Here is a 230,686-nt window from a genome sequence, read left to right on the forward strand (position 1 = left end):
TGGTGCTGGCCTTCAACTTCCTCGGCGACACGCTGCGGGACGCCCTCGACCCCCGTACGGCCCGCGCCATCAAGGAGCGTGCCCTGTGACCCTGGACATCACCGATCTGAAGGTGACCATCGGCGGCAAGGAGATCCTGCGCGGCGTGGACCTGTCGCTCCAGGAGGGCCGGGTCCATGGCTTGGCGGGCGAGAGCGGGTCCGGCAAGACGATGACCGGCCTGGCCGTACTCGGACTGCTGCCGCACGGCTCGCGCACCACCGGCAGCATCGCGCTCGGCGACCGCGAACTGCTCACGCTGCCGCCTAAGGAGCTGAACCGGGTACGCGGCGGCGAGGTGGCCATGGTCTTCCAGGACCCGGCCACGAGCCTGCACCCGATGCTCACGATCGGCAAGCAGCTCACCGAGCACATGCGCCACCACCTCGGCCTCGACAAGCGGGAGGCCCGGCGGCGGGCCGTCGAGCTGCTCGGCAAGGTGCGCATCCCCGGCGCCGAGGAGGCGTACGGGCGCTTCCCGCACCAGTTCTCGGGCGGCATGCGGCAGCGGGTGGCGATCGCCATCGCGCTGGCCTGCTCCCCCAAGGTGCTGATCGCCGACGAGCCGACGACCGCGCTGGACGTGACCGTGCAGGCGGGCGTGCTGCGGCTGCTGCGCGGGCTCTGCGACGAGCTGGGGCTGGCCGTGCTGCTCGTCACCCATGACCTGGGCGTCATGTCGGCGGTGGCGGACGAGGTGAGCGTGATGAAGGACGGCCTGGTGGTGGAGACGGGGGCGCGCGGCCAGGTGCTGCGCGAACCCGCCCACCCGTACACCCGCTCCCTGCTCGACTCACTGCCCGACACCGAGGCGGCTCCCCGTTCGGAGGACTCATGACCCTGCTGGCGATCGACGACCTGGTCGTCGAGCACCGCTCGCCCGGGCGCCCGATCGTCAGGGCGGTCGCGGGGGCGAGCCTGTCCGTCGGGCCCGGCGAGGTCGTCGGCCTGGTCGGCGAGTCCGGCTGCGGCAAGTCGACGCTGGCCCGCGCCGTCTGCGGGCTGAACCCCGTCACCGAGGGCTCGATCACGTTCGACGGGCAGCCGGTCACACCGCTCGGGCTGCGGCGGCGCAAGCTGACGGGCATCCAGATGGTGTTCCAGGACCCGTACGCGTCCTTGAACCCGCGCCGCCGCGTGGGCGACCAGATCGCCGACGGCCTCCGTACCTCAGGCGACACCGCCACCGCGCCCGCCGACCTGCTGGAACGCGTCGGGCTGCCGCGCGACTTCGCGAGCCGGCACCCGCACGAGTTCTCGGGCGGCCAGCGGCAGCGCATCGCGATCGCCAGGGCGCTGGCGGCCCGGCCCCGGCTGCTGATCGGCGACGAGCCGATCTCGGCACTGGACGCCTCGGCCCAGTCGCAGGTCGCCACCCTGATGCGCGACCTGGCCGTGGACTCGGGCGCGGGGCTGCTGTTCATCAGCCACGACCTGTCGGTGGTGCGGCTGATCGCCGACCGGATCGCGGTCATGTACCTCGGCCGGATCGTCGAGGTCGGGAACACGGCCGAGGTGTGGGCCAACCCCCGGCACCCGTACACGCAGGCGCTCCTGCGCGCCATCCCCAAGCCCGACGGGATGGGCGTCCTGCCCGCCGAACTGCCCGGCGACGTTCCTGACCCGGCGGACCCGCCGGCGGGGTGCCGGTTCAACCCGCGCTGCCCGCAGGTCATGGACGTGTGCCGGGACAAGGAGCCCGACTTCGGACCGGTCGCCTGCTGGCTGCACGAGCCCAAGTGACGGACCCCGACGTGACGGACCCGACTCTGGAGGCCGTGCGGGCGGCCATGGCCGAGGCCGAGGTGGACGCCCTGGTGTTGCGGCCCTCGCCCGACTTCAGGTTCCTGGGCGGGCAGGGCGACGGGTTTCTCGTCGTCACCCTGGACACGGCCGCCGAGACCGCCGACCCGGTCCCGCTCGTACCCCGGGCCGCGCGGCGCGTCGGCGTGGACCCCGAGATGCGGGTCCGCGAGCTGTTCGGCCTCGCGATCGAGGCCGAACTGGTGCCCGCCACGGCCGTATTGGCACCGCTGCGGCTGCGCAAGCGGCCGCATGAGATCGAGGCGGTCCAGCGCGCCGTCGTGGCCGCGGAATCGGTGCTCGGCCAGGCCCGCGAGCTGTCCTGGTTCGGCGCCACCGAGCGGGCGATGGCGGCCCGGCTGCGGTTACTGCTGCTGGAGACCGGCTGCGAGGAGGTCCTGTCGCTGCGGGTCGCCGCGGGCGAGCACACCGCGCGCCCCGCGCACCGCCCCGGCGACCGGGTGATCAACCCCGGCGACGCGCTGCTGGTGTCGCTCTGCGGCCGGTGGGACGGCTACTGCGCGGAGGTGGCACGGGTGTTCGCCGTCGCCGAGCCGCCGGAGGACTTCGAGGCCATGTACTCGGTCGTACTCGCCGCACGGGCCGCCGCCCTGCGCTCGGCGGCCCTGCCGTCGGCCGTCGCCGAGAGCGTGGCCAAGGCGGTCGGGGACGTGATCGACGGCAGCGGGTACGGCCGTTTCGCCGCCGCCCACTTCGGCCGGGGCGTGGGGCTGGGCCACGACGAGGGCCCGCGCGTCCAGCCCGGCGACGTCACGCCCCTGGAACCGGGCACGACCCTGTGCCTGGAGCCCGCGATCTACGTGCCGGACCTGTTCGGTGCCCGGGTGGCCGACGTGGTCGCCATCACGGCATCGGGCCCGACCCCTCTAGGCTCCGCCCACCACACCCTGCAGGTCCTCGACCACTGACGCCGCACCCCGCATGGATGCACCTCCGGGGCCCAGGCCCGCCCCGCGGCCCCGGATCGCACCTCTGGGGCCGCCCCTCTGCGGCCTGGGATCGCAGCTCTGAGGGCCGCCCCCTCCATGGCCTCGGCAAACGACCCGTCTAGGCTGATTGAGACGATCATCGGAGGGCGTCGTGGACCAGTTCGTGCTGCTCATGCTCATCCTGCTGGGCGCCCTGATCACGGTGCCGCTCGGCGACCGGCTCGGGCTGCCACCGCCCGTACTGATGACTCTGCTCGGCATCGTCCTGGCCCTGCTGCCATTCGTACCGAACGTGGACGTACCCCCCGACATCGTCCTGCCGCTCCTCCTCCCTCCCCTGCTGTACGCGGCGGTGCGGCGGACGTCGTGGCGCCAGTTCGCGGCGAACTGGCGCCCGATCTTCCTGCTCGCCGTGGCGCTGGTGTTCGTGACGACGGCGGCCGTCGCGGTGACGGCGCACGCGCTCATCCCGGGCCTGCCGATCGCGGCCGCGGCGGCGCTCGGCGCGCTGGTGGCGCCGCCCGACCCGGTCGCGGCCACGGCGGTGGCGGGCCGGCTGGGGCTGCCCAGGCGGCTGGTGTCGCTGCTGGAGGGCGAGGGCCTGTTCAACGACGTCACGGCGATCGTGCTGTACAAGGTGGCGATCACTGCGGCGGTCACCGGCGTCTTCTGGTGGCCGGGCGCGCTGGCCGAGTTCGTGCTGTCGGCGGTGGTGGCGGTCGCGGTGGGACTGGGGCTCGGCTGGCTCGCCGGCCGGCTGATGGCCCTGCTGGGCGATGCCACGCTGCAGGTGGGGCTGTCGCTGCTGGTACCGTTCGTCAGCTACGCGGTGGCCGACAAGTGGCACGGCTCGGGGGTGCTGGCCGTACTGACCAGCGCGTTCTACCTGAGCGACCGATTGTCGGACGCCGACGACGTGCACGGCAGGTTCGCGGCCGCGACGTTCTGGCAGATCGTCGACACGCTCGTGACGGGCGTGGCGTTCGGCCTGATCGGACTGGAGCTGCACAGCCTGTTCGGTACGGTCGGCGGCCGGCTGACCGAGGTGCTCGGCTGGAGCGCCGCCGTGGTGGGCGTCGTGGTGGTGGTACGCCTGGTCTGGCTGCTGCCCGCCGCCTGGCTGGCCAGGAAGACCCGCCGGGCCGGGGACGACGACTCCGAGGTGCCGCTGAGCTGGCGCGAGACGGTTGTGATGTGGTGGGCGGGCATGCGCGGCGTCGCCTCGGTGGCACTCGCTCTGGCCCTTCCGCTGAAGACGGAGGACGGGTCGCCGTTCCCGGAGCGGGCCGTGCTGGTGTTCATCGCGTTCGCCGTCATCCTGGTCACACTGGTCCTCCAAGGTCTGACCCTGCCCTGGCTGGTGACCAAGCTTGGCGTCAAAACCGACACGGCGGCCGAGCGGGACCTGGAACGCCGCCTGGCCATCAGCGCCGCCAAGGCCGCCAAGCGACGACTCAAGGAAATCGACGAAGCCGAGGACCTGCCTGAAGAGGTGGTGGAACTGCTCGCCAAACGGATGACGGACATCGGCATGCGCATCAGCGCCGAAGCCGCCGACGAGGAGCGGCGCGCGGCGTACGAGAAACGAGCCGAGCGGGTACGGACGGTCAGGCGGGTCGAGTCGGAAATGCTGTCCGCCGCCCGCCAGGCAGTAATCGACGCACGCCGCGACTCAACCGCCGACCCCGAGGTGGTCACGAGGGTGCTACGCCAACTCGACGCCCGAAGCATGCACTGACCTGCCAGCCGGACGCCCGGCCGTCGGCGAGACGCTTCCAGGATGGCACTACTGATCACGACGGCGAAGGCCAAGTTGATTCCTTATGGCTCCGGTGGACGAAGCAGGTTTGCATGGTGGTGTGCGGGCAGGCGGAGTGCACGGCGTCTTCGAACCCGCATAGGCCGTGGCAGCAGGCGATGAGGATGTCGCGCACGCTGCGGTTGCGCAGGTCGGTTATGACCGAGTGAGGTGGCCCCCAACCTTCCGGGCACTGGCCCAATCACAGCAGCTTCCCGACGCCCTCGATGGTGTATCCGATGTGGAACAACTTGCCGTCAGCGTCTTGACCGGCCCAGGGCCCAGCACTGGTCGTTCCCGCGCCCGTGCGCCAGCGGTCCCCGGCCCAGCTCACTCGGCAGCCGCGCCACTGCCAGGCGGCGACCGCATGGTCTTTCTCTGCCTCGGCCCCGGGTCGGCCGAGGACCGGGCATGCCGAGCCAGGTTCACCGCCGCCATGCGCCGTCTGATCGGCGCGGACGAGCCCTTGCCCGCCGCGCTGCTGGCCGCCGAGCTCGGGCTGTCGGAGTCACGCTTCCTGCGACTGTTCCCGAACCGGACGGGCACCTCGTACCGGAGGTTCCGGCTGTGGGCGCAGATTCACCGGGCCGGCCGGGCGCCGGCCGCGGGCGAGAAACTCACCCGTGCCGCGGCCGACGGCTACTTCGCCAGTCCGTCCCACTTCAGCACCGCGTTCCGCGCGATGTTCGGCCTTCCCCGAGCGCGCTGCTCTCCGGGCATCTCACGATCCGGTGCCTGGATCCCATCGTGTGACGGGACGGCTCACCAGGTGACGGCAGCCAGCAGCACGCCACCGCCGACGGCCTCCACCCAGAAGTACAGCCAGGAGGGATAGAACGCCGACGGCCGCTCTACCAACCACGCCACCAGCCGTCCGAAGGCCATACCCAGCAGGGACACCGCGACGGTCACGACCACGCCCCTCCGCATCCCGCCCGCGTCGGCCGCCGCTGCCAGCAACAGACCCCCGACGGCCACGCCGAAACCGCCGTACACGGCGCGGATCTCGGTCCGCGCCTCGACCGAGTCGGCCACGATCCGGAACGGCCTGATCAGCGCGGCGGGCGCGACAAGCCCGTAGGCACCCATCCCGAGAAAGAAGACCGCCACCACGACGATCACGACAGCCGACATGAAGGTACGCCCCTTTTGCAGCACAGCAGATTACTGGGTCAGCCTGCCGCTTACGCACCGCATCCGGCTTTCACCGACCCGCCGCGGGCCGCACTTGACCCGCGCAGCAGCATCACACCGGTAAGAGCTATCCAGAGGAAGTAGCCGGCGAAGGCGAGGCGTTGGCCCCAGCCAGGCGGCGGCCACCCCGTGGCCTGCCACATCACCTGCCAGGCCAGATTCGCCACCGGGAACAGCACGAACCACGGCGTGACCCGTGCCAAGCCCCCGACTCGCGGCAGGCGCGTCAATAGCCGGCCCATCCAGAACAGGGAGGCGGCCCAGAAGACACCCGAGGCGGTGGCGGCGGCCAGATGCGCGAGGGACGTGCCGGAGTCGCGTGCCGCCATGTCCACGGGAAAGACGCCGGCGATCACCAGAGACGCCCCGGACAGGGCCAGCAGTGCCGGCCCGACCGCGGAGCCGCCGGCCCGGATCAGCGGGGCGAACCCCGTTGCGAACGCGATCACCAGCAGTCCGGGGGCGACGAAGCCCAGTGCGTTGAACGCGAACGCGTGCGGCGCCCCTGAGGCGCCCAATTCGCTGACCGCCTTGTGGGCATGCGAATAGCCGTCGTCGCGCAATGAGGCGAACACCGCGAGACTGCCCAGGAACATGGCCGCCGCCGCTGGGGCGGCGGCTGCGGCGAGACGCGGGACGGCTGGTCCGGTGGTTAAGGCTGCGTCGGACATATAGTTAGCTTATGCTAATCACATGAGCGGTCACAAGGTTCATGACGAGGCGCGACGCTGGGCGATGGCCGCTGCCACCCTGGTCCGCTGGTTGCGCGCGGCGGATCCGAACCCGGTGCTCACCGGGGCTCAAGCCTCCGCCTTGGCCGTCATCGTGCACGCGGGAGAGATCACGCCGTCTCAGCTGGCCGCCTTGGAGGAGGTGTCGCGGCCGACGATGGCGCGCACCGTGTCACAACTCGAGAAGCTGTCCATGATTCGGCGCATCGCGTCGACTCATGACGGCCGCAGCGCCATCCTGTCGGCCACCCCCATCGGACGCGCCACCATCCACGACGGCCATGCGCGCCGCACCGCACCTCTCGCCGCCGCAATGGGCAAGCTCACGGCCGAGGAACACGAGGTGCTCAGCAGCGCACTACCCGTACTGGAGGAAATCTTGCGAAGAGAGATCCCCGGACGATGAGCGGCCTCCTCCGCGCCCGCGACCCCTGGCCCCCACTCAGGTCGGCGTCGCGGCGCGACGACCGTCCGGCGCCCGCTTTCGCTTGATCACGACGGAACGAGCGTCGGCCGACCGAAGCGTACGCGCGCGGTTCAGAGCCGGGGTGCAGGCTTGAACCTGAACATCCATTCAGCCTGGCGGTCATGTGGGCTACCGCAAGGCCCAGTTGTGACTCGGCGCCGTGGCTGACCGGCCCGTGTGATCAGTGGAACCAGACGACGAGCCGTACGTTCTGCGCCCCGTGCACTTCGCTGAGCGTGCGCATCACGCTCCACACCCGGCCCCAGTCGCTCTCGTCGCCTGCGACCATGCCGCGGTTTCGCCTGCCGGAGCTGTCCGTCTCCGTCCAGTCAACAGAGGCGACCTCAACCCAAGTGAGCCAAGTCGTCCCGAATACGTCGGCAGGTCCGCCATAGACGGCGAACTCACCGGTCAGCCCCTCCGAGGCGTCGTGGGGAAAGCCACGGCCTTCAGCCACAGGGCGAAAGCCGAAGGTGTTGCGAATGCCGAAGAGGCAGGCGAGTCCGTCGTAAGCGTTGCCGCGGTTGAGCAAGAAGAGGTCGATGGCGGCCTGCCACACAGAGTCCTCATCGTCCGGACCCCAAAGGCGGGCGCCCGGTCGGCACTCGATCATCCCACTGACGTCGGTAGACATGCTGAGATCTTGCCTTCATACCCCACCCTTGGGCACCTGCATTTCGGCCCCGCTGCCCGTCAGTCACTCAATCTTCAGTGAGAATGCTCAACCTTCGCTGCGACAGGACACCAAGAACACGGGATCCCGTCAACCTCAGTCCAGCAGTTTCAAGGGCCGGGCTTGGGGAGCTCTCCTCGCTGGGTGATCATCCACATCCATGCCTCCAGGGTGGCGACGAACTCGCCCAGGTCGGAAGTGGTGTGGGAGGCCCGCTCATGGTCCCAGTCGGGGTCGAGGACGACAACGCGGAAGCCGTGGCCGCCGTACCAGCCGGCGTCTATGTTGATCTCCCGAGCCCGCAGGCCACCCTTCCCGGCCACCTCCTGCGCGGGCAGCCACGGCGGTGGTGCGGTACGGGCCCAATACAGGTCCTCGGAGTCGTTGGCCTCGACCCTTCCATCCGGCAGGCGTCGGGCTTCCAGGGCGTTGTAGATGACGTTCCAACCGGCTGGGACGCGCAGCGGGAGCAGACCCCAGTCCTCGGAGACGGCCGCGGCCAGCAGGGAATCGGACGGAAGCTCGAAGATCGGGTCCACGTGCCGACAGCGTAGTCAGGGGTGCGTCTCCACGCACGGGTGGAGGCCCCATCCGGCCCTCTCCCACGCCAACCGATGGCCCTCCAGCCTCCACGAGTGAGCGGCCGAAATTGCTTTTCTCTGGCTTATGCAGCAATTGTGCTCCGGCCGGCGATCTGATAGAGCCTCACGCCGTTATTGACCCGCTTTTCGAAAGGTGTAACAATTCGCTGGCTCGGGGGTGGCGCAGGAGGGGGAGAGGGCATATGCGCGGCAAATTCCTGATCAAATCCCATTTCCACCCAGAAGGGGGCAATCCCAGAGAGCTTCCCGGAGGCACCGACTTCGCCTTCGCCGACGACCCGCCGCTGATCGTCGGCGAAAGGGTCCGGATCGAGATCGATGGGCAGCCGGGCTGGGTGGACACCGCGGCGGTGATCGCCGAGAACGGCGAGACGGGGTTGCTCATCGCCGGAAATCGGAAGGAGATCCAGCAGGTCGCCAGCGTATCCGGGTTCGTCGCCCACTGCGATCGCGTGCGGGCCGCCATCGACGGCCTGCCCGAGACCATCGATGACCACCCGATGGTGAAGAAGCAGCTGGAGACGCACCTCGCCGATTTCCGGGTCAACCTGTGGCGGCCTCTGGCCCTGCGGTCGGTGACCGAGAAAGCGGTCATGTATTGGGCCGTCGAGCAGGAGCCAGGGCCGTGGCCGGCGATTTTGCGCCTCTGCGCCATTAGGCCGGCGAACACCCGCAAGGGGCCGTACAACTTCCTGCCGAAGCTGGTCACCACCGCGTTCGACCAGATGCTCAACGAACCGTACGACGGCGCCCGTTTGTCGTCGATCGTCCGCCAATCCCTGCAGGCATGTGACGGCATTCTCACGGCGAACGAAAGGTCTTCTCAGGAGCACCCGGTGACGTACGCGCCGATCTATCCGCACGCTCAGAACCTCTGCTCCACCCGCAACCAGTCGATGGTCTCCCTGTCGACCCCGTACCTCCCCGACACGATCATCGATCCCGCCGGGGATCGTTACCTCGACGGGGCGACCCAACTCGACGACCCTCCGGTGAAACGACTGATACTGGAGCGCCAGACCGTGTTCTCCCCGGAGGGCCCGAGCGGTGACGACGTGGCCCAGGGCGAGCTTGGCACCTGCGTCCTGCTGTCCACGCTCGCCTCGATCGCCGACCACGACCCTGCCCAGATCAAGCGGATGATCAGGCCGAGCGAAGACCACGGGAGCTCCTTCGACGTCACCTTCTTCCGGACGGCCACCGTCCAGGATCGGCCCTGGCGCGTGCCGCAGCAGATCGTGGTCGCGCCGCGTTTCCCGCACCTCGCACAGCCAGACGGCACGCTCACCCTGATAGCCGCCCGGCCAAGGGCCATCTGCGGGCAGGGGGTGGTCAAACGCCGCGTGACCGCCGACGGCAAGGTCTACGCGGAGACGACGATCCCGGTGACGACGGTCATGTGGGTCCCGCTGATGGAACGGGCGTTCGCCGCCTTCGCGGCATCGTACGGCGAGTACGGGACGGCCTCCCCCACCCCGGACACGACGCCCGACGACGGCTACAAGCAGATCGGCCAGGGCCTGTTCGCCTCGGTGTCGCTGTTCGACTGCCTGTACGGCCATCAGCTGCGCCATGCGTACTCGGTGAGCGTGCAGCGGCTGCGCCGGGCGGCCCAGACCAGCGAGGCGCTCTCCACGCACGCCGCTCTACTGCTGAACGTACTGATCATGCTGGAGAAGCAGGCCGCGGGCCAGTCGCCGTACATCGTCGTGCCCACCGCCGGTGTGTCCTGGGTGGACTCCGGCCAGGAGCTGCTGCCGAAGCTCAAGGAGCACCAGGCCGATCTGGTGAAGGCCGGTCTCCCCGACCAGGGCGCCAGGATAAGCGCGCTGCTGGAGTCCGTGCTGCCGCCGGACCCGCCGGGAAGCGAGACGGACGAACACAAAGAGGAACGAATGGCGAGGCGCGCGGCCCTGGAGTACGCCGACGAATTCAGGACCCCCTGCGAGGAGGTGATTGACACCCTCTGGCCGCTGAGGAATGAGCTTCCCTGGGCTGACAGGGTCGTCAAGCTGATCGCGGTACTGGCTCCGCCGGTGTCCTCGCCAGGGCAACGGCACCACGTCTTCGCCAGCCACGCGTACGCGATCTGCGGCGCCGATCTGCGGTTCACCGCAGATCGGCCCGAGCCTGACTACGACGCGAAACACGGCGCCCCGCCGAGGGACATGGCGTCGCTGTCCGCGGTGCTGAAAACCCTCGACACCCAGGCGTCCACCATCACCCTGCGCAATCCACACCATCGAAACTCGCCCGACCTGGACAAGGCGCTCACCTTCGAGCAGGACACCGGACGGTTCAGGCTGACGCTTCACGACTTCCTGGACGTCTTCCATAACGTCACCTACGCCGTCGTCGCCCGAGACGCCCGAGACATCTGAAGACGGCACATCCCTAGCGATTTTCTCCAGACGCGTCGCCATAATCGACGGCAGGAGGTGGCCATGCCATTCTTTGTCCGGCCGGTGGAGTCGTTGCTGTTGCCGGCCCTGCGCGACCATGGCGACAGCTCGGTCGAAGCGCTGGTGGCCTACTCAGGGCTGTCGCCCGAGGACGTGCGCAACGCGCTCCCCGCCTTGCAGCGCCGCGGCCTGGTCGTCGAGAGCGGGCCGGGCCGGTACGCGCTGACCGATTACGGGGTCAAGACCAGCCTGAACGCCACCCCGGACAGCCCTCGCGACCGGGTGACCGGCGTCTTCCTCCTGGACGACGAGGTCGAGGAAGCGGCGAGCGGCACCTCGGAGGACGAGCTCAACAGCGCGCTGGACGACGCGCTGGGCGCCCGCGACGACGGACCCGACCAATAGGGCGGCAGACGATGCAGCATTCCGCGTGGTTCTCCGTGCTGTCGGCGGCCATCGCCGGCGGGGTGACGCTCTTCGACATGGACCGGACGTTCATCGTCGGCGACGTGTCGGGCTACCGGGTCTACCGGTCCGTATGGTGGTGGGGGTTCATCGTCCTCAACGCTTTGACGGCCGTGGCGGTCTTCTTCGGGCTACGCACGCTGACGGCCTTCCAGGACTGGAACTCCTGGCTGTTCGCCTCCGGCGTCGGCGTGACCTACCTGGCCTTCGTCCGGTTGAAGTTCGCCACCGTCTCCTACCAGAACTCCGAGATCCCCATCGGGCTGGACACCTTCTTCGAGTCGGGACGGCAGTTCGTCTTCAAGAGGCTCAACGAGGAGATCAAAGCCGACCGGGCGCGGCGGGCGCAGGGGCTGATCGACGACAACGACCTGAAGGCGCTGGGCAACAAGGTCCGGCTGGACATCAACCTGGACGCGTTGCTCACGCCGGAGGAGAGGAAGACGCGGCTCGCCTGGCTCCTCACGGTCCTCCAGGATCCCGGCTTCGACGAGGAACAGAAGAAGACGACCCTGGCCGTCTACCTCGCCTCGGGCACCCAGGTCTGACGACGGTGGCGATCCCCTACGCGCCGGGAGCCTTCGGAGATCTGGTCTGCCCGCGCTGTGGAGAGCTCCTGCCCGAGGCCGTCTACTGGATGGTGCTGACCCCGGACAGCGCCCCCGAACTGCTCGAACTGGTCGACGAGGGCCGCCTGAACCTGGTGGAGTGCGCCGTCTGCGGCGACCTCGGCGACCTCAGCGCCCCTGTGCTGTGGGCCGGCCATGGCCGGAGCATTCTCCTGTACGACACCTTCACCGCCTCCCGCGAGGAGTCGGCGGTCCGGGCAGAGATCTTCGCGCTGCTGGAGGAGCGGGGCGGGTTCGACGTGGACGCGCTGCGCGGCAACTCCCTGTCCGTACGCAACTTCCGTGAGCTGAACGACTTCCGTGAACTCGACGACGAGTGGTTCGCCCTCGCGCTCGAAGGGAGCCGGCTGCGCGAGGCCCGGCTGGGCATCTTCGGAGAGACCCGGGTCGAGGCGATCTGCCGTGACATCCGCACCTCCCCGATCTTCTTCATCAGCGACTACGAACGCTCCGCTGAGCTGCTCGGACGCCCCGAGCTCTGGCGCGGGGACGAGGCGCGGAGCGTCCGTGAGGTGCTCGACGGCGCGCTCCACCCGGACGACGAGACGTTGTCTCCCGGGTCGAAGGTGAAGAGCCTGACGCCTTCCGCGCGCGAGTGGTTCCAGACCGCGCTCGCCGAGGCCAGGCAGATCATCACGGGCGAGATCGACGATCTCGGCGAGCTCATCGGGGCGGAGCGGGCCGTCGGCGTCCTCCTGGACAGGGACATCTCTCTGACCCCCGCGGAGGCCGAGCGCTTCGGCGAGGCCGCGATCGGGTGGGACGCGCTCCTGAACGGGCTGCCGGACCTGCTCGAACAGCTCGCCGGGGAACCGGCCGGAGATCCTTCGGCCGCCCCGGAGAACGGCGGGGTACGCCAGATCATGCGCACCCTCGGCGGAGGAGAGTGGCAGCCCTTCACCTGGACCGACACTCACGTCACCGACCCGCCCGACGGGCTGGAAGAGGCCGTCGCCGCGTACGAGGCCGGACGGTACGAGGAGGCATTGGAGCGGACGCTGCTGGTGGAGCGTTCCTGCCGGCCCGACCAGAGGCGGCTGTGCGCGCTCTACACCGCGATGCTGACCTTGGAGTGCGGCCGGCCCTACGGACGCGGCATGGCCTGGGACGCGATCGAGGCGACGATCACCGACATCCAGCGCACCGGCCGGGTGGAGCTGAACGAGCTGACCGGGCTGGCGCATGTCCAGCGCGTGGTAGGCGAGGTGGAGAGGTCGATCGGGGAGTTCCAGTGGGCCCTCAACCATCAGCTCAGCGCGTTCGACCTCTATCTGAGTCTCGAGGACTGGGGCTGGCTGTCCGAAGTCGGCCCTGCCCTCGTCGTCTCCCTGGTGGCGTTCGGCCGCGAAGGCGAGGCGTTCGAGATCGCCGACCTGCTGAACACGGAGGAGATCGGGCACAGGATGCCCCGCGCGCTGCTCGCGGAGATGTTCGGCGCCCTGGCCTCCGCCGTGAACCCCGGACTGGAGATCGTCTGTGATCTGGCCACCGGGGAGCTCGGCGCCATCGACCTGGGCGGGGCCAAGTCGATGGCCGTGGTGGAGTTCCGTAGCCCCGACGCTCCCGCCGAGGCCGGCACGCTGATCGTCGGGAATCACTGCCTGAACGAGCTGGTCCGGGCGCTGGCCGACGCGGAGGATCCCGCTGACCGGCTACGGCTGCTCCTGGCGATCCTTCAGGCGGAGACCGGCTTCCTGGCCGGCGGCCGCGCGCCACGGGAAACGGTCAACGGCAGCCTGATCCGGAGCGTGCACCAGCTCGTGAAATTGGCGCTCCAGGCTGCCGGAGACGATCCCCCGCAGGACCTGGCGACGGACATCGCCCTCGCCTTCGCGCTGGCCTGTCAGGTGGCGGTCATCGAGGCGCTGCGGGCGGATGAGATCTTCGTCCGTGGCGGTCCGACAGGCGACCTGTCGGTCCGGCTGTGGGGATCGGCGCTGCTCACCGGCAAGGTGGCCTACGCGCTCGACCGCATCCTGGACGAACGGCGCCGCAACACCATGACCGCGCACGGATGGCTGACCGAGGCGGTCCTCACCAGCTACGCGCTGGCCCTGGAGACCGCGGAAGAGCTCGACCAGGCCATCGACCTCTACCAGGAGCTGATACCCCGCGCCGAGAAGCGGCGTTCGGCCTTCCTCAACCGGATGCTCACGCTCTGGGCCCAGGCCTCGATGACCCCGCCCTACACCCGGCTCTCGCGCTGCCTTTTCGCCCGTTACCTGTCCGGTGGAGACTTCCAGGACGCCCTCCTCGCGGGCGACGCGCTCGAGCGGCATCGCGCGCGGGAGCTCCGGCAGCGGGGCATCGTCCTGACCGGGACGGAGCCGTCCCGGTGGCTGGTCTCGCCGCTCACGTCGGCCGCGGCCACGCTGCCGGACGGGCACGCCGTCATCTGCGTCGGCCTGCATCCCCACACGGTTCGCGTCGAGGGCCGGTGGATGGCGGTCGGGCTCCCCGCCGACCCGCCGGCTTCGTCGGCGGGGAGCCCGACCGCCGACGGGTGGGCGGAGGAGACCACCCCGCCCGAGCTGCTCTTCGAGGCCCACGTCTGGTTCTCCGACCGGATGCAGGAGGCGGCACAGGCGGTACGCGAGGCGCGGATCGCCACCATGGAGGAGTACGCCGGCATCCTCGAACGGTTCGTCCCGGCCGCGGACGTCCACGAGCGCCTCGCCACGCTCTGGCAGGCACTGGGGGCAGATGCCGGACGCTTCGGCGAGCTGCACCTCAGCACCGAGGGCTACGCGCTCCAGCTGCCGTGGTCGGCGGCCGCCCTGGTCTCGGCGGGAGAAGCGGTCGTGGTGCGGGTCGTGGCGACCACAGCGCTGGTCGGACGGCCTCAGCGGCCGGCCGAGCCGGTTCCGACGATCGTCGTCGCCGTTCAGGACGACCGGTCGGAGCGCGCGAACGCGCAACTGGTGGAGGCGGGCGGCGACCTGGCCGAGCTGATCTACTCGGAGCAGCCCTCGGACGAGGCCGGCGTCGGGGTCTGCCTCCAGGCGGATCTCCATCAGGTGGGCTCCGCCGACGCCCTCGTGCTCCTGGGACACGGCCGCCGCGGCCGGGGCCTCACCCACGCGCTGCACGATTTCACCACGCAGCCGCGCACGGTCGTCCTGCTGGGCTGCTGGTCGGCCCACATCGACCAGGACCTCTCCCACATGGAGGTCGAGGGCTTGGCCGTCTCGCTGCTGGCCTCCGGCGTCGAGGCGGTCCTCGCCTCCCTCTGGCCGGTGACCCTGGAAGCGGGCGCCCTGCTCACCTCCCGCTACCTCGCCGAGCTGAGCCGCGGAGTCCCACCCGGACGCGCCTTCGCCACGGCCCGAACCGTGCTCCGCTCCGACCCCCGCTTCGACCATCCGGCCGTTTGGTGCGGTTTCACCCTCTTTGGCTGAAGCTCGCGCGATAGGCCGTGGGAGTGAGCCCGACCCGGTTCGACAGGTGCTTGCGGAGGGAGTCCGCGCTGCCCAGACCGCTCTTCCCCGCCACCTGGTCCATGGGCAGCTCCGTGGTCTCCAGAAGCTCCCTGGCCCGGTCGACGCGCCGGTGCAGCAGCCACTGGAGTGGGCTCAGCCCGGTCTCCGCGTGGAAGCTCCTGGTCAGGGTACGCACGCTGATCTTGGCGTGTCCGGCCAGGTCGGCCAGGGTGAGCGGGCGATCGAGGTGCTCCAGTGCCCAGGCCCGGGTGGGAGCGAGTGAGGTGCCGCGCTCGGGAGGCAGTGGTGTCTCGATGAACTGGGACTGGCCGCCTGGCCGTACGGGAGCGACGACCGCGAGCCGCGCGGCCGCGTTGGCCACCGCGGCGCCATAGTCGAGCCTGACCAGATGCAGGCACAGGTCGATAGCGGCCGCGGCGCCCGCCGAGGTGAAGATGCCGCCGTCCTCGACGAACAGGACGTCAGGCCGTACCTCGATCGACGGGAAGCGGGTGGCGAGGTCGTCGGCCAGCCCCCAGTGGGTGGTGGCGCGGCGCCCATCCAACAGGCCGGCCTGGGCCAGCACGAACGCGCCCGTACACAGTGAGGCGATCCGGGCGCCGCCGGCCGCGGCCTTCCTCAGGGCGTCGAGGACCTCCGGGGGTGCCTGCTCGCCGCCGCTGCCGACGGCGAGCACCGTGTCCGCGCCGTCCATCGCGTCCAGACCGTCCGCCACCACGACGTCGGGGCCCCCTACGGTCGGCAGCGGACCGGGCCGCGCCGTACAGACGCGCACGTCATAGTGCGGGACGCTGTTGAAGACCATGGAGGGGATCGAGATGTCGAAGCTCAGCACGGGGGGCACGACGACTGCGGCGACGCGGTGCATGGCCAGATCCTCCGGATAGTTGGCATTCCGGCCACTATGCCAGGAGGCCGCGGGTCGGCACCTTAGTGGTCATGAAATTTCATGTGATCGTGGGTCGTGGGGCCACCGCGTCGAGGACCGCTCTGCTGCTGGCCGAGGACGGCGAGCGGGTACGGATGATCAGCCGCACCGGCGGCGGGCCCGAGCACCCGCTCGTCGACAAGGTCGCCGCGGACGCGACCGACACCGATCGGCTCACCGAGCTGACCGAGGGGGCGGACACGCTGTTCACCACCGCCGCGCCGCCGTACCACACCTGGCCCGAGCTGTTCCCGATCCTGTCGGCGTCGCTGCTCACCGCGGTTCGGCGGACCGGGACCGCCTACGTGATGCTCGGCAATCACTACGCCTACGGGCCGGTGGACGGGCCGATCACCCCGGACTTCCCGCTGGCCGCGGCCGGGTCCAAAGGGCGAACCAGGGCGCGGGTGTGGGAGGAGGCCGCGTCCTCAGGGGTGCGGGTCACCGAGGTACGGGCCGCCCAGTTCTACGGCGCCGGAGCCTTCTCGGTGTTCAGTCTCATGGTGCAGCGGCATGTACTGGAGGGCAGGCTCGCCCTGGTGCCGCAGGAGCTCGACGTGCCGCACAGCTACACGGCGATCGGCGACGCCGCGTGCACGCTGGTCACCGCGAGCCGCGACGAGCAGGCGTACGGCAGGGCGTGGCACGCGCCCACCTCAACGCTGTCGGTACGGGAGCTGGCCGGGCGGCTCGCCGAACTCGCGGGGGCGCCGGAACCGCGGATGGAGGAGATGACCGAACGCGACCGGACCCTGCTCGCGTACACCGACCCGCTCTGGGGGGAAATGCATGAAGTGCTCACCAAGCCCGGCCATCCGTTCGTCGTCGACTACTCCGAGACCGAGAAGATCCTCGGCGTGCGTGCCACCCCGGTCGACGACGTGCTCCGGGAAGTGATCTAGCGCTGGAGCGTGTTGCCCAGCGCCTGGGCGTGCCTTTATGGAGTTCCGGGCAGCGTCTTCAGCATGAATGGGAGAAACCGGTCAAAGACCATCATAGGCACCATCTTCGCCGGCTCGGCCTTGCTCGCGGCCGGAGCCTGCGCAGGCGCCCACACTCAGTCCGGCACCATCAAGGCGGAGCCCGCGCGAGGCGTCATCCCCCTGCCCATGTCGACGCCGGGCGGTCCCCAGCAGGAACCCGGCGACATGGCGAGCCTCGAGAAGGCGGCCACCGCTGCCACGAACTCCGCCGAGGGCTCCCATGTCCTCTCGGTCCAGTCAGAGAACGACGGCAAGATCTGGGAGGTCCAACTGGCGAGCCCTGATGGCACCGAGCGGCTGCTGGAAGTGGACGCGTCGGGAAAGGTGGTCTCGGAAGCCAGGTCCAAGGACACCGGCAAATATGAGAAGGCCAGGGTCATGGGACTGATCAAGGACGCCAAGGTGACGTTCAAGGACGCGCTGGAGAAGGTGTCCTCCTCGGTGTCGCACGGCAAGATCACCCACATGAGCCTGGACAAGTACAACAACGACCTTCTCGTCTGGGATGTCGATGTCCTCAGCCCGGACGGCGCCTGGCAGGGGCTCAAGATCGACGCCAAGACCGGCGCCGTGACCAAGAGCCACTAGAGGCGCCGAGTCCGGCGGGCAGCCGACGCCGCTACGGCGTTCCGGGATGCCGGAGGAGTTGCAGGCTGATGCCGCGAGCGGCCGCCAGCACCGGGGGTACGACGCCGGGCATGGGCAAGCCCGGCAGTGGATCGTCGGCGCGGACGACGACCGAGAGCGCGGCCACCACCTCGTCGGCCGCGTCGCTCACGGGCGCGGCCACCGACACCGCGTCGAGGGTGACCTGCCGGTCGCTGACGGCGAAGCCGGTGCGCCGCACCTCGGCCAGCACGCGCCGCAGCGCGTCCGGGTCCACGATGGTCTTGTTGGTGAAGGCCGCCAGCGGCCTGCCCAGGTAGCGCTCCTGGAAGGCCCGGGGCGCGTACGCGAGCAGCACCAGGCCGACACCGGTGGCGTGCGCGGGCCATCGTCCTCCCACCCGGCTGTGCACGCCGACGGCGTCGTGGCTGGAGATCCGCTCGATGTACACGACGTCCAGCCCGTCGAGTACGGCGAGCTGGACGTGCTGACGGGTCGCCACGAACAGGTCCTCGAGGTAGGGCATGGCCACCTCGCGCAGCCCCAGGCCGCGAGGTGCCAGTGCCGCGACCTCCCACAGGTGCAGGCCGATCTGGTAGCGGCCGTTACGGTCGCGTTCGAGCGCGCCCCACGCGACCAGCTCGCCGACCAGGCGGTGCGCCGTCGTCAGCGGCATCCTGGTCCGCCGGCTGATGTCGGACAGGGTCAGCCGGCGGCGTTCGCCGGAGAACGCGTCCAGAACACTGAGCACCCGGCTGGCCACCGACCGCGCCGGATCCGGTTGCCTGGACGGGCTTGCCATCGTTGCTGTGGTCATGGTCATGGGCAGCGCCTCCGACCGTCGATCGCGCTTCGAGTACGCCGGGTCCCGGCCTCACCATTTCGTTGAATGTTGTCTGCGGCAACGTAATCCCGGGAGGCGAGACGGGTCTAGCCCTATTTCCGGGCTAATTTGTTGCCTTTCATAACAATCTAGAAACACGCCTGTCACGCCCGCGGGCTACTACGACGGACCGGCCGTTGCTTGAATTCCCCCGCGAGGGGGAGGTTCTTCGCCCAGGAGGGGGAGATCGCCAGAGGATGGTGGGCATTACCGTCGGCGGCCATGAGATCACGTACGCGGCGGGCGCTGCTGGGCGCGGGCTGGGCAGGCGCGGCCGCACTCACACTGGTGGCGCCGGGAAACCTGGTCATGCGGCTGGCGTTCGGCAAGCTCGGTGACCCCGCGCTCGTCCGGCAGATACTGCTTGCCGCTCTGGGGTTGCTGCTCGCGCTGACGACCACGTGCTACGGCACGCGTACCGCCCCACGCCCACACGAGCGCCGGGCCGATGAGACGTTCCGTCCCGCGCTCTGGGCCAAGGTGGTGACCTGGGTGGCGGCCGGCGTGCCGGTGCTGGGCTTCTCGGTTCCGCACCTGTTGTGGGGACTGGGCGTACCGTTCGGGGTGGCGGCAGGCTCCCGCGCCAGCCTGACGGAGCTGGGCGGCTCGGCGGTGTTCTGGGGTCTGCTCGTCGCCGGACCGGCCGCCGGGGCCCTGCTCACCCTGGGTCTGATCAGCCGATGGGGCCAGGTCGTCCCGGGATGGGTGCCGTTCGCGGGGCGGCGCCGGGTGCCGCGTGGCCTGGCGGTCGTTCCGGCGGCGGTGGTGGGTCTGCTGGTCGGCCAGTACGGGGCGATGATGACCAGATGCCTGGCGTTCGGCATCACCCGCACGTGCGCGCCCGACGGCGGTGCCATGGTGCTCGACGGGAGCTGGGGGTTCGCGGGGACCTATCCGGTCTTCCTGGCCTGGGGTGTGTTCCTGCTCGCCGCCACCGTGGGTTACCTTCACACCACTGGGCGAAAAGCTTGACAGCCGGGCATGGCGGCCGATGTCGCCATGCCCGGCTGTCTAAGCCGACTTGTCAGAAGGGGCAGGTGTCCATCCACTGGGTCACCAGTGAGGGGTTGGTCCGGTCGGCGTCACGCTGGGTGCCGCACAGGAACGGCGTGAAGCGGGTGTCGCTGCGCAACCAGCGGCTGAAGAACGACACGATCCACTTGCCCTGCTTGGCCTTGTTGCCGTTGCCGGTCATCGGGCAGAGGTGGTCGCCGGGAACCTCGATGTACATCTTCTCGGCCTGGGTCATGCTGTTGTACCAGGGCTTGGCGTAGGTGTTGCCGGGCGCGGCGACGTCGCTCGCGCAGGTCAGGAAGAACGTCGGCTTGTTGACGGCGGCGAAGTTGGGGGTCTGGTGGAAGGGGGCGAGGGGTACGCCCGCCTTGAACCGGCTGTCGTCACGCAGCGCCACCATCGTGCCGCCCCCGCCCATGGAGTGGCCGGACACGCCGAGGGTGCCGTTCAGCTTGCCCGAGAGGGGGTTGCCCGTGGCGTTGCCGAGGTTGAGCAGCTGGGTGCCGGCCGCCCTGATCTCCGTGCCTCGCTGGTCGGGGCTGTCGCTCAGGGTGTTGGTGTCGACGTTGATGACCACGAAGCCCCAGGACGCCAGACGCGGGCCGAGCCAGCTCAGGTTCGCCTGCGTGCCCTGATATCCCGGCATCAGGACGATGCCCGGATACGAGCCACTGGCCGTCGGGTACGTGACGGTGCCGGCCTTGTAGCCGCTGGGGTTCGGGACCGTGTACGTCGCGGTGGCCAACGGTCCGTTGGTCGCCTCCAGCGACTGGATCGTGGGATCGGGGATGGTGCCACCCCCCGGCGGCGTGGTGCCGCCCGATGTGCCGTAGACCTGGAACTCCCACAGGGAGTAGCCATAGGCGGTCCCTCGCGCCGTTCCGAGCAGCCGTATGTACCGGCCGCTACCGGCCACGGTGAGAGATTGCACCCCGCCCGTGCCGCTGGTGGTCGTGTAGACGGTGGTCCAGGCCGAACCGTCCGCGGAGGTCTGGATCTGGAAGGCGCGGCCGTAGGCGGCCTCCCAGTTCAGCACGACCTGGGTGATGGTGGCGGTGGCGCCGAGGTCGACCCCCAGCCATTGGGGGTCGCTGAAGGCGCTGCCCCAGCGGGTGGTGGCATTGCCGTCCACCGCCGCCGAAGCCGGCGTGGTGGCGTTCTCGGTGGATGACGCGGTCGCCGGCTTGCCCTGGGACAGCAACTCGGCGGCGGCGACCTGAGTGGTGGCGGCCCGGGCGGCGACGGTGCCGCCGGCGAGCGCGGTCGCCAAGGCGACGATCACCACGACGCACGCCGCCGACCAGGAGGCGCGGCTCGGCGGTCGCCCGTCGGCTGGATTGAGGGGGAATCTCATGGTTTTCCTCTCCGGAACGAAGACGGCGGGCATGGCTCCGCCGCCAAAAGGGACAGGACACGAGGCAGGAAGGGACGCGGCTCTGAGCAGAGCCTTGGAGCACATCCATCGATGAATGCCGAGTTGCTGCACCATATGTGGCGATCTACGGCCCAGGAAGCGCTCTCACCGCTGAACGGAAGATAAATGACTTTGTCTCCGCTTTGGCGGGAGACCTCAGCGAACGTCTTCCGGACGATGGAAGAGGTCCTTGTCGCGTATTCAGCCTGGCCATATGTTGTCGGGCACAACATATATCGGAGATCATCATTGACGCGTCCCAGCTCAGGCCAGGGTCCGCGGCCCCTGGCCATCCCCCTGAGAGAGGACCTGGCACATGCCCCGACGACTCCATAGAGCGACCGCCCTGGCGGCCGCCGCCCTCCTGACGCTGGCTGGTGTCGCCCAGTCGCCACCGGCGGCCGGGGCCAGCGAACCCCTGAGCTCGTCGTACGGGCCCGAGCAGCGTGCCGAGCGGATGCTGGCCCGCATGACCCTCGACGAGAAGATCGCCATGCTGCACGGCGTCGGCTTCGAGTTCGGCAAGGGGTACGCCGGGCGGATCCCGGGCAACACCCGGCTGGGCATCACCGCGATCTACCTGGCCGACGGCCCCAACGGAGTCGCCAACGGCAGCACGGGCATCACCGCCTTCCCCGCCGCCATCAACGGCTCGGCCACCTGGGACACCGCGCTCATGCGGCGCTACGGCGAGGCGGTCGGCGCCGAGCAGGCCGGCAAGGGTCACAACGTCGCCCTGGCGCCGACGATCAACATCGTGCGCTCGCCGCGCTGGGGCCGTACCTTCGAGACCTTCAGCGAGGACCCCTACCTCACCGCGCGGATGGCCACCGAGCAGGTGAAAGGGGTCCAGAGCCAGGGCGTCATAGCGATGCCCAAGCACTTCGCGGCCAACAACCAGGAGACCGACCGTGGCAAGGTCGACGTCCGGGTCTCCGAGCGGGCGCTCAACGAGATCTACTATCCGGGCTTCCGCGCGGCCGTGCGGGACGGCGGAGCAAGGTCCGTCATGTGCGCCTACCCCAAGGTCAACGGCACCTACGCCTGCGAGAACGGCGACCTGCTGCGCGACGCGCTCAAGGACGCGATGGCGTTCACCGGGTTCGTGGTGTCCGACTGGGGCGCCACCCACAGCACGGTCGCCTCGGCCGGCGCCGGGCTGGACGTGGAGATGCCGGGATCGACGTATTTCGGCGACGCGCTGAAGCAGGCGGTGGCGGCCGGTCAGGTGACGGTCGCGGCCCTCGACGACAAGGTCCGCCGCATTCTCACCGCGATGTACCGGACGGGCCTGTTCGACCGTGACTACACGCCACGCGACGAGGTGTCCACGCCCGCGCATCGGGAGCTGGCCCGGGGCCTGGCCGAGCAGGGCATGGTGCTGCTCAGGAACGAGCGCGGCGTACTGCCGCTGAACAAGGCGAGGTCGCTGGCCGTGATCGGCGACGCGACCGGCGACCACGCGACCTTCTACGGCGGCGGTTCGGCCGCGCTGCAGCCGTCCACCACCGTGACCCCGCTGGCCGGTCTGACCGCACGGGCCGGCGGCGCCGTCACCCTGAACCAGGCCCGCGGCACGCTCGGCACCGGCGCCCTGCCCGTGCTCTCCGGCGACCTGCTGCGGCCCACGTCGGGCGACGGCCCGGGGCTGAGCGCCACCTACTACCCCGCTCCCGACTTCACCGGCGACCCCGTGCTCACCCGGGTCGAGCCCTCGGTGAGCTTCGCCGGAGCGCCCAGCGGCGTCACCGGCACCTGGTCGGCCCGGTGGACCGGCACACTGACCCCGCCCAAGACCGGCGGCTACCGTTTCTCCCTGAACGGCTCGGGCCGGGCCCGGCTCTACATCGACGGCAAGCTCGTCGCCGCGAACCACACCGAGTTCGGCGGCATCGCCCACGGGCTGGCCGACCTGACGGCCGGACGGATCGTCTCGATCAAGCTCGAGTACTCCACCGCGGGCTCCCTCTTCGGCGCCGCCCTGCAACTCGGCTGGGCCGCGCCCGACCCCGCGCTGCTGGCCGAGGCCGTGGCCGCCGCCCGGCGCTCCGACGTCGCGCTCGTCTTCGTCAACGACGCCATCAGTGAGGGCGCCGACCGCGACTCCCTCGCCCTGCCCGGCGACCAGGATCAGCTCATCGAGGCCGTCGCCGCGGCCAACCCGCGAACCGTGGTCGTGCTCAACACCGGCGCGCCGTCGCTGATGCCGTGGCTGAACCGGGTGGCCGGGGTGCTCCAGGCGTGGTACCCGGGTCAGGAGTACGGCAACGCGGTCGCGGCCGTGCTGTTCGGCGACGTCAACCCGTCCGGCAAGCTGCCGGTGACCTTCCCCGCCGACGACCGGCAGGGCCCGGACGTCGCCTACGGCTTCCCCGGCGACGGCACCACGGTCCGCTACGACGAGGGCCTGAACGTGGGCTACCGCTGGTACGATGCCCGGCGCCAGCGCCCGTTGTTCCCCTTCGGCCACGGCCTGTCCTACACCAGCTTCGCGTACGACAGCCTGCGGGCCGACAGCCACGCCGTACGCGTCCGGGTCACCAACACCGGAGCCCGCGCCGGAGCCGAGACCGCCCAGCTCTACCTAGGCTTCCCCAGCGCGGCGGGCGAGCCTCCCCAGCAGCTCAAGGGCTTCCAGAAGGTGTGGTTGCGACCCGGGCAGAGCACCGTGGTCACCTTCCCGCTCGACAGCGCCGCGCTGTCCACCTGGAGCCCGGCCGCGAAACGCTGGGTCGCCTCCCATGGCGTCTTCACCGCCGCGGTGGGCGCGTCATCCCGCGATCTGCGCGTGACCGGTCAGTTCCGCGGCTGACACGCGCGACCGATCGGTTACGCGGCTGACCCCCCACTCCCCTCAAGCCGCCGGCAGCGCGAACTCCACCGGAGCACTCGCGCTGCCGAGCCATGCCGTAGGGCGCGGCGACGAAGAACCCTCCCGTCTTGGTGAACCGGCACGAATCGGCCGCCCTCACTGTGGCGTACGGTCGCGGGTGACATCGACTACTCGGAGGGCCGGCAGGTTGATCGCGGTCAGGGAACTACACGAGATCGCGGAGTTCGAGGAACTGTTCGCGCTGTTCGACGGCATCTGGCGGTTCGACCAGGGCGGGCAGCCGATCACGGTCGAGCTGATGCGGGCGCTGTCGCACGCGGGCGGCTACGTCGCGGGCGCCTTCGACGGCGACCGGATGGCCGGCGGGTCCGTCGGATTCCTCGCGGCGGGCAACGCGCTGCACTCCCACATCACCGGCGCGTCCGCCGGACGCGGCATCGGGTTCGAGGTCAAGCTGCACCAGCGCCAGTGGGCGCTGGAGCGCGAGCTGGGCCGGGTCACCTGGACCTACGATCCGCTGGTACGCCGCAACGCCCATTTCAACCTCGCCAAGCTGGGCGCCAGGCCGCGCGAATACCTGCCCGGCTTCTACGGCATCATGGACGACGAGATCAACCAGGGCGACGAGTCCGACCGGATGCTGGCCGTCTGGGAGCTGTCCGCGCCGCACGTCGAGGCCCTGGCCAGGCGCGAGCCGTGGCCGGTCCACGTGCCGGGCGACGCGGTGGTGGGCCTGGCCGACGACGGGGGCCGGCCGGCGCCGGGCCCCACGGACGCCGCGGTGGTGCTGGTGGCCGCGCCTCCGGACATCGAGGGGTTGCGCCGGGCCGACCCGGGAACGGCCAAGGCATGGCGTCATGCCATGCGCGACGTCCTGGGCGGACTGATCGCCGAAGGCCGCGTCGTCACCGGGTTCCATCAGAAGTCCTTTTACGTAGTGGAGAAAGCGTGAAGATCACCGGAGTTGAGCTGCGGCGGATCGCGATGCCGCTGGTGGCGCCGTTCCGCACCTCGTTCGGCACCGAGACGGCCCGCGACGTGCTGCTGGTGCGGGTCGTGACGCCCGACGCCGAGGGCTGGGGCGAGTGCGTGGCCATGTCGGAGCCGCTCTACTCCCCCGAGTACGTCGACGGCGCGGCCGAGGTGATCCGGCGCTTCCTGCTGCCCGCCCTGCCCCGCACCCTCGACGCGAACGCCGTCGGCCGGGCCCTGGAGCCGATCAAGGGCCACCGGATGGCCAAGGCCGCCCTGGAGACGGCCGTGCTGGACGCCCAGCTCAGGGCGGCAGGCGAGTCGTTCGGCCGCTTCCTCGGCGCGGCCCGTGACCGGGTGCCGTGCGGGGTCTCCGTCGGCATCATGGACTCGATCCCGCAGTTGCTCGACGCCGTCGAGGGCTACCTCGACGAGGGGTACGTGCGGATCAAGCTGAAGATCGAACCCGGCTGGGACGTGGAGCCGGTCAGGGCGGTGCGCGAGCGGTTCGGCGACGACGTTCTCCTCCAGGTCGACGCGAACGCCGCCTACACCCTCGTGGACGCCCGCCAGCTGGCCAAGCTGGACGACTTCGGCCTGCTGCTCATCGAGCAGCCCCTGGCCAACGACGACTTCGTCCAGCACGCCAAGCTGGCCAAGCAGCTGCGGACGCCGATCTGCCTGGATGAGTCGATCGAGTCGGTCGAGCACGCCGCGGCCGCGATCGCCCTGGGCTCGTGCTCGATCGTCAACGTCAAGCCCGGCCGGATCGGCGGCTACCTGGAGGCCCGCCGCATCCACGACCTGTGCCGGGCGAACGGGATCGCGGTGTGGTGCGGCGGCATGCTGGAGACCGGGCTCGGCCGGGCCGCGAACGTGGCGCTGGCCGCGCTGCCCGGGTTCACGCTGCCGGGCGACACCTCGGCCTCGCGCCGCTACTTCGCCACCGACATCACCGAGCCGTTCGAGCTGAGCGACGGCCACCTGGCGGTGCCGACCGGGCCGGGGCTGGGCGTCGCGCCCATTCCGGCCGTGCTCGACGAGGTCACCACCGCCACCGAATGGATCACCCTCTGAGCCCTCGGTCAACCCTCGGGTGAGCTCACTCAGGCGAGCGCTCAGGCGAGGCGGGGCACCGCTTCCAGCAGGGCCCGCGTGTAGTCGTGGCCGGGCTCGCCGACCACCTTCTCCGTGGGCCCGGACTCGACGACGCGGCCCTGGTGCATGACCGCGACGACATCGGAGACGTACCGGACGACAGCCAGGTTGTGCGAGATGAACAGCATCGACAGGCCCAGCTCGTCGCGGAGCGAGCGCACCAGGTTGAGCACCGCGCCCTGGACGGACACGTCGAGCGCGCTGGTGATCTCGTCGGCGACCAGCAGATCGGGCCCGGCGCCGAGCGCCCGGGCGACGGCGACCCGCTGCCGCTGGCCGCCGGACAGCTCGCGCGGATAGCGCCCGGCCAGGTCGGCGGGCAGCGAGACGAGCCCGAGCAGCCGATCCACCTCGGCCCGCCGCCCCGCCCGGTCACGCCTTACCCCCTCCCCCACCGACTCGCCGACCGTCATGCGCGGGTCCAGGGAGGCGTACGGGTCCTGGAAGACCATCTGGACGTCGCGCGCCCCGTCGATCCGGCCCGTGTACGGCACCAGGCCGCTCACCGCCCTGGCCAGCGACGACTTGCCCGATCCCGACTCGCCGACGAGCCCGACGATCCGGCCAGGGGGGATCTCCAGCGTGACCCGGTCGACCGCGGTGAACGCGCCGAAGCGCACGGTCAGGTCTTCGATGATCATTTGACCTCCCAGCAGGCCACGCGGCCCGCTTCGCCGTACGGGATGAGCGGGGGACGTTCGGCGGCGCAGCGGGCGGTCGCCAGGGCGCACCGGTCCGCGAAGGCGCAGCCGGGGCCCACGTCCGAGGGGGCGGGCTGGCGGCCGGGGATGCTCGCGAGGGGTTTGTCGCGGTCGGTGGCCATGTCAGGCAGGGAGGCGATGAGCGCCCGCGTGTACGGGTGCGCGGCCTCGGCGGCCAGCCGGCGGACGGGCAGCTCCTCCACGACCCGGCCCGCGTACATGACCATGACCCGGTCGCACAGCTCGCCCACCACGGCGATGTCGTGCGTGATGAACAGCGCGGCCGCGCCGCTCTCCTCGGTGACCTCGCGCAGCAGCCGCAGGATCTGCCGTTGCACGGTCACGTCGAGCGCCGTGGTCGGCTCGTCGGCGATGATCAGCCTCGGCGTGGCCATCAGGCCCATCGCGATCACCGCGCGCTGCCGCATGCCGCCGGACAGCTCGTGCGGGTGCTGCCGGGCGCGCGCGGCTGGGTCGGGCAGGTGGACGTGTCCGAGCCGGTCCACGGCGCGCCGGTTCGCCTCGGCCCGCCCGGCGCCCTGGTGCACCCTCGCCACCTCGGCGAGCTGCCCGCCCACCCGCAGCGCCGGGTTGAGCGAGGCCATGGGGTCCTGGAACACCATGGCCAGCGTCGTGCCGAGCTCCTTGCCCGACAGCGTGGCGACGTCCCGGCCGCCGAGCAGCAGCCGCCCGTAGGCGACCGTGCCCGGATAGGGGACGAGCCCGCCGATCGCGGCGGCGGTCAGGCTCTTGCCGCTGCCCGACTCCCCCACCAGGCCGACGATCTCGCCGGGGGCGATGCTCAGCGACAGCCCGCGCACGGGTGTCACGCCGCCGGGGAACGCGACGGTCAGGTCCCTGACCTCCAGCACCGCGTCGGGGTCCGGCTCGCCGGGATCGGCCGGTACGGCCGCGTCCGAAGCCTTGCCCGCCGCGGCGGTACGGGCGGCGGCCTTGGCCATGGCGTCGCCCAGCAGGTTGAACCCGATTCCGGCGAGCGCGATGGCCGCCGCCGGGCCGAGAGCGACCTCGGGCGTGACGTAGATGCGGGCGAACCCGTCGAACAGCAGCCGGCCCCAGTCGAACGACGGCGGCTGCACGCCCAGGCCGAGGAACGACATCCCGGCCAGGCCGAGCAGGGCGCCGCCGAGCGCCTGGGTGAGCTGCAGGATGAGCGGCTCGGCGATGTTGGGCAGCACGTGCCCGGTCAGGATCCGGCGGCGGGACACGCCGAGCATGCGGGCGGCCGACACGTAGTCGGACCCGGCGACGGTCGCGGCCAGCGTCTGGGTGAGCCGGGCGAATCCGGGCGCGATGGCCACCCCGATGCCCAGGACCGCGCCGCGGGCGCCCAGCCCGGAGACGACCGCCGTGAACATGGCCAGCAACAGCCCGGGGAAGGCGACCAGGGCGTTGACCAATCCGGTGATCAGCCGGGCGGGCCGGCCCGGCAGCACGGACGGGAGGGCACCGAGCAAGATCCCGGCCAGACCGCCGATGAGCGTGGCGGCCAGCGCCAGCGCCAGGGAGAACCGGCCGGCCACGAGCACCCTGGCGAGCAGGTCGCGGCCCAGGCTGTCGGTGCCGAGCGGGTGGGCGGCGGACGCGCCCTGGAGGATGGCCGCCGCGTCGATGCGCTCGGCGCTCGCGCCCCAGACGGGCGGCCCGACGACGGCCAGCACGATCATGGCCGCGACGAGCACGGCTCCGGCGACCGCCGCGGGCGTGCGCGGCAGACGGGCCTTCACGAGGCACTCCCTGCCCGCACGGCCTTCACGCGGCACTCCCCGCGCGTGCGCGGTGGGCGAGACTTCACTCACGCCTCCCTGATCTTGGAGGTGGGGTCGAGCGCGGCCAGGGCCAGGTCGACGGCGAGGTTCACGACGAGCACGATCGCGCCGTAGACGAGGATGACGCCCTGGGCGACCGGATAGTCCTTCTGCGTGATCGACTCGACGATCTTCAGGCCGAGCCCCGGCCAGGCGAAGACGTACTCGACCAGCACGCTGCCCGCGATCAGCGCCGAGAGCAGCAGGCCGCCCAGGGTGAGGGTGGCGGTGAGCGTGTTGGGCAGCACGTGCCTGAGGTAGAGGCGGGCGGCGGGCAGGCGTTTGGCGCGCGCCAGCCGTACGTAGTCGGTGCCCAGCTCGCGCAGCGTCTCCGCGCGGGAGATGCGGGCGATCATCGCGATCGGGCCGATCGCCAGGGCGAGGACCGGCAGCACGTACGAGACGGCGCCGGCCTTGCCCGCGGGCGGGAACGCGCCGAGTCCGATGGCGAAGACGGTCACCAGCGCGATCGAGTACAGGAACTCCGGCACGGCGACGGCGGTGCCCGTCACGGTGGTGAAGGCGTAATCGGTGCCGCGGTTGCGGCCGTTCTCGGTGCGGACGGCCGCCCACATGCCGAGCGGCACCGCCACCAGCAGCGCCACCACGGTCGCCAGCAGGGCCAGGGCCAGCGTGTTGGGGAGCCGGGCGGCGACGATCTCGGCGACCGGCTCACCCGACAGGAACGAGGTCCCGAAATTTCCGGACAACACGTGGCCCGTGTACGTGAGGAACTGCTCGGGGATCGACCGGTCGAGCCCCAGCGCCGCCGTACGCGCCCGGACGAGCTCGATCGGCGCGGCCGGCCCGAGCGACGCCCGTACCGGATCACCCGGAATGAGGTGGATCATCGCGAAGGACGCGACGAGCAGCGCGGCTAGCGAGACGGCGAACCGCACGACCTGCCGCACCACCCACCGCGACCCGCGTGACCGCACCCGGCTCGGCGAGCCGGGCCCGGTCTTGTGGAGCTCGCGCACTCAGCCTCCTTGCGTGAGGCGGATCGAGGTCGGCACGAGGTCCCCGGCCATGATGCGGAACGTGGCGCCCTTTCCGGCGGCCAGGACGGTGTTCTCCACGACCGGGACCAGGTCGGCGTTCTCGAACAGCGCCGACTCGGCCTCCAGCCACAGCTTGCAGCCTTCGGCCGCCGGCTTTGCCGAGGCCTGCGCGACGAGCGAGGTGTAGCGGGAGTTGCTCAGGTGGGCGAAGTTGGCGCCCTTGGGCGCGGCCGGTCCCGACAGGAAACCGACGAGCTGGCTCGGCAGGGTGACGGAGATCGGCAGCCAGATGGCGTCCCAGTCCTGGGTGACGTTGAGCGACTCGGCCAGCTTGGCGTCGATGATGCCGTTCAGCTTCACCTCGACGCCGGCCTTCTTCCAGGCGGCGCCCAGGTACTCGGCCGCCGCCTGGACCCCGGATCCCCTGGTGGTGGGGTAGACGAAGCGCAGCGTCAGCCGCTTGCCGTCCTTGACCCGGACGCCGTCGGCGCCCGCTCGCCATCCCGCCGCGTCCAGGGCGGCGGCGGCCGCGGCCGGGTCGCCGGCGGGCACGTGCCCGGTGACCGTGTCGCCCTGGCAGGGCCGCGGGTCGAGGACGAGGCCGGTGGCGGGCCGGCCGGTGCCGCTGGCGGCGATCCCGGACAGTTCCTTGAGGTTGACGGCCTGGGTGAGCGCCTTGCGTACGGCCGGGTCGTGGGCGGGCCGGTCGTCGCCCTGGTGGTAGAAGAACTGGCCGTTCCCGAAGGGCAGGACGTTCTTGACGACTCCCGGGGTGGCCGCCACACGGGTGCGGTCGGGGCCGTAGAAGACGGCACCGTTGAGCGTGCCGGCGACGAGCAGGTTGGCGGCGGTCTGCTCGTTGGGCACGACCTTCAGCGTGACCGTCTCGGGCAGGTCCTTGACCGTGGCCCCGCCGGGGCCCCAGACGTACTCCCTGCGGACCTTGAAGGTGTAGTGGTCGCCCGAGACCGACTCGGTGAGCCGGTAGGGGCCGGAGCCGGAGGTGCCGTGGGCGAGCACCGAGCGGTCCTTGACGCCCTTGCCGCACACGATGAACATCTGCTGGGTGCTCTCCAGGATGAAGCTGAAGGGCTCGGGCGTGGACAGGGTCACGGTGCCCGCCGCGTCGTCCGCCTTGGCCTTCATCCCGGCGGGCACGAGAACGCCGTAGATGGGCGACTTGGTGGCGGGGTCGGCGATGTGGTTGACGTTGTCGGCCACGTCGGAGGGGGTGAGCTTGGCGCCGTCGGAACAGGTGGCGTCCTTGCGCAGGGTGAAGGTCACCGAGTCGGGCTTGACCTGCCATTTCTCGGCGAGTCCCGGGACGATCCGGCCGTCGTCGCCAACGCCGACGAGTGTGTCGTACGCGAACCCGAGCACCTGGTTGGTGACCGACAGCACGCCCATGGCGGGGTCGAGCACGCCGGGGTCGGCGCTGATGGCGAAGGAGAACGTGCCGCCGGTGACCGGCGCGCCCGTCCCCGAGCCGGTGCCTGATTGTGTGCCCGTGGTGCCGCCGCAGGCCGCGGCGAGCAGGGCCACGGCGACGAGCGCGGCTGGTTTTCTCATGTGGGGCGCTCCAGGGGAGGGGGATCTGAGGCACCACCCTGGTCGCTGACCGTAGATCGTTCTTCGTGTGCTGTAACGAAAAGCGCGGCAGGAGTGGTGCTATCGCCCGAAGATGCGCATCTGGAGCATGACGGTGAGCCGCGCGTCGGCGTCGGACAGGTCCAGCCCGCTGATCTCGGTGAGCCGCTTGAGCCGATACCGGAAGGTGTTGGCGTGTACGTGGACCCTGGCCGAGGCGGCGTTGACGTCGCCGAACGCGTCGAGGTAGGCCCGCAGCGTGGCGACCAGGTCGCTGCCGTGCTCGGCGTCGTGGTCGAGCAGCCGCTGGTAGGGGCCGGTCGGCGCCTGGTCCTCCGCCGCCGCCACGTCGGCGACCTGGAGCAGCAGCGACTCGAAGTGCACGGCGGTGTAGCCGGCGACCTGGCCCGTCGCGCCGCGGGCGAGCAGCACGCGCAGCGCCCGGTCGGCGTCCGCGCGGGACCTGGCGACGTGGGCGAGGCTGGCGGCCAGGCGGCCGACGCCGATGCTGGCCGAGTGCCGCGGCCCGACCCTGGCCAGGAAGCTCTCCGCCACGCGTACGGCCCGCGCCTCCTCCTCACCGCCCGCCTGCAGCGGCAGCACGGCGTAGGCCACCGAGCCGACGAGCGCGGCGGCCGCCTTGGGGTGGATGGCGCCGACGTGCAGCGCGAGCGCGTCGGCGAAGCGCTGCCGGTCGCTCTCGGCGCGCGCCGGGTCGTCGTCGGCGGGATGCGCGAGCTGGGCGGCGAGCACGCACAGCCGGGCGGTGGCGATGCCGAGCCGCGCGGCGGCCTCGGGCGCGTCGGCGCCGCCCGCGAGCACGGTGGACAGCAGGTCGGTACGGAGGCGCCGCTGGCTGTCGGCGCCGGCCCGCTCCCGCAGCAGTTGCAGGGCGACGATCTTGGCCGCGTCGGCGAGCGCGCGCTGCCGCTGAGGGGTGAGCGGCTCGCGGACGGCGGCCCAGATGGAGCCGAGGATCTCGTCACCCGTCCGCACGGCGACGGCCGCCCGGTTGATGCTGTCGCCGTCGAGTTCGAGGTAGACGGGCTCGTGGCTCTGGTAGAGCAGCTTGAAGAAGCCGTTCTCGTCGAGCATCCGCTGGTAGCGCTCGGGCACCTGACGGCCGAGCACGGTGTCGATCCGGCCCTGGTCGGCCTCGTCCTGCCGTTCGGAGTAGGCCAGCACCCGCGCGGACCTGTCCTCGATCGTGACGGGCGCGTCGAGCAGCGCGCAGACCGCGTTGGCCAGCGAGAACAGGTCGCCCTGCGGCTCCTCCCCCGGCCCGCCCAGGTCACCCTCCGCCAGCAGGGAGCGCAGCAGGGCGGCGACCTGGGCCCAGGAGGCGGCCCTGGTGAGGCCGAGCACGGCCACACCGGTCTCCAGCACGGTCGCGCGCACCTGCTCGTCGGCGTCCACGGGCAGCTTGACCACCACGCCGGCCGCCGCCAGGGCCCGCGTGAGCAGCGAGCAGATCTCCGCCGTGCCCTGCACGCCGACGGCCAGCAGGATGCCGCCCGGCGGGACGATCAGCTCGTCGAGCGGGTCGAAGATGTGCACTCCGGTCACCTCGGCGTCGAGGTCGCCCGGCGAGGCGGCCACGTCGATCACGGTGCTGCCGAGGTCGTTCAGGATCCGTCCTAGGCTGGCGCGCGGGCGGTCGTTCATCCACTCACCGTAGTCCGGCCCGAAGCCGTTGTTCGGTCCGGAGCGGGTGAGCGGGCGGCCGTTCGCCCGCTCACCGTGGTCCGGCATGTTCAGCTGATCTTCGGAGTGGCGCGCGCTCCCAGGTGGATGTACGGCGAGCCGTCCTCGAGCCGGTAGAACACGGCGGACAGCCAGTCCGGATCCCCCTCCCGGCGGCAGACGAAGGTGACCTCGTCCACGGGGACGAGCTTCATCTCCATCGGCGGCTGGAGCGCGGCCAGGGCGCCGGTGGCCTCGCTGAGGATCCACAGCTCGCCGTCACGGACGGTCAGCGTGGAGCGGGACCCGGCCCGCTCGTAGACACCCACGTAGCCGTCGACGTCGACCTGGACGGGCGTCTCCGGCGGCCCGAGCCTGCGCGGCACGCTCAGGCCGTCCAGCTCGGCGAACAGCTCGGTGGCCACGGCGTGCGTGAACGCGCCGCTGTGCCCGCCATTGGCGGTGACGCACACGATCGTGCCGGTGTCCGGTACGGCCCACAGCATGGCGTGCTGGCCGATGGTGTTGCCACCATGGGAGATGACCTGGTGACCGTCCCATTCGTCGAGGATCCAGCCGATGCCCCACTGCCTGCCCAGCGCGTACGGGTTGGGGATGTCGACCTGTGGCTCCCACATGGCGCGCGGGTCGTCCAGGAGGCCGCCTTCGAGGTGGGCGCGGGCGAACGCGACCACGTCGGCGGGCCGGGCGCAGATGAGCCCGGCGGGCCCGGCCGAGCGCATGAGGCCCCACACGGGGGCGGTCGCGCCGCCGTCGACATGGCCCATGGCGGCGCGGAAGCGCAGCACGTCCTCCGGCAGCGTCCAGGTGTGGGTGAGGCCGAGCGGTTCGACGATCTGCTCGCGCAGCACGTCGTCCCAGCGCTTGCCTTCGAGCTTCTCCAGGATGCGGCCGGCGACGGTGAAGCCGGAGTTGCAGTAGGACTGGGTGGCGCCGAGCGGGTGGATCTGGGCCAGGTCGGCGCAGGCCGCGACGTACTTCTCCACGCAGTCGTCGCCGCGCCCGGTGTCGAGGAAGAGGTCGCCGTCGATGCCGCTGGTGTGGGAGAGCAGGTGCCTGATCGTGACGGTCTTGGAGACCTCCGGATCGGCCACCCTGAACTCGGGCAGCACCTCGGCCACCGGCGTGTCGAGCGTCAGCCGGCCGCGCTCGATCTGCCGCATGAGCAGGGTCGCGGTCCACACCTTGGTCACGGACCCGATCTGGAACAGCGAGTCGGGTGTCGCCTCGACCCCCGTGTCCTTGTTGAGGGTGCCCGCCGCGAACTCGTGTACCTCGCCCCGGTGCAGGTAGGCCAGCGCGGCCCCCGGCACCTCGTGCTCGGCGATCAGCTCGGCGAGCCGGTGACCCATTGCTCCAGCCACGTGATGATCCTCTCGTTGAAGTCGTACCGGTGTGAGGGGCGCCCGTTGAGAATGAACAAGTGCGAGGCGCCCGGATAGCGGACCAACCGGACCGGCACCCCCTGCTCGCGCAGCGCGGCGAACCACTGCTCGGCCTGGCCGACCGGACAGCGGTCGTCGCTGTCGCCGTGCAGGAGCAGGGTGGGGGTGGTGACGCGGGCCACCTGGGCGATCGGCGACTGGGCCTGGAGGTCGCCCCGGCATTCGTACGCCTTGATGAGGGACCCGGCGTCGGATGTGCCCGCCATGCTGGCGAGATCGCTGACGCAGCCGCCGGGGATGGCCGCCTTGAACCTGCCGGTCCTGGTCGACAGCCAGCACGCCATGTAGCCACCGTAGCTGTAACCGGCGACGGCCAGCCGGTCAGGATCGGCGACGCCCTCCGCCACCAGGTCGTCCACGGCCGCGAGGAAGTCCTGCTCGTCGGCCAGCCCCCAGGCGCCGATGGTGGCGGTGAAGAAGTCCTCGCCGTACCCGTCGCTGGCGCGCGGATTGACCAGCAGGACGGTCCAGCCGTCGGCGGCGAGCCGCTGGTGGTAGAGGTGGGCGCCGTCGAAGGCGGGCGACCACGCGTTGTGCGGGCCGCCGTGCACGTCGAGCAGCAGCGGGCCAGGGGTGGTGCGCGTCTCGTCGCGCAGCACGAAGCCCTCGATGGGGGTGCCGTCGGGGGCGGTGAAGGTACGCGGGCGTAGGGTGAACAGGTCGACGTCCGGGAGGGCGTGGTGGGTGAGGGGCTCGCCGTCGAGGTAGACGTCACCGGCGCTGAGCGGGGAGGAGGCGACCCAGGCGACCCGGCCGGCGGCCACGGACACGCCGGACACCGTGAAGTCGTTGCCGACGATCTTGCCAGCCTTTCCGGCGGTTGGCCCGCTCGGCAGGCGGTACAGGTGCGTGCGGCCTTGGTCGCGGGCGCAGAACAGCAGGTCGTCGCCCAGTAGCGCGGGGACGGCGCCGGGGTAGCCGGGGGCGCCGGTCATGACGTTGCGGTCGAGCCCGGTCTCCACCTCTTCCAAGGCGTCAGGCCCGAGCGTGTACAGGCGGGCATGACCGATGGCTTCGCGCAGCCCGGCCACCATGAGCCGGTCACGGTCGGGGGCGGCGAGCCACCAGGCGCCGGTGCAGATGAGGTCCGGCCCGGTGAGCCGCTCCGGTTTGCCCGGCACCGGGCCGGTGGCGTCCACCGCGTACACCGCGCTCTCCACCACCAGGTCACGGTCGGCCGCCATGCTCGCCGCGAACGCCAGCCGCAGCCCGTCCGGCGACCACGACGGCTCGCCCGCGTGGAACCCGCCCTCGGTCACCTGGACGGCGTCCCCCGTCGCCACGTCCACCACGAACAACTGCGTGGTCAGGCCGCGTAGCAACCCGGTGCCGTCGGCCTTGTACTCCAGGGTGTCGGCCACGACCGGCGCGTGGGGGTCGAGGTCTCCGTACGGCGCGCTGTAGGCGATCCGGCTGCCGTCCGGCGACCACACGGGCGCACCGGCGCCGAGCGACGCCGAGGTGAGCGGGCGCGGCTCGCCGCCGTCCATCGGCAGCAGGTGAATCTGCGCGTGCCCGTCGACAGGCCGCAGGAAGGCGAGCAGCCGACCGTCGGGCGACCAGCGCGCCGCGCTCCCGGAGGCGAGCCGGCGCGGCTCGGATCCGGGGGCGGCGAGCCAGATCTCGGCCTGGTTCTGGTCGGAGTCGCGGTCGGCGGTGGTGAGCGTGTAGGCGACGGCGCCGCCATCGGGGCGCAGCCTCGGGTCGGATGGGACCGCGATGCGGTAGAGGTCGTCGAGGACGAGGCGTGGCATGACCGTACGGTAGGCCCGGCCGGGTCGCGGCATCTTCGGCACATCCGACGAAGGCCACCGCTCCCGTTGTGCGAAACACCAACGAACACGACCGCGCAACGCGACAGGAAGACAGCGCGCCTAGGACAACGGCTCGCACACCGTGAACGTCACGCTCTTGCGGTCCTTCGAGGGTGTCAGCAAGTGGAAGACGATCGTGTGCCGGCCCGGGTCGAAGGCGCCGAAGGGGTTGCGCCGGTTCTTGGTCGAACCGGTCACCCAGTCCGTCTTCCATCCCTCGTCCTGGCCGTCCACGACCCAGCGGTACCCGTATTCGACCTGCTTGCCTGTCGGGCCCGTGAGCAAGGCGACGGGGAAGAGGCTGGGCGAGTAGCAGTTCGGTCCGGTCTGCTGACCGTCCAGGGTCAACGACGCCAGGCGTACGGTTCCTGCGGCCGCGGTCTTGGTCGTGGTTTTCCGCGGGGAGGCCGTAGGTTTGGGCGTCGGCTGCCTCGCGACGGAGCTGGTGGGCTTCGAGTCGCCGGTCCGGGTGGGGCGCGACTTCTTGACCGGCGGGCTGGGTGTCTTGTCGGTGCCCTGTTTCTTGGCCGACGGACTGGGGGTCGTGGTGGCCTGCTGTTCCGTGGCTGACAGGAGGGGCCCGGCCGTCGGGGTCGTCGTGTCGGGCAGCAACATGATCGCCCCGGCCACCAAGCCGCCGGACACCGCCAGTGCCCCGGCGCCCGCCAGCAGCGCCTTCCAACGCGGGCTGCTCACGGGAGGACCCGCCGTACCGCCTCGACGGCCCGTCAGGTCGCCCGCCGTACCGGCTCGATGGCCCGTCAGGTCGCCCGGCGTACCGGTGGGCGGGGCGCCGATGAGCCGGAGCAGGACGTCCTGCATGGCGGGCCGGGCGGCGGGGTCCTTGGCCAGGCAGGACAGCACGATCGGGCGCAGCGGACCCGGCAGGTCGCCCAGATACGGCTCCTCGTTGAGGATGCGGCGGAACACCGCGGGCAGCGAGTCGTTGCCGAACGGCGGGCTTCCTGTCGCGGCGAACACGATCACCGACGCCCACGCGAAGACGTCCACGGCGGGGCCGAGCGGGGCGCCCGCGAGTTGCTCGGGCGCCATGTAGGCAGGGGTTCCGACGATGCTGCTCGTCACCGTCAGCGAATGCCCGGACGCGCGGGCGATGCCGAAGTCGATGACCCGCGGCCCGTCCCTGCCGAGCAGCACGTTGGCGGGTTTGAAATCGCGATGCACCACCCCCGCCCGGTGGATCGCCGCCAGCGCGGTCGCGGTCGCCACCGCGAGCCGCTGCAGGTCGGCGCCGACGTGGCGGCCCGCCTCGTGCAGCGAAGGCCCTTCGACGTACTCGGTCACGATGTACGGCCGGCCGCCCAGCGAGGCGTCGAGCACCTGAGCGATGCAGAACGGCTCCACCCGGCGCGCCGCGTCGATCTCCTTGGCGAAGCGATGATCAGCGGCCACGCCGTCGGCCAGCAGTTTGACCGCGACCGGCCGCCCGTCGGGACCCTGGCCGAGGTAGACCACCCCCTGACCGCCCGCGCCCAGACGCCCGGACAGCCGATAAGGCCCCACGACCTGGGGATCTTCTGGCAGGAGCGGGGTCATCAGTCGTCGCTCGGGCAGATGGTGAACGAGAAGGCCTTCGACACCGCTTGGGGGGAGGTGAGGCGGAGGGTGACCCGGTGGGTGCCTTCCGTCTGCACGAGCGGGCCGAAGACCGTCTGGGTGTGGGATTCGGCGATGACGCTCTCAGAGCGCGACACCACCCGCCCGTTCAGGATCCATTCGTAGCGGAAGTCGGTGGACAGCTTGGTCCCCTCGACCAGGCCGGAGATGTTGCCATGGTTGTACACGCAGTCCGGGGTGTCGGCGTGCCTGGGACCGATGACTCGCACCCACACGATCCGGAAGGAACCGCTGCCCGATGACGATTTCGACGACGAGGTCGTGGGTTTGGGGGCGGTCTTTGTCGGTTTCACGGTCTGGGTTGGCTTCGAGGTCTGTGTCGGTTTCACGGTCCGCGTCGGCTTCGGAGTCTGTTTGACGGTCGGCTTCGTCGGGTTCTTGGTCTTCGGGTGCTGAGGCGTTTTCGTCTTCGTCGGGGTAGGCGTCGCGGTAGTGGTGAACGCCAGTGACAGCGTGCTCGGCCGCGTTTCCCGGAGATCCCAGACGCTCGTGGCGCCCCAGGCGACGGCGCTCGCGACGACCAGCGCCCCCGCACCGGAGACGCCCGCGACGAGCGCTGTCCTGGCCCCGCGCCGCCGCCCGGGAACCGTGGCCGGACCGCGGCCACCGGCACCGTCCGGATGCCCGGGGGCGTGTCCGAGGCCGCCGGCACCGTCCAGACGGCCGGGGGCGGGTCCGCCCAGAAGCTGCAGTAATACGTCTCGCATGGCCGGCCGGTGCGGCGGATCCTTGGCCAGGCACCCCAGCACGATCGCGCGCAACGGTTGCGGAAGATCGCCGACCTGCGGCTCGTTGTGCAGGATCCGGTTGATCACCGCGGGCAGCGAATCCTCACCGAACGGCGGCACCCCGGTCGCGGCGAACACCATCACCGACGCCCACGCGAACACGTCGACCGCCGGCCCGATCCCCTCGCCGGCGAGCTGCTCGGGCGCCATGTACGCGGGCGTCCCCACGATGCTGCTGGTAGCCGTCATCCCCGATTCGACGGACCGGGCGATCCCGAAGTCGATCACCCGCGGGCCACCCTGTCCGAGCAGCACGTTGGCGGGCTTGAAGTCGCGATGAACGATGCCCGCCTGATGAATGGCCGCCAGCGCGGTCGCGGTCGCCACCGCGAGCCGCTGCAGGTCGGCGCCGACGTGGCGGCCCGCCTGCTGGAGCGAAGGCCCTTCGACGTACTCGGTCACGATGTACGGCCGGGCACCCAGCGAGGCATCGAGGACCTGAGCGATGCAGAACGGCTCCACCCGGCGCGCCGCGTCGATCTCCTTGGCCAAGCGCTCATTGGCGAGTCCATCGCGCAGCACTTTGACCGCGACCGGCCGGCCGTCGGGCCCCTGGCCCAGATAGACCACCCCTTGACCGCCCGCGCCCAGACGCCCGAACAGCTGGTAGGGACCCACGGCAGTGGGGTCGCCCTCCCGGAGGGGTTCGACGTGCGCCATGGAGCTCCTGTGACAAGGGTAGGGATCTTCGGCACCATAGCGGGAAATGTCAGATCTAGTGAGCCAGTCGGGTAAACCAGAGCTTCTGGAATGGAAGCGCGCGCTTCTCCATGCGCGGCAAGCCAGGGTCGCCGCCGATCTGGGGGCATCCCCATTTACCGGCTTTACAGGCGGACGACAAGCAGGGCGATGTCGTCACGAGCGCCGCTGCTGACGTCCATGCCCGCCAGGAGGGCGTCGGCGAGGAGTCCGGGGTCGAGCCCGCCGCATCGGGCGAGTACGTCGGCCAGCCGGGCCAAGCCGACGTCGATGTCCCGGTCGCGGCGTTCGATGAGACCGTCGGTGTACAGGACGAGGGTGTCACCGGGTGTGTAGGAAAGCTCGGCCTGCGGGCGGGTGACATGTTCGGGGCGAGCGCCCAGCGGCGGGTCGGTGGCCTGGTCCAGCAGCGTGCAGGCGTTGCCCCGATGGCACAGGACGGGTGGCGGGTGGCCGGCGCTGCTGTAGGCGATGCGACGCCTCTTGGTGTCGATCACGGCCTTGACCGCGGTGGTGGCCAGCGCCCCTTCGAGCGAACGGGCGTACAAGCCGAGCACTTCCAGTGCCGGGGCCGGCTCTCTCAGGGCGCGGATCGCGGCGCTGAGCGCGCTGCGCAGCATCCCCATGGACGTGGCCGCTTCCAGGCCGTGCCCCACGACGTCACCGACCGCGACGGCGAAGCAGCCGTCCGGCAGGTCGACGACGTCGTACCAATCGCCGCAGACGTTCAGCGTCTCCACCGCGGGCAGGTAGCGCACCTCGATCTCGGGGTGCAGGTCCAGGTCGGGGCAGCGCAGCATGGCCTCCTGCAAGGCGAGGGCGACCTGGTGTTCACGGGTGTGGGCCAGGCGGAGTTCCTCGTTCAGCCGCTGTAGTTCCTGTGCCCTGCCGTACAGCTCGGCCTCCATCTCCGCACGCCCCGGTGAGCGGCGGGTGGTGGGCCGCCGCGGGCCGAAGGAGCGGACGAACTCCGTCACGTCCTCGACCCGGTGGATGATCCACGCCAGCGTCCCGTCCGGTGCCAGGACAGGGGTGTTGATCGGGGACCACCAGCGCTCCTCGAACGCTCCAGGACACCCGGCGAGCGGGATGTCGTACTTCTGCAGCGCCATCGTGTCAGGCACCCGGTAGGCCAGCACCCGGTTCAGTGAGGCGCTCAGGTTCTTCACGCCGTTGGCGTGGGGATCCTCGGGGTTGTCAGGGAAAGCGGCGAAGATGTGCTGCCCGATCAGGTCCTCGGCGGTGCGGCCGGTCGCGCGCAGGTAAGCCCAGTTCACATCGACGATCATCAGATCCGGGTCCAGCACCAGGCATGGGGCCGGCGTCACGGCGAACAGCGCCGCGTAGTCGACCCGCGGCGTGGTCGGCCTTCGCGTGCCCGGCCGGCGAGAGCTGGTGAGCCTGCTCACGTCACCCACTCTATGAGGTGTTTTACCTGGTCACCACAGGTGAGGCCGCCTTTCGGCACACCTCCCTGCCGCCTCCCGGGAATATTGCGTTGCGTGACGGCGCTGAGCGCCTCACTATGGTCCTCATGTTCAGGCACGATCACCTCGCGACGCCCGCCAACGCGGGCGCGTTCGAGCGTGCCTGCGACGGCCTGGAGCGCTGACCTCTTCCCGTAAGTCCTAGGTGACCCGGCGGGGGGAGGTAGTCGGCCCGTGCGGGTCACAGCACATCCAGGACACAAGAGGAAAGAATCATGGCCAAGCAGGCCTATATCCGTAACAAGCCGCATCTCAACATCGGCACCATGGGCCACGTCGACCACGGCAAGACCACGCTGACCGCCGCGATCACCAAGGTGCTCGCGCAGCGGGGCCAGGCGACGTACACGCCGTTCGAGCGGATCGACCGCACGCCCGAGGAGGCCGTGCGCGGCATCACGATCAACATCTCGCACGTCGAGTACGAGACCGACACCAGGCACTACGCCCACGTGGACATGCCGGGCCACGCCGACTACGTGAAGAACATGATCACGGGGGCGGCGCAGCTCGACGGCGCGATCCTCGTCGTGTCCGCGCAGGACGGCATCATGCCGCAGACCAGGGAGCACGTGCTGCTCGCCCGGCGGGTCGGCGTCGAGCACCTGGTCGTCGCGGTCAACAAGGCCGACGGCGCCGACCCGGAGCTGACCGACCTGGTCGAACTCGAGCTGCACGACCTGCTCGCCGAGCACGGCTACCGGGACGTCCCGATGGTCCGGGTCTCCGGGCTGCGGGCGCTGGAGGGCGACCCCGAGTGGACGGCGTCCATCGGCGCGCTGCTCCAGGCGGTCGACGACCACATCCCGGTGCCGGTCCGGTACGTGGACGCGCCGTTCCTGATGCCGGTGGAGAACGTGCTCACGGTCACCGGCCGGGGCACGGTCGTCACGGGCGCCATCGAGCGTGGCGCGGTCCGGGTGGGCGACTCGGTGGACGTCGTCGGGTTCGAGTCCGGCTTCACCGCCGTAGTGACCGGGGTGGAGACGTTCGGGAAGACGATGGAGCGGGGTGAGGCGGGTGACAACGCCGCCGTGCTGCTGCGCGGTGTCCGCCGCGACCAGGTGCGGCGGGGCATGGTCCTGGCCGCGCCCGGCAGCCAGCGCGCCCGCCGGTCGTTCACCGCCCGGATCTACCTCCTCACGCCGGAGGATGGCGGGCGGCGCCGGCCGATCGCGTCCGGCTACCGGCCGCAGTTCTACCTGCGCACCACCGACGTACCCGGCCGGCTCCTCCTGGACGACTCCGCCCAGCCGGGCGACACGGTCGAGGTACAGGTCGAGCTGGGCAAGGCCGTCGCTCTGGAGCCGGGGCTCGGCTTCGCGATCCGCGAGGGCGGCCTGACGGTCGGCGCGGGCACGGTGCTGGAGGTGCTGGACGACATGCCTGCTTGACGTCCGTCGCGAGCACGGTCCACGCAGTCGGGGCGGGCACGGTTACCGTGCCCGCCCTATGGGCGGGCCTGCTCGATCCCGCGTGTCGCTTTCTGTCACCAAACTTTTGGCGGCTGATCTATGAGCCACCGTACATGTGGATCTTCGCCCACACCTTGTGGCCTACCTCGTCGTTGCCTTCGTAGCCGACTTGGTCGGCGATCGTGGAGACAAGGGCCAGCCCCCGGCCACACTCCGAATTGGGCCGGCAGCGTACGCCCAAGCGGGGGACAACACCCACTCTGACCTGCGCGAACCTGCCGGTTTCCGTGATCGTTGTCCCACGGCGGATTTGATCGATCCCCATTCGCCCGCACAAGGGATGACCGCATCTTGACGACCGGTAACGCTCACGGAGAGAAGGAGGGGCGGACGTCCAGCAAAGCGCATACAGTCGGCAGTCGAGTGACTACACTACGCAGCGTGACCCCCGCATATGCCCTGACCTACACTCAAGACATGAGCGACGGCGCCTTCGAGGTCCCACTGAACGAAGCCGACGGCCACCTGCCCGAGGTCATCAGTGCCGCCTCCGAGCGTGGCGCGATCGCATACCTGACCGATCACGGCCGCCGAGTGGCCGCCATTGTTCCCGCCGACGACGCCTGGTACTGGGTGCCCGGCTGGCAGGCGGCCGAAGCCGAGGCCGAGGCGGACTTTCGAGATGGCCGCAGCCGACGTTTCGAGAGCATGGATGAGCTCTTCTCCGAGAGCGACGCTATTCGCGGGGAGCCATCCCCTTGAAGTACGAGCGGTCTGACTCGTTTCTACGGGATCTCTCACGACTACCCCCAGAGCACTACACGCTGTTCAAAGAGACGGTCTGCAAGCACTTTCTTCCCGCGCTCGCCCAGGGCGCCCACACCGGCCACGCGCCCTGGCCCGTACGACTGCGCATCCACAAACTCACTGATACCGACGTCTACTCCTTGACATGGAACTTCACCTCACCGGACGGACGCGCCACCTTCCGCTTCGCCACGGAGGACGACGGCGAGACGATCCTGCAATGGCGGCGCATCGGCGACCACTCCATCTACGACCGCCCCTAAGAGCGGCCACCGCGACCTGAGCAACACCTCTTGCTTGTGCGGAATGTGACCATCGATTTACTATCGGTGAGCAATTCCAACAGGAAGGCGGCCGATGTCCGGCGATGGCTACCGGGTTCTGCTCCAGGCTCGCTCTTGGAGTAAGCGTCTCCGGGAAAAGGGCTTCACATGGGGTCAGATCGTCGACGTCCTCGCGCTCACCCACCGAGTGAGCTCGTTGCGGCTGTATCGACTGGCGCACGGCCGCACCGCAGCCGAGGTTGTGGCCATGGTCAACGACGCCGATCCGGCGGGGACCGCAGCACTGCGCGAGTCTCGGCTGTACGAATTCGAGTGCTGGCCGGGGGCAGGACGTCGGCCGCCCGCACGGCTGCTTGCCGTGCTGGCCAAGATCTACGAGACCGATGCGCAGAGTCTGCTCTGCGCATCGGTTGTCACCTCGTACAGTGCCGCTGATCGTGACCTGATCTGTGGTGCGGATTTCCGCGACATGGACGCCAATCGGCCACCGTCCCCGGATCGGGGAAGCCGTGTCACGATGGAATCGAGCTCAGCAGCCCCGCCCGCTGACAAGTCGCTCGTGGACGCCTCAGCGTGTATGCGGTTGCTGCGTGCCATCGGCGTCGAGGAGACCGACGTGAAGCGACGGGAACTGCTCTTCGAACTCGCCTTGGCGCTGGGCGGAAGCAAGGCATTGGATCTGCTGCGCGTGCTCACCCCGGAGGAGGAAGAACGCCTGGCCGGGGTGCTGCGCAGCACTTGGAGGGTGGACGCGGCGACGGTTAGCACGTTCGAGAAACTCTCGATGCAGGCGCATCAGGCCGACGACCGATCCGGGCCGGCCACGCTGCTGCCTGTCGTCGATAGACAGCGGGAGGCAGTCGGGCGGCTCCTCGTCCGCGAGCCGATGCTGCCGAACCTGCGAGACCGGCTCCTCAGTACATATGCACAGATGTCGCAGCTGGTGGGCTTCCTGGCCTATGACCTGCGCGAATACGCGGTGGCTGAGCAGTCGCTGAGTGACGCGTTGCGCGGGGCACTCGACCTCGGAGACCCGACATTGGTCAGCTACGCGCACTACTGGCTTGGTCGGGTGGCCGCTGACCAGAGCCGGACAGCTGCGGTTTTGGACCATGCCTTCGCTGTTCAGAGCTGGGCTTCTCGGTCTTCGAGCAAGCTGTCGCTGTCACTGCACGAGTCGCTGTTTTCGGTTGCCTACGCTGCGGAAGGCGATGCTTCAGCGAGTGCTCGCGCGCATGACCGCGCGCTCGCGTCGGCAGGAGCGCCAAAGGACAACGAGCCGGTGTTCCTGCACTGGATTTCGCCGTCGGCATTGGAACTTGGGAGATGCGCCTTGCTCGTCCGGCTGAATCAAGCCGGACCTGCCGTGGGGCCAGTAGTGACGGCAGCCCAACGATTTTTGACCGGGCTTGATCCGAAGTACAAGAGGCGACATGGGCTGGTACTTGCGCGGTACGCCAGCGCCTTGACGATGGCCAAGGAGATTCCAGAGGCGGCGGCCAAGCTTATGGATGCCGCCGAGATCACCAGGCAGCACAGCTCGGCTCGCCTGACCGATGAGATCGGCCAGGCACGAGCCCGGCTGGAGCCCTGGGCGGATACCACCTACGTTCGCCGACTGGACGAGACCCTACGATCCTGCGGCCTCACTTGGGCTTGTCCAACAGAAAGGGTCTGAGCTGACAGCATGGATGATCTCATCACCGAGCGCGACGCCATTCGCAGGGAGGTGGTCCGCTTTACCAGTTCAAAGACGTAGGCACTCAAAAGTTCCAGACCGGCATTCCGTCGATTCGCATGTCGATCAGCGCGTGCACTGCCCGAACGGCGGATAAGTGAAGAGGAGATCGCAGAACTCGCCTCGGCCGTACCGCCGCACCAGCGCCTTGAAGTCGTCTGGCAGGCCCAATCCCAGTGCTGTCTCCGCGACTCGCCAATCCCCGTGCCCGTCCACCGCTACCGCAGGTGGTGGCACGCGCCGCACAAGATCATCCAGCGCTGTCATAGAGGCCAAGGTACTGCAGCTCAGCACTCCTCGGTCGCGTTGTAGACAAGCCCCACGAGATCAAACGCATCGTGGATCGGCTCGAACGCGTACGCGGCGCTTCCGACGACCGCGTCGCCCTGCGCGACACAGAGCAGCCCGACATCCAGCCGTGGGTTATCCGCCGGGCCGTCTGGGACAAGTTCATAACCGCGCGAAGAACGACCTGTTCAACTGACCACGCGGCCCCGGCGATCCGCCCGGGGCCGTCGTGTCCTGTCAGACGCGGGTCCCGGTCGCGAAGCGCACCGTGCGGGGTAGCACGAACGTCTCGTACGCCAGGGCATCCTCCAAGGCTGCCCTGGCATCCGGGTGGCGGGCCTCGGGGATGGTCTCCAGGGAGGCGCGGCGGGCAGCCGACCACAGCCAGTCCCATACCTGCCCGGCCTCGACGGTCACCTCGAACACGACGTCCTCGCAGCGGACTCCGTCCAGGCCGCCCTCCTTGAGCAGTTCGGTCAGTTCCTCGGCCGTGCTCAGGGTGCGGTGGAAGGGTGCGGTGCCCGCGGCTGTGGTGTACGGGGCCAGGGCCCGCGCCACCAGGCCGAGCAGCTCGATCTCGGCCGGGCTCGCCTGAGCCAGCAGGCTGGCGGCCAGGCGTCCGCTGGGCCGGAGCAGTCCGGTCATGGAGCGTACGGCGGCCAGCGGGTCGGGCAGGAAGTACAGCATCATCCCGGCCAGCACGACGTCGAACCGCTCCCCGGGCAGGAGCTCCTCGGCCCGTTCCGCGTCACCCTGGAGGACGGTGGCGTGCGTCAGGCCGTGCCGGTCGATCTCGGCCGCGGTGGCGGCGACCATCCCCGGCGCGAGGTCCAGCCCGACCACCCGGCCCGTCGGCCCCACCGCCCCGGCCGCCGGTACGAGCGAGGCGCCGGTGCCGCATCCGGCGTCCAGCACCCGGTCCCCCGGCTCCGGGGCGGCCTGCCGTACCAGCTCGGCGGCCACGGGGCCGAAGAACGGCACGCCGACCTGTTCGTAGGTGCCGGACGCGCGGTCGAACACACCGGCCATGTACTGCTTGGCATCCAAGACGTCTCCTTGCGGCAGAGGGGGGGTTGTGGCGGAGAGGGGTCTGTTGTGATGGGGAACGGCAGGCGCGTGACGCCTGCCCAGAGACTCGGCGCCCGCCAGCGCCGAGCCGTCCGGCCTCGGACCGTCGGGCTGCGGGCCGTCACGCCCTTGACCATCCGGTCCGGGGCCGTCGGGCCCCGGACCGTCAGAGGCTGGATGGTCCTGTCGGGTCGAAGCGGACGCGGAATGTGGCGGGACGCGCGTGGAGCTCGTACTGCGGCAGCGTGGGCGACCCGCATGCCGCGGTGCCCACGCCGTGCTGGGCGAGGTCCAGGTTGACGTGCACCCGGTCGCCCGGCTTCAGGTCGGGCCGGTGGCGAGCCGCCTCCAGCTCCGCGGTGGTCCAGCGGCGGGCGGTGAGGCCGAAGACCGGCTCGCCCGTCACCCTGATGCCCCCGGACGGGCCGGTCAGTTCGGCCCAGCGGACATCCGCTCGGTGTCCGTTCTCTTGCGGGTAGACGTACGGAGTCTGCAGGTCCTCGACGGTGGCGGACCAGCGGCCGACCCTGGCGGCCATGCCGGTGTCGGGGTACGCCTCGCCGGGGCCCCGGCCGAACCAGGTGACGTCGCCGAACGCCGCGGGCAGCGCCATGACGACGCCGAGCCTCGGCAGGGGTTCGGTCCAGTCCCCGTCCGGCTCGACGTCCACGGTCAGCTCCAGCCCACCGCCCGTGGCGGTCCACCGGTAGACGACGTGCATGCCCAGGTCGGTGGCCGCGGGCGCGACCCTGGCGCGTACGGTCAGCCCGTCACCGGTCTCTATGGCGTCCACCCGGTGGGTGAGCCGGTGCAGGCCGAGCTGCCGCCACCGGCCCGCCAGCCCGCCGTAGGTGTCGTTGTCGATCGGCGCCCGCCACAGCTCCAGTCGCGGCCCCTCGACCTCGATCCCGAACAGACGGGTGAGCCGCCCGGTTCCGGGGTCGAACTCCAGATCCGCCCCAGAACCAACGCCCTCGCCACCGGACGCCGGACGAGCCTCGCCCCGGACGCCGGAGGTCAGGCCGCCCTGGGCTCCAGACACCAAGCCGTCCTGCGCGCCGGACGTCAGGCCGCCCTGCGCGCCGGACGTCAGGCCGCCCTGGGCGCCGGATGGCAGGCGGGTCTGGCCCCACGCCACCTCATGACCGGCGGCGGCCCACGGCTGGTCGGTGGCGAGCACCGCCCGTACCGTCAGCCACCGCTCCCCCTCCCCACTGGGCAGGTCGGGCAGCTTGACCTCGCCACCCGTCGCGGGCACGTCGATCGGGAACTCGGCGACCGCCACCCCCTCCTCCTCGACCACCGCGACGAACCCCAGGTGCGACAGGTCGCGATAGCCGTGGTGGTTGGCCACCCGCACGACCTGGGCCTGGTCGTCGAAGGTGAACCGGACCGGCTCGAACACCTTCTTCAGGTCCAGCAGCCCCGGCGAGGGCGTCCGGTCGGGGAAGATCAGCCCGTCGATCACGAAGTTCCCGTCGTGCACCGGCTCGTCGTAGTCACCGCCGTAGGCGTACTCGAAGTCCGGGTGTGCCAGCCCGTGATCGATCCACTCCCAGATGAACCCGCCGGCCAGCCGTGGATACCGCTCGAACAGCTCCTGGTACTCGGCCAGGCCGCCGGGCCCGTTGCCCATCGCGTGGGCGTACTCGCACTGCACGAACGGCATCGCCCGCCGCCGCGCGTCGAGCTCGGGGTCGGCCAGCGGGTCCTCCACTCCCTGCCCGATGGCCTCCACCTCGGCGTGGGAGGCGTACATCCGCGAGTACACGTCGGTGTCGGCGCACGAGCGGTCGCCCTCGTAGTGGATCGGCCGCGACGGGTCTCGCTGCCGGGTCCAGTCGGCCATGACGGCCAGGTTGCGGCCGACTCCGGCCTCGTTGCCGAGGGACCACATGATCACGCTCGGGTGGTTCTTGTCCCGTTCGACCGTGCGGCGCATCCGGTCCAGCAGCGCCTCGGCCCAGCGCGGGTCGTCCGTGGGGTTGCCGCGCCAGCCGACCTGGCCGAAGCCGTGCGTCTCCAGGTCGCACTCGTCGATCACCCACAGGCCCAGCTCGTCGCAGAGGTCGAGGAAGTCGGGGTGCGGCGGGTAGTGGCTGGTCCGGACGGCGTTGACGTTGTGGCGCTTCATCAGCAGGACGTCGGCGCGCATGGTCTCGTACGGCACGGCGCGGCCGTGCTCGGGGTGGAACTCGTGCCGGTTCACGCCCTTGAGCAGCAGCGGACGGCCGTTGGCCAGGAGCACCCCGTCCTCGATGGAGATCGTGCGGAACCCGACACGCACCCGTACGGTCTCCTCGGGCAGCGTGACCACGGCTTCGTACAGGCGGGGCGTCTCGGCGGTCCACGGCTCGGCGTCGACGGTGATCTCGGTGCCGGGCGCCAGGTCGGCGACGCCGAGCTCGGCGATGGCCAGCCGTCCGGGGCCGTCGAAGCTCAGCGTGCCACGGCCGTCGGCGTAGGAGGCGTGGACGAAGACGTCGGCGGCCGAGCGGGTCAGTGACACGTCCCGGAAGATGCCCGGCATCCACCACATGTCCTGGTCTTCCAGGTAGCTGGCGGCCGACCACTGGTGGACGCGGACGGCGAGCACGTTGCGGCCCGGCACCAGCCACGGTCCGGCGTCGAACTCGACGGGCAGGCGGCTGCCGGTCGAGTGGCCCAGCTCGTGGCCGTTCAGCCAGACCCGGGCGAAGGACTCGACGCCCTCGAACCGCAGCCGCCCGCCGGTCCAGCCCTCGGGCAGGTCGAACACGCGGCGGTGGTCGCCGGTCGGGTTCTCGTTCGGCACGTGCGGCGGGTCGACGGGGAAGGGATAAAGGACGTTGGTGTACGCGGGCGAGCCGTGCCCGTGCAGTTGCCAGTGCGACGGCACCGGCAGGGTGTCCCAGGCCGAGTCGTCGTAGCCGGGGTCGGCGAAGTCGTCCGGCAGGCCGGCGGACGGCGAGAGGCGGAAGCGCCAGTCGCCGTTGAGGTCGAGGGAAGGGGCGTCAGAGCGTAGTGCGGCCCTGGGTTCGAGGCGGCCCGAACCGGGTGCGAAGTTTTCGAGATCCATCGCCGCCGAGCCTAAAGGTTCTGGGCGGTTTCGTCATTGATGAGTATTGATGAGTACTGGTGAGTCTTGGTGAGTAGTGGTGAGTTTCGTGTCCGTCCCGGTTCAGGCGGTCCGGGGCGTCATCGCGCGCGGGCCGGACGGCCCCCCGCCGTGAGATATCCGGCCAGCAGCGCCTCCGCCGTGGCCGCCACGCCGTCGTCTCCCGGCAGGAAGTCCGGGCTGTGCAGCCCGGCGGCCGTGTCGACGCCGACGAACATCATCAGCGACGGCATCACCGACGCGTAGGCCGCGAAGTCGTCCGCGCCGCACGAGCGCAGTTCCTCGGTGACCGTCCATCCCTGGTGCCGCAGCAGTTCCCCGGTCTGTACGGCCAGCGCCGGGTCGTTGGCCAGCACCGGCTCCCCCGGCAGGACCCGCACCTCGCCATGGCAGCCGTGCGCCCTGGCCACGTCCTCGACCAGCTGCGTGAACCGGTCGTGCAGGCCGCGCCGCCACGACTCGGACATGGTCCGCAGCGTCCCCCTGGCCACGGCCTCGCCGGGGATGGCGTTCGGCGCGGTGCCCGCGTTGACCGTGCCGAACGTGACCACGGTGGGCACCATAGGATCGGCGGCGCGGCTGACCATCTGCTGGGCGGCCACGATGATCTGGGACATGGCCACGACGGGGTCCCGGGCCAGGTGAGGGTAGGCGGCGTGACCTTCGGCGCCCCTGACGGTCAGCTCGAACTCGTCGGCCGAGGCGTTGACCGCCCCCGGCGTGCACGACACCACGCCGGCGGCGAGCACGGGCTGGACGTGGGCGCCGATCATGGCGCGTACCTGGTGCCGGTCGAGCACACCGGACTCGACCACGTCGAAGGCGCCGGAGGGGTAGGTCTCCTCGCGCGGCTGCAGCACCACGACCAGCGGCGCGATCTCGTCCCAGCTCCAGGCGGACAGCCCCGTCGAGCCCGGATCGCCGGCCGCCTCCACCCCGGCGTCCACAACGGCGCGGACCTTCGCCACGGCGCGGGCCAGGGCGACGACGGCGGCCAGGTGCACGTCGTGACCGCAGGCGTGCATGGCGCCGTTGGTGGCGGCCCACGGGACGCGGGTGCGCTCGGCGATCGGCAGCGCGTCGAGCTCGCCGCGCACGCCGACCGCAGGGCCGGGAGAGCCGATCCTGACCACGGCGCCGGTGCCCGCCACGTACTCCACGAGGCCGCCCGACAGCGCGTCGAGCACGCGTTTGAGCGTCGGCCCCTCCTCCCCGGACACGCACGGCTGCGCGTGCAGCTCCCGCCTGAGCTTCACGGCGGCGGGCAGTTCGGCCAGTAGCGCCTCGCGCAGCAGTTCCCCCGGGCTCACTCAGATGCTCCTTTCGTCACACCTTTCCCCGGTGCCCATTTCGCCGCCGTCCTCACCCATCCGGGCCCAGGTCGTACACGCGGCGGGCGTTCTCGGCCCCCACCATCCTCGCCACGCGCACCGCCTGGGCGGCCGACCACTCGCCGTCGGCCACCAGGTCGCCGAGCACCCGCGCCATCGCCCGCCGCCACAGCTCGGCCCCGAGATGGTGCAGCTCAGCGGGCCCCCAGGCGTCCGACGAGAAGAGGATCTTGGCGAACGGCGCCAGCTCCAGGCTCTCCGCGACCAGCGCGGCGCCGCGCGCCCCCATGTAGGTGACGCCCAGGCCCACGTCGAAGTAGACGTTCGGATAGGCGTGGGCGAGGAATCCGGCATGACGCTGGTACGGGTAGCAGTGCAGCAACAGCAGCGGCACCCCCGTCGGCTCGGCCAGCTCGATCAGCCCGCGCAGCAGCAGCGGGTCGGATCGGCGCAGGTCGAGGTCGGGATCGCCGAACCCGGTGTGGAACTGCAGGGGCAGCCCGCGTTCGATACCGGCCCAGATGACGTGGCGCAGCAGCACCGGGTCACGGAGCCGCCCGCCCTCCTCCTGCCACCGGCCCGCCGCCTCGGTGACCTCGGCCGGGCCGGGCCGCGTGGGGTCGAAGTCGAGGCCGTGGCGGTAGGCGGCGATGGTCTTCAGGCCGCGGGCCGTACGGGTGCGCTCGTGGAGCGCCTCGCCGAACCGGTCGGCGAATCCGGCCGCGTCACCCTCGGCGACCTGCTCGGCCACCGACTCCAGGCGGACGATCTCGTCGGCGGGCCGGCCGCTGACCTCGGCCATGCCCGCCGGGCCGAGGATCTCCTCGCCCCGGTAGCCGGTCTCGACGAGGAAGTGACCCACGCCGGAGGCCGCCAGCAGCCGCCCGTTGACCTCGGCCGCGCCCAGCCTGGCCCTTCTGGCCAGGTATTCCTCGGGCGTGGGGTGCGGGTCGAGGCCGAGCACGGGCGCGCAGTGGCGCAGGATCGCGTGGCCGACCTGGGAGTCGAACTGAGTCATCCAGTGCGGTACCGGCCGGTCCGACTCGGTGATCAGCTGCTCGAACGCGGTGCGCGTCAGGTCGTGCGCGGTGGCTCCGTGGATGTGGTGGTCGACCAGCTCGAGCCGTTCGATGGTCTCGACGAGGTCCGTCATGACCTCCATTGTGTCCGGCGGCGGGGGCCGGGTGTGGTGACCCCCACCGCCGGACGGCCGGGCAGGGGCCACGCGTAGTGACCCCCACCTGCGCTCTCAAGCGGCTGTGTGTCAGGCGGCCGCGTTGGCCGTCAGCGCGATCGTCGCCTGGCGGGTGACGCCGCTGACCGTCAACGCGACGGTCACCTGGCCCTTACGCAGCGCCGTGAACGTCCCCGTCGCGGGGTCGAGCACGGCGACGTCCCAGGGCTTGGCGCTCTGCCGCGATCCGATGTGCAGGTTCGGCGAGCCGGACCACGCCACGGACACCGGGTAGGCGGCGGGCACGACCCGGGTGCCCTGCTTGATCGTCGCCGACACGGCCGCCGTCTTGCCGACCTGCACGGCCGCGGGGGCCGCGAGCGCGAGGTCGTCCACGTGCGGCCGTACCTGGGCGCCGAGCCAGCTGGGCGCGTCGGCGAACCAGTTGCGCTTGACGTGCTCCGCCTCCTGCGCGGTGACCGGGTCCACGCCCCACAGCGACCAGCCGGTGAAGCCGCCGTCGTCGGCAGCGGTGGCCGGGTTCTTGCCGGAGTTGCCGTTGATGAAGTACGGCACCGCGTCGACGTGCGAGGCGTTGAACGTGCCGACGTGGGCCCCGATGTAGGCGGCGCCCTTGCCGGTGGTCCGCTGGAAGTCCGCCAGCCAGCCCTCGACCAGCGCGGCCTCCTTTCGGTCGCCGAGCTGACTGCCCTTGCCGGGCGTGGGGTCGCGCGGCGGCACGTGGAACAGCACCGCCACCGAGCCGACGGAGGCGTCCCGAGCCGCCGCGTCGAGCTGGGCCCGGAGGAGGGCGACCTGGTCGAAGCCGCCGCCCCGCAGGTTCAGCCGCGAGGTGTCCAGCGTGACGAACCGCGTGCCCTTGTGGTCGAAGGTCTGGTAGGTGTCGCCGAAGACGGCCTTGAAGTTGTCGATCTTGCCGCCCATCACCTCGTGGTTGCCCGGGATGTAGTGGTACGGCAGCGTCCCGCCGAGCTCCTCGTCGAGGATCTTCTTGGCCAGCGCGAAGTCCTCGGGCGACGCCTCGTCCACCAGGTCACCGTTGATCAGCAGGAAGTCGGGCTTGGCGGCCTTGATCTCCTGGAGCGTACGGCGGGCGTTGCGCACGATGTCGCTGTCCGGGTCGCGGGCCACGAACTGGGCGTCCGACATGACGGCGAACCGCCACGGCATCTTGGCCACCTCGGGCTTGACGACCGGGTCGGCGACCTTCTGGGCGGGCGGCGCCGTCACCGACGGCGGCACCTTGGCCACCAGGCCGTCGACGAGGATGTCGTTGGTGTACTTCGCGTCGGTCTTGGTCTCGGCCACGTAGAAGCGCCGCAGCTTGAGCGGGTAAGTGACGCCGGGCGGCACGGCGAACTCGACGTACTTCCAGCCGGTCCAGGTCATGTACGGGCCGCGCAGGATCTGCGACTGCCCCTGGCCGTCGTAGAACTCCAGGCTGGGCCACTCGCCCTTGCCGGTGGAGTTGATCCACAAGCCGAACGCCTGCGGCTGCCCCGCCACCTCGATCTGCTGCGGCGGGCTGGCGTAGGCGGCGCGGGTCGCGGTGGACTGGGTGAAGTCGTACGACAGCTTGAGCCCGCCCCCGCTCTGGCCGGGCGCGGCCGACAGCGAGCCGGTGGCCCGGGCGGCGGCGAAGCTCCACTGGGCGGCGTTCTCGAAGTCGGCGACCGGCTTGTCCTCGAAGCCCACGGTGACGGGCACGGCCGTGCTGATCTTGCCCACCTTGGCGGTGATCAGGCCGGACGTGGTCGCCTTCTTGGACTTGACGGTGAAGTAGCCCTGGTCGGCGGGCGTCACCTCGAAGGCGTCGTGGTCGTAGTCGAGCGTGAGGTCGGCCGGTTCGATGGGCGCGGTGTTGCCGTTGTGGTCGTAGCCGACGACGCCGAAGGTGGCCGTGGCGTCCGTGCCGGCCAGGCCGACCCGGTCCACGGTGGCGCCGAGCCGCTGCAGCGGCTGGAGCACGGTGAGCCGCAGCGTGCCCTTGGCGGCGCCACGGGAGGCGGTGACCGTCGTCTGACCGGGGACCAGGGCGTGGAACTTGCCGTCGCGGACGACGCCGTGCACCACCGGCTCGGCGCGCCAGGACGGGGTGCCGGCCGCCGGGCCGTACGTCTCGTCGTATCCGGCGGCGGTCAGCCGCCGCGTGAGCCCGGGGAAGACCCGGTCGGGGCGGCCACCGGCGACGGGAGAGGCGCCGGGCGCCTTGGCGGGGTCGCCGGCCGTCTCCAGCCAGAAGCCCTTCAGCTTGCCGCTGCCCTCGGGGGCGAACAGGGCCAGACCGTTCGGCACGTGGCGCTCGCCGCCGTCGGACGGGCTGTTCTCGACCTGGACGTCGGCGGAGCCCGGCTCGCGGGCGAGCATCGTGGAGGAGCCGCCGCCGTCGAGGTTGAGCGCGTTGGCGGCGCCGAGCTCGACCATCATGGCGGCCAGCTCGTTGAGCGTGACGCCGCGGCTGTCGGCCTGGCGGCCGTCGACGGTCAGCAGGTACATCTTCCTGCCGTCGGCGGAGAAGCCGACCGCGGTGCGCGGGTGCGCGGCCGGGTCGGTGGAGCTCTGCACGGCGCCGTCCTTGACCAGGACGTAGTTGCCGCCGACCGCCGCCTTGACGGCCTTGCCGTCGGACGGCTTCGGCTGGTACCTCACGTCGATCTTGTCGCCCTGCTTGAGCCCGGCCAGCGTGGCGGCTCCGGCGTCACGGCCGAGCAGGATCGTCGTGCCCGCCGGGATCGGGCCGGTGCCCGGCGCCTGGCGTACCGCCGAGACCACGCCGTCGACCAGCTCGACCTCGATCACGGCGGTGGCGCCCTCGACGGCGCGGGCCCGGTTGTAGGAGCCCCACAGCGGCGTGAACAGGCCGACCCCGCCCGCCTGGACGATCTGGTTGAACTGGGTCAGGGTGATCGGCGCGCCGCCCGCGGGGGTGGCGGTGCCCTCGAAGTACATCTGCAGCACCCGCCCGACGCCGTCGCCGGTGACCGCGACGGCCTTGTCATGGCCGGAGGCGGGCGACTGGATGAGCGTGCCGTTCTGGATGCCGATGCCCAGGGCGGCACCGGAGCTGTTGATGTCGAAGAAGTCGCCGTTGACGGCCGCGACGGCGTGGGCGCGCTTGGCGGGCCCGGACAGCGGCTCGGTCTTGGACACCTCGCCGGAGTAGACGTAGTCGGCCTTCGCGGCGCCCAGGTCGGCGGTGACGGCGTCGGCACGCAGCCAGCCGAGCTCGTCGTAGCGGTCGAACGAGGTCAGCGAGATGCCGGGGGCCACCGGCCGGGTCTTCTTGGCCGTCTCCAACTGCTTGCCGGTGACGGCCTGGGTGAGCAGCGTGGAGGGCGGCGGATAGGACGACGCCTTCAGCGCGTCTTCGGCGGGGGGTCGGGGATCGGCCTGCGCGGGGGCGGCGATCCCTAAGACGAGCGCGGCCGCGACGGCCGCGTAGCGGAGGGTCTGCACGACCGAACTCAATCGTTCGCGGTTATAAGTTTCAAGACTTGACGATGAACTAAAGAATAATTTCAGCGGGTTCCGGCGACCGAACTGATCCACAAAGGTGGCATCCCTCTAACCCCAGGTGTGCCTACGCGCCCACCGGGCAGGCTGCAGGGGAGGCAAAAACCCCCATCACTGGCGTTGTTGCTGTTATCAGCGCAGACTGGAAAGACGGCGATCCCGTAGAGCAGCATCCCGTGGAGCAGTGGAGCACCCCGTGGACAATCAGCTTGATCTCATGCCGGTTCTGTCACGCGGCAGGCATCGCAACCCGAAGCGCGGCGCCTGCTTCATGGAACTGGCGTCCTACCTAGCCGGAGAGCGGTGGAGCGACCACCCGGCCTGCACGCACCCGCTGCTGGCCGCGCTCGCCCGCTTGGTCAACGACAACACCAGCGACGCGAACCGGGCCCGCCTCGTGGGCCTCGTACCGTCGATCATCGACCTGAACGACGACGACCTCCGGGTGGACGCCCGGATCGCACTGCGATGCGCGACGACCGCGCTGCCGGTCTCGGCAGCCGAGCGTCAACTGGCACTCGCGGTGTCGGTGCTGGCGGCCGAGGAGATGCTGGCCAGGCTCGACGGCGTCCCGTCCGGCCAGCCGGCCTCGGGCCGGTTCAGCACGGTCCCGCTGAGTGAGGAGAGCCAGCGCGCGATGGCGCTGGTCCCGCACGCGGCGGAGCAGGCCAGGCGCTTCAGCCGCGCGGCCCGGATCACGGAGAAGGGCTTCCGCCGGTACGCGGCGCCGAACGCGGTGCAGCTCTCGGTGGTGGGCATCGTCCAGGCCTGCATCCCGGACCCGGACGCCCTGCTGCGCGACCTGCTGACAGGGGCCATCGCCGACTGCCAGGCGCTGATCCGCGACACCGACACCCAGACCACCCCGGAGACGATCGCTCCTGCCCGCATCTGACCCGACCCGGGCTCTGCCCGGGTCTGGGCTCCTGCCCGATCCGCAGCCCTGTCCGGCCTGGGGCCTCTGTCCGACCCGGTCCCCGGGGGGCGCCGCCGTTGTGGCTGGGGTCCCTCAGGAGGGACACCCCCAGCGGGGGGAGGGAGACGGTCCGTGCCTCCCATCGGATCAGGCGTCGAGCAGGTGCTCCGGGTCGAAGGACGCGGCAAACGGATCAGAGATCGTCACCTTCTCCCCCGCCCCGGCCCGAGCGGTCATCTGGTAGCCGCCCGCGCCCAGCTCCAATACCTCGACCCACGGACTGCCCGCCCCTTCGAGCTCGACCCGCAGGAAGACCGGGATGCCCGCCTCCGCGTACTTGACCGGCTTGAGCTCGTAGTCGCGCCGACGATTGCCCGGTCCGGGACTCACGATCTCAGCCACGGCAGCGACCTCCGAGGCGGGAAAAATCACCATCCGAGACATGACCAGGTCTCGAGGCAGCACCACGATGTCGGGAATCAGCCCGTCTTCCCCGACGGCCACGTTGGCCGCCTCGACGACCACGAGATCGGCTCCGGCCGCCTTCGCCGCCGCCAGGACGGTCCGCAGACCACCCGCGCACAATGCGTGCAGGCCCATGGCCGCAGGGCTCACGACGAAGCTCCCGTCGATCAACTCGATGCGCTCCCCGGAGTCGGGCAGCTTGATCCAGTCATCGACGGTGTAACCGGCGGCATGGGCCAGCGGGAAGAGTCTCGTTCGCCTGGGCGGGCGATGCACGGCCAGCCAGCCTTCGTCGGGCAGGGCGCTCATGTCATCGCCGCCTTCCATAGGACCGAGTCTCGCACGCCAACCCGGCCTCAGCCATACGCAGCCGCACGATTACACCGAGCGACGGGATGACATTACCTTCCCCTGGATTTCCACAACAGGCGTTCGAGAGATTCACCGCCGCTTCCCTGCTGGGACCCGCACGCATGTTCGCAACCAAACGCTTCGTCGCAGGTCAGGGAAGCCTCCCCTTCGTTGCGGATCATCGTGACATCTGCCTAAATTTCATATCAAGGCGTTACTGAGGCGGAGGATTTTCATGACCATCGAGCTCGACCGGCCGTACTCTCCCGAGAGGCACCACAGCCACCGCGACGTGACCGGCGGCTGGTTGCGGCCGGCGGTGTTCGGGGCGATGGATGGACTGGTGTCCAACTTCGCGTTGATCGCCGGAGTCGTCGGGGCAGCGGGGGCGGGCCGTGGGGCGGTGCTCGCCGGGTTCGCCGGGTTGATCGCGGGCGCGTGCTCGATGGCGGCGGGTGAGTACACCTCCGTGAAGTCGCAGACGGAGCTGATGCGTGCCGAGATCGCCGTGGAGCGTCGTGAGCTGGCCCACGACCCCGAAGGGGAGCTGGCCGAGCTGACCGCGATCTACCGTGCCCGCGGCCTGGACGCCGACCTGGCGGCGCGGGTGGCGGCCGGGCTGTCGGCGGATCCCGAGCAGGCGTTGCGGGTGCATGTGCGTGAGGAGTTGGGCGTCGATCCCGACGATCTGCCGTCGCCGTACCTCGCGGCCGGGTCGTCGTTCTGCGCGTTCGCGGCCGGGGCGGTGGTGCCGCTGGCGCCGTTCCTGTTCGGGGCGTCGGGGCTGGCGGTGGCGCTGGTGCTGAGCCTGGTGGCGCTGTTCGTGTTCGGTGCGGCGGTGGCGCGGATGACGGCCCGCCCGTGGTGGCTGGGCGGCCTGCGCCAGCTCGCGCTGGGCGCCGGGGCCGCCGCCGTGACGTTCGGCCTGGGCCACCTACTGGGCGTCACCGTCTCATAAAGCCCCCGTCCATAAAGGCCGCCGTCTCATAGAACGGCCGTCTCGAAGGACTACTTGTCTCGAAGAACTGCCGTCCCATAGACCGGCCGTCTCGGCGAGCTATGGGCGGCTGGCGGCGGCCAGGTTGACGCCGAGGGCGATGAGGGCCGCGCCCGTCAGCCCGTCGACCGCCTTCCGTACCGCCGGCCTGGCGAAGACCTTGCGCAGCGCCCCCACGATGTTGGCCACCAGGAGGAACCACAGCACGGTCAGCGCCAGCGCGATGACCGACAGCGTGAGCGTGTCGCCCAGGGACGCGCCCTCGCTGACGAACTGCGGCACGAGCGCCACGAAGAACAGCGCCGCCTTGGGGTTGAGCGCATTCGTCAGCAGTCCCTCGACGAAGGCCGCCCACGCGCTTCGCTTCCCCGGGTCCGGCGCCTCCAGCTCCAGCCCGCCGCCCTTGCGCAGGGCGGCGCGCCACGCTTTGAAACCGAGGAACAGCAGGTAGGCGGCCCCGACGACCTTGACCACGGTGAACGCCATCGCCGAGGCCGCCAGCAGCGCGGCGACGCCGGTCGCCGCGGCCACCACCCAGGCGAACACGCCGATCGAGATGCCCAGCGCCGCCGCCATGCCGTACAGGCGACCGGAGATCGCCGAACGCCGTACCACGACGGCGAAATCGGGCCCCGGGGACATGGCCCCGAGCATCACCACACCACCGAAAGCCAGCACCTGCGTCACAGAACTCATGACGCTCACGCTACTAAAACAGGCAAAAATCAGTGCTTGCGGCTCTTCTTGAGGATCGATCGGATGGTCAGCAGCAGCACGACGGCCACGATCTGGCCGCCGATGACGATGCGGTTGACGTCGACCGCCGGCTGCCAGCGGACGTCGCCGTCCTTGACCACGAACACCCCGGCCGGAGTGGCGCTGAGGCCGAATCCGCCGCCGGTGCCCTCGCCGCCGGGCGCGGCGTCCGGATCCACGGAGGCTTCCTGCCTGCCTATTCCCCCGCCGACGCCCTGGACGACTCGGGCGACGGGGATGACCGTGACGCCGTCCTGCTGTATCGGGTCGCCGAAGACCCGCTTGACGGTGGCGGAGTCCTTCGCGCGTTCGACTAATTCCATGATGTCCATCCCCACATGCTGGCCCTAGACCCGGCGCAGCACCACCATCTCGCTGCGGTAGTCGGCGCCGGAGTGAAACCAGGTGGGCAGGGTGAGGCCGTGGTGCATCAGCGTGGCCCCGTGCCAGGAGCCGCCGGGCCCCTCGTAGACGGCCGACGGGTCGAGCCCGGCCAGCCGGAGCCGCCGGGGCGGCTGCTTGTCCAGCGCGAACGGGTTGTAGGCGAGCACGACCACCTGGTCTCCGAGCGTGTACTGGACGGCGGAGGCGCTCTCACCGGGCCGCCCGGCCAGCCGGTGGAGCGCGCCGTGCTGGATCACCGGGCGGACGGCCTTGTAGTCGGCGATGAGCTGCCTGGCTTCGTCGAGCTCCGCGGCGCTCCAGCGGGTGAGGTCGCCGCCGACGCCGAGCGTGCCCGCCATGGCCACGTGGAAGCGGTAGCGCAGCGGCACCTCGCGGTGGGTGATCGGGTTTGGGCTGTCGGTCACCCAGCACGACATGGCGCCGGCCGGGTAGAGGTAGGAGAAGCCCCGCTGGATCACCTGCCGGTCGCGGGCGTCGGTGTTGTCGGAGGTCCACACCTGGTCCGTACGGCGGAGCATGCCGAAGTCGGCCCGGCCGCCACCGCCCGAGCACGATTCGATGCGGAGCCCCGGATGGCGCCTGCGCAGCTCGTCCATGATCGCGTAGACGCCCCTGGTGTGCTCGATCCAGAGCAGGTCGCCGCCCTCGGCCCAGCCTGCCTGGCTGAAGCTGCGGTTCATGTCCCATTTGAGGTAGGCCAGGCCGTACTCGCGGACGAGCTGGTCGAGCCAGCCGAGCGCCCACTCGCGCACGTCGTCGCGGGCATAGTTGAGCACGAGCTGGTTGCGCATGGTGTCGCGGCGGCGTTCGGGGTAGTGCAGCACCCAGTCGGGGTTCTTGCCGTACAGGTCGCTGTCGGGGTTGACCATCTCGGGCTCGACCCAGAGCCCGGCGAGCAGGCCGAGGTCGCGTACGCCCTGGAAAAGGGGGCGCAGGCCGTGCGGGAAGCGCTCGGGGTTGGGCCACCAGTCGCCGAGTCCGCGCGTGTCGTCGGTGCGGGCGCCGAACCAGCCGTCGTCCACCACGAACAGCTCCACGCCGAGGTCGGCGGCCCGGCGGGCCAGGTCCAGCTGGCCGGCCTCGGTGACGTCGAACCCGGTGGCCTCCCACGAGTTGTACAGGACGGGCCGTTCCTCGCCGGGCCTGGGCAGGACGTGCTTGCGGGCGTAGTCGTGCCAGGCCCGGCTGGCCGCGCCATAGCCGCCGGAGGTGCGCAGGCCGAGCGCGGAGGGGGTGCGCAGCGACTCGCCGGGGCCGAGCGGCCAGGTCAGGCCCTCGTGGCCGAATCCGGTGCTCACCGCGACGTCGCCCTCGGGGCGGCGCTGCGTGGTGAGCCGCCACGAGCCGCTCCAGGCGAGCGCGACCGTCCAGACGTCGCCGGTGTCCTCGGTGGCGTCGCCGAGCATGATCCACGGGTTGGCCTTGTGCGAGGTGGTGCCGGTCCTGCTGCCGAACGTGGTCTCCCCCGCCGGCAACTCGCCGCTCTGGAGCCGAGTCTCGCGGCCCCAGCCCCCGGCGGCGCCGGTGTAGCGGAAGCCCGCCTGTTCGGGGATCACCCAGCTGCCCGAGTCGAGCCGCCGCAGCCGCAGGGGCGCGGCCGACTCGTTGGTGACGTTCACCCAGCGCTCGATGACATCGCAGTCGTCGAAGACCCGCACGTGCAGGCCCACCCGGAGGCCGTAGGCGTGGTCGCGCAGGACCACCTCCACCTCGTTCTCACCGAGGACGGCGTCCTCGAAGCCGAGCTCGACGGAGCGGACCTCACCTTCGTAGACGGCCTGGAGCGAGGGCACGCCCCAGCGGCGGCCGCCGTCGACGGGCAGCATCTCCGTCGCGTCGTCGGGGTCGAGGAAGCCGGTGACGATCCAGCCCGGGACGTGCTCGGCGACCTGGCCGAGGGCCCCGGCGGGTAACCGGGGCCCCCAGTACCACTGCGTGATCCGCGTGTCAGCGCCGGTTTCGACGCCGAAGACATAGGAGGTATCGCGGGTGAGTGCCGCCCATGTGTGCGCGTGGGCGGGAACAGGGATGAGGGGCATGCCTGCGATCGTCGGACCTATCGGCCCCGCCGTCAATGCCACTTACCGCTGCCCGCCCGCGCGGGATCAGTCGAAGGTGGTCGAGATCTCGTGCCACCCGCCGGGTGCGATCTTCTCGGCCTCCTTGGGCCCCCAGGTGCCCTTCGCGTACGGCAGCGGCGGGTCCGGCAGGTCGAGGATCGGCTGGACGATCCGCCACGACTCGTCCACCAGGTCGAACCTGGCGAACCGCAGGGGATCGCCGCTCACCGCGTCGGCCAGGATCCGCTCGTAGGCGGCCTCCATCGGCCCGAGCACCTTGGTGAAGTCGACGCTCACCGGCACCTGCCGGGTGCGCTGCTTGCCGGGCTCCTTGGCCAGCACGTCGAAGGTCACCCCGGCGTCGGGCTGCAGCCGGAACCTGATCAGGTTGGGGTTCAGGTGCGGGTCGTGCGGGAACAGCGAGATCGGCGGCTTGCGCAGCTCGGCGACGATCTCCAGGTCGGTCACCGGCAGCGCCTTGCCGGCGCGGATGCAGAACGGCACCCCGGCCCATCGCCAGTTCTCGATGTAGGCGCGCAGCGCGACGAACGTCTCGGTGGTCGAACCCTTCTTGACGCCCGGGGTGTCGAGGTAGCCGTCGTACTGGCCGCGGACCACGTCGACGGGCTTGATGGCCTCGACGGCGCGCAGCACCCGCCACTTCTCGTCCAGCTGGGCACGGGCGTCCTTGGACGGCGGCGGGTCCATGGCCAGGATGGCGAGGAGTTGCAGCAGGTGGTTCTGGACGACGTCGCGGATGGCGCCGTTGGCGTCGTAGAAGGCGCCCCGGTCGGCCACGTCGAAGTCCTCGGCCATGGTGATCTGCACGCTGCGGACGTAGTTGCGGTTCCAGATGGGCTCGACCAGCATGTTGGCGAACCGGAACACCATGAGGTCCTCGACCGGCTCCTTGCCCAGGAAGTGGTCGACCCGGCGCAGGTGGTCCTCGTCGAAATACTTCAGCAGCTCGGCGTTGAGCCCGCGCGCCGAGTCCAGGTCGCTGCCGAACGGCTTCTCCACGACGAGCCTGGCGTCCCTGTTGAGGCCCTCCGCGGCCAGCCCCTCGGCCACGACCGAGAACAGCGCGGGCGGCACGGCCAGGTAGTGGACCAGGAAACCCTTGCCCTCCAGCTCCTCGCGGAGCCGGGTGTAGGTGCCGGCGTCGCGGTAGTCGCCCGCCACGAGCCGCAGGTTGCCCGCCAGCTTCTCGAACGCCGCGTCGCGCGCGCCGCCGCAGGCCGCGCGGGCGTGCTCGCGCAGCCCGTCGAGGTCCAGGTCGGTCTTGGCCACGCCGATGATCGGCAGATCGAGCTCGCCCTTGGCGGTGAGCTGGTAGAGGGCGGGCAGGACCATCTTGCGCGCGAGGTCGCCGGTGACGCCGAACAGGACGAGCGCGCCCGCGGCCTTGGTCGCCCCCACCTCAGACCCGCCTTCCGCGCAGCTCGCGGTAGCGCCGGACGAGCCCTTCGGTGGAGGCGTCCGGGAAGTCCGCCGGTGGCTCCTCCGAGGTGAGCGCGGGCGCCAGGTCGAGCGCCATCTTCTTGCCCAGCTCGACACCCCACTGGTCGAAGGAGTCGATGCCCCAGATGGTGCCTTCGACGAACGTCGCGTGCTCGTACAGGGCCACGAGCTGGCCGAGCGTGGACGGGGTGAGCTTGGTGGCCAGGATCGTGGAGGTGGGCCGGTTGCCGGGCATCACCTTGTGCGGCACGATCTCGGGCGGCGTGCCCTCGCCGGCGATCTCCTCGGCCGTCTTGCCGAACGCCAGCGCGGAGGTCTGCGCGAACAGGTTCGCGTTGAGCAGGTCGTGCATGCCCGCGCGGTCCTCGAACGGCTCGGCGAACCCGATGAAGTCGGCGGGCACCAGCCGGGTGCCCTGGTGCAGCAGCTGGTAGAAGGCGTGCTGGCCATTGGTGCCCGGCTCGCCCCAGAAGATCTCGCCCGTGTCGGTGGTGACGGGGGTGCCGTCTGCGCGTACGGACTTGCCGTTGGACTCCATGGTGAGCTGCTGCAGGTAGGCGGGGAAGCGGTGCAGCCGCTGGCTGTAGGGCAGGACGGCCCGGGTCTGGGCGCCGAAGAAGTCGTTGTACCAGATGCCGAGCAGGCCGAGCAGCACCGGCATGTTGGCCTTGAACGGCGCGGTGCGGAAGTGCTGGTCCATGGCGCGGAACCCGGCCAGCATCTCGCGGAACCGCTCGGGCCCGATCGCGATCATCAGGGACAGGCCGATGGCGCCGTCGTAGGAGTAGCGGCCGCCGACCCAGTCCCAGAAGCCGAACATGTTGGCGGTGTCAATGCCGAACTCGGCGACCTTCTCGGCGTTGGTCGAGACGGCCACGAAATGCCGCGACACGGCGTCCTCACCGAGCGCGTCGACGAGCCACTGCCGGGCGACCTTGGCGTTGGTCAGCGTCTCCAGGGTGGTGAACGTCTTGGAGCTGACCACGACCAGCGTGCTCGCCGGGTCCAGGCCGGCCAGGTTACCGGTGATGTCGGCCGGGTCGATGTTGGAGACGAACCTGGCCGCGATGCCGGCGTCGGCGTAGTCGCGCAGCGCCTCGTAGGCCATGGCCGGGCCGAGGTCGGAGCCGCCGATGCCGATGTTGACCACGGTGGTGATCGGCTGCCCGGTGGCGCCCGTCCACTCCCGGGAGCGGACCCGGTCGGCGAAGGCGCTCATCTTGTCGAGCACGGCGTGCACGTCGGCGATGACGTCCTGGCCGTCGACCTCCAGCTTGGCCTCCTGGCTCATGCGCAGCGCGACGTGCAGGACGGCCCGGTCCTCGCTGACGTTGATGTGCTCGCCCCGGAACATCGCGCCGATCCGGTCGCGCAGCCCGGCCCGCTCGGCCAGCTGGACGAGCAGGTCGATCGTCTCGTCCGTGGCGCGGTGCTTGGCGTAGTCGAGGTAGAGGTCACCGGCGGTCAGCGTCATCCGCTCGGCGCGGCCCGGATCCTCCGCGAACAGCTCGCGCAGCTGCTTGCCCGCCAGCTCCCCGTGGTGTTTGTCCAGTGCCGCCCATTCCTGGCTCTGGGTGATGTCGCCGCCCACTCTTCCTCCTCGTGCCGTCAAACCGATCACACTAGTCCCGTACCGGGCAAGATATCGCGAGAGAGTCCAGGTCAGTGGGATTCCCTGCCCACGGCGTCGCCGCTCGAACCTGTGAGGAAATCAAGGTCCGCCCCCTTGTCGGCCTGCATGACGTGGTCGACGTACAGGCGCTCCCAGCCGCGCGGCGGGGCGGCGTGCCCGTGGACGACCGGCTCCCTGGCGGCCAGTTCGGCGGCGGGGATGTCGACGTCGAGCCGCCTGGCCGCGACGTCCAGCACGATGGGGTCGCCGGTCCGCACCCGCGCGAGCGGCCCGCCGGCCGCCGCCTCGGGCGCGGTGTGCAGCACGACCGTGCCGTACGCGGTGCCGCTCATCCGGGCGTCGCTGATGCGGACCATGTCGCGTACGCCCTTGGCCAGCAGTTTCGCGGGCAGCGGCAGGTTGCCCAGCTCGGGCATGCCGGGGTAGCCCTTGGGCCCGCAGCCGCGCAGCACCAGGACCGACGTCTCGTCGACGTCCAGGTCCGGCGAGTCGAGCCGGGCGTTGAGATCCTCGACGCTGTCGAACACGACGGCCCGGCCGCGGTGGCTCAGCAGTTCGGGCGAGGCGGCGGCGGGCTTGATCACCGCGCCGTCCGGCGCGAGGTTGCCGCGCAGCACCGCGATCCCGGCCTCGGGCAGCAGCGGGTCGGCGCGGCGGCGGATGACGCCCTCGTCCCAGATCTCCGCGCCGGCGAGGTGTTCCACGAGCGGCCGGCCGCTGACGGTGACCGCCGCCGGGTCGAGCAGGTCCTCGACCTCCTTCAGCACGGCCGTCAGCCCGCCCGCCCTGAACAGGTCGTCCATCAGGTGCCGGCCCGCGGGCTGGAGGTCGACCAGCAGCGGCACTCCCCTGCCGGTCCGGTCGAAGTCGTCCAGCTCCAGCTCGACGCCGAGGCGCCCGGCGATGGCCAGCAGGTGGACGACGGCGTTGGTGGAGCCGCCGATCGCGGCCAGCGTCACGATCGCGTTGAGGAACGATCCCCTGGTCATCACCCGGCTCGGCCGCAGTTCGCGCCGTACCAGCTCGACGGCGAGCCGGCCGCTCTCGTGGGAGCGTTCGAGCAGCCTGCTGTCGGGTGCGGGGGTGCCCGCCGTGCCGGGCAGGGTCATGCCGAGGGCCTCGGCCATGCAGGCCATGGTCGAGGCGGTGCCCATCGTGTTGCAGTGGCCGCGGCTGCGGATCATGGACGACTCGGAGCGGAGGAACGCCTCGCGGGAGAGCGTCCCCGCGCGTACCTCCTCGCTCAGCCGCCACACGTCGGTGCCGCAGCCGAGCGGGACGCCGCGGAAGTGGCCGGTCAGCATCGGGCCGCCGGGCACCACCAGGGCGGGCAGGTCCACCGAGGCGGCGGCCATCAGCAGCGACGGGATGGTCTTGTCGCAGCCGCCGAGCAGCACCACGCCGTCGATCGGGTTGGCGCGCAGCATCTCCTCGGTGGCCATGGCGGCCAGGTTGCGCCAGAGCATCGCGGTCGGCCGGACGTTCGTCTCGCCGAGGGAGACGACGGGCAGGTTGAGCGGGACGCCGCCGGCCGCCCACACGCCCTGCTTGACGCTGTCGGCCACCTCGTCGAGGTGGGAGTTGCAGGGGGTGAGGTCGGAGGCGGTGTTGGCGATCGCGATGTGCGGCCGGTCCCCGTCGAACGCGGCCTCCGGCAGGCCACGACGCATCCACGCGCGATGGATGTAGGAGTTGCGGTCTTGACCTGAGTACCAGCGGGAGCTGCGGAGCGGCATGCCCTCATCCTGACATCCCGCCATTTGGGGATGAAACCGGCGGCCCGCACAGGGACACGGGCCGCCGGTGGGGCGTGATCTCACTGGCCGCCGAAGCGTGAGATCACGGTCCAGGGTGGATACACCTGTTAGGCGTTCCATCCCGTTCCACGCCGTTCCACCTCACACCGGGTGATAGCTGCATCGCACCCCCATCACCACGGCGGACCGCAGCCGCTCGGCGATGACCGGGTCCGCCTCGCCGATGCGCACCAGGGCCCGCCTGATGGCCTTGCCCACGGCGATCCTGGCGCGTTCGTCGCTGCCGGCGAACTGGCGGGCCCGCCCGGCCAGCCCGGTGGCGGCGGCCAGCTCGTCGATCAGCCAGTCGCGCTCGGCCCGCAGCGTGGCGGCCCGCTGCAGGTCGTGCATCGCCTCCAGCTCGTCGATCTCGGCCTGCAGCCCGGACAGCCGCCGCTTGTAGGTCTGCCTGGCCTGCTCGTCCAGCATCGGCTGGGCCGACTCGGCCGCCTCGCCGGCCACCGCCCCCGCGGCCAGGTCGACGGCCGGGATCTCGCGGCCGGGGTTGGCCAGCAGGGTCGCCAGATGGGCCATGCCCACGATGTGGTCGACGAGCACGGTCCGGCCGGCCAGCTCGATCCGCCACTTGCGGCCCTGGCGGGCGCAGACGACCTCGGCCGGGGCCACCGGACCGTCGTCGGGCAGCGTCATGCCCAGCGACGCGGCCTCCTGCCGGGCCAGCGCCAGGACCCTGCGCGACTCCTCGGTCCCGCGCAGTGCCTGGCCGAGCCGCAGGCGGGAGAGCGCGACGGCGGGCCAGTGCCCCAGGGCGAGGTTGTCGTGCACGGCGGCCCGCAGGTAGGCGATCGCCTTGTCCGTCTCGCCGCAGGTCAGCATGGCCAGTCCGAGCGAGTGGCGGACCGAGCCGAGGCAGGTGACCCCCAGGCTGACGACGACGGGCAGCCGCTCGAACGGGCGGAGCACGGCATGGACCTCGGCCGCCGTGTCCGCGTCGCCGAGCAGGTACGCCGCCTCCGCCGCGCCGTACATCGAGATGAGCCAGGTGCTGGAGTGGGGCAGGGCCCCCAGGTCCCTGACGCGCAGCCGGGCCAGCGCCCCCTCAGCCAGCCGCCGGTCCCCCGCGGTGGCCGCGGACACCGCGAGCACCGCCCACAACGAGCTGTCCACCGCGCTGAGATCCGGCGAGTTGACCAGGTCCGCCAGCATGGGGACGAGCTCGGCGGTGCGTCCCTGGTACCAGCGGATGGCCGCGAGCTGGCCGGCGTACCAGCCCGCGCTGTCGATGTCACCGGCCGCCGCGCCCCGGTCGGCGCAGGCTCCGGCCATCGCCTCGGCCTCCGCCAGCCGGCCGCTCCTGATGCCGAGCATGACCTCCATCGCGTCCACGACGAACCCGACCGCCAGGTGGTCCTCTCTGGACAGCAGGCCGCGCAGCTCCACCAGCGCCCGCTCGGCGTGAGGGTCGGCGTCCAGCACCAGGTCGACGGTCCGCCAGAGCAGCCCCATCAGCAGGTCGCCGCGGCGCCCGGTCCGCGGCGCCTGCTCGATCAGCTCCTCGGCCAGCGCCAGGCGCAGGGCGCCGTGCTCGGGCCCCAGCACGCAGTGGTGGGCCAGGCTCAGCGCCTCGGCCAGCGCGACGGGGTCACCGGCCCGCCTGGCCTCTTCGACCATGGCCAGGATCGCCTCGTGCCCGCCACCGCGGTAGTCGTCCTCGCCGGCCAGGCGTACCCGCAGCCGTAATCCCAGTGAGGAGCGCGGCTCGACCAGCGCCAGAGCCTGGCGCTGGCGCGCGCGCACCGCGGCCGCCTCGGCCGCCGTGCGGTGCTCGTGCACCCACAGCCCACCCAGCCCGAGCGCCGCCCGCGCCATCCCGTCCGCGTCGCCGTGCCGTTCGGCCTCCCGATGGGCGGTCTCGAACCAGCGCCGCGCCGCCCGCAGGCTGCCTTCCCCGTACAGTGCGTGCTCTCCCGACAGCAACGACATCTCTATGTCGTCGTGTACGGCCAATCCCCGCGATCCACCCACCGGCGTCCTCCGCACCCCGTTTTCGGCAGCGCGCGTTCGCGCGTCCTGCCAGTGACTGCGGCCCCCCACCGATATGACGGATGCTAACCGAATGAGGTTCAGCAGGCCGAGTCAATATGCATCAAATTGGATCAGAATGATCGCCGCCTAAGGTTGAGCAGCGTTTCTGGAGGAATCAGCAGAGACATGGAGCGAATCGATGCGTACTGGCGCGCGGCCAACTATCTGTCGGTGGGCCAGATCTATCTGCTGGACAATCCACTACTAAAGACGCCATTGACCCCAGAGCACATCAAACCCCGCCTGCTCGGCCATTGGGGCACCACACCGGGACTGAACTTCTGCTTCGCCCACCTCAACCGGGTGATCCGCGAACGCGACCAGGACATGATCTACATCGCCGGCCCCGGCCACGGCGGTCCCGCGACGGTCGCGCACGCCTGGCTGGAGGGCACCTACTCCGAGCGCTATCCGGACGTCTCCCAGGACGCGGCCGGGATGCAGCGGCTGTTCCGGCAGTTCTCCTTCCCCGGCGGCATTCCGAGCCACGCCGCGCCGGAGACGCCCGGCTCCATCCACGAGGGCGGCGAGCTCGGCTACTCCCTCGCGCACGCCTACGGCGCCGCCTTCGACAACCCCGAACTGGTCGTGGCCTGCGTCATCGGCGACGGCGAGGCCGAGACCGGGCCGCTGGCCGGGAGCTGGCATTCCAACAAGTTCCTCGACCCGGCGCATGACGGCGTGGTGCTGCCGATCCTCCACCTGAACGGTTACAAGATCGCCAACCCGACCGTGCTGGCCCGCATCCCCACGGAGACGCTGGTCGCGCTCATGGAGGGATACGGCTACCGGCCGCACATCGTCGGCCCCGACCACCAGGAGATGGCCGACACCCTCGACACCGTCTTCGACCAGATCGCCGAGTACAAACAGCGCCGATCCGACCGGCTCCCCGTGATCATCCTGCGCACGCCGAAAGGCTGGACCGGGCCCCGCGTCGTGGACGGCCTGCCGGTGGAGGGCACCTGGCGAGCCCATCAGGTGCCGCTGGCCAAGGTACGGGAGAACCCCGAGCACCTGGCGATGCTGGAGGAGTGGATGCGCTCCTACCGGCCCGAGGAGCTGTTCGACGACGACGGCCGGCCGGTGACTTCGATCCGGGAGACGGTGCCGCCGGGCGAGCGCAGGATGAGCGCCAACCCGCACACCAACGGTGGCGAACTGCTCCAGCCCCTGCGACTGCCCGACTTCCGCGAGCACGCCGTCGAGGTCAAGACACCCGCCACCCAGTCCAGCGAGCCGACCCGGGTGCTCGGCGCCCTGCTGCGCGACGTGATCACCGCCAACCCGCGCGCCTTCCGGCTGATGGGTCCCGACGAGACCGACTCCAACCGGCTCTCGGCCGTGTTCGAGGTCACCGACCGGGCCTGGAACGCCCGCCTCGAACCCACCGACGTGAACCTGGCCCCCGGCGGCCGGGTGATGGAGGTGCTGAGCGAGCACCTGTGCCAGGGCTGGCTGGAGGGCTACCTGCTGACCGGACGGCACGGCCTGTTCAACTGCTACGAGGCGTTCATCCACATCATCGACGCCATGTTCAACCAGCACGCCAAATGGCTGGAGTCCTCCCAGAAGATCCCCTGGCGGCGGCCCGTCGCCTCGCTCACGTACCTGCTGTCCTCGCACGTCTGGCGGCAGGACCACAACGGCTTCTCCCACCAGGATCCAGGCTTCCTGGACGTCGTGGTCAACAAGAAGGCCAGCGTCGTGCGCGTCTACCTGCCGCCCGACGCCAACACCCTGCTGTCGGTCGGCGACCACTGCCTGCGCTCGCGCGACTACGTCAACGTCATCGTGGCCGGCAAGCAGCCGATCCTCGACCTGTTCACCATGGACCAGGCCATCGCCCACTGCACCCGGGGCCTGGGCATCCTGCCGTGGGCCTCCACCGACGAGGGAAGCGACCCCGACGTCGTGCTGGCCTGCGCCGGCGACATCCCCACGCTGGAGACCCTGGCCGCCACCGCGCTGCTCCGCGAGCACCTGCCCGAGCTACGCGTACGCGTGATCAACGTGGTCGACCTGATGCGCCTGCAACCGCCGTCGGAGCACCCGCACGGCCTGCCGGACACCGAGTACGACGCCCTGTTCACCACCGACAAACCGGTCATCTTCAACTTCCACGGCTACCCCGCGCTCATCCACCGCCTCACCTACCGCCGCCACGGCCACGCCCACATGCATGTCCGCGGCTACAAGGAGGAGGGCACCACCACCACGCCCTTCGACATGGTCATGCTCAACGACATCGACCGCTACCATCTGGTCACCGACGTCATCGACCGCACACCTGGCCTCGGTTCCTCCCAGGCTCACCTCCGCCAGCGGATGACCGACGCCCGCCTGCGCGCCCGCGCCCACACCCGTGAGCACGGCGAGGACGCGCCCGAGATCCGGGAGTGGACATGGCCGGACAGATTCTCGTCCTGAACACCGGCTCCTCCTCCATCAAGTACGAGTTGGTGGACGTGGAGTCGCACGAGCGGCCGGCCAGAGGGCTGGTGGAGCGGATCGGCGACAAGGAGGGGCGGTTGATCCACCACGCCGGCGACGACCCGCCGTACGAGCGGAAGGAGCGGTTCGGCGACCACGCGGCGGGGCTGGCCGCCATGCTGGCCGCCTTCGACGAGGCGGGGCCCGCGCTGAAACCGGTGGCGGTGGGGCATCGGGTGGTGCACGGCGGGACCCGCTTCCAGGAGGCGGTGCTGGTGGACGACGACGTGATCAGCGCCATCGGGAACCTCTCGGCGCTCGCTCCCCTGCACAACCCGGTCAACCTCACCGGCATCCGGGTGGCCCGCGAGGCCTTTCCCGATGTGCCGCAGGTGGCCGTTTTCGACACCGCCTTCCATCGGACGCTGCCGCCCGAGGCGTACACCTACGCCGTGCCCCGCGACTGGCATGACCGGCTGGGCGTGCGGCGCTACGGCTTCCACGGCACCTCCTGCGCGTACGTGTCGGCGCGGGCGGCCGAGCTGCTGGACCGCGATCCGGCGCGGACGAACCTGATCGTGCTGCACCTCGGCAACGGCGCGAGCGCGACCGCGATCGAGGGCGGCCGCAGCGTCGACACCTCCATGGGGCTCACGCCGCTGGAGGGGCTGGTCATGGGCACCCGTTCAGGGGACGTGGACCCGGCGCTGACCGGCTACCTGGCCCGCGCGGGCGGCATGGACATCGTGCGGACGGAGAAGGAGCTGACGCACCGCAGCGGCCTGCTCGCGCTCGCCGGCAGCGGCGACATGCGGGAGGTACGGCGCCGGGCCCGCGACGGCGACGAGCGGGCGCGGCTCGCGCTGGACATCTACGGCCGCCGGATCAGGAAGTACGTCGGGGCCTACTACGCGCTGCTCGGCCGGGTGGACGCGATCGTCTTCACGGGCGGCGTCGGCGAGCACGACCCGGCCACCCGGGCCGCCGCGCTGACCGGGCTGGACCGCCTCGGCATCGCCCTCGACCCGACGCGCAACGAGGCCGACGAGACGGGCGAGCGGCGGGTGTCCACGCCGGAGTCGGAGGTGGCCGTGCTGGTCGTGCCCACGGACGAGGAATGGGAGATCGCCCGTCAGGCACTCGCGCTGATCCGCGTGTGACCGGCGGAGGCGGGGCGGCCGGTCCCGGAGGTAGGGACAGCCCTACCCCGAAGACGGGTGACAGCAGGACTTCGCGATCACGGTTATCCCGAAATGCTGATGGTGAACGATCGGGAATCGAGTCTGGAGCATCGGAGAATCTGTGACTGACGTGAGCACTACTCGCGCCGCCACGGCCTCGGCATCGGCACCGGCATCGGAAGAGAGGGGGAGCGACTTCGCCCGCCTGTCACGCCGGGTGGCCCAGGCAGGCCTCATGGAACGGCGACCCGTCTACTACGCCACGCGGATCAGCGTGGTGACGGGCCTCTTCGCGGCGGGCTGGGTGGCGTTCGCCCTGGTCGGCGACTCGTGGTGGCAGATTCTGGTCGCGGTGTTCCAGGCGGCGACGTTCGGTCAGGTGGCCCTGCTCGCCCACGACCTGGCCCACGGGCAGGTGTTCCCGTCCCGGCGCACCAGCGCGATCGCGGGCCTGCTCGTCGGCAACCTCGGCATCGGGCTCAGCTACGGGTGGTGGCAGGACAAGCACACGCGCCACCACGCCAACCCCAACCACGAGGACCACGACCCCGACGTCGCGCCCGACGTCCTGCTCTGGTCGATCAAGCAGGCCGAGGCCAGCCGGGGACTGCCCAGGCTCATCGGCCGCTATCAGGCGTTCCTGTTCTTCCCGCTGCTGACGCTGGAGGGCCTCAACCTGCACATCTCCAGCGTCCGGGCGCTGCGCCGCGACTCTCTCAAGAACCGGATGGCCGAAGGGCTGCTGCTGCTCGCGCACTTCGTCATCTACCTGGGTGGCGTGTTCGCGGTCCTGCCGGTGGGCAAGGCCGTGGTCTTCCTGCTGGTGCACCAGGCGTGCTTCGGTGTCTACCTGGGGTGCACGTTCGCCCCCAACCACAAGGGCATGCCGGTCCTCACCGCCGAGGACGAGCTCGACTTCCTGCGCCGCCAGGTGCTCACCTCCCGGAACGTACGCGGCGGGCATGTGATCAACACGGCGCTGGGCGGCCTCAACTACCAGATCGAGCACCACCTGTTCCCCGGCATGCCGACCCCCAACCTGCGCAAGGTGCAACCGCTGGTGCGGGAGCACTGTGAGTCGCTGGGAGTGGCTTACGTGGAGTGCGGGCTGCTGGCCTCCTGGGGCCAGGCGATGAAGCACCTCCACGAGGTGGGCGCGCCGCTGCGCGCTCGCGGGTAGGACCGGCGCGGGCGGGTGACGTGGTGACACGAGTTCGGGCGGCCAGGGAGATCGCGCGGCGGTGGGTGGCCGAGGTGGGCTCCGAGCTGCCCGGGTTCGGCGGCGCGTTCCTGACCGGCTCGGTGCTGTGGTCGCCCGCGGACGCGGTCCTGGCCACCAGCTCCGATGTGGACGTGATGGTGGTGCTGGACGTCCCGGATCCGCCCGTCAAGCCCGGAAAGCTGCGGTACGACGGCGTTTTGCTAGAAATTTCGTATATGTCGGGCGAGCGGTTGGCGTCGGCGGAGGACGTCCTGGGCGACTACCACCTGGCGGGCAGCTTCCACCTGCCCGGAGTGCTGGCCGATCCGGGCGGGCGGCTGACCGCGCTGCACGAGGTGGTGGCCCGCGAGTTCGCCGACCGGCGGCGGGTGCTGCGGCGGTGCGGCGCGGCGATGGACGTGGTGCGCCGCGGGATCGCCGGCATGGACGAGGCGGCGCCGCCGGTCGACCAGGTGATGTCGTGGCTGTTCGGCACCGGGGTCACGACTCATGTGCTGCTCGTCGCCGGGCTGCGCAACCCCACCGTCCGCCGCCGCTACGAGGCCGTACGGGAGCTACTGGCCGTACACGGGATGCTGGACCGGCACGAGACGCTGCTGGAGCTGCTCGGCTGCGGCGGGCTGGGGGCGGCGCGCGTGGCCGGGCACCTGGAGGTGCTGGAGCGGGTGTTCGACGCGGCCAAGGACGTCCAGGCCGCGTCATACCCGTTCTCGTCGGACATCAGCGAGGCCGCCCGGCCGCTGTCGATCGACGGCAGCCGGGAGCTCATCGCGAGCGGCCTGCACCGGGAGGCGGTGTTCTGGCTGGTGGCGACGTACGCGCGGTGCCTGAAGAAGCTGTCACTGGCCGGGGCGCCCACCGGGCCCTACGAGGAGGGGTTCCGCGCGTTGCTGGCGGACCTGGACGCCGAGACGTTCGCGGACCGGCGGCGGCGCGGGCAGCGCGTACTGGACGCGCTGCCCGGCCTGTGGCACACCGCCGAAACCATCGCACCGACCTGACGTCAGAGGCCGTACTCCTCCAGGAGGCGCAGCCAGATCTCGCTGACCGTGGGGAAGGACGGGACGGCGTGCCAGAGCCGGTCGAGCGGCACCTCGCCGGTGACCGCGATCGTCGCCGCGTGCAGCAGCTCGGCCGCGCCGGGACCGGCGAACGTGACGCCCAGCAGCACCCGCCGCTCCTCATCCACGACTATCTTGGCCCGGCCGCGATATCCGTCGCCGAGGAGGTAAGCCCCCGTGACGTTGCCCAGGTCGTACTCGACCGCGCGCACCGCGAACCCGGCCTCGCGAGCCGCGGCCTCAGTGAGGCCGACCGCGCAGATCTGCGGGTCCGTGAACACCACCTGCGGCGCCCCGTACCCGTCCGCGATGTCGCGCATCGCGGGGAGCGTGTCGTCGCCGCCCTTGGCCCGCGCCGCGATGACGTCGCCACAGGCCCGCGCCTGGTACTTGCCCATATGGGTGAGCAGGGCGCGGCCGTTGATGTCGCCGATCGCGTACAGCCAGCCGCCCTCGACGCCCGTGGCCCGCATGCTGTCGTCCACCTCGATCGAGCGGCCGCCCGGCAGTCCGACCGACTCGAGCCCGAGCCCGGAGGTGGCGGGCACCCGGCCGGTGGCCACCAGGAGTTCGTCGGCCTCCACGGGTGGCCCCTCTGGCAGGTGCACGGTCACCTTGCCACCGGGCTCCGGACGTTCGACGCGAGCGACGCCCGTGCGGGTCCGCACCTCGATCCCGGCGTCGGCGAACGACTCGGCCAGCAGCTGACCGGCAAACGGCTCCATCTTGGGGAGCAGCGACCCCCCGCGTACCAGGAGGGTGGTCTGCCGCGCGCCGAGCCCGTGCATGGCCTGCGCCATCTCACAGGCGACCACTCCGCCACCGATCACGGCCAGCCGCTCCGGCACCGCCTGGGCGGCCGTGACCTCGTGGCTCGTCCAGGGCTTCGCCTCGGCCAGCCCCGGCACCGGCGGGACCAGGGCGGTGCTCCCGGTGGCCAGCACGACGGCATGCCGCGCGGTCAGCACCCGTTCGGCGGTCTCCTGCCCGTCTTGCGTGGTCACCAGCACCCGCTTAGCCCCGTCGAGCCGTCCTCGGCCCCGGACGAACTCGATGGGCACGTTCTTGATCCACTCGACCTGCCCCGAGTCGTTGTAGTGCGACACGGCCTCGTCGCGCCGGGCGAGCACCTTGCTCACCTCGATCGGGCCGAGCGACATACCGGGCACTCGCCCCACCTCGGCCGCCAGGTCTATCGGGCGCAGCAGCGCCTTGCTCGGGATGCAGGCCCAGTAGGAACATTCGCCACCGGCCAGGCGGTCCTCCACGATGGCGGCGGTCAGACCACCGCGCACGGCTCTGGCCGCGGCGTTCTCGCCGGCGGGGCCGGCGCCGATCACTATGACGTCGAACTCGTCGGTCATGCCTACCTCTCCCGTAACGCTCGCCCCGCTACCGCGGCTCTCACCAGCAGTCTCCCACCGGCCCCCTCCCCTCCTCGCCAAGGGGAGGCGCTGGCCGACAGGTTTCGCCCGGTTGTCCGGGGTGGGCACGCTTGGGGACAGCCGCTACTTGGGAGGACCGGTGGTTTCGAGGGCCGGTTGTGCGCCGGGTCAGTTCTGTTCCGGTGCCCGCTCGTTCGGCCGGGTCCGCTCGGGTACCGTCCCGGGCGGCCAGTGGTCCTCGGGCGTCGTACCGAGGGGGTCGGCGATGACGAGCATCTCGTTGCCGCCGAAGTCGCCGACCACCTGGAATCCGGCCTGCGCCAGGATCGTGCGCAGAGCGAGTTGCACGGCGGTGCGGATGGTCTCGTACTTCACCATGTCGGCCTTGGCGAGGTCGGGAGAGGCCTCCCACGAGACGACCACACCGCGACCAGGCTCGCGCCGGAGGCTGAGACCGCCTTCACCCGACGACCCGGATGGCCCGTTCAGCCTGGGCGGCTTCGGGGGCTCCACGGTGAACCCCGCGTTGGTTAACTCTTGGCGGATGCGATGTTCCAGGTCGGCGGGGTCGTACCGTGCGGGGTTCACCACATCCTGCTGCCCCGACATCGCCCTCTCATGCGGGTATCCCGTCGCGTGGCGGATCACCTCAGCGCGGACAGGCCCCACAGTTCGGCGATACGTCCGTCTCGCACCCGGAAGATCTCCAGCATCGTCGGCGGCGGCTGCTCGGCGACATCGGCCGGGAGCCCGTGCAGGGTGGTGCGGACGGCGACCTTGTCGCCGTCGACGAGCATGTCCTCGACGATCACCCGCACCTCGGGGAACCTCTCGTGGAACCGGGTCCACGCCCGGACGACGCTCTCGGCTCCGGTGGTGCCCAACGGGTGGCTGACGAAATCCGGAGCGAAGATCGTCTCGGCGGCTCCGAAGTCATGGGTGTTGAACGCCTCGTACATGCGCTGCCCGACAGCTCGCACGTCGTCGATCATCTGTCTGCTCTTTTCTGCTGGTATCACGGGACCTGCGGGTATCACCGGCCATCAGCCGACCGGGTCGATGCGGACCATGTTGGCGCGCAGCCGCTCCAGGGCGCGCAGCACGATCTCCCGCTCCCCTGCGCTGATGCCGTCGAGCAGCCGCACCTGGTATGCCTGGTGAGACCGCTCCAGGTCGGCGGCCGCCCGTTCGCCGGTGGAGGTCAGGCTGGCCAGGGTGTAGCGGTTGTCCGCCGGATCGATGCGACGGCTGACCAGTCCCTCGGCCTCGAACTCTTTGATCAGCCGGGTGACGCTCGCCCCGTCGAGAGACAGGCCCTGACGAAGCTCGCTGTGACTGGTCTCCCCGTTCCTCCACAGCCGCATCAGCAGCTGAAGTCTGGACGAGCTCATCCCCACATGCCGCGCGAACGCCTGGCGCGTCTCACCGCAGGCACCGCCCAGCTCGCGGAAGAACCTGTCTTCGGGAGTCTCCACACGTGATCTTTCTGCTCTCGGCGCCCCCGTCCTCGCTGGAAGAGCGATCACCTCTACTCTTTCTATCAACAACTCTTGATGTCATCAAGAGTATGAGGCGTCAAGAGGCCACGGAAACGGCGTGGCGCACGGACGTGGGATCCGCGGCCAGCGCGAGCAGGCAGTGGGCCGTGTCGGCGCGGGTCGTACTGAGGCCGCCCTTGATGTTGGTGTCCCACGCCGTGCGGTAGCGGCCCGTCAGCCCACGGTCGGTCAGGCGGCTCGGCCGCACGATGGTCCAGTCGAGGTCCGTCGCGCGCAGTCGCCGCTCGGCCTCCCGGAGGTCGGCGTAGGCGTGCTTGAAGAGCCGCTGCACGAGCAGCGGCTTGAGCACGTAGCGGGTGAAAACCCCGTCGCCCGCGTCGGCTACCAGGCCGCTGGCGCTGGTCATGAGCAGGCGCCGCGTACGGCCTCGCGCCATGGCCGTGGCGATGGCGCCGATGCTGTCGGAACACACCGTGGTGGGCCCCCGGCTACCGGAACCCATCGCGGACAGTACGGCGTCGCGGTCCCTGACGGCGGGCGCGATGGCGTCCGGGTCCATCAGGTCGGCCTGGACGATGCCGAGGCCGGACGGCAGGTCGGTGGGCAGCCGCCGGGGATCGCGGACCACCGCGGTCACCTCGTGCCCGGCGGCGAGCGCCTGGCGAAGCAGTTCGATTCCCGTACCCCCGGTAGCTCCGAAGATCGCCAGCTTCATGGGGCCTCCCTCGAATACCGCCCATGGTGAGTGAACGCCCACCCACCCGTCAAACTACCAGTATCGCGAGGTCGCCCATGATCTGCCGACATTGGGCCCGGCCTGCCCCAGCTGGCGGGTGCCAAGGCGATCTTCGGCATCATGACCGGCGGCCAGACGATCACCGGCCGATACCGAGTCCGGGAACGGCTGGGTGAGCCGAAGCCGTCCTGGGCTCCCACAATGGGCTCCTCGGCGACCTGCGGCCCATGGTGACCGTCCTCATGGTGAAGGGCGGCGGATGCGAGATCATGGTTTGAAGCGGTAGCCCATGCCGGGTTCGGTGATCAGGTGGGCGGGGTGGGCCGGGTCGCGTTCGAGTTTGCGGCGGATCTGGGCCATGTACTGGCGCAGGTAGTGCGTTTCCTTGACGAAGCGGGCGCCCCATACCTCGGTGAGAATGTGACGCTGGCTGATCAGCTTGCCCGGGTGGCGGAGCAACATCTCCAGGATCTGCCACTCGGTCGGGGTGAGGCGCACATTGCTGGAGATCGTCTTGTTGGTCAGGTCGATCACGTGGTCGCCGAGCTGGAGGTGGGCCAGCTCGGCTTCCTGGGTGGCAGTGCGCCGGGTGACGGCGCGCACTCTGGCCAGCAGTTCGTCGATGCCGAACGGTTTGGTCACGTAGTCGTCGGCGCCGGCGTCCAGGGCCTCGACCTTGTCCTGGTTGCCGGCTCTGCCGGACAGGACGATGATCGGAATGGTGGTCCAGCCGCGCAGGCCGTGGATGACGTCCACCCCGTCCAAGTCGGGCAGCCCCAGATCGAGGATGACCAGGTCCGGCGAGCTGTCGACGGCCGCGCGCAGAGCCGAGGCGCCGTCGCCGGCGATGTCCACCTCGTAGTGGCGGGCGGCCAGGTTGATGCGCAGCGCGCGCAGGATCTGCGGTTCGTCATCGACGACGAGGATGCGGGTCATGCCGTCGCCGCCCTGCTGGAAATGGGCAGTGTGAGGGTCATGGTGAGACCTCCTCCTGGTGTCTCCTCGGGTACGAGGGTGCCGCCCATCGCCTCGGTCAGGCCGCGCGAGAGGGCCAGGCCGAGGCCGACGCCGGAGTGGTTGTCGCGGTCGCCGAGCCGCTGGAACGGCTGGAAGACACGGTCGTGCGCCTCGGGCGGGATGCCGGGGCCGCGATCCATCACGCGGATCTCCACGTGGTCGCCATACCGGCTCGCGGTGATCAGTACCGTCTTGTCCGGCGGGCTGTAGCGGACCGCGTTGGACATGAGGTTGACCAGGACGCGCTCCAGCAGGGCCGGGTCGGCGAGGATCTCGGGCAGCTCGATGGAGATGTCGCCCTCGATCCGGTCGCGCAACGGGCCGAGATCGTCGATGGCACGTGGGACGATCTCCTCCAGGCCCACCGGTTGCGGGGTCACACCGAGCACCCCGGCCTGCAGACGGCTCATGTCGAGCAGGTTCGCCACCAGACGGTCCAGCTTGTCCAGCGACTCCTCGGCGGTGGCCAACAGCTCGGCGCGGTCCTGTTCTGACCAGGCGACGTCCGTGTTGTGCAGGCTCTCCACCGCGGCCTTGGCCGAAGCCAGCGGCGTGCGCAGGTCGTGGCTGACGGCGGCGAGCAGGGCGGTGCGCATCTTGTCGGCCTCGGCCAGCGGGCGGGCCTGTTCGGCCTCCTGCTGAAGGCGTTCCTGGCGGAGCGCGACGGCGACCTCGGCGGCGAACGCCTCCAGCACGGTACGGTCAGCGGCGTCCAGCGGGCCGCCCTGGGCCGCCAGGATCATGTCGTCGTCGATGACCACGTCGGTGTCGGATTGGCCGGGGCAGGTGGACGGGGCGCCGCCGAAGGTGGCCGCGATCCGCCACGCGTCCGGATCCGACTGGTCGTCGGGGGTGCGGGCGGCCTCGGGCCGTCGTTCGAGCAGGGTGACCGAGGTCAAGCCGAACGTCTCACGCATCCGCTCCAGCAGGGACGGCACGGCGGCCTGACCGCGCAGCACGTGCCCGGCCAGCGTGGACAGCAGCTCGGCGTCCGCGCTCGCGCGGGCGGCCTCGCGGGTACGGCGGGCGGCGATGTCCACGATCGTGCTGACCGCGGCCGCGACCAGGACGAACACGACCAGGGCGAAAAAGTTCTCCGGGTCGCTGATGGTGAACTCGCCGATCGGCGGCGTGAAGAACCAGTTGAGCAACAACGATCCGCCGACGGCGGCGGTGATGGCCGGCCACATGCCGCCGGCCAGCGCCACCCCGACGGTCAGGCAGAGGAAGAACAGGATCTCACTGGGCAGCGACAGCACGTCCCTGAACGGCGACAGCGCGGCCGTCAGCGCGGGCATCCCGGCCACCGCCATCGCCCAGCCGCTCAGCCGGCGTGGACGGGTCAGCGCGGCGTGCGAGCGGGCCGGCCGCCGGCGGCCCTTCTTGGCCTCATCGTGGGTGATCATGTGAACGTCGATCGAGCCGGACAGCGCCGTGGTCTCCACCCCCACACCCCGCGAGAAGATCTGGGCGAACCTGCCGCGCCGGGAGGCGCCGAGCACGAGTTGAGTGGCGTTGACGCCGCGGGCGAAGTCCAGCAGCGCCCGGGGGATGTCGTCGCCGACGACCTGGTGGTAGGTGCCGCCCATGTCCTCGACCAGCGACCTTTGGCGGGCCAGGCTGGCCGGATCGGCTCCGGCCAGGCCGTCGGAGCTGGTCACGTGCACGGCCAGCAGGTCGGCGCCCTTGGTGCGGGCGGCGATGCGGGCAGCACGCCGTACCAGCGTGTCGCCTTCCGGGCCGCCGGTCAGGGCGACCACGACGCGCTCGCGCGCCTCCCAGGTGCTGGCGATGCCGTGCTCGGCGCGGTAGCGATCGAGTTGGTCGTCCACCTTGCCCGCGACCCAGAGCAGGGCCAGTTCGCGCAGCGCGGTGAGATTGCCGACGCGGAAGTAGTTCGACAGGGCCGCGTCGACCTTCTCGGCGGCGTAGACGTTGCCATGCGCCATCCGGCGACGCAACGCCTCCGGAGACATGTCGACCAGCTCGATCTGATCAGCCCGCCGTACCACCTCGTCCGGCACCGTCTCGCGCTGCGGCACGCCGGTGATCTCCTGGACCACGTCGTTGACCGACTCCAGGTGCTGGATGTTCACCGTGGAGATCACGTCGATCCCGGCGTCCAGGAGGTCGTCGATGTCCTGCCAGCGCTTGGCGTTGCGCGAGCCGGGCACGTTGGTGTGCGCCAGCTCGTCGATCAACGCCACCGTGGGCGCGCGAGCGATCACCGCCTCGGTGTCCAGTTCGGTGAACGTCGCGCCCCTGTGCGTCATGGTCCTGCGCGGGATCAGCTCCATGCCCTCCAGCAGGGCGGCGGTGCGGGAGCGGCCGTGGGTCTCGACGAAACCCACGACCACGTCCCGGCCGCGCTCCAGCCCCCTGCGGCCCTCGCAGAGCATCGCGTACGTCTTGCCGACCCCGGGGGCCGCCCCGAGGTAGACCCGCAGCCGCCCCTTCATGTCACACCTTGTCCAGGGCCAGGTTGAGTTCGAGGACGTTCACCGCGGGCTCGCCCATGAAGCCGAGCGTCCGGCCTGTGGTGTTCGCCTCGATGAGCTGCTTGACCTTGTCGAGCGCGATCCCACGCGCTGTGGCCACGCGGGGCGCCTGAAGCTCGGCGTAGGCGGGCGAGATGTGCGGGTCCAGGCCCGAGCCGCTGGCCGTCACCGCGTCGGCCGGTACGGCGGGGGTTCCCGTGTCTCCCCTGACCGGGACGGTTCGCCCTGCGGCGTAGTCCTCGCCGGGCTTGCCGCATTCCACCTTCAGCCCCTGATAGGTGGCGATGAAGGGGGCGGTGGGGCATGCCTGGTTGACACTGACAGCGTGGTCGGGGAAGACCTTCAGCACCGCGCCGACGCCGTCAGAGGTGCAGTAGGGGCGGGCGCCGCTGACGCCGTCCAGCTCGCCGATCGCCTTGGACCGAGCGCAGACCTGGGTCAGCAGCGACTGCTTACCCTCGTCCTTGGCGCCGGGCACCGGCAGCGTGTCCACGATGTCCTCGGGACCGAGATTGCTGGCGCTGGTCGAGGTCGGGTCGTAGCCGTCGCCGGCCGCCGACGGGCGGGACTGGAAGTACTTCTTGACCGGGTTGCCGTCTTTGTCGGTGAAGTTCTGGCCAATGATGGCGCTGCCCACGTCCCTGCCGCCGGCCTGGACGATCGAGCCGTTGGCTTTGCCGTTGAACAGCGCTTGGGCGACGCCGGTGGTGACCAGTGGGTAGATCACACCGAGCAGCACGGTCAAGACGACGACCGCCCGGATCGCGGCGAGGTGCTGGCGCAGCCAGCCAGGTAGACGTTCCATTTACGACATCCCCGGAAGGAACTGGATGAGCAGGTCGATGATTTTGATGCCGATGAACGGCGCGATGATGCCGCCCAGCCCGTAGATGTACAGGTTGCGCGACAACAGCTTGGAGGCGCTGGAGGGCCGGTAACGCACCCCTCGCAGCGCGAGCGGGATCAACGCGATGATGACGATCGCGTTGAACACCACCGCTGACAGGACGGCCGACTGCGGGCTGGCCAGGCGCATGATGTTGAGCGCGTCCAGCCCCGGATAGACCGCCGCGAACATCGCCGGGATGATCGCGAAGTACTTGGCGATGTCGTTGGCGATCGAGAACGTCGTCAGCGCGCCCCGCGTGATGAGCAGCTGCTTGCCGATCTCCACGATCTCGATCAGCTTGGTCGGGTTGGAGTCGAGGTCCACCATGTTCCCGGCTTCCTTGGCGGCCGAGGTGCCGGTGTTCATCGCCACCCCGACGTCCGACTGCGCCAGCGCGGGGGCGTCGTTGGTGCCGTCGCCGGTCATCGCGACCAACCGGCCGCCTTCCTGCTCTTTCTTGATCAGCGCCAGCTTGTCCTCGGGCGTGGCCTCGGCCAGGAAGTCGTCCACCCCGGCCTCGTCGGCGATGGCCTTGGCGGTCAGCGGGTTGTCACCGGTGATCATCACGGTCCGGATGCCCATCCGGCGCATCTCGTCGAACCGCTCCCGCATGCCCTGCTTGACCACGTCCTTCAGGTGGATCACCCCGAGCACCCGGCCCGTCTCCGCGACGACCAGCGGGGTGCCGCCCGAGCCGGAGATGCCGTCCACCAGGTGGCCGATCTCGTCGGTGGGGTGACCGCCCTGGTCGCGCGCCCACTTCATCACCGCGGTGGCCGCGCCCTTACGCACCTGACGGCCGTCCAGGTTCACACCGCTCATCCTGGTCTGGGCGGTGAACGGCACCCACTCGGCGTGCGCCAGCTCGCCGGGCTGCCGTTCGCGCAGGCCGTACGCCTGCTTGGCGTGGACGACGATCGAGCGGCCCTCGGGCGTCTCGTCGGCGAGGCTGGACAATTGCGCCGCCTCGGCCAGTTCCTGCTCGGTGACACCCGCGACCGGGACGAACTCCGACGCCTGCCGGTTGCCCAGCGTGATCGTGCCGGTCTTGTCCAGCAGCAGCGTGGAGACGTCACCGGCGGCCTCGACCGCGCGGCCGGACATGGCCAGGACGTTGCGCTGGACGAGGCGGTCCATCCCGGCGATGCCGATCGCCGACAACAGCGCGCCGATCGTGGTGGGGATCAGGCACACCAGCAGCGACACCAGCACGATCCCGGTGACCCCGTTCGCGTTCAGCGCGAGCGAGTCGGCCACTCCAGGGTTGATCTGCTTGGAGTAGATGGCCAGCGGCTGCATGGTGGCGGTGGCGACCAGGAAGATGATCGTCAGGGCGGCCAGCAGGATGTTCAGCGCGATCTCGTTCGGCGTCTTCTGCCGGTTCGCGCCCTCGACCAGGGCGATCATGCGGTCGATGAAGCTCTCGCCGGGCTTCTGGGTGATCTCGACGACGATCCGGTCCGACAAGACCTTCGTGCCGCCGGTCACCGCCGAGCGGTCGCCGCCCGACTCGCGGATGACCGGCGCGGACTCGCCGGTGATGGCCGACTCGTCCACCGAGGCGATGCCCTCGACCACGTCGCCGTCACCCGGGATGATCTCCCCGGCCTCGACGACCACGAAGTCACCCTGCTTGAGCTCAGGGGCGCCGACCACATCCCACTCCGGGGACGTACGACCCTTCAGACGCCGGGCCGTGGTGTCCCGCTTGGCCGCGCGCAAGGTGGCGGCTTGGGCCTTGCCGCGCCCTTCGGCGACGGCCTCGGCCAGGTTGGCGAAGACGACGGTCAGCCACAGCCACAGCACGATGGCCCAGGCGAAGAACGACGGGTCGAGCACCGCCAGGACGGTGGTGAACACCGCGCCGATCTCGACGATGAACATGACGGGGTTGCGCCACAGCGTGACCGGGTTGAGCTTCTTCACCGCGTCCGGCAGCGACGTCAGGAGCTGCTTGGGGTCGAGCAGGCCGCCGCCCACGCGGCCGTTCCGCTTGGGCGCGGGAGCCTTGCCCGGCGCTTCGAGCACTGGGGTTGACATATCAGGACAGTCCTTCTGCGATGGGGCCGAGCGCGAGCGCCGGGAGGAAGGTGAGGGCGACCAGGATGACCGTCACGCCGACGACCATGCCGACGAACAGCGGCCGGTGCGTCGGCAACGTGCCGGCACCCTCAGGCACGGGCGCCTGCCGGGCCAGCGAACCGGCCAGCGCCAGGACCAGAACGATCGGCAGGAACCGGCCGAACACCATGCACAAACCGAGCGCCACGTCGTACCACGGCGTGTTGACCGTGATGCCGGCGAACGCCGAGCCGTTGTTGTTGGAGGCGCTGGTGAAGGCGTACAGCACCTCGGACAAGCCGTGCGGCCCCGAGTTGAGCATGCTCGCGCGCTGCTCCGCCGATCCCATCGCGAACGCCGTGCCGATCAGCACCAGCGCCGGGGTGACCAGGAAGTACATCGAGGCCAGCTTGATCTCCCTGGCGCCGATCTTCTTGCCCAGATACTCCGGAGTCCGGCCGACCATCAGCCCGGCCACGAACACCGTGATCACGGCCAGGATCAGCATCCCGTACAGGCCGGAGCCGACGCCGCCGGGCGCCACCTCACCGAGCATCATGTTGAACATCGTCATCATGCCGCCGAACGGCGTGTAGGAGTCGTGGAAGGAGTCCACCGCGCCGGTCGAGGTCAGCGTCGTGGCCGCAGCGAATGTGGCCGAATTCGGAACGCCGAAGCGGACCTCCTTGCCCTCCATCGCCGCGCCGACCGCCTGCGGCACGGTCGCGTTCCCGCTCAGCTCGAACACGTTGGTGAGGAGAACGCTGGCCAGCGCGATCACGCCCATCACGGCGAGAATGGCGTAGCCCTGCCGGACCTGGCCGACCATCTTGCCGAAGGTGCGTGGCAGCGCGAACGGGATCACCAGGATCAGGAAGATCTCCAGCCAGTTGGTCCAGTTCGTGGTGTTCTCGAACGGGTGGGCGGAGTTGGCGTTGTAGAACCCGCCGCCGTTGGTGCCCAGTTCCTTGATGGCTTCCTGCGAGGCGACCGGACCGCCGGTGATCGCCTGGGTGCCGCCGGTCAGCGTGGTGACCTCGTGCAGGCCGGAGAAGTTCTGGATCAGCCCGCCGGCCACCAGCACCAGCGCGCCGACGAAGGCGATGGGCAGCAGGATGCGGAGTGAGCCGCGCACCAGGTCCACCCAGAAGTTGCCGATCGTGTCGGCCTTGCGGCGGGCGAAGCCGCGCACCAGCGCGACCGCCACCGCCATGCCCACGGCCGCGGACACGAAGTTCTGCACGGCCAGGGCCGACATCTGCACCAGGTAGCCCATCGTGGACTCACCCGAGTACGCCTGCCAGTTGGTGTTGGTGACGAAGCTGACGGCCGTGTTCCAGGCGATGTGGTCGGTGACCGGCTTCATGCCCAGGCTCAGCGGGAGCTTGTCCTGCAGGCGCTGCATGCCGTACACGACCAGGATCGAGATCACCGAGAACGCCAGCAGGCTGCGGGCGTACACGCCCCAGCTCTGCTCGGCATCGGCACGCACGCCGAGCAGCCGGTAGACGCCCCGCTCGACGACGTTGTGCTTGGTGGTCGTGTAGACCCGGTACATGTAGTCGCCCAATGGCTTGTGCACCAAGGCCAGCGCCACGATCAGGGAGATGATGAAGATCATCCCTGCGGGGGTCGTACTCATCAGAAACGCTCCGGGAACAGCAGGGCGGCGACCATGAAGATCACCAGAGCGGCGACCACGATCAGACCGGCGGCGTTGATCGCGCTCACAGGCGCTCCACCGCCTTCACGACGAGCCCGAAGACCACGAAGATCGCGATCGTCAGGGCGACGAAGATGACGTCAGCCATCCCCAACTCCTCAACTTCGGAACACAGTGCCTACCGCTCGGGATGAGCGGTTCATGACCCAGCAAAACCCGGAAATAGGCCTGTTTGGCCGTTCTTGACGGCTTCCATACGGCTGTGGCGCGATCCTTGACGACATTCGTACGCGGCACGCCGCCAGCGCCTCACCACGGCCGACGTCCGTCAGCCGACGTGGACGTGCGGCCTGCGTTCCGGGTCCGGCTCGGCCTTGCGGAGGACCTCGCGGGTCAGCGGTGGAACGTCGCCGCCGCCGAAGACGAGATAACGCAGCATCGCCACGACCGGGTTGCCCTCCGCCCAGTGGAAGTAGATGTGCGGGGCCCTACCGGTGCGATCGCGCAGGTGGAGCAGGAGCGCGGCCAGCGAGTTGGGCACGGCCGAGCTGTCGATGGTAAGGATCTTGTGGCCGTAGCGTTCCTCGCCCTTGACGCGCAGCTCGGTCTCGAACTCCGAGGCGTCGGGCACCTTCACCTCGACGAACAGGACCGGCTCGGCGCTGCGCAGCCGGTGGTTGATCCACTGCTCGCGCAGCTTGTCGTTGTACTCGGCCTGGTCGCGCTCATGCGGCTCGTTCGCGATGAGGTGGATGTCGCCGCTCGCCTCGTTGAGGAACTCCTCGGCCAGCGGGTCCAGGTGCACCTCGGTGACCCTCAGCTCGGTCGAGCGGGTGGCGCGGGAGATCAACGAGGTGACGATGATGGCCGCGATGAAGAAGGAGGCGATCTTCACACCGTCCGGCCGCTCGATCACATTGTCCACCAGCGTGTAGGCCAGCACCGCCGTGATCACGGCGAACCCGGCCGTCGCCTTGTGCTGGCGCTTCTTGCGGGCCGACAGTGTCACCGCCACAGCCGCCGACAGCATGAGCACCAGCACACCGGTGGCGTACGCGCCGCCCTGGGCATCGACGTCGGCGTCGAAGATGATCGTGATGGCGAACGCGATGGCGGAGAAGACCAGCACGAGGGGCCGCACGGCCCCGGTCCACTCCGGCGCCATGCCGTACCGGGGCAGGTAACGCGGCACCAGGTTGATCAGGCCCGCCATCGCCGACGCTCCCGCGAACCACAGGATGGCGATGGTGCTGACGTCGTAGGCGGTGCCGAACCAGTCACCCAGGTACTGGTGAGCCAGGTAGGCCAGCGCCCGCCCGCTCGCCTTGCCGCCCTCCGCGAACTCCTGGTGCGGGATGAGCACGGTGGTCACGAAGCTGGAGAAGACCAGGAACACGCTCATGATCAGGGCCGCGGCCGTCAGCATCCGCCTGGTGCCCGCGATCCGCTCCTGGATGTCACCCTTGACCACCGGCATCACGGCGACACCGGTCTCGAACCCGGACATGCCCAGCGCGAGCTTGGGCATCACCAGCAGCGACAGGCCCACCATCGCCAGGGGACTGCTGAAGTCCACGCTCAACGCGCGCTCCCAGTCCACGACCACTTGCGGCGCCTGCAGGACGTGCACCAACGCGGTCGCGACCACCACCGCGTTGAGTGCCAGGTAGGCGAAGACGAGCAGGACGGCAAGGCCGATCGCCTCGCTGAACCCCATCAGGAACACCCCGCCGAGCAGGGCCAGCAGCACCAGCGTGACGATCACCCGCTGCCCGGCCAGGAAGTCGGGCATGAACGGGTTCTCCAGCAGGTGCGCGGTGGCGTCGGCCGCCGAGAGCGTCATCGTGATCACGAAGTCGGTGGCCGCGAACCCGAGCAAGGCCAGCACGAAGAACTTGCCCCACCACTGCGGGGCGAGCTTCTCCAGCATCGCGATCGAGCCCTGCCCGTACGGGCTCTCGGCCGCCACCCGCCGATAGACCGGCAACGCGCCCAGCAACGTCAAGGCCACCAGGAACAACGTGGCCAGCGGCGACAGCAGTCCGGCCGCCAACGCGGCGATGCCCGGCTGGTAGCCCAACGTGGAGAAGTAGTCCACGCCCGTGAGGCACATCACCCGCCACCACGAGTGCTTCACATGGGGACCGTGCTCGATCTGCTTACGGTCGGTCTGCAGCCCTTCGAGCAGCCACGACCGAACCGTTCCCTCAGTAGCGACCGGCCGTTTCGCCAGCACCATCCCGGTCACCCTCCATCAAGAGCGCATAAATACGCATTGCACCCTACTGACGGTCAAGAGCTATCCGACCTGGTGAGGGCGTCAAGAAAACGTATGGATGCGTCTCGACGGGACATCAGCGGGGCCGGGCGACTCCTACGACATGGTCGAAGCCGCGAAGGGCGAACCGGTCCAAACTCTCGACTCCGAACCCTGCCTGCTCCGTCTCCGCAAGGATGTCGCGAGTGGGATGGCAGCCGCCGGCGGCACGTGACCAGATGGGAGTCACCAGGCCGCTCAACAACGCGACCGGCCACCTGTTCGAGCGCTGATGCTCGTAGAAACGCAGCTCACCGCCCGGCCGCAACACATGCCGGATTTCCCGGAACGTCTCGGCGACCGGCCATAGTGACGCCATTTCGATGCCAAGATGCCATATTGGCATCACATTGGCGTCATGTATGACATCCGCGCACTTCCTCGGCACCCGGCAGCATGCGGCCGCGGTTTTCAGCGGCACCATCACGCGCTTGCGGCCCCGGTTCGCACTTCAGCTATTCAGCGTTGCTACATACCAGTATTCGGTGTTACTTTGTACCGGTAGTCGGCATCACTGAATAGCCGGAAGCCGGAAGGGGTGTTCCAAGTCCCACTGCCCACGACGTCAGGCCGAGACCTGTAGCGCAAAGCGCTCTACACCGGCTGCCCGCTGCGCTCGCGCCCGCACCAATGCCGGTCGCTCTCTCACCATTCACCCGCACCGCGACGAGTTTGCCGCTGCCCGTCGGCGCACGCGCCGCCACCTCCGCACGCTCCGCCAACCGGCGCCGATCCCGCTGATCTGGCGATCAGGTCCGCGCTGAGCAGCGGACACAGCTTGACACCACCATGATCTTTCAATGGCGCCAAAATGGCGTCATTTCACGACTCTTAAAGGGGTTCCACATGTCACACCCCCGACGGCGAGGGCTCCTCGCCGCAGTCACACTCGCGACCACGCTCGTGATCGCCGGTGCCCCAGCCGTTTCCGCGACGGCGAGGCCGAAGATCAAAGTCTCCGGCGGGCTCACGCAGCCCGTCTTCTCCTACAAGGACGCCATTCGCGAGCACGTCCGGGTGCAGTCGTCGGTCGACAGCGACGGCGACGGCAAGAAGGACCTGGTGCGGGTGGACATCATCCGGCCGAAAGAGAGCGGTTCCGAGCTCAAGGTCCCGGTGATCATGCAGGAAAGCCCGTATTACGACAACCCTGGGGTCGGCTTCGAGATTGAACACAAGAAGTACGACACGAACGCGAACGTGACGAAGTTTCCGATGTATTACGACAACTACTTCGTGCCGCGTGGGTATGCGTTCGTGTCCGTCGACATGATCGGCACCAGGTTGTCCGACGGCTGCCCGATGTCGTACGGCGCCGCCGACGTGCTGGGCGGCAAGGCGGTCGTCGACTGGCTGAACGGCCGGGCGAGCGCCTATGACGACAAGGGCGACCCGGTCAAAGCCTCCTGGACCACCGGGCGTACCGGGATGATCGGCCACTCGTATGAGGGAGCGCTCGGCGTCGGCGTCGCCGGCACCGGCGTGGAAGGGCTGGAGACGATCGTTCCGCTCTCGGCCTTCACCAGCGGATATGAGAACGGTCACGTCAACGGCGTCCTCACCTGGTTCAAGGGCGGGGCGAGGTGGCAGTCCGAGCACGTCGACAAGGATCCGGCGGAAAAGTGTGAGGCGACGCGCCGGCGGATGGACGCCGAATCCGACGATGAGACCGGCAACTACAACGCCTACTGGAACGAACGCAACTACCGGACCGGGCCGATCTCGAAGGCGCGCAACATCCGCGCCAGCGTCTTCGCGGTGATGGGTATGCAGGACCGGAACGTGGTGGGCAGCCAGTTCTCCGAGTGGTGGGCCAAGCTGCCCCGCACGGTGCAGCGCAAGGCGTGGGTGACGCAGTACGGGCATCTCGACCCGTTCTGGGCCCGCCGCGAGGTGTGGGTCGACACCCTGCACCAGTGGTTCGACCACGAACTCATGGGCGTTGACAATGACATCATGCGCCAGCCGCGCGTCGACGTGCAGCTCGGCTCCGGCCGATGGACCACGCAGGCCGACTGGCCGGCACCGACGCGGACGACGACCCTGCGACCGCAGCAGGACGGCTCACTGGGCCGCAAGCCCTCGACCGGCACCGGCAACTACCTCGACACCGCCCAGACCGAGATCGCGATGGCCACCGGCCCCGCCACCACCAACCCCAACCGGCTGGCCTACCTGACCCCGCCGCTGAAGAACACGACGCGGCTGTCCGGAACGCCGACGGTGAGCCTGAAAGTCACGCTGGACAAGCCGACCGCCAACCTGGGCGTCCTGCTCGTCGACTACGGCACCGACACCCGCATCAACTACCGCGAGACCACCGCGACGGCCTCGCAAGGCCTAAAGATCATCGGCGGCGAGGACTGCGTCGGCGAAAGCACGGCCGATGACGATGGCTGCTACTTCCGGGCCGCCGACAACACGGCGGCCTCCGGCCTCAACGTGGTCACCCGAGCAATCCTGGACGCGCAGAACCACAAGTCGCTCAGCCGCCAGGCACCGCTGACGCCGGGCAAGCCGTACCAGATCACCTGGAAGATGCTGCCGCAGGACTACGAGTTCAAGGCCGGGCACCGGCTGGGCCTGGTGCTGACCGGAACCAACGACGACTTCAACCTCGACGAGACCGGCAACGGCTCCGGGACCGACGCCGAACCCGGCACCGGAGCCAAGGTCACCGTCGACCTGGCCGGCACGTCGATCTCACTGCCGCTGATCACCCGCACTCCCACCAAGTAACAACAAGATCGACATTCTCGTACGGTCGCGGCCGACGTGACCGCGACCGTACGCATGACGTCTCGGGCGTCCGTGGCCTGCCCCTACCACCACAAGCCGGACGCGGCATGCCGCGGGAGGGCGAAGAACACGATCGCGCCGGTGATCGCCGGCCACCGCCGAACCCGGCGCGGTGGTCGCCGGTGATCGCCGGCCACCACCGCACCCGGCGCGGTGTCTTCCCCCTGAATGTGGACACCGACCTCAGGCGGCGGCCTTCAGGCTTTCTCTCGTCTTCTCGTAGTCGATCGGGCTGAGTTGGCCGTGGCGGGAGTGCCGTCTGACCGTGTTGTATCGGGTGATCCAGCGGAACACGGCCAAGCGGGCGGTCCGGGCGTCGGACCAGCGGTGGGCGCCTCAAGCGTTTCGCGTTTGAGGGTCGCGTCGTGAAGAATCCACGTCTCACGATGGCAAACCGCATCTAGGCCACCCCGCAGGTCGCTTCTACGGTCAGGGCATGCCTCTCAAACGCCTCGCCGCCACAGCCATCGCCGCTCTCCTGGTCGTGGGCCTGATCGCTGCCCCGGCCCGCGCGGACGGATCACACGAGTGCTTTTCCGGCATCCGCACTGCGAACGGCGACTCCTACAAGTTGAGCGGCTGGGTGTGCGGCGGCTCCGGCTTCTACCAGGTCACCGTCGTCATCAGGTTCGGTGAAGCCCAGGGCACCTACTTCTGCCCCAGCGTCTTCTCGTGGAACGGGGACCTTTCCGGGGACAACTGCCGCTTGACGTAGGCGACATTCCACGTCATAGCGGCCAATGAGCTCCTCGGTGGGACGTGGACGCACCCCAGGAGCACGTCAAGCGCGGACGTCGAAACCCAGCGCGGTGGCCACGACGGTCGCCTGGAAGGAGTCGATGATCGCCTTCTTCAGCGTGACCGTCGACGGGTCCAGGTCGGACAGATCACTGCCCCGCAGATCGCAGCCCGTGAGGTCCGCCCCGTTGAGCCAAGCCCCGGAAAGATCGCTCCGTAACACCTCGGCCTTCTCCAGCCGGGCGCCCGACAGGTCGGCCTCGCGCAGCCGCACCCCATGAAAGGCGCTCCCCCGCAGGTCGGCGCCGGGCAGGCCGGTGAACGACCAGTCGCCGCCCTCGACCTTCAGCAGCCCGTAGGAGCAGCCGTCGAACGTGCTGCCCGTCAGCTTGCACGCCTTGAACGTCGCGTCGAAGAACGAGCACCGCGAGAACGTGCAGTTGAGGAACATCGCGTCCTCGTGCACGGACACGTTGAAACGGACGTTGCTGAACGCGCACTCCTCGAAAACGCACCCGGTGTTGGTCAGCTCCGTCATGTCCACGTCGACGAACAGGACCTGATGGTAAGTCTCCTGGACCAGCTCGCGACCGTCCCAGTCGGCCGAGCTGACCGTCGTGGTGGTCGGGGGCGCTGCCATCCGGCCCATCGGACCGTCTGCGCGGGCTTCCACGTAAGCCCTCCTTCCGTGTCCCCGCGAGCCTCCCACGCGTCACCGACAGAATCCGCCGCGCCGGCCGCGTAGCCGAGCACGGCTGCCGGTCGTGATGTGCCAGCATGAGTCGGTGACCGAGCCATTGCCGGGGCCTCGCGAGGTCAGCCTTCTGGAAGTCGGCCGGCTCCGCCTGATCGAGGACGCCGCGCCGCCGGTGCCGCCCGCTGAGCGGGTGGCCATGGATCGCCTGTGGGAGGAGGCGGTCCAGGCCAACCCCTGTCTCTTCGACGGGCCGGTGGTAGCGTGCGCGGGGCTGGATCGAGATGGGCCGCACAGCTTGGTCATCACCTGGGCGAGGACGACCTACCGGCACCGCGCCCTGGGCCGGGTTCCGGGGGCCACCTCGTGGCTGCCGTCCCTCTTCGTCACCGTCGCGCAACCGGCGACTGACGATGGGAGCCTGCTGGTGGGGCGGATGTCGGCGTCGACGGCCACTCCTGGTCGCTGGCAGCTACCCGGTGGAGCGGTCGAACCGCCCGCCGAGGGTGAAAACCTCGATACGGCTGCCCTCCGCCGGCACGCCGCTCGGGAACTGGCCGAGGAGACCGGCATCGACACACCGCCGAGCGAGCTGTCCCTGTGGCTGGTCACGCGCGGCGAGAACGGGAGCGTGGGCGTGGTGTTCCTGGCCCCGCCCCGGCCGGCATCGCTGCTGCGCGAGCGGTTCGCCGCTCTGACGTCCGCCGAGACGGCACAGGGACGCGATCCGGAACTGGAGCGGATCGCTTTCGTCCGCTCCCCGGCCGAGGTGGCGGAACTCAAGGGCGCGTGCGTGGACTACCTGGGGCCGCTCGTCCGCCACTACGTCAACTCGGGCCCCTAGAAGCGGACGAACCGGCCCCGGAGTCCAGGCGTGCCCGGCTCAGGTGAAGTTGACGTCGCTGCAGAAGTAGTACGTCTGGTCCATGTGCGAGGCTTTCCAGATCGTGTAAATGACGTGGCGGCCGGTGCGTCCGGCCGAGGTCAGGTTATTGATCATGTACGTCTGGCTGGGCGCGTACTTGGCGGTCTCGCGGACCAGTTCCAGATGGTTCCAGCCCAGGGCGGTGGTCGTGGCGTTGTAGCCCTGGCGGGTGATGTAGACCCTGATGTAGTCGGCGCCATGGCTGGCCTGGTCGTTCAGGCGGATGTTGAAGGTGCTGCCGAGGTTCGTCATGGTCCAGGCGCCTGGCGTGTCCATGGACCGGTAGCGGCCGTCCTGGGTCCGGCCCGCGCTGCACAGTTGGCCGTTGGGGATGACCGCCTGGTGGTTGCCGCCGACGTTGTCGCGGTAGAGCCCGTTCCAGTTCCACATGGCGTTCGTGTTGTCCTGCCATGCCTGCCAGCACATGGGGTCTCGCTGCTGCATGGTGGGGTTCTGGAAGTCGCTGCCCCAGCGCAGCCAGCAACCGTAGTTGCGGGATGCCGGGTCGACGACGGATCCATGCGCTGACGCGGTGCCGGCCGGCGAGACGGCGTAGAGCGTCGCCGCGAACAGCAGCAGGGTCAGGGCGCGGAGCGCCCAGCGCGGTGTACGGACTTGGGCGTGGGGCATGGTGCGGTCTCCGTGTTCCGGTGGGGGTCTCGGTTATTGGGAGCGCTCCTGCATGGCGGCGACGGTAGATGACTGCGTGAGTGAAGACAATGACAAGTGAGAGTCAACATGGCCGCCGCCGCAGGCGTGCCGCAAAAGTCCTGCGCCGCGTATCGGGCCGCCGGAAGTGCCAGGTGAAAGTTTCACCCGGTCTCGGCTGTTTCCGCTGGTGTCGCGGGCGAGCCCGGGTGGGGTTGTGGACGGCCAAGGGAATGGCGGCGCGGTGGCCTAGAGTCGATATTGGGAGCGCTCCCAATATCGAGCTCGACGCATCTGCCAAGGCTCGACGCACCGACCGAGAAACGCACTGACCGAGAGACTCACTGACCGAGAGACTCACTGACCGAGAGACGCGGCGACCAAGCGACGCACCGACCGAGAATGGCGGGCCATGAGAAACGCGAGCGTGAAATGGACGGCGCGGGCGGCCGTGACGCTGCTGGTCGCCGCCGTGCTGGGCGTTCCCGGGGGTCCCGGCACGGGCGCCGGGCAGGCCGTTTTCGCGTCGGCCGCGTACCCGTACCAGGATCCGAGCCTGCCCGTGCCGACCCGGGTGGCCGACCTGATAGGCCGGATGTCGCTGGATGAGAAGCTCGGCCAAATGACGCAGGCCGAGCGCGGCTCGGTCAGCGCCGCCGACGTCACGACGTACCGGCTCGGCTCGGTGCTGTCGGGCGGCGGCTCCGGGCCGTCCCCGAACACGGCCGCATCCTGGGCGGATATGTACGACAATTTCCAGAACGCTGCCCTGGCCACGCCGCTGGGCATCCCCATCCTGTACGGCGTCGACGCCGTACACGGCCACAACAACGTCGTCGGCGCCACGATCTTCCCGCACAACATCGGGCTCGGCGCGACCCGCGACCCCGCGCTGGCCCAGCGGATCGGCCGGGCCGTGGCCGAGGAGGTCTCCGGCACCGGCGTGGACTGGGATTTCGCGCCCTGCCTGTGCGTGGCCCGCAACGACCGGTGGGGCCGCACGTACGAGTCCTTCGGCGAGACGTCCGAGCTGCCCTCGTCGATGGCCACGATCGTGACCGGCCTGCAGGGCACCGCGCTGAACGGCCCCGCCTCCGTGCTGGCCACGGCCAAGCACTACCTCGGCGACGGCGGCACCACGGGCGGCGTGGACCAGGGCGACACCCAGCTGTCCGAGGCCGACCTGCGGGCGATCCACCTGCCGCCGTTCAAGGCCGCGGTGGAGCGCGGGGTGGGCTCGGTGATGATCTCGTTCAGCAGCTGGAACGGCGCCAAGCTGCACGGGCACCAGTACCTGATCACCACCGTGCTCAAGGGCGAGCTGGGCTTCTCCGGCTTCGTGGTCTCCGACTGGGACGGCATCGACCAGATCGACGGCGCCGCCGGCACCTCCGCGCTCGACGTGCGCACGGCCGTGAACGCCGGCGTCGACATGGTGATGGTGCCCACGGCCTGGCGGCGCTTCATCGACCTGCTGCGGGCCGAGGTGCAGGCGGGCCGGGTGACCACGGCCCGGGTCGACGACGCGGTCCGGCGCGTTCTGACGAAGAAGTTCGAGCTCGGCCTGTTCGAGAAACCGCTGACCGACCGCTCCTACACCGCGACCGTCGGCAGCTCGGCGCACCGCGCCCTGGCCCGCGAGGCGGTGGCCAAGTCGCAGGTCGTGCTGAAGAACGGCGGGAACATCCTGCCGCTCGCCCGGAGTGGCAAGATCTTCGTGGCGGGCAAGAGCGCGGACGACATCGGCAACCAGAGCGGCGGCTGGACGATCTCCTGGCAGGGCTCGTCCGGCGCCATCACCCCCGGCACCACCATCCTGCAGGGCATCAGGAACAGCGCGGGCTCGGCCACGACCGTCACCTACAGCCGCGACGGCAGCGGCATCGACGGCTCGTATCGCGTGGCGATCGCCGTAGTCGGAGAAACGCCTTACGCCGAGGGCCAAGGCGACCGGCCAGGCGGCCTGGGCCTGGACACCACCGACCTGAACACCATCGCCACGCTGCGCGCGGCCGGGGTGCCCGTCGTGGTCGTGCTGGTCTCCGGACGTCCCCTCGACATCGCGGCCCAGCTGCCCGGCTGGAACGCCCTGATGGCCGCCTGGCTGCCGGGCACCGAGGGCCAGGGCGTGGCCGACGTGCTGTTCGGCACGACGCAACCCACCGGCAAGCTGCCCGTGACCTGGATGAGCAGCGCCTCCCAGCAGCCGATCAACACGGGCGACGGCAAGACGCCGTTGTTCGCGTACGGCTTCGGGCTGACGTACGGGCAGGCGCAGGACGACACCAGCCCGCCCACCGCGCCCGGCACGCCGGTCGCCTCCGAGGTCACCTCCTCGTCCACGAGCCTGTCGTGGTCCGCCTCGTCCGACAACGTGGGCGTGACCGGCTACGACGTGGTCCGGGTGCAGCCGGCGGGCGAGACGACGGTGGCCACGGCCGCGACCGCCACGGCCACCATCACCGGCCTGGCCGCGAGCACGGCCCACACCTTCGCCGTCTACGCCAAGGACGCCGCCGGCAACCGCTCGCCGCGCTCGGGGACGGTCACCGTGACCACCCGCGCCGACGGCGGGACGGGCGGCTGCACGGTCACCGCGACGACGCAGAGCCAGTGGAGCACCGGGTACGTCATCCAGGTGGCGGTCACCAACACCGGCACGAGCGCCGCGAACGGCTGGGGCGTCACCTTCACCTTGCCGTCCGGCCATCAGATCACCGGGTCGTGGAACGCCTCCCTGGCGGTGAGCGGCCAGGCCGCCACGGCGGGCAACGCCGCGCACAACGGGACGCTGGCGCCCGGCGCGAGCGCCTCCTTCGGCTTCCAGGCCGGTCGCCCGGCCGGCGACACCCGCCTGCCATCCGGCTACGCCTGCGCGTTGAAAATTACATCGTAGGAGGCTGCCGAACGCGCAGCTCGCGGGGCCCGCGCCGCGACAGGTGACGGATCAGATCATTGTTGAGGCGTCGAAAACTGCGTAGGGTACGAGTCTCCCGTCATTGACGATGATCTCGACAGATCGGTCAAGGAGCCCGCCATGCGCGTGCGAACGACCCCGTCCCTGATCATGATTCTCTTAGCCGCCGTGGGGCTCGTAGTCACGGTCCCCACCGCCGCGCAGGCGATCGGCGGCTTCGACTACTCCCGGGCGCAGGTGTCCGCCACCGGCCTGCAGGTGCCGTGGGGGCTGGCCTTCCTCCCCGACGGCAGCGCGCTGGTGTCCGAGCGCACCACCGCCAGGATTCTCCAGGTACGCCCGGGACAGACCCCGGTTCAGGTGGCGACCGTCAACGGAGTCTCCGCCTCCGGCGAGGGCGGGCTGCTCGGCATCGCCGTGTCGCCGACGTACGCCCAGGACCAGTGGGTCTACGCCTACTTCTCCACGAGCAACGACAACCGGCTGGTCCGGTTCCGGCTGAACGCGCCGCAGACCCAGAACGTCCTATTCTCCGGCGTGCCGCGGGCCTCCATCCACAACGGCGGCCGCATCGCCTTCGGCCCCGACGGCCAGCTGTACGTGTCCACCGGCGACGCCGGCAACACCGCCAACGCCCAGAACCTGAACACCCCGGCGGGCAAGATCCTGCGCATGACGCCGAGCGGCGGCGTCCCGGCGGGCAATCCCTTCAGCGGCTCCCGGGTCTACAGCTATGGCCACCGCAACGTGCAGGGCCTGGCCTGGGACGCGCAGGGCAGGATGTACGCCAGCGAGTTCGGCCAGAACACCCGGGACGAGATCAACCGGATCGTCGCGGGCGGCAACTACGGCTGGCCCACCTGCGAGGGCGTCTGCGGCAACCCGTCCTTCCGCGACCCGATCGTCACGTGGTCGACGGCCGAGGCGTCGCCGAGCGGGCTCGCGTACGCCAACGGCACGCTGTTCGCCGGCGCCTTGGGCGGTACCCGGCTGTGGACCGTCCCTCTGACGAGCGCCGGCGGGGCCGGGACCCCGGTCGCCGAGCTGCGGGGCACCTACGGGCGGCTGCGCGCGGCCGTGGTGGGGCCGGACGGATGGCTGTGGCTGACGACGAGCAACCGCGACGGGCGCGGCGCCCCGGTGGCCCAGGACGACCGCATCATCCGCATTCCGCCCACCGGCACGCCCTGAGGCATGCCGGAACGCGGGGCGTCAGTGTCCGGCGTGCTCCTGGGGCTTGGCCACCACCCAGGCCCGGGCGGAGCCCACCTGGCGCTCCAGGTCGGAGAGGAGGGCGGCCAGGTTCTCGTGGTCCATGTACGCGGTCTGCTCGATGCTCGATCGGTGTGTCTCCACCTGCCCCGCCAGGCTGTTGATCTTGCTCAGGGTGTCGCTGATGTTCCGACTTTCCTGCTGACTCAGATCGCACATGCCTTCACAGTAAAGACAGCCCCTCCGGCCGTACATATATCCGGCAAGTAGGTTGTGGGTGGCTGAAGGCTGGAAGGATGGGCGCATGCGCTTCGCCCGAGCTCTGGTCTTCGCGGTGGTGTGTGCCGCCGTGACGGCGGCCGGGCATGCCTTCGCGGGCGGCGCGGCGGTCGCGCCGGGCGTCATGGTCCTGGGCGGGCTGGGCGCGCTCGGCCTGGCGTACGGCCTGGGCGGGCACGAGCGCGGCCCCGAGATGGTGTTCGCCGCCACGGTGGGCACGCAGGCGGTGCTGCATCAGCTGTTCGGAGTGACCGCGCCCAGCGGCGGGCACGCGCATCTGACCGTGGGCATGCCGCTGGTGCACCTGACGATCGCCGTGCTGACGGGCTGGTGGCTGCATCGGGGTGAGAGCGCGTTCTGGCTCATGCTGCGCCTGGCGGGCCGTCCCCGGCTCGCCCTGCCGCGCCCGCTTCGCCTGGTTCCCGCCCCCGCTCCGCTACGCCGGACGCCGGCGCGGGCGCCGCTGAGGCCGTCGATCACGGTCCGGATCGCGACCGCGGAGCCACGCAGAGGGCCTCCCACGAGGGGAGTCACCGAATCGCCAACACTTCCCTCGTCATGGAGTCCACTTTGCCTACCTTTTTTCGCAGAACCCTCGTGGCGGTGATCGGGTGCGGGCTGTTCCTGTCCGCCACCGCGCCCGCCGCCCTCGCCCACGACAGCCTCAAGAGCAGTTCACCCGCCAAGGGCGCCACCGTGTCCGGCATCCAGACGATCGAGCTGGAGTACTCGTCCCGCGTCCGCTTCCCGCTGGTGGTGCTGCGCACCGCCGACGGCAAGACGATCCGGCTCGGCGAGCCGCAGGCCGACGGCCCCAAGGTGTCGACCACCGTGCCCACCCAGCTGGCGGGCGGGTCATACGTCATCGCCTGGCGGGTGGTCTCGTCCGACGGTCACCCGATCGAGGGCGAGATTCCCTTCACCGTGAAGGGCGGCGCGACGGCGTCCGCCACCGAAGCCGCCTCGGCCGCACCCGCCACTTCGGCGGAGAGCACCCGACCTGCCGCTGCGGCGCAGGCCGGGGGCGGCATCCCCGGCTGGCTCTGGGGCGGACTCGCCGCGCTGGTGGTGGCCGGCCTGGCGGTCTGGCTGCTGTCCAGACGAACCGGCGGGCCCAGCGACCCCGACAGCCCTGTCGACCCGGCCGGTCAGCCGACCGCGCCGACGGAGCAACCGGACGTACCAGCCGGACCGTAGACATACCGACCGGGCAAGCAGACGTACGGGCAAGGGCGAGCGGACGTACCGGCCCCACCCGGTGTCAGGGCACCATCCACCCCAGCACCGGCGTCGACTGCAGGAACACCAGCACGCAGAGGATGAGCAGCAGCACGGCGCTCCAGCCGATCACCCGGCGGAACAGGTTGCCCTCCTCCCCCACCAGGCCGACCGCGGCCGTGCCGATGGCCAGGTTCTGGGGCGAGATCATCTTGCCCATGACGCCGCCGGAGCTGTTGGCCGCGCCGAAGAGCTCCGGCGGGATGTTCAGCTGGCCCGCCGCGGTGGTCTGGAGCTTGGCGAACAGGGCGTTGGCGCCCGCGTCCGTACCGGTGATCGCGACGCCGAACCAGCCGACGAGCGGTGACAGGAACGCGAAGAACGCGCCCGCGCCCGCCAGGAACAGCCCGAGCGTCTGGATCTGCCCCGAGAACTGCATGACGAAGGCCAGCGCGAAGACCGACAGGATGGTGACGATGGCCCAGCCGAACTGCCGGATCGTGGCCCCGTAGGTGGCCAGCGCCGAGGCCGGGCCGATCCGCAGCACGAGGAGGGTGAGCAGCCCGGAGACGAACAGCAGCGTCCCCGGGTGCGAGGCCCACGGCAGTTCGTAGACCACGGGCACGGCCTTGCCCGCCGGGTTCACCATGTCGAACCCGGGCCAGGCGGGCTTGACGGTGAAGCCGGCGAGGTAGGTCTTGATCGCGGGGATCTGCGCGATGGAGAACAGCGCGATGATGATCGCGTACGGGGCGAAGGCCGCGATCTTGTCGCCGGTGGTGTCGCCGCCGGGGCGGCCGTGGGTGCGGACGAACGCCGGGTCGTCCACGGACCCGCCCGCGATCGGCGTGGGGCTCGGCGTGAACCCGACCGTCTCGGCCGGCTTCCAGATCTTGCCGAACGCGACCAGCACGATCGCCGAGACCAGGGCCGCCGCGATGTCGGTGAGCAGGTAGTTGACCTGGGACATCAGGATCTGCGTGACGCCGAAGCTGAGCCCGGCGACGAGCGCGGCGGGCCACGCCTGGCGCAGGCCGCGCCGCCCGTCGGCGACGAAGATCAGGATGAACGGCACGAGCAGCGCGATGAACGCCGTCTGCCGGCCCGCCATCGCGCCGAACGGCTCGGGCGGCAGTTCGGTGACGCTGCCCAGGATCGTGATCGGGTTGCCCATGCCGCCGAAGGCGACGGGCGCGGTGTTGGCGATGAGCGCGATGACCGCGGCGCGCATCGGCTCGAAGCCGAGCGCGATGAGCATGACCGCGCAGATGGCGATCGGTGAGCCGCCGCCGGCCAGGGCCTCGATGAGCGCGCCGAAGGAGAACGCGATGACGATGGCGGTGATCCGCTTGTCGTCGCTGATGCCCTGGAAGGCCCGGCGCAGCACCGCGAAGTGGCCGCTGCGCTCGGTCATCTTGTAGATCCAGATGGCGTTGAAAGTGATCCACAGGATCAGCAGCACCGCCCTGGCCGCGCCGTACAGGGCGGAGTCGAGCGCCTGTGTGACCGGCATGCCGTACGCGAAGGGCAGGATCGCGATCAGGAAGCCGACGACCAGGCCGGAGATGCCCGCCCAGTGCGCCTTCCACTTGAAGACGCCCAGCAGCACCAGCACCGCGAGCAGGGGCAGGGCGGCCAGAAGGGTGGACAACCATAGGGAGCCGGTCGGGTTGAAGTTCTGCTGGTACACCGCGCGCCTCCGGGGGTAGGCGTTCCATTGGATAGAACAGTGTTCCGTGTCTAGGATCGTAGGACGCGGAACAACCGGAGGGAAGAGATGGAAATACGGCATGCCACCGCACCCGACCAGATCCGCCATTTCGGCACCGCGGAACTCCGCGCCCGTTACCTCGTCGAGGGCCTGTTCGGGCCGGAGGTGGACGGTGTCTACACCCACCAGGACCGTATGGTCGTCGCCGGGGTCCGGCCGAGCGGGAAGGCCCGGCTGGGGGCGTTCGATCCGCTGCGGTCGGAGCACTTCCTGGAGCGCCGCGAGCTGGGCGTGATCAACATCGGGGAGCCGGGCACCGTGGAGGTCGACGGCGTGCCGTACGAGCTGGACCCCAAGGACTGCCTGTACGTCGGCAGGGGCGCGCGCGAGGTGACGTTCGAGCGCGGCATGTTCTACCTGGTCTCGGCCCCGGCGCACGAGACGTTCCCGACCACGCACGCGCGGCTGAAGGACGTTAATCCGGTACGGCTGGGCGGCGCCGACGGCTCCAACGACCGGACCATCTACAAGTACATCCACCTCGACGGCATCCGCAGCTGCCAGCTCGTCATGGGCGTGACCGTGCTGGAGCCCGGCAGCATGTGGAACACCATGCCGTGCCACACCCACGACCGCCGCACGGAGGTCTACCTGTACTTCGACCTGCCGCGCGACGAGCGGATCGTGCACCTGATGGGCCGCCCCGACGAGACCCGCAACCTGATCGTGGCCAACGAGCAGGCGGTGATCTCGCCGAGCTGGTCGGTGCACTGCGGGTTCGGCACGCGCAGCTACGCGTTCGTGTGGGCGATGGCCGGGGAGAACCAGGCGTTCGACGACATGGACCAGGTCGCGATCACGGAGATGCGGTGACGGATGGAGCTGTTCTCGCTCACCGGCCGGACGGCGCTGGTCACCGGGGCGCGGTCGGGGATCGGCCGGGCCATCGCGGTCGGCCTCGCGCGGGCCGGGGCCGACCTTGTCCTGCACGGCCATCGCGACGACCTCGACGAGACCGAGCGCCAGGTGAAGGCGCTCGGCGGCGACGTACGCAAGCTCGTGCTCGACCTGGGCGACCCGGCCGCGATCAGGCCCGCGCTGGAGCCGGTGCTGGCCCGGGGCGAGGTGGACATCCTGGTCAACAACGCGGGCACGATCAGCCGGGGCTCGACCAGCCTGGACGACTGGCGGCGGGTGATGGCCGTCGACGTGGACGCCGTGTACGTGCTCAGCCAGGCGCTGCTGGAGCACGGCGCCACGAAGGTCATCTCGATCGCGTCGCTGCTGTCGTTCCAGGGCGGGATCAACGTGACCTCCTACGCGGCGGCCAAGCACGCGGTGGCCGGGCTGACCAAGGCGCTGTCCAACGAGTGGGCGCCACGGGGCGCGCAGGTCAACGCCATCGCCCCCGGCTACATCGCCACCGACGTCACCACGGCCCTGCGGGAGGACTCGGGGCGCGATCGGGAGATCAGGGCGCGGATCCCGGCCGGGCGCTGGGGCGAGCCCGCGGACCTGGAGGGGGCGGCCGTGTTCCTCGCCTCGCGCGCCTCCGACTACGTCACCGGCCACGTGCTCGTCGTGGACGGCGGCTGGCTGGCCCGCTGAGTATGCTTGATCGGGTGGAACCCAGGCCGAGCACCGCCATCGACAAGGCGCTTTGGGTGCTGGAGGCCCTCGCCGAGCACGAGAGCGTCACCAAGATCGCGACGGCGACGGGCCTGCCCAAGTCGACGACCCACCGCATCCTGCAGTCGCTGGCCGAGCACGGTTTCGCCCGGCCCGACGGCGGCGGCGGCTACCTGCCGGGTCCCAAGATCCTCACGCTGGCCGGCCGGATGCTGGCCCGCTTCGATCCCGTACGCCAGGCCTCGCCGGTGCTGCAGCGCCTGCACGACCAGACCGGCTACACGGTGCACCTGGCCGTGCTCAACGGCGACGAGGCCGTCTACGCCGCCAAGCTGGAGGGCCGCAAGCCCTACCAGATGCCCTCGCGCGTCGGCATGTCGCTGTGGCTGCACTCCAGCGCGATCGGCAAGGCGATGCTGGCGGCCATGTCCGACGCCGAGGTGGCGGGCATCGCCACCCGCACCGGGCTGACCAGGCGCACGCCCGCCACGATCACCACGCAGGCCGCGCTCCGCCGCCACCTGGCCCGGATACGGGAGTGCGGCTTCGCGATCGACGACGAGGAGAACGAGGCGGGCATCCGCTGCGTCGCCGCGGCCGTCTTCGACCACATGGGGCACGTGGTGGCCGGGGTGAGCATCTCGACGCTGACCCACGAGCTGTCGGTGGCGGACGCCGAGGAGCTCGGACCGCTGGTCGCGGCCACCGCGCACGAGGTCTCCCGCACCCTGGGCGCGCCGATGGAGCTGCCGACCGGTTAGGCGGCCTTGTGGCGCTCGTACATCTGGCCGAGGCGGTCGATGCGCCAGAGCTGGCCGAGCACGACCAGCGTCGCGCCGAAGACGGCGGGCCACACCTCCAGCGCGACCAGGCCCCAGCCCAGCAGCGCGAACCCGGCCAGCCCCACCGCGATGAGCAGGCGCTGCACCTTGCGATGATCGCCGGCCACGAGCGCCCGGTTCTCGAACCACAGCTTCTCGCCGTAGATGCCCTTGGCCGTCCAGCTCGTCGGCTGCTCGATCGCCGGAAAGGCGCGCGGGTTGACGATCAGCCAGACGACGACCAGGGCCACAGGCGCCAGGGACCACCAGCCGATCCACGTCCTGCTCCAGATGGCCAGCATCATCAGCGGGATCGCGGCGAACCTGGTCCACACGCTCAACGGGTTGGCGTGCCGCTTCCACGCCTCGTCGGTCATGCCCATGGCTCGCGCGTATCTGTTCAGCACGCTCATGCGATGAGTCCCCTTGCCAGCGCGTTGATGGTGGCGTCGAGCACCTGCTCGAAGTCGGGTCCGTATCTGTCGCGGTTGATCACCAGCAGGCCCGCGGTGCGCAGCACACCCATCAGCACCTCCGGCGGGACGTCCGCGACGATGACGCCGGCGCTCTGCCCCTGGGCGAGGTAGTCGATCAGCGGCGTCATCAGGTGCGGGGTGACCCGGGCGACCTCCTCGGGGCCGACCCGGCGGGCCACCGCCTCGAGCTCGTCGGGGCGGGTGAGCAGCCGCCGGTAGAACGGGTCGGTGGTGAGCGCCTCGACCATGCTCCGCATGAGCCCGGCCAGCGCCTGCACGCTGGGCGGCCGGTCGAGCGCGGCGGCCAGCAGCTTGCCCATCAGCGGCGCCCGGCGGACCATGACCTCCTTGTAGAGCTCCTCCTTCGACTCGAAGAACGCGTAGAAACTGCCTTTCGCGATGCCCGAGGGGGCGACCAGCTCGTCGAGCGAGGTCTTCTTCAGCCCCTGGGCGGCGAAGAGCTCTTCGGCGGTGTCGAGCAGCCGCGCGGTGATGCGCGCCCGATCGTCCGCCGTGAACGCCACGGCCATCTATGCCCCTATGACTACTCTGGATATTCAGTCATAGCTTAGCACGAGGCGGGTGTTCCGCTTGGCGATGACTGCCGCGCCCTCCGGCGCCGGGCCGGGGTAGGCGTCGATGCGCAGGTCGCAGGCTTCCGGGCGGCCCGCCGCGTCCCACGCCTTCACGTGCGCGATCAGCTCCGCCGCCAGTGCCGCCCCGCCGGGCCCGTACCCGCGGGCGCGCAGCTCCTCCTCGGCCGCCAGTACGGCCAGACCGTCCGTGCCGACGATGCCGACCGTCATGCCGTAGCCATGGGTGGTCACCGGAGCCCACCGCAGCCGCCCGGCCAGGGACCCCCAGCGGGGCTCGTGCAGCGCCAGCCACAGACCCACTCCCCCGCCCATCAGCGACAGGCGGGGCAGCGGCGCCACGCCGTCGGCGGCCACCTCCGCGAAGGGCTCGTCCAGCATCGCCAGGACGTCGCCCACCTCGCGCGGTTCGGGCAGCGTGAGGACCAGGTCGGCATCGCCGTCCAGCATCAGCGTGACCTCGGGCCCGGCGGAGGGGCCGCGCATGCGCATGAAGCCGCAGGGCTCCACCGACCGGCTGGACCAGTGGTCGCCGGCCTGCTCCATGGCCACGGACACCTGCACGCCGCGCAGGTCGAGCGGCACCACGAGCCGGCCGCCGGGCGCCAGCTGCTCCAGCCAGGCCGGGGCCAGGTCCCACACGCCGACGGTGGCGATCACCCGGTCGTACGGCGCCTCCGCGGGGAAGCCGGCCGCGCCGTCGGCGCACTCGACGGTCACCTCGGGATAGGCGGCGGCGTCGAGATGCAGCCGCGCCGCCGCGACCACGTCGGCGTCGATGTCGACGCTGACCACCCGGCCCTCCGGCCCGGCCAGGTGCGCGAGCAGGGCGGCGTTGTAGCCGGTGCCCGCCCCGATCTCCAGCACCCGGTGGCCGGGCCGGACGTCGAGCTGGTCGAGCATGATGCCCATGATCGCGGGCTGCGATGAGGAGCTGATCGGCCGGCCCTCCTCGTCGCGTTTGGTGACGATGGGTTCGTCCCGGTAGGCGGCCTCCGGGTCGAAGTCCGGCAGGAACCGATGCCTCGGGACCAGCCGGAACGCCTCCGCGACCCGCTCGCTCACCTCCCCGCGTTCGAGCAGCTGGGCGACCATTGCCTCGCGGTACTCGTCGAACTCCATACCGACATGATTCCCGCGAGCGGGCAAGAATGCCTGGCAAAGATTTCGAGTCAGAAGGTTTGACCCGCTGAATGAGGGAAGGGCAGGCAGTTCATGTACGTCGATCGTGAGGAGGAGCCGTAGTGCTCACCCTGACAAACAACGCAGCCCAGGCGATTCGCGACTTGACCGCGTCCGCGCCCGAGCCTGCGCAGAGCGGCATCCGCATCTCGTCCCAGGGCGAGGGCTCGAGCTCGCTGACCCTGTCCCTGGCCACCGCGCCGGAGCCGGCCGACGAGGTCGTCGAGGCGGAGGGCGCGCGGGTGTATCTCGACCCGGTGGCCGCGACCGTGCTGGAGGACAAGTCTCTGGACGCGGGAGCGGACGACCAGGGCTCTGTGTCCTTCCTGGTGACCGACCAGCCCGTCTAGACGGGCCATATCGGCCCGGCGAGCGGCCAGGCCGACTGAAACACGGACCACCGCCGGTCCGGTACGTACCTTTCGTTAGGCCGTACCGGACCAGTGGTTCGTCAGGCTGTACCGGTCAGGCGCCGGCGAGCAGCTTGTGCAGGTAGCGGATCTGCTCCTCGTTCTGGAAGCCGCCGCCGCCCTCGTGGCCGTTCCACGGCCAGACGCTGATCTCCTTCGGCCCACGCCAGTGGTTGTAGGCGGCGAAGACCGTGGACGGCGGGCAGACCTGGTCCATGAGCGCCACCGAGTAGAGCGCGGGCACCTGCCCGCGGGCGGCGAAGTTCACGCCGTCGAAGTACGACAGCGTGCGGAACACCTGGTCGGCGCTCTCCCGCCGGGTGGACAGAAAGCGGACGATCTCCTGGTACGGGTCCCGGTCGGTGATCTCCACGGCCCGGCGGAAATGCGTCAGGAACGGCACGTCGATCAGCGCCGCCTTGATCGCCGGATGCAGCGCGGCGGTCGCCTGCGCGATGCCGCCGCCCTGGCTGCCGCCCGAGGCGACGATCCGCGAGGCGTCCACCGCCGGGTGCGCGGCGGCCACGTCGACCGCGCGGACCGCATCGGTGAAGACCCGCCGGTAGTAGTACTGGTCGGGGTCGAGGACGCCGCGGGTCATCATGCCGGGGGCCTGGGCGTTGTCGCCGCCGTACGGGTCGCCGGTCACGCCGGGGCTGCCCGGGTTGGCACCGCCGTGACCCCGGGTCTCCATCACGAACACCGCGTAACCCGCGGCGGGCCAGGTCAGGTGGTGATGCGGGAAGCCGCGGCCGCCGCTGTAGCCGATGTAGTGCATCACACACGGCACCGGCCCCTCCACCCCGTGCGGCACCAGGAACCAGCCGTTGATCCGATGGCCGCCCCAGCCCGCGAACGAGACGTCGTACACGTCGACCGAGGCGAGCGGCAGGTCGTAGGGAGTGAACTCGGCCGCCGAATCGAACTCGCGTGCTTCCGCGAGCGTGCGCGTCCAGAAGTCGTCGAAGTCGGCGGGCTCGTCACGGTCGGGGAGGTAGGAACGGAGCTGCTCAAGCGGCAGGTCGAACAGGGCCACGTAGGTCTCCAGCCTTGGTAGAGGGTGCAGCTATTTCATAGCATCTGTTGGTCTTCGCGCTATTTGGGCCCCTCTACGGGGTTGACTGGGCTTTGACGGAGTGGTCCCATCTCCAGTTGTTAGGAAGCCTTCCTAACGAATTCGGCAGAAGGGCCAGCCGTGCACTCTCCAGCTCGGGCTCGCTTACGCTTACGCCCGCTGATCCTGCTCCCCCTCCTCACCCTCCTGGCCGCCACCCTGACCGCTCTGCCCGCGCGGGCGGCCACGGTCCGCTACGAGGCCGAGAACGCCACCGTCGTCCAGGGCGTCGTCGAGGCCAACCACACCGGCTTCTCCGGCACCGGCTTCGTCAACGGCGACAACGTCGTGGGCCCGTACACCGAGTGGACGGTCAACGCCCCCGCGGCCGGCACCGCGACGCTGGCCATCCGCTACGCCAACGGCACCACCTCGGCGCGCACCGCGGACGTCTCGGTGAACGGCACCGTCGTCTCGGCCGGCCGTTCCTTCGGCACCACCGCCAGCTGGAACACCTGGGCCACCTCCACGCTCACCGCGACCCTGAACGCGGGTGACAACAAGATCCGCGTCACCTCGACGAACGCGGGCGGCAACCCGAACCTCGACTACCTGGAGGCCACGGTCGCCGACGCGCCCGCCACCGAGTACCAGGCGGAGGCGGCCACCCTGTCGGAGGCCAGCGTCGCGACCAACCACACCGGCTACACCGGCACCGGCTTCGTCGACTACGTCAACGCCGTCGGCGGGTACATCGAGTGGAGCGTCAGCGTGGCCGACGCGGGCACCCACACCCTGACCTTCCGGTACGCCAACGGCACCACGGTGACGCGGCCGATGGACATCGCCGTCAACGGCTCCGTGGCCGCCGCCGGAGTGAACTTCCCCAGTACCACCAACTGGGACACCTGGGCCGACGGTCAGGTCACGGTCACCCTGAACGCCGGCGTCAACACCATCCGCGCGACCGGCACCTCCGCCAACGGCGGCCCGAACGTGGACCGGCTGTCGGTCAGCGGCTCCGGCGGCCCGGACGGCCAGGCGCCGAGCGTGCCCGCGAGCCCCCGCGTGACCGGCACCTCGGCCAGCAGCATCTCGCTGGCCTGGAACGACTCCACGGACAACGTCGGCGTGACCGGCTACAAGGTCTACGAGGGCACCACCGTCGTGGCCACCTCGCCGACGGCCAGCGCCACGATCAGCGGCCTGACCTCCGGCTCCACCCACAGCTACACGGTCACCGCCGTCGACTCGGCGGGCAACGAGTCGGGCCACAGCGCCACGGTCACCGGCACCGCCACCGGCGGCACCACCGGGCCCACGGCCGACCAGCTGCTGGCCAAGGTCACGGCGTGCAGCCAGATCTCCAACGGCAAGTACAAGACCGACTCCGACGTCAGCACGGCGACGGTGGCGGTGTGCGAGAAGACCGGCGCGGTGTTCTGGAAGGGAGACATGGACATCGACTGCGACGGCGTACGCACGACGCAGTGCAACGAGGACACCGACTGCTGCTTCCAGAACGAGACGTTCTGCCAGACCAGCTCCGACGGGCCGCTGAACGCCGCGCAGCTCGCCTACATGGTGGTGCCCAGCCCCAGTAGCACCTGGGACTACCGGACCAAGGGCATCGGCTGCGGGACGGTGGTGGCGATCGTCTACAACGGCCAAGTGGAGTACGCCGTCATGGGTGATACCGGACCGACGGGCATCATCGGTGAGGCGTCCTACCGTACGGCCGCCGACCTGGGCATCAACCCCGACCCGAGCAACGGCGGCACCGACAGCGGCGTCACGTACATCGTGTTCACGGGGTCGGGCACCAAGGTCTCGACCATCGAGAACCACACCCAGGCCACCACCCTGGGCAGGACGCTCGCCCAGCAGTTCCTCAACAACAACTGAAACCGCGCGGCCGGGGTAGAGGCGTCCGGGTGAACTATCACGTGATCAGGATCCCGGAAACCCACCTCTCCCCCGGCCTCATCCTCGACGCGCCGGCCGATCCGGTCGACTTCCTGCTGGTGTTCGGCGACGACGACGCGGAGTCGCGGGCGCGGCTCCTGAGCGACGACACCGGGCGTCCGGTGCTCCGGGTGGGCGGGTACGTGACCGGCCGGGGCACCGTCGTGCAGGAGCGGCTGTGGGCGGTGCGGGAGATGGCGCCACGCGACGGCCACCTCAGGCTCCGGCTGGGCGACTCGATCACCTGACCTTTGGGCACTGGGCACCAATACGGGCCGCCGTTGGCGGTTTCGGTCGCCCGTACGGGTGGTTTGGGCTAGTTTCGCCCTGTGCGTGCTCTAGTCAGACGGGCCGGTCGGCTGCTGACCGGGCTCGCGATCCTGGCGCTCTCGCCGATCGCGGGCCTGGCGGCGCTGGCCGGCATGGCGACGATCGGTGCCCCTCCGGACGTATTCGCCGTCACGGGGCTCGCGGTGTTCGCGTCCGTGCTCTTCCTCGGCCTGCTGCTGTGCGTGCCGAGGCCGCGTCCGGTCTGGGGGCGCTGGCTGCGGGCCCTGGCCATCCTGTCGGTGGAGGCCGCCGTGGTCTGGCAGGTCACGGCCGCCACCCTGCACGCCCCGCCGGACGCGTCCGCGCCGCCGCCCGCCGTGGCCGGGCAGCGGGAGTGGCGGCTGGCGACGGGCTCCGAGCTGGCCTACGTACGGCTGACGCCCAAGCGGGCCACGCGGCCGGATCCGGTGGTGTTCCTGCACGGCGGGCCGGGCACGGCCGACCTGGCGGGCGACTCGGCGTTCCTGACCGGGCTGAACGCCGACGGCTACACCGTGTACGCCTACGACCAGCTGGGCGCGGGCCGGTCCGCGCGGCTGACGGACCCGCGAGGGTACGGCCTGACCCGCGACGTGGCCGACCTGGAGGCGATACGGCAGGAGATCGGCGCCCGGCGGCTGATCCTGATCGGCCACGACTACGGCGCCCGGCTGGCCGCCGCCTACCTGGCGGAGCACCCGGACCAGGTGGCCAAGGCCGTCCTGACCTCGCCGGCCCCGCTCGACGGCCAGGAGAGCGCCTCCCCCTTGCCGCTCAACCCCTCGGCGACACCCGTCGGCACCCCGGAGACGGCCTCCCCGTCGGCCTCGGAGCCCGTCAACCCTCCGGAGACGACCTCCCCGTTGATCTCGGAGGCGGCCTCCCTCCTCGGCCTCAGCCGCCCGCCATCGCCGCGGCTCCTCGCGGTCTACACGCTCCTGCGGGCCGACCCCCAGGCCGCGCACGCCTTCGCCGGAGACCGCGAGGTGGAGGCCGCCTACGGCACCGGCTACGCCGGCCTGGCCCAGCGCGCCGCCCCGGACGGCCTGCGCCGGGGCCTGACGGCCTCGACCGCGCCCGCCCTGATCGTCAAGGGCGCCCACGACCGCCGGAGTTGGTCGGCCGCCGCCGACTACCGCGCCGCACTCCCCCGGGCCGAGCTCGCCTACGTGGCGACCGGCTCATACCGGGGCAAGCCTTACCTGAACGTCCTGCGCGCCTTCCTGGCAGGCCGTCCCGTGCCGACCTACGACGGAGCGGGCCCGCCACCCGGCTATCTGGGCCCCCGCTGACGACTCAGGGTATGAACGGTCCTTCGCATTCGCTATGGAAACCTGAGGTTCTGCTGTGACCTCGTAGCGGCTTTGTTGAGGTTGGCGGCGGTCATGCTCGTGCCCTTGGCCAGCGGGGTGCCCCGGAGCCGGTCTCGATCTCGTTGTCCACGCTGTGGCCGTGGAGGTGCACTCGCAGGGTCACAGCCGTGGCCGGTGAGCGGTTGTTGCTGTGTGGTCTGGCGTGGATGGGGTGTTGGCTCGTAGTGGGCTGGGGGTTGAACGGTGTCCGGCGGATATCGCTCAACTGTTCTATCCCCAGCTGCAAACTCTTGGTAGCGTTGCCATTACGCATCGTGCGGATGGGGGTGGCGGGAATGCAGGTCATGTGGGGCACGTATCGATGCCGCCTCGCCTCGATGCCCTCTGGCAGCGGGGACGGCGCGTGAGTACGCTCACCGCGACCGCGACCTGTACCGCCCATGCCGCCACGGTGGAGAAGACCGGTGAGGTCGTCGCTCACCCGCTCCTGGCACAGCGGGTCGCCTGGCTGACCGGTCTGGTCCGGGATCTCACCGCCCGTATTGTCGCTGCCCGGTGGACTGTGGCTGATCTGGATGCTTTGGCGTCCGGGCGGGCCTTGGACCGGCGGGTGTTGCCGTCCAAGGGCTGGATGGCCGTCCGGCGGCTGGGCTGGGGCGTGAGCTGTGCGGCAGGGGTGTATGTGTGCGATCGGGTGCTGCGGTGTGCGCAGGAGCAGGCCGCCCGCCTGTTGCGACTGGCACTGCACCGGCGCGTTGTGGTGGCGGCGATCGTGGCGACCTGGCCGCAGGATACGGGTGCGCGCACCGGCGCCGAATGGCAGGCGCTGCGCGCTCTGCTGCCCGACGGGGTGAGCGCGGCGGACATCCGCAACCGGACCCGGCAGATCCGCGCCTACCTCGACGAGCATGGCACCTTCCCGGCCGATCTGACCGAGTTGGAAGAGCCGCCGAACGTTGCGGCGCAGGTGGCGCTGGCGGCGGCCACCGGCAACTGCTCACCCTGGAGCGCACCGGCGAGCGCGGCGCCCTGTTGCGGGTGCGGCTTCCCCTGGTCGAGTCACCCACCTGCCGCGGGGACTGGGCGTGGCATGTACTGCGGCTCGCGTTGCCGCCGACCGTCGCGCCGGAGGCGGCGTTGTGCGCGCCTACCGTGCGGGTGGGCAAGGGCCGGGTGCGTGTCGATCTGCCATTCCAGATCTCGATCGCTGTCGCGCCCGCTACCGGCCATACGGTCGGGTGCGGCTTCGACTGGGGCCTCAACACCCTGCTGACCGGCACGGTAGCGGAATTGGCCGAGGGCCTGGAGATCGACAACAGGCGCGTGATCGGCGACGGGCGGCCGCTCACCTACGATGCGCGCGGCATCAGCGCCAAACTGCACCGGTTGCGGGCCGAGCGGCAGCACCTGGCCGCCAAACACCGCCACCTGGAACGGCTCCTGGCCGGGATCACGCCCGCCGACCCCCGCCACGCCGCTTTGCGTACGGCCTGGCAGCGCATCGGGGTCGAGCACGAACGGCTGTGCGCCCGCATCCGGAACCTGAACAAGGCACTGGCCTGGTCGGCGGCACGCTGGGCGGTCGACCAGGCGGTGGCCGCTGGGGCGACGGTCATCTACCTAGAAGACCTGGCCACCCTGGAAGCACGCGGCCGCCGAGGACGCGCGAACGCCCGCCTGTCGGGACAGGTACGCGGACAGATCGCCGAGGCCATCCGGCACCTGGCGGCCAAGCACACCATCGCCGTGGTCACCGTCCCGGCACGCGGCACCTCCAAGTACGGCCCCCGCTGCGGGACCGGCACCTCGCCGCTCACCCACTGCCCGGCCCCCGACCGGCTCACCGAGAAAGGCTGGACCTGGGCGTACTGCCCGGCCTGCGGCCTGTCCTGCGACCGGGACCGGGCAGCCGCCGAGCGGATCATCGCGCGTGGCCTGCTCGGCCAAAACGCCACCCGCACCCACCGCTCCACCGGCGCCCGCACCATCGCCACCGTCGTGGAAGGCAACGTGGCCCGCGCCCGCCGACCGCGCAAACCCACCCGAGCCGCCCGCCGCGCCCGCCGCACCCGAACCGACCTGCACCCCCGACCAGCAGCACGCGACCGATCCAAGAACCGCCCCACCCCGAAACGCCCCACCCGCACCCCCAACAACCCGAACAACAACCCAGCCGGCCGCTCAGCCAACAATCCGGCCGACCAAGCGATGACCTCCAGCCGTGTGCCCGACCGGCGCACGGTGCCCGCCCCACCCCCTCCAGGGAGTGGACAGCGTCCGGCGGGCCATGCACCCAAGCCGGGACGGCACCAGCCGTACCGGACAGGGCACGTCAGGAACTCTCACCACCGGACCGGCTTCCACCACGCCAAAGCCACCCCCGTACTCACACAAACCGAGCACCGGGACAGCCCAAAGCAGACCACGCCCTTCCGGGTTGCCTGATTCCTTCAGACAACCACAGAGAATTCAAGACGCTTTGGGGGTGCCCGTGGCGCAATGCCCGACCTTGGTCCCCGCCACCTTCCACTCGGCGCCGGGGAACGGGGACATGAAGTGCGTCAGCAGGTCCACCGCGTAGTCGGGCACCTGGCCGCCGGGGTCGAGCAGCGACACCATCTGCGGGCCGTCCGCGCCGCGCAGCGTGATCGAGTTCGTGCCGTTCGCGGCGAAGCCCGGCTTGGCGTCGACGGTCAGGCAGGCCAGTTGCACGCCCACCGCGCTGATCGCCTGTTTGGCGCCGATGCGGCGCATCCGCTGGTCGTAGCGGCGCAGAGCGAGCGAGGTCACTGGTCCGATGCGGACCGTGTCGCGGAAGATGTCGTTGCCGAGCTTGCGGCTCAGCTTGACGTTCACGTTGACGTCGGGGCGCAGGCTCACCCCGCTGGCGGCGAGGGCGAGGCGACCGTAGTTCCCCTCGAAGCCGGGAGCGATGTAGCCGAGCGCGGGCGGCGCCTTCATCCCGAACGGGATCTTGCCCGGCCTGATCCGCAGCCACGCCATGCGGCGGATGTCCAGCGACAGGTCCTCGATCGTGCTCTTGCCGAGCCCGAAGTCGCCGCCGACCTGGTAGGACAGGAAGCCGGTGGTGTACGGGATCTCCTTGCTGACCGCGATGCGCTGCCGCGCGACCGCCTCGACGGTCAGCCCGCCGCGCACCTGGACCCGTCCTGTCGGCACCGGCCGGGACACCAGGTCGAGCGACTGGTCCGGGTTCAGCCGTACGGTGGTGTCGGCGGCCAGGTCGGTGACGTCGAGCGACACGTCGCCGAGCCGCCCCGTCCGGTCGATCAGCCCGCCTTCCACGCCGAGGTGGCCGTCGAGCGTGTTGACGCCGCCCAGCGCCTTGTAGGTGAGCGTGGGCATCCGCAGGTTCGCGCCGGAGGCGTCCGCGTCCACGCCGAATCGGGCCGGCACGTCGCCGAAGCGCAGTTCGCCGGTGCCCGCCCCGTCCACGGTGACCTTCGCGCTGAGGCGCTTGACGGCCGCGGAGTTCGTGACGCGGATGCGGGTCTGCGCGCCATAGCTGCCCTGTACGGCGACCGCGGCCGGGACCGGGTCGATGGCCACGTGACCGCGCAGGGTGCCCGCCTCGGCCAGCAGGTCGAGCGAGCCCAGCGTCGCGGCGGGCTCGATCCGGTAGTTCGCCTGTACGGCGTTGCCCTGGGTCACGTCGAACGGGCCGACGGACATGCTGGTGATCTTCGAGGGCAGTCCGGTGAGCGTGGCCCGCGCCTTGATCGGCACCGGCGCCAGGATCGTACTGGCCAGGTAGACGCCCAGCGAGCGGCGCTTGGGCGTGAATCCGGCGAACGTGAACGCCTTCTTCGCCAGGTCCACCGTGACCTGGTCCGGCAGGCCGGACACGTCGAGGTAGCCCTGGACGCCGAAGCAGCCGCGCTCCGTACAGAAGGCGCCCTGCCCGCAACCGGCGGACCCGGCGACGCAGCCGCCGTCCACCAGCGAGATGCCGCCGGGCACGGCCGGTGCGGCCGCCATGTTCTTGAGCGCGCCCGCCTTGCCGAGCCAGGCGCGGGCCGTCACGTCGAGCCGGGACCCCGAGTACGTGAGCGCGCCCCCGGCCGCCGAGACCGCCAGCCGGCCGGGCAGCGGACCTAGCCTGCCGAGCAGGCCGAAGCGCAGGTCGCCCCGGGTTACGTCGGTGTCGAGGGCGAGCGTCTGCCGGGCCGCCTTGAAGTCGGCGGTGAAGCCCTGGTCCGCCGGGCTGAACTCGACCGTGCGCAGGCCCTTGACCCGCACACTCGCGTCGAGGTCGCCGGTGGCCTCGTCGTAGTGGGCCGACAGGTGCGGCCCGGCGGGCACCTTGGCGCCGTCGTGGTTGGCGAACGCCACGGCCGCCGAGCCGACCGGGCCCGACAGCCCGCGGAAGCGGTAGGCCGGGCCGCTCCAGGAGGCGTCGAAGCGGGCGGGCACGCCGCTCACCTCGGCGGCGGCGGTGATGTAGCGGCCCTGTACGTTCGCGCGGGCCAGCGCGGAGACCGAGCGCACCGGGCCGTCCGAGGTCCAGGTCAGGGTCTTGGCGGCGGTGTCGGCCACCAGCTGGACGTGCTTGCGCACCCCCGACACCTCGGCCTGGACGTCCTCGCCCTGGGGCTTGGTGACGTACGCCTTGTTGGCGTAGATGCGCGCCTTGCCCAGCGTGGAGGAGGAGGCGATGTCGACCGTCGAGCGCTCCCCCAGCTCCCAACTGGCCTTGACGTCGTCTTGCACGCCCTGGATGGTGCCGTCGATCGTGGGCCCCGACCGGGTGTCGGTGTAGGCCGCCCTGATCTTGTCGATCACGCCGCTGGCCTGGTAGACGGCCTTGCGCGCGGCCGGGTCGAGGGTCACGTCGACCTTGGCGGGCGTGTTGGAGATCTCCAGCCTGGCCAGGCGGGTGCCGTCGATGCTGGCCGCGCCGAGGAAGGACCGGCCACTGGCGCCGACCTCCAGGTGAGCATGGGGCGCGGCACCGTACGTGACGTCGAATCCGGACAGGCCGGTCAGCAGCCCTGACACGCCGACCGCGTCACCGTTCTTGATCATCGTGACGTGGCTGCCGCGTGGGCTGGAGACGGCGCCGCCGTCGCGCTGCAGCACGACCGCGAACCTGCCGATCTTCGAGCTGGTGGTGTGCGTCACGCGGTGTTCGGCCAGGTCGTTAACCAGGCGCACCTTGGCGGGCAGCCCGCTGAGCTCGGCCCGCAGGACGGTCTTGGCGGCGGCCCGGTCGAAGTAGAGCAGCTTGGCCGACCCGGCCCGCGGGCGGCCCGAGTCGACGGTCAGGATCTGCTTGCCGTTCGTGGCGGTGTAGGCGGCGGTCATGGACGGCGGGGCGCCGCGCACCTCGACACTCGCTGCCCTGGCGAGAGCGCCGTCGGCGTAGACGTAGTTGTGCAGCTCGGCGTGGCGGATCGAGGTCGTGCTGTTGAAGCGGAGCCGGGCGCCGTCCTTGCCCCGGGTCAGCCCGATCTTGGCCTTGGTCGGCATCTTGTCCAGCGTCGCCTGGGTGTAACGGCTGCCGCTGACGGCCAGTGCTTCCAGCTTGGCGCCGGCCGAGCTGGTGACGTCCAGGGTGGTCGAGTCGAGGTCCACGTCGACCGCGAGCTTCTCGGTGGCGGGCGTCTGGCGCAGACTCACCACGCTGCGGCCGGTCAGCCCGGCCACGATCGCGGCGGAGGCTCCGGGATCCGTACGGTCGACGCTCGCCTTCACCCGCTTGCCCGTGAGGTCGACGGTGAAGGTGCCCCAGTCGGCACCGGACAGCGACGCGCCCCGGTGCAGCCCGTCGAAACCGACCGACACCCGGCCGTCGTACTCCGCCCAGACCTGCGCCTTGAGGTTCGTCTCGGCGCCGGGCAGCCGCCTGACCGCGAAGCCGAGCCCGACGGAGGAGTCCTTGGGACTGGCCGTGGGCACCAGGTCGGCGGCCAGGTCCGGCATGCTGTCCCCGGTCACGTCGGCGGCGGCGGGCACGCCCACCGGGCGGGTGACCGAGCAGGAGACCGGTACGGCCTCGCTCTCCACGCAGAGCCGGTAGGTCAGCGCGGACACGACCTTCTGGGAGGCGAGCCGGTCGAACAGCCCGGCGACCGGGTTCTTCACCGCCAGCGTGGCCGCCTGACCGGTGTCGGGCAGCAGCCGCTTGGGATCGGGCCGCGACGCGCCGACGCGCTTGGCCGCCTCGGCGGTGATCTCGTTGACGAGCGTGGGCCCGGCGGGCGTCGTCACCTCCGGCGCCTGCGGGCCGACAGGCTCCGAGCCCGCGTCCCTGCGGGCCGGCGACGCCTCCATCGGCACGTTCACGGCCGCGGGCGCCGGCTGCCGTACGGCGGGCACCGGGCGGATCTTGGGCTTGGCTACCTGTTTGTCGTACGGCCGTTCGTACGACGGCGCCGCCGCGTGCGCGGTGACGGGCACGACCGCCAGGGTCGCGCTGATCATGGAAGCGGAAACGAGCACGCGCCCCAAGGCGTGCCATGGATACCGCACGGAACAGTTACCCCCGAAGCGGTCTCAATCAACCCATCAGAAACATAAGTCACGAGACGACCACACTTCATCACTCACCGTCAAATCGGATCCGACATGGGACCCCAACCTCGGCAAATGTCCGGACGGATGTTCTGGCACGACCTGGCACAACCGGAAAAGGGGCGAGCGGGGAAGGCGTCCAGCCCGATGTTCGCCCTCGCCCAGAGGGCAGGCCAGATCCGCCCACCGGCTCTCCAGGTCCATGTCTCCCTCACGGAGCAACGCGCGAGGCGGCCAGAGCGACGACGGCCCGCTCACGCGCTATTGGGTGAGCGGGCCGTTCGGTGGGCGGGGCGGCAGCGGGCGGTTCGGTGATTGGGCGGTTCGGCGAGCGGACGGCTCAGGGACGCCTGAATCCGGTGATCTCGCGGCCCCCGATGGTGGTCGGCCGGTTGGCCTCGGCCATCCGGTACCAGGCGAGCGCTCCCGCGGCCACCGCCGGCGCGAACTGCGCGCAGGAAAGGATCACCATGGCCAGCCGCGTGCCGAGGAACTCGGTGACGGGGCGCAGGGCGGGATTGATCCGGGCCGCGATTCCGGCGCCCGCGATGGCGCCCAGGCTGACGGCGGAGAACACCAGCGCGATCTTGTGGATACGGTCGAGGTCCTGGACCGTATCGGACAGCGCGGCGGACAGCCGGCGTGTTCTCTCGGTCAGATGGTTGCCCGCGGCGATGAACTCGACCAGCCTCAGGTCGGCGGAGTCCTTGGCGAGCCCGTCCCAGGACGCGGCGATGGCCTCCCGGACGGCCTTGGTGTCGTGTCCGAAGATCTCTCCGCATTCGTAGGCGATGTTGTCCCAGCCCGAGATCGCGCGGTCGAGGTCCTCGTCCGATGGGACGACCATGGAGAGCCAGGCGAGTCCGGCAGCCGCCGCCGTATAGCAGAACGCCTTCGCGTACGTCAGATTCCTCAGCGTGGCCTGGCTCCGCTCGGCGATCTGCGACAAGTTAGCTCTACGGAGTTCAGGGCTGGACCGGAAGGTGTTCCGCACCCATGCCTCGTCCTTGGCCGCACGGAGCAGTGTCTCCTCCTTCTCGTACGCCACGCTGAACCGGGACACCAAGCCCGCCGCCGCGACGGTCGCACCACCGGTGAACGACCACGGAAAGGGCGTCTTCAAACTATAGGGATCTCGGTCGAAGTAGGGCTCGGGAACGTCGGTGGGCTTCGCCTCCTGGGATTCGGCCACGGCGGCGAGCACCGCGCGGGCGTTCTCGCTCTCAGCCGTGCTGTAGCCGGCCTCGGTCTTCTTCAGCAGGCCGGCCAGAGTCGTGGCCTCGTTGTCACCGTGGCGGAACTCCTGTTTGAGGTCTTCCCAGGTGTTCATGTACTCGTGCCGGGCAGGCCACTCGCACGCCGCGCTCAGGGCGAACATGCCGAGCGAGACCTGATTTCCCGCGAAATAGTGCGAGCCCAGATCTTCCGCCGCCGTCTCCAGGCTGATCTCCGCGTTCGCGAAGCCGCCCTTCCCGAAGACGAATCCGTCACGAGCCATGTGACCATCCCATCGCGTAGCAACCGTCTCGAAGTGTGATCAAACGCTATCGCTTCGTGAGCCCGCTCGGAAAACGCGTCGTGGAGCGGCAGGGCCGCTGGCTAGCGTGTGCGCGTGCATATCTACCTGGAGACCGATCGCCTGACCCTGCGCCGCTTCACCGAGACCGACGCCGACGACCTCGTCGCACTGAACAACGATCCCGACGTGATGCGATACCTCAACGGCGGCAAGGCCACCCCGCGCGAGGTGATCGTCGGCGAGATCCTGCCCGCCTTCATCAGCGGCGGCCACTTCTTCGCCGCCGTCGAGCGAGAGACGGGCGAGTTCCTGGGCTGGTTCCACCTGCGGCCGTCCAAGGACGGCGCCGAGGACGAGCCCGAGCTGGGCTACCGGCTGCGCACGTCGTGCTGGGGCAAGGGCTACGCCACGGAGGGCTCACTGGCCCTCATCGACAAGGCGTTCGCCGAACTGGGCGCCCGCCGGGTCTTCGCCCAGACGATGGCGGTGAACCGCGGCTCCCGGCGGGTGATGGAGAAGTGCGGGCTGCGCTTCGTACGGACGTTCTTCCAGGACTGGCCGGACGCCATCGACGGCTCCGACCAGGGCGAGGTGGAGTACGAACTGCTCAGATCAGACTGGGCGGCCCGCCTGAAGCGCTAGGCCCTTGTCTCACGCAGCCGCCGCGCGGGCCGGAGTATCCGCGGGCCAGGTGGGGTACGTGATCACCTACCACAGCGGCCGCACGATAAGGAATCCCCCCGTGGCGCATACCAGTCCACCCGGCCATCTCGAAACGAACAGCGGCGAGCAGCCCAGCCTGAAGCAGGTGATGGGCCCGGGGCTGTTGCTGCTGTTCATCATCGGCGACATTCTCGGAACCGGCATCTACGCGCTGACCGGCCAGGTCGCGGGCGAGGTGGGGGGCGCCGCCTGGCTGCCCTTCGCCATCGCCTTCTTCGTCGCGTTGATCACGGCGTGCTCGTACCTGGAGCTGGTAACCAAATATCCGCAGGCCGCTGGAGCCGCGCTCTATGTGCACAAGGCGTTCGGCACGCACATCCTGACCTTCATGGTGTGCTTCGCCGTGATGTGCTCCGGCATCACCTCCGCCTCCGCCGCCTCGCGGGCCTTCGCCGCGAACCTCAGCACCGGATTCGGGCTCGACGTCGGCAATGGCGTCATCCTGATGATCGCTCTGGGTTTCATGCTCCTGGTCCTGGCGGTCAACCTGCGCGGCGTCGGCGAGAGCGTCAAGATCAACGTTGTGCTCACCGCGATCGAGCTCTCGGGACTGCTGCTCGTCATCGTGATCAGCCTGTACTTCATCTCCGGCGGGAACGCGGACTTCTCCCGCGTCGTCGCCTTCGAGACCCCCGAGGACAAGAGCGTGTTCCTGGCGGTCAGCGCCGCCACGTCGCTGGCGTTCTTCGCGATGGTCGGGTTCGAGGACTCGGTCAACATGGCGGAGGAGACGAAGAACCCGGCCCGGATCTTCCCCCGCATGATGCTCACCGGTCTCGGGATCACGGGGCTGATCTACGTGCTCGTCTCCATCTGCGCCGTCGCCGTGGTCCCCGTCGGAAAGCTCGCCGACAGTGAGACCCCGCTGTCGCTGGTGGTGCAGACCGCGGCCCCCGGCTTCCCGATCGCCGACCTGCTGCCGTTCATCTCGATGTTCGCCGTCGCCAACTCGGCGTTGATCAACATGCTGATGGCCAGCCGGCTGCTCTACGGGCTGGGCAGGCAGGGCGTGCTGCCGGCCTTCCTGTCGACGGTGCACCCCACGCGCCGCACGCCGCAGGCGGCGATCCTGTTCACCACCGCCATCGCGGGCGGTCTCATCACCTTCGTCTCGCTGGACCCGGAGAGCCCGGTCGTGGCCCTGCTGGGCGGGACGACGTCGCTGCTCCTGCTCGCGGTGTTCGCGCTCGTCAACCTGTCCGTGCTCGTCCTGCGCAAGGACCGGGTGCCCGGCAAGCACTTCAAGGCGGGCCGGATCCTGCCCGTGGTGGGCACGTTCACGTGCGTCTACCTGGTGCTGCCGTGGTCCTCCGGGCGTCCGGCCGGCCAATACCAGATCGCGGGTGTACTGCTGGCGATCGGCCTGGTCCTGTGGATCGTCACCTGGTACGTCCGGCAAAAGGAAAGCGTGAACCGTTGAGCGTGGGCGGAAAACGGGGCTAGGCGCTGAGCGCCGGTGCGCCGGGTCCGCGGCCGAGCAGCAGCGCCCCCAGCCACAGCACGGCCATCCCCACCGCGACCAGCGCCGAGTCACGGCCGACTCCGAGCATCGCCACGGCCAGCACCACGACCCCGGCCGCGACGACCAAGGCGCTGAGCGAGGTGACCCGGTGCAGCCCCGCCATGATCCCGGCCAGCACCAGCAGGGCCACGAAGAACAGCTGGGCCCCCACCGAATACACGACCAGCTCCACCCCCGGATACCCCCGCACCTGGTCGAACACCGCCCGCATCGCCGCCCCGTCCGCCGAGGTGAACCCGGCCACCAGGTCGATGACAAGCTGCGCCACGTTGGCCAGGACGCTGAACAGCGCCACCCCGGTCGCCGCCCACACGGCCGCCTTCTGCCCGCGCGTCGTGGGCGCCGCCATCCGCCGCAGCTCCAGCACCATGACGCCGAACAGCAGGAACCCGAGCAACCACACGACATGCGCGGCCGTCCACCACGGACCGGGGACGAGATCGCCGCCGATGGGACGCATGAGCAGCCAGCCGCCGAGGAAAGCGGCGGGGCCGGCGGTGAAGGAGGCCCTGGCGACGCTGTTCGCGAGGCTGTTCGCAGGGGTGTCGGTGGAGATCATGCCACCACGATGCCGCGCCGCCCCGGCCCGCATCATCGGTGATCGCCCCTGACCCGTCCCTGGGAATCGCCGACGCCATCTCAGGGCAGGCCTGGTGCACTGGTCAGACCAGTTGCTAGGCTGGCCGCCATGACGGCATACGACGCGTTGTTCCGCCTGGATGGGCGGCGTGCTGTGGTGATCGGGTCTGGAAGCGGGATCGGGCGGGAGTCGGCGCTGGCGCTGGCCGCGCACGGTGCCGAGGTGGTCTGCGCGGACCTGGATCCCGCCGCCGCCGAGGAGACCGCGAAGCGGTGCGGCGGGGCGGCGTCGCGCGGGGTCGATGTCCTCGACGCGGACGCCGTACGAGCCCTCGCCGCCGAAGCGCCCGCCGACGTGCTGGTGTTCACCGCCGCCACGAATGTGCGCAAGCGACTGCTGGACTACTCCGGCGAGGAGTTCGAGCGGGTCGTACGCCTCAACCTGCGAGCCTCGTTCGACGTGGTCCGCGCGTTCGGCGCCGGGATGGTGGAGCGCGGGCGCGGGTCGATCATCGGGTTCGCGTCGATCCGGGCCTCGGTGACCGAGCCCGGCCAGGGCGTCTACTCCGCCACCAAGGCCGGGCTGGTGCAGTTGCTGCGCACAGCCGCCGCCGAGTTCGGCCCGTCCGGCGTGCGGGTCAACGCGGTCGCGCCGGGCGTGGTCGAGACGCCGCTGACCCGGCAGATCAAGGACGACCCCGCCTGGTACGACGCGTACGCCGCCAAGAGCGCGCTCGGCCGGTGGGCGCGGGCGGAGGAGATGGCGGGCGCCGTGGTCTACCTGGCGAGCGACGCGGCGAGCTTCGTCACCGGCTCCGTCCTGTACGTGGACGGCGGCTGGACCGCCGTGGACGGACGCTTCGACCCACCCAACTGAGCGGCCGACGCGTTGACCGGCGACGCCGGGTCAGGACCCGCGTAGCCGGGTCACGACCCGCACCATCTGGCCAGGACCGGCCTCGCCAGGTCAGGGCCGGCAGAGTCGGCCGCGCAAGGTCTCGCCGACCCAGCTCTCCCAGCGCTCGCGTGACCAGCCGCGCTCCCGGACGAACAGCAGGTAGAGCTCCGGGCTGAGCAGCCCGTACAGCACATCAGCGGCCTCCTCCACCGGCAGGCCCGCCCGTGCGCCCGGCTTGCCGGCCAGCGCCTCGGCCGCCCTTTGCTGGACGACGTAACGCGGGTCGACGTCGTGCGGCCACAGGGCGGCGACCTCGGGGTCGCTCGCGGCCGCCGCCTCCAGCACCCTGCCGATCGGCGCGATCCGCTCCAGAACCGCTGTCGCGCCCGCGACGTAGGCGCGCAGCATGTCCTGGGCCGTGTCGGCGGCCAGCGCCGCGACGTACCACGGCCGGTCCATCGTCGCCACCGGCTCGTCGTCACCCGCGATCGTCACGTCGACCAGCTCCTTCAGCAGGGCGCGCTTGTTACCGAAGACGAAGTAGATCGTCTGCACCGCGACCCCGGCCCTGTCGGCGACGTCCTGCAGATTCGTCGCGCCGTATCCGTCCTGCGTGAACAGCTCCAATGCCGCCGTACGGATGCGCCGGCGCGTCTCCTTCGCCTTCTCCGCCCGTTTGTTCGGCCGCTTGACATCGCTCATGGCTAGAGTCTATCTCTAGATTTAGTCGCTAGAAGTCAACTCTAGAGAAATGGTCCAGCCATGTCAGTCATCAGCGTCACCCGTTTCCAGGCCGATCCCGCCGAGGCCGAACAGGTCCGGGCCCGGCACGCGACCCTGGTCTCCGCGGTCAGGGACAAGCTGCCCGGCCTCACCGAAGCGCGCCTCGGCCGACTCGACGAGGAGACATGGGTCGGCGTCTGGCGTTGGGACTCGGCCGCCAGCCTGCAAGCGGCCCGCCAGACACTGCCGGGCACCCCCGCGGCCACAGAGGCGTTCGGGGTGGCCCGCGACGTCACCGCGGAGGACATCGAGATCCTCGACGAACTCTGACCCCTGTCCCGGCCGCGGGATCTGAGACCGGGGCCCCAGACCGGGACCGGGGTCGGAGACCGGGGTCGGAGACCGGGGGCCGGGGTCGGGGTCGGAGACCGGGGGCCGGGGTCGGGGGTCGGGGTCGAAGACCGGCGGCCGGGGGCGGGACCAAGCGGGGCCCGACGCGCTCACCAGGCGACCGAACCGGTCTGTCCAACCTCGCGACGCCGAGGACCTCACATCCCCTTAGGGACGAATGATCGCCATCCGGGTGACCGTGAGCTCCTCGATGGCGAACCGGGGGCCCTCTCTCCCGGCGCCCGAGTCCTTGACGCCGCCATAGGGCATGTTGTCCGCTCGGAACCCCGGCACCTCGTTGACCACCACCCCACCCGCCTCGATCCGGTCGATCGCGGCGAAGGCCGTGGCCAGCGAGCGGGTGAACACGGCGGCGTGCAGGCCGTACCTGGAGGCGTTGACGGCGGTGAACGCGGCGTCCAGGCCGGGCACCGAGCGTACGCACACCACCGGGCCGAAGATCTCCTCGTCCCAAGCGGCGGCCCCGTCGGGCACGTCGGCGAGCACGGTGGGCGCGATGGCCCGCCCGTCGAGCCCGCCGCCGGTGACGAGCGTCGCGCCCGAGCCGCGTACCCAGTCGAGCACCCGCTCGGTCGCGGCCGGGTCGATCAACGGCGCCACCCGCGTCCGCGGGTCGCGGGGGTCGCCCACGACCACGTCCTTCATCCGCCCGGCCAGCAGCGACAGGAACTCCTCCCGCGCCGGCTCCTCCACCAGCACCCGCTGCACCGAGATGCACGCCTGCCCGGAGGCGTAGTAGCCGCCTCGCACCACCGCCGCGGCCGCGGCCTCCAGATCGGCATCGGCCGCCACCACGAGGGCGGCGTTCGAGCCGAGCTCCAGCAGTACCTTCGTGGGCGCCGCGCTCTTCGCGATGGCGTGCCCGGCCGCCGCCGAGCCGGTGAACGACACGGCCCCGATCCGCCGGTCCTCGACCAGCGTCTTGCCCACCTCGACGTCGCCGGTGACGAGCTGTACCCCGGCGGGAGGCAGCACGCCCGACTCGCGAAGAAGGTGGACGAGCCAGAGCGTCGCCAAAGGCGTCGCGGGCGCGGGCTTGACGATCACCGGGCAACCCGCGGCCACCGCCGGGGCGATCTTGTGCGCGGCCAGCAGTAGCGGGTAGTTGAAGCCGGTGATCCCGACCACCACCCCGATCGGCCGCCGCGTCCAGAACCCGATCAGCCCCTCCCCCGACGGCAGCAGGTCCAGCGGCACGGTCTCACCGTGCAGCCGGGCCACCTCCTCGGCGGCGGTGAGGAGCGTGACAAGCGTCCGCGCCACCTCGACCTGGCAGTCGACCAGCGGTTTCCCGGTCTCGAGTACGAGCAGGCGCTCGAACTCCGTACGCCGTGCCGCGAGGGCGTCGTGGGCGGCCATGAGCGCGGCGCGGCGGGCGTGCGAGGGGAGCGCGGCCATGGCGGGGGCGACCGCCAGCGCGGCCTCGACGGCCTGCCGGGCCAGCGCGGCGGTGCCGACGGGGGCGGCCGTCACCACCGAGCCGTCGTACGGGAAGACCACCTCGGCGGTGTCCTCGACCTCGACCCACCCGTCACCCACGGGCAGCCCGCCGGGCCAGTCTCTGGACCAGTTCTCCGGCCAGTCCTGAAATGTCACGCTACTTCCCCCAAGCGCTTGGAAACACGTCTCGATAGGCGGGCGCGCCGTCACGGCCGGTGGCGGCGAGCATGGCGTGCGCCACGGCCCGGCTGAAGACATCGGCCCCGGCGGCCAGCACGTCATGCAGGCCGGCGGCACCGGGCGCGTTCCGCCCGGCACCCACAGGCGCCGGCCCGGCGGCGCCTTCAAAACCCTGGATCCTCCCGGCGGCACCTTCCAGGCCCCGGCTGCTCCCGGCCGCACCTCCAATGCCCCCGGTGCTACCGGCAGCGCCGTCGAAGCCCGCAGTGCCGGGTTCGGGGCTGCCCGGCGCCGGGGACCCGACGAAGGGGAAGGGGAGGGCGCAGGTAGAGAGGCCGAAGATGGTGTCGCCGTCGACCATGGTGTGGGCGGGCCTGATCGCCCGGGCCAGCCCGTCGTGCGCCACGCCGGCCAGTTTGCCGCACTGCGCCTTGGTGAGCGTCAGATCGGTGGCCACCACGCCGATCGTCGTGTTGAACGACGTCACCGTGGCACCCGGCCAGGCCGCCACCTCGTCCTCACCGGGCTCGCGGAGGTGGTCGAACTCACCGGGCAGCCCGTAGCGGGTCCCGGACAGCCGTCCGCCGGTGGGGTCCAGCACGGACCCGACGGCGTTGACGACCGCCAACGCCGCCACGGTGACCCCGGAGGGCAGGATGACGCTGGCCGTACCGATGCCGCCGGCCAGCCCGCCCGCCACGGCGCCGGTGCCCGCCCCGACCGACCCGCACGTCCATGGGTCCGGGCCGTGGGAGTGGGCGGCGGCGTCGTACGCCTCGGCGCCCAGGGAGCCGTCCGGTACGGCTCGGAACGCGCCGCCACGGCCCAGGTCGTAGATGACGGCGGCGGGCACGATCGGCACCACGCCGCCCTCCACCGGGAAGCCGATCCCCGCGTCCGCCAGCCGGTCCATGACCCCGCAGGCGGCGCTGAGCCCGTACGCGCTGCCGCCCGTCAGGACGATGGCGTGCACCCGCTCCACCAGGTTGCGCGGGTCGAGGAGCTCGGTCTCCCGGGTGCCCGGCGCGGCTCCCCGCACATCCACCCCGGCCACCATGCCGCCGGGCGGCGCGAGCACGACGGTGGTCCCCGTGCGGTAGCCATCGCCCACCCGCTGGGCGTGCCCGACCCGCAGCCCGGCGACGTCCACCAGCGAGTTCGTCGCCCCAGCCGTCACACGGACCGGGTCCGACCCGGCCGTCATGACGCGGACCGGGTCAGGAAGCGCCGGGCCGCCTCGGCGAACACGCGGGTGCACCGCACGATCTCCGCCACCTCGACGTACTCGTCAGCCTGGTGCGCGATCCACTTGCCGCCCGGCCCGTACACGACCGACGGGATCCCGCCCCAATGCGTCAGCACCGTGCCGTCCGTGGACCCGGGCACGCCGCCGTACACGGGCGCGACGCCCGTCACGTGCTGGTGCGCAGCGGCCAAAGCGACCACCACGGGGTCGGAGACGGGCACGTCCACCGGCGGCCGATCCACCAGGATGAACACCTCCGCCGCGATCCCCTCGAAGGCCGCCAGCGCGGCCACTCGCTCGGCCACCGGCTTGTGCTCGACGCCGGGGATCGTCCGCACGTCGATGAAGACCGACGCGGTCGCGGGAATGACGTTCACCTGCTCCTCGGTCCCGGCCCGCACCACGGTCGGCGTCACGTACACCTCCCCGAGGTTCTCGTGCGCGGGGTGCAGCGCCTGCAGCTCCGTCTCCAGCGCGCGCAGCGCCACCAGCAGCGCCCCGACCGCCTGTACGGGGTTGCGGCCGTGCTGCGGCATCGCGCCGTGCGCCATCTTGCCGGTGAAGTCGACCCGCAGCCGCAGCGCGCCCTTGGCGACCGCGCAGATCTCCCCGGCCTCGGGCTCGGCCACGATGGCGCCGTCCACGTCGGCGGCCAGGCCGGAGGCGACGAAGTGGTGGGCGCCGAGCATCAGGCCCTCCTCGTCGGCCAGCGCGCACACCTTGATCCGCCCTGGGAACGGCCCGGCCAGCTGCAGGGCACGGGTGGCGTAGAGAGTGGCGGCCAGGCCCGACTTCATGTCCGCGCTGCCGCGCCCCCACAGCCGCCCGTCGCGGATCTCCCCGCCGAACGGGTCCACGGTCCACGTCGACAGGTCGCCCTCGGTGACCACGTCGGTGTGTCCCTCGAACATCAGCGTCGGCCCGTCGCCCCCGCCGCCCTCGACCACGGCCACGACGTTGGGCCGGCCGGGCGCGGCCTCGTCCACGACCGGCTCCCACCCCCACTCGCGCATCTTGGCGGCGACCAGCTCGGCGGCGGGCCGCTCGTCGCGGCCGCGCGCCGGGTCGTTGGTGCTCGGGATCCGGACCAGCGCCTGGGTGAACTCGACAACCCCGACCTCATCCACCTCGATCACAACAATCCCTCCAATGTCGGTACGGCCTGCGGCAGCGTCCGCGTCCAGGCGTGCTGCGGCGCGGCCCAGACCTCGTCCACGGGTCCGGTCTCCACGATCGAGCCGTCGTTCATGACCGCGACGCTCTCGCAGACGTGCCGTACCACGGACAGGTCGTGCGGCCTGCCCGCCCGTTGGATCCGCCACCGCCGCGGAGGCGGCCGTGGGCAGCAGGAGACCGCTCACGGCGATCCTGCGTGCCGATTCGCCTCATGTCTAACAGCCTCCTGGCTAGTGCACTGGTCGGACCAGTAGGCTACGCAGATTGCCAGTCCGCGACGACTCGGGTCAAGGGGCTCTCCCGGCAGACGATGTACGACTACTACGTGGGATATGTCCCGGAGAACGAGCGGCCCGCTCTGCGTGCGCACCCGGGGTAGCCAGGTGTTATGTTGCGGTCGTGGCGCGCGAGGATCCCGACGGACTGACGGAGGCGTTCCTTCGCGAGCCCCGTCGTTACACCAGCCACCAGGTCGCCGACATGGCCGGCGTCCCGGTCTACCGCGCCCGCAGGTTCTGGCGCGCCCTTGGTTTCGCGAACGTCGCCGACGACGCCGTCGAGTTCACCGACTCCGACGTGGCGGCCTTGCGGACGCTGCTCGGCATGGTGAGCGACGGGGTCTACGACGAGGAGCACGTGCTCCTGATGGCCAGGTCCCTGGGCCGGGCGACGGCGCGGCTGGCCGAGTCGCAGGCCGAGCTGGGCGCCGACGCGCTCGACCAGGCGGGTGTGCCGCTGAGCGAGCGGCCGAGGGCGTGGCGCAGGCGGGCGGATCGGGTGATGCCCGACCTGGCCCGGCTGCTGGTCTACGCGTGGCGGCGCAACCTGGCCGCCTCCGCCCACCGGCTGTCCGAGCAGGAGACGAGCGCGGTCCGGCTGACGGTGGGTTTCGCCGACCTGGTCGGGTTCACCAGGCTGAGCAGGCAGATCACCGAGACGGAGCTGGCCGGGCTGGTCGACAGGTTCGAGGGCCGCTCGGCCGACGTGGTGACCTCGGGCGGCGGGCGCATCGTCAAGACGCTGGGCGACTCGGTGCTGTTCGTGTCCGGGAAGGCGCACGAGGCGGCGGAGATCGGCCTGCGCCTGATCGAGACCCACGCCAAGGACAAGGGCATGCCGCAGCTGCGCGTGGGCCTGGCCGTGGGGCCGGTGCTCGGCCGGATGGGCGACGTGTTCGGCACTCCGGTCAACCTGGCCAGCAGGCTGACCGCGCTGGCCTATCCGGACACGATCCTGGCGGGCCCGGAGATGGCCGAGGAGCTGGAGGGCGACCGGGCTTTCGAGCTGCGCCCGGTCAGACGCCTGTCCGTACGCGGGCTGGGCGAGCTGGTCCCCTTCACGCTCAGCCGCCAGATGGACGGGGCAACCTAGGTCCGCACTCGATGCGTCCCTACCGTCGACAGGCGACGACAGGAGGCGGTACGTGGCGGACCGGGCGATATATCAGGACTTCGTGGTCACTCGATCGGATCGGCTGTTACGCACGGCGTACCTGCTGACCCACGACTGGGCGAGCGCGGAAGACCTGCTCCAGGAGTCGCTGGCCAAGGCATGGTTCGCCTGGGCCCGTGTGGAGGAGCCAGAGGCGTACGTGCGCAAGGTCCTGGTGACCACCTACACCTCGTGGTGGCGCAGGAGATGGCGACGTGAGCTGCCGAGCGACGACCTGCCGGACGCTCCGGCGAGCGACCCGGTCTCCGACGACCGCGACGCGCTGTGGCGGGCCGTCGGCCGGCTCCCGGCCAGGCAGCGGGCGGTCGTGGTGCTGCGCTTCTACGAGGACCTGCCGGTGACGGAGGTGGCCCGGCTGCTGGGCTGCGAGCCCGGCACGGTCAAGAGCCAGAGCGCCAAGGCGCTGGCCAAATTGCGAGTGGACGAGACGATCGTGAAGGAGCTGCACCGATGACCGTTCATGACCTGCGAGACGTCCTGCGCGAGCACGGTGACGGCCCCTCTCCCGCCAACCCGGCCCGGCATGAGGAGATAGCGGCCCGCATCCGGCGGATCCGCCTGCGCAGGCGCGCGCTGGGCGGCGGCGGGGTGGTCGCGGTGGCGGCGGCCGTCGCGCTGGGCGCCTCCCTCCTCCCCGGGTCCCTCTCCGGGCCGGTGGAGCCGCGGCACGAGCCCGCCGCTGAGAGCACCGCCGAGCCCGTCGCTGAGAGCACCGCTGAGAGCACCGCCGTCCCGAAGGAGCTGGCGGGCTTGCTGCCGGAGCGATTCACCGCCTCGGACGGCACGAAGTACCGACGGATCGCCACCGCGTCGATCAAGAGGACGGGGCCGACCAAGGTGTCCGTGACGATCCCGGTCTCCGGCAAGCCGCTCGACGTCGGAGCGGTCTGCGCGGGGCCGGACAGCAGCGCGCCGAGGATATCCGTCGGCAACACGCCCCTGATGGCCCACTTCGTCGGGTGCTCAAGGCGCATGCAGCTGAAGCCGCTCCAACTGCCGCCCACCACGAGCAGCAAGCTCACGCTCACCTTCGACACGACGACCGGCGGCGCGTCGGGTTGCCTCATGCGAAACGGCAAGTGTGTGCCGCAGAAAGTCACCCGCGGCGCCTGGTCGCTGGCCGTGTACGAGTGGACGCCACCCGCGCGACCGGCCGAGCCGCCGCCGCTCAAAGCCCTGCCGGACCACGCGGGTAAGGCACGGCTCGTGGAGACGAAGACCGGCGTCTGGCCCAAGGACGGCTCCGCCACGTTCAAGGTGCGGGGCAAGGTCGGCTTCGACTCCTTGTGCACCGGCGACCTGGCCGGTCGCCTGTGGCTCAGCTTCATGGCGAACGGCCACCCGGCGGGGGGCAGCGGCTCCTGCGGCGTATGGGAGGGTGGCGCCTTCCCCTCGGCGGTGAGCGAGTTCAGCTTTCCCACGAACAAGACGACCACCGTCAAGGTCACCTGGAAGCTACTGGGCGCTACCACCAACCGCCCGGTCCGCTGGTCGGTCGGCCTCTACCAGAGGTAGCCCGGAAGCAGCCGCGCCCCGGCGCTGTTGCCGACATATGTGATGAAGCTTTCGATCCTCGATCGCTCCCTCGTCCGCGAGGGGCACGACCCGGTGACGGCGCTGCGTGACACCGTCAGGTTCGCCCGGCAGGCGGAGGAGCTCGGCTACCACCGGTTCTGGGTGTCGGAGCACCACAGCGTGCCGGGGGTGGCCGGCTCGGCACCGACCGTGCTGGCCGCCGCGGTCGCCGCGGCCACCGACCGGATCCGGGTGGGCACGGGTGGCGTGATGCTGCCCAACCACCGGCCGCTGGTGGTGGCCGAGCAGTTCGGCGTGCTGGAGGCGCTGAACCCGGGCCGCGTCGACATGGGGCTCGGCCGATCGGTGGGCTTCACCGGCGGCATTCGCCGGGCGCTCGGCCATGGCAAGGAGGACGCCGACGAGTTCGGCGGGCAGCTGGCAGAGCTGCTCGGCTATTTCACCGGGGACCAGCGGGGGCATCCCGGTGTGCACGCGCTGCCCGCCGAAGGGCTGCGGCCGCAGGTGTTCGTGCTGGCCATGGGCTCGGGGGCGGACATCGCCGCCGAGCACGGGCTGCCGATGGTGATCGGGGGCGGCGGGGCCCGGCTGCGGGAGGCTATCTCGCGCTACCGCGCCGGGTTCCGCCCCTCGGCCTGGGCGGCGGCGCCGTACGTCATCGTGGCGGCGAACGTCGCGGTCGGTGAGACGACCCGCGAGGCGGAGCTGCTGCAGGTGCCGGAGGCGTGGGCGACCGCGCGCTCGCGCACGAGCGGCGCCTTCCCGCCGCTGTCCCCCGCCGAGCGGGTGCTGGCGACGGAGATGACCGAGCGGGAGCGGGCGCTGTTCGAGGAGTCCCGCAAGGGACAGATCCACGGCACCGCGTACGAGGTCGAGATCGAACTCGGCGCGCTGGTGGAGCTCACCGGCGCGGACGAGGTCCTGGTGACCATGAACAGCTTTGACCTGGACCGGAGGCTCGATTCCTACCGGCGGCTGGCTCGGATGGCCGAGCGAGTACGAATTCGATAAAGCTTTTTGGCAATTGACTTACTTGCGCGCCCATCGCTTGGTCAGATAGTCACATTTTGTCACCCTCGCTGACCACTCCAAGGGGGCTTCATGGGGCGCACCCGATTCATCGGAATCGCGGCCTTAATCATGGCATTACCGTTTTTGTCCGCCGTACCGGCGCAGGCCGACCCGAAGGCACCGCCGGCCAGCGACATCCGAGAGCTCTCCCGCAAGGACTTCACACTCGACGGCAAGCCCGTGAAGGTGCCCGCCAAGTACGAGGCCAAGGCCCAGGCCAAGACGAAGGCCGCCGCCGACACGCCGCCGGTCGGCACGGTCCGGCAGTGGCTCGGACTGGACGACTTCAACGGCAGGCTCTACCGCAAGGACTACACGCTGCGCGGGGTCGGCAACAACATCGAGGTCTGGGTCGCCAACGACCTGTCCTTCCCCGCCGGTGACTGCCGGGCGCAGATCGCCAACTCCACGCAGGTCACCGACGCGCAGGTGGCGGACCTGGTCACCCAGTTCGACACCAACATGTACCCGAAGGAGACCGCCACCTTCAGCACGCCGCCGGACCGCGACGGCACCAACGCCACCCTCGGCCCCGACGCCAACGGCAACGGCGGCGTCTACACCGGCGGCGGCAACAAGACCGTCACCCTGGTCGACAACGTCAGGGACGACAACTACTACAGTTTCCCCGCCGCTCCGACGTACATCGCGGGCTTCTTCTCCAGCCAGTTCAACGAGCTGCTGGACCGCAACGTCATGACGATCGACGCCTTCGACTGGGCGCACCGCACCGGCGCGAACCCGCCCGACGAGCCGACCGCCGACCTGTGCACCTCGCGCCCGGCCCGGCCGCGCCAGTACGAGGGCACGTTCGCCCACGAGTGGCAGCACCTGACGCACTACTACACCGACCCGCTCGAGACCACCTGGATGAACGAGGGCCTGTCGGACTTCGCGATGTCGCTGGTCGGTTACTCCAACCCCAAGGCGACCGTCAACGAGCGCGGCACCGACAGCCACATCTACTGCTTCCAGGGCTTCGGCATCGTCCAGACGCCGTACAACACCAACCCGCGCGACTGCGGCGGCCCGGAGAACTCGCTCAACATCTGGGGTGAGGGCGCCAACGCCAACGGCGTGCTGGCCGACTACGGCAACGCGTACTCGTTGATGGTGTTCCTGTACGACAGATACGGTACGGCGTTCATGTCGGGGCTGCACCGTGACGGCACGCTGCAGGGCCTGGCCAGCCTGAAGGCGAACCTGGCGGCGGCGGGCGCCAAGAACATGTACCAGGTGATCCACGACTTCCAGACCTCCACCCTGGTGGACCGGATCGTCGGCGGCACCAAGGGTGTCATGCTCGGCGTGCCCAAGAAGCGCGTGACGACCGCCAGCCTGAACGCCACCGTCAACCTGGCGAACCCGGCCACCTACAAGACCCCCGGTGCCGCCCCCAACGGCGCCGACTACGTGCCGCTGCAGAAGGCGGACGGCAAGTTCCTGCGCGGGGCGGATCTGCGCTCGCTGTCGTTCGAGGGCGCCAAGACCCTGCCCGCTCAGCCGCTGACCTGGACCGTCGTCTCCGACGACCCGGACCGCGCGGGCAACCCGGTGCTGTTCTCCGGCAACGCCAGCAACACCAACGCCGCCGCCGTCTCCAAGGTGACCGTCCCGGCCGCCGACCCGACGCTGCGCTTCCTCGCCAAGTACGGGGCGGAGCAGGGATTCGACTACGGTTACGTGATCGTCTCCACCGACGGCGGCAAGACCTACACCTCGATCCCCGGTGACAAGACGGTCACGGGCCCGCTCGGCCCCGGCGTCAACGGCACCACGACCGGTTTCGAGCCGCACACCTACAGCCTGTCGGCCTACGCCGGCAAGGAGATCCTCCTCGGCTTCCGCTACGTGAGCGACGGCGGGGTCAACGAGGGCGGCTGGAAGATCGACGACATCACGGTCGGCGCCACGGCGGTCAGCGACGGCTCGTCGCTCGACCCGTTCGACTCACCGACCGAGGTCTTCCCGACTCCGGTCGAGAACTGGAACGTCCGGCTGATCGGCCTCGACGAGAAGCACTCGGTGGCGCTGCAGCTGGAGTCCAACGGCAAGAACAGCGTCAGCCTCAACCGGCTGCAGCTGGCCACGATGCTGCCGTTCCCGACGGTGGTCGCGGTCGTGGCCTACGACGAGTCGACGGAGCAGGTCGGCCAGTACGCGCCGTACACGCTCAAGGTCAACGGCGTCGTCCAGCCCGGCGGAAAATGATGGTGTGACCTGAGGGCGCCCGCCGCATCACGCGGCGGGCGCTTTCGCGTTCCCGCCGCGGGTTAGGATCACCGAACATGGTTCGGTGGAGATGAGGACGCACCCATGACGACTCGCCAGCATGCCATCGGTGACCTGCTGCGGCGCTCGGCCGCGCGGTTCCCCGCCAAGACCGCGATCGTGTACGGCCAGGCGCGGTGGACCTACGCCGAGCTGGACCGGGCGGTGAACCGCATGGCCGGCGCGCTGGCCGCCCGGGGCGTGGGCAAGAGAGACAGGTTCGCCCTGTTCAGCCATAACAACGATGCCTTCGTGGTGGCGTACTTCGCGCTGGCCCGGCTGGGCGCGATCTCCGTGCCGATCAACTTCATGCTGGGCGCCGATGAGGTCTCCTACATCCTGCGGCACGCGGGGGCGACGGGCCTGCTGGTGGAGGAGGCGCTGCTGCCCGTGGCCGAGCGGGCCGTCTCCGACGGGGTCGCGGTGCGCGGGGTGATCGGGCACGCCGAAGGGTGGGAGCCGGTCACGGACTGGCTGGCGCACGGAGACGACGCCGAGCCACGGGTGGAGATCGCCGACGACGACCCGATCCAGCTCATGTACACCAGCGGCACCGAGTCCAGGCCCAAGGGCGCCACTCTGTCCAGCCGCGGCCTGATCGCCCAGTACACCTCGTGCGTGATCGACGGCGAGATGAGCCCCGCCGACGTGGAGGTGCACGCGCTGCCGCTCTACCACTGCGCGCAGCTGCACTGCTTCCTCACGCCCGGCCTCTATCTCGGTGCCACCAACGTGATCCTGCCCGGCGCCGATCCGGCGGCCATCCTGGCGGCGATCGAAGCGGAGGGCGCCACCAAGCTGTTCTGCCCGCCGACCGTCTGGATCGGCCTGCTGCGCCACCCCGACTTCGACCGCCGTGACCTGTCGTCGCTGCGCAAGGGCTACTACGGCGCGTCGATCATGCCGGTCGAGGTGCTGAAGGAGATCGCCGCGCGACTGCCGGGGGTGCGGCTGTTCAACTTCTACGGCCAGACCGAGATGGCGCCCGTGGCCACCATCCTGGGCCCGGACGAGCAGCTGACCAGACTCGGCTCGGCGGGCAGGGCCGCCCTGAACGTCGAGACCAGGATCGTCGACGACAACGACGAGCCGGTGCCGCCCGGTGTGGTCGGCGAGATCGTGCACCGCAGCCCGCACGCCATGCTCGGCTACTGGAACGACCCGGACAAGACCGCCGAGGCGTTCCGCGGCGGCTGGTTCCACAGCGGCGACCTGGGCGTGCTGGACGCCGACGGCTATCTGTCGGTCGTGGACCGCAAGAAGGACATGATCAAGTCGGGCGGCGAGAACGTGGCCAGCCGGGAGGTCGAGGAGGCGATCTACCAGCACCCGGCCGTCGCGGAGGCGGCGGTGTTCGGGGTGCCCGACCCGCGGTGGATCGAGGCGGTGACGGCCGCCGTCGTCCTGCGCGAGGGCGCCGGCCTGACCGCCGACGAGCTGATCTCCTTCCTGCGGGTACGGCTGGCGGCCTTCAAGACGCCGAAGACGGTGGTGTTCGTGGAGTCGCTGCCCAAGAACGCCAGTGGCAAGGTGCTGAAGAGGGAGCTGCGTGACGCGTTCTGACATCTATCTGCCGAGCCGGTCGGCGGCGATCTGGCGGATGACCACGCGCTGGATCTTGCCGGTGGCGGTCTTGGGAAGCTCCTCCAGCACCAGCACCTCGCGCGGCCGTTTGAAGGAGGCCAGCCCGTCGCGGCAGAAGGCGATGAGCTCCGCCGCGTCCACCGTCTTCCCGGCGGCGGGCACCACGCAGGCGACCGGCTTCTCCAGCCCGTTCGCGTCGGTGAAGGCGACGACCGCGGCCTCGCCGACCGACTCGTGCTGCAGCAGCCGGGACTCGACCTCCATCGGCGACACCCAGATGCCGCTCGCCTTGATCATGTCGTTCGAGCGGCCGAGGCACTGGTAGACGCCGTCGGCGTCGCGTACGTAGGTGTCGCCGGTGCGTAACCACTCCCCCTGGAACACCTGCCGGGTGGTGCCGGTCCGGCACCAGTATCCGGTGGCGATGGAGTCGCCGCGTACGTACAGGTGGCCCGGCTGTCCGTCGGCCACCGGGCTGCCGGAGTCGTCGAGCAGCTTGCACTCATAGCCGGGCACGACGGTGCCCGAGGTGCCTGGCCTGACCTGGCCCGGACGGTTGGAGATGAAGATGTGCAGGGCCTCGGTCGAGCCGATGCCGTCGATGATGTCGACGCCGAACCTCTCGGTGAAACGCCGGTAGATCTCCGCCGGCAACGCCTCTCCCGCCGAGGCCGCCAGCCGTACCGAGGAGAAGGTGTCTTCGGGCGCGTCGGAGGCGAGCAGGCCCGCGTAGAACGTCGGCCCGGCGAAGAACAGCGTCGGCCGCTCGGCCACCACCCGCGCCACCACCCCCGGCGGGGTGGGTCTGAAGGGGTCGAGCACCGTCGTCGCGCCTGCCGACAGCGGGAAGAACAGCGAGTTGCCGATGCCGTAGGCGAAGAACAGCCGGGCGACCGAGAAGCACCGGTCCTCCGGTGTGATGCCCAGGACCTGCCGGCCATAGGTCTCGCAGACGTCCCTGATGGCGCCGTGCCGGTGCATGGCCGCCTTCGGCGCGCCGGTCGTGCCCGAGGTGTAGAGCCACAGCGCGGGCGAATCCGTCCAGGTCTGGTACGGCTCGCCCACCGTACGCCCGGCGTCCACCACGTCCGCCAGCGAGCACACCGGGACGCCGGCGTCCTCGTCGGACGCCGGGACGACGTCGGCCGCCCGGTGACCCACGTTGCCGGTCAGGACGAGCAGGGCGACCTCGGGCGCGTTGGCCAGCGCCACCCTGACCACCGGCTCGTACTCGGGCGTCGCCACCACCACACGGGCCCGCGAGTCACGGATCAGGGCGCCGAGCTCGACGCCGTTGTACATGGTGGACAGCGGCACGGCGACGCCGCCCATGCGCATGACGGCCAGGATGGTGACGAGCGTCTCGGGGCGGTCGGACATCACGAGCGCGACGCGTTCCTCGGGCCGGACGCCGACCACCCGCAGCCCGGAAGAGAGCTCACCCACACGGGCCGCGAGCTGGGAGTATGTGAGTGTGCCTGCCGGGCCCGCGACCGCGGTGTGCGCACCGCGACCGGCTTCGACCTGACGATCCACGAGATAGAGACTGGCGTTGAACGACTCCGATGACATGGTCGTCCTTACGGGGAGGGAGACACGCCGTACGAGAATCTTCTATACAGAATTGATGCATCGTCAACTACTTGTAGCATTGAATCAGACTCCCGCCTCCAAAGGAGGATAAATGGCCAGGCTGCCCCGCCACCATCAGTCGAGCGCGAGGTCGATGCTGCTGACGGTGCTGGGTGAGCACGTGCTGCCCTCCGATGAGCCGGCGTGGACGTCGGCGCTGCTGCACGTGATGGGCGGGCTCGGGGTGGAGGAGAAGTCGGCCAGGCAGGCACTGGCGCGGATGGCCGCCGACGGGTGGATCGTGTCGGCGCGGTCCGGGCGGCGGGTGCGGTGGTCGCTGACGCGGCGCGGCCGCGAACTGCTGACGGAGGGGGCCGAGCGGATCTACGCGTTCGGCCGTGACCGCGAGCCGTGGGACGGCCGCTGGGTGGTGCTGATCGCGAGCGTGCCGGAGTCCAGGCGCGAGCTACGCCACCGGCTGCGCACCGGTCTGACGTGGGCGGGTTTCGGCAGCCCCGTGCCCGGGGTGTGGGTCAGCCCGCACACCACCCGCGAGGCCGAGGCCAAGCAGGTGGTCGAGGGGCTGGGGCTGGACGTGGCGGTGTTCTCGTTCAACGGGCCCTACGCGGGGATCGGCTCCGAGCGGACATTGGTGGAGCAGGCCTGGCATCTGGGGGAGCTGGCGGCGCACTATCAGGAGTTCATCCAGGAGTTCGCCGGCATGCGGCCCGAGCCGGGCGATCCGGTGCTGCTGGCGCAGCTTCGGCTCGTGCACGAGTGGCGGCGCTTCCCGATGCTCGACCCGCGCCTGCCCTTGGAGCTGTCGCCGCCGAACTGGATCGGGGTGCGCGCGGCCAACGTCTTCAACGACCTGCACGGCACCTGGCTGGCGGGCGCGCGACAGCAGTGGGACGAGCTGCGGAACATGTGACACTTCCCTTGTGGGGCGTCACGATGATGTCAAACGCCGCTCCGCGGGCCATCCGTGATGTCAACGCTCCGCAGGCCATCCGTACAGCGCGAACGGCTCCTCCTCCAGCACCCTGGCGATGGCCTCGGCCGGGTAGCCGATCGTGTCGTCGGGCAGCCGGTCGAGCGGCCGCCAGGCGAGCGCGGCGCACTTGTGCGGCTCGGCGTTGTAGGGCTCGCCGGTCCATTTCCTGGCGACGAAGAACAGGCCGACGCGGTCGGGGGCGCGGTGCATGACGTGGGCGAACGCCAGGTCCTCCGGCCTGATGGTGACGCCGACCTCCTCGCGGGCCTCCCTGACGGCCGCGCCGACCACCGACTCACCGGGCTCCAGGTGCCCCGATGGCAGATGCCATTGGCCGTCGCCGTAGCCGGTGCCGGCCCGTTTGCCGAGGAGCACCGTGCCGTCACGGACGAGCATCACGTGCACGTCGACAATGGCCCGGAACCGCTCGGGACGCGACTCCCTGGTGGCTTCGGGGCGGCGGTCGAGGGCCTGTGCCCATTTGACGGCGACCGCGGCCACCTGGATCAGCTCGGTGCGCAGCGCCTCGGGGTCCGATTCGGCGAACGCTTCCAGAACCTCCTCGCGCAGGATGTGCCGCCAGGTCAGCTCCCCGTGCCGGGCCGCCTCCTCCGTCTCCTGCCGCGCCCGGTCGGCCTCGGCCACCGCTCCCTCGGCCCCAGTGCCGTCGGGGATGGCCTGTATGCCCCACTTGGCGTCCTGCGCCGCCCGCTCGGCCGCCACGTCACCGAGCACCACGGCCAGCGACCCCGGCACACCCGCGTCGCCGTCGTGCGCCACACTCTCCTCCGTCGTCATGGACGAAGAGTCTGCCCGATCCCCCCGACAGAACCGCTGACGAAAACCCGCGCGGTCGCCACCCGGCCGCTCGCCGCCCGGGTCACGGCACCGCGCGGTCGTCACACCGGGCGGTCGTCCTCCTCCTCGGCCGACAGGTCCACCCCCGGCAGGAGCCGCCGCCAGCTCGCCCCGGAATCCTGCTCCAGTACGGCCAGCAGATCGCAGAACGCCTTGAACGTCGCCCGGGGCATCCGGTAGTACCACTCCCCCACCCGCCCGAAGCAGTGGTGCATGAAGGCCACCAGCGCGTCGTCGTCCACGAGGTACCGGCCGTCCTCGCCGGAGGCGTAGACGAACCGGATCTTGGCCAGCGCCACGTACAGCTCCTCCGCCGTCAGCGCCGCCAGCCGGAGCACCGGCCCACCCTGGTTCACCGGCCCGGCGTGATCCATCAGCCCGGGCTCGGCGAAGGCGCGCGCGCCCAGCCGCCGGCGCAGCGGCACATGGCTGAAAAGCCCGCTGTGCCCGTCCATGAGGAACTCGGGAGTGCCCCCGAACACGAACCCCAGATGCGGCACTCCCCCGATGGCGATGCTCAGGATCTGCTCGTAGTTGGCGTCGCGGGCCTGCGGAGAGGCGAGCCTGAACAGATTGACCAGCTCGTCCAGGAACACGAGCAACCCCCCGTACCCGGCCAGCCGGACGAACCGGCTCATCAGCGCGAGATGATCGAGCACGGTCGAGTCGCCGATGATCGACCGCACGCCGAGCGCCGACCTGGCCTCCGCCGCGGTCGGGTACTCCGCGCGTAGCCAGCGCAGCGCGGCCGACTTGAGGTGCTCGTCGCCCGTGTCGTGGCCGCGCCAGTACGCCCCGACGACCTGCGCGAAGTCGTGGCCGCCTGGACGCGCCTCCAGATGGGCCAGGCGTTCCCTGATCGCCTCGCCGGGGTCGGTGCCCGCCTGGCGGGCCTCGTCGAGCACGGTGGACAGGAAGCGTTCGACGATGGCGGCCAGCGCGCCGCCGGTGGGCCTGGCGCGGGTGGCCATGCTGCGGGCCAGCTCGGTGTAGAGGGCGCGGGCCTGGCCCTCCTCCGAGTGCAGCCGGTGGTCGGCGGTGATGTCGGCGTGCAGGGTGACCAACCGCTTGTCCAGCGCCACCGAGCGCGCCAGGTGCAGCAGGAACGTCTTGCCCGCCCCGTGCTCGCCGATGACGAGCCGGACGGCCGAGCCGCCCACCACGACCCGTTCGATGTCGCCGGTCAGAACCGCCAGCTCGGCGGCACGACCGGCCTGGATGTGGCGCTGCCCGATCAGCGGGACCACCCCTGCCCGCAGCGCCTTGAGGAGGGCGTCGCGTTCGCGGGCCCGAACGGTCACTTCAGCATCTCCCCCAGCAGTAGCCGGTCGATCAGGATCGGGTCGTCGCCGTCGAGCAGCGGATCGCCCGCGCTCTCGTAGGCGGCCTCGTTGACGCGGTCCATCGCGCCCTCCGGCAGCAGTTTCCAGGCGTCGGCGAGCATCTCGAACTGACCCCGGGTGAGCTGCGGCTGATCGACGGCGCCCAAGGCGCGGACCAGGCCGGAGTGGCGGCTGTCCAGCCCCGCGACCGGGGGCACCGGAGGAGGCGGGGCGGCCACGGGGACCGGCTCATCACCGGCGAGCAGTGAATCGAGCAGCGTCCCCACCCTGGCCGTCTCGACCAGCCGGGCGACGGCGCGCCCGTTGGACACCGTCGGGGCGCTGAGGACGGGCACACCGAAGACGGGCGCTCCCGGAACGACCTGCCGTACGGGCATGTGGAACCCGGACGGGTAAGGCATGTCGGGGCCGGACAGATAGGGCATGTCGCCGCGTGGCGGAGGCACCTGCTGGGCGGGCGCGTTCGGGAAGTACGCCAGCTGGATCGGTGCGTGCCGCACCGCGACGTACGGGGAGCCCCCCGCACGCCCGGCGGGCTCGGGATCCCGATCCAGCCCCAGTAGCGAGTGGATCCGGGTGAGCAGTTCGTCCTCGAACGGCGTGAGGTGCCCGTTGACGGCGGTCACGTCCCTCAGGAACTCCGCAACGTGGCCGCGCTCGGACCGGTCGATCTCCTGGACGCGTGCGGCCAGAGCGGCCAGCGGCAGCTCCGCCGCGAGCAGCCACTCCAGATGCGCGCGCAACCGGGCCAGCTCACCGGGCGTGAGCCTCAGCGCCCGCTCGAGATGCTCGCTCAGCCGGCGGTAGGCGGCCCGACGAGCCTGGTCCCACGCATGATCGGGCGGATTCAGCGCGTCCTCGACCGCGGCGCTCGCGACGGCGCCCAGGTGCAGCAGTACGGTGGCCGCCCGGTACACCTCGGACGCCGCCGCCGTCGGCCCGTCCGGCGCCGCGAACAAGGCCATCACCCCCGCCCCCGGCACCGGACCCCCCAGACGCGGGTCCGGCTCGATCCCCACCCCGGCCCGCCCGAGGATCTGGACCAGCGCGATAACGTCCTTCCTGGCGGGCTCGGGCGTGGACAGCAGGGCGACGAACTCCTCGGCCGGCACGAGCGCGGTCTCCTGCCCCGCGAGCCTGCCCAGCGCCCACCGCACCGCCCGCCCGGCACCGCCGGCGCCGAGGTCGAGCAGCTCCGCGGGCAGCAGCGCCTGGGCCCGTACGCTCTGCTTCGCGCCGGGCAGCCGGCCCAGGAAGCGGCTGTACGCCTCCAGCTCGGAGCAGCACTCCTCGGCCAGCGCGAACAGCTGCCGGGTGGGCGCGGCGAGCGTCAGCACATCGGGTACGCCGGGCAGCACCGGCGGGGCCCCGGCGAACCCGGAGCTCGCGGGCCGATACTCGAAGGCCAGCTCCTTGGATGCGGGCCGGACGACGAACCCTTCGCCATGGCGTGCCGCGTACCGCCGCTGGAACAGCGCCCCGAACTCCGCCGGGCATCGCGTCGCCGGCGCGCCCGGCCGGTAGGCCGGGTGGCCGCGCAGCCAGGCCAGCGCCCAGTCGGCGGGCACCGGTTCGCCCCGCGCGGCCAGCTCCCCCAGCCGGGCCCGCATCGCGAACGCCGCGCCGGTCACCTCGGGCTCGCACAGAGCGGCCAGCAGCTCCGCGAACGGCCCGGCGTGCCGCTGGAAGGCGTCGTGCCGGGAATAGACGCCGAGAAGGCGGCGCACTTCCTCGTGGATGACCGGCAGCTCCTCCTGGGCCGTGGAGCGGTCCAGGTGCAGGTCGTGTAGCACGCGACGTTCGAGGCCGTAGAAATAGAGGAAGACGTAGCCGAGGGGTGTCCGCGAATAGCATCGCCCGTCGGCGAGCCAGCTCAGATAGGCGGCCCGGGAGGGCGGCGGGAGGGCTGCGTAGCTGGGCCAGCGGTCGAGCCCCTGACCGTCCCAGTCCGGCTGCGTCATGTCCACCGGCAGTTCAGGGTCGATCAGCGACGGCTCCACCGACATTCCGGATGCGGACGGCAGCTCGGAGCCCACGTAGAGCAGGCCGCCGATGATGTTCAGGCCGGCGAGATGGATGGCGCTGCCGGCGGGCAGCCACGGCCCCTCCGGCGACGCGGGTGAGGCGGCTTTGGCCTGGCCGGATGACGCATGGCGGCCACGCGCGCGGTACACCACCGGCCCTCCTCCACCTCACCACGAAATAGACAGGGATTGCACCCTAACGCCCCCGCCATTGCCCGACATATCGCTCCAGGCCCTCGTTACAATCTTGAATCCCGACCCGGCCGGTCATTTAGCGGACCGGCCGAAAAACCTTTTCTAACCGCCCTGATGACCAGGGTCCGCGGCCATTGGTAATGGAGCTTCCACGACCAGGCGCTTCCCCCGCCGAAACGGCTTACACGCCCGGTTCCGGAGGCGCCACCGACGGTCTCGACGGGCGCTGAGAGCGGCGCCGGATCGCCGCCGACGCAGGATGGGAGACGCACGCCGCCCCAGCTCCTGCCAACCGGCCCCAAACGCAGGACCGCGCCGCGCGCCGCCCAACTTCTGCCGACCGGCCGCCTTTTATAGTGGCCGGGTGACCGACGACCAGCACGGGCTGGCGATGAGCGGCGCGGGCGGCGCCGCCGCCCGCCACTACGACCGGGCGATCGACGAGCTGCTGCACTTCCGCGCGGAGGTCGACGTCGAGGCCGCCGCCGCCCTGGCCGAGGCGCCCGACTTCCCGATGGGCCAGGTCCTGACCGCCTACCTCGGGCTGCTGACCACGGAGGTGGAGGACGCGCGCACCGCCAGACAGCGCTTCGCCGCCTGGCGCGGCCGTGGCGACGCCGCCGCGCTCCTGCCTCGCGAACGCGCGCACGTCGAGGCCGTCCAGGCGCTGCTCGACGGCGACTTCCTGACCTGCGGCAGGCTCCTCGGCGCGATCACCGAGCAGCACCCCCGCGACGCCCTGGCGCTGGCGGCGGGGCACCAGGTCGACTTCTTCACCGGCGACGCCCGCTCGCTGCGCGACAGGATCGGCGGCGCGCTCAACGCCTGGCACGAGGACGACCGGCACTACGGTCATGTGCTCGGGATGTACGCGTTCGGGCTGGAGGAGGCCGGGCACTACGACCGGTCGGAGCACGTGGGGCTGCGGGCGGTCGAGCTGAACGCGCGCGACGTCTGGGGCATCCACGCGGTCGTGCACACCTACGAGATGCAGGGCCGGTTCGGCGACGGCATCCGCTACCTCGACGCCCGGCTCGGCGACTGGTCGACCGGCACGTTCTTCAACGTGCACACCTGGTGGCACTACGCCCTCTACGCGCTGGAGGCCGGCGACACCGGCCGGGCTCTGGCCATCTACGACGCGGCGCTGGCGGGCGGCCAGGGCTCGATGGAGCTGCTCGACGCCGCCGCGCTGCTGTGGCGGCTGCTTCTGGAGGGCTCCGGCCAGCACGAACGGTGGCGGGCGCTGGCCGACGCGTGGCCGGCCAAGGTGGCCGAGCCGTTCTACGCCTTCAACGACATGCACGCCGTCATGTCGTACGTGGGCGCGGGCCGGGTCGCGGAGGCCGAGAGGCTCATCGCCGGCCGGGAGACCTACCTGTCCGAACCCCACCCGAACATCACCAACCACGCCATGACCGCCCGCGTGGGCCTGCCGGTCTGCCGGTCGCTGGTCGCCTTCGGCCGGGGCGACTACGACGCGGTCGTGGACCTGCTCTATCCGATCAGGCATCGGGTCAACGAGTTCGGCGGCAGCCACGCGCAGCGGGACGCCGTACAGAAGACGCTCCTGGAGGCGGCGCTGCGCGGCGGGCGCCGGGATCTGGCGCGGGTGCTGGTCAGCGAGCGGATCAGCGTGCGGCCGTGCAGCCCGTTCAACTGGCTCAAGCAGGGCGCCCTCGCCGAGGCGCTCGGCGACCGCGCGGCGGCCGCGACGGCCCGCCTCCGAGCCGACGAACTGACCCGCCGCACCTGACCCCTCGGGGCACCGCTGTCCGCTCCGTCCGCAACTGTCGGTGCCGCCCAGTAGGGTCTGCATCATGGATCGGCAACTCACCCTGATGGCCGTGCACGCCCACCCCGACGACGAATGCCTGAGCACTGGCGGCGTCTTCGCTCGTTATGCCGACGAAGGCATCCGCACGGTCCTGGTCACCTGCACCAACGGCGAGCAGGGCGACGGCCCCGGCGGCGTCAAGCCCGGCGACCCCGGCCACGTCGCCGAGGAGGTGGCCGAGCGGCGGCTGGCGGAGCTGCGCGAGTCGGTGGACCACCTGGGCATCGACCACCTGGAGCTGCTCGGTTACCGCGACTCCGGCATGGAGGGCTGGGACACCAACGCTCACCCCGACGCCTTCGCCAACGTGCCCCTCGATCTGGCCGCCGGCCGGCTCGGCGAGCTGATAAAGCAATATCGCCCGCAGGTCGTGGTCACCTATGACGAGACCGGCGGCAGCGGCTACAACCACCCCGACCACGTCCAGGCCCATCGCATCACGGTCGCGGCCGTCGAGGCGACCGGCGTCGCCGACAAGCTCTACTACACGGCCCTCCCCCGCTCGGCGATGAAGCGCATGTTCGAGCTGGTCCGCAGCAGCGGCATCGACCTGGGCGACTTCGAGCCCTCCGACGACTTCGGCACCCCCGACGAGCTCGTGACCACCGCTGTCGACGTCGCCCCTTACGTCGAACGCAAGCTCAAGGCGCTGCGGTCGCACGCGAGCCAGGGCGACAACATCTTCCTGTTCCAGATGCCCGAAGAGGCCCAGCAGGCGGCGTTCTCCACCGAGGCGTTCACCCGGGTCGTCAATCGCGTGACGGCGGCACCGGACCAGGAGGACGACCTGTTCGCGGGGCTGCGCTGACCTGAAATCCGCCGATGAGCGGATTCACCGCGGCCAGGAGCTCAGCGAGACGCTCGGCTGGGGCATCCCGGTCGAGCGTTTCGCGTGGGCGGCCGTTGAGTTCGCCGGCGACTGCCGCCAGGTCGCTGCCTCTGGGGAAGTAATCGGCTCAGGAGGGCGCCGGCAGTTCACCCGACCCCCGGACGATCAGTCGGGTGGGCACCAGTGGTCGCCGGGCGCGGGAGCGGTCGCCGTCCAGGCGCGACAGCACCAGCTCCGCCGCCACCTCCCCGATGGCCGCCGGATCCTGCGCCACGACGGTGAGCGGCGGGTCCAGGACCTCCGCAAGCGGCAGGTCGTCGAACCCCACCAGCGCCACGTCCCGCCGCCCCGCCCGGGCCAGTGCGACCACCGCCCCCATGGAGGCCAGGTTGTTGGCCGCGAACAGGGCCGTGGGCGGGCGATCGAGGGCGAGCAGGCGCAGGGTGGCCGCGCGGGCCGCCTCCTGGTCGTGGCCCGTCTCCACCAGGGTGCGGTCGAACGGCAGGCCCGCCTGCTCCAGAGCGTCACGGTAACCCTGGAAGCGTTCGCGGCGGGTGTAGAGGGTGGCGGGCAAGTCACCGATGAAGCCGATCCGGCGGTGGCCGTACCCGATCAGGTGCTCGATGCCGGCCTGCGCGCCGGCCCGGTTGCCGCTGACCACGCTGTCGGCCGTCAGGCCGACGGCCGGGCGGTCGAGGAAGACGATGGGCAGACCGGCGACCCGCTCCGTACGCAGATAGCGGTGGTCGCTGCCGGCCGAGGGGACCACGATGAGGGCGCTGACCCGCCGGGCCAGGAAGGTGGCGATCAGGGACTGCTCCAGTTCGGCGGTCTCGCTGGAGGAGCCGACGATGAGGGTCAGGCCGCGGGCCCGGACGGCGTTCTCGATGCCGCCCGCCACCGTGCCGAAGAACGGGTTGCCCATCTCGGGGATGACCAGCCCGATCGCGGCGTCCCTGGCGCCGACCCGCATGTTGCGCGCCATCAGGTTGGGCTGGTAGCCCAGCTTGCGGACCGCGGCCATGACGCGTTCGCGCGTCTCGATGGCCACGGGTCCGTCGTCGTTGAGCACCCGTGAGACGGTCTTGGCGGTCACGCCCACCTCACGGGCCACGTCTGTCATGGTGGGACGCCGCATTTCGACCATGCTAGAGGCCGATCGCCTCCGCCGCGTCCTTGTCCGTCACGACCGACTTGCCCTCCGACACCTGGAGTGCCCCGGTCATGATGGCGACGACCTCGGCCATGCTGTGGTCGCCCGGCTTGATCTGGGCGACGCGGCGGCCGAGCCGCTGGACGTGGATGCGGTCGGCGATCTCGAAGACGTGCGGCATGTTGTGGCTGATCAGGACGACGGGCATGCCGCGGTCGCGGACCCGCTTGATCATGTCCAGCACCTGCCCCGACTCCTTGACGCCGAGTGCGGCGGTCGGCTCGTCCATGACCACGACGTGGGAGGCCCACGCCACGGCCCTGGCCACGGCCACGCCCTGCCGCTGGCCGCCGGACAGCGACTCGACCGGCTGGGTGAGGGAGCGCAGGCCGATCTTCAGGTCGGCCATGTGCTTGGCCGACTCCTCGCGCATCCGCTTCTTGTCGAGCATCCGGAAGATCGTGCCGAGCGGTCCTGGCTTGCGGAGCTCGCGGCCGAGGAACATGTTCGTCGAGATGTCGAGCGAGGCGGCGACGGCGAGCTCCTGGTAGACGGTCTCGATGCCGAGCCGGCGCGCCTCCAGGGGGTCGCGGATGCGCACGGGCTTGCCGTCGAGCAGGATCTCGCCCTCGTCGGGCTGCAGCGCGCCGGTCAGCGCCTTGATCAGGCTGGTCTTGCCGGCGCCGTTGTCGCCGATCACGGCGAGCACCTCGCCGGGCATCAGGTCGAAGTCGGCGCCGTCGAGCGCGACCACGTGGCCGTATCGCTTGACCAGGCCGCGGGCCTGGAGCACGGGGGTCATCGGGTCCTCCTGCGGGAGAGCTGGTCGACGGCGACGGCGAGGATCACCAGGATGCCGGTGATGAGCGTCTGGTAAATCGACGGTACGCCCATGAGCTGCAGGCCGTTACGGAAGACCCCCACGATGAGGGCGCCGATCAGCGTGCCGAGCACCAGGCCCCGGCCGCCGAACAGGCTGGTCCCGCCGAGTACGACCGCGGTGATGCTGTCGAGGTTGTCCGTCTGACCGGCCTGCGGGTCGCCCACGCCGGTCCTGGAGACGAGCAGCAGGGCGGCGATGCCGTAGACGAGGCCCGCGACGGTGTAGACGCCGATCGTCAGCCGCTGTGTGCGGATGCCGGTCAGCCGCGCGACCTCCTGGCTGTTGCCGAGCGCGTACACGTGGCGGCCCCACGCGGTGTACCCCAGCAGGTAGGCGAAGAGCAGGAACAGCAGGATCGTGAGCAGCGACCCGTAGGTGACGTTCGTGCCGCCGACCTTGAAGGTCTGCCCCAGGAAGGTCAGCGCGCCCGGGAGGTCGGTGACCGTCTGGTCCTCGGAGTAGATGTGGGTCAGCGCGAACACCACGTTCAGCATGCCCAGCGTGACGATGAACGGCGGCAGCGAGATCCGCGTCACCAGCAGCCCGTTGGCCAGCCCGAACGCGGCGCAGACCGCGAGCCCGGCGGCGACCGCGAGCAGCGGGGGCAGCCCGCTGCCGACGGCCAGCTTGGTCATCACGATGCCGCCGAACGCCATGATCGCGCCGTTGGACAGGTCGATGCCGGCGGTCAGGATGATAAGCGTCTGGCCGATGGCGAGCGTGCCGACGACCATCACCTGCTGGATGATCAGCGAGAAGTTGCCGCCGGTGAGGAACTGGTCGCTGTTGACCGCGAAGAACACGCAGGCCAGCACGAGCGCGGCCAGCGGTCCCGCCGTCGGTGTGGTGATGATGCGGCGCGGCAGCGTCGCTTCCATGACGGCCATGTCAGCCCCAGCAGTTGGCCAGACCGAAGGTGGTGTCCTTGGACTCCACTCCCGGAACGGCCTTGTCGGTGATCAGGGTGACGCCGGTGTCGATGTAGCCCTTGGGCTTGGCCCCGCCCTTGGCGAAGTCGGCGACGGCCTTGACGCCGTCCTCGGCCATCTTCAGCGGGTACTGCTGCGAGGTCGCGGCGATCTGCCCGCTCTTGACGGCCTTGACGCCGGTGCAGCCGCCGTCCACCGAGACGATCAGCACGTCCTTCTCGCGGCCCTTGGCCTTGAGCGCGGTGTAGGCGCCGAGCGCGGCGGGCTCGTTGATGGTGTAGACGAGGTTGATGTCGGGCGCCTTCTGCAGGCAGTTCTCCATCGCCTCCTGGCCCTTGGACTGGTCACCGCGGGTGTCCTGGGAGCAGGCGATGGACGGGTCGCCGTTGGCGATGCCGAAGCCCTTCAGGAAGCCGTCGTGGCGCAGCTGGCCGACCGTGATGCCGGGCGCCAGGTCCAGTGTGGCGATCTTGGCGGTCTTGCCGGCCATGGCGCCCTTGGCGTACTGGCCGATCAGCTCGCCCGCCTTGAGGTTGTCGGTGGCGAACAGCGCGTCGGTGGCGTCCTGCGGGTCCGTCGGCGTGTCCAGCGCGATCACCACGACGCCGGCGTCCCTGGCCTTCTTGATCGCGGGCACGATCGCCTTGGTGTCGTTGGGCGTGATGAGGATGCCCTTCACCCCGGCCGCGACCATGTTCTCGATCGCGGTGAGCTGGGAGGCGTTGTCCCCGTCGAACTTGCCCGCCGCGGTCATCAGCTCCAGACCCGACGCCTTGGCGGCCTGCTGCGCGCCTTCCTTCATCTTGACGAAGAACGGGTTGGTCTCTGTCTTCGTGATCAGCCCGACCTTGTTGGTGCTGGTGGAGGCCTTCTGCTCGTTGCCGCCACAGCCGGTGACAAGGAGCGCGGCGGCCAGAAGTCCGGCCGAGAGCCTAGCAATCATGGTGGCTTCCTATCAGGGATGATTCAATGTCATCGTTGACATATGTCAACGTTGACATTCGCCGTGCTGCGATGATGGACTCCCTTTCTAGAAACGTCAATGCCCCCTGGGTGTAACAAATCTGCAAACATGGCTGAAAGGTTGGCCCTGATGATCGCTGTCCTGGGCGAATGCGTCGCCGACGCCTTCGCCGACCGGCGCCCCGGCGAGCTGGAGCTCCGGGTTCTGCCGGGCGGCGGACCCGCGAACACGGCGGTGGCTCTGGCCCGGCTCGGCACCTCGACGCGGTTCCTGGGGCGCGTGTCGGGCGACGTGTTCGGCGAGCTGTTCCGCGAGCACCTCGCCTCATCCGGGGTGGACCTGTCGGCCGTCGTGCCGGCCGCCGAGCCGAGCACGCTGGCGGTGGCCTCGCTCGACGAGCGCGGCCAGGCGGCCTACAGCTTCCACGCCGAGGGCACCGCCGACTGGCAGTGGACGCCCGAGGAGCTGGCCGCCGTCGACCCGAGCGGGTGGTCCTGCCTGCACACGGGGTCTCTCGCGCTGGTCAGGCGGCCGGGCGGCGCCGCGGTGGAGTCGTTCGCGGCGGACGCCCGCGCGCACGCGACGGTCTCGATCGATCCGAACGTACGGCCCAGCCTGGCCGGCCGGGACGCCTATCCGGTGGAGCGGTGGTGCGCGGTGGCCGACATCCTCAAGCTCAGCGACGACGACCTGTCCTTCCTGATGCCGGACCAGCCGTTGGAACGTGCCTGCGACACCTGGCACGCGGCCGGGGCCAGGCTCATCGTGATCACCCGGGGCGCGGACGGCGCGCTGGTGTCGCTGGACGGGGAGCGCGCGACGGTACGGGCCCCCCGGGTCGAGGTCGTCGACACCGTGGGCGCCGGTGACTCCTTCACCGCCGGGCTGCTGCACCGGCTGGGCGTGCGGGGGCTGCTCGGCGGCCGGCTGGACGGGCTGGACCTGGAGACGGCCGCCGACGCCGCCGCCTTCGCGGCCCGGGTGGCGGCGCTGACCTGCTCGGTCGCGGGGGCCAACCCGCCGTGGGCGCACCAGCTCAACGAGACCGCCGGGCGGTGACGTCGTACGGGATCCCGCCGTACAGACGATCCGGCCCGGCGGCGCGGTTGGTTCAGGAGCCGGCGGGCCAGGTGATCTGCCCGGAGTGGTAGTAGTTCACGCCCATGACGCGCCAGCGCGGCCCCTGGGCGCCGAGCCGCTGCTTGAAGGCGTTCCAGTCGTGCTTGGCGTACGGGGACCAGCCCAGCTCGGCGATGGCGGGCAGGCGTGGGAAGGCCATGTACTCGATGTCGGCCGGCGTCCTGATCGTCTCGGTCCACAGCGGCGCCTCCACGCCCAGGACCTGCTGGGCCGGCAGGCCGGTCAGGTAGGCGCCCGGGTTCCAGCCGTAGGCGTCCTTGACCTCGATCAGCCCGGCCCAGTCCTGGCCGAGCGGGGTGCGCCGGTTGTACTTCATGTCGAGGTAGGCGCGGCTGGCCGGGGACATGATGACCTTCCGCCCGGCGCCCGCGACGGCGCTGTCGTCCGGCGTGGTGCCCCAGTATTGAGCGATGGTGGAGGGCAGCGGCGTCGCCTTGACGATGTCGTGCCAGCCGATGACGGTCTTGCCGTGCGCGGCGGCGATGGCCTGCGCCCGGTTCATGAACGCGGCGTAGTCGGCCGGCTTGGTGGAGCTGGCCTCGTCGCCGCCGAGGTGCAGGTAGAGGCCGGGGGTGAGCGCGGCCAGCTCGCCGAGCACCTGGTCGATGAAGGTGTAGGTGAGCTCCTTCGACGTGCACAGCGAGCTGAAGCCGACGTCGGTGCCGGTGTAGAGGGGCGGCGCGACGCCGTCGCAGTTCAGCTCGGCGTAGGAGGCCAGGGCGGCGTTCGTGTGGCCGGGCAGGTCGATCTCGGGCACGACCGTGATGTTGCGGGCCGCGGCGTAGGCCACGAGCTCCTGATACTGGGCCTTGGTGTAGTAGCCGCCCGGATCGCCGCCGACGGCGGTGCTGCCGCCGTAGGTGGCCAGCCTGGGCCAGGAGTCGACGACGATCCGCCACCCCTGGTCGTCGGACAGATGCAGGTGCAGGTAGTTGATCTTGTAGAGGGCGATCTGGTCGATGTAGCGCTGGACGGCGGCCAGGGGGAAGAAGTGGCGGGCGACGTCGAGCATGGCGCCGCGGTAGGCGTAGCGCGGCGCGTCGGTGATCCGGCCGCCCTGCACGGGCCACGGTCCCGGCTGGACGCTCGCGCTGTCGGCCGCGTACGGCAGCAGCTGCCGCAGCGTCTGCACCCCGTTGAACAGCCCGGCGGCCCCGTTGGCCAGCACGGTGATTCCGGTGGCGGTCACATCGAGGCGATAGGCCTCCTCCCCACCGCTCACGCTGCCCAGCCGCAGCGAGATGCCGCCGGCGGGCGGCGCGGCCACGATCGGCACGGGGTAGCCGGTCGAGCGCCGCAACTGCCGGGCCAGCTGCTCGCCGACGGCGGGGACGTCGGTGTAGAGGCTGGTGGCCGAGGTGATCCGGTACGTGACCCCGGCGGCGGGCGTCGCGCTGACCGGCGCGGGGACCACCCCGCCGAAGCTCAGGGGCGCGGCGGCGCGCGCGCCCGGGGAGGCGGAGACCGACGTGGCGACGAGCGCCGCCACCAGGATCAGCACTGTGCGCAGGCTCATGGCCTCACCATACGGACGTGATCCGCGCTAGTAAAGAAACTTTCCAAATAACGCTTGCACGCGCCCGGCCAGCGGCCTTCAAGAGCCTCGCAACCACCGCGCCCAACCATCGGAGAGTCACCTAAGCGATATCCACTCGGCCGCCAGACGAGGACAGAGATATGCGACGCCTTCTCGGGGTCATCACCCCGTTAGTCATCGGCCTGCTCTCCGCGGGTCTGGTCACCGCCGAGCCCGCGACGGCACAGCCCGCGCGGACGGCCGACACGCCGCCCGGCCTGAGCACCTACTATGGCCAGCGGCTCGCCTGGACCCCCTGCAAGGGGGGTTTCCAGTGCGCGAAGCTCAAGGTGCCGCTCGACTACACCAAGCCGTCGGGCAAGCGGATCGAGATCGCCGTGATCAAACTGCCGGCGAAGGGCGCCAAGCGCCTGGGCTCTGTGGTGATCAACTTTGGCGGTCCCGGCGGGTCGGGTGTCGACCTGCTGAGAGGTACGGCGAAGGTGAAGTTCACCGCCGCCCTCCGTTCGCGCTTCGACCTGGTCAGCTTCGATCCGCGCGGTGTGGGAGCCTCCACCCCCGTGCGCTGCATGTCCACCCAGGTGGCCGACTGGTACCACTCCGTCGACAATTCCCCGGACTCGAAGGCCGAGGTGAAGATGTACAACTACGCGCAGTTGCGGCTCGCGCAGGCGTGCCAGGCCAACTCCGGCGCGATCCTGCCCTTCGTGGGCACGCCGAACGCCGCGCGTGACATGGACGTGCTGCGCGCCGGTCTCGGCGAGTCGCGCATGACCTACCTGGGCTTCTCCTACGGCACCCTGCTCGGCGCCACGTACGCGAACCTGTTCCCGGCCAGGGTGCGCGCGATGGTGCTCGACGGCGCCGAGGACCCCTCGACGACGGCGACCGAGTTCGGCTCGGGCCAGCAGGACGGCTTCGGCGTGGCCTTCGAGTCCTTCGCGCGGGACTGCTTCACGCACAAGGACTGCCCCTTCAAGAAGCACACGACCGCCGCGGTCATCAAGCAGATGCGCGCCCTGCACGACCGGACCGAGAAGGCGCCGCTGGTCAACACCTATGACGGCAGGCAGGCCACGCAGGCGCTCGTGTACACCGGCCTCGACAGCCTCCTGTACGACCAGCGGTCGTGGCCGGCCCTGCGGCAGGCGCTCGGCACGGCGTTCAAGGGCGACGGCACGCTGCTGCTGCAGTACGCCGACCAGTACAACGAGCGCGGCGCAGACGCGACCTACGCCAACATGATGGAGGCGCACGCGGCCATCGACTGTCTCGACCATCCGACCTGGCGGCGAGCGGTGCGCCAGGCCAAGGCGATCAGCTCCGGCAAGGCCGTGGCCAGTGCGTGCGACTTCTGGCCGGTCAGGAGCAAGACGGTCAACAGGGCCATCCACGCCAAGGGCGCGCCGCCCATCCTGGTGGTCGGCACCCTGCGCGACCCCGCCACACCGTACAAGTGGGCCAAGGCGCTGGCCTCCCAGCTGTCCTCGGGCGTGTTGCTGAGCTTCGACGGTGACGGCCACACCGCCTACGGCACCGGCTCGGCCTGCGTGAACACCTCCGTCGACCGCTACCTGGTCACCCGGGTGCCGCCGCGTGACGGGAAGATGTGCCCGAAGATCTGACCCGGCCCCGGTCGTGCGCGACCGGGGTCAGCTCGTGTCGTCGTCGCCCTTGGCCGAGCGGTCCATCGCCGGTTGGACGAACCAGGTCCACACGGCCAGCGCGGCGACGACGACGGCCGTGATCACCGCCACCGTGTTGTGGAACAGGTAGTCGACCACCAGCATGGTGGCCGCGGTCATCGAGACGGCCAGGGCCAGGGCCCCGGCGATGCCGTACATGTTGGAGCGGCGGACCAGCATCTCCTTCAGTCCCTGGCGGAAGAGCACCCGGTGCTGGGCGGCCGGGGCGATGTAGCAGATCGACGCGATGGCGGCGCTGACCAGCGCCACGTAGAACAGCCGCCGGTCGGCCAGACTCAGCTTGTCGAACCCCTGTGAGAACGGGACCGTCAGCAGGAACGCGAACAGCACCTGGACTCCGGTCACCGCCACCCGTGCGCTCTGCAGCAGCTCCACGAAGTTGCGATCGGCCCGCTCCTTCTGAGTTTCCCTGTCCGGTTCCATGTGCCTACATCTACCGAGATCAGGGAAATTCATGCGAAAGACCTGTTTCAGGTGAGCAGGCGGGCGGGAGTGATCGGCAGGTCGCGGACGCGAATGCCGGTCGCGTGATAGACCGCGTTGCCGATGGCGGCCGCGGTGCCGACGATGCCGATCTCGCCGATGCCCTTGGTACCCATCGGGTTGAGGTGCCGGTCGTCCTCCTCGATCCAGGCCGCGTCGATCCGCTCGATGTCCGCGCACACCGGCACGTGGTATTGAGCCAGGTCGTGGTTGCTGAACCCGCCGAACTCGTCGTCGATGACGCTCTCCTCCATCAACGCCATGCCCACGCCCATCGTCATGCCGCCGACGAACTGCGACCTGGCCAGCTGCTCGTCGATGATCCGCCCGGCGGCGAAGATGCCCAGCAGATGCGACACACGGATCTCGCCGGTGTCCATGTCCACCCGTACCCGGGCGAACTGGGCACCGAAAGCGTGTCTGGCCAGGTCCTGCTGCGCCTTGATGGCGTCGGTGGTGTCGGCGGCGCCGTGCTTGCCGTCGCGCAGCGCCTCCTCGCAGGCGGCCACCACGGCCGAGCCCCAGGAGGCGGTGCCCATGGAGCCGCCGGCCACCGGGGCGGGGGGCAGGTCGCTGTCGCCCAGCTCGAGCCGCACCTGGTCGGGCGGGACGCCGAGCGCGGTCGCGGCGATCTTGGTCAGCGCGGTGCGGGCGCCGGTGCCGAGGTCGACGGCGGCCACGCGGACGACATAGCCGCCGTTCTCGACGGTGGCGGTGGCCTGGGACGGGCGCCGGAAGGCCGGGAAGGTGGAGGAGGCGACGCCGGTGCCGATGAGCCAGCGCCCCTGGCGGCGGACGCCCGGCGTCGGGTCGCGCCCCTCCCAGCCGAACCGGCGGGCGCCCTCCAGCAGACAGGCCACCAGGTTGCGGGAGCTGAACGGCAGGCCGCTCTCCGGCTCGGTCTCCGCGTCGTTGAGCACGCGCAGCTCGACGGGATCCAGGCCGGTGGCGATGGCCAGCTCGTCCATGGCCGACTCCAGCGCGTACATGCCGGGGCATTCGCCCGGTGCGCGCATCCACGACGGGGTGGCCACGTCCAGCCGGACCAGCCGGTGGGCCGTGCGCAACGCGGGCGTCTCGTACATGGTGCGGGCCGGGGTGGCGGTCTGCTCGGCGAACTCGACCAGCGTCGAGCTCTGCTCGGCGACCTCATGCTCGACGGCGGTCAGGCGGCCGTCGGCGTCGGCGCCGAGCCGGACCCGCTGGATCGTCGGCGTCCGGTAGCCGGTGACGTCGAACAGCTGCTGCCGGGTCAGCGCCACCTTCACCGGCCGCCCGACGGCCCGCGCCGCCAGGACGGCGAGCATGGTGCCGGGGCGAATGGTGCCCTTGGACCCGAAGCCGCCGCCGATGTGGCGGCAGACCACGCGCACCCGCTCGGCGGGCAGGCCGAGCGTCTTGGCGATCATGGCGCGGGCCGTGGACACGCCCTGGGTCGAGTCGTAGACGGTCAGGTCTCCGTCGCCGCTCCAGACGGCGAGCGTGGCGTGCGGTTCCATCGGGTTGTTGTGCACGGCCGGGGTCGTGTACGTCACGTCCACGGTGACGGCCGCCGCGGCCAGCCCGGCCGCCAGGTCGCCCTTCTCGGTGTCGGCCGGGTAGAACGGGTTCACCTTCTCCGGCCGGTAGAGCCCGGGATGATCTCCGCGCAGCCGTACGTCGTGCGGGTCCTCCTCGTAGATGACCCGCACCTCCCGCGCGGCCGCGCGGGCGTCCTCATAGGTGTCGGCGACGACGACGGCGACGAACTGCCCCCGGTAGGCGACCTCGCGGCGCTGGAACAGCGCGAGCTCCGGGTCCGCGTCGGGGGCCAGCTCGGGCGGGTCCTCGCTGGACAGTACGGCCAGCACCCCCGGCATGGCGAGCGCCCCCGCCGCGTCGATCGAGGTGATGCGGCCCCTGACGATCCCGGCCTGGACCGGGTAGGCGTAGGTGACGCCCTCGATCGGGTATTCGGCCGAGTAGGTCGCGCGGCCGGTGACCTTGTCGTGCCCCTCGATCCGGGTCATGGTGCCAGCTCCAGCAGGGTGCGGACGATGAGGTTGCGGGCCAGCGGCACCTTGTGCGCGTTGCGCGGCAGCGGTCGCGCCCGCTCCAGCTCGGCCTCGGCGGCCCGGGTGAAACTCTCCTCGTCCGCCGGGGCGCCGCGCAGCGCCCGCTCGGCGCTCTCGCACCGCCACGGCACGTGCGCCACTCCCCCGAGCGCGATCCGGCAGTCGCGTACGGTCCCGTCCCCCTCGACGTCGAGGGCGGCGGCGATGGACACCAGCGCGAACGCGAACGAGGCGCGCTCGCGGACCTTGCGGTAACGGGAGGCGCCCGGCGGCGGAGTGGGCAGGTGCACGGCGGTGACCAGCTCGCCGGGCGCCAGCACGGTGTCGCGCTCGGGCTCGTCGCCAGGCAGCCGGTGCAGCCCCGGCATCGGAACCACCCGGTCGCCGCCGGGCCCGGTGACGTGTACGCGGGCGTCGAGCGCGGCCAGCGCCACCGCCATGTCCGACGGATGGGTGGCCACGCACGCGGGGGAATGTCCGAGGATGGCCAGATTGCTGTGGTCGCCGCCGATCGCCGGGCAGCCGGATCCGGGCCGCCGCTTGTTGCACGGCTTGGAGACGTCCTGGAAGTACGGGCAGCGGGTGCGCTGCAGCAGGTTGCCGCCCACGGTCGCCATGTTGCGGATCTGCCCGGACGCCCCGGCCAGCACCGCCCGCGCCAGCATCGGGTAACGCTCGCGGACCAGCGGATGGAGGCCGAGGTCGCTGTTGCGTACGGCGGCGCCGACGCGCAGCCCGTCGCCGTCGGGCTCGATCCGGTCGAGCGGCAGCCGGCTCACGTCCACCAGGAACTCGGGCTCGGCAACGCCCAGACGCATGAGGTCGACGAGGTTGGTGCCGCCGCCCAGGTACATCGCACCGGGCCGGAACCTGGCCACGGCGTCGGCGGGGTCGCCGGCTCGCGCGTACTCGAAGGGTCTCATCCGGCCACCTCCGCGATCGCGGTGACGATGTTCGGGTAGGCGCCGCACCGGCACAGGTTGCCGCTCATGCGCTCGCGGATCTCCTCGGCCGTCAGCGCCGGGTCGGCGGCCAGGTCCTCGGTGACGGCGCTCGGACCGCCCTCGGCCAGCATCCCGGCGGCCGAGCAGAGCTGGCCGGGGGTGCAGTAGCCGCATTGGAAGGCGTCATGCTCGATGAAGGCGGCTTGGAGCGGGTGCGGCCGGTCGCCGTCCGCCAGGCCCTCGACGGTGGTGATGTCCGATCCGTCCTGCGCCACGGCCAGCGCCAGGCAGGCGTTGGCCCGCCGGCCGTCGATCAGCACGGTGCACGCGCCGCACTGGCCGTGATCGCAGCCCTTCTTGGAGCCGGTCAGTCCGAGCCGCTCGCGCAGCAGATCCAGCAGCGAGACGCGCGGGTCCACCTCCACGGTCCGCCGCGAACCGTTGACCCGCAGGGTGATCTCCATGGCGCTCGCCTACCCGGTGCGCGGACGGCTCAACCTCACGTCGACCTTGTTCCCTTGGTCGGCTCTGTCCGGAGAAATGCCCGGTGAGAGACTGAAGGGTGACGAAGGGGGACGTCATGATCGAGGTCAAGAGCATCGACAAGCCCGACGAGCGCCGGGACTTCCCGATGGGCCACTTCGAGGTGTGCAACCTGACGGGCCTGAGCTTCGGTGTGGCGACGTTCGAACCCGGATGGCGCTGGTCGGCGTCCATCAAGCCGATCGTCGGCACCGATTCGTGCCAGGTTCACCACAACGGGTTCGTCGTCCGCGGCCGGCTCCGCATCCGGATGGACGACGGCACCGAGGCCGAGATCGGCCCGGGAGAGGTCTTCGTCGCCCCGCCCGGACACGACGCCTGGGTGGTCGGGAACGAGCAGGTAGAGGTGTACGACTTCGCGGGCGGCGCCGCGGAGTACGCCAAGGCACGGAGCGCCTGAGGCCTGCTTTTCGGCGGGGGGTCGTCGGCGCGGCGACCCTGACCGCCGGCCCTTTCGTTCAGACCGTGACGACGACCTTTCCCACGACATGGCCCTCTTCCTGGTAGCGGACGGCCGCCGGGATCTCCTCGAACGCGTAAGTGCGGTCGATGACCGGAGTGATCTCGCCGTCCTCGATGAGCCGGGTCAGCGTCAGCAGATTCTGCCGCTTCTCCCGGCAGCCGACCACGTCTGTCATGACCATTCTCTGGGACACGAAGGGCCCGAGCGCCAGCGCCGCGAACACGTGAGCGGCGGGCTGGAACCATCGGCCGGGCGGTCCGCCGATGGCGACGTGGGCGCCCTTGGGGGTCAGCGCCCGGCGGCAGGCCGCTCCTGAACGGCTTCCCGCGATGTCCAGCAGCAGGTCGTAACGCTGTCCGTTCCGGGTGAAGTCCTCGGTGGTGTAGTCGATGACCTCGGTGGCGCCGAGCGACTTGACCAGGTCCACGTTCCGCGCGCCGCAGACGGCGCTGACCTCCGCGCCGAGCGCTCGGGCGATCTGCACGGCGAACGTCCCCACCCCGCCCGACGCCCCGTTGACAAGGACCTTCTGCCCGGACTGGAGACGGCCCTGGTCGCACAGGCCCATGAGGGCGGTGTTGGCCGCCATCGGCACCGCAGCCGCCTGCTCGAACGAGAGGTTCTTCGGCTTCGGCGCCAGGTCGCTCGCCCGGACGCACGCGTATTCGGCGAAGCCGCCCTGGTTGGACTGCGCGAAGACCTCGTCGCCGGGGCTGAACTCCGTCACATCCTTACCGACCGCCTCGACCTGCCCCGCCAGGTCGGCGCCCAGGATGTGGATCTTCGGCCCGCGCAGCCCGAGGCTGCCGGGCATCAGGCGCGCCATATACGGCTCGCCTCTCATGTGGTGCCAGTCGTAGGGCTGTATGGAGGTGGCACGGACCCGGATCAGCACCTCGTCGTCGCCGGGTATGGGCTTGTCGATCTCGGTGATGGCCAGGTCGTCGGGTGAGCCGTACGTGCGTAAGACGATCGCCTTCATCACGGGTGCCTCCGATTCGTACAACGTAAGTCGTACGTCGTAAGGTACTCTTACGGCGTAAGGTGGTCAAGGCTCCTCTTACGGCGCAAGGCTTAGCCGGACTCGACCGGCGAGCGCGGGGGTCAGGCGCGGGTCAGGCGGTCTCGCGCAACCTGTCGAGACCGTCGAGGATCAGATCCAGCCCGAACTCGAACTCGGTCTGGTCGTCGCACCACCCCAGCGTGGAGTCGGGGTCGTCGTGGGCGATCTCCCGCAGCATCCCGACGAGGTGGGGCAGCTGCTCGGCCATGGCGTCGAGCATGGCCGCGGATTCGTCACCGGCCCCGTCACCCGGATCGAACATCTCCTGGGTGAACCCCAGAGCCCGGCTCCCCAGGGCGTGCAGCGCGTGATGGGCCAGGTCGTTGGAGAAGCCACCGTCTCGCATGAGCCCGATCAGGGCATCGAAGTACTGGACGACGGCCGGGCTCACGTCAGTACGGGTCTCGAAGACGCGCGGCGCCCAGGGGTGGCGGAGGAAGACCTGGCGGGCGGTCAGGATCCGCTGCCGCACTGCCGCTTTCCAGGCGGCCCCCTTGGAGGGCACGTCGATCCGGCCGACCGCCTCGTTGATCTCGCCGGCGATGACGCCGACGATGCCGTCCAGGACGTCTTCCTTCTTGGCCACGTGGTAGTAGAGCGACATCGCCTCGGCGTCGAGCTCTTCCGCGAGACGACGCATCGTGAGCGACTCGATGCCGCCTTCGTCGGCGACCTTGATCGCGGCCCGGAGCACCCGATCTCTGCTCAACGGGGTGCGGGGCTCGGTCCTTGGTCCATTCCGCGTGGCCACCTAGATCAACCTCCGCGCCATATCGTACAACGTAAGTTCAGGCCCGATGGCCGCCAGGTCAGCGTTCGTACTGGTCGGCCAGTTCGACGCCGATCCGCGCCAGCTCCGCCTGGACCGACCTCGGCTCGACCACCTCGATCATCGCGCCCCAGCCGGCCAGGTTCCTGGCGATGTCCAGCGGGGTCGGCGCCGCGAGGCGGACCCGGACCCGGCCGTGGTCGAGCTCGCCGTCGGTGTGGCAGTGCCGCCCGAAGTGGGTACGCAGCACCGGCACGAACCTGGCCTCGATGATCACGGTCGCCCACGTACGCGAACGCCGCCGCTCCACCTCCCCCACGACCTGCTCCCAGGCGTCGGCGAGCGTGAAATCGTCCGGGCGCTCGGCGACCTGGTCGGTCGGCTCGGCCTCGATGATCCGGTCGACCCGGAAGGTTCGCTGCCCTCGTTCGGTCCCGGCGATCAGATACCAGATGTCGTCCTTGTCGACCAAGCCCCACGGGTCGATCAACCGTTCGGTCCGCTCGCGGGCGCTGTTGGTGTAGGTCAGGCGGACCTTCCGCCGGCGGACCACGGCGGCCTGGAGCAGGTCGACCAGCTCGGGGCGGCGACGATCGCGCTCGCCCCACCGGGTGGGGTCGATCATCGTCGCGCCGGCGGCGGCCTCGGCATCGGCCCGGAAGGTCTGCGGCAGCGCCCGTACGAGCTTGCGCAGCGCCGCCTTGGCCTCACCCGAGACGGCCGCGGCCGGTCCGACGAGCAGGAACAGCGCCTGCGCCTCGGTCGCCGACAGGCCGCTGAGATCGGTACGGGCGCCGCCGACGAGCGACCAGCCGCCGCCGCGTCCGGCCTGCGGATAGACCGGGATGCCCGCCGCGGACAGCGCCTCCAGATCGCGGCGGGCGGTGGCGACGGACACCTCGAGCTCGTCGGCCAGCTCGGCGGCGGTCACCCGGCCACGGCTCTGCATGAGCAGGAGGGCCGCGACGAGCCGGTCAGCGCGCATGTCCCCATCTTCTCCAAGAAAGTGGTCAATTGGTGAGCACTTTAGCTTGGAGGATATTCATCGACACCGACCGGAAGTAAGGAACACCCCATGTTGCGTGGACTCACCACCGTCAGCTTCTTCGCCGACGGCGTCCCGGCCGCCCGGGACTGGTACACCGAACTGCTCGGCATCGAGCCGTACTTCGCGCGCCCGGCCGAGGGGCCGCCCGCGTACGTCGAGTTCCGCCTCGGCGACTACCAGCACGAATTCGGCATCGTCGACCGCCGATTCGCCCCGCACGGCCGGTCCGACCAGCCCGGCGGCGCGGTGATCTACTGGCACGTGGACGATGTCGAGGCCGCGTTCGAGCGGCTGCTGTCCCTGGGTGCCACCGTGCACGACAAGCCGGTCGAGCGAGGGCCGGGATTCGTCACCGCGTCCGTGGTCGATCCCTTCGGGAACATCCTCGGCGTGATGTACAACGAGCACTACCTGGAGATCTTCGGGACGCGGCCTACGGGGTCCATCTGATGCTGGGATTGATGCCGCCGGTCCAGTTGAAGGTGGCCATGTTGTCCCACTGGTCGCCGGTGCCGTTGATGTTGGCCGGATCCCAGCCGTTGCCGGAGATGGCGTACCAGGTCGGCTCCCAATAGAAGACGCCGATCGCGCCCGCGCCGCGCGCCGTGTTCTGGACCGCGGCGAACTCGTTCGCCTGCCCCGCCCAGGTGGCCGGGTAGCCCGAGCACGGTGCCGAGCCGGTCACCACGTTCCCCTCGCTGTCGGCGTTGGCCGCGGTGAACGGGTAGGCGGTCTCCGCCACGATGACCGGCTTGCCGTAGCGGGACCTCGCGTCGTTGATCACCGTGGACAGGGTGGACAGCGGGCCGTGCCACATGCAGTAGTAGGACAGGGCGGTGATGTCCCACGGCACGCCCTTGGCCCTGATCCCGTCGTAGAACCAGCGGGCGTTGGCGAGACTGTCGGCGTCGGCGGTGTGGATGATCACCTGGGTGCCGCCGTTGCACGCCTTGGTCGCGTTGTATCCGGCCTTGAGCAGCAGGCTCAGGTTGGTGAAGTCGTTGTTGATGACCTTGCCGTCGTTCCAGAGCATCCCGACGTTGATCTCGTTGCCGATCTGCACGCTGTCGGGCGTGGTGCCCTGCGCCTTCAGGCTGTTGCAGACGTCGTAGGTGTAGTTGTAGACGTCCGTCTGGAGCTGACCGATGCCGTGACTCGCCCACGCCGCCGGCTTGAACTGCTTGCCCGGGTCGGCCCAGGTGTCCGAATAGTGGAAGTCGATCATCAGGCCGAGCCCCTTGGCCTTGACCGTCCTGGCGTAGGCCAGGACCTTCGCCTTGTTGTTGTAGCCGCTCGCCGGGTTGTTCCACACGCGTAAGCGGACGTAGTTGACGCCGACGCCGGCGAGGATGTCCAGCGGGTCGGCGGCCGTCCCGGCGGCGTTGTAGTACTTGGCCCCGAGGTCCAGGCTCCGCTGGACCGACGAGACGTCGGCGCCGCGCATGGTCAGCGTGGCGGCCGAGGCGGGGGTGGGGTTCACGAGTGCGACGGCGAGCAGGGTCGCCAGTGCGAGGAGGAGCGTGCCCCCGATCCTCCAGGGGCGGTTCAGGTGGTTGACGGCCATCCCGATCTCCTTGCTCAAGAAATGGGTGGGCTCCTCTGTGAACGTTCACAGACACTCTTGAGCATGAGGATAAAGAAGGATCTCCCGCCGGGGAAGAGTGGTCCCCGGGAATTCAACCCTCGAAGAAGGTCATCTCAACTCCGGAGACCGTGCGCCGGACGGCGGCGAACCCGTCCAGCTGGGCGCGCTCGCACCCGGCCTCATTCAGCCGCCCACGCCCGGCCTCATTCAGCCGCTCGCACCCGGCATCACCCAGCTGCTCACGCATGGCCTCACTCAGCGGCTCACGCCCGGCCCCGCTCAGCCGCTCATGTACGGCCTCGCTCAGATAGACGCGACCGGGCCTGCCGAGATCCTGCGCCATCTTGGAGGCGAGATTCACCGGCGCACCCGCGACATCCCACCCACCGCCCGGCGTCTCACCCGCCAGCAGCGGCCCGGCGGCCACCCCGATCCGGCAGACGATCTCGTGCTCGGCCAGGCTCACGCGCAGGCCCTGCGCGAAGCGTACGGCCGGCGCGGCCTCCTCGAACAGGTAGAGGGCCAGAGGTCCAGCGATCTTGATCTCCACGGCACCCCGCGCGGGCATGAGCCGGAGCCCCGTCTCCTTCAGCACGGCCGACAGGCCCAGCCCTCTCAGCAGCCCGAGCTCAGGCGTCTCGGCCGGGGCGACGCTCCGCTCGACCAGGACCACCGTCCGGTCCTGGAGGTGCTCGGCGGCCAGCCGCCGGGCCAGCTCGACGTCCTCGGGACGGCGCTCCAACCTCAGCAGGTCCCCGTAGAAGGCCGCGGAGTAGGGAATCGGGTAACGCAGATCCTCGGCCGACCGCACATCGTCCGGCCGCAGATCCTCCTCCGGCCGCACATTGTCGGCCGACCGCACATCGTCCGGCCGGGGGCCGTCGAGCACCTGGTAGACGACGCCCACCAGACTCTCGGGGCCGTCCTTGCGGCGCAGGACGAAGGAGTGGCCGGGCGGCAACCGGTCGACGACCGCCCCCGTCACCACGAGCTCCCCGCCTTCGGTGTGGTTCTCCGCGATGTCCTCGATCGCGTCCGCCTCCGGACCGTACAGCCCACCGGCCAGGCCGTAGAAACTCCCGTAATGCGTACCGATGCCGATCCGTACGCGGCTATGGCGTTCGATCTCGTCCTGGACCTTCAGCAGGGCCGACAGCAGCACCCCCGCGTCCGCCGATTCCGGATGGAACATCTGGGCGTTGTCCGCCGCCCACACGCCCACCGCCTCGCCGCCGATGGCCCTGGTGTGGGTGTGCAGGATCCGCTTGGGCCGGTCGATGAGCGCCAGCACCTCCAGCAGACCCAGCCGCTGACTAAGCTTCGTCAGCCCGGCCGAGTCGGACACCACGCTGTAACCGCGGACCGCGAATCGGCCCAGCAGCCGCCGCGCGTCCTCGTGGCTTTGACCGGTGTCACGCCACTGCTCGATCAACGCCAGCGGCAGACCGGCCGCGGAGCGCGGCTCGGTGTCGAAGGTACTCGGGATGTACGCGCCCGTGGGGGGTTCGGAAGCCACCCGACCACCGCATATCACTCAGTGCACTTATATGAACGCACTCTGTGATGACTTCGTCGCGCACCCGTCTCAGCGTCTTGAATTCCCTGTGGTTCCCTGAAGGAATCAGGCAACTCGGACAGGCGTAGCCTGCTTGGGGCCGCCCCCGTGCTTGGCAAGCGTGAGCACGGGGGTGGCTTTGGCGTGGTGGAAGCCGGTCCGATGGTGGGAATTCCTGACATGCCCTGTCCGGTCCGGCTGGTGCCGCCCCGGCTTGGGTGCACGGCCCGCCGGACGCTGTCCACCGCTGGCAGGCGGTGGGGCGGGCACCGTGCGCCGGTCGGGCACACGGCTGGAGGTCATCGCCTGCTCGGCCGGGTTGTTCGCTGAGTGGCCGGCCGAATTGTTGATAGGTTTGTTGGGGGTTCGGGTGGGGCGTTTCGGGGTGGGGCGGTTCTTGGACCGGTCGCGCGCGGCTGGTCGGGGGTGCAGGTCGGTTCGGGTGCGGCGGGCGCGCCGGGCGGCGCGGGTGGGTTTACGCGGTCGGCGGGCGCGGGCCACGTTGCCTTCCACAATGGTGACGATGGTGCGGGCGCCGGTGGAGCGATGGGTGCGGGTGGCGTTCTGGCCGAGCAGGCCACGCGAGACGATCCGCTCGGCCGCCGCCCAGTCTCGGTCGCAGGACAGGCCGCAGGCCGGGCAGTAGGCCCAGGTCCAGCCCTTCTCGGTGAGCCGGTCGGGGGCCGGGCAGTGAGTAAGCGGCGACGTGCCGGTGCCGCAGCGGGGACAGAAGCGGGAGGTGCCGCGCGCCGGGACGGTGACCACCGCGATGGTGTGCTTGGCCGCCAGGTGCCGGATCGCCTCGACGATCTGCCCGCGTACCTGCCCCGACAGGCGCGCGTTCGCCCGTCCTCGGCGGCCGCGCGCTTCCAGGGTGGCCAGGTCTTCCAGATAGATGACCGTCGCCCCCGCAAACACCGCCTGGTCGACCGCCCAGCGTGACGCCGACCAGGCCAGCGCCTTGTTCAGATGCCGGATGCGGGCGCACAGCCGCTCGTGCTCGACCCCGATGCGCTGCCAGGCCGCGGCCAGCTGGGCGAAACGAGGATCAGCGGGCGTAATCCGCGCCAGGAGCCGTTCCTGATGGCGGTGCTTGGCGGCCAGATGCTGCCGCTCAGCCCGCAACCGGTGCAGCTTGGCCGACACGCCGCGCGCATCGTAGGCCAGCGGCCGCCCGTCGCCGATCACCCGGCCATCGGAGGTCTCCCGGCCCTCGGTCAGGTGTCCGGCCGTGCCGGTCAGCACGGTGTTGAGGCCCCAGTCGAAGCCGCACCCGACCGTGTGGCCGGTGGCGGGCGCGACAGTAATCGGGATCTTGAACGGCAGATCGACGCGCACCCGGCCCTTACTCACCCGCACGGTGGGGGCGCACAGCTTCGCCTCCGGCGCGACGGTCGGCGGCAACGCCAGTGGCAGCACATGCCACGCCCAGTCCCTGGCGCAGGTGGGCGACTGGACCAGGGGAAGCCGCACCCGCAACAGAGCACCGCGCTCGCCGGTGCGCTGCAGGGTGAGCAGTTGCCGGTCGGCCGCCGCCAGCACCACCTGCGCCGCCACCTTCGGCGGCTCCTCCAAATCGGTCAGATCGGCCGGGAACACCTCATGCCGGTCGAGATAAGCACGGATCTGCCGGGTCCGGTTACGAACCTCCGCCACGCTCACCCCGTCCGGCAGCACAGCGCGCAACGCCACCCACTCGGCATCCGTCCGGACACCCGGATCGCGCGGCCAACTCGCCACGATCGCCGCCACCACCACGCGCCGGTGTACCGCCAGCCGCAACAGGCGAGCGGCCTGCTCCTGCGCACACCGCAGCACCCGATCGCACACATGTACGCCCGCGGCCGGGCCCACACCCCAGCCCAGCCTGCGGACAGCCATCCAGCCCTTCGACGGCAACACCCGCCCGTCCAACCCCCGCCCAGACGCCAACGCATCCAGATCAGCCGCACTCCACCGAGCTGCGACGATACAGGCGGTAAGATCTCCCGCCAGGCCGCTCAGCCAGGCGACCCGCTGTGCCAGGAGCGGCTGCGCGACGACCTCACCGGTCGCCTCCACCGTGGCGGCATGCGCGGTGCAGGTCGCGGTCGCGGTGAGCGCACTGCCAGAGGGCATCGACGCGAGACGGCATCGATGCGTGTCCCGCACAACCTGCATCCCCGCCACCCCCATCCGCACGATGTGTAACAGCAACGCTACCAAGAGTTTGCCGCGCTGGATAGAACATGTGAGCGATACCCGTTCGCCGGACACCGTCGCCCTCTCAGCGCACCGCGAGCCAACACCCCATCCGCCAGACCACACGGCAACAACCGCTCACCGGCCACGGCTGCGACCCTGCGGGCACATCTCCACGGGCACAGCGTGGACAACGAGATCGAGACCGGGACACCCCACCGACCGCCCCGAAACCGATCCACAGCGCCCTCCGGCCAAGGACACGAACATGACCGCCACATGCCTATCCACACCGACCCAAGCCGGATACACCCCAGACGCCTGACTGCCATCACCCTCAACAAAGCCACTTCGAGGTCATGGCAGAACCTCAGGTTTCCATAGCGAATGCGAAGGACCGTTCCTACCCTCCGGCCAGCGGGACAAGCTTGACGAACGAGATCACCGGATCCGCGGTCAGGTCGATCGACTCGTCCAGATCCTCGATCTGATGATCACCGACCAGCAGGAGGAATCCGTTGCGCGCGAACGCCCGCTCGGCGATGTCCGCCTGACGCTCCCAGTCGATCCGCCGCGCCGCGCGCATCCGGTAGCCGTTCAGCTCGACCTCGGCGTCGTCGGGCTTGACCAGCCCGTTGAACCTGGGCGAGGGTGCCGCGTTGTACCGGGCGACCTCCTCGCGCACGCGCAGCCGCAGCAGCTCACGCGCGGTGATCCGATCCGGCAGACCGGGCAGCGTGAACTCCTCCAGCGGCCGGCCACTCGCGCTCTCGTCACGAAAGGTGACCTGGGCCATCGATGATCTCCTGTGGTAGCGGGGTGAGATCCTTGGCTATCAGCCGCCTCCGACAAACTGGCCCGCGGCGAACCCTCACCGCGAGAGGCGGTGAATTCTGTCGGACGACTCCGGCATGATCCAGGGCATGCGCGAACTCACCGTCGACGAGACGGTCACGGCCGCCTTCGCATCCACGAGTTGGATCATGGAGGCGATCGTCCAGGAGCTTGAGCTGGAGGGACGTTCATACTCCTGGCTCTGGCCGGATGACCGGGACGAACGGCGTGACGAGAAGCTGCGGCGCCAGGCCCGGAATGTCCGGCAGGAGCGGGTGCGACGGCTGCGCCACGCCGAGGGCGCCGACCGCAGGGCCGCCGTGATCTACCTGGCTCAACCCGGGCTGGACGAATACTACGAGGAGCTGGAGCTGGCCCTGTCCGGCTCCGACGGCTGGACCGCCACCGATGTGGCCGCGCTGCTCTCTGTCGCGCACAGCCGGGAGTTTCAGTACTGGGACGCCACCTGGGTGTGCCGGGTCGTGGACCTGGTGCTGGAAATCGACATCGCCGAGCGGCAACACCTGCGCGAGCCGTTCACCCGGCTGATCGAGGCCATGGCCCACGTCCAACTGCCTGCCGACGACCGACGACGTCTGCACCGCCGGATCGCGCTGGCCCTGCCCGGCGGCCCGACGACGCTGCCGCTGTCGGCGCTGGTACGCGCCGACACCTGGGCCTCGTCCGTACGCGAACACCTTGGGGACGCGCCCGCACCCCACCTGGTCAAGCTGGTCGAGCATCTGTGCGAGGTACATACGCCGCGGCCCACCCAGACGTGGCGCGCCCGCTGCCTGACCCTGCTGGAGCCGGCCGGTGCGCGGGAGTTCGTGCGGTTCGCGCTGACGGCCTTCGTCCGCGAGGTGTCCGACGACGGCAACCGGCGGATGGTGTCCGAGGCGAACACGGATGTGGCCCGCGGGACCATCTGGGCGGCGACGCTGGCCCGGGTCGACGATCTGGCGGCCACTCTGACCTGGCTGGCCGTCCATCTGGGTGGCGACCGCGCCCGGTTCACGCAGGATGCGGTGATCGCCGGTGCCGCGATCAACGCGCTCGGCGAGGGCGAAGACCCGCAGCCGCTCTGGCGGCTCCAGACCTCGATCAAGCATCGGGCGCTGCGCAAGCAGGTCGACACCGCGCTCGCCACGGCCGCCGGACACGCCGGGATCACACCGGCCCAGCTGCTGGAGCGGGGGGTGCCGGCCCACGGACTCGCCACCGACGGGACCCGGTCGTGGCGGCTGGGTGACCACACCGTGGTGCTGACCGTCCAGGACGCGGTCACCGTACGACTCGGCTTCACCGCCGCCGACGGCACCGCGATCCGTGCCCTCCCCGCGGCGGTGAAGGAAACCCATGCCGAGGAGCTCAAGGCCATCAAGGCCGTCCAGAAGGAGGTCCGCCAGACGCTGGCCGCCGAGCGCGCCCGATTGGAGGGACTGTTCACCGTCGACCGGACCTGGTCGCATGAGGACTGGACCCGTCATTACCTGAACCATCCGATCACCGGGGTGGTGGCGCGCGGGCTGATCTGGGAGGCGGATGGGACGGCCTTCCTTCCCGGCGACGCCCCGCCCGGTGCCGAGGTCCGGCTGTGGCATCCCGCGCGCGCCGCGCTGACCGAAGTGGCGGCCTGGCGGGAGGCGGTGACCGAGCGACGGCTGCGCCAGCCGTACAAGCAGGCCTTCCGGGAGGTCTACCTGCTCACCCCCGCCGAGGAGAGCACCGGGGTCTACTCCCATCGGTTCGCCGCCCACATCGTCGACCACCCGCGGCTGTACGCGCTGCTCAAGGAGCGCGGCTGGCAGACGCTCTGGCTGCGCGCCTTCCACGGCGAGCAGGAAGCCGTGGCCAAGAAGGAACTGGCGGAGGGCGCCTGGCGGGTCCGCTTCCGCTACGAGACCGCCGCGGTGGCCGACCACGAGGTGACCCTGGCCGCCACCGACCAGGTCCGCTTCGACCGGCGCGACGGGCGCGCCTGGCGGGAGACGCCACTGGCGCGGGTTCCGCCGCTGGTGTTCAGCGAGGCGATGCGGGACGTGGACCTGTTCATCGCGGTCACCTCGATCGCCGCCGACCCGGACTGGATCGACCGGGGCGAGGAGCATTTCGGCGGTGGCGAGGAGCGTTTCGGTGGGTATGTGCGCGAGGCCGCCTTCGGCGCGCTGCCGCCGTCGGCCGAGGTCCGCCGCGACGCGCTGGCCCGAATCCTCCCCCGTACGAGGATCGCCGACCGCTGCACGCTCACCGACCGCTACCTGGTCGTCCGCGGCGACCTGCGCACCTACCGGATCCACCTGGGCAGCGGCAACATCCTCATGAGCCCCGGCGACGTCTACCTGTGCATCGTCACAGCCCGTAAGCGCGACGCCAAGCTGTTCCTGCCCTTCGAGGAGGACGGCCGCCTGGCCCTCATCCTCAGCAAGGCCTTCCTCCTGGCCCACGACAGCAAGATCACCGACGAGACCATCCTCCAGCAGATCCGCCGGTCATGACCTCAACGGCTCGCTGACGCGGCCACGTCCTGGAGCGCCGTAATCAGGCGACGGCCAGAGTAGTCAGCCGGCCGGGGAAACTTCTGCTGGTGGTGACAGGCCCAATAGCCGGCGGTGCGTTGTTCGATGGGCGTCAGGAGATCGGGGGTGGGCGCTCCGGCGGGCCCGGCCGGAACGCCGCCGACCGGCACCGCGACGAGGAAGCCGACGGTGCGGGCGGCCAGCACGACGTCGTGCCCAGTCGCCGTCAGGCTGCCGTCGAACACCGCCAGCCCCAGGATGAACGGCAGCGCCCACGTGGCCAAGTGATCCCCGACCACAGCCGCAGGAACGCCGCCTCGCGCAGCACCGAGGTCATCGGCCGAGGGAGCGCAGGTAGGCGCCCAGGTCTTCGGCCCCCTTGACGTTGCGCGGCCCGCTGACGGCATCGCCGTAGGACATGGCGTACTGGCCGGCGGCGCGGTCATGCATCTCGGAGCCATGGCCGCTGTTCGCAACGACGGTGTCCAGGCGTGGACAGCTGCAACCGCACCTCTACGCCGGCCTCCTCGTCGCCCCTTCCTCCTGATAGCCGCAGCCGCAGGCCTGTTGTACACCACCTCGGGCGGAGATCACTCGGCGCACGCCTCGGGCGGCCATCAGTTCGGAGGCGCGTCCGACACCGGTGCGGACCGGGCGGCAGTGGACAAGGGCCTGTTCAGCCCGTTGGAAAATCGCTTGGCCGACGGAAGCCAACGGTCCCTACCTGCTGAAAGAAATGCGCCACTCATGCCGCACACCCACCCTCAGCTCCAGCGCGGCCATGCAGGTCCGGCCGCCCATGCCGACTTCTACACGATGTCGAACCTAAGTCGTAGAACCCGCGTATCTCGTCATGACGACGGCCACGACCGCTTTGTGGATGCAGCCTGATGAGCCTGAAGGCCTGGCCGCATCACGACGGAGAGAGGGTTTGTGATGAGACATAAACATGGCTCCTGCATCCGCCAAAGGACGGTGAGCATACTCACCGTCCTGGCTGTCATGAGCAGTGGCCTGACTGCCGGTACCGCCCAGGCGGTGAGCGCGGCATCCGGCACGGCCTTCGCACCGACTATTTCTTGCCCTGCTGTGGCGGACAGGGTGAGCGATGTCCCCGCTCGTGCTCAGGCGGAGGTTCAGCGGAACCTGCAGTTGTTGGAGACCCAGATCGCTGAGGCGAACCAGCGGCTGAAGAACTCGGCAGGGCAGGGCGGCCCCAACTTCGTACAGAACGCGATCCTTGGACCGCTGCGCGACAAGCGAGTGGCGACCCTTCAGCGAATCACGATCGCCTTCCAGCGAGCCGGCGCCCAGGCACCGACCGGCCTGCAGGGCGTTGCCACCTGCAGTGTGCAGGATGACGGGACCGGGAACGACAACGGCGATCAGAACAACGGGGACCAGAACGGAGATCAGAACAACGGTCAAAACCAGGACCAAGGCAACGGGGACCAAGACAACGGCCAGAACCAGGACCAGGACAACGGAGACCAAGACAACGGCCAGAACCAGAACCAGGACAACGGGAACCAGAACAACGGTGGCGCCACCGGTCAGATCACCTGCCCCGCTGTAGCGAACAGGCTGGGTCAAGTTCCTGCTCGTGCTCAGGCGGAGGTTCAGCGGAACCTGCAGTTGTTGGAGACCCAGATCGCTGAGGCGAACCAGCGGCTGAAGAACTCGGCAGGGCAGGGCGGCCCCAACTTCGTACAGAACGCGATCCTTGGACCGCTGCGCGACAAGCGAGTGGCGACCCTTCAGCGGATCACGATCGCCTTCCAGCGAGCCGGCGCCCAGGCACCGACCGGCCTGCAGAATCTGGCGACCTGTGAGCTCGGGAATCCGGGGGGCGGAGACAACAACGGAAACGAGGAAGACGAGGGAGACAACGGGAACAACGGCGAGGATGGGGGCGACGGGGAGCAGGCCAGAGGGCCCGTCCCGGAGGACTTCGTCGACATCCGTTCAGTGCGGCCGAACGTGAACATCCCCCGCACACAGCAGAACGGCTCCAGGGGAACCTTCAGCGTGGACTGTGGACGCAACGAGAGGCGAATCTTCAACTCGGACAACGTCATCGTGGCCCCCGGTGTCGCCAACGGCGCGCAGCACACACACGACTACGTGGGCAACGTGTCCACCAACAACCAATCCACCAATGAGAGCCTGCTGGCGGCCAGTACCACCTGCCGCAACGGCGACAAGTCCACGCACTACTGGCCCGTGCTGAGGGCGCTGGGCCAGCAGGAGTTCGACGCCAACCGGCGAGGCGGCGGCCTCGACGGCAACGTCGGCAAGATCCTCACCCCGGTGCAGGTGCAGATCACCTTCAAGGGCAACCCGACCGCCAAGGTGGTGCCGTCTCCGCAGTTCCTGCGCATCATCACCGGGAATGCCCGGGTCGGCGGGGCCGAACCCAACGCCGGGTGGACCTGCACCGGGTTTGAGAACCGTCAGTTGACGGACAAGTACCCGCTCTGCCCACGAGGAAGCAGGCTCGTTCGGATCTTCGATTTCCAGAGTTGCTGGGACGGCCAGAACATCGACAGTGCCAACCACCGGACCCACGTCACGTTCCCCCAGGCCGACGGCAGTTGCCCGCAGGGCTTCCAGCCCATCCCGGCGCTGGAGCACCGGCTCGTCTACAACGTGCCGCAGGGCCCCAACTTCGCCGTAGACGGCTTCCCTGAGGAACGGCACAAGCCGGTCACCGACCACAGTGACTTCATCAACCTGATGAACCAGCAGCAGATGGGGCAGGTCGTCAACTGCATCAACAGCGGCAGACGCTGCCGCTGACCCTGCCTCAAGCAAGGGTAGAAGAGGAGGCTCGGTGTGGCCAGGTAACTGGCCATGCCGTCCTCATTGCCAGGAGCAAGGCCATGTCAGCTGTGAGAAAGGGCAAGACCGTGGCTGGTATCTCCCGCCCGCGACGCATTCAGAGCATCGCATCAGCGACCGCAGCGCGTGTGACCGGCGTCGCCAGACGGCGAGGTAATGGAGGCGTCGTCCTGTCGTTGCTGGCCATCGCCTCGGCGCTCACGCTCACCGGATGCAGTGCACAGGCCGAGGCGGGCAGTGGGTCGAAATCGGCGTTGAACGCCACCGCCCCCGGGGGGAAGACTCCACGGACGTACACCGTAGAGCAACTGGCGGCCGTCATCGGCTGCACCTCCAAGATCACCCTCAAGGCTCTGGACTACCGGAAAGGGGAATGTACCCGAGACGGGATCCCCTACGTGTTCCTCGATTTCCAGACGGCCGAAGGCCAGCGTGAGTGGCTTGACTACGCCGAGATGTATGGCGGCCTCTATCTCATCGGCGATCGATGGGCGCTGTCGGCCAAGTCCAAGTCCTTCATGCAGGAATTGAGCAGGCAACTCGGGGGCACGGTCGAAGAGCATGGCCCTCGCAGCTCCACCCCGCCTAGCAGCTCCACCCCGTCCCCGAGCGCCCACCACTGATTCGTGCAGGCGTGGGGATTACCGTCAACGAGCCATTACCGTCGCGGCCGCCTGTAGGTGAGAAGCACGTGTTCCTATTCGTTCGAGGTGCGGCACCCACGTGCTGCAAGCCCTGAGCACCGTCGGCCGGCACCGTACGGCTCCAGTCGGGAAGGCTGCTCTTCGTCGACTCACTCCTACGCCGACGTCCCCGCCTGACAGGCGCCAGTAGGACCGCGGGGCGGTACGGTTTCTTCTACGCGAGATAGAAATATGTGACGCTTCCAAGAGCTCGAAAGAGGATGTCATGTTCGAGATCGTGTCCGCCCTTGTGCCTCCGCTCGCGGTAGGCACCGCATTCGTCATCGGTGTCGTGCGACTGATGCGCTCAGAGGGTCGGGCGAAGGCCGCCGAGGGCCGAGAGCGGGGACTACAGCAGGAATCGGCGGGCACCTCGTCCGCGACACAAAGGCGGAAAGACGACCAGGCATCGCCCGCTTCCTGACTCTGGACAGGCCGATGACCGCCATCGAGCGTGGCACGCCTCGACGGTCGACGTTTCTGCAGAAGAGGCGGCAAGCGTTCCGGAGCGAGAAGTGCGATCCATACGGCCTTCCCCGAGATCTCGATGTCGCACAGCCGGTGGTGGAAGACGATCTCGTCGCGGTCCCGGGGCGCCCTCGAAGTTCTGCGCGATGTCGCGCAACCTCCTCCGGGGTGTCGTGGCCGCGCACGACCGCGTCGCCGGAGATCGCGGCACTCAGCGCGACCATCACAGCCGAGAGGACCGCGGAGATGCCCGCGGCAGCCACATGGAGATCGCCGGACGGGGCGCCCGCTCGGCCCAGGCGGCCTTGACCAGCAACCGTGGCGTGGACGACGAGGACCAGGGCGACCGTCATGATCGACGCGTGCGCGACGGGAACACCTCAAGTGCGCACCCAAGCGCGGCAGCCTCCTCCGGGGTCAACCGCTCAAGGAAGTGCACCAGCGTGGCCGCCTGGTTACCGCCGCCGGCCGGAGTCTCGCGCATCAGCCCGGCGGTGTAGGACGCCTTGGCGCCTACCGGCTTGTACACGTACGCCTTACCCACCGTCTCGCGCTTCAGCAGGCACTTCTTGTAGAGCTTGTCCATCACGGTGGTGTAGGCGATCTCGCGATCCTGTCTACGCGCGGTCGTAGACGCGGGGCCAGCTTGCACCTCTTCACGCCTGCGCGTCCACAGTGGGGGCGTGGTGGCCTCATGGGCGGACTGCGCCGAGAAGGCGGTTGCGCCAGTAGTCGTCGAGCTCGACGACCTTGATCACGTCTCCGGTCTGTGGCGCGTGGACCATCTTCCCGTCGCCGGCGTACATGCCCATATGTCCCAGGCCCTTGCTGAACAGCAGGTCCCCAGGCTGGAGGGCATCCAGCGAGACGCGACGGCCGGCGCCCCAGGCCCACTGTGTGTACGTCGTGCGGGGGATGACGACCCCGGCGGAACGCCAGGAGGCCTGGGTGAGGCTGGAGCAGTCGTAGGAGTTCGGTCCATTGGCGCCGTACCCGTACGGCTTGCCCACTTGCGCGAACGCGAACTGCAGCGCGATGCGGGCGTTGCCCGAGGCCGGGCCCGTGTACTTGATTCCCGTGCTGTTGGGATCGCCCGTCTTGAAGGCGCCGAGCCTGCGCAGGATCTTGGTCTGCTGCGCGATCAGCTTCTCGACCTCGGTCTTGTCGTCGTCCACCTTCTCGCGCGCCTTATCGGCCTCGGCGAGGACATCCTTGGCCTCGTTGCGCCGGTCGCGCAGGTCCTTGATGCTGTCCTCGTATGCCCGCAGCTTGGACGATCGCTCGGTGGCGATCTGGCCCAGCGCTGCCATGCTGCTCAGTGTCTCGCCCTGACCGGCGAAACTCTGCCAGTTCTCGTAGCCGCCGTACTGGTAGTTGTTGACCGCCATCGAGACGATATCCTGCCGCAGGGCATCGGATCGTACGGACTTGCGATCGAGTTCGGCGTTGAGGGTGTCGTACTTCTGCTTGGCCTTCTTATACGTCTCGGTGGCCTGGTTGTACCGCTCGACCACCTTGTCGGCCTGCTCGTTCAGCTTCACCAGCTTGGCCCTGGCCTTGGCGGGCGACGGCGCGGCGGCGGCGGCGCCCGGGCTGGAGGCCAACGCGACTAATGCCAGCACTGCTGCCCCTGCCATCTGCCCGAGCCTTGTCGGCACAGCCACTACGACGCCTCCTCGTAACTAGCCAAGATATGAGGCGAAATAGTACCGAGCCGGACTACCTTATTAGCTGGTTCGCGGTAATTGCCTGGCGAGCCAGCACGTACTATCCGACGTAGGAAGAGCGATCATGCCAAGCCATCTCCGGCGGGGGTTCAGTGGCGTGCGGACGCGCGGTCGCGTGGCCCGTGGAGCCGACAACTGCTCGGCGAAGGCGAGCGGGGCCATCGACTCCGGCCGGGGCAAGGCGTAGACCGACTGGCGACCTTGGGTCCGGTAGTCGTTCAGCCCGCAATCTCGCAGGCAGACCGGATGCCGCGACACCGAGCGGTGGTTGTGGCGTTTTGGGGCTACCTGACTGTCTTCAGCCTCCGAGGCCGGCGCACGATGGGCCCTGCAGAAACCGGAGCGGTTAGACGGCAAGTCCGGACGCCGGCGCCTCCCGTCGAGCACCCGCAAGACATCCTTCGAGGCGGCGAAGTGGCGATGGGCGAAGTCTTGACAGAGGACGCCATGGGTCACCAAACTCATACATATGAATATATGTTCACATGACGAGGCGAGCTATGAGTGATGGGCACGGCCACGGCCACGGCCATGGTGTGAGCGTGGACGCGGACAGGCGCTATCTGATCGGCGCTCTCAGCCTGATCGTCGGATTCATGGCGATCGAGGTGGTCATCGGGTTCATCGCACAATCCCTGGCGTTGATCTCCGACGCGGGCCACATGCTGACCGACGCCATGGCGATCCTGTTCGCGCTGATCGCGATGCGGATCGCCGCTCGCCCACCGCAGGGCGGCTTCACGTACGGGCTCAAGCGCGCCGAGATCATCTCGGCGCTCCTCAACGGCATCACGTTACTCCTGCTGAGCGCCTACTTCATCTATGAGGCAGTGCGCAGGGTGATCGACCCGCCGCAGGTGGAAGGCCTGTATGTGGTGGCGACCGGCCTGGCGGGCATCGCGATCAACGTCGCCGCCACCTGGCTGCTCAGCAAGGCGAACCGTTCCAGCCTGAACGTCGAGGGCGCCTTCCAGCACGTGCTCAACGACCTGTACGCCTTCATCGCCACCACCATCGCCGGACTGGTGGTGTGGCTGACCGGCTGGCTCCAGGCGGACGCGATCGCCGCTTTGGTGGTCGCGGCGCTGATGCTCAAGGCCGGGTGGGGGCTGGTACGTGACGCCGGTCGCGTCTTCATGGAGGCGGCCCCCGCCGGGATGAACCCGGCCGAGATCGGCGCCAAGGCCGCCGCTCTGGAGCACGTGGTGGAAGTGCACGATCTACACATCTGGGAGGTCACCTCGGGCTACGCGGCGATGTCCGCCCACATCCTCGTCCTACCCGGAGCCGACTGCCATGCCGTACGGCTGGACACCGAGCGGATGCTGCACGACGAGTACGGCATCGAGCACACGACCCTGCAGGTCGACCACGCCGCCCCCGAAGTGATCCCTCTCGGAGAGGACGAGGCCCACTGCGCCGACCCGCATGGACCGGTGCACCGAGGCACTGCCTAGCCGGCTGCTCCCGGCGGACGTTTCCGGCGCGGCCGGTGATGAAGTCCCAGGTCGCGTGGAAGCCCACTGGCTTGTACCGGCTCACCGCGCAGCGCAGCCAGCAGTAGCGCGGGCCATAAGGAAGATCGCGGACGCGGCGGGCGTAGGTGCCGAAGCTCATCGACCCGCCCGCTCGGCGGTCGTCTGGTCCGCGGTGTACGGGAGTTGCTTGATCACCTCGACACCGTGCCGCAACGCCCGGCCTCGGCCAACTGGCTTCAGCCCCCTGGTATCCGCACGGTTCGGCCCGGACACGCCCCGGCCGTCAAACCGCGTCCCGATGGGAGGACGTTTACGTCGTGAGCGGCGCGGGCACCGATGGCGAGGGTGATCAGATGTCTCTCCCTCGCAGGCACACGGACATACGGGGCGTTCTGCTGCGCGGGTGGCCGGCCGCGCTGGCGACCTCGCTGGCCTTCGGAAGGGGCTACCTCGACGCCTACGGCCCAGCGGGCTGGGTCGGGGTCGTCCTGGCGATCATCGGTTTCTTCGCGGTGGCGGCATCGATCGGCCTGGCGTTCTTCAGATGCACCCGGATGTTACTGAGCCTCGCGATGGGCATGGCGCTGATCTACTGCATGAACCTGGCCGACGACGCCGTGGCGCGGCAGGCGCTGGCCCAGCGCGGCCAGGTGAGCGACTGCCTGGTACGCCAGGAGACCCCGCAGCAGCGAACCGTCACCGACACCCACTACCAGCCCGGCACCTCACCCGGCGACCCGGGCACCACATGGACCTCCACGCGCAGCGAGACGTACTACGACTACCGCCTGGCCTGCTCACAGGGCGGTCCGGACTCGATGACGACCCGCGTCTCCGTGGCGCGGCCGGGCACCACCCTCGCGGTCCTCTGGGACCCCACGGGACGGATCGACCCGCGCCCGGCCGCGCCCGGCGACACCCCGGCCGAGGACTTCCGCGCCGCCGGGCTGGCGGGCGGAGCAGGCGTCCTGCTGGCCCTGCTCGACGCCGTGCTCGACGCCACCGGCTTCCATCTCAGGCTTCCCCGCCGGCTGACCGCGCGCCGCTTCCGGCGACGCAGCTGATCAACGTCGCTGATCGACACGCCGCTGATCGTCCCCGCTGATCGTCGCCGGGAATCCCTCCACCCAGATGCCGGGGTCCTGCCTTCGTGACAGCCGATCCCCCATCATGTGATGAAACGATGACAACGCGGTTGACCTCCGGAATCGCCTGCTTGCCTGATGGTCATGCAAGCGACGAACCTCTCTTCCGATATCTCCACTGGCCTCCGCCGTGCCGGGGCGTTCGTGGCCGCGGCTGTCGCGGTCGGGGCCATGCTCGCGGGTTGCGGCGGCTCCACCGCCTCCACCGCCTCCCCCAGCGATGGACAGCAGACTGAGCAGGCCGCGACCGGCGTCAGGGTCTTATGGATGGGTGACTCCATCGCGGGCGCGCAGGCCCCGGCGCTGGAGGCGGCGCTGAAAGCCGGCGGTGTGGCGTTCAAGAACGCCACTTCCGACGGCGGCGGCAACATCGTCGCCGGTGACCATCCGGTGACGGCCATGGGGGCCAAGGACACCTGGAAGACCCTGAAGGCGAACCTCGCCTCCTTCCGGCCGACGGTGATCGCCTACCAGATCACCAGCTACGACTGGGGCGTCGCCCGCCAGCAGCTGTCGGCCTACCAGAAGCTCGCCCGAACGGCCGAGGACGCCGGCGCCCGGCTCGTACTGGTGTCCGCCCCGCCGTTCAAGATCGACGAGTTCTTCAAGCCGCACGAGAACGCGATCAAGACCGCGCCGGCGATGGCCGCCAAGGCCGCTCGCACAAGCTACCTGGACGCCTCCGAGCTGTGGGGCAGCGACTACGCCGCCGGCAAGGCCCAGCGCGCCAAGGACGGCATCCACTCCTGCCAGCAGGGGTCGGCGGCCTTCGCCACCTGGTTCGCCAAGCGGCTCGGCGAGCTGACCGGCTTCACCCCGGCCGCCCCCAGCGTCTGGGCCACCGGGCCGTGGACCGGCGACGAGCGCTTCGCCAAGCTCGGCTGCGGCTGATGGTGCCCGGTTCTCGCGGCGAGGGGCTGATGGTTTCAGCTCCGCGACGCGCGCACATCGGCGCGCTTGACGGGCTGCGCGGGCTCGCTGTCACCGCGGTCCTGCTGTTTCACGCCGGGCAGATGCGCGGCGGGTTCCTGGGCGTCGACCTGTTCTTCGTCCTGTCCGGCTTTCTGATCACCGGCCTGCTGCTGGAGGAGCTCGGCAGCGGCGGCCGGCTCAACCTGACGGCCTTCTGGGGACGCCGGGCCCGCCGTCTCCTGCCCGCGCTGAGCGTCATGGTCACGTTGACGCTGCCGCTGGCCTGGGCGTTCGCCAGGCCGGACATGCTGAGGTTCGCCCTCCAGGACGCGCCATGGGTGGCCGCCCAGAGCGTGAACTGGCACTATATCCACGAGCAGCTCGGATACTGGGATGCCGCCGGCACCCGCCTGTTCGCCCATCTGTGGAGCATCGGCGTCGAATGGCAGTTCTACCTGGCCTGGCCCCTGGTGGTGGCACTGGCCGGGAAGGGGTCCGGCGGGCAGCGGCGAGTCGCGCTCGTCGCGGTCACCGGTGCGCTCATCTCTCTCCTGCTCATGATCAAGCTCGGGGCGGCCGTGGACACCACCCGCGCCTACGAGGGCACCGACACCCGGGCCTTCTCTCTCCTGCTCGGCGCGGCCGCCGCCACGGCGCCCGTCCGAGACGCCGTGGCCGGGCTGCCGCGCCTGGCCGTGGACGCGATCTGTGTCCCGCTGCTGTGCGGGCTGGCCGTCTCATGGCTGCTGACCAGCGGGGAAGAGGCCCCGGGCCTGTTCCAGGGCGGGATGTTCGCGCACTCCCTGGGCAGCGCCGTGCTGATCGCGCTCCTGGCCCGTACGCCGGACGGTCTGGTGGGCAGGGTGGTCGGCAGCGCCGTACCGCGGCGGCTGGGCGAGCTGTCCTACAGCCTGTACCTGTGGCACTGGCCGGTCTATCTGCTGCTGCCCCGGCCGGTCGCCGGGCTCGACGGCTGGGGCTGGACGATCGCCGCGGTCAGCCTGTCGCTGCTGGCCGCGCTAGTCTCGAAGGCCGTGGTCGAGGATCCGGTACGACTGCGCGCCCGGTGGGCCAGCGGGCGGCGCGGATGGGCGGCGCTGGCCGTCGCGGGGATGATGGCGGTGGGGCTGTGGGCGGCGATACCGCGTCCGCGTCCCGGCGCCGGGACGGTCGATGTGAGCATGCTGAACCAGCCGTAGCCGGAGAGACCATGCCGAAGAACGAGAGCGAACATATGCCGGGGGTGCTCTGGCGGGTGGCGGCGGGCCTGATCGCGGCGGCGGCGCTGGCGGGCTGCGGGATCACCGACACCGGCGCACTCCCCGCCGGTCAGCCGGCCCAAGGTGGCCTGACCGAGAACAGCAGCCGCCTGCTGCGGGTGTACTTCGTCACGCCCGAGGGCACCTGGCCGGTGTCCCGGCCGGCTTCGGACGGAGACCGGTTGCGACAGGCCATGGACGCGCTGGTCGCCGGCCCCACAGCGGCCGAGCGGGCCCGAGGGCTGATCACGCGGCTGCCGTCGGCGACCCGGCCGATCCGGGCCAGGACGACCAAGGGCCGGGTGCAGCTGCACTTACCGTGGCTGGTGCGCGACCTGCGTCCGGTGGCGGTGAGCCAGCTGGTGTGTACGGCCGCCGCGTCCCCAGGCATCGGCGCCGACCCCATCGTCGAGGTGTTCGAGCCCGGCATGGCGGGCGACCCGTGGCCGGTCAGGTGCGATGAGAGCGGGTCGGCGATCCCGGCCAAGCAGGGAGCCCCTTCGTGACCCGCGTACTGCTGATCGAAGACGACCCGGCCGTGCGCCGGGGCGTGAGCCTCGGCCTGCGCCACCGGGGCCACGAAACCCTGCTGGTGGCGACTGGTGAGGACGGGCTGGCCGAACTCATCGCGAGCGCTCCCGAGGTCGTCCTGCTCGATCTGATGCTCCCCGGCATGAGCGGCCTGGAGACATGCCGCCGCATCCGCGCCTTCAGCCAGGTGCCCATCGTGATCCTTTCCGCGCGCGACGATGACGTGGACGTCGTCGTGGGCCTGGAAGCCGGCGCCGACGACTACGTGATCAAGCCTGCCAGCAGCGAGGTCATCGAAGCCCGCATGCGCGCGGTGCTGCGCCGTACCACCCAGCCCGCCTCCCCCGGCCAGGCCGCCCGCACCGTCCACGGCGACCTGCTCGTCGACCGGGTCGCCTTACGCGTGCTCAAGCACGACACGCAACTCGCGCTGGCGCCGACGGAGCTGAAGCTGCTGCTGTTCCTGTCAGCCGCGCCCGAACAGACCTTCAGCCGCCAGCAACTCCTGGAGCTGGTGTGGGAACACAGCTTCCACGGCGACTACCGGCTGGTCGACGCGTGCGTGATGCGGTTGCGCGCCAAGATCGAGGACGATCCGCGCGACCCCCGTTACATCCAGACCGTGCGCGGCTTCGGCTACCGGTTCGGGCCGCTGTGATCCACTCCGTACGCGGCCTCGGCTGCCGGCCGGGGCCGCTGTGATCCGTCCGCCCGTCGCCCGAGGTCTGCGAGCCCAGCTGGTCCTGGTGTTCCTGCTGGTCTCCGCGCTCAGCGCGCTGACCGCCGCCGCGTTGACCTTCCGCCAGGGCCGTACCGCGATCGTGGAGCGCGTCCAGGCCGACGCCCTGCAGGAGCTCCGCGCCCACCTCACCGCCAGGGCGCCCGACCTGCCCGCCGACCCCGCCGAGGCGGACCTGCGTACGCTGGCGCTGCAACTGGACCGCGCGGCGGGCACGCGCGGCTGGCGCACCGCCCTGTCCTATCGCGGCGGCCCGCTCATCACCGCCGGGGCGCCGGCGCCGCCGCTGCCCGCGCAACTGCGTACCCAGGCGGCCTCGGCGACCACCGCGCTGGCCCAGCGCTTCCACCACGGCCAGACGCCCTGGCTGGCCGTGGCCCTTCCCGTCGTCGCCACCGCACGCCCGCACGATCCCCCGCCGCTCACCGTCTTCGCCTCCTTCTCCCTGGCCTCCCAGCAGCAGGACGTGGACACCCTGGCGGCGGCCGCCCGCTCCGGAGCCCTGCCCGTCGCCCTGGCCTCCATCGTCCTCGCGCTGCTGGCCGCGCGCAGACTGCTGCGACCGGTCCGGCAACTGCGGACGGCCGCCGAGCGGATGGCGGGCGGCAGTCTGGACACCCGCGTGAACGTCACCGGCGACGACGAACTCGCCGACCTCGGCCGTACTTTCAACACCATGGCGGCCACGCTCCAGGCCGACGCGGCCGCGCTGCGCGCCATGGAGTCGCGGGCGCGCAGGTTCGCCGCCGACGTCTCCCACGAGTTGCGTACGCCGCTGGCGGCGATGGCCGCCGTGACTGAGGTCCTCGACGCCGACGCCGCCTCCGGCCGCCTCGCGCCACTCACCGCCGAAGCGCTGCACCTGGTCTCCGACGAGACGCGCAAGCTCACCCGCCTGGTCGAGGACCTGATCGAGGTATCCCGCTTCGACGCCGGTGCCGCCGTACTGAACCTCGACGAGGTCGATCTGGGCGAGTTCATCGCCAAGACGCTCGCGTTGCGGCACTGGCGGGACCGGGTCCGCACCGATGTTCCCGCGGGGCTGCGCGCCCGCCTCGACCCGCGCCGCGTCGATGTCATCCTCGCCAACCTCGTGGGCAACGCGCTGGGGCACGGCGGCGCGGCGGTGTCGGTGCTCATCCAGGTGCGGGCCGATTTCGAGCAGATCACCGTCGCCGTCTCCGACGACGGTCCCGGCATCCCCGCTGACCTGCTGCCCCACGTCTTCGACCGCTTCACCAAAGCCGACGCCGCCCGTACCCGAACCGACGGCAGCGGCCTGGGCCTGGCCATCGCCACCGAGAACGCGCGCCTGCACGGCGGCACCCTCACCGCGGCCAACGCGCCCCACGGCGGAGCCGTCCTGACCCTCACCCTGCCTCGCAACCCGCCATGAGAAACGCCAGACCGTGAGCTCACGCCACGCCATGCAGGGCGGAAGACCACATTCTTCACGACGACGCAGTCAATGAACGGGCATCCGTTACTACCCGATCGCCTGCTGGGTGTCGGTGGGAGGGAGACGTGACACCTGCTCTAGCGCCTCCGCTTCCGAATAACAGTTCGCGCTGTGAAACGCAGCAAGCGCGGCGGCAGGATCCTTCTGAAGCGTGACGCTAGTGTGGTAGCTCCTTACCTGCGCGGCGGTTAGCTCCATAGCAAACGGGACCCCGTCGACCTTGGCAACGTATAGGTTACCGACGAGAGCGGAGCCAGTGGGCTCGTCCTTCATCGCCTCCAGCAGGGTGGCGACCGCCTCGGCGAGTGTTTTGGTGACAGCAGCCTGGGTCTCGGCGTAGACCTTGTTTCGCGCAGCCGCAAGCGCGTAGTCGCCTGCTTCCTCTAGCTGCTCCTGGGTGGCTGTTCGTTTGAACGCCAGCGTAAACGCCTGCCAGATGCTGCCGTGCACGACCTCGGATTCGTCGACGACCTCGCAACCCAATTCCCGGAGTGCGACCTTGACTCGGTTCAGCGTCACATCGGTGGCGGCCGAGGGAAGGTAGACGATCGCCAAGGCCTCATAGCTTTCGGGGCGTCGGAGGTCTGCGATGCGCAGCCGACCGTATGTCCGCCACAACAGGTCCTGCAGTCGCCGCTCGATCAACGACCATCCCGCCACCGACTCGGCAGGCTTGAGGTATGTACGGTCGGCGAGCAGCTCCTTGTGGAGCGGCATGAGGCTCGCACGGCCATCACGCGGTCCAATCGCGAATGCCTCCTCGATATCAGGCGGAGGCGTCAACCAGTGAACCGTCTCCTCGCCGAACATGTGATCACGGTCGCTGCCGATTGGTTCGAGAGCGTCAGAGGGTCCCTGTGTCACCGGGGCTCCAGTGGGAGTTGGGAGAGGTCGATCACACCTTAGGAGCTTGACCCGACAAAGCGAACTGAATCCTCACAACGGCCACATAGATGCCCTAATGAAAGATCAGCGGATGTGCCGTCACAAGTAGGTGATCACGGCGGCACAAGCAACTCACACGTCGTGGACGTTGTCCAGGATCTCCTGGCGGATACGCTGACAGCTCTCGTCTCCCTGACGGTTCAGCCAGCCAGGCTCCGAAACTCTCAAGGGCGAGGCGGCGCTACTCTTCCCCAGCGGTCTGTCGGGCCAGTGACTGCTCAGAGGTCAACGTGGGCGTAGGTCGTCTTGGTCGCGGCGTTCGGTCCGGACTTCGCCTTCCACCATGTACCCGACTACGCCGCTCCATCGCCCTTCGCCCGAGCGGTGCCACTCGAGCAGGAGCCCCGGTAGCCACTGTGCTCCATACCGCACGCTGCATGGCTTGGCACCTGGCGGTGAGTAATCTGGGAAGCACGGGATGCAGGCACCCCGCCCAGCCGACTCGGCGTCTCGCAGTGCGACCGACAAGGGATCATGGATCTGCTGGCCGAATCGTAAGGCCTTTCGTTGCCCTTCCAGCAAGGCCGAACATTCCGGCTGGCGGTGAAAGACCGAGCCGCCCTTCGTGATGTAGACCATTTTGGTGAGGCCCTGCGGGATCGGCGCGCGGTCAGCGCATTGGCCCAGGATGAGTTCATGGATGCAGCGCTCGTCCGTCATCTCATCACCGTCTCCCAAGATTGTCCGCCCGCCCACGATAATCTCCTTCGCCCATACATCCCAGCATCATCAACGGAATTACGGCTAACTCGGCAAGGAGTCCTTGGCGACCCATCACAGTGCGAAGAGGCACAAATGGACGTCGTCATTCCGCTCGGTCTCGCGGAGGCCTTCGCGCCATGTCATGGTCCGCACACAGAGCCGACGCCAACGGAGCTCGCGACTCAGCGACATATGTTCTACATCGGGCCGACTCGCGCCCGTGTCGCTGTCGCCCTCGCTTAAGGCGATCATTGAGGTGATCTCAGTGAATAGCCGGTAGGTAGTTGTGCTCGAAGTGGGTGAGGACAAGTGCTGCGCGGGCGATGTCGCCGAATCTGCTGAGACTCACAGTGATGTGCGGGAAGGTCCGCCAGCGGCCTTTGAGCAGGGCGAATCCGCGTCCGCCGAGACAGCGAAGAGCTCGCATGGGCCGGTTGTAGGTGCGGTCGTCCGGGCGGAGGATCTGGTTTCCCTCGGGTTGCTCGATCGGCGTGTGGATGCCGATTCTGACGCCGTAGCCGCCATCGGCGAGGGTGGGCAGGCCGCGTGCGGCAGCGACCCAGCACCTGTGCGCGGGCAGCGGTAAGGTCGCGGACGCTGCCGGGCTCGACATCTGCGATCCACAGCGGCAGTCCGCCGGATGCCGGCAACGCCTGGAGGTTTCCGGTGTGCTGGCGGGCCTTGTCGGAGCACCAGGCGTCGATGGTTTCCCTCTTGACGCTGAGGGTCTGTTCGGCGCAGCGATCGGTGGGAATCAGGATTCCGTCGAGAATCACGTACGCCAGTCCCTCGGCGTGGGCGCGGTCGAAGGATTCGTGCAGATTAGGTGATTGAGCTGTGAGGACTTCGATTCTCTCGTGAAGGTAGCGGTAGGCGGTGGCCCGAGAGACGCGGTGATCACGTCCGAGCTTGGGGATATCGTGCTCGCTGCGGAACCAGCGCACCACCATGACCGCATGCCAGGAACGGACTCAAGGCCCGGCTGTGCTTTGGGATGCCACACAGCCACGCTCTTGGTGCAGCAGGCGGGCGACGTACTGAACGAGTGCGCGGGAGACGTTGAGCCTGGCACGATGAGCAATCACGTGGACCCTTCCGCCGGTTGAGCGTCTTGTGGTGAGAGCTCTTCTACCGGGCTCCACGCCCATTTCTGGCCTTCGACGGCTCCTCCCGAAAGGCCCGGAACGCCACGATCAGCGGCCAAGAAATCCCAACCGCCCGAACTATTTCACTGAGGTCACCTCACTGGATCAACAAGAATGGAAACCGAATGGGGACCGGAGTTTCCAGAATGCCAAGATCAGCACCGATCAGGTGTAGACGTTGCCACCCACCAAAAGCAGGCGCTGCCAAACATGACTTTCGCACGATTGGACGGCCAACGACGTCAGCCCTCGAGTCCAATTCGACGCCATGACCGAATGGACCTCTTCTCCAAGTGCGAAGGCCCCTTGGAGAGCTCCGCAGCGGAGGCACCCGTTCGACAAGTACGAGTCGCCCCGGGTCTTACTGGCACGGATTTGGATGCTTCGCGTCAAGCTTGTTTGGCCAGCGCGCTGAAGTAGACGACGCGCAACTTCGAGGGCGTCACCTTGTTCAGCTCCCACCGCTGCCCGGTAACCCTTGGCCGGCCGTGCGGGATGCAGCACTACGACGCTCGTCGTCTGAGCGGCGCACTGCCAGCAGGCGCGTATCAGGCCGAACACTTCAAGATCAATGGTCGGCTCGCAGCCTGCCGCCGGTCCGTTTGGGGCCGGTAGAGGATCTTCGCCACGTGCGCCACGATGATCCGCATCGGAGCATACAGAACAATGGACAAGCCAGCCGCTGTCGCCCTTGACGAGTTCCCCGCCATTGGCCAACACCCCGACCGAGCAGATTGCACAATGGCCTGGAAACTTGTTGGGTCGTACTCCGGAGCGCGTACGCTCGATCCCTTGGGCGCTTGTGATCGCAGGTTGGTTACTACCTGCTCCGAATCGTTCTCCGCGCTGAGGCCGGGCCGCGGTTCCGGCGCTGACGGCACCGGCAGTCGAGGCTCGCTCCGTTCGTGCTCGCGCCATGATCTGCTTGACTCGGGCACAAGAGGCGCGACTCGTGATCCGCATCATGAGATCTGTGGGCCCGCTGTCGGCGAAGAGGTTGAGCGAGCCATGCCAAAGGACCTCATCATCGATGATCAGAACTTTCTCATGCATATGGGCGCGAGCATTTATCTGGCAGCCCGCTGATCTTAGGCGTGAGGCAAGCCGTTCGCCTTTCGATCCCGCCTTGTGATCGCGAGTGTGCACTAGGACGCGCACACCCGTAGCGATCCTGCGCTGGAGCCGTTCGAGCCAGAAGTCCACAGGCTTTTCGTCGAGAAACGCACAGTAGATTTCGACTTTTGACGTGGCTCGGTTGATATCCCACTCCACTGCACGCCTTACCTCATCTTTCGGGAAGAACGCCGGACGGACGAGCTCGTGATTGGCAAGCCCAGCAAGATCCGTCGCCATGCGGATTGGTACCAGGTCGCCTACGGGCAGTCGCTGAGCGTGATGCAGGAGATAGTCGAGCATCTTGCCGGTCTCGCTGGAAGGAGGAAGGGCTCGACTAAGGAAATCGACGTCCGCGACCACAAGGAGGTGATCCTGTGCCCGGCTAAGCGCGACGTTCAATAGGCGACACGTGTTTGATGAGAGCCCAGTTCCCTCGTAGAAATATCCGAGCTTGTTTGAAGCACCCGCCACCGTGTCAATGATGATCAGCGGCCGCTGGCTGCCCTGAAACCGATGGACTGTGTCGACGAGTCCATTGAAGGAAGCACCAAAGCGGTCGGTGATGCTTCTCTGCAAGGCCGTTACTTGGTCCCGGTACGGAGCGATCACCGCGATGTTATCTGTCGGCAGCCCCTCTGTACGTCCTTGATACGCTGGGAGGACGGCGTCAGCCTGCAATCCGCGAATCAGCTCGTGGATGACCGCCTCATGGATCGTGTTGGCCTTGTGACCGTGGCGGGTTGGCTGGGGAGCCAGTGCTTTGCGTTGTTCACTTGTATCGACCAGGATCAGCGGGCTCTCGATCAGAGGCGACGCCGTCAAAGAGCTTCTATCGTCGCGACCAGTGATCAGGGGAGCATCAGGATAGGCAACGGTGTTGACCACCGCGCAGATGGCTGGGCGCATGCGGTACTGCTCCACGAGCGCGACAAGCCGATCGTCTCGACGGACCGAGCCGGACGCGTCCACCAATCCCGCGGCGTGAAAGACGTCGCGGTCCATCCATTCCTGGGAGTGCGCTTGGTCCTGCGGACTGGCATGGCGGTCTCCTGACCCCTTCGTCACCGCCGGGAGCTGTCGGAAGTCACCTGCGACCACGACTCGCTTCCCCGCGAGTCCGGCGATGTACCAAGCGGAGGGCAGGTCGACCATGCCCGCTTCGTCAATGACGACCACATCAACGGTATCGAGGAGTTTGCGTGACTGAACGGCCTTGGCCACCGTTGTTCCCAGGACCCGACAGCGACTACGAACAGCATCTCCGATCTTCGACAGTCGCTCATCGATCCCTTTCTGCTCCTCCACCAGTTGCGTCGCAGCCCGTCTGAGGACTTCTAACGGAGGCAGCCCGTTCAGCTGGACTTGTGCCTCTCGGAGCGCTGGTTCAACCACGGCCAGCTCATTGACCGCAACCGTCTCGTCGCGGCCGTACGCTTGGAGGTGTTGATGCAGCTGCGTCTCTAGGGCCTGGTCATTCGCGATCTGCCTGCGCAGCCCATCAAGGCGATGCTGTTTACGGTGCGCGAAGATTCCGCCAGGAATTCCGATCTCTTTGGTGTCGCGCTGGGCCTTCTCTATCCGAGTCTGAATTGTCCGGAGATCTCCAGCCAGTCGCTCAGACTCCTGGCCGCTGCTTGCGATAACGCTCTGAAGGCGGTTGCGCTCCTGGGTGAGCACCGTCACTCGCATATGGAGATCCACCGCTGCTTTTATCTGAGCCAGTCGTTCAGCGCTCTCCTCTCGCTGACGGTGCAGCGCGGCCGATAGGCGTTCAGCGATCCGCTTGGGTATCACGGCGTCGCCGAACTTTTCCTCCAGCGATTTGACTGCCAGGTCCCCGGCTCGCTGAACCGATCCGTCGCCAAAGCCCGCTTCTTCGGACAGCAGCTCGCAGATCCGCTCCAATGCCTGGTCGACGGCAACGTTCGTGGGGGCAACGAACAGCACCCTATGACCCTGTCGGTAGCACCCCTCGATGATGCGACTGACGACCTCGGTCTTCCCCGTTCCTGGCGGCCCCCAGATAAACGTCACCTGACTACCCAGTGCTTGTTCGATCGCCAAACGCTGGTGTGAGTTCAACTTCAACTCGCGATAGCCCCGGACGAGTCGATCAAGGTCCCGTGCCCGGCCAGCAGATGGACGTCCTCGGTTGACCATCCAGCCAGCGTGCGTGAGGTTGATCGCTCCCTGGCCTTGGGCAACCTGTTCCAACTTCTCAACCAGGACGAGCAGTCCCGCGGTCTCATCCTCCCTGACCTGCAGGTCGCCGGGTTGCCGTCCGAAGTCCACCTCGGTCGCAAGCCGGACCCGTCGGCCTGGCGTCCAGACCGCTTGTCCGCGAGCCCATTCTTGCTTCGACCCTTGAGGCCGGATCAGCACGTCCTCGCCCATGAAGGGGCTGCGGTCTACTTGGGCACCGACGAGATACTCGTGACCAGCGCCTTTTCTGCCGTTGTGCCGCCCACCAGTGAGTAGGAGCACGTTTGCGCTTCCCCCATCGCTGCGGAGATCTGCCCTGATTTCGGCTCGGATGGCTCGTATCAGCTCATTTACCGGAACCGGACTAGCGCTCGCCACACGATCCCCTTCCGAGGCCATGATCCCGGAGAGAATTTACCCAACCAGAAACTGTTCGTCATGAGATACCTTGCTTCGAGCAAAGCGAGCCGGCAACTCCATGGCGTCCAGCTCGTCACTTCGAAGCAGGGCATCGGAACCCACTGTCGAGTGCGACGCGCGGATAGGTGAGGTCCGGGGTGAGTCCTGGTCGCGTACCATGTCCCCCCGCATCCCCGCCTGCTCCCTCGCTGTGGTCGCCTTCGTCGCCAACGGATCCAGGCTGGGTGCCACCCTCCCCGAAGCGCGCTGACCTCCTCACCGCTCATCGCGCAGACCCGGTACGGCATCCGGCGGACCCTGTAGTACGGCCACCGGGACGGGCACACTTCGATGCCTTTACCGCCGCGGTACGCCCGCAGTCGGAGCGGAAGGCGCGTCCTCGCGGATCCGTGGCTGGATGATGACACACCGCTCCGTGCCCGCGGTACGCGAGGAAGAAGCCCTGATCGTGAGCATGGTCGGGACCAGCCGGTTGGGTTGTGCGGGGAAGTCGCCGGCCAGCGCGGCCGCGAGCAGCGGGCCAGCGGGCGGCCTCCAGTATGGCGGGACCGGCGACCGACCAGAGGCTGAAGATCGCCTCCGGCCGGTCGTCGCGGTCGAGCAGGCGTCGAGCGGCAGCCAGGTGGCCCCGTCGAGGGGTTGCTCCGAGGGGATGACGACGAGCGCCTACCCGTGCGCCAGCGCGTCCACGGCGGAGATCGCGATCAGCTCGGCGAAGTAGGACAGCCCGCAGTGCGCTCCCGGGTTGTACACCCGCAGAATCGTACCGATCAGCCCGGAACGCCCCTGACGCAGGCTGCGGGCGGCGTGGGACCTGACCGTCTTCGAGGTCGCCGCGGCGCTGGAACGCGAACGCCCCTGGCTGTGAACGGGGCCGCCCCGGCGCGGCGGACCGCGGCCGGGGCATGCTGTGGCGCTCGGTCAGGTGAGCTCGATGTAGTCCAGTTCGGCGTATCCGGTGCCGCCCGCGAAGTACGGCGAGCCCTTGGCCAGGCGGATCACGTTGTAGCCGGCCCTGAGCGTGACGGTGGTGCCGATCGTGGCGCCGAACTGGCCCCAGGCCGGAGTCGGCGGATAACTGACCGTGCTCCAGGCTCCGCCGTTGTACGCCAGCCCCTGCGTCGCGGTGGCGCCGGTGCCGTTGGCGTAGCCGATGGTCATCGTGTACGCGCGAGCGTCAGGCACGTTCACCACGAAGTCCACGTAGCTGTCGGTACGCGGCGTGCCCGAGTTGTCGATCCGGCCCACATAGCCGCCGCCCGACGCGCCGGCGGCGCTCAGCCGCTGGGCGCGGAACACCGAGGCGTTCTCGGCCTCATATCGCCGCTGGTAGGCGGGCACTCCGCTGACCGGTTCGACGATGAGCTGGTAGGCGCTGGTGGCGGCCATGTTCGGCACGGACACGCTGAGCTGGCCGCCGCTCACCGCGCGGGTGGTGGTGGAGATCGTGGTGGGTACGCTCACGGCGGTGAAGCGGCCGCTGGACGGGGTGGACAGCAGCGTGACGCGGACGCTGGAGCCCAGTGCGCCGATGCCGGTCAGGTTGACGGTGTTGGTGCCGGACTCGTTGCCGAACACCACGTTGACGATCTTGCGGGTGCCGTCATAGGAGGCGAAGCCGTCCAGGCCGGTCTGGTTGCCCGGTGTCGTCGCGACCATGCTGCCGGCCATGTCGCCGTACCACTTGTACAGCCACCAGGTGCCGGTGGGCTGGCTGTTGTTGACGACCAGGCCGTTCATGGTGCCGTACTCGTACCAGAAGGCCCGATGCGCGGACTCCACGCCGCCGCGCTCGAACTTGGCCACGTAGCTGGCGATCCGGCCGGGTACGTCCACCTCACTGGTGGCGGCGTACTCGTTGATGGAGACGCGGCGCGGGCTGATGCCCAGTGAGGCCTCCAGGTTCCGGTAGTCGGCGAGGTCGGCGGCGATCCGGTCGGGGTTCACCAGTTCGTGCCAGCAGATGATGTCGGGCAGCGTGCCGGTGTCCCTGGCCCGGGTCAGGAACGACTGCATCCAGGACCGGTTGTACGTGGCGGTGCTGGGGCCGACGACCGGCGTCAGCGTGTCGAGCGCGCGCACCGCGCGGTACGTACGCACCCAGCCGTCGTTGAAGGCGCCCGCGGCTGCGGTGTTCCAGGTCCAGTCGGGCTCGTTCCAGAGCTCCCAGCCGATCACGTTCGTGACCGCCGTGGCCGAGAGCCTGGCGTTGACCATGGTGTTCACCTTGGCCAGCCAGTCGTCCCAGCTCACCCACCGGTAGGGGAAGTCGGGGTAGATGTCGGGCATCCGGACGAACTCGCCCGCGCCTACCCGGGTGGCCTGCGGGGCCACCAGCAGCGAGTCGCCGCCGGGCGGCTGGCCGTTGGGACGCTGGCCCACGCCGGGCGCGGGCTGGGTCAGCGAGTTCACCTTGATCGGCAACAGGGTGGAGTCGGCCGGCCTGCTGTTCTCCGCGAGGCCGTACAGGCCGCCCGAGGCGACGTGGGTCACCGGCCGGAACGGCTGGGCGACGTTGACGGTCAGCGTCGCGCCCGCCGCCGCGGCCGGGGGCGTGAAGGTCGCCAGGGTCGCGGCCGCGGTGATCACGGCTAAGAGGGGTTTACGCACGTAGCTCTCCTTTGGTAGCGCTAACATTTGGCGCGGCCGGACAGTCGTGAAGGCCGCGGCCCGCGCTCAGCGGGCGGGCGGGGCTTTCGGGGGTGCGGTGCTTCCCCGTGACACCAGTTCGGGAGAGATGAAGCGCACGACGAACGGCTCGCTTCGGGCCGCCGCCGATTCCACCCGGCGTACGAGCTGACGCACCGCCATGGCGCCCAAACGGTCGGGCGCGCTCTCGATGAACGAATAGGGCAGGGAGAAGGTCGCGGCGAACTCGGCCGAGTAGCGCCCGATGACCGACAGGTCCTCGGGCACCCGGAGTCCCCGCTCGTAGGTGACGGAGGGCAGCGCGGCGGCTGCCGCCTCGTTGTTGATCAGCAGGCCCGTCGCCGACGGGTGCGCGTCGAGCAGGGCGTTGAGCAGGTGCCCCACGGCCGGCTGCCGGGACTCGCCGTACACCGCGTGCAGCGTGACCCCGAGTTGCCGCGCGCGTTCCAGCGCGGCGTCCCTCAGACGCCACACGTACGCGCCGCCGCGCTCGACGACGTGTTCCGGCTGCGAGATCAGGATGAGCTCGCGGTGGCCGAGCCGGTGGAGGTGATCCACCATGCCTCTTCCGGCCTCCTCGAAGTCGAGGTCGAACACGTCGAGTCCCGAGCAGTCGCCCGGCAGGCCGACCAGAGCGCCGGGCTGCGGCGCCGCACGCAGGATGGGCAGCCGCGAGTCCTCCTGCGCGATGTTCATCAGAACGACGCCGTCCACCATCCGGGAGTCGGTGACGCGCCGCAGAGCCCGCGCACCGTCCGCCTCGGTGACCAGCAGCGTGTCGTAGCCCAGGTCGCGGGCGGTGTCCGTGACGCCCAGGATGTACTGCATCATCGCGGGCGCGAACTCGTCCTCGTGAAACTGCGCCAGCAGACCGAGGACCTTGGTCTGGGATGTGGCCAGCGCGCGAGCGCCCGCGTTCGGCGTGTACGCGAGCGCCTCGGCCGCCGTCAGCACGCGCCGGCGGACCGCTTCCGAGATGGGGCGCTTGCCGGACAGCGCGTAGGACGCCGTGCTGCGACTCACCCCGGCCTCCCGGGCCACGTCTCCGATCGTCGCCATTTCCCACCTCCCTCTGTCGAACCGCTTCGACGATGACGGTGCGAACTCTCTGCATCGAGGACCGGATAGCCGGGCGAAGAGCGCCTTTTCCTGGGATATTTCCATGCATATGCCATCCCGCGACTCGGCAGCGTCACGGGAGCGTCCGCCTACGGTCTTCGCGATCAAGCGAACCGGTTCAACGATGTCGCTCGACTGTCACCCGCGAGGCGACACCCGTCAAGAGCGCGATATTGAATCGTGACATGCCGGAGCGCAGACCTCAGATCGTCCGGCAGAGGCGGGCCGCGTCCAGCATCGCGGCATGGACATTCCTGCTGGCCACCGCGTCCCCTATGCGGAACAACTTGAACGAACCGGCTTCGTTGCGCACGGTCGACTGGGGCTTGCGAGCCAGCAGCTCCGCCACGTCGACGGCCCCTAGGTTGGTCGACGCGTCAAGCAGCTCGTCGTACAGCTCCTGGACCGGATCGGTGCCCATCTCGGCCACGACGGCGTCGAAAGTGCGGCGCTCACGGAAGGCGAAGCCGTCCACGCCGAGCTCCACCTCCAAGCCCTCCGGGGTCTTGGTGACCCCATGCAGCCGTCGAAGGAGGGTGACCGCGACACCGTACTCCGCCAAGGAGCTGAAGTAACCGGCCGCCGTGAGGGAGCCGACGTCGGGTGAGAGCGTCCGCTCAGGCGTGACGAGCTCAACGGTGACAGCCTGCCGGGTGAGGGCCTCCACCGCGTCGAGAGCCTGGTTGCCGCCGTGGTCGTCGTAGACCAGCACGTGCCCTCGCAGCCGTCGCGTCCCGGCGAGTACGTCCCAGGTGTCATGGACCAGATCGGCCCCGGGAATGCGGGGTGCCGCCGGGGTGCCGCCGGTCGCGATGATCACGACGTCCCATGACTGCTCAAGCAGCGTCCGGGCGTCCACGTAGGTGTTCAACGAGATCGGGACGCCCAGGCGGGCGAGTTCGCCGGTTCTCCAGTCGATGATGCCGCGCAGGTCGCGACGGCGCGGGGCCATCGAGGCCAGCAGCAGTTGTCCGCCCACCTTGTCGGCGGCCTCGAACAGACGCACCTCGTGACCGCGCTGTGCGAGGACGAGGGACGCTTCCAGACCGGCGGGCCCGGCCCCGACCACCGCCACGCGCTTCGTCGTGCTCGCCCGGTCGACGCGCTGGGGCACCTCGAGCTCGCGGCCGGTGGACGGGTTGTGCATGCAGAACGCCGCGCCGGAGCCGTAGATGCCGTCGATGCACATGTTGGCGCCGACGCACGGGCGGATCTGGTCCGTACGACCGTCACGGACCTTGTTGGGCAGCTCGGGGTCGGCCATCAACGCCCTGGTCATGCCGACCAGGTCGAGCAGGCCCGCCTCGATCGCGTACCGCGCGGTGGCGACATCGCTGATCCGGGCGGCGTGCATGACCGGGACGGAGAGCTTCTGCTTGATCCGCCCGGCGAACTCCAGGTGCGGAGAGGCCGGCGTGGACATCGGCGGAATGGCGCGGGCCAGGTCGGCGTCGGTGCCGATCGATCCCTTGATCAGGCTGATGAAGTCGATCCCCGCCTCGATGATGTCCTCGGCCACGCGCAGCGCCTCGTCCGTCTCGAGGCCGCCCTCGCGCTCTTCGTCGAAGGTCATGCGCGCGCCGATGACGAACTCCGGTCCGACCGCTTCGCGGACGGCACGGATGACCTGCAGCGGGTAGCGCATCCGGTTGTCGTAGGAGCCGCCGTACTCGTCGTCGCGATGGTTCCAGAAAGGCGTCCAGAACGAGTCCAGGAAGTGCCCGTACGCCATGAGCTCGATGCCGTCGAGGCCCGCGGACCGGCAACGCTGCGCGACGTCGACGAAGTCCCGCAGCACTCGGTCGAGGTCCCATTGCTCGGCCGCCTTGGCGAACGCGCGGTGCGCGGGCTCGCGGACATTGCTCGCCGAGATCGCCGGGATCCAGTTGTCGGTGTAGTTGCTGGTGCGGTGACCGAGGTGGGTGAGCTGGGTCATCACGGCCACGCCCTGCTCGTGGACCTCGTCGGCGAGCCGGCGCAGCAGCGGCTCCGCCTCGTCCTTCCAGAGCTGCAGATTCCCGAACGCGGGCGCGCTGTCCCGGCTGACCAGAGCGCTGCCGCCGATCATGGTCAACCCGACGCCGCCACGGGCCTTCTCGACGTGGTAGGCGCGGTAGCGGTCCTTGGGCAGGCCGTCCTCGCTGTAGGCCGGCTCATGGGACGTGCTGACGATGCGGTTGCGCAGGGTCAGGTTCTTGAGGACGAACGGACTCATCAGGGGATCGTTGACGGTCATCCCGCACCTCCACGGATTCTCGGTCAGGCGGTAGAGGGGCGGACGGCGGGTTCGGTCCGGGGCGTCAGCGCGGCGGACTCGTGCAGGGCCAGACCGCGTGTCTCGGGTGCCCAGCGGGCGGAGACGACTGCGCCGATGAGGCTGATGGCGGCGGCCGCGAGCATGGTGCCACCGATGCCCCAGCCGGTCAGGGCCAGGGGGACGAGGTAGGTCCCGACGGCGGCGCCGATCCGGCTGGCGGAGGAGGCCAGCCCGACGGCGGAGCCGCGCACCTCGGTCGGGAACAGCTCGTTCGGATAGATCCATTGCAGGATCTGGGTGCCACCGATGATGACGGCGTACAGGGCGAACAGCGTCATGATCACGACTGAGGGGGCGTTGGGGAAGATGCCGAGCAGCAGCAGGGCCAGGCCCGACCAGATGAAGCTGTGGATGACCAAGGGGCGCCGGCCCATGCGGTTCACGCCGAACAGGGCGATCACGCAGCCGATGAGGAACATGACGGTGATCAGGGCTGATCCGATGTTGGCCAGCGAGCCTTCGAGGTTGAGGGCGCCGAGGATGGTCGGGCCGAAGGCGTAGATGGCGAAGAGCGGGACGATGGAGCAGGTCCAGAAGACGGAAATGTAGAGCATCCGGCCGCCGTAGCCGGAGCGCATGATCGCCTTGAGGTTGACGTTCTCGCGCTCCTCCGCCGGCAGGTCGGCGATCGTCACGTCGGGACCGAAAACCCGCTTGAGCACGGCCTCGGCCTCTTCGGTGCGGCCCTTGTTCGCCAGCCAGCGCGGGGACTCGGGCGTACCCAGGCGCAGCAGCACGATGATCGCGGCGGGCAGCGCGGCGCTGGCGAGCATCCACCGCCACCCGTCGTCACCGACCGTCAGCAGCACCTCGCCGACGACGTACGCCACCGCGGCGCCCACGAACCACATGACGACCAGGCCGCCCAGCAGCGGTCCCCGGTAGCGGCGCGGCGTGAACTCGGCCAGCAGCGACGTGGCGATGGGGTAGTCCGCGCCGACCGCCATGCCGATCAGCAGGCGCAGGACGAACAGCCACATCGGATCGGTGGCCCAGAACTGCGCGGCGGAGCAGGCGATGATGGCGATCAGATCGATGGTGTACAGGACCTGCCGGCCGAACCTGTCGGTCAGGTAGCCGCCCGCGAACGCACCGAGGAAGATCCCGATGAGCGCGGACGCGCCGATGAGGCCCTGGACGGAGTCGGACAGGTTCTGCTGCGGCGTGATCTGCACCATGGCGACGCCGATGATGCTCAGGACGTAGCCGTCGAGGAACGGGCCCCCGGAGGAGTAGAGGGCCAGCTTCTTGTGGAAGCGCGACAGAGGCGCGTCATCCAGTCTGTTTCCTGCGTTCGCGGTCATCAGAGCCTCCGGGAGCGGTTCCCGGACTTCCCCCGTCAAGGGTAGGTCCGGTCCAGGTCGGGGTTGATTTCTTGTCGTCGGTGCCGGTCGCCCAGGCCTTCTGGGCTCGCAGTGATCGAGGCGAACTCGCGGTTTCCTAGAGGCGCCGGCAGCGTGGCCGCCCGATGGCTTCGAAGTATGTGACGGCCGGGGGCGGCCAACAATGCCCGCCCTGTCTCGCCGGTCGCCGGGCTACGTCTGAATCAGAAGTTCGGCTACGGTTGCTGACATGGCTGGCCGTCCGCGCGACGCCGTGATCCTCACCGAGGACGAACGGGCCACACTGCTGATGTGGACCCGCAGCCGCACCTGCTCACAGGCCCGGGCCCTGCGTGCGCGGATCGTGCTGGCGTGCGAGGACGAGCCCACCAATACCGCCGTGGCCCAGCGCCTCGGCATCTCCCGCGACATGGTCGGCAAGTGGCGTGCCCGCTTCCTCGCCGAACGGCTGGACGGCCTGGACGAGCAGCCACGGCCCGGGCGGCCGCCCACGGCCGACGACGACACCGTGGCGCACGTCCTGGTCCGCACCCTGACCCCGCCACCTCCTGGCGCTCGGAATGCCTGGTCGACCCGTTCCATGGCGGCTGAGACCGGCCTGAGCCAGAGCACGGTGAACCGGATCTGGCGGACCTACCGCGTCCAACCGGGCGCGCGCACCCCGGTGGGGCCGCGCCGGGCGTGGTCCCTGCCGGAACACGCCGACGAGGTGGTCGGCCTGTTCATCGCCCCACCGGTGTGCGTGCTCGCCGTGACGGCCCTGGCGGGCGTACGCACCTCCGCGGCGATGGCCACGGGCCGGCTGTTCGGCCAGGACCGGGAGGCGCCCCACGTATTGGCCGTGGCCTGCGCCTTCGCGGCGCTGCGGGGCGAGCGGCACACGGAGGACGTCCTCTCCGACCTGCGGGCGTTCCTGGAGCAGGTGGGGTCGGCGGCGGGTGCCGGGGCGAACGTGCACGTGCTGACGTACGGCGTACCGGCGGAGGCATGCGACGCCCCCTCGACGCGACCGGACCCGGGCGTGCGCCCGCGTTTGCGCTGGCATCGCGCACCCAGCCCAGTGGCGTGGACCGACGAGACGCGGCGCCTTCTCGCCCCCGACGCTCAGCTCCCTCACGGGGCCGCACCCGACCAACCCCGCCTCCGCGACGCGCTGCTGACCTGGTCCACCACATGGACACCCGCCGCGGCCCCCTTCGCCAGGATCGCCGTTCCGCGCCCGCCGTACGACATCCCGGCCATCTGCGGCCCTGACAACGACTCGAATGCCCGAGCCATACGCGCACTCGGCCACCCAGCCCTCCCCACCGTGTCTCAGATCACATCTCCCGGAGCCCCCATCACCACCGACCCCGTGGTGGGCCTGCTGCGCGAATCCGTCCTCGCCGGTCACTACCGGTCCGGCGACCGCGTCCGGGAGACGCCGCTCGCCGTCCGCCTCGGCCTCTCCCGCCGGGTCATCCGCGCGGGGCTGCGGGCACTGGCCGAGGAGGGCATGCTCGACCTGCTCCCGGGCGGCGCGACCGCCGTCCCCGCCGTCACGGCGAAGGACGTCCTCGACCTGTACGCCCTGCGCGCCAGCCTCGGCGCGCTGCTCATCCGCCGCGTCGCCATGCTCGGCCGCGAGCACCTCGCGCCGGCCTCGGCGGCCCTGGCCGAGGTACGCGCTGCCGCCCGGGACAGCGACAACGCCCGCATCCGGGAAACCGACCTGCGCTTCCAGGACGCCCTCGCCCGCACCGCCGACCTCCCCCAGGCCGCCCGCACCTTCGAACGCCTCACGGCCCGCCTGCGCATGTTCGTCACGGTTCTGGACATGGACTACCGCCAGGCCTGCGACACCATCGCCAACGAGGACACCGCCGTCTTCGACGCGCTGCGCGACGCCGACGGAAACGAGGCGGCCCGCCTGTACCGGGTCAAGATCGAACGCTGTGTCCGCTACATGATCGCCCAACTCCCCGAGCACGACGCCGCCCCGCACCTGTGGACCACCCTGGCGGGCCGGCCTCGCCTCCGCCAGGAGAATCCGGTGAGCGCCGCGCACCCCGCGTGACTCGCCCAGCCCTCTCACCGTCACTAAGGTGGCGCGTGTGAGTGCGAAGTCCGTGCGCGCGATGGCCGCCGATGAGGCTGACGCGAAGGTCGACCGGCAGGCGCGGATTCTGGCGGCGGTGCTCCGGCTCCTGTCCGTGCAGGGCATCTCCGGGGTCAGCATGCGGGCCGTCGCGCGCGAGGCCGGGGTCTCGCTGGGGCTGGTCAACTACTACTTCGAGGACAAGACCAGCCTGATCCGCGCGGCCCTGCACCGCATCGAGGAGCAGGACATCGCGATCGTCGAGCCGGACCTCGCCATGGGTCCGGAGGAGCGGCTGCGCGCCTCGCTCAGGCGGGTGGCCGACCCGGAGTTCCTGACGACGCAGTATCTGTCCCTGCGACTCCAGCTCTGGGCACTGGCCCAGGCCCATGAGGACTTCGAGCGCATCAACACGGTGGCCCAGGAACGCTACCGCGCCGGGCTCGCCGCCCTGATCAGCGCGGCCCGCCCCGGGCTGTCGAGCGAGGAGTGCGGTGAGCGGGCCGCCGACATCGACGTCGTCCAGAACGGCTTGTGGCTCACCGCCCTGCTGGGGCTCGACCACGCCTCGATCAGCAGAAGCGTCGCCCGCTGCGAGGAGATCGCGCTCGCCGACTGACCGGTCGATTTTGAACGAACGTCCAGACAAGTATTGAACGATCGTTCAAGTTTTCGTACGCTCCCGTCATGGCACCAGTCACAGCGGCCGACGTACGCCGCGTCGGCACCGGGTTCCACGAGGACCCCGAACGATCGATGTCGCTGCGGTCGGAGGCCTACACCGACTCACAGTGGCTCGAGACCGACATCCGGGCGATCTTCGCCCGCACCTGGCAGTGGATCTGCCACGTGGAAAAACTCCGATCTCCGGGCAGCTACGTGTCGGCCACCGTGGCCGGCCTGCCGATCGCGATCGTCCGCGATCGCCGCGGAGCGCTGCGCGCGTTCTACAACGTCTGCAAACACCGCGCCCATGAGCTGCTGTCGGGCTCCGGCACCACACACAACATCGTCTGCCCGTACCACGCGTGGACCTACGATCTCGACGGGCGGCTGAAGGCGGCCCGCCGCGCCGACAGGATGGAGACCTTCGACAAGAGCGAGATTTGTCTGGACCAGGTGGCGGTGGAGGAGTTCGGCGGGTTCGTCTACGCGAACCTGAACCCGGGCGCCGCCCCTCTGGGCGAGCAGGCCGGCGACCTGGCTGCCGAGATCGCCAGATGGGCCCCCGACGTGGCCCGGCTGACCCACGCCAAGCGGCTGACCTACGACGTCGCCACCAACTGGAAGAACGTCATCGACAACTTCCTGGAGTGCTACCACTGCCACATCGCCCACAAGGAGTTCGTCGACCTCGTCGACATGGACACCTACGAGGTCAAGACCCACGGCATCTGGTCGAGCCACTTCGCCGAGGCCGGCAACCACGAGAACGCGGCGTACGACGTCTCGGGCGCGTCGGTCAAGCAGCACGCGGTGTGGTGGCTGTGGCCCAACACCTGTCTGCTGCGCTACCCCGGTCGCGGAAACTTCATGGTCTTCCAGGTCATTCCGGCCGGTGTCGACCGAACCCTGGAGACCTGGGACTTCTACTTCGAGACGGCCGAACTCGAGGACACCGAGACGCAGTCGGTGCGCTACATCGACGAGGTGTTGCAGCGACAGGACATCGCGCTGGTGGAGAGCGTCCAGCGCGGCATGCGCACCCCGGCCTTCGACCAGGGCCGCATCGTCTGCGACCCGTCCGGTTCGGGGCTGTCCGAGCACGGCGTGCACCACTTCCACGGCCTCGTCCTGAACGCCTACCGGTCGTGGGTGGAAGAAACCGGCCTCGGACACAATTTGCTACATGATCGCCTGAGCTGAGCTCTGACGATCACTGTTTTCTGGGCCCGGGGTCGTAGGTCATACGTAGGCTGAGCCGCTCATACGCATCAGCCTTGTCCTGCGGATCGGCGCTGTGGAGCAGGATCGGAGTCGTGGGGGACCCGAACGCGTGCCACCAGATCGGTCTTGGCGATATCGATCGCGCACACCCGCTGGACGACTTTCAGCGGGCCCTCGCTACGCCCGTCACTCATCGGCACTCCTGCCATCCAGTTGTGCAGTCGGACGGCCACCCGGTGGTAACCATCCTCGATTCTCACGCCCGGCACGGGCGTCGCGGAAGGAACAGACGCCGCAGCATGTCGGTCAGGCCGCCTGACCCTGCCCTGGAAGGGGCGGCATCATGCGGGCCAGGGACAAAATGGGACTCATCAGGGTCAGCCCGCTCACAGTGACGGTGGGCACACCTGCTGCTTTTGCTGGCTTCGGGCTCGTCGGTCAGGTGCCCGTAACGGTGGGGTGAGCGGACTCGTCGACGTGGAGGGTGAAGACATCGGGGCGAGCGTAGTGGCCGGTGGGGTCGAAGTCGAAGCGGGCGCGGATGACATCGTCGAGGTCGAGTTCGGCGGTCAGGATGCCCTCGCCGTCGCGCAGCGGGCCGGCGATGACCTCGCCGAGCGGGGAGACGATGACGGAGCCACCGCCGATGAGGACGGTGTCGGGCGCGTCACCCTGGACGGGGTGGAGGTCGGCGGGCAGGGCGTCGCGGCGCAGGTACTGGTTGGCGCTGAGGACAAAGCAGCGGCCCTCCAAGGCGATGTGCCGCATCGTGGCCTGCCAGGCATCGCGGTCGTCCACGGTCGGTACACACCACAGGTCGACGCCTTTGGCGTACATGGCCGTACGAAACAACGGCATGTAGTTCTCCCAGCAGATGGCCGCGCCGAGGCGAGCCGTGCCCATGTCGATGACCGGGAGGGTGGAGCCGTCGCCGCAGCCCCACAGGTAGCGTTCGGCGGCGGTCGGCATGAGCTTGCGGTGCAGCCCCAGGTAGCCGTCAGGGCCGAAGTATAGGGCGACGCAGTAGAGGGTGCCGCCCTGTCGTTCGACGGCGCCGACGACGGCGTGGCAGCCAAGTTCCCGAGCGAGTGCGGCCAGGGCATCGATCTCGGGGCCGGGGACATCGATGGCGGCCGCGTGGTAGCGGCGGAAGAGTTCGCGGCCGGCCGGGGTGCGGCTGCCGACGGTGATGTCGAAGTCCAAGCCCTTGGGGTAGCCGCCGAGGAACGCCTCGGGGAGGACGACGACCTGCGCGCCGCGATCAGCGACGGCCTCGCGGATGAGTTCCTCAGCGCGGGCCAGGGCGGCCTGCGGGGCGAACAATGGAGCGGCCGCTTGGACGACAGCGGCGGTCACAGTACGGCGGGAACCGCGGGCCGCGGTGGCTGCAGGCTGCTGAGAGGTCATGGCACCGAGACTAGAAATTCCTAGTCCCATCGAGCAAACTAATGTCTACAATGATCAACATCTATGACACCGAATTCAGGAAGGCTGACCTGAATCTGCTGGTGGTCTTCGGCGCCCTGATGCGCGAGGGCAGCGTCACCCGGGCTGCCGCCGCCCTATGCCTGAGTCAGGGCACGGTCAGTGCGGCTCTCGGCCGCTTGCGCAGGCTCTTCGACGATGAGCTGTTCACCCGTACCCGCACCGGTATCGAGCCCACCCGACGCGCGTTCGAACTGGCCCGCCAGGTGGAACCAGCCCTCGCGCTGATCTGGAGCGCGGTCACTGGCCGCGACCGCTTCGACCCGGCCACCGCCAGGCGCGTGTTCACCCTGGGGATGTCCGACGATCTGGAGGCCGCCCTGCTGCCCCGGCTGCTGGCCGCCACGGCCGGGCTGCCCGGCATCCGGATCGCCGTCCGGCAGGCCAACCGCAACACTGTCGCCGACATGCTTGACCACGGTGAGATCGACCTCGGCGTCGCCGCCGCGCCCGCACACGGCCCCAATCACCGCAGCGAGGACCTTTTCAACTCCGGCTACAGTTGTCTGTTCAACCCCCGTCTGCTGCCCCTGCCGATCCCGCTGAGACTGGACGACTATCTCGCCCACCCCCACCTGCTGATCTCCTACGACGGCCGTCGAGGCATCGTCGACGACCTGCTGGAGGAGCGTGGACTGACCCGCCGGGTGATCGCCTCCACCACCCACTTCTCAGGCGCCGCACTGCACCTCACGACCTTGCCCGCCCTGGCCACCCTCCCCACTCACGCGGCCGCCCTCTACGCCGACAGCCTGGACTTGACGATCACCGAACCGCCCCTGCCCACGCCCTCGTACACCGTCAGCCAGATCTGGCATGCCGCCGCAACAGAGGACCCCGCCCACAATTGGCTCCGCCATCTCGTCCGCGAACACCAGAGACCCTCATCTCCTCCGCAAAAATAGCGGCGCTCTCAGGCACCGTGCCCGCCTCAAGACATGTAAGGCATCCGACCGGGGGCTCAAGGCCGAGCCGGCCAAGGCCGCCACCTACAGGCTCGGCGTATCTGCTCGCAGGCAGGTCGCCCACTCATCGCTGACGACAGCGATCGACTCTGGGTGAACGTTTACCTCCGAGCACACCGCCCGTACACATGTCCTCGATCTGCCATCGGGGAAGATGGTGTCCGAAGGCTTGGACGCGTAACCGGGTCCGTCACCATCGATGGTGACGGTGGCGTGTTGCGGGCGTTGAAGGTGAGCGTGTCCTTCGACGACGGCCACACTTGGCGGTCGCTGACAGTACGGCCGTGGGCCGAAGGCTTGAAGACCTCGATCACCGACCGGCGCAGGCTCCAGCCGCGGCCAGAGACCATCGCGCGGGATGTGAACAGCTTCATTCGCGGCTGGGCCGGGTACTTCAGATACGGGCACTCGACTCAGTCTCTCAGCAAGGTCAGGCGGCTATATGCGTCACCGCAGCGGGGGGACTTTCGACGACATGCGCCGAGCCGGGCTGGAACTGAGCACCTTCCTGGAACTCCGCGCTCCCGACGGTGGCCATGACCCGCGGGAGCTGACGGCCGACCACATGCACCTCTTCGTCGCCGACCAGCGGCAACGCGAGAGAAACAGCCTCGTTTCGCTGGCGGCCAGAGGCGTCCACGGCAAGCCGTCAATCGTGACCGCCAACACGCGGCAGCGCGTCTTCCACCGCACCCGACGGCTCCTGCGCGGGGCGCTGGAGTCGGGCGAGGCCGAACGGCTCGGCCTGGCCCGGTCCTTCATCGCCGCCATGCCCGCCCCAGGGCAGATGATCCGCCGCTCTCGGCCGCCGTTCGCCGACGAGGTAGCCCAGGCGCTCGCTGACGAGACCAACCTGGCCGCCGAACGGGCGCTCCAACGCGCACTACGCGGCATGAGCGGAGGTCGTCCGGCGGTCCCACCGAAGCGTGGTCCCTCTCGACAAGTTATGTGACACCTACGGCTTGGCCGACGAGGTGATCGGCGATCCGGCCAGGGCTGCGGAGTCCGGCACCCCCGCGTAGTCGGGCAGCTCGACGCCGTTAATCGCGCGCCCGACCAGCTCGGCGAACCATTCACCGACGAAATCGGGGCGCGGCTCGGCGTCTGGCCCGGAGACGTCGCGACTGCGGGCGTTCAACCGGCCGATCTCCTGGTTGGCCTCGACGAACGAGCGCATCCGCGCCTCGTAGCGGGCGAACCCGGCGTCGGGGTCCCATCCGGCGGCGGCCAGCTCTCCGGCCAGCAGGTAGGCGCCGACCAGCGCCAGCCCGGTGCCCTGCCCCGACATCGGCGAGGAGCTGAACGCCGCGTCCCCGAGCAGCCCCACCCGTCCACTCGACCAGCGGTCCATCACCACCTGGGCGACCTGGTCGAGGTAGAAGTCCGGGGTGTCGTCCAAGTGCGCGAGGATGTCCGGGGCCAACCAGCCCAGGCCCGCCATCCGCTCACGCAGCAGGACCTTCTGAGCCGCGACGTCACGGTAGTCGACGTCGAAGTCGGCCGAGCCGAAGTAGAACATGGCCATCGCCCGGGCGGCGTCCTGGATGGGCCGCAGAAGGGCAGAGCGCCCGGACTCCTGGTCCTGGTGCTCGAGCAACCAGCGGTCCAGCCCGAACTCGTTGGGCACACTGTAGAAGGCGAGCACGTGCCCGAGGTGGCGGAGGAACCGCTCATGCGGCCCGAAGACCATCGCTCGCAGCTCCGAGTGCACTCCGTCGGCCCCGACCACCAGGTCGAAACGCCGCCGGTTACCGCCCGCGAAGACCACGTCGACCCCGTCCGCGTCCTGGGCGAGCTCCGCGATTCGGTCGCCGAAGACGTACTCGACGCCGTCGCGGGTGTCGTCGTAGAGCACCTGGGACAGGTCCCCGCGCAGGATCTCGATGTCCGCGATGAACCCGTCGCCACCGTCGTCGTCGGCACGGAAGGTCTCCAGCACTTGCCCGTCCGCGTCCACAGTGTGCGCGCCGGCGGTATCGGTGCACGCCGCGCGCACCGCCGCGTCCAGCCCCATGCGCCCGATGACCTCCTTGGCGACCCCGCGCGCGTCCACCGCCTGCCCGCCGGGACGCAGCTCAGGAGCCCGCTCCACCACGGTCACCTCGGCCCCCCGCCGGCGCAGCCAGTGGGCCAGCGCGGGTCCCGCGATGCTCGCCCCCGCCACCAACACCCTGGGACCGCTCACCCGCGTCCCCTGCTCGCCAGTCCGGATGGTGTGCTCCTGCTTGGAGTCGTCGACGCTCATCACTGCCTCCATGTGCTTCCTCCCGCGCTGGACGTTCCCAGCACAGGCCCACCACTGTCGGTGCGTCCAGCCATATCGACCACGGATCCGCACAAAACTCATCGGCACGCCCGAAATCGCGTCCACGCTCCCGTAAACACCCTGAACTCGGCATGTGCGTGCGACGGGCATGGTGCTGAAAGAACCAGGGAGAACGGACAACTGGCGACGCGTCACTCAACCTTCGGCGGCACGAAACCAGTGGTCATCAACCTCCGGTGACAATGACCAGCCTTCGCTGTCACAGGACATCACCCAGCGTGCCAGCGTCTTCATCGGCAGGGGCAGCGGAGGGGCGAACGTTATTCACAGCGACGCCCTTGAGCGCGTCAAAGATTGCCCTGAAGTTCGTCGAGGCTGAGCATGATGTCGAACGCTGTCGCGTCCTCCTCGTCGGTCGTGAGCGGCCCTTCGAGGTGTAGCTCGATGGATCCTTGCGACGCGGTGGCCGGGGTGAGGGGCGGTTGAGTTCCGGGGGATGCGAAATCTGTGTGCACGACCTCGGACAGGGCCGCTTCGGTGATGAGTGCCTGGAAGAAGGCCCACTTGCGGTCGTCGTTGCCGAGGAAGGTCGCCGGATCGATGCCGCCGGCCTGGAGCAGGTTGGCGAGGATGTCGTTGTTCTCGATGAGATCTTTCATCATGGGCCAGGGCAACAGCTTGCCGTGCGATAGATATTGTCTGGCATCGATGACGCCGGCTGCGTTCAATGTCAGGACCAGGTAGCACTTGAAGCAGCACTGCTTGGAGATGCCCAGCTTGCCGCCTCCATGGGCTTTGGACAGCAGGAATGCCTGCATTTCCGCGTGCACCTGCCACGCGGCGAGGTAGGCGACGGCTCCCATGCGGCCTTGTGTGCGCTCCAGGTCTTTGAGATAAGCGATCACCTTGCGTAGCCGGTCGTCCAACCGGCCAAGGGCCTGCGGGCTGGGCTGCCATTTCATCTTCGGCAGCGCTGCTTCTATCTTGTCCCGGATCTGCTTGCGCAGGTTGTCGGCTTCGGCGCCTTCGGCGCGTGCGGCCGACAGCAGCAGTTCCAGATCCTTGGCCATGCCATCGTCGGGGTTGTTGGCGAAGACGCCGATGCTGCGTCCCCGGCGCAGCACCGAGGCGCAGATACGGTTGTCCATCATCGACAGCACCCAGGCCAGTCGGTCCTGGGCGCGCTGGGTGGCGTATTGCGGGCCGCTGATCTGTGCGGTCTCCTCCGCGGAGCCCTGGACCGTCGTGCGCCAACGCTTGTGCAAGAAGGCCAGGAGGACCGTTGCCACCTTCTTGCCTTCGGCGCGATCGGTTCCCGTCGTCTTCCACTGTGTTACCGGCTTTGTCGCCGGCTTCGCCGACTGCGTCACAACCGGCAGCGGGCTGGGCGGCTCCATGAGCTTCGGCGCGTCCAAGGGCAGCCCAGCGCTCCTGTACGTGGCCAGACACTCATTGAACTTCGCCCGGTTGGCCGGGGAGATCTTGTTGCGGACATCCTTGGCAACGTCGGGTGTCGTGCCCTCCTTGGTGGCGACGAGTTCGGCCAGGATACTGATCGGTGTCTTCTCTTTCAGGTTCAGGATCTGCCCCGCGATCCGCCACATGACGTCATTGGTCAATGGCAGCTCGATCAGCTGCAGCGGTTGGTCGGGAACGACCTTGGTGATCTGCTTCAGCCATCGCGTCACGTTCTTGCCGTTGTCCGATGCGGGGTTGTCGAGTGCCTGCCGCAGTGTCGTCGCGTTCTTGGCCACGAAAGTGGACAGGTTGGGGAGAGTCGTGTCGCCTTTGGGGAGGGTGACCGTAGACGGAGGCAGGACCTCCCCCGGGGGGAGGAAGGGGAGTTCGCGCTCTCGTTTGTTCTTGAATTGCGAGGACTCGGCTGAGTTCTTCGCCGGAGGAGGCGATGTGTGCTGCACCGGCGGCTGTAAGCTTCCCGCGGGCGTCTTCGAGACCTGCCCTGCGGGCCCGTATTCGGTGAAAGCCGTGGTGAACGCCTGCTTTTCGGCGATTGTTTTCAACGCGGCACGAACCTCGTTGGCCATGCCGGGGTTTGTGGTCGCGACCAGCTCGGCCAGGATACGAGCCGGTTCACCCCCCGTATGCGTCGCCTCTTTCAGTTTCAGAGCCTTACCGATGAGCTGCCACATGACCGTTTCGGTCAGGGGAATCCGCTGAATCAGGCTCAGCGGCTGGTCGGGCACGACGTGGGCGATCTTGGGCAGCCAGGCCGCCACCTGAAAGCGGTACGACGACAGGGGGTTCGACAGCGCTCCCTGAAGCATCTTTGAGCTCTTTTTCACGACCCCTATAAGGTCGTCAAAGGTGGCGATGCTCTCTGGAAGAGCGGGCGACGAGAAAAGGGCGGAGAAGATGTTCTGCTCCTGCCGTTTGGATCGCTCCACGACCGCCGGCTGCTTCGCTGGATCGTCTTGCGGTGAACCCTTTTGGTCTCGATATTTCTTCAGCGTCTGGGTGAAATCATTTTTATCGCTATCTTTTTTCAGCAGTTGACGAATCCGGTCGGCCTCACCAGAGGTTCTGTTCGCGCACAGTTCGGCCAGGATACGAGCAGGTTCTTCCTCCCGTGCGCCCAGCGCCTTGCCGATGATTCGCCACGCGACCGGGCGATCCTCGGAAACCAGCAGCACCATGCTCTCCGGCGACGACGTGGAGGCTATTTCGGCGATCGTCTTCACCAGCGTTGCCACCTGCTTGCCCTGCGGAGAGGAGGGATAAGCCAAACCTATTGTCAGTGCCGACTCCAGCTCTGGGCTCGCGGCACTCACCAAGAAGTCCAGATCGGTGAGACTCTTGACATCCCATACGTGTTTTTTCAGCTCGTCGCCGCTTAAGGGTATGGTCTGCGACTTGTGGCTCCTGCGCTTCAATCCGTCCCCCTCAGATCGCTTGATGAGTCCGGTCCATGGTGGTGGCTGTCCGGCGGGTGCGGACCTACTGCCGCGGTGACATTTCCGACGCCGCATGCGGCACTTTGGTCGTGCACACCCCGCCCTTCACGGCGAGTTCGGCCCTCACTCGATGAGGCCATCGGCAGTCGGCAATCGAACCGGCGAGCCTCGTCACGCGGCCGAAAGTTGCCGCCCGAAACCGGTGAGGAATCGCAGGTGACCTCTCCGCCGACAAGCCCACAGAACGCACGCCGCCAGGAGCCCGGCTGTGGCGGCCCGGCCCCCGGCGGCGCCTCCGCTCCGCGCGCCTTCCCCGTACGCGCGTCGAGCGGCCTGCCGCGCCACGTCTCCGAGTGCTAAAGACCGCAGGTCGACGGTTGTATCGATCGGGCTCCCACTGTCATAGGTCTGCGTCGACTGACATAGCAGTGCGCTTCCGCTCCAACAATCCTGCGCATCCCTAGCCGCTCTGGCTGTCGGCCGGTAGCAGTACCTCGGAGACGAAGCGCGTGTTGGTCGCGGGTCCAGACACAGGTGGACGACCAGGTCAATGGTTTCGCCGATGTTGAGGTGGATGACGGCGGGCGGCGTCTGAGCGCCGACGCCGCGCGTCCACAGCATGACGAGCTGGTTGATTTCCAGTACGCGTTCGATCTGGTCGACGAGGCGGGTGATGAGGCCTGGGCATTCGCCTCTCAGTCGGCCGCACCGGGGTCAACGACCACGCGATGGCCGATTCGTTCTTCAGCGCGATCAAGAACGAATGGCTGCGCCGCTTCGTTTTCACCACCCGGCCGGTCGGCCCAGCGAGCTTCCAGGAGGTCGGAGGAGGGAGGTTTCCCTGGCAGGGCGGTTCGAGGAGCAGGATGGAGACCGTCGAGGGCGACGGCGATGATGCGGCGGCGCGCACTGTGTGCGTCGGCCAGGAGGCCCGTCCTGCCTTGCAGGCGGAGTTGCTCAAGGAGTGGCGATCTGCCGAGCTGCTCGATGAGCAGGATGATGTCGATGGCGGTCGCGTCCAGGCGTAGCACACCGGCTTGATGCGCGCGCTGGATCATGTGCTGGAAGGCAGTGTCGGCTCGCTGGGACGTCTCATCAGGTTCCGGAGTGACGTCGATTTCGTCGGCCAGCGGGGCCAGGGTGCCTTGGCCGAATTCAATGCATTCGATGATGAAGCCCGCCAGGCCCTGCCATGGGTCCGGGTCCGCGAGGGCGCGTTCGGCCGCGTTGGCCCACTGTTCGTTGGAGTGGTTGAGCAGCGCCCGACGGCGTGGACGCCGTCATGGACAACATCGGCGGCGATACCCTGCGCGCCTCGGTTGACCTGGTCAAGGACAAGAACCGCATCCGGACCATGATCGACGACGAGATCGCGGCGGAACTCGGCATCCCGACCCTGACCCCAAAGCGGTCCTCTGAACAGTTGGAAGGGGTCGTGGAACTCTATGCCCAAGGCAAGATCAAGCTACATGTCCGACAGCTTTACCCACTGGCAGGGGCCGCCGCGGCGCACCGCACCATCGAAACCAGGCACGGGCGCGGGAAGATCATTCTCCTCATCTCTTCCTCCGCGCCCGCCGTCCCCACGAGCACAGTGGCTGACCGGCCCGCCTCGAACGCCTGCGCCAACGACGCCGCGAGTGGATGCTTCTCATCATTGGCGCCGTAGCCGGCGGACTGCTGTCTATTTCTATCGGCATCTGGGTCAACAGCATCTGCTAGCACGGGCCCGCCCCTGCTCGCCACCCCGCGAGCGCGGCGGCGCCTCTCCTCCTCACCGCACCGGCAGGCCGGTGACCGCGCGGCCGATGATCAACCGCTGGATCTCGGACGTACCCTCAAAAATGGTGTAGATCTTGGCATCCCGGTGGAAACGTTCCACTGGATGTTCCCGCGTATACCCCGCCCCGCCCAGGATCTGGATCGCCTGCTCCGTCACCCACACCGCCGTCTCCCCCGCCACCAGTTTCGACATCGAGCCCTCCGCCTGCCCGAACTGCCGGCCCATCCGGGCCATCCAGGCCGCGCGCCAGGTGAGCAGGCGGGCCGTGTCCACGCGGGTCGCCATGTCGGCGAGGAGGAAGGCGATCGCCTGGTTCTCGCCGATCTTGCGGCCGAACTGCTCGCGTTCCCGCGCGTAGTCCCTGGCGTACTCGAAGGCGGCTCTGGCGATGCCGACGGCCATCGCGGCCACCGACGGGCGGGTGGTTTCGAAGGTACGCATCGCCGCCTGCTCGCCGGCGCGTCCGCCGTTGCGGACGCGGGCGAGGCGGGCGTCGAGCTTGTCCTTGCCGCCGAGGAGGCAGGAGCCGGGAACGCGGACGTCTTCCAGGACGACCTCGGCGGTGTGGGAGGCGCGGATGCCGTGTTTGCGGAACTTCTGCCCCATCGACAGGCCGGGGGTTCCGGGTGGGATGACGAAGGTGGCCTGGCCTCGGGTGCCGAGCGACGGTTCGACGGAGGCGACGACCACGTGGACGTTGGCGATGCCGCCGTTGGTGGCCCACGTCTTGACGCCGTTCAGGATCCAGTCGCCGCCGGAGTACACGGCACGGGTACGGATCGAGCCGACGTCGGAGCCCGCGTCCGGTTCCGAGGCGCAGAAGGCGCCCAGCTTGACGTCGTTCTCCGTGCCGAACATCTGCGGGAGCCACTCCCCCATCTGCTCCGGCGTGCCGTTGGCGGACAGGGCGGCGGCGGCCAGGCCGGTGCCGACAATGGACAGGCCGATGCCCGCATCGCCCCAGAAGATCTCCTCGAACGCCACCGGCAGCGCCAGGCCGCTCTCCTCGAACCATTGGGTGGCGAAGAAGTCCAGCGAGTACAGGCCGATCTTGGCGGCCTCCTGGATGACGGGCCAGGGGGTCTGTTCGCGTTCGTCCCACTCCGCGCCTGCTGGGCGGATCACGTCGCGGGCGAACGTATGCACCCAATCCCGCACTTCGGCGACGTCGTCGCCTAACTCCGGACAGAAGCCGCCCATGCTGTTACTCCCTGAAAAATCCCGTTAAGGCACCAGGCCACGCTCACGATACGGCCACACACAGCCAGCCGTTACCACTGGTAACACCCTACCGGCGAGTAGCCCACGACCGGAAGACCGCTCTTCAGCGAGGCGCGCGGGACAGGGTCGAGGCGAGTACGGCCGCGGCGGCCAAGGCCATCGCGATCGCCAGGCCGTACATGAGCGGGCCGAACCCGCCGAACGCGGCGGCCACCTGCGGGCCGACGCTGCCACCGACGGCCAGGGCGAAGGAGAACAGCGCCAGCGCCGTGCCACGCGCTCGTCCCGCCTGCGCGGAGACCGCTTCGTTGAGGCTCGGCAGGCCGCCGGTGATCGAGGCGACATAGACGGCGAGCAGGAGCACCAGCCCGAGTGCGGCAGCGGCCGTCCAGCCGATGACGGCCAGCGCGACGGCCCCCGCGAACAGCAGCGCAACGGCCCGCGTGGTCGCTGAGATCCGGCCCAGCCAGGGCATGAGCAGCGGTACGAGCACGATCGAGGGCAGGCCACCGGCGCGCAGGAGGAGCAGTTCGCTCGGCGATGCCATGCCGTAGATCTGCAATCCCGTGTAGACGGCCACGAAGCCGACCATCAGCACGATCGTCGCGACGTACCGCAGCACCAGCACCCGATCGAACAGCAACCCCGGCACCGACCGGTACACCGACAACAACGACCCCGACCCCTCCCGCGGCAGGTCGGGCAGCATGACGGCGCGCAGTCCGAGCGCGGCCAGCGCGAACCCGGCCGCCGACAGCCCGAACAGCCCCCGCCAGCCGACCACACCCACGAGCAGTTGAGCGGCGACCTGCAGAAGTACGGCAGAGGCGAGGAACGCGCCGGTCACCGCGGCGATGGCCACGACCCTGCGCCTGGGCTCGACCCGCTCGGCCAGGTACGCCATGCCCGCCGGCGGGAACATCGCCACGGCCACCCCTTGCAGCGCCCGCAGCACGAAGGCCGCCTCCGGCGAGGGACTCAACGCCACCAGCGCGGTGGTGACGGCGGCCAGCGGGAGTCCCAGCAGGAGCAGCCGCCTGCGACCGAACCGGTCGGACAACGGACCGAACACCAGGAAGCCAACGCCGTACCCGATGCCGAAGGCGGTGACCAACCAGGTCAAGGCGCCCGTGGACGCGCCCCAACCGGCCGCCATGTCGTGCAGAAGCGGGATCACGACGTACAGCTGGCCACTGACCAGGACCGCGGTGAGCACGAAGGCCACCATCGTCCGCCCGAAGCGCGCGACAGCCGGGGCGGGCATCGTTCTCCCGAACCGCTCGACGGCCGGGGCGTGTTCGGCCCGCACACGCTCATGAGCGATGACAGCTGGCCGGGAGCCCACAGTGTCGCGGGGAAGGGACGTCGGCGCGGCTCGATCGCAAGTGGCCGGCGCCGGACGCGGGCTTGGGCGGGCGGCGCGACGGCCGCGGATCACACGAGGAAAGGAGATAGCCATGTGCCGGGACGGTAGCCAACCAACTAGTTGGATGTCAACCAGACAGTTGGATTGCAACCAACCAGTTGGTGGTGGCAAGATGGACACCATGGCACCCAAGGTCTCGACCGCCGCCACCCGAGCCGCCCTGCTGGAGGCCGCGCGGGGGGAGTTCGCCGCGTACGGCGTCGCGGGCGCCCGCGTGGATCGCATCGCCGAGCGCGCGGGCGTCAACAAGGAGCGCATCTACGGCCATTTCGGCAGCAAGGAGAAGCTGTTCGACGCCGTCATCACCGAGGCGCTCGACGATCTGACCGCGCAGATCGCGCTGCCGGGCGCCGATCCGGGCGACTACGTGGCCAAGCTGACCGACTACTACCACGATCACCCCGACCTGGTGCGCCTGCTGATGTGGGAGGCGCTCAACTACCGCGGCCAGGACCTGCTGCCCGGCCAGGAAGCCCGCGTCGAGCGCTGCGCGCGCAAGACGGCCTCGCTCGCCGAGGGCCGGGGCGAGGAGCCGGACGCGGCGACGGCGCGCAGATTGTTCCTGCTGACGGGGCTGGCGTTGTTCCAGTCGATGATGCCGCAGCTCGCGCGCATCATCCTGGGCGAGGACGCCGACTCCCCAGCGGGCCGCCGCGCCCTCCGTGATCAGGCCGCCGCCCTGGCCGCGCGCCCTTAAGACCTTTTACGACCAGTCTCTTGTACGGCAAGCCCGGGAAGACCCACCCGCCGACCAGGGCTTGGGGCCTCCAGGAATACGGCCGCTGAGCCCGCACAGGGCCGGGCGCCGCAACAAGACGGCGGAAACTCAAAGAGGGCGCGGCCGTCGCGTGCGACGACCGCGCCCTGGCACCCGATGCCGCCGGACGCCATCCAGGACATGGCATCCTTGACCGCTCGCTACGCGGCGAGTCGCGACAGTTTCGTCACAGCAGCACCATGCAGACGTATCCGCACGAGATGGCGCTCGCCCCGCAGTGCGCCTCAGCGGGGATGTCGAGTTGCCCGTAGAAGTTGTACGCCCACGTGACGATCTTGCCGCTGGCGGTCAGCGCCATGCTGGCCCAGACTCCGGCGGAGATCGCGACAACATCGGACTGTGCCTCGTACGGGACTTCCAGTTGTCCGTAGTCGTTGCCACCCCAAGCGATCACGGCACCGTTTTTGAGGGCGAGGCTGAAACCGGCGCCCGCGGAGACGGCGGTGACACCGGACTGTGCTTCGGCGGGCACCGTCAGGTTCGCGGGAAGGTCGGGCCCCCACGTGATGACACGGCCGTCCTCCCGCAGCGCGAGAGCATGTTTTCTCGCGGACATCGCGACGATACCCTCCTTCGCTTCGTCGGGCACGGCGACATAGCCATTCCATTGGATGACGCCGCCGTCCTTGAGAAAGAGGCCGTAGGAGTTTCCGCCGTTCGCGCCGGTGATCGCGGTGACACCGGATTTCGCCGCTTCGGGGAGGGACAGCTGGTTGTCGTAGGTGCCGCCCCAGACGATCACGCCACCGTCTCTGAGCGCGAAGGCATACGAGCCGCCTGTCGCGATGGCCGTGACGTCCTTGGTCGCCGCGACAGGTACTCGAGACAACCTTTGCTGGTTGCGGTCGTTGAGGTTGAGGTTTCCCCAGAGGGTCACCCGCCCGTCCTTGAGCATCAGGTTGTACAGGTTCGCGCATGCCCCGTCGGAGATGGCGGTTACTCCCGACAACCCGGCCTCTGGCACGGCCGGGGCGTTGTACGGACCCCATTGGATGATCGTGCCACTGCCCGGAGCGCACACAGGCGGCTCGTAGCCTCCGGTTGCCATCGACCCCGTCCCTGAGCGCGCTTCCGCAGGGGACACTAGCGAAACCGTCCCACCCAACACGGCGGCCGGCACGCCGACCGCGACCGTCCGCATGAGCTGACGTCTACTGATCACAAAACCTCCATGACGTGACCTGATCCCCTTACTGGGGGTTTCTTGATCCGCACGACCTGTTCAGGCGTGAACCCGTGGACAGTTGGCGCGAACAGGCGTCGCCACCAGGCACCGGCGCTCGGTCAACGCTTGTCTCACCTGGTCATGGCCGACATCTGTGGAGGCTACGGGACCGGGCTTCCGCTTCTCTTCCGTCCCGCTTCCGAACTGACGTTCGGGTAAAATGTCCCACTCTCTTGGCGGACAGTCCTGGTTGATGCTCCGCAGGCCGGCCAGACGGTCGGCACCTTCCGATCCTCGTCACCTGAAGCGGCGCGGCTGCTTGCCGCATGAAGACGCCAGGATGATGAGCACTCCGGCGACGGCCCCGGCGAAGAACGGGGATGGCACAAGCAGGACACCGCCCAGCACGCACCACGCTGTGACACCCCAGCCGAGCCAGGCGGGCACGGCCACTTCCCGTCCGGCCAGGTGCCAGGTCAGGCAGCCCAGGAGCAGCAAGGGTACGGCGAAGCCGCCCGGCCCGGCCCAGAAGGTGACCTTGTTCTGCAGGGACGCCACCGTCTGAATGCCGTTGTCCAAGAGTGGGACGGCCGCCCACGCACCCCGATCCCACCAGCCGGTGACGTACTCCCAGGCCGTGAGCGCCAGCAGGGACAGGTGCCCCAGCCCGAGCGCGATCATGATCCCGCTCGCCCAGCGCAGCAGCCGCTTTCGTGCGCTCATCGTGCCGTCCCAGCCGAACAGAAACCTCGGCGGCCTCACGACAGTGCCCTTTCCGCCATCATGGCCATCAGCGTCATCTGGTCCAGCTCAGGGGTGGCGGTCGGGTCGAGTTCGCGGTAGCGGCGGTGGAGATTGACCACGATCCGCTCGTTGTCCAGCCAGGCGGCGTATTCCCCCAGGTCCACCCGCTCGACCGCTTCGGCGAAGGTCAGGCCGCGGGCGTGGGCGGCGTCCGCTTGCTCGACCACGTGGGTGAGATAGCCGCGGACCGCGCGTATCCCGTCCGGGTCGGTGACCGGGCCGTGGCCGGGGACGATCGTCGCGGCGCCAGTGGCGAGCATGCGATCGCAGGCGCTGATCCAGTTACCGATCGGGCCGCTCCACACGATCGGTGTGCAGCCGACGAACAGCAGGTCGCCCGCGAACAGCACGCCCGCGTCCGGCACGTGCACAACCGAGTCCGCGGCGGTATGGGCGGGACCGAGGTCCATCACCCGCACCTCGCGTCCGCCGACGTCCAGGGTGAGCTCCCCCTCGTAGGTCCGGTCGGGCAACCGCGGACGGATACCGCCGAAGTCGAAGGCGCCGAACCGCTCGCGGAAGTACGGCGTCGCCGGGCCGAGGTCGATGACCTGGGCGGCGGTCAACATCTCCGGCGGTATCTCGTGCCGCATCTCCGCGCGGGTGGCCGTCGCGGCAATGATCTGGACGTGCTCACCCAGCAGCTGGTTGCCGTGGGTGTGATCACCGTTGGCGTGAGTGATGACGGCTCGGGCAAGCGGGCACCTGTCGGTGATCGGGCGCATGCGGTCGAGCATCTCGGCCGTCAGCCGCAGGTCGAAGAGGGTGTCGATGAGGAGCGAGCCATCCTGGCCGGCGACCAGTCCCGCGTTGCTCAGGCCGTACCCGCCGTCGGGTAGCAGCCAGGCCCACACGCCCGCGCCGACCTCGTGCAGGCCGCGCGTGTAGGGCAGCCTGGCGGGCGCGCGGTTGACGCGCGGGCGCGGCGGCTCGCGGTCGGGGTTGTGCCGTGCGGCCAGCGGGTACGGCGGTGCGGACGCGCGGACCGTCTGGCGGGTACGGCCCAGCCCCTCTACCGCCAGCTCGACCACGTCGCCGTCCCGCAACCAGCCCGGGAACGCGGCCGGTTCGGCGAGGGACAGGTGCTCGACGAGGCAGCAGCCGGGCACCGTGCCTGAGCCGAACACGTCGCCGGGCCGCAGGTCCACGCCACGGGAGGCATAGGAGACGACCTCTCCGAAGCTCCAGTCCATGGCGTCGGTACGGCCAGAGCCGACGGTCCTGCCGTTGACCGTGGCCTCCACCCGCAGGGCCAGTTTGCCATCGCGGCGGTAGGGCGCCAGTTCGTCCGGAGTGACCAGGAACGGGCCGAGCGTGGTCGCGGCGTCCTTGCCTTTGGCCTGCCCGATCGACAGGGATGCCTCCCGCATCTGCAGGTCCCGTGCCGACCAGTCGTTGTAGATGGTGTAGCCGATGATGTGCTCTTCGGCCTGCTCAGGTGACAGGTCTCGGCCGCCCGGCCCGATGACCGCGGCGATCTCCAGCTCGAAGTCGAACCAGGCGCTGCCGGGCGAGATCGCCACGTCCTCATACGGACCGACGATCGTCGACGGGCAGGCGAAGTAGAAGGCCGGGATCTCGTACCAGGTGTCTTTGAGCGTGCGCGGCCGGCCGGCCGCCTGCCGGCAGTTGCGCATGTGGTCCAGAAAGCACAGGCAGTCGCGGATCGCGGGCGGGCGCGGAATCGGCGCCCGCAGCCTGGCTCCGGCCAGCGGGACGGCCTGTGTCGCGGATGCCAGAGCCGCCTCTCCTGCCGCCCGCAGCGCCGCCGCACCCCGGCCGACCAGCTCTACCAAGCTGACGCCCGGTGCCACGGGGTGGATCAGGTCCTCACCGATCACCCCGGCACGCTCTTCCGTGTCCGTCGCATAGGTCACCCAACGCATGGGAACCTCCCATTTCTATGTTGACCAACATAGGCTATATCGGCCAGCATTGGGTATGCCGTTCGGCATACCTGGTTAGATTGACCCATGGCTACGCGACGTATGGAGCAGACTCAGGAGAGCAGACGGTTGATCCTGGCGGCCGCCGTCGAACTCTTCGCCGAGAAGGGCTACCGGCAGACGAGCTTTGTCGACATCGCCGACAAGGCCGGCATCAGCCGCGGCTCCATTCCCTGGCATTTCGGCAACAAGCTGGGGCTTCTCGAAGAGGTGCTCGATGACCAGCTCCAATCCGTGCTGGCCGGCTCTCCCCCGGGAGCGCACCCCGCCGACTCTCTGGACCAGGTCATGCGCTTCATCCGGCTGCCCGCCACCCGCCTGTTCACCACCCTGCTCTCCGAGGCCGTAGACGTCGACTCACCGATTCGAGAGCACTACGCCCGGCTCCACGCGGCGCTGCGGCAGGCGGCGCGGGCCCGGTGGCCGTCCGAGGCGCTACCGGCGGGAACCGATCCGGAGGCGTTCGCGGTTTTGCTGGTGGGGGCCGTCATCGGCGTTCACGCCCAGTGGCGGGTCGCCCCCGAGGCGGTGGACCTCCAAGCCGTGCAAGCCGCACTGCGCGCCCTGTTCCCGGCGGCTCTTGAACAGACCTGACAGCCGGCCATCACCGGCCCGGTGCGGCTTCATACGCGGATCGCCCCGCCCGCCGCGGCGGGCGGGGCGATCCAACCCGCCTTCTCCACCTCGCTGATCAGCCACCGCGGGCCGACGGCGTCGCCGTCGGCGAGGGAGGTCATCACCGCTCTTCGGCCGACCCCAGAGGGTAGGCGCAGGTGTTCGTCACCGGTTCGCCACTTCGTAGCCGGCCTCCTCGACGGCGGCGACGATCTTCGCCTCGTCGATCAGACCCTCGCTGCCCACGGTCAGCAGTCCGCTGGCCAGGTCCACCTCCACGGAGGTGACTCCGGCGACCTCGCCGACCTCTTCCTTGACCGAGCTCACACAGTGGCCGCAGGTCATACCCTTGACGGTGTAGGTGGCAGTGCTCATATCGATCAACCTTCCGGGTCAGGAACGAACAAGTCGGGCGATGGCGTCACTGGCCTCTTTGACCTTGGCCTGGGCCTCGGGACCACCCTGAAGGGTGGCTTCGGCGACACAGTGACTCAGATGCTCTTCGAGCAGGGACAGGGCGAACGACTGCAGGGCGCTGGTGGCCGCCGAGACCTGCGTGAGGATGTCGATGCAGTATTTGTCGTCCTCGACCATCCGCTGCAGGCCGCGAACCTGGCCTTCGACCCGGCGCAACCGCCGCTGGTGATCCTTTTTATTGTCGGTGTAGCCGACCATTCGCCGCTCCTCTCCCTCACTCTGCCACCGAGATTACCATACCCCCCTACCCTATGCGTGCCGGACGCTATCGCCAGTTCGCGGGTGGGTCTGCCGGGGTACGCTTCGTGGCCGACCACAGCACCGCCAGCGTGTACGCGCACAGCACGGCGAAGCCGGCCCAGCCGGGCAGCGGGTAGTAACCGGCGGACGGCGCGTAGTGCGCGGTCACCTGCGGATACTCCACCGCCGTCTGCTGGACGGCGAAGCCCGCGGCCGGGGTGAGCCGCAGCAGCCATCGCGCCACGGTGTCGGGCAGCAGCGGCAGCGCGGCCACCGCGTAGGGCAGGGCGACGAGCGCCAGCGCGAGCAGGATCGCCGCCCAGCCACGCCGCAGCAGGACCCCGAGCCCGTACGCCAGCACACCGCACAGCGCGAGCACCGCCGCGAGGCCGATGACGATCCGGGCGCCGGTCACCGGTGACAGCGGCTGCAGGTTGACGCCCTTACCGGTCAGGATCGCCAAGCCGAGTGTCACCGCCACGCCGACGGCGACGAGACCGGCCACGAAGATCGCGCCGCCGGTCACCACGGCCCGCGCGGCCAGGACCGGGCGGGAGGCCGGCGTGCCGGACCGGGCGCCGAACCGGGCGGCCACGACCAGGACGATGATCAGTGCGATCACCAGGCCGAACAGCGGGGTCGTGACGGTCATGCCGCCCTCGCTCGGGCCGATGTCGCCGGTCCCGCTCACGGTGATGACGCCGTCCTTCTCGACCGCGCCGGAGGCGGTGTGGTACTTCTCCCAGTCGGTGTGGTTCATCTCGCCGACGGACTCGCTGCGCCACTTTCCGCCGGACGCGCCCGCCCCATACTCGCTACGGGCCGCGCCCGTCACCTCGACGTGGTCGAAGACCCCGGTGGCCTGCGTGAACCGGACCTCCTCGATGGCGCCGCCGAGTCCGACCTCCCGTAACGTGAGGTCCCCGGGCGAGGCGGCGAACAGGCCGGCCTGCACCGTCTCCGGCAGGCCCGCCAGGCGTACCGTCCCGACCGTCTGCCAGCTCCGGCCGTCGGCGGACTCCGCGCCGGTGATGGTGTCCCCGGAGCGCGTCAGCCGCAGCCAGCGCGGGGACCCCGGCGACGGGCCGCCCGAGCTCCCGGCGATGTCCTGCCGGTAGTCGGCCTGCATCCGTACGCCGTGGTGGCCGGTCATCATGAGCGCCGCGTACGGGGAGCCCTGCCGGACGCCGTCCTTGATGATGATCCCGGCCTTGGCCCACGGCACCAGGCCGGAGACGATCTGGTCGTGGTTCGGCGGGGGGTAGGTGATCGTGCCGGTCATCGAGGTCATCCGTACGGTGATGACGCCGTTCGGGCCGAGGTCGCGGTGATGGAACCAGAACTGGTCATTGACTATCGAGCCGTCCGCGGCGGTCGGAGCGACCGGGCAGGGATCGCCGCAGTCGACCGTGGAGGTGAAGACCAGGCCGAGGGCGATCACGATGAGGGCCGCCACCGCCAGGGCGATCAGGCGGCCGGGACGGCGGAAGGCCGTCCATTCCCGGTGAAGGAGTTGGGTGCTCAGCATGCGGCCGTTCTATGGGCACGGGCCTAACATCGCCCGAACCGGGCCTGTCATACCGTTGTTAGGTCCGTTCGGGCATGCTGGAGGCGTGATCAGGCTGCGCAAGGGCACGGTGGGGGCCCGGTTCACGATCTTGTACGCCGGGGTGTTCCTGCTGTCCGGCATCGGGCTGCTGGCCCTGACCTTCGTGTTGTCCGACACCGAGGCCGTCTCCGTGGGACCACCCCCGCCGGGCGGCGACGGCATGACCGCCGCGCAGCGGCACATTCTCCAGTTGCAGCGGCAACTGGGCGACACGGAGGCGAACCAGTCCCGGCAGCTGCTGGTCGGCTCCCTGCTCGCGCTGGTGGTGATGGCGATCGTGTCCCTGCTGGTCGGCCGGGCGCTGGCCCGCCGGGTGCTGCGCCCGCTGCGGCTGATCACCGCGGCGACCCGGCGCATCTCCGCCGACAACCTGGACCGGCGGCTGGCCGTCAGCGGCCCGGCCGACGAGGTGAAGGACCTCGCCGACACCATCGACGGGCTGCTGGAACGGCTGGAGGCATCGTTCGCCGCCCAGCGCCGGTTCGTCGCCAACGCCTCGCACGAGCTGCGGACCCCGCTGGCGACCATGCGGGCCTCGCTGGACGTCGCGGTCGCCAAGCCCGGCGTGCCGGCGCAGACGCTCGTCGTGGGTGATCGGCTGCGTACCCAGCTGGACCAGGTGGATCAGCTGCTCGACGGCTTCCTGGTGCTGGCCCGGGCTCAGCACGGCGCCCTGGCCGAGGCCGCCGGCGTCGACCTGGACGATCTGGTCACGCGGGCGCTGAGCGGCCATTCCGCCGGGATCGCGGCGAAACGGCTGAAAGTGACCACACGCTTGCGGGGCGCGGGCACCCGAGGCGATGCCGCGCTGCTCTCCCGGATGGTGCAGAACGTGATCGACAACGCCGTGGCGCACAACGAGGAGGACGGCTGGATCCACGCCGAGACCGTTCATGAAGGCGCCGAGGTCCGGCTCGTCCTACAGACCGGTGGACGCGTCCTCGCCCAGGAGGACGTGGACCGGCTCGCCCGGCCCTTCGAACGGCTCGGCGCCGATCGCACCGGCTCCGAGAACGGCTCCGGCCTCGGGCTGTCCATCGTGGCGGCCATCGCGGCGGCGCACGGCGGACGGCTCGACCTGCTCGCCCGGCCGCAGGGCGGCCTGGGGGTCTCGATCGCGCTGCCGGCCGGGGCGACGGCATGAGGATCATGGTGGTCGAGGACGCGCGGCCGCTCGCCGAGGTCGTCGCCGAAGGGCTGCGCGATCAAGGGATGGCGGTCGACATCACCTACGACGGGCTGAGCGCCGCCGCCAAGCTGGAGCTCACGGAGTACGACGTCGTGGTCCTGGACCGCGATCTGCCCGGCCTGCACGGCGACACACTGTGCCAGATGATCAGCGCGCGGCCGGACCGCCCGATGGTGCTGATGCTGACCGCGGCCGGGGCGCCCGGCGACCGGGTCAGCGGTCTGACCCTGGGCGCCGACGACTACCTCGCCAAGCCGTTCCACTTCCCGGAGCTGGTCCTGCGCGTCCAGGCACTGGCCCGCCGCAGACCGGACGCGCGCCCGCGGACCCTGCGCGCCGCCGGCATCGAGCTTGACCCGATCCACCGGACCGCCGTGCGCGACGGGAGGCGGCTGAACCTTTCGGTGAAGGAGTTCGCCCTGCTGCAGGCGCTGCTGCGGGCCAGTCCCGGCTTCCTCAGCGCCGAGGAGCTGCTGGAGCGGGTCTGGGACGAGAACGCCGACCCGTTCACCAACACCGTGACCGTGACCATCGGCCGGCTGCGCCGCAAGCTCGGCGAACCACCGGTCATCACCACCACACCCGGCGTGGGCTATCGGCTCGCCTGAGCCGGGCTGGGATGAAACCGCGCCGCTTGGCGGCCGCGACGTCACCGCCTAGATCGCTGCGGCGTGCCGTTCCAGGAAGGTGTAGACGTCGGCCTCGTCCACTCCCGGGAACGACCCCGGCGGCAGGGCGGCCAGGACGTGTGAGTTGGCGCGGGCCGAGGGCCAGGCGTAGCCCTCCCAGCGTTCGGCCAGCTCGGTGGGCGGGCGGCGGCAGCAGTCGCCGTTCGGGCAGTTGGATTTGGTGCGGTTGGTGGTCTCCCTGCCCCGGAACCACCGCGACTCCCTGAACGGCACCCCGAGCGTGATCGCGAAGTCCCGTTCCCGCGACGGGTCCACGTGCGCGACGCAGAAATAGGTGCCGGTGGGCGAGTCAGAGTATTGGTAGAACACCGAGAACCGGTCCGGCGAGGAGAACACCTGGCGGCCCGACCACTGCAGGCACATCCGCTGCCCCTCGATCGCCCCCTGCTCGTCGGCGGGGAAGACGATCCCGTCGTTCTCGTACGCCTTGTAGATCGTGCCGCCCGCGTCGTTGCGGACGAAGTGGCAGACCAGATCGAGGTGGTGGGTGGCCAGGTTCGTGAAGCGGTGGGCGGCCATCTCATAGGACACCGCGAACACATCACGCAGGTCCTCCACCGACAGCGCCCGGTCCGACTTGGCCTCCTGCAGGTAGAGGGCCGCGGCCTTCTCCGGTACGAGCACGGCGGCGGCGAAGTAGTTGGCCTCGGTGCGCTGACGCAGGAAGTCGGCGAAGTCGCGCGGCTTGCCGTGGCCGAGCGCGAGGTGGCCGAGGGTCTGCAGCAGGATCGTCCGAGGGGTGTGCATGCCGAGTTGCTCGTGCTTGACGTAGATGCGGCGGTTGCGGAGGTCGGTGATGGAGCGTACGGATCTGGGGAGGTCCTGAGCCGTGTGCACCGTGAAGCCGAAATGGGTGACGAGGCCCTGGACCATGCTCTGGGACAGGGCGCCGGTGCGGTAGCCGACCGAGGTCAGCGCCTCGGCGGCGGCCGTCTCGATCTCAGGGAAGTAGTTGCCGACCTCGCGCTGGCGGCGTCTCAGCTCGGCGTTGGCGACCCTGGCCTCCTCCGGGGTGGCGGTGCCCCGTGCCTGCCTGGCGCGCAGCTCTCCGTACAGGCCGAGGAGGTGTTCGAGCACGTCGTTCGGCACGCGCGCGGAGACCTTGAGCCGGGGCAGGCCGAGGCTCGCGTAGATCGGGTCGCGCTGGGCCTCTTCCAGGGCGATCTCGAGCTGGGCGCGGCGATTGGGCGGCTGACGGCGCAGGAGCTCCTCGACCGGGACGCCCAGCGCGACGGCCAGCGACTTGAGCAACGTGAGCTTCGGTTCGCGCTTGCCGTTCTCCAGCAGCGACAGCTGACTGGGCGCCCTGCTGACCCGCGTCCCCAGGTCGGAGAGGGTCAGGCCACGCTGTTTGCGCAGGTGACGAAGGCGTTGCCCAAACGCGATGAGATCGAGCTCCTGCGTCAAAGACAGCGGTTCTTCGCCTAGCAAGGACGCCATGCGAGCATCTTAGACAGAAATTCCGGCCATTTTCTAGACATCGGAGGTCGGAGTGCCGGGGGTGCCGCAGCCTCCTGGAGCCCCTTCACATTGGTCTAGTCCATATGGAAAACTTGTCTTTTATTCTCCGCCGAACAACGGCCAAACATTCATATATCGCGAAATTTGCTGCTTCTTCTGCTCGATGGAGGCTATTTTGCCGCGTCGGCCCGGGCACAGACTCGGCACAGGCCCCAGGGGACGACAAAGGAGTGAAAATGAACGATCGCCTCAAGGGAGCTGCTGAGCAGCTGCAGGACGAATGGGACAACGACCATCGCTGGGCGGGCGTCGAACGGACCTACAGCGCCGAGGACGTGATCAAGCTTCGCGGCAGCGTCCAGGAGGAGCACACGCTGGCCCGGCGCGGAGCCGAGCGGTTGTGGGGCCTCCTGCACACCGAGGACTACGTGCACGCCCTCGGCGCGCTCACCGGCAACCAGGCGGTGCAGCAGGTGAAGGCCGGACTTCAGGCCATCTACCTGTCCGGCTGGCAGGTCGCGGCCGACGCGAACCTGGGCGGCCACACCTACCCCGACCAGAGCCTGTACCCGGCTAACTCCGTGCCCGCCGTCGTGCGCCGGATCAACAACGCGTTGCTGCGTGCCGACCAGATCACCTGGTCGGAGGGCCTCCAGGACGCCCCGCACTGGCTGGCGCCGATCGTGGCGGACGCCGAGGCGGGGTTCGGCGGCGTGCTCAACGCCTACGAGCTCATGAAGGGCATGATCGCCGCGGGTGCGGCGGGCGTGCACTGGGAGGACCAGCTCGCCTCCGAGAAGAAGTGCGGCCACCTGGGCGGCAAGGTGCTGATCCCGACCGGCCAGCACATCAAGACGCTGAACGCCGCCCGCCTGGCCGCCGACGTCGCCGGTGTCCCGTCTCTGATCATCGCGCGGACCGACGCCCAGGCCGCGACGCTCCTGACCAGCGACGTGGACCCCCGCGACCAGGCCTTCGCCACCGGCGAGCGGACCGCCGAGGGCTTCTACCGGGTCCGCAACGGCGTCCAGGCGTGCATCGCGCGCGGCCTGGCCTACTCACCGCACTCCGACCTGCTCTGGATGGAGACCGGTACGCCCGACCTCGACGTGGCCCGCGAGTTCGCCGAGGCGATCAAGGCCGAGTATCCGGACCAGATGCTGGCCTACAACTGCTCACCGTCGTTCAACTGGAAGAAGCACCTGGACGACTCCACGATCGCCAAGTTCCAGCGGGAGCTGGGGCACATGGGGTACAAGTTCCAGTTCATCACCCTGGCCGGGTTCCACTCGCTGAACTACTCGATGTTCAACCTGGCTCAGGGTTACGCCAGCGACGGCATGACCGCGTACGTCGACCTTCAGGAAGCCGAGTTCGCGGCCGAGGCGCGCGGCTACACCGCCACCCGCCACCAGCGCGAGGTCGGCACCGGCTACTTCGACCTGATCAGCACCGCCATCGCCCCGGACTCCTCCACCACCGCCCTCAAGGGCTCCACGGAGGAAGAGCAGTTCGCCCACTAGTTTCCCAGTCTCGCCGGCCACCTCCAGGGCATGGACAGGTGTTCACCCGGCGAACCCGGCCGCGCCAGACGTCCCCCCGGCCTGGCGCGGCCACCTCATGTCCTGGCTCTGCTGTACCAGAGGGTGACCGCCTTGAGCTCCGTCGCGGGCCCATCGGCGAGGACTCGCTGGGCCTTGCCGTTCAGGTCGGCCAGGACCAGCCGGGTGGTGCCTGCCTTGGTGACCGTGGCGAGGAAGTGCTCAGAGTCCAGCCAGCCGTTGAAGACCGTACTCCTGTCACTCGGTATGACGGCTCGCCTGGCACCGGTCGTCGCGTCCCACAGGCAGAGGCCCTTGAGCGTGCCTGGGCAGGTCGTGGCGAAGACCGTGGCGATCCCCGTACCAAGGCGCAGTATGGCGGTGCCCACGTTCATCAGGTCGCCCTTGTCGCGGAACGAGCGGGCCACCGTGCCGTCCAGCCCGACGAAAGAGATCGCGCCGTCCGTCTCCTGGCGCATCAGCGTCGAGGCGTCCGGTCCCCAGGAATAGCCGCCCTTGCGCCCTCCGGGCGTCAGGCGGGACCGGACGGTCTTGGTGGCGGCGTCCACGATCACGAATCCCTCCATGTTCAGTGAGCCCGGTTTGCCGGTGAAGAGAGTCATGAGCAGGTGACGGCCGTCGGCGTTCCACCTCGCGTCCATCGTGTTGCCGGGCTTGTCCGCGGTGCGGAGCTCGACGTCCTCGCCGGTGGCCGTCGTGACCAGTCTGATCGTGTTGTAGTCGGTACGGCTCAGCGTGGTGATGGACAGGGCGGCTACGTACGTGCCGTGCGGCGAGACCGTCGGCTGCTGGAAGTTCCCGAAATACTGGAATTTGCCGGTCTTGGCGTCGCGGACATACGCGGGAGAACCCTCGCCCTGCTGCGCGGTCCCATAGGCGGAGCTGACCCAGACGGGGTCGGCGGGGTTCTCGTGCAACGTGATCTTCGTACCGGGGACCTTCACCGTGGTGGTCGAGGTCGTGGGCAGCACGTCGTCGGTCGCCGCCGCGCCGGACGACGTCGAGGACGGGCTGGCGGTCTGGGCGGTGGCTGCGGCTCCGGTCCCTGGGGTTCCCGGCGTGCCCAGGACAGTCGTACCGGCCTGCTTGATCGTGACGGCCACCGCCGCGGCCGCCACCAGCACCGCGGCGGTCCCGATCAGCGCCACCCGCCGCCCGGAGCGCCGACCCGGAACCAGCGTCAACGGGGACGGACCAGAGGGGACGGAAGGCACACCGGCAGCCGGCGGCACCGAATGCGGCACAGACTGCGGCCCGGCCTGCGATCCCCCGGACGGGGTTGCAGACGATGAGGTGGCGGCGGGTCGAGTGGGGGTGGGTGGGGCCGCGGATCTGGTGCCCTCGGTGAGCAGGCCCTGGGGCGGGACCGGGTGCCCGAGCAGGGTGAGCAGCGCTCGGGCGGCCGTGGGCCGGGCGGCGGGGTCCTTGGCCAGGCAGCGGGACACCAGGTCGCGCAGATCGCCGCGCAGGTCACCGAGGTCGGGTTCCGCCGACAGGATCCGGTTCAGTACGGACGGCAGGTCTCCCGAGCCGAAGGGCGGCTTGCCGGAAGCCGCGCACACCACCGTGGCCGCCCAGGCGAACAGGTCCGCGGGCGGCCCGGCGCCGGCGCCGCCGAACTGCTCCGGAGCCATGTACGGCGGCGTGCCCACCAGATGCTCGCCGGTGAGCTCACTGGAGTCCAGCGCCCGGGAGATGCCGAAGTCGATCACCCGGGGACCCTCCCTGCCGAGCAGTACGTTGCCCGGTTTGAGGTCCCGGTGCACCACGCCGGCCTGGTGGATGGCGGTCAGCGCGGTCAGGCTGCCGATCGCCAGGCGGCGCAGCTCGGCCGGCCGCAGCGGGCCCCGCTCGGCGAGCACCCTGGCGAGGGAGGGCCCGTCGACGTACTCGCTGATGACGTACGGCACGCCGTTCAGTTCGCCGGTCGCCAGCACGGTCGCCGTACAGAACGCCTTCACCCGTCGCGCGAGCTCGATCTCCTTGGCGAACCCCGCCCGCCCCTCGTCCCCGCTCGCGTGCGTCAGCAGCTTGATCGCGACGCGCTCCCCCGCCGCCGACTCGCCGAGGTAGACGACCCCCTGGCCGCCCTGGCCGAGCCGGCCCGCGACGCGGTACGGCCCCACCTGGGCGGGGTCGCCCGCGAGCAAGGGGCGCGGTTCCATGGTCACGGGGCCTTGGGCGCGAACTGCCGGGCGCTCTTGTTCGGGGCGACGTCCGCGAGGACGCGCTTGACCTGGCCCAGGAAGTCCATGATCTCGACGTGGGCCCTGCCCTTCTTGGCGGATTCCTGCACGAGGATGTGATCCTCGTTGAACCAGCCGAGCACGTAGGAGTCGTCCTCGACGCCGGGCACGGTGGCCGTGCGGTCACCGGTCGTGGCGTCCCAGATGCAGATCTCCTTGTTGTTGGGGCAGACCGTCATGAACTGCTTGCCCGACGGGGAATACCAGGAGACGTCGCGGGGCCTGCCCACCCAATGCATGCTGTGGGTGACTTTGCCCGACATGTCGTACGTCTCGATGCCCTGGCTCTTGGTGGCGCTATAACCTCTGGCGATCTTGCCGTCCGGGGTGAACGCGAAGGGCAGGCTGCTGGCGTCCTTGTACTGCGCTTCCACGACGGTGGCCGTCCGCGCCTGGACGTCGATGACCGCGAAGCCCGTGATCAACGTCCGCTTGGCGTTCGAGACCGACAGCAGCAGCCGCCTGCCGTCCCGCGACCAGGCTGGGGACCAGGTCTGCGCGGGTTTCTTCACTGTGTTGACCGTGAAGGACTCCTTGGTGTTCAGGTTGGTGAGCCGCACCTGATCCATGTCGGAGCTCTGGAACTTGACCCACGGGTTGAGCGCCACCCAGTCGCCCGTCGGTGACAGGCGCGGTTCCTCGGCCAGGCCGACCTCCTTGAACCGGCCGGACCTGTCCCTGGCGAACGCCTTGTACGGGCTCTTGACCTGGAGGTAGGCGGCCAGCCATACGGGGTCGGCGGAGTTCTCGTGCAGGATGGCGTCGACGTCGGCCAGCTTGACGTCCTTGTCGGCCTTGGGCGCGACACTGGCGACCGGCGCGCTGGTCACGCTGGGGGTGATCGGGGGCGCGGCGGTGATGACCGAGGTGGGCGCACCCGACGCGGCACCGGACCGTACGGGGCCGGTGCCAACAGAACCGGAACTGACGGGACCGGGACTGACGGGACCGGCCGAAGTCGAACGGGGTGCGGTCGGGCCGGAGGCCGCCACGAGCCGCTGGCCGGTCAGCGCGTAGACGCCGACGCCCGACACCAGCGCTCCGGCGACGAACGCGGCCACGGCGATCAGCGTCCCTCGGCCCCGCCGTGCGGGCAGAGCCGCCGCGACACCGTCCGGCCCCCGCCCGTCCACCCCCTGTCGCTCAAGCCCATCCGGCCCCAGACCGCCCGACGCACGCCCGCGCGACGCCCATCCGTCCGGCTCCAGCCCAGCAGGCCTGCGCCGCCCAGCCGACTCCTGCCCAGCCGACTCCTGCCCAGCCGACTCCTGCCCTGCCGACGCCCGCCCTTCCGGGGCCTGCCCGGTCGGCTCCGGCCACTCCCCTGCCTGCCCAGCCGACCTCGGCCACTCCCCCGCCTGCCCGGCTGACCCCGGCCACTCCCCCGCCTGCCCAGCCGACCCCGGCTGCCACGGCGACTGCGGCGAATCCGGCGATAACTGCGACGAGGGCGGCTGCGAATCCAGGGAGGAGGAAGGCTGCGGCTGCGAGTCAGGCGGTAACCGTGGCGGCGGCAGGTTGTAGGGCAGCCCGGACGGTGGCGGCAACCGGGCGGTCAGGAAGTTGGTCTCCCCGACCAGCCGCAGCAGCACCTCACTCGACGTGGGACGCGAGGCGGGATCCTTCGACAGGCAGGCCACCACCAGATCGCGCAGGTCCCCGAGGTCGGGCAGGTCGGGCTCGCCGTTGGTGATCCGGTTGACCGTGCCCGCCATCGAGCCGCCCTCGAAGGGAGAGCGCCCGGACGCCGCCGACACCAGCGTCGCCGCCCACGAGAACAGGTCGGCCGGGGGCTCGGCGGCGGCTCCGCCGAGCCGTTCGGGCGCGGTGAAGGCGGGCACGTCCACCTTGCGGGTCGTGGCGGACGCCGTGCCCGCCATCGCCCGGCCGATGCCGAAGTTGATCAGCCGGGGCCCGTCGGGGCCGAGCACCACATTGCCCGGCCGGATGTCGCCGTGGACGACGTTCGCCTGGTGAATGGCCACCAGCGCGGTGACGGTCCCGACGGCGAGCCGGTGCAGCGCCGTGTTCCGCAGCCGGGTGCCCGTCGCGGTCGTCCGCTCCAGCGTGGGGCCGTCGATGTACTCACTCACCACGTACGGCCGGCCGTCGTGCAGTCCAGACCCGAGCACCTGGGCCGTACAGAAGGCGGAGACCTCCTGGAAGGGCTCGATCAGGCGCAGGAAGCGCTCCTGATCGATCTCCGGGTGCAGCAGCTTCACCACGACGAGCTCCGCAGACGACGACGGCGGAGCCGATACATCCCCCGCTACCGACGGCGCCATCGATTCATCCGCCGCCGACGGCGGCGACACCGACGGAGGAGGTGGAGGTGGGGGCGATTCATCCGCTCCGGCGGGGTTCGGCGCGCCGACGAAGACGTCCGGGCTCAGCCGTCCGATCAGCCGGTACACGCCCACCTGGACGGGCTCTTCCTCGCGCAGCGGTTCGAACTCCGGCATCGGGATTTCTCCTCCCGGCACAACCAGGCCGTAGATCACCAATTATGGTGACTTGTCGCCGGAAATTGCAGAGGTTGCGAACTGTTGGCTGTTGAGTGTGCATGAGGCGTTCGGTGTAGTCGGGACGGTGGGTGGCGGGTGTGTGCCGCTCGTATGTTCGGCTCGGCAGGTCAACTCTCGGTAGCCTAACGGTCACTG

Annotated in this window: 185 protein-coding genes and 3 pseudogenes (1 of these 188 cut by a window edge); 83 read left to right on the top strand and 105 right to left on the bottom strand. The window is 69.9% G+C overall.

Annotation, left to right across the window (positions count from 1 at the left end; genetic code table 11):
* From ACQP2T_RS34045 to ACQP2T_RS34065, 5 genes are all read left to right on the top strand, one after another.
* On the top strand, positions 1-89 hold the 3' end of the coding sequence (locus tag ACQP2T_RS34045) for an ABC transporter permease (protein ID WP_433508981.1). Its footprint begins 787 nt before the window's first position; only the last 89 of its 876 coding nucleotides appear in the window; its start codon lies off the left edge, out of view; its stop codon occupies positions 87-89.
* On the top strand, positions 86-877 hold the full coding sequence (locus ACQP2T_RS34050; RefSeq protein WP_433508982.1) for an ABC transporter ATP-binding protein: 792 nt from the start codon (positions 86-88) through the stop codon (positions 875-877). Before ACQP2T_RS34045 ends, ACQP2T_RS34050 begins: the two co-directional genes overlap by 4 nt.
* Entirely contained in the window at positions 874-1,782 is a 909-nt protein-coding gene (locus ACQP2T_RS34055) for an ABC transporter ATP-binding protein (RefSeq protein ID WP_357953355.1), read from the top strand. The genes ACQP2T_RS34050 and ACQP2T_RS34055 overlap by 4 nt, the downstream gene beginning before the upstream one ends.
* An 11-nt stretch (positions 1,783-1,793) precedes the next feature.
* Entirely contained in the window at positions 1,794-2,771 is a 978-nt protein-coding gene (locus tag ACQP2T_RS34060) for a M24 family metallopeptidase (RefSeq protein ID WP_433508983.1), read from the top strand.
* Between the two features lie 172 nt (positions 2,772-2,943).
* A complete protein-coding gene (locus ACQP2T_RS34065; protein WP_433508984.1) occupies positions 2,944-4,530 on the top strand; it encodes a Na+/H+ antiporter in 1,587 nt (528 codons plus the stop codon).
* A 94-nt stretch (positions 4,531-4,624) separates the two neighbouring features.
* Here the strand turns inward: ACQP2T_RS34065 and ACQP2T_RS34070 are convergent.
* Positions 4,625-4,756, bottom strand: a pseudogene (locus ACQP2T_RS34070) (transposase); the annotation flags it as partial.
* Positions 4,757-4,957: 201 nt separating this feature from the next.
* Here ACQP2T_RS34070 and ACQP2T_RS34075 point away from each other — a divergent pair.
* Positions 4,958-5,425 carry a helix-turn-helix domain-containing protein gene (locus tag ACQP2T_RS34075; protein ID WP_433508985.1) on the top strand — a complete coding sequence of 156 codons (468 nt, stop codon included), beginning with the start codon at positions 4,958-4,960 and terminating at the stop codon, positions 5,423-5,425.
* Here the strand turns inward: ACQP2T_RS34075 and ACQP2T_RS34080 are convergent.
* Both ACQP2T_RS34080 and ACQP2T_RS34085 read right to left on the bottom strand, forming a co-directional pair.
* Entirely contained in the window at positions 5,353-5,724 is a 372-nt protein-coding gene (locus ACQP2T_RS34080) for a DUF4345 family protein (protein ID WP_433508986.1), read from the bottom strand. The two genes, ACQP2T_RS34075 and ACQP2T_RS34080, sit on opposite strands and share 73 nt — an antisense overlap.
* Positions 5,725-5,774: 50 nt before the next feature.
* Positions 5,775-6,455 carry a DUF998 domain-containing protein gene (locus ACQP2T_RS34085; protein WP_433508987.1) on the bottom strand — a complete coding sequence of 227 codons (681 nt, stop codon included), beginning with the start codon at positions 6,453-6,455 and terminating at the stop codon, positions 5,775-5,777.
* Positions 6,456-6,477: 22 nt separating this feature from the next.
* On the opposite strand from ACQP2T_RS34085, the gene ACQP2T_RS34090 reads away from it, so the two are divergent.
* Complete coding sequence (locus ACQP2T_RS34090; RefSeq protein ID WP_433508988.1) at positions 6,478-6,921, top strand: MarR family winged helix-turn-helix transcriptional regulator; 444 nt, start codon at positions 6,478-6,480, stop codon at positions 6,919-6,921.
* Between the two features lie 241 nt (positions 6,922-7,162).
* On the opposite strand, the gene ACQP2T_RS34095 is transcribed toward ACQP2T_RS34090, so the two are convergent.
* Both ACQP2T_RS34095 and ACQP2T_RS34100 read right to left on the bottom strand, forming a co-directional pair.
* The gene (locus ACQP2T_RS34095; RefSeq protein ID WP_433508989.1) at positions 7,163-7,615 is read right to left on the bottom strand and encodes a hypothetical protein; all 453 of its coding nucleotides are present in this window, start codon (positions 7,613-7,615) and stop codon (positions 7,163-7,165) included.
* A 149-nt stretch (positions 7,616-7,764) separates the two neighbouring features.
* A complete protein-coding gene (locus tag ACQP2T_RS34100; RefSeq protein WP_433508990.1) occupies positions 7,765-8,193 on the bottom strand; it encodes a hypothetical protein in 429 nt (142 codons plus the stop codon).
* A 245-nt stretch (positions 8,194-8,438) separates the two neighbouring features.
* On the opposite strand from ACQP2T_RS34100, the gene ACQP2T_RS34105 reads away from it, so the two are divergent.
* The 4 genes from ACQP2T_RS34105 to ACQP2T_RS34120 all read left to right on the top strand — a co-directional run bounded on the left by ACQP2T_RS34105 (position 8,439) and on the right by ACQP2T_RS34120 (position 15,150).
* On the top strand, positions 8,439-10,637 hold the full coding sequence (locus ACQP2T_RS34105; RefSeq protein ID WP_433508991.1) for a hypothetical protein: 2,199 nt from the start codon (positions 8,439-8,441) through the stop codon (positions 10,635-10,637).
* 63 nt (positions 10,638-10,700) lie between these two features.
* A complete protein-coding gene (locus ACQP2T_RS34110) occupies positions 10,701-11,063 on the top strand; it encodes a hypothetical protein (protein WP_433508992.1) in 363 nt (120 codons plus the stop codon).
* Positions 11,064-11,074: 11 nt separating this feature from the next.
* The gene (locus ACQP2T_RS34115) at positions 11,075-11,671 is read left to right on the top strand and encodes a hypothetical protein (protein ID WP_433508993.1); all 597 of its coding nucleotides are present in this window, start codon (positions 11,075-11,077) and stop codon (positions 11,669-11,671) included.
* A gap of 5 nt (positions 11,672-11,676) precedes the next feature.
* Positions 11,677-15,150: a CHAT domain-containing protein gene (locus ACQP2T_RS34120; protein ID WP_433508994.1), complete on the top strand. Its 3,474-nt coding sequence runs from the start codon at positions 11,677-11,679 to the stop codon at positions 15,148-15,150.
* On the opposite strand, the gene ACQP2T_RS34125 is transcribed toward ACQP2T_RS34120, so the two are convergent.
* A complete protein-coding gene (locus tag ACQP2T_RS34125) occupies positions 15,134-16,060 on the bottom strand; it encodes a GlxA family transcriptional regulator (protein ID WP_433508995.1) in 927 nt (308 codons plus the stop codon). The genes ACQP2T_RS34120 and ACQP2T_RS34125 overlap by 17 nt on opposite strands.
* Before the next feature lie 71 nt (positions 16,061-16,131).
* Between ACQP2T_RS34125 and ACQP2T_RS34130 the strand changes: the two genes are divergently transcribed.
* Positions 16,132-17,022 (top strand): NAD-dependent epimerase, encoded by an 891-nt coding sequence (locus ACQP2T_RS34130; protein ID WP_433508996.1) that lies wholly within the window; start codon positions 16,132-16,134, stop codon positions 17,020-17,022.
* Between the two features lie 63 nt (positions 17,023-17,085).
* Positions 17,086-17,691: a PepSY domain-containing protein gene (locus ACQP2T_RS34135; RefSeq protein ID WP_433508997.1), complete on the top strand. Its 606-nt coding sequence runs from the start codon at positions 17,086-17,088 to the stop codon at positions 17,689-17,691.
* Between the two features lie 31 nt (positions 17,692-17,722).
* Here ACQP2T_RS34135 and ACQP2T_RS34140 read toward each other — a convergent pair whose 3' ends face one another.
* Complete coding sequence (locus ACQP2T_RS34140) at positions 17,723-18,532, bottom strand: IclR family transcriptional regulator (protein ID WP_433508998.1); 810 nt, start codon at positions 18,530-18,532, stop codon at positions 17,723-17,725.
* A 282-nt stretch (positions 18,533-18,814) separates the two neighbouring features.
* Between ACQP2T_RS34140 and ACQP2T_RS34145 the strand changes: the two genes are divergently transcribed.
* Positions 18,815-19,564, top strand: a complete 750-nt coding sequence (locus ACQP2T_RS34145) for a hypothetical protein (RefSeq protein WP_433508999.1) — start codon at positions 18,815-18,817, stop codon at positions 19,562-19,564.
* A 52-nt stretch (positions 19,565-19,616) separates the two neighbouring features.
* On the opposite strand, the gene ACQP2T_RS34150 is transcribed toward ACQP2T_RS34145, so the two are convergent.
* The gene (locus tag ACQP2T_RS34150) at positions 19,617-20,960 is read right to left on the bottom strand and encodes a galactose-binding domain-containing protein (RefSeq protein WP_433509000.1); all 1,344 of its coding nucleotides are present in this window, start codon (positions 20,958-20,960) and stop codon (positions 19,617-19,619) included.
* 376 nt (positions 20,961-21,336) lie between these two features.
* Here ACQP2T_RS34150 and ACQP2T_RS34155 point away from each other — a divergent pair, with 376 nt between their 5' ends.
* From ACQP2T_RS34155 to menC, 3 genes are all read left to right on the top strand, one after another.
* Positions 21,337-23,832: a glycoside hydrolase family 3 protein gene (locus ACQP2T_RS34155; protein WP_433509001.1), complete on the top strand. Its 2,496-nt coding sequence runs from the start codon at positions 21,337-21,339 to the stop codon at positions 23,830-23,832.
* A gap of 208 nt (positions 23,833-24,040) precedes the next feature.
* Positions 24,041-24,805, top strand: coding sequence for a GNAT family N-acetyltransferase (locus tag ACQP2T_RS34160; RefSeq protein ID WP_433509002.1), 765 nt, complete (start codon positions 24,041-24,043; stop codon positions 24,803-24,805).
* A complete protein-coding gene (menC, locus tag ACQP2T_RS34165; RefSeq protein ID WP_357953395.1) occupies positions 24,802-25,902 on the top strand; it encodes an o-succinylbenzoate synthase in 1,101 nt (366 codons plus the stop codon). Before ACQP2T_RS34160 ends, menC begins: the two co-directional genes overlap by 4 nt.
* A gap of 41 nt (positions 25,903-25,943) precedes the next feature.
* On the opposite strand, the gene ACQP2T_RS34170 is transcribed toward menC, so the two are convergent.
* The 10 genes from ACQP2T_RS34170 to ACQP2T_RS34215 all read right to left on the bottom strand — a co-directional run bounded on the left by ACQP2T_RS34170 (position 25,944) and on the right by ACQP2T_RS34215 (position 40,598).
* Positions 25,944-26,624, bottom strand: a complete 681-nt coding sequence (locus ACQP2T_RS34170; RefSeq protein WP_433509003.1) for an ABC transporter ATP-binding protein — start codon at positions 26,622-26,624, stop codon at positions 25,944-25,946.
* Positions 26,621-28,432 (bottom strand): dipeptide/oligopeptide/nickel ABC transporter permease/ATP-binding protein, encoded by a 1,812-nt coding sequence (locus ACQP2T_RS34175; protein WP_433509004.1) that lies wholly within the window; start codon positions 28,430-28,432, stop codon positions 26,621-26,623. Before ACQP2T_RS34175 ends, ACQP2T_RS34170 begins: the two co-directional genes overlap by 4 nt.
* A gap of 68 nt (positions 28,433-28,500) precedes the next feature.
* On the bottom strand, positions 28,501-29,493 hold the full coding sequence (locus ACQP2T_RS34180) for an ABC transporter permease (protein WP_433509005.1): 993 nt from the start codon (positions 29,491-29,493) through the stop codon (positions 28,501-28,503).
* A complete protein-coding gene (locus ACQP2T_RS34185) occupies positions 29,494-31,083 on the bottom strand; it encodes an ABC transporter substrate-binding protein (protein WP_433509006.1) in 1,590 nt (529 codons plus the stop codon). It abuts the gene before it with no gap.
* Between the two features lie 99 nt (positions 31,084-31,182).
* Complete coding sequence (locus ACQP2T_RS34190; protein ID WP_433509007.1) at positions 31,183-32,853, bottom strand: PucR family transcriptional regulator; 1,671 nt, start codon at positions 32,851-32,853, stop codon at positions 31,183-31,185.
* Positions 32,854-32,855: 2 nt separating this feature from the next.
* Positions 32,856-34,169 (bottom strand): serine hydrolase domain-containing protein, encoded by a 1,314-nt coding sequence (locus ACQP2T_RS34195; protein ID WP_433509008.1) that lies wholly within the window; start codon positions 34,167-34,169, stop codon positions 32,856-32,858.
* A complete protein-coding gene (locus ACQP2T_RS34200) occupies positions 34,133-36,004 on the bottom strand; it encodes a S9 family peptidase (protein WP_433509009.1) in 1,872 nt (623 codons plus the stop codon). Before ACQP2T_RS34200 ends, ACQP2T_RS34195 begins: the two co-directional genes overlap by 37 nt.
* A gap of 120 nt (positions 36,005-36,124) precedes the next feature.
* Positions 36,125-37,621 (bottom strand): protein kinase domain-containing protein, encoded by a 1,497-nt coding sequence (locus tag ACQP2T_RS34205; protein WP_433509010.1) that lies wholly within the window; start codon positions 37,619-37,621, stop codon positions 36,125-36,127.
* Complete coding sequence (locus ACQP2T_RS34210; protein WP_433509011.1) at positions 37,621-39,150, bottom strand: serine/threonine-protein kinase; 1,530 nt, start codon at positions 39,148-39,150, stop codon at positions 37,621-37,623. The genes ACQP2T_RS34205 and ACQP2T_RS34210 overlap by 1 nt, the downstream gene beginning before the upstream one ends.
* Before the next feature lie 164 nt (positions 39,151-39,314).
* Positions 39,315-40,598 (bottom strand): PP2C family protein-serine/threonine phosphatase, encoded by a 1,284-nt coding sequence (locus ACQP2T_RS34215; RefSeq protein WP_433509012.1) that lies wholly within the window; start codon positions 40,596-40,598, stop codon positions 39,315-39,317.
* 293 nt (positions 40,599-40,891) lie between these two features.
* Here ACQP2T_RS34215 and tuf point away from each other — a divergent pair, with 293 nt between their 5' ends.
* From tuf to ACQP2T_RS34235, 4 genes are all read left to right on the top strand, one after another.
* Entirely contained in the window at positions 40,892-42,070 is a 1,179-nt protein-coding gene (gene tuf / locus ACQP2T_RS34220) for an elongation factor Tu (RefSeq protein ID WP_433509013.1), read from the top strand.
* A gap of 498 nt (positions 42,071-42,568) precedes the next feature.
* Positions 42,569-42,853, top strand: coding sequence for a hypothetical protein (locus ACQP2T_RS34225; protein WP_433509014.1), 285 nt, complete (start codon positions 42,569-42,571; stop codon positions 42,851-42,853).
* Positions 42,850-43,161 carry a hypothetical protein gene (locus tag ACQP2T_RS34230; RefSeq protein ID WP_433509015.1) on the top strand — a complete coding sequence of 104 codons (312 nt, stop codon included), beginning with the start codon at positions 42,850-42,852 and terminating at the stop codon, positions 43,159-43,161. The genes ACQP2T_RS34225 and ACQP2T_RS34230 overlap by 4 nt, the downstream gene beginning before the upstream one ends.
* A 94-nt stretch (positions 43,162-43,255) precedes the next feature.
* The gene (locus tag ACQP2T_RS34235; protein WP_433509016.1) at positions 43,256-44,860 is read left to right on the top strand and encodes a hypothetical protein; all 1,605 of its coding nucleotides are present in this window, start codon (positions 43,256-43,258) and stop codon (positions 44,858-44,860) included.
* Between the two features lie 585 nt (positions 44,861-45,445).
* On the opposite strand, the gene ACQP2T_RS34240 is transcribed toward ACQP2T_RS34235, so the two are convergent.
* The 5 genes from ACQP2T_RS34240 to ACQP2T_RS34260 all read right to left on the bottom strand — a co-directional run bounded on the left by ACQP2T_RS34240 (position 45,446) and on the right by ACQP2T_RS34260 (position 55,355).
* Positions 45,446-46,255, bottom strand: coding sequence for a class I SAM-dependent methyltransferase (locus ACQP2T_RS34240; RefSeq protein WP_433509017.1), 810 nt, complete (start codon positions 46,253-46,255; stop codon positions 45,446-45,448).
* Between the two features lie 187 nt (positions 46,256-46,442).
* Positions 46,443-49,334, bottom strand: a complete 2,892-nt coding sequence (locus tag ACQP2T_RS34245; protein WP_433509018.1) for a glycoside hydrolase family 2 TIM barrel-domain containing protein — start codon at positions 49,332-49,334, stop codon at positions 46,443-46,445.
* 119 nt (positions 49,335-49,453) lie between these two features.
* Positions 49,454-50,683, bottom strand: coding sequence for a M20 metallopeptidase family protein (locus tag ACQP2T_RS34250; protein WP_433509019.1), 1,230 nt, complete (start codon positions 50,681-50,683; stop codon positions 49,454-49,456).
* Positions 50,684-50,735: 52 nt separating this feature from the next.
* On the bottom strand, positions 50,736-51,857 hold the full coding sequence (locus tag ACQP2T_RS34255; protein WP_433509020.1) for an amidohydrolase family protein: 1,122 nt from the start codon (positions 51,855-51,857) through the stop codon (positions 50,736-50,738).
* Between the two features lie 111 nt (positions 51,858-51,968).
* Positions 51,969-55,355 (bottom strand): phosphodiester glycosidase family protein, encoded by a 3,387-nt coding sequence (locus ACQP2T_RS34260; RefSeq protein WP_433509021.1) that lies wholly within the window; start codon positions 55,353-55,355, stop codon positions 51,969-51,971.
* A 253-nt stretch (positions 55,356-55,608) separates the two neighbouring features.
* Here ACQP2T_RS34260 and ACQP2T_RS34265 point away from each other — a divergent pair, with 253 nt between their 5' ends.
* Complete coding sequence (locus ACQP2T_RS34265) at positions 55,609-56,307, top strand: hypothetical protein (RefSeq protein ID WP_433509022.1); 699 nt, start codon at positions 55,609-55,611, stop codon at positions 56,305-56,307.
* Between the two features lie 168 nt (positions 56,308-56,475).
* Here ACQP2T_RS34265 and ACQP2T_RS34270 read toward each other — a convergent pair whose 3' ends face one another.
* Positions 56,476-57,120 (bottom strand): Uma2 family endonuclease, encoded by a 645-nt coding sequence (locus ACQP2T_RS34270; protein WP_433509023.1) that lies wholly within the window; start codon positions 57,118-57,120, stop codon positions 56,476-56,478.
* Between the two features lie 259 nt (positions 57,121-57,379).
* Here ACQP2T_RS34270 and ACQP2T_RS34275 point away from each other — a divergent pair, with 259 nt between their 5' ends.
* Positions 57,380-58,102 (top strand): VIT1/CCC1 transporter family protein, encoded by a 723-nt coding sequence (locus ACQP2T_RS34275; protein WP_433509024.1) that lies wholly within the window; start codon positions 57,380-57,382, stop codon positions 58,100-58,102.
* Positions 58,103-58,201: 99 nt separating this feature from the next.
* Here the strand turns inward: ACQP2T_RS34275 and ACQP2T_RS34280 are convergent, their stop codons facing one another.
* The 7 genes from ACQP2T_RS34280 to ACQP2T_RS34310 form a co-directional block, all read right to left on the bottom strand.
* Complete coding sequence (locus ACQP2T_RS34280) at positions 58,202-58,837, bottom strand: LysE family translocator (RefSeq protein ID WP_433509025.1); 636 nt, start codon at positions 58,835-58,837, stop codon at positions 58,202-58,204.
* A 29-nt stretch (positions 58,838-58,866) separates the two neighbouring features.
* Positions 58,867-59,220 (bottom strand): spore germination protein GerW family protein, encoded by a 354-nt coding sequence (locus ACQP2T_RS34285; RefSeq protein WP_433509026.1) that lies wholly within the window; start codon positions 59,218-59,220, stop codon positions 58,867-58,869.
* A gap of 24 nt (positions 59,221-59,244) precedes the next feature.
* The gene (locus ACQP2T_RS34290) at positions 59,245-61,341 is read right to left on the bottom strand and encodes an alpha-galactosidase (protein WP_433509027.1); all 2,097 of its coding nucleotides are present in this window, start codon (positions 61,339-61,341) and stop codon (positions 59,245-59,247) included.
* 66 nt (positions 61,342-61,407) lie between these two features.
* A complete protein-coding gene (gene zwf / locus ACQP2T_RS34295) occupies positions 61,408-62,781 on the bottom strand; it encodes a glucose-6-phosphate dehydrogenase (protein WP_433509028.1) in 1,374 nt (457 codons plus the stop codon).
* Between the two features lies 1 nt (position 62,782).
* On the bottom strand, positions 62,783-64,414 hold the full coding sequence (gene pgi, locus ACQP2T_RS34300; protein WP_433509029.1) for a glucose-6-phosphate isomerase: 1,632 nt from the start codon (positions 64,412-64,414) through the stop codon (positions 62,783-62,785).
* A gap of 71 nt (positions 64,415-64,485) precedes the next feature.
* Positions 64,486-66,192 (bottom strand): IlvD/Edd family dehydratase, encoded by a 1,707-nt coding sequence (locus ACQP2T_RS34305; protein WP_433509030.1) that lies wholly within the window; start codon positions 66,190-66,192, stop codon positions 64,486-64,488.
* Between the two features lie 162 nt (positions 66,193-66,354).
* On the bottom strand, positions 66,355-68,238 hold the full coding sequence (locus ACQP2T_RS34310; RefSeq protein WP_433509031.1) for a hypothetical protein: 1,884 nt from the start codon (positions 68,236-68,238) through the stop codon (positions 66,355-66,357).
* A 186-nt stretch (positions 68,239-68,424) separates the two neighbouring features.
* Here ACQP2T_RS34310 and ACQP2T_RS34315 point away from each other — a divergent pair, with 186 nt between their 5' ends.
* The 4 genes from ACQP2T_RS34315 to ACQP2T_RS34330 all read left to right on the top strand — a co-directional run bounded on the left by ACQP2T_RS34315 (position 68,425) and on the right by ACQP2T_RS34330 (position 74,135).
* Positions 68,425-70,728: a phosphoketolase family protein gene (locus ACQP2T_RS34315; protein ID WP_433509032.1), complete on the top strand. Its 2,304-nt coding sequence runs from the start codon at positions 68,425-68,427 to the stop codon at positions 70,726-70,728.
* Positions 70,704-71,891, top strand: coding sequence for an acetate/propionate family kinase (locus tag ACQP2T_RS34320; protein ID WP_433509033.1), 1,188 nt, complete (start codon positions 70,704-70,706; stop codon positions 71,889-71,891). Before ACQP2T_RS34315 ends, ACQP2T_RS34320 begins: the two co-directional genes overlap by 25 nt.
* A gap of 256 nt (positions 71,892-72,147) precedes the next feature.
* Positions 72,148-73,092 carry a fatty acid desaturase family protein gene (locus ACQP2T_RS34325; RefSeq protein ID WP_433509034.1) on the top strand — a complete coding sequence of 315 codons (945 nt, stop codon included), beginning with the start codon at positions 72,148-72,150 and terminating at the stop codon, positions 73,090-73,092.
* 23 nt (positions 73,093-73,115) lie between these two features.
* The gene (locus ACQP2T_RS34330) at positions 73,116-74,135 is read left to right on the top strand and encodes a hypothetical protein (RefSeq protein WP_433509035.1); all 1,020 of its coding nucleotides are present in this window, start codon (positions 73,116-73,118) and stop codon (positions 74,133-74,135) included.
* 2 nt (positions 74,136-74,137) lie between these two features.
* On the opposite strand, the gene ACQP2T_RS34335 is transcribed toward ACQP2T_RS34330, so the two are convergent.
* The 13 genes from ACQP2T_RS34335 to ACQP2T_RS34395 form a co-directional block, all read right to left on the bottom strand.
* A complete protein-coding gene (locus ACQP2T_RS34335; RefSeq protein WP_433509036.1) occupies positions 74,138-75,559 on the bottom strand; it encodes a dihydrolipoyl dehydrogenase family protein in 1,422 nt (473 codons plus the stop codon).
* 189 nt (positions 75,560-75,748) lie between these two features.
* Entirely contained in the window at positions 75,749-76,189 is a 441-nt protein-coding gene (locus ACQP2T_RS34340; protein ID WP_433509037.1) for a hypothetical protein, read from the bottom strand.
* Positions 76,190-76,224: 35 nt separating this feature from the next.
* Positions 76,225-76,572 (bottom strand): ester cyclase, encoded by a 348-nt coding sequence (locus ACQP2T_RS34345; protein ID WP_433509038.1) that lies wholly within the window; start codon positions 76,570-76,572, stop codon positions 76,225-76,227.
* A gap of 51 nt (positions 76,573-76,623) precedes the next feature.
* Positions 76,624-77,055 (bottom strand): MarR family winged helix-turn-helix transcriptional regulator, encoded by a 432-nt coding sequence (locus ACQP2T_RS34350; protein ID WP_433509039.1) that lies wholly within the window; start codon positions 77,053-77,055, stop codon positions 76,624-76,626.
* A gap of 100 nt (positions 77,056-77,155) precedes the next feature.
* Positions 77,156-77,794, bottom strand: coding sequence for an NAD(P)-dependent oxidoreductase (locus tag ACQP2T_RS34355; RefSeq protein WP_433509040.1), 639 nt, complete (start codon positions 77,792-77,794; stop codon positions 77,156-77,158).
* Positions 77,795-78,082: 288 nt separating this feature from the next.
* The gene (locus tag ACQP2T_RS34360) at positions 78,083-78,751 is read right to left on the bottom strand and encodes a response regulator (RefSeq protein ID WP_433509041.1); all 669 of its coding nucleotides are present in this window, start codon (positions 78,749-78,751) and stop codon (positions 78,083-78,085) included.
* Positions 78,748-81,291, bottom strand: coding sequence for an ATP-binding protein (locus tag ACQP2T_RS34365; RefSeq protein WP_433509042.1), 2,544 nt, complete (start codon positions 81,289-81,291; stop codon positions 78,748-78,750). The genes ACQP2T_RS34360 and ACQP2T_RS34365 overlap by 4 nt, the downstream gene beginning before the upstream one ends.
* A 1-nt stretch (position 81,292) precedes the next feature.
* The gene (locus ACQP2T_RS34370; protein WP_433509043.1) at positions 81,293-82,135 is read right to left on the bottom strand and encodes a potassium-transporting ATPase subunit C; all 843 of its coding nucleotides are present in this window, start codon (positions 82,133-82,135) and stop codon (positions 81,293-81,295) included.
* A complete protein-coding gene (gene kdpB, locus ACQP2T_RS34375; RefSeq protein ID WP_433509044.1) occupies positions 82,136-84,259 on the bottom strand; it encodes a potassium-transporting ATPase subunit KdpB in 2,124 nt (707 codons plus the stop codon).
* Position 84,260: 1 nt separating this feature from the next.
* On the bottom strand, positions 84,261-85,922 hold the full coding sequence (gene kdpA / locus ACQP2T_RS34380; protein ID WP_433509045.1) for a potassium-transporting ATPase subunit KdpA: 1,662 nt from the start codon (positions 85,920-85,922) through the stop codon (positions 84,261-84,263).
* Positions 85,922-86,011 carry a K(+)-transporting ATPase subunit F gene (gene kdpF / locus ACQP2T_RS34385; RefSeq protein ID WP_358016915.1) on the bottom strand — a complete coding sequence of 30 codons (90 nt, stop codon included), beginning with the start codon at positions 86,009-86,011 and terminating at the stop codon, positions 85,922-85,924. The genes kdpA and kdpF overlap by 1 nt, the downstream gene beginning before the upstream one ends.
* A gap of 260 nt (positions 86,012-86,271) precedes the next feature.
* A complete protein-coding gene (locus ACQP2T_RS34390; RefSeq protein ID WP_433509046.1) occupies positions 86,272-88,182 on the bottom strand; it encodes an amino acid transporter in 1,911 nt (636 codons plus the stop codon).
* Positions 88,183-88,297: 115 nt separating this feature from the next.
* The gene (locus ACQP2T_RS34395; protein WP_433509047.1) at positions 88,298-88,687 is read right to left on the bottom strand and encodes a hypothetical protein; all 390 of its coding nucleotides are present in this window, start codon (positions 88,685-88,687) and stop codon (positions 88,298-88,300) included.
* A gap of 419 nt (positions 88,688-89,106) precedes the next feature.
* On the opposite strand from ACQP2T_RS34395, the gene ACQP2T_RS34400 reads away from it, so the two are divergent.
* The gene (locus ACQP2T_RS34400) at positions 89,107-90,999 is read left to right on the top strand and encodes a CocE/NonD family hydrolase (protein WP_433509048.1); all 1,893 of its coding nucleotides are present in this window, start codon (positions 89,107-89,109) and stop codon (positions 90,997-90,999) included.
* A gap of 243 nt (positions 91,000-91,242) precedes the next feature.
* On the opposite strand, the pseudogene ACQP2T_RS34405 reads toward ACQP2T_RS34400, so the two are convergent.
* Positions 91,243-91,424: pseudogene (locus ACQP2T_RS34405) on the bottom strand (integrase core domain-containing protein); the annotation flags it as partial.
* Between the two features lie 71 nt (positions 91,425-91,495).
* Between ACQP2T_RS34405 and ACQP2T_RS34410 the strand changes: the two are divergent.
* A complete protein-coding gene (locus tag ACQP2T_RS34410; protein WP_433509049.1) occupies positions 91,496-91,774 on the top strand; it encodes a hypothetical protein in 279 nt (92 codons plus the stop codon).
* 66 nt (positions 91,775-91,840) lie between these two features.
* Here ACQP2T_RS34410 and ACQP2T_RS34415 read toward each other — a convergent pair whose 3' ends face one another.
* Positions 91,841-92,470 (bottom strand): pentapeptide repeat-containing protein, encoded by a 630-nt coding sequence (locus tag ACQP2T_RS34415; RefSeq protein WP_433509050.1) that lies wholly within the window; start codon positions 92,468-92,470, stop codon positions 91,841-91,843.
* Between the two features lie 112 nt (positions 92,471-92,582).
* Here ACQP2T_RS34415 and ACQP2T_RS34420 point away from each other — a divergent pair, with 112 nt between their 5' ends.
* Positions 92,583-93,335 carry an NUDIX hydrolase gene (locus ACQP2T_RS34420; protein ID WP_433509051.1) on the top strand — a complete coding sequence of 251 codons (753 nt, stop codon included), beginning with the start codon at positions 92,583-92,585 and terminating at the stop codon, positions 93,333-93,335.
* A 39-nt stretch (positions 93,336-93,374) separates the two neighbouring features.
* Here ACQP2T_RS34420 and ACQP2T_RS34425 read toward each other — a convergent pair whose 3' ends face one another.
* Positions 93,375-94,046 (bottom strand): lytic polysaccharide monooxygenase auxiliary activity family 9 protein, encoded by a 672-nt coding sequence (locus ACQP2T_RS34425; protein WP_433509052.1) that lies wholly within the window; start codon positions 94,044-94,046, stop codon positions 93,375-93,377.
* A gap of 430 nt (positions 94,047-94,476) precedes the next feature.
* Between ACQP2T_RS34425 and ACQP2T_RS34430 the strand changes: the two genes are divergently transcribed.
* Complete coding sequence (locus ACQP2T_RS34430; protein WP_433509053.1) at positions 94,477-96,960, top strand: glycoside hydrolase family 3 N-terminal domain-containing protein; 2,484 nt, start codon at positions 94,477-94,479, stop codon at positions 96,958-96,960.
* 141 nt (positions 96,961-97,101) lie between these two features.
* Positions 97,102-98,172, top strand: a complete 1,071-nt coding sequence (locus ACQP2T_RS34435) for a PQQ-dependent sugar dehydrogenase (RefSeq protein WP_433509054.1) — start codon at positions 97,102-97,104, stop codon at positions 98,170-98,172.
* Positions 98,173-98,193: 21 nt separating this feature from the next.
* On the opposite strand, the gene ACQP2T_RS34440 is transcribed toward ACQP2T_RS34435, so the two are convergent.
* Entirely contained in the window at positions 98,194-98,412 is a 219-nt protein-coding gene (locus tag ACQP2T_RS34440) for a hypothetical protein (protein ID WP_433509055.1), read from the bottom strand.
* Positions 98,413-98,497: 85 nt separating this feature from the next.
* Here ACQP2T_RS34440 and ACQP2T_RS34445 point away from each other — a divergent pair, with 85 nt between their 5' ends.
* Together ACQP2T_RS34445 and ACQP2T_RS34450 are read left to right on the top strand one after the other, a co-directional pair.
* Positions 98,498-99,079, top strand: coding sequence for an MFS transporter (locus ACQP2T_RS34445; RefSeq protein WP_433509056.1), 582 nt, complete (start codon positions 98,498-98,500; stop codon positions 99,077-99,079).
* Positions 99,043-99,669 carry a copper resistance CopC family protein gene (locus ACQP2T_RS34450; RefSeq protein WP_433509057.1) on the top strand — a complete coding sequence of 209 codons (627 nt, stop codon included), beginning with the start codon at positions 99,043-99,045 and terminating at the stop codon, positions 99,667-99,669. Before ACQP2T_RS34445 ends, ACQP2T_RS34450 begins: the two co-directional genes overlap by 37 nt.
* A gap of 64 nt (positions 99,670-99,733) precedes the next feature.
* Here ACQP2T_RS34450 and ACQP2T_RS34455 read toward each other — a convergent pair whose 3' ends face one another.
* A complete protein-coding gene (locus ACQP2T_RS34455; RefSeq protein ID WP_433509058.1) occupies positions 99,734-101,380 on the bottom strand; it encodes an L-lactate permease in 1,647 nt (548 codons plus the stop codon).
* An 87-nt stretch (positions 101,381-101,467) separates the two neighbouring features.
* Here ACQP2T_RS34455 and kduI point away from each other — a divergent pair, with 87 nt between their 5' ends.
* The 3 genes from kduI to ACQP2T_RS34470 are packed head-to-tail and all read left to right on the top strand — an operon-like array spanning position 101,468 to position 103,791.
* Complete coding sequence (gene kduI / locus ACQP2T_RS34460; RefSeq protein ID WP_433509059.1) at positions 101,468-102,274, top strand: 5-dehydro-4-deoxy-D-glucuronate isomerase; 807 nt, start codon at positions 101,468-101,470, stop codon at positions 102,272-102,274.
* A gap of 3 nt (positions 102,275-102,277) precedes the next feature.
* Entirely contained in the window at positions 102,278-103,009 is a 732-nt protein-coding gene (locus ACQP2T_RS34465; protein ID WP_433509060.1) for an SDR family oxidoreductase, read from the top strand.
* A 14-nt stretch (positions 103,010-103,023) separates the two neighbouring features.
* Positions 103,024-103,791, top strand: coding sequence for an IclR family transcriptional regulator (locus tag ACQP2T_RS34470; protein ID WP_433509061.1), 768 nt, complete (start codon positions 103,024-103,026; stop codon positions 103,789-103,791).
* Here ACQP2T_RS34470 and ACQP2T_RS34475 read toward each other — a convergent pair.
* Genes ACQP2T_RS34475 through fxlM form a run of 3 tightly spaced genes read right to left on the bottom strand, consistent with a single transcriptional unit; the run spans position 103,788 to position 106,042 of the window.
* Complete coding sequence (locus ACQP2T_RS34475; protein WP_433509062.1) at positions 103,788-104,264, bottom strand: DUF6653 family protein; 477 nt, start codon at positions 104,262-104,264, stop codon at positions 103,788-103,790. The two genes, ACQP2T_RS34470 and ACQP2T_RS34475, sit on opposite strands and share 4 nt — an antisense overlap.
* Positions 104,261-104,857 carry a TetR/AcrR family transcriptional regulator gene (locus ACQP2T_RS34480; RefSeq protein ID WP_433509063.1) on the bottom strand — a complete coding sequence of 199 codons (597 nt, stop codon included), beginning with the start codon at positions 104,855-104,857 and terminating at the stop codon, positions 104,261-104,263. Before ACQP2T_RS34480 ends, ACQP2T_RS34475 begins: the two co-directional genes overlap by 4 nt.
* Positions 104,858-104,884: 27 nt before the next feature.
* Positions 104,885-106,042 (bottom strand): methyltransferase, FxLD system, encoded by a 1,158-nt coding sequence (gene fxlM, locus ACQP2T_RS34485; protein WP_433509064.1) that lies wholly within the window; start codon positions 106,040-106,042, stop codon positions 104,885-104,887.
* Positions 106,043-106,164: 122 nt separating this feature from the next.
* Between fxlM and ACQP2T_RS34490 the strand changes: the two genes are divergently transcribed.
* Positions 106,165-106,452: a HesB/IscA family protein gene (locus ACQP2T_RS34490; RefSeq protein ID WP_357957242.1), complete on the top strand. Its 288-nt coding sequence runs from the start codon at positions 106,165-106,167 to the stop codon at positions 106,450-106,452.
* Positions 106,453-106,567: 115 nt separating this feature from the next.
* Here the strand turns inward: ACQP2T_RS34490 and ACQP2T_RS34495 are convergent, their stop codons facing one another.
* Entirely contained in the window at positions 106,568-107,548 is a 981-nt protein-coding gene (locus ACQP2T_RS34495) for an acetylxylan esterase (protein WP_433509065.1), read from the bottom strand.
* A 159-nt stretch (positions 107,549-107,707) separates the two neighbouring features.
* On the opposite strand from ACQP2T_RS34495, the gene ACQP2T_RS34500 reads away from it, so the two are divergent.
* The 4 genes from ACQP2T_RS34500 to ACQP2T_RS34515 all read left to right on the top strand — a co-directional run bounded on the left by ACQP2T_RS34500 (position 107,708) and on the right by ACQP2T_RS34515 (position 113,598).
* Complete coding sequence (locus ACQP2T_RS34500; RefSeq protein ID WP_433509066.1) at positions 107,708-109,471, top strand: glycoside hydrolase family 75 protein; 1,764 nt, start codon at positions 107,708-107,710, stop codon at positions 109,469-109,471.
* Positions 109,472-109,500: 29 nt separating this feature from the next.
* Positions 109,501-109,779 carry a hypothetical protein gene (locus ACQP2T_RS34505; protein WP_433509067.1) on the top strand — a complete coding sequence of 93 codons (279 nt, stop codon included), beginning with the start codon at positions 109,501-109,503 and terminating at the stop codon, positions 109,777-109,779.
* 81 nt (positions 109,780-109,860) lie between these two features.
* Positions 109,861-111,132, top strand: coding sequence for an alpha/beta hydrolase (locus ACQP2T_RS34510; RefSeq protein ID WP_433509068.1), 1,272 nt, complete (start codon positions 109,861-109,863; stop codon positions 111,130-111,132).
* 1,059 nt (positions 111,133-112,191) lie between these two features.
* Positions 112,192-113,598 (top strand): zinc ribbon domain-containing protein, encoded by a 1,407-nt coding sequence (locus tag ACQP2T_RS34515; RefSeq protein ID WP_433509069.1) that lies wholly within the window; start codon positions 112,192-112,194, stop codon positions 113,596-113,598.
* Between the two features lie 24 nt (positions 113,599-113,622).
* Here ACQP2T_RS34515 and ACQP2T_RS34520 read toward each other — a convergent pair whose 3' ends face one another.
* Together ACQP2T_RS34520 and ACQP2T_RS34525 are read right to left on the bottom strand one after the other, a co-directional pair.
* Entirely contained in the window at positions 113,623-117,597 is a 3,975-nt protein-coding gene (locus tag ACQP2T_RS34520) for a hypothetical protein (RefSeq protein ID WP_433509070.1), read from the bottom strand.
* A gap of 430 nt (positions 117,598-118,027) precedes the next feature.
* Positions 118,028-119,185 (bottom strand): hypothetical protein, encoded by a 1,158-nt coding sequence (locus tag ACQP2T_RS34525; RefSeq protein WP_433509071.1) that lies wholly within the window; start codon positions 119,183-119,185, stop codon positions 118,028-118,030.
* Between the two features lie 114 nt (positions 119,186-119,299).
* On the opposite strand from ACQP2T_RS34525, the gene ACQP2T_RS34530 reads away from it, so the two are divergent.
* Both ACQP2T_RS34530 and ACQP2T_RS34535 read left to right on the top strand, forming a co-directional pair.
* Positions 119,300-119,848, top strand: coding sequence for a GNAT family N-acetyltransferase (locus ACQP2T_RS34530; protein WP_433509072.1), 549 nt, complete (start codon positions 119,300-119,302; stop codon positions 119,846-119,848).
* A gap of 100 nt (positions 119,849-119,948) precedes the next feature.
* Positions 119,949-121,349 (top strand): APC family permease, encoded by a 1,401-nt coding sequence (locus ACQP2T_RS34535; RefSeq protein ID WP_433509073.1) that lies wholly within the window; start codon positions 119,949-119,951, stop codon positions 121,347-121,349.
* 19 nt (positions 121,350-121,368) lie between these two features.
* On the opposite strand, the gene ACQP2T_RS34540 is transcribed toward ACQP2T_RS34535, so the two are convergent.
* A complete protein-coding gene (locus ACQP2T_RS34540) occupies positions 121,369-122,010 on the bottom strand; it encodes a hypothetical protein (RefSeq protein WP_433509074.1) in 642 nt (213 codons plus the stop codon).
* 129 nt (positions 122,011-122,139) lie between these two features.
* On the opposite strand from ACQP2T_RS34540, the gene ACQP2T_RS34545 reads away from it, so the two are divergent.
* Complete coding sequence (locus tag ACQP2T_RS34545) at positions 122,140-122,907, top strand: SDR family NAD(P)-dependent oxidoreductase (protein ID WP_433509075.1); 768 nt, start codon at positions 122,140-122,142, stop codon at positions 122,905-122,907.
* 90 nt (positions 122,908-122,997) lie between these two features.
* On the opposite strand, the gene ACQP2T_RS34550 is transcribed toward ACQP2T_RS34545, so the two are convergent.
* Complete coding sequence (locus tag ACQP2T_RS34550; protein ID WP_433509076.1) at positions 122,998-123,630, bottom strand: TetR/AcrR family transcriptional regulator; 633 nt, start codon at positions 123,628-123,630, stop codon at positions 122,998-123,000.
* Between the two features lie 60 nt (positions 123,631-123,690).
* Here ACQP2T_RS34550 and ACQP2T_RS34555 point away from each other — a divergent pair, with 60 nt between their 5' ends.
* Entirely contained in the window at positions 123,691-123,981 is a 291-nt protein-coding gene (locus ACQP2T_RS34555) for an antibiotic biosynthesis monooxygenase (RefSeq protein WP_433509077.1), read from the top strand.
* A gap of 228 nt (positions 123,982-124,209) precedes the next feature.
* Here the strand turns inward: ACQP2T_RS34555 and ACQP2T_RS34560 are convergent, their stop codons facing one another.
* The 3 genes from ACQP2T_RS34560 to ACQP2T_RS34570 are packed head-to-tail and all read right to left on the bottom strand — an operon-like array spanning position 124,210 to position 128,064.
* A complete protein-coding gene (locus ACQP2T_RS34560) occupies positions 124,210-125,658 on the bottom strand; it encodes an aldehyde dehydrogenase family protein (RefSeq protein ID WP_433509078.1) in 1,449 nt (482 codons plus the stop codon).
* 1 nt (position 125,659) lies between these two features.
* A complete protein-coding gene (locus ACQP2T_RS34565; RefSeq protein WP_433509079.1) occupies positions 125,660-126,886 on the bottom strand; it encodes a P1 family peptidase in 1,227 nt (408 codons plus the stop codon).
* Positions 126,883-128,064 carry a M20 family metallopeptidase gene (locus ACQP2T_RS34570; protein WP_433509080.1) on the bottom strand — a complete coding sequence of 394 codons (1,182 nt, stop codon included), beginning with the start codon at positions 128,062-128,064 and terminating at the stop codon, positions 126,883-126,885. The genes ACQP2T_RS34565 and ACQP2T_RS34570 overlap by 4 nt, the downstream gene beginning before the upstream one ends.
* Positions 128,065-128,503: 439 nt before the next feature.
* Here ACQP2T_RS34570 and ACQP2T_RS34575 point away from each other — a divergent pair, with 439 nt between their 5' ends.
* The 6 genes from ACQP2T_RS34575 to ACQP2T_RS34600 all read left to right on the top strand — a co-directional run bounded on the left by ACQP2T_RS34575 (position 128,504) and on the right by ACQP2T_RS34600 (position 135,997).
* Positions 128,504-129,475 (top strand): adenylate/guanylate cyclase domain-containing protein, encoded by a 972-nt coding sequence (locus ACQP2T_RS34575; protein ID WP_433509081.1) that lies wholly within the window; start codon positions 128,504-128,506, stop codon positions 129,473-129,475.
* Positions 129,476-129,557: 82 nt separating this feature from the next.
* The gene (locus ACQP2T_RS34580) at positions 129,558-130,010 is read left to right on the top strand and encodes a SigE family RNA polymerase sigma factor (RefSeq protein ID WP_433509082.1); all 453 of its coding nucleotides are present in this window, start codon (positions 129,558-129,560) and stop codon (positions 130,008-130,010) included.
* The gene (locus ACQP2T_RS34585) at positions 130,007-131,071 is read left to right on the top strand and encodes a hypothetical protein (RefSeq protein WP_433509083.1); all 1,065 of its coding nucleotides are present in this window, start codon (positions 130,007-130,009) and stop codon (positions 131,069-131,071) included. Before ACQP2T_RS34580 ends, ACQP2T_RS34585 begins: the two co-directional genes overlap by 4 nt.
* A 42-nt stretch (positions 131,072-131,113) precedes the next feature.
* Positions 131,114-132,103, top strand: a complete 990-nt coding sequence (locus ACQP2T_RS34590) for an LLM class flavin-dependent oxidoreductase (RefSeq protein ID WP_433509084.1) — start codon at positions 131,114-131,116, stop codon at positions 132,101-132,103.
* 129 nt (positions 132,104-132,232) lie between these two features.
* Positions 132,233-134,374: a choice-of-anchor J domain-containing protein gene (locus ACQP2T_RS34595; RefSeq protein ID WP_433509085.1), complete on the top strand. Its 2,142-nt coding sequence runs from the start codon at positions 132,233-132,235 to the stop codon at positions 134,372-134,374.
* A 105-nt stretch (positions 134,375-134,479) separates the two neighbouring features.
* Positions 134,480-135,997, top strand: coding sequence for an acyl-CoA synthetase (locus tag ACQP2T_RS34600; protein WP_433509086.1), 1,518 nt, complete (start codon positions 134,480-134,482; stop codon positions 135,995-135,997).
* Positions 135,998-136,000: 3 nt separating this feature from the next.
* Here the strand turns inward: ACQP2T_RS34600 and ACQP2T_RS34605 are convergent, their stop codons facing one another.
* Positions 136,001-137,590, bottom strand: a complete 1,590-nt coding sequence (locus ACQP2T_RS34605) for a benzoate-CoA ligase family protein (protein ID WP_433509087.1) — start codon at positions 137,588-137,590, stop codon at positions 136,001-136,003.
* 112 nt (positions 137,591-137,702) lie between these two features.
* Here ACQP2T_RS34605 and ACQP2T_RS34610 point away from each other — a divergent pair, with 112 nt between their 5' ends.
* Positions 137,703-138,521: a PaaX family transcriptional regulator gene (locus ACQP2T_RS34610; protein ID WP_433509088.1), complete on the top strand. Its 819-nt coding sequence runs from the start codon at positions 137,703-137,705 to the stop codon at positions 138,519-138,521.
* A gap of 60 nt (positions 138,522-138,581) precedes the next feature.
* Here the strand turns inward: ACQP2T_RS34610 and ACQP2T_RS34615 are convergent, their stop codons facing one another.
* The 3 genes from ACQP2T_RS34615 to ACQP2T_RS34625 all read right to left on the bottom strand — a co-directional run bounded on the left by ACQP2T_RS34615 (position 138,582) and on the right by ACQP2T_RS34625 (position 142,962).
* Positions 138,582-139,382, bottom strand: coding sequence for an NUDIX hydrolase (locus tag ACQP2T_RS34615; RefSeq protein WP_433509089.1), 801 nt, complete (start codon positions 139,380-139,382; stop codon positions 138,582-138,584).
* A 101-nt stretch (positions 139,383-139,483) separates the two neighbouring features.
* Entirely contained in the window at positions 139,484-140,743 is a 1,260-nt protein-coding gene (locus ACQP2T_RS34620; protein ID WP_433509090.1) for an ATP-binding protein, read from the bottom strand.
* Positions 140,740-142,962 carry a TerB N-terminal domain-containing protein gene (locus ACQP2T_RS34625; RefSeq protein WP_433509091.1) on the bottom strand — a complete coding sequence of 741 codons (2,223 nt, stop codon included), beginning with the start codon at positions 142,960-142,962 and terminating at the stop codon, positions 140,740-140,742. Before ACQP2T_RS34625 ends, ACQP2T_RS34620 begins: the two co-directional genes overlap by 4 nt.
* Positions 142,963-143,368: 406 nt before the next feature.
* Here ACQP2T_RS34625 and ACQP2T_RS34630 point away from each other — a divergent pair, with 406 nt between their 5' ends.
* On the top strand, positions 143,369-144,760 hold the full coding sequence (locus tag ACQP2T_RS34630) for a tetratricopeptide repeat protein (protein WP_433509092.1): 1,392 nt from the start codon (positions 143,369-143,371) through the stop codon (positions 144,758-144,760).
* Positions 144,761-144,824: 64 nt separating this feature from the next.
* A complete protein-coding gene (locus ACQP2T_RS34635; protein WP_433509093.1) occupies positions 144,825-145,649 on the top strand; it encodes a PIG-L family deacetylase in 825 nt (274 codons plus the stop codon).
* A gap of 34 nt (positions 145,650-145,683) precedes the next feature.
* Here the strand turns inward: ACQP2T_RS34635 and ACQP2T_RS34640 are convergent.
* From ACQP2T_RS34640 to ACQP2T_RS34660, 5 genes and pseudogenes are all read right to left on the bottom strand, one after another.
* A pseudogene (locus ACQP2T_RS34640) lies at positions 145,684-145,791 on the bottom strand (IS30 family transposase); the annotation flags it as partial.
* 6 nt (positions 145,792-145,797) lie between these two features.
* Complete coding sequence (locus ACQP2T_RS34645; protein ID WP_433509094.1) at positions 145,798-146,808, bottom strand: LacI family DNA-binding transcriptional regulator; 1,011 nt, start codon at positions 146,806-146,808, stop codon at positions 145,798-145,800.
* A 10-nt stretch (positions 146,809-146,818) separates the two neighbouring features.
* Positions 146,819-147,625, bottom strand: a complete 807-nt coding sequence (locus ACQP2T_RS34650) for an ATP-binding cassette domain-containing protein (RefSeq protein WP_357957305.1) — start codon at positions 147,623-147,625, stop codon at positions 146,819-146,821.
* Positions 147,622-148,593 (bottom strand): ABC transporter permease, encoded by a 972-nt coding sequence (locus ACQP2T_RS34655; RefSeq protein WP_433509095.1) that lies wholly within the window; start codon positions 148,591-148,593, stop codon positions 147,622-147,624. Before ACQP2T_RS34655 ends, ACQP2T_RS34650 begins: the two co-directional genes overlap by 4 nt.
* Before the next feature lies 1 nt (position 148,594).
* Positions 148,595-149,578 (bottom strand): sugar ABC transporter substrate-binding protein, encoded by a 984-nt coding sequence (locus ACQP2T_RS34660; protein WP_433509096.1) that lies wholly within the window; start codon positions 149,576-149,578, stop codon positions 148,595-148,597.
* A 150-nt stretch (positions 149,579-149,728) separates the two neighbouring features.
* On the opposite strand from ACQP2T_RS34660, the gene ACQP2T_RS34665 reads away from it, so the two are divergent.
* Positions 149,729-150,658 (top strand): carbohydrate kinase family protein, encoded by a 930-nt coding sequence (locus ACQP2T_RS34665; protein WP_433509097.1) that lies wholly within the window; start codon positions 149,729-149,731, stop codon positions 150,656-150,658.
* 52 nt (positions 150,659-150,710) lie between these two features.
* Here the strand turns inward: ACQP2T_RS34665 and ACQP2T_RS34670 are convergent, their stop codons facing one another.
* Positions 150,711-152,255, bottom strand: coding sequence for a beta-N-acetylhexosaminidase (locus tag ACQP2T_RS34670; protein WP_433509098.1), 1,545 nt, complete (start codon positions 152,253-152,255; stop codon positions 150,711-150,713).
* A 161-nt stretch (positions 152,256-152,416) separates the two neighbouring features.
* Here ACQP2T_RS34670 and ACQP2T_RS34675 point away from each other — a divergent pair, with 161 nt between their 5' ends.
* On the top strand, positions 152,417-153,901 hold the full coding sequence (locus tag ACQP2T_RS34675; RefSeq protein ID WP_433509099.1) for an alpha/beta hydrolase: 1,485 nt from the start codon (positions 152,417-152,419) through the stop codon (positions 153,899-153,901).
* Between the two features lie 27 nt (positions 153,902-153,928).
* Here ACQP2T_RS34675 and ACQP2T_RS34680 read toward each other — a convergent pair whose 3' ends face one another.
* The 4 genes from ACQP2T_RS34680 to ACQP2T_RS34695 are packed head-to-tail and all read right to left on the bottom strand — an operon-like array spanning position 153,929 to position 157,927.
* Positions 153,929-154,405 (bottom strand): DUF6328 family protein, encoded by a 477-nt coding sequence (locus tag ACQP2T_RS34680; protein ID WP_433509100.1) that lies wholly within the window; start codon positions 154,403-154,405, stop codon positions 153,929-153,931.
* Positions 154,406-154,452: 47 nt separating this feature from the next.
* Complete coding sequence (locus ACQP2T_RS34685; protein ID WP_433509101.1) at positions 154,453-156,474, bottom strand: xanthine dehydrogenase family protein molybdopterin-binding subunit; 2,022 nt, start codon at positions 156,472-156,474, stop codon at positions 154,453-154,455.
* Positions 156,471-157,442: an FAD binding domain-containing protein gene (locus ACQP2T_RS34690; RefSeq protein WP_433509102.1), complete on the bottom strand. Its 972-nt coding sequence runs from the start codon at positions 157,440-157,442 to the stop codon at positions 156,471-156,473. Before ACQP2T_RS34690 ends, ACQP2T_RS34685 begins: the two co-directional genes overlap by 4 nt.
* A complete protein-coding gene (locus ACQP2T_RS34695; protein WP_433509103.1) occupies positions 157,439-157,927 on the bottom strand; it encodes a 2Fe-2S iron-sulfur cluster-binding protein in 489 nt (162 codons plus the stop codon). Before ACQP2T_RS34695 ends, ACQP2T_RS34690 begins: the two co-directional genes overlap by 4 nt.
* Before the next feature lie 116 nt (positions 157,928-158,043).
* Here ACQP2T_RS34695 and ACQP2T_RS34700 point away from each other — a divergent pair, with 116 nt between their 5' ends.
* Positions 158,044-158,406 carry a cupin domain-containing protein gene (locus ACQP2T_RS34700; protein WP_433509104.1) on the top strand — a complete coding sequence of 121 codons (363 nt, stop codon included), beginning with the start codon at positions 158,044-158,046 and terminating at the stop codon, positions 158,404-158,406.
* Positions 158,407-158,464: 58 nt separating this feature from the next.
* On the opposite strand, the gene ACQP2T_RS34705 is transcribed toward ACQP2T_RS34700, so the two are convergent.
* The 3 genes from ACQP2T_RS34705 to ACQP2T_RS34715 all read right to left on the bottom strand — a co-directional run bounded on the left by ACQP2T_RS34705 (position 158,465) and on the right by ACQP2T_RS34715 (position 161,286).
* A complete protein-coding gene (locus ACQP2T_RS34705; protein ID WP_433509105.1) occupies positions 158,465-159,451 on the bottom strand; it encodes an NAD(P)-dependent alcohol dehydrogenase in 987 nt (328 codons plus the stop codon).
* Between the two features lie 133 nt (positions 159,452-159,584).
* On the bottom strand, positions 159,585-160,283 hold the full coding sequence (locus ACQP2T_RS34710) for a TetR/AcrR family transcriptional regulator C-terminal domain-containing protein (protein WP_433509106.1): 699 nt from the start codon (positions 160,281-160,283) through the stop codon (positions 159,585-159,587).
* A 58-nt stretch (positions 160,284-160,341) separates the two neighbouring features.
* Positions 160,342-161,286, bottom strand: coding sequence for a helix-turn-helix transcriptional regulator (locus ACQP2T_RS34715; protein ID WP_433509107.1), 945 nt, complete (start codon positions 161,284-161,286; stop codon positions 160,342-160,344).
* Between the two features lie 90 nt (positions 161,287-161,376).
* On the opposite strand from ACQP2T_RS34715, the gene ACQP2T_RS34720 reads away from it, so the two are divergent.
* Entirely contained in the window at positions 161,377-161,799 is a 423-nt protein-coding gene (locus ACQP2T_RS34720) for a VOC family protein (RefSeq protein ID WP_433509108.1), read from the top strand.
* On the opposite strand, the gene ACQP2T_RS34725 is transcribed toward ACQP2T_RS34720, so the two are convergent.
* The 4 genes from ACQP2T_RS34725 to ACQP2T_RS34740 form a co-directional block, all read right to left on the bottom strand.
* Positions 161,783-162,931, bottom strand: coding sequence for a glycoside hydrolase family 53 protein (locus ACQP2T_RS34725; RefSeq protein WP_433509109.1), 1,149 nt, complete (start codon positions 162,929-162,931; stop codon positions 161,783-161,785). The genes ACQP2T_RS34720 and ACQP2T_RS34725 overlap by 17 nt on opposite strands.
* Positions 162,932-163,025: 94 nt before the next feature.
* Positions 163,026-164,225 carry an adenylate/guanylate cyclase domain-containing protein gene (locus tag ACQP2T_RS34730; protein ID WP_433509110.1) on the bottom strand — a complete coding sequence of 400 codons (1,200 nt, stop codon included), beginning with the start codon at positions 164,223-164,225 and terminating at the stop codon, positions 163,026-163,028.
* 330 nt (positions 164,226-164,555) lie between these two features.
* Positions 164,556-166,607: a zinc ribbon domain-containing protein gene (locus tag ACQP2T_RS34735; protein WP_433509111.1), complete on the bottom strand. Its 2,052-nt coding sequence runs from the start codon at positions 166,605-166,607 to the stop codon at positions 164,556-164,558.
* A gap of 466 nt (positions 166,608-167,073) precedes the next feature.
* Positions 167,074-167,466, bottom strand: coding sequence for a hypothetical protein (locus ACQP2T_RS34740; RefSeq protein ID WP_433509112.1), 393 nt, complete (start codon positions 167,464-167,466; stop codon positions 167,074-167,076).
* 127 nt (positions 167,467-167,593) lie between these two features.
* On the opposite strand from ACQP2T_RS34740, the gene ACQP2T_RS34745 reads away from it, so the two are divergent.
* The gene (locus tag ACQP2T_RS34745) at positions 167,594-170,002 is read left to right on the top strand and encodes a DUF4132 domain-containing protein (RefSeq protein ID WP_433509113.1); all 2,409 of its coding nucleotides are present in this window, start codon (positions 167,594-167,596) and stop codon (positions 170,000-170,002) included.
* Positions 170,003-170,004: 2 nt separating this feature from the next.
* On the opposite strand, the gene ACQP2T_RS34750 is transcribed toward ACQP2T_RS34745, so the two are convergent.
* Entirely contained in the window at positions 170,005-170,307 is a 303-nt protein-coding gene (locus ACQP2T_RS34750) for a hypothetical protein (protein ID WP_433509114.1), read from the bottom strand.
* An 871-nt stretch (positions 170,308-171,178) separates the two neighbouring features.
* Between ACQP2T_RS34750 and ACQP2T_RS34755 the strand changes: the two genes are divergently transcribed.
* Positions 171,179-172,822 (top strand): DUF1996 domain-containing protein, encoded by a 1,644-nt coding sequence (locus tag ACQP2T_RS34755; protein ID WP_433509115.1) that lies wholly within the window; start codon positions 171,179-171,181, stop codon positions 172,820-172,822.
* A 218-nt stretch (positions 172,823-173,040) separates the two neighbouring features.
* Positions 173,041-173,487: a hypothetical protein gene (locus tag ACQP2T_RS34760; RefSeq protein ID WP_433509116.1), complete on the top strand. Its 447-nt coding sequence runs from the start codon at positions 173,041-173,043 to the stop codon at positions 173,485-173,487.
* 877 nt (positions 173,488-174,364) lie between these two features.
* Here ACQP2T_RS34760 and ACQP2T_RS34765 read toward each other — a convergent pair.
* Together ACQP2T_RS34765 and ACQP2T_RS34770 are read right to left on the bottom strand one after the other, a co-directional pair.
* A complete protein-coding gene (locus ACQP2T_RS34765) occupies positions 174,365-174,601 on the bottom strand; it encodes a BlaI/MecI/CopY family transcriptional regulator (protein WP_433509117.1) in 237 nt (78 codons plus the stop codon).
* Between the two features lie 106 nt (positions 174,602-174,707).
* On the bottom strand, positions 174,708-175,652 hold the full coding sequence (locus ACQP2T_RS34770) for a C40 family peptidase (RefSeq protein ID WP_433509118.1): 945 nt from the start codon (positions 175,650-175,652) through the stop codon (positions 174,708-174,710).
* Positions 175,653-176,284: 632 nt separating this feature from the next.
* Here ACQP2T_RS34770 and ACQP2T_RS34775 point away from each other — a divergent pair.
* The 7 genes from ACQP2T_RS34775 to ACQP2T_RS34805 all read left to right on the top strand — a co-directional run bounded on the left by ACQP2T_RS34775 (position 176,285) and on the right by ACQP2T_RS34805 (position 183,202).
* Positions 176,285-177,199, top strand: a complete 915-nt coding sequence (locus ACQP2T_RS34775) for a cation diffusion facilitator family transporter (protein WP_433509119.1) — start codon at positions 176,285-176,287, stop codon at positions 177,197-177,199.
* Between the two features lie 374 nt (positions 177,200-177,573).
* Entirely contained in the window at positions 177,574-178,284 is a 711-nt protein-coding gene (locus ACQP2T_RS34780) for a hypothetical protein (protein WP_433509120.1), read from the top strand.
* A gap of 348 nt (positions 178,285-178,632) precedes the next feature.
* Entirely contained in the window at positions 178,633-179,256 is a 624-nt protein-coding gene (locus tag ACQP2T_RS34785; protein WP_433509121.1) for an SGNH hydrolase domain-containing protein, read from the top strand.
* Positions 179,256-180,476, top strand: coding sequence for an acyltransferase family protein (locus tag ACQP2T_RS34790; protein WP_433509122.1), 1,221 nt, complete (start codon positions 179,256-179,258; stop codon positions 180,474-180,476). Before ACQP2T_RS34785 ends, ACQP2T_RS34790 begins: the two co-directional genes overlap by 1 nt.
* Positions 180,477-180,487: 11 nt before the next feature.
* Positions 180,488-181,042 carry a GerMN domain-containing protein gene (locus ACQP2T_RS34795; protein WP_433509123.1) on the top strand — a complete coding sequence of 185 codons (555 nt, stop codon included), beginning with the start codon at positions 180,488-180,490 and terminating at the stop codon, positions 181,040-181,042.
* A complete protein-coding gene (locus ACQP2T_RS34800) occupies positions 181,039-181,725 on the top strand; it encodes a response regulator transcription factor (protein ID WP_433509124.1) in 687 nt (228 codons plus the stop codon). Before ACQP2T_RS34795 ends, ACQP2T_RS34800 begins: the two co-directional genes overlap by 4 nt.
* Before the next feature lie 40 nt (positions 181,726-181,765).
* The gene (locus ACQP2T_RS34805; RefSeq protein WP_433509125.1) at positions 181,766-183,202 is read left to right on the top strand and encodes an ATP-binding protein; all 1,437 of its coding nucleotides are present in this window, start codon (positions 181,766-181,768) and stop codon (positions 183,200-183,202) included.
* A gap of 90 nt (positions 183,203-183,292) precedes the next feature.
* On the opposite strand, the gene ACQP2T_RS34810 is transcribed toward ACQP2T_RS34805, so the two are convergent.
* The 3 genes from ACQP2T_RS34810 to ACQP2T_RS34820 all read right to left on the bottom strand — a co-directional run bounded on the left by ACQP2T_RS34810 (position 183,293) and on the right by ACQP2T_RS34820 (position 189,567).
* Positions 183,293-184,075 carry a hypothetical protein gene (locus ACQP2T_RS34810; RefSeq protein ID WP_433509126.1) on the bottom strand — a complete coding sequence of 261 codons (783 nt, stop codon included), beginning with the start codon at positions 184,073-184,075 and terminating at the stop codon, positions 183,293-183,295.
* 1,099 nt (positions 184,076-185,174) lie between these two features.
* Positions 185,175-185,525 (bottom strand): transposase family protein, encoded by a 351-nt coding sequence (locus ACQP2T_RS34815; protein ID WP_433509127.1) that lies wholly within the window; start codon positions 185,523-185,525, stop codon positions 185,175-185,177.
* A 697-nt stretch (positions 185,526-186,222) separates the two neighbouring features.
* Positions 186,223-189,567 carry an AAA domain-containing protein gene (locus ACQP2T_RS34820; protein WP_433509128.1) on the bottom strand — a complete coding sequence of 1,115 codons (3,345 nt, stop codon included), beginning with the start codon at positions 189,565-189,567 and terminating at the stop codon, positions 186,223-186,225.
* A 625-nt stretch (positions 189,568-190,192) separates the two neighbouring features.
* On the opposite strand from ACQP2T_RS34820, the gene ACQP2T_RS34825 reads away from it, so the two are divergent.
* On the top strand, positions 190,193-190,516 hold the full coding sequence (locus ACQP2T_RS34825; RefSeq protein WP_433509129.1) for a hypothetical protein: 324 nt from the start codon (positions 190,193-190,195) through the stop codon (positions 190,514-190,516).
* Between the two features lie 200 nt (positions 190,517-190,716).
* Here the strand turns inward: ACQP2T_RS34825 and ACQP2T_RS34830 are convergent, their stop codons facing one another.
* From ACQP2T_RS34830 to ACQP2T_RS34845, 4 genes are all read right to left on the bottom strand, one after another.
* A complete protein-coding gene (locus ACQP2T_RS34830) occupies positions 190,717-192,405 on the bottom strand; it encodes a CBM35 domain-containing protein (RefSeq protein ID WP_433509130.1) in 1,689 nt (562 codons plus the stop codon).
* Between the two features lie 66 nt (positions 192,406-192,471).
* Positions 192,472-193,503, bottom strand: coding sequence for a LacI family DNA-binding transcriptional regulator (locus ACQP2T_RS34835; RefSeq protein ID WP_433509131.1), 1,032 nt, complete (start codon positions 193,501-193,503; stop codon positions 192,472-192,474).
* A 262-nt stretch (positions 193,504-193,765) separates the two neighbouring features.
* Positions 193,766-195,778: an FAD-dependent oxidoreductase gene (locus ACQP2T_RS34840; RefSeq protein WP_433509132.1), complete on the bottom strand. Its 2,013-nt coding sequence runs from the start codon at positions 195,776-195,778 to the stop codon at positions 193,766-193,768.
* A 44-nt stretch (positions 195,779-195,822) separates the two neighbouring features.
* A complete protein-coding gene (locus ACQP2T_RS34845; protein WP_433509133.1) occupies positions 195,823-197,184 on the bottom strand; it encodes an MFS transporter in 1,362 nt (453 codons plus the stop codon).
* Positions 197,185-197,452: 268 nt separating this feature from the next.
* Here ACQP2T_RS34845 and ACQP2T_RS34850 point away from each other — a divergent pair, with 268 nt between their 5' ends.
* The 3 genes from ACQP2T_RS34850 to ACQP2T_RS34860 all read left to right on the top strand — a co-directional run bounded on the left by ACQP2T_RS34850 (position 197,453) and on the right by ACQP2T_RS34860 (position 201,166).
* Positions 197,453-199,279 (top strand): helix-turn-helix domain-containing protein, encoded by a 1,827-nt coding sequence (locus ACQP2T_RS34850; RefSeq protein WP_433509134.1) that lies wholly within the window; start codon positions 197,453-197,455, stop codon positions 199,277-199,279.
* Between the two features lie 37 nt (positions 199,280-199,316).
* Positions 199,317-199,919, top strand: coding sequence for a TetR/AcrR family transcriptional regulator (locus tag ACQP2T_RS34855; RefSeq protein ID WP_433509135.1), 603 nt, complete (start codon positions 199,317-199,319; stop codon positions 199,917-199,919).
* Positions 199,920-199,987: 68 nt separating this feature from the next.
* The gene (locus tag ACQP2T_RS34860) at positions 199,988-201,166 is read left to right on the top strand and encodes an aromatic ring-hydroxylating oxygenase subunit alpha (protein WP_433509136.1); all 1,179 of its coding nucleotides are present in this window, start codon (positions 199,988-199,990) and stop codon (positions 201,164-201,166) included.
* Positions 201,167-201,625: 459 nt separating this feature from the next.
* Here ACQP2T_RS34860 and ACQP2T_RS34865 read toward each other — a convergent pair whose 3' ends face one another.
* Positions 201,626-202,594: a nitrilase-related carbon-nitrogen hydrolase gene (locus ACQP2T_RS34865; RefSeq protein ID WP_433509137.1), complete on the bottom strand. Its 969-nt coding sequence runs from the start codon at positions 202,592-202,594 to the stop codon at positions 201,626-201,628.
* Between the two features lie 50 nt (positions 202,595-202,644).
* On the opposite strand from ACQP2T_RS34865, the gene ACQP2T_RS34870 reads away from it, so the two are divergent.
* The 3 genes from ACQP2T_RS34870 to ACQP2T_RS34880 all read left to right on the top strand — a co-directional run bounded on the left by ACQP2T_RS34870 (position 202,645) and on the right by ACQP2T_RS34880 (position 204,589).
* A complete protein-coding gene (locus tag ACQP2T_RS34870; RefSeq protein ID WP_433509138.1) occupies positions 202,645-203,577 on the top strand; it encodes a LysR family transcriptional regulator in 933 nt (310 codons plus the stop codon).
* Between the two features lie 297 nt (positions 203,578-203,874).
* On the top strand, positions 203,875-204,177 hold the full coding sequence (locus tag ACQP2T_RS34875; RefSeq protein WP_433509139.1) for a group II intron maturase-specific domain-containing protein: 303 nt from the start codon (positions 203,875-203,877) through the stop codon (positions 204,175-204,177).
* Positions 204,080-204,589 carry a hypothetical protein gene (locus tag ACQP2T_RS34880; RefSeq protein WP_433520010.1) on the top strand — a complete coding sequence of 170 codons (510 nt, stop codon included), beginning with the start codon at positions 204,080-204,082 and terminating at the stop codon, positions 204,587-204,589. The genes ACQP2T_RS34875 and ACQP2T_RS34880 overlap by 98 nt, the downstream gene beginning before the upstream one ends.
* A gap of 3 nt (positions 204,590-204,592) precedes the next feature.
* Here ACQP2T_RS34880 and ACQP2T_RS34885 read toward each other — a convergent pair whose 3' ends face one another.
* Complete coding sequence (locus ACQP2T_RS34885; RefSeq protein WP_433509140.1) at positions 204,593-205,882, bottom strand: FAD-dependent monooxygenase; 1,290 nt, start codon at positions 205,880-205,882, stop codon at positions 204,593-204,595.
* A 368-nt stretch (positions 205,883-206,250) separates the two neighbouring features.
* Positions 206,251-208,794, bottom strand: coding sequence for a hypothetical protein (locus ACQP2T_RS34890; protein WP_433509141.1), 2,544 nt, complete (start codon positions 208,792-208,794; stop codon positions 206,251-206,253).
* A gap of 749 nt (positions 208,795-209,543) precedes the next feature.
* Between ACQP2T_RS34890 and ACQP2T_RS34895 the strand changes: the two genes are divergently transcribed.
* Together ACQP2T_RS34895 and ACQP2T_RS34900 are read left to right on the top strand one after the other, a co-directional pair.
* Positions 209,544-209,843, top strand: a complete 300-nt coding sequence (locus ACQP2T_RS34895; RefSeq protein WP_433509142.1) for a hypothetical protein — start codon at positions 209,544-209,546, stop codon at positions 209,841-209,843.
* Between the two features lie 254 nt (positions 209,844-210,097).
* Positions 210,098-210,484 (top strand): zinc-binding dehydrogenase, encoded by a 387-nt coding sequence (locus ACQP2T_RS34900; protein WP_433509143.1) that lies wholly within the window; start codon positions 210,098-210,100, stop codon positions 210,482-210,484.
* 105 nt (positions 210,485-210,589) lie between these two features.
* Here the strand turns inward: ACQP2T_RS34900 and ACQP2T_RS34905 are convergent, their stop codons facing one another.
* The gene (locus ACQP2T_RS34905; RefSeq protein WP_433509144.1) at positions 210,590-211,798 is read right to left on the bottom strand and encodes an acyl-CoA dehydrogenase family protein; all 1,209 of its coding nucleotides are present in this window, start codon (positions 211,796-211,798) and stop codon (positions 210,590-210,592) included.
* A 124-nt stretch (positions 211,799-211,922) separates the two neighbouring features.
* Positions 211,923-213,083, bottom strand: a complete 1,161-nt coding sequence (locus ACQP2T_RS34910; RefSeq protein ID WP_433509145.1) for an MFS transporter — start codon at positions 213,081-213,083, stop codon at positions 211,923-211,925.
* Positions 213,084-213,357: 274 nt separating this feature from the next.
* Here ACQP2T_RS34910 and ACQP2T_RS34915 point away from each other — a divergent pair, with 274 nt between their 5' ends.
* Positions 213,358-213,942 carry a TetR/AcrR family transcriptional regulator gene (locus ACQP2T_RS34915; RefSeq protein ID WP_433509146.1) on the top strand — a complete coding sequence of 195 codons (585 nt, stop codon included), beginning with the start codon at positions 213,358-213,360 and terminating at the stop codon, positions 213,940-213,942.
* A gap of 247 nt (positions 213,943-214,189) precedes the next feature.
* Here ACQP2T_RS34915 and ACQP2T_RS34920 read toward each other — a convergent pair whose 3' ends face one another.
* The 3 genes from ACQP2T_RS34920 to ACQP2T_RS34930 form a co-directional block, all read right to left on the bottom strand.
* Positions 214,190-215,164, bottom strand: coding sequence for an RCC1 domain-containing protein (locus ACQP2T_RS34920; RefSeq protein ID WP_433509147.1), 975 nt, complete (start codon positions 215,162-215,164; stop codon positions 214,190-214,192).
* 321 nt (positions 215,165-215,485) lie between these two features.
* Entirely contained in the window at positions 215,486-215,911 is a 426-nt protein-coding gene (locus ACQP2T_RS34925) for a DUF6463 family protein (RefSeq protein ID WP_433509148.1), read from the bottom strand.
* Positions 215,912-215,946: 35 nt separating this feature from the next.
* Complete coding sequence (locus ACQP2T_RS34930) at positions 215,947-217,878, bottom strand: fumarylacetoacetate hydrolase family protein (protein WP_433509149.1); 1,932 nt, start codon at positions 217,876-217,878, stop codon at positions 215,947-215,949.
* An 87-nt stretch (positions 217,879-217,965) separates the two neighbouring features.
* On the opposite strand from ACQP2T_RS34930, the gene ACQP2T_RS34935 reads away from it, so the two are divergent.
* On the top strand, positions 217,966-218,532 hold the full coding sequence (locus ACQP2T_RS34935; RefSeq protein ID WP_433509150.1) for a TetR/AcrR family transcriptional regulator: 567 nt from the start codon (positions 217,966-217,968) through the stop codon (positions 218,530-218,532).
* Positions 218,533-218,718: 186 nt separating this feature from the next.
* Here the strand turns inward: ACQP2T_RS34935 and ACQP2T_RS34940 are convergent, their stop codons facing one another.
* The 3 genes from ACQP2T_RS34940 to ACQP2T_RS34950 form a co-directional block, all read right to left on the bottom strand.
* Positions 218,719-218,928 (bottom strand): heavy-metal-associated domain-containing protein, encoded by a 210-nt coding sequence (locus ACQP2T_RS34940; RefSeq protein WP_433509151.1) that lies wholly within the window; start codon positions 218,926-218,928, stop codon positions 218,719-218,721.
* 18 nt (positions 218,929-218,946) lie between these two features.
* A complete protein-coding gene (locus tag ACQP2T_RS34945; RefSeq protein ID WP_433509152.1) occupies positions 218,947-219,228 on the bottom strand; it encodes a metal-sensitive transcriptional regulator in 282 nt (93 codons plus the stop codon).
* Between the two features lie 67 nt (positions 219,229-219,295).
* A complete protein-coding gene (locus ACQP2T_RS34950) occupies positions 219,296-220,798 on the bottom strand; it encodes a hypothetical protein (RefSeq protein ID WP_433509153.1) in 1,503 nt (500 codons plus the stop codon).
* 85 nt (positions 220,799-220,883) lie between these two features.
* Between ACQP2T_RS34950 and ACQP2T_RS34955 the strand changes: the two genes are divergently transcribed.
* Together ACQP2T_RS34955 and ACQP2T_RS34960 are read left to right on the top strand one after the other, a co-directional pair.
* A complete protein-coding gene (locus ACQP2T_RS34955) occupies positions 220,884-222,023 on the top strand; it encodes a sensor histidine kinase (protein WP_433509154.1) in 1,140 nt (379 codons plus the stop codon).
* Entirely contained in the window at positions 222,020-222,676 is a 657-nt protein-coding gene (locus ACQP2T_RS34960) for a response regulator transcription factor (protein WP_433509155.1), read from the top strand. Before ACQP2T_RS34955 ends, ACQP2T_RS34960 begins: the two co-directional genes overlap by 4 nt.
* Before the next feature lie 48 nt (positions 222,677-222,724).
* On the opposite strand, the gene ACQP2T_RS34965 is transcribed toward ACQP2T_RS34960, so the two are convergent.
* Positions 222,725-224,197: a helix-turn-helix domain-containing protein gene (locus ACQP2T_RS34965; RefSeq protein WP_433509156.1), complete on the bottom strand. Its 1,473-nt coding sequence runs from the start codon at positions 224,195-224,197 to the stop codon at positions 222,725-222,727.
* A 257-nt stretch (positions 224,198-224,454) separates the two neighbouring features.
* On the opposite strand from ACQP2T_RS34965, the gene aceA reads away from it, so the two are divergent.
* A complete protein-coding gene (gene aceA, locus ACQP2T_RS34970; protein ID WP_433509157.1) occupies positions 224,455-225,741 on the top strand; it encodes an isocitrate lyase in 1,287 nt (428 codons plus the stop codon).
* A gap of 95 nt (positions 225,742-225,836) precedes the next feature.
* Here aceA and ACQP2T_RS34975 read toward each other — a convergent pair whose 3' ends face one another.
* Together ACQP2T_RS34975 and ACQP2T_RS34980 are read right to left on the bottom strand one after the other, a co-directional pair.
* Positions 225,837-227,945 carry a protein kinase domain-containing protein gene (locus tag ACQP2T_RS34975; protein ID WP_433509158.1) on the bottom strand — a complete coding sequence of 703 codons (2,109 nt, stop codon included), beginning with the start codon at positions 227,943-227,945 and terminating at the stop codon, positions 225,837-225,839.
* A gap of 2 nt (positions 227,946-227,947) precedes the next feature.
* Positions 227,948-230,488, bottom strand: a complete 2,541-nt coding sequence (locus ACQP2T_RS34980) for a protein kinase domain-containing protein (RefSeq protein WP_433509159.1) — start codon at positions 230,486-230,488, stop codon at positions 227,948-227,950.
* Between the last annotated feature and the right edge of the window lie 198 nt (positions 230,489-230,686).

Source organism: Nonomuraea sp. CA-143628, assembly GCF_050942315.1.
GTDB lineage: Bacteria > Actinomycetota > Actinomycetes > Streptosporangiales > Streptosporangiaceae > Nonomuraea.

Excerpts from the sequence above, each read along its gene's own strand:
- aceA (WP_433509157.1), top strand. The coding sequence starts at position 224,455 with ATGAACGATCGCCTCAAGGGAGCTGCTGAGCAGCTGCAGGACGAATGG.
- ACQP2T_RS34475 (WP_433509062.1), bottom strand. The coding sequence starts at position 104,264 with ATGAGCGTGCTGAACAGATACGCGCGAGCCATGGGCATGACCGACGAG.
- kdpA (WP_433509045.1), bottom strand. The coding sequence starts at position 85,922 with ATGAGTACGACCCCCGCAGGGATGATCTTCATCATCTCCCTGATCGTG.
- ACQP2T_RS34950 (WP_433509153.1), bottom strand. The coding sequence starts at position 220,798 with ATGCTGAGCACCCAACTCCTTCACCGGGAATGGACGGCCTTCCGCCGT.
- ACQP2T_RS34360 (WP_433509041.1), bottom strand. The coding sequence starts at position 78,751 with ATGACCCGCATCCTCGTCGTCGATGACGAACCGCAGATCCTGCGCGCG.
- ACQP2T_RS34170 (WP_433509003.1), bottom strand. The coding sequence starts at position 26,624 with ATGATCATCGAAGACCTGACCGTGCGCTTCGGCGCGTTCACCGCGGTC.
- ACQP2T_RS34055 (WP_357953355.1), top strand. The coding sequence starts at position 874 with ATGACCCTGCTGGCGATCGACGACCTGGTCGTCGAGCACCGCTCGCCC.
- ACQP2T_RS34320 (WP_433509033.1), top strand. The coding sequence starts at position 70,704 with ATGGCCGGACAGATTCTCGTCCTGAACACCGGCTCCTCCTCCATCAAG.
- ACQP2T_RS34600 (WP_433509086.1), top strand. The coding sequence starts at position 134,480 with ATGACGACTCGCCAGCATGCCATCGGTGACCTGCTGCGGCGCTCGGCC.
- fxlM (WP_433509064.1), bottom strand. The coding sequence starts at position 106,042 with ATGGAGTTCGACGAGTACCGCGAGGCAATGGTCGCCCAGCTGCTCGAA.
- ACQP2T_RS34410 (WP_433509049.1), top strand. The coding sequence starts at position 91,496 with ATGCCTCTCAAACGCCTCGCCGCCACAGCCATCGCCGCTCTCCTGGTC.
- ACQP2T_RS34715 (WP_433509107.1), bottom strand. The coding sequence starts at position 161,286 with ATGCGCGCTGACCGGCTCGTCGCGGCCCTCCTGCTCATGCAGAGCCGT.
- ACQP2T_RS34960 (WP_433509155.1), top strand. The coding sequence starts at position 222,020 with ATGAGGATCATGGTGGTCGAGGACGCGCGGCCGCTCGCCGAGGTCGTC.
- ACQP2T_RS34205 (WP_433509010.1), bottom strand. The coding sequence starts at position 37,621 with ATGACCCCGCTCCTGCCAGAAGATCCCCAGGTCGTGGGGCCTTATCGG.
- ACQP2T_RS34140 (WP_433508998.1), bottom strand. The coding sequence starts at position 18,532 with ATGACCATGACCACAGCAACGATGGCAAGCCCGTCCAGGCAACCGGAT.
- ACQP2T_RS34645 (WP_433509094.1), bottom strand. The coding sequence starts at position 146,808 with ATGCGGCGTCCCACCATGACAGACGTGGCCCGTGAGGTGGGCGTGACC.
- ACQP2T_RS34905 (WP_433509144.1), bottom strand. The coding sequence starts at position 211,798 with ATGGGCGGCTTCTGTCCGGAGTTAGGCGACGACGTCGCCGAAGTGCGG.
- ACQP2T_RS34870 (WP_433509138.1), top strand. The coding sequence starts at position 202,645 with ATGATCAACATCTATGACACCGAATTCAGGAAGGCTGACCTGAATCTG.
- ACQP2T_RS34235 (WP_433509016.1), top strand. The coding sequence starts at position 43,256 with ATGTCCGGCGATGGCTACCGGGTTCTGCTCCAGGCTCGCTCTTGGAGT.
- ACQP2T_RS34835 (WP_433509131.1), bottom strand. The coding sequence starts at position 193,503 with ATGGCGACGATCGGAGACGTGGCCCGGGAGGCCGGGGTGAGTCGCAGC.
- ACQP2T_RS34390 (WP_433509046.1), bottom strand. The coding sequence starts at position 88,182 with ATGGTGCTGGCGAAACGGCCGGTCGCTACTGAGGGAACGGTTCGGTCG.
- ACQP2T_RS34210 (WP_433509011.1), bottom strand. The coding sequence starts at position 39,150 with ATGGCGCACGTCGAACCCCTCCGGGAGGGCGACCCCACTGCCGTGGGT.
- ACQP2T_RS34735 (WP_433509111.1), bottom strand. The coding sequence starts at position 166,607 with ATGCCCTCTGGCAGTGCGCTCACCGCGACCGCGACCTGCACCGCGCAT.
- ACQP2T_RS34105 (WP_433508991.1), top strand. The coding sequence starts at position 8,439 with ATGCGCGGCAAATTCCTGATCAAATCCCATTTCCACCCAGAAGGGGGC.
- ACQP2T_RS34275 (WP_433509024.1), top strand. The coding sequence starts at position 57,380 with ATGACCATCGAGCTCGACCGGCCGTACTCTCCCGAGAGGCACCACAGC.
- ACQP2T_RS34150 (WP_433509000.1), bottom strand. The coding sequence starts at position 20,960 with ATGAGATTCCCCCTCAATCCAGCCGACGGGCGACCGCCGAGCCGCGCC.
- ACQP2T_RS34965 (WP_433509156.1), bottom strand. The coding sequence starts at position 224,197 with ATGGCGTCCTTGCTAGGCGAAGAACCGCTGTCTTTGACGCAGGAGCTC.
- ACQP2T_RS34345 (WP_433509038.1), bottom strand. The coding sequence starts at position 76,572 with ATGATCGACGACGTGCGAGCTGTCGGGCAGCGCATGTACGAGGCGTTC.
- ACQP2T_RS34795 (WP_433509123.1), top strand. The coding sequence starts at position 180,488 with ATGCCGAAGAACGAGAGCGAACATATGCCGGGGGTGCTCTGGCGGGTG.
- ACQP2T_RS34135 (WP_433508997.1), top strand. The coding sequence starts at position 17,086 with ATGAATGGGAGAAACCGGTCAAAGACCATCATAGGCACCATCTTCGCC.
- ACQP2T_RS34700 (WP_433509104.1), top strand. The coding sequence starts at position 158,044 with ATGATCGAGGTCAAGAGCATCGACAAGCCCGACGAGCGCCGGGACTTC.
- ACQP2T_RS34615 (WP_433509089.1), bottom strand. The coding sequence starts at position 139,382 with ATGACGACGGAGGAGAGTGTGGCGCACGACGGCGACGCGGGTGTGCCG.
- ACQP2T_RS34075 (WP_433508985.1), top strand. The coding sequence starts at position 4,958 with ATGGTCTTTCTCTGCCTCGGCCCCGGGTCGGCCGAGGACCGGGCATGC.
- ACQP2T_RS34685 (WP_433509101.1), bottom strand. The coding sequence starts at position 156,474 with ATGACCCGGATCGAGGGGCACGACAAGGTCACCGGCCGCGCGACCTAC.
- ACQP2T_RS34280 (WP_433509025.1), bottom strand. The coding sequence starts at position 58,837 with ATGAGTTCTGTGACGCAGGTGCTGGCTTTCGGTGGTGTGGTGATGCTC.
- ACQP2T_RS34335 (WP_433509036.1), bottom strand. The coding sequence starts at position 75,559 with ATGACCGACGAGTTCGACGTCATAGTGATCGGCGCCGGCCCCGCCGGC.
- ACQP2T_RS34440 (WP_433509055.1), bottom strand. The coding sequence starts at position 98,412 with ATGTGCGATCTGAGTCAGCAGGAAAGTCGGAACATCAGCGACACCCTG.
- ACQP2T_RS34675 (WP_433509099.1), top strand. The coding sequence starts at position 152,417 with ATGCGACGCCTTCTCGGGGTCATCACCCCGTTAGTCATCGGCCTGCTC.
- ACQP2T_RS34110 (WP_433508992.1), top strand. The coding sequence starts at position 10,701 with ATGCCATTCTTTGTCCGGCCGGTGGAGTCGTTGCTGTTGCCGGCCCTG.
- ACQP2T_RS34315 (WP_433509032.1), top strand. The coding sequence starts at position 68,425 with ATGGAGCGAATCGATGCGTACTGGCGCGCGGCCAACTATCTGTCGGTG.
- ACQP2T_RS34435 (WP_433509054.1), top strand. The coding sequence starts at position 97,102 with ATGCGCGTGCGAACGACCCCGTCCCTGATCATGATTCTCTTAGCCGCC.
- ACQP2T_RS34145 (WP_433508999.1), top strand. The coding sequence starts at position 18,815 with ATGAGATCACGTACGCGGCGGGCGCTGCTGGGCGCGGGCTGGGCAGGC.
- ACQP2T_RS34920 (WP_433509147.1), bottom strand. The coding sequence starts at position 215,164 with ATGCGGACGGTCGCGGTCGGCGTGCCGGCCGCCGTGTTGGGTGGGACG.
- ACQP2T_RS34915 (WP_433509146.1), top strand. The coding sequence starts at position 213,358 with ATGGACACCATGGCACCCAAGGTCTCGACCGCCGCCACCCGAGCCGCC.
- ACQP2T_RS34520 (WP_433509070.1), bottom strand. The coding sequence starts at position 117,597 with ATGATCAGCGCGACCCTGGCGGTCGTGCCCGTCACCGCGCACGCGGCG.
- ACQP2T_RS34245 (WP_433509018.1), bottom strand. The coding sequence starts at position 49,334 with ATGGATCTCGAAAACTTCGCACCCGGTTCGGGCCGCCTCGAACCCAGG.
- ACQP2T_RS34155 (WP_433509001.1), top strand. The coding sequence starts at position 21,337 with ATGCCCCGACGACTCCATAGAGCGACCGCCCTGGCGGCCGCCGCCCTC.
- ACQP2T_RS34540 (WP_433509074.1), bottom strand. The coding sequence starts at position 122,010 with ATGATCTCCACCGACACCCCTGCGAACAGCCTCGCGAACAGCGTCGCC.
- ACQP2T_RS34190 (WP_433509007.1), bottom strand. The coding sequence starts at position 32,853 with ATGCCGGACCACGGTGAGCGGGCGAACGGCCGCCCGCTCACCCGCTCC.
- ACQP2T_RS34545 (WP_433509075.1), top strand. The coding sequence starts at position 122,140 with ATGACGGCATACGACGCGTTGTTCCGCCTGGATGGGCGGCGTGCTGTG.
- ACQP2T_RS34585 (WP_433509083.1), top strand. The coding sequence starts at position 130,007 with ATGACCGTTCATGACCTGCGAGACGTCCTGCGCGAGCACGGTGACGGC.
- ACQP2T_RS34975 (WP_433509158.1), bottom strand. The coding sequence starts at position 227,945 with ATGGAACCGCGCCCCTTGCTCGCGGGCGACCCCGCCCAGGTGGGGCCG.
- ACQP2T_RS34550 (WP_433509076.1), bottom strand. The coding sequence starts at position 123,630 with ATGAGCGATGTCAAGCGGCCGAACAAACGGGCGGAGAAGGCGAAGGAG.
- ACQP2T_RS34670 (WP_433509098.1), bottom strand. The coding sequence starts at position 152,255 with ATGAGCCTGCGCACAGTGCTGATCCTGGTGGCGGCGCTCGTCGCCACG.
- ACQP2T_RS34980 (WP_433509159.1), bottom strand. The coding sequence starts at position 230,488 with ATGCCGGAGTTCGAACCGCTGCGCGAGGAAGAGCCCGTCCAGGTGGGC.
- ACQP2T_RS34305 (WP_433509030.1), bottom strand. The coding sequence starts at position 66,192 with ATGCCGCTCCGCAGCTCCCGCTGGTACTCAGGTCAAGACCGCAACTCC.
- ACQP2T_RS34770 (WP_433509118.1), bottom strand. The coding sequence starts at position 175,652 with ATGGCAGGGGCAGCAGTGCTGGCATTAGTCGCGTTGGCCTCCAGCCCG.
- ACQP2T_RS34365 (WP_433509042.1), bottom strand. The coding sequence starts at position 81,291 with ATGAAGGGGCGGCTGCGGGTCTACCTCGGGGCGGCCCCCGGGGTCGGC.
- ACQP2T_RS34255 (WP_433509020.1), bottom strand. The coding sequence starts at position 51,857 with ATGACGGACCTCGTCGAGACCATCGAACGGCTCGAGCTGGTCGACCAC.
- ACQP2T_RS34325 (WP_433509034.1), top strand. The coding sequence starts at position 72,148 with ATGGAACGGCGACCCGTCTACTACGCCACGCGGATCAGCGTGGTGACG.
- ACQP2T_RS34200 (WP_433509009.1), bottom strand. The coding sequence starts at position 36,004 with ATGCCACGCCTCGTCCTCGACGACCTCTACCGCATCGCGGTCCCATCC.
- ACQP2T_RS34340 (WP_433509037.1), bottom strand. The coding sequence starts at position 76,189 with ATGTCGGGGCAGCAGGATGTGGTGAACCCCGCACGGTACGACCCCGCC.
- ACQP2T_RS34080 (WP_433508986.1), bottom strand. The coding sequence starts at position 5,724 with ATGTCGGCTGTCGTGATCGTCGTGGTGGCGGTCTTCTTTCTCGGGATG.
- ACQP2T_RS34845 (WP_433509133.1), bottom strand. The coding sequence starts at position 197,184 with ATGACCGCGAACGCAGGAAACAGACTGGATGACGCGCCTCTGTCGCGC.
- ACQP2T_RS34895 (WP_433509142.1), top strand. The coding sequence starts at position 209,544 with ATGGCCGATTCGTTCTTCAGCGCGATCAAGAACGAATGGCTGCGCCGC.
- ACQP2T_RS34705 (WP_433509105.1), bottom strand. The coding sequence starts at position 159,451 with ATGAAGGCGATCGTCTTACGCACGTACGGCTCACCCGACGACCTGGCC.
- kdpB (WP_433509044.1), bottom strand. The coding sequence starts at position 84,259 with ATGTCAACCCCAGTGCTCGAAGCGCCGGGCAAGGCTCCCGCGCCCAAG.
- ACQP2T_RS34565 (WP_433509079.1), bottom strand. The coding sequence starts at position 126,886 with ATGACGGCCGGGTCGGACCCGGTCCGTGTGACGGCTGGGGCGACGAAC.
- ACQP2T_RS34270 (WP_433509023.1), bottom strand. The coding sequence starts at position 57,120 with ATGGAAGGCGGCGATGACATGAGCGCCCTGCCCGACGAAGGCTGGCTG.
- ACQP2T_RS34605 (WP_433509087.1), bottom strand. The coding sequence starts at position 137,590 with ATGTCATCGGAGTCGTTCAACGCCAGTCTCTATCTCGTGGATCGTCAG.
- ACQP2T_RS34720 (WP_433509108.1), top strand. The coding sequence starts at position 161,377 with ATGTTGCGTGGACTCACCACCGTCAGCTTCTTCGCCGACGGCGTCCCG.
- ACQP2T_RS34115 (WP_433508993.1), top strand. The coding sequence starts at position 11,075 with ATGCAGCATTCCGCGTGGTTCTCCGTGCTGTCGGCGGCCATCGCCGGC.
- ACQP2T_RS34740 (WP_433509112.1), bottom strand. The coding sequence starts at position 167,466 with ATGGCCCAGGTCACCTTTCGTGACGAGAGCGCGAGTGGCCGGCCGCTG.
- ACQP2T_RS34480 (WP_433509063.1), bottom strand. The coding sequence starts at position 104,857 with ATGGCCGTGGCGTTCACGGCGGACGATCGGGCGCGCATCACCGCGCGG.
- tuf (WP_433509013.1), top strand. The coding sequence starts at position 40,892 with ATGGCCAAGCAGGCCTATATCCGTAACAAGCCGCATCTCAACATCGGC.
- ACQP2T_RS34370 (WP_433509043.1), bottom strand. The coding sequence starts at position 82,135 with ATGGAACGTCTACCTGGCTGGCTGCGCCAGCACCTCGCCGCGATCCGG.
- ACQP2T_RS34095 (WP_433508989.1), bottom strand. The coding sequence starts at position 7,615 with ATGTCTACCGACGTCAGTGGGATGATCGAGTGCCGACCGGGCGCCCGC.
- ACQP2T_RS34910 (WP_433509145.1), bottom strand. The coding sequence starts at position 213,083 with ATGCCCGCCCCGGCTGTCGCGCGCTTCGGGCGGACGATGGTGGCCTTC.
- ACQP2T_RS34595 (WP_433509085.1), top strand. The coding sequence starts at position 132,233 with ATGGCATTACCGTTTTTGTCCGCCGTACCGGCGCAGGCCGACCCGAAG.
- ACQP2T_RS34850 (WP_433509134.1), top strand. The coding sequence starts at position 197,453 with ATGGCTGGCCGTCCGCGCGACGCCGTGATCCTCACCGAGGACGAACGG.
- ACQP2T_RS34690 (WP_433509102.1), bottom strand. The coding sequence starts at position 157,442 with ATGAGACCCTTCGAGTACGCGCGAGCCGGCGACCCCGCCGACGCCGTG.
- ACQP2T_RS34090 (WP_433508988.1), top strand. The coding sequence starts at position 6,478 with ATGAGCGGTCACAAGGTTCATGACGAGGCGCGACGCTGGGCGATGGCC.
- ACQP2T_RS34525 (WP_433509071.1), bottom strand. The coding sequence starts at position 119,185 with ATGGCTCGTGACGGATTCGTCTTCGGGAAGGGCGGCTTCGCGAACGCG.
- ACQP2T_RS34590 (WP_433509084.1), top strand. The coding sequence starts at position 131,114 with ATGAAGCTTTCGATCCTCGATCGCTCCCTCGTCCGCGAGGGGCACGAC.
- ACQP2T_RS34650 (WP_357957305.1), bottom strand. The coding sequence starts at position 147,625 with ATGACCCCCGTGCTCCAGGCCCGCGGCCTGGTCAAGCGATACGGCCAC.
- ACQP2T_RS34765 (WP_433509117.1), bottom strand. The coding sequence starts at position 174,601 with ATGGACAAGCTCTACAAGAAGTGCCTGCTGAAGCGCGAGACGGTGGGT.
- ACQP2T_RS34820 (WP_433509128.1), bottom strand. The coding sequence starts at position 189,567 with ATGGGCGAGGACGTGCTGATCCGGCCTCAAGGGTCGAAGCAAGAATGG.
- ACQP2T_RS34465 (WP_433509060.1), top strand. The coding sequence starts at position 102,278 with ATGGAGCTGTTCTCGCTCACCGGCCGGACGGCGCTGGTCACCGGGGCG.
- ACQP2T_RS34840 (WP_433509132.1), bottom strand. The coding sequence starts at position 195,778 with ATGAGTCCGTTCGTCCTCAAGAACCTGACCCTGCGCAACCGCATCGTC.
- ACQP2T_RS34825 (WP_433509129.1), top strand. The coding sequence starts at position 190,193 with ATGATGACACACCGCTCCGTGCCCGCGGTACGCGAGGAAGAAGCCCTG.
- ACQP2T_RS34185 (WP_433509006.1), bottom strand. The coding sequence starts at position 31,083 with ATGAGAAAACCAGCCGCGCTCGTCGCCGTGGCCCTGCTCGCCGCGGCC.
- ACQP2T_RS34425 (WP_433509052.1), bottom strand. The coding sequence starts at position 94,046 with ATGCCCCACGCCCAAGTCCGTACACCGCGCTGGGCGCTCCGCGCCCTG.
- ACQP2T_RS34790 (WP_433509122.1), top strand. The coding sequence starts at position 179,256 with ATGGTGCCCGGTTCTCGCGGCGAGGGGCTGATGGTTTCAGCTCCGCGA.
- ACQP2T_RS34225 (WP_433509014.1), top strand. The coding sequence starts at position 42,569 with ATGAGCGACGGCGCCTTCGAGGTCCCACTGAACGAAGCCGACGGCCAC.
- ACQP2T_RS34745 (WP_433509113.1), top strand. The coding sequence starts at position 167,594 with ATGCGCGAACTCACCGTCGACGAGACGGTCACGGCCGCCTTCGCATCC.
- ACQP2T_RS34635 (WP_433509093.1), top strand. The coding sequence starts at position 144,825 with ATGGATCGGCAACTCACCCTGATGGCCGTGCACGCCCACCCCGACGAC.
- ACQP2T_RS34130 (WP_433508996.1), top strand. The coding sequence starts at position 16,132 with ATGAAATTTCATGTGATCGTGGGTCGTGGGGCCACCGCGTCGAGGACC.
- ACQP2T_RS34880 (WP_433520010.1), top strand. The coding sequence starts at position 204,080 with ATGCGTCACCGCAGCGGGGGGACTTTCGACGACATGCGCCGAGCCGGG.
- ACQP2T_RS34085 (WP_433508987.1), bottom strand. The coding sequence starts at position 6,455 with ATGTCCGACGCAGCCTTAACCACCGGACCAGCCGTCCCGCGTCTCGCC.
- ACQP2T_RS34810 (WP_433509126.1), bottom strand. The coding sequence starts at position 184,075 with ATGTTCGGCGAGGAGACGGTTCACTGGTTGACGCCTCCGCCTGATATC.
- ACQP2T_RS34355 (WP_433509040.1), bottom strand. The coding sequence starts at position 77,794 with ATGAAGCTGGCGATCTTCGGAGCTACCGGGGGTACGGGAATCGAACTG.
- ACQP2T_RS34610 (WP_433509088.1), top strand. The coding sequence starts at position 137,703 with ATGGCCAGGCTGCCCCGCCACCATCAGTCGAGCGCGAGGTCGATGCTG.
- ACQP2T_RS34785 (WP_433509121.1), top strand. The coding sequence starts at position 178,633 with ATGGGTGACTCCATCGCGGGCGCGCAGGCCCCGGCGCTGGAGGCGGCG.
- ACQP2T_RS34430 (WP_433509053.1), top strand. The coding sequence starts at position 94,477 with ATGAGAAACGCGAGCGTGAAATGGACGGCGCGGGCGGCCGTGACGCTG.
- ACQP2T_RS34945 (WP_433509152.1), bottom strand. The coding sequence starts at position 219,228 with ATGGTCGGCTACACCGACAATAAAAAGGATCACCAGCGGCGGTTGCGC.
- ACQP2T_RS34445 (WP_433509056.1), top strand. The coding sequence starts at position 98,498 with ATGCGCTTCGCCCGAGCTCTGGTCTTCGCGGTGGTGTGTGCCGCCGTG.
- ACQP2T_RS34285 (WP_433509026.1), bottom strand. The coding sequence starts at position 59,220 with ATGGAATTAGTCGAACGCGCGAAGGACTCCGCCACCGTCAAGCGGGTC.
- ACQP2T_RS34940 (WP_433509151.1), bottom strand. The coding sequence starts at position 218,928 with ATGAGCACTGCCACCTACACCGTCAAGGGTATGACCTGCGGCCACTGT.
- ACQP2T_RS34400 (WP_433509048.1), top strand. The coding sequence starts at position 89,107 with ATGTCACACCCCCGACGGCGAGGGCTCCTCGCCGCAGTCACACTCGCG.
- ACQP2T_RS34290 (WP_433509027.1), bottom strand. The coding sequence starts at position 61,341 with ATGCCCCTCATCCCTGTTCCCGCCCACGCGCACACATGGGCGGCACTC.
- ACQP2T_RS34665 (WP_433509097.1), top strand. The coding sequence starts at position 149,729 with ATGATCGCTGTCCTGGGCGAATGCGTCGCCGACGCCTTCGCCGACCGG.
- ACQP2T_RS34930 (WP_433509149.1), bottom strand. The coding sequence starts at position 217,878 with ATGCGTTGGGTGACCTATGCGACGGACACGGAAGAGCGTGCCGGGGTG.
- ACQP2T_RS34900 (WP_433509143.1), top strand. The coding sequence starts at position 210,098 with ATGGACAACATCGGCGGCGATACCCTGCGCGCCTCGGTTGACCTGGTC.
- ACQP2T_RS34660 (WP_433509096.1), bottom strand. The coding sequence starts at position 149,578 with ATGATTGCTAGGCTCTCGGCCGGACTTCTGGCCGCCGCGCTCCTTGTC.
- ACQP2T_RS34865 (WP_433509137.1), bottom strand. The coding sequence starts at position 202,594 with ATGACCTCTCAGCAGCCTGCAGCCACCGCGGCCCGCGGTTCCCGCCGT.
- ACQP2T_RS34655 (WP_433509095.1), bottom strand. The coding sequence starts at position 148,593 with ATGGCCGTCATGGAAGCGACGCTGCCGCGCCGCATCATCACCACACCG.
- ACQP2T_RS34555 (WP_433509077.1), top strand. The coding sequence starts at position 123,691 with ATGTCAGTCATCAGCGTCACCCGTTTCCAGGCCGATCCCGCCGAGGCC.
- ACQP2T_RS34680 (WP_433509100.1), bottom strand. The coding sequence starts at position 154,405 with ATGGAACCGGACAGGGAAACTCAGAAGGAGCGGGCCGATCGCAACTTC.
- ACQP2T_RS34860 (WP_433509136.1), top strand. The coding sequence starts at position 199,988 with ATGGCACCAGTCACAGCGGCCGACGTACGCCGCGTCGGCACCGGGTTC.
- ACQP2T_RS34695 (WP_433509103.1), bottom strand. The coding sequence starts at position 157,927 with ATGGAGATCACCCTGCGGGTCAACGGTTCGCGGCGGACCGTGGAGGTG.
- ACQP2T_RS34815 (WP_433509127.1), bottom strand. The coding sequence starts at position 185,525 with ATGTCGAGCCCGGCAGCGTCCGCGACCTTACCGCTGCCCGCGCACAGG.
- ACQP2T_RS34885 (WP_433509140.1), bottom strand. The coding sequence starts at position 205,882 with ATGAGCGTCGACGACTCCAAGCAGGAGCACACCATCCGGACTGGCGAG.
- ACQP2T_RS34935 (WP_433509150.1), top strand. The coding sequence starts at position 217,966 with ATGGCTACGCGACGTATGGAGCAGACTCAGGAGAGCAGACGGTTGATC.
- ACQP2T_RS34925 (WP_433509148.1), bottom strand. The coding sequence starts at position 215,911 with ATGAGCGCACGAAAGCGGCTGCTGCGCTGGGCGAGCGGGATCATGATC.
- ACQP2T_RS34780 (WP_433509120.1), top strand. The coding sequence starts at position 177,574 with ATGTCTCTCCCTCGCAGGCACACGGACATACGGGGCGTTCTGCTGCGC.
- ACQP2T_RS34125 (WP_433508995.1), bottom strand. The coding sequence starts at position 16,060 with ATGCACCGCGTCGCCGCAGTCGTCGTGCCCCCCGTGCTGAGCTTCGAC.
- kduI (WP_433509059.1), top strand. The coding sequence starts at position 101,468 with ATGGAAATACGGCATGCCACCGCACCCGACCAGATCCGCCATTTCGGC.